The sequence below is a fragment of the uncultured Aquimarina sp. genome (genome assembly GCF_947492405.1).
GTDB lineage: Bacteria > Bacteroidota > Bacteroidia > Flavobacteriales > Flavobacteriaceae > Aquimarina.
This window is the reverse complement of the sequence record NZ_CANLMP010000006.1, coordinates 288,356-474,052: the sequence shown is the minus strand read 5'-3', so window position 1 is coordinate 474,052 and position 185,697 is coordinate 288,356. Positions and strand designations below refer to the sequence as shown.

Here is a 185,697-nt window from a genome sequence, read left to right as displayed (position 1 = left end):
ATTACCGATGATAATGCAGATGTTGGAAGTATAGTTGGTAGTCCAATTTTAACTTTAGCCCCAGGCGCAAGTGTAACTGTTACAGCAAATCAAACGATTACACAATCAGATCTTGATGCTGGTTATATAGAGAATAGTGCTACAGCAACAGGAGACAGCCCATTAGGAGGTCCAGATGATGTTAGTGATGATTCTGATGCTGGAGATGAAAGTGTTGAGACACCGAATGGAGATGGTACTACGGATATGGATCCTACAAATGATCCAACAGTTACTGTTATTACACCTGATCCAAGTTTAAGTGTTATCAAGACCGTAAGAGTTGCCGGAAGTGCATTGAATGATGTTATCGAGTATGACATTGTAGTTACCAATACCGGAAATGTTACTTTAACGGATATTGAAATTACCGATGATAATGCAGATGCAGGAAGTATAGTTGGTAGTCCAATTTTAACTTTAGCCCCAGGCGCAAGTGTAACTGTTACAGCAAATCAAACGATTACACAATCAGATCTTGATGCTGGTTATATAGAGAATAGTGCTACAGCAACAGGAGACAGCCCATTAGGAGGTCCAGATGATGTTAGTGATGATTCTGATGCTGGAGATGAAAGTGTTGAGACACCGAATGGAGATGGTACTACGGATATGGATCCTACAAATGATCCAACAGTTACTATTTTAGATATAAATCCTGAATTGACATTGGTTAAAACAAGTTTAGCTAGCGGTTCTAATGTAGGAGATGTTATTACCTATACATTTACAGTTACAAATACTGGTGATGTAACAATAGATAATATATTTATTGATGATATCCTAACCGGAAGCATAAACCTTTCTGTCAATCCATCCATATTAGCTCCTGGCGAAGAAGGTATAGCAACGGCAGAATATGTGATTACACAAACAGATATTAATAATGGAGAAGTAATCAATAGTGCTACGGTAATGGGTGAAGATCCGAATGGAGACGGTGTGATGGATGTGTCTGATAATGGTGATGAAACTGTTGATGATAACGGTGATAATGACCCAACTAATGATGAGACAATAACACCTATAGAGCAGTTGCCTAATTTGGCTTTAACTAAAACAGGTATTTATGTAGATGTTAATGGAGATGACCTGCCTAACGTTGGTGACGAAATTCAATATACATTTACAGTAGCGAATACAGGTAATGTTGACATTGTTAATATTGTTCTTACAGACCCATTAACAGGCATTGTATTGACTGGAGGGCCAATTGATCTATTAGTTGGTGAAACAGATACTACTACATTTACCGCAACGTATGTTTTAACAGCCGAAGATGTTTTATTAGGAGAGGTATTAAATCAAGCTACCGTTACTGGTCAAGATCCAAATGGTAACGACGTGATAGATCTATCAGACGATCCAATAGACACTACCGATGTAGATCTTGATAATGATGGTGATGCAGAAGATGAAACGGTAACCATTATCGAAGGAGTATTTACAGATGAAGATGACCCTATTATTGTGTACACAGGTATTAGCCCTAATGGAGATGGAATTAATGATGACTTTAGAATTGTAGGGTTAAGAAATTTCCCTGACAATACATTAAGTATTTATAACAGATGGGGAGTTCAGGTATTCGAAGAAGAAGGATATGAGCAACCAGGTGTAGAATTATTTAAAGGAATTAGTAACGGAAGGGTTACCATTTCTCAGAAAAATGAACTGCCTGTTGGTACTTATTACTATGTTTTAGAATATGTAAATGCGAGAGGACTGAATACATATAAAGCAGGTTACTTATACATAAACAGATAAATTTATATTTGGAATAGTATATATTTGTTATTCCCTAAATCAAATAATGATACTTATGAATAGACTATTAACAATATTTATGCTTGCTATATTTGGCTTAATAGCAAATTATAGTATTGCACAACAAGATGCTCAGTATACTCAATATATGTATAATACAATTAGCGTAAACCCTGCATATGCAGGTAGTAGAGGTGTTATGAGTATAATGGGATTACATCGTAGTCAATGGGTTGGATTAGATGGAGCCCCAAGAACCCAAACATTAACATTAAATACACCAATAGGTGATAATAATAAAGTTGGGTTGGGACTATCAATAGTTAATGATGAAATAGGTCCAACTAATGAAACATACTTCGACATTGATTTTTCCTATACAATTCCTACCTCAGAACGAGGAAAACTAAGTTTTGGAGTAAAAGCAGGAGGGCATTTGTTAAATGTTGATTTTGATAGACTATCACAATTTGAAACAGGAGATCCTCTTTTTGGTAATGGTAATATTGATAATAAATTTAGTCCTAATGTAGGTGTTGGGTTTTACTATCATACAGATAAGTTTTATGTAGGATTAAGTGCTCCAAATTTATTAGAAACGGACCATTTTGACGAAGGAGCAGAAATAGATGATAATGGTAATTCATCATTTATTGCAGAAGAACGGATTAATTATTACTTAATAGCCGGACATGTTTTTGACCTTAGCGATACTGTAAAGTTTAAACCGGCTGTATTAAGTAAATTAGTATTTGGAGCTCCACTACAGGTAGACGTCTCTGCTAATTTTTTGTTGTATGATAAATTAACATTGGGTGTCGGTTACAGATGGAGTGCAGCATTTAGTGCTATGGCAGGATTTCAGGTGTCGGATTCTTTAATGATAGGTTTTGCTTATGACAAAGAGTCCACAGAATTAGGAAGAACACAATTTAACGATGGTAGTTATGAAGTAATGTTACGTTTTGAACTATTTAGAAAGTATAATAGAATGCTAACGCCTAGGTTCTTTTAATCGTAAAATATTACATAATTCGGATAAGTTAATTTTTAGATTACATAAAATATAGCCAAAAATAAAATGAAGGGATTATTACACAAATTATTATTTGTTATTGTTGGATTTTTCTTTGTGAACTCCATGTTCTCTCAGGAAAGAAAACTAAAATCGGCACAGAATCAGTATGACAAATACGAATATATTAATGCACAAGAGACGTATCTTAAAGTTGTAAAAAAAGGATACAAGAGTGCAGATTTATACAAGAACCTCGGAAACAGTTATTATTTTAATAGTCAATTTGAGGAAGCTTCTAAATGGTATGAAGAATTAGTAAATTCTTACCCTACTGAAGTGGAACCAGAATATTATTTCAGGTATGCGCAGACATTAAAATCTGTAGGACGTTATGATGATGCAGATGTGTATATGAAAAAGTTTGTAGAAGCTAGTTCAGATGACCAACGTGCTCAATTGTTTCAAGATGAACCAAATTATCTGAAACGAATAGATTTTCAATCAGGAAGATTCGAGATAGAGAATTCTTCTATTAATTCTTCATTCACTGATTTCGGTTCTGCTTTTTTTGGAAGGTTTGTAGTTTTTAGTTCTTCTAGAGACACACTTTTATTCAAAAAAAGTGTACATCAATGGAACGAAGAACCATTTTTAGACTTATTTAGGGCAGAATATAACCCTACTAATGGCGAACTTTCTGAAATAGAAAAGTTCGACAGTAAAATAAACAGCAAGTTTCATGAATCCACACCGATTTTTGCAAAGGATGGTCAGACAGTATATTTTACTAGAAATAATTATGATGGTCGAAAATATGGAAACGATAAAAAAGGAACGAATCGATTAAAAATTTATCGTTCATATAAGAATACGCAAGGAGGCTGGACAACACCTCAAAATTTACCTTTTAATAGTGACCAATATTCTACAGCACATCCAGCACTTAGTGTAGATGAGAAAACATTATATTTCTCATCAGATATGCCAGGTGGAGAAGGACAATCAGATATTTACGAGGTTGCAATAAATTCTGATGGAAGCTTTGGCGAACCTAAAAATTTAGGTAATAGAATTAATACCGAAGGAAAAGAAACTTTTCCTTTTGTAAGTGCTAATAATGATCTTTATTTTGCTTCTGACGGTCATATTGGATTAGGAGGGTTGGATGTTTATGTAACCAGGCTAAATCCTCAGACAGATGAGGAAAAACTAGTAGTTAATATAGGTAAACCAGTAAATGGTCCAGATGATGATTTTGCTTTTATAGTTGATGATAAATCCAGAAGAGGCTATTTCTCTTCGAACAGAGATGGCGGTAGAGGTAAAGATGATATCTACAGCTTTTTACAGTTAGAAGACCTTAAAAGCTTCTGCGAAATTACAATTGCCGGCGTAGTAAAGGATGAAGATACTCAAGAATTATTACCAGGTACAAAAGTTTCTATTTATGACAGTAGTAATAATCTATTAGAAAGTTTTATTGTTGGAGATGATGCAGCATATAGTCACTTAGTTAAGTGTAGTTCTAAATATTTTGTACGTGCAGAAAAAGAAGAATATCTTACTCTAGAAAAGCTGGTTAATACACCAGGAGAAACAGAAACAGTAGAGGTGCCGTTATTGTTAGAGAAAAAAGTGAAATCTGCTGATGTAGGAGATGATTTAGCTAAGGTGTTATCTCTAAACCCTATTTACTTTGATTTTGATCAATCTTATATACGCGCTGATGCTGCAGTAGAATTAGCCAAGGTCATTGAGGTAATGAATCAATATCCAGAGATGAAAATTGATGTAAGATCACATACAGATAGCCATGGTGATGATGCTTACAACCTTTGGTTATCAGAACAGAGAGCAAAATCTACTATTAAGTATATGATTACTAAAGGAATTTCTTCAGACCGATTAACGAGCAAAGGATATGGAGAAACACAACCTGTAAATGATTGTGGAAATGATTCTAATTGTAGAAAATCAGAATATCAATTAAATAGACGAAGTGAATTTATTATTGTTAAATAATATATAATAACGTTGTATAGGCCAGTAATGAATATTGGTCTACCTAAAAACACCTTATTTATTAGGGTGTTTTTTTATTAATAAGTAAACTACCTCAGGGCAAGCCCATGAGGCATTAGATAGAAAATAATTTTAGATTTCGAGGCAAGCCTCGGAGCATTTAAATCTTGATTATCGAGTAAACAATTCTTTATTTTATGCCAAAAATAGGATAGATTATGAATTGCTACTACGATTTCGTAGTTTTGAGCCAATACAAACAAATGGAAGAAGAAAAAGTCATTTTAGTAAATGAAAATGATGAGCAGATTGGGTTAATGCCTAAGCTTGAAGCACATGAAAAAGCACTATTACATAGAGCGTTTTCTGTTTTTATTCTTAATGATAAACAAGAATTAATGCTACAACAACGAGCTCAACATAAATATCATTCACCAGGGTTATGGACAAATACTTGCTGTAGCCATCAACGAGAAGGAGAAACCAATTTGGAAGCAGGAACTAGAAGATTGCAGGAAGAAATGGGATTTACTACTCCGCTTAAAGAAACCATATCCTTTATTTATAAAGCGCCATTTGATAATGGTCTTACCGAACATGAATTAGATCATGTCATGGTTGGGCACTATGAAAATAATCCAGAAATCAATCCAGAAGAAGTTGCAGATTGGAAATGGATGGCGATTGAAGATATAAAAGAAGATATGGCAAAGAACCCTAGCCTTTATACAGCTTGGTTTAAAATTATTTTCGATAAATTTTACTCACATATCACATTATGAAGATAAAAGCCTGTAGGAAAGCACATTTTAACGCAGCACATCGGCTATTTAGAAAAGATTGGAGTGATGAAAAAAACACTCAGATTTTTGGAAAATGTAGTAATCCTTTATATCATGGACATAATTATGAATTAGTCGTTGCCGTAATAGGCGATATTGATCCTGAAACAGGTTTCTTAATTGATTTAAAAATATTAAAAGACTATATTAAATCTGAAGTGGAAGATTATATGGATCATAAAAACCTCAATGAAGAAGTTGAAGAGTTTAAGAATCTAAACCCTACTGTAGAAAATATAGCTGTAGTAATATGGAATAGACTTCGAAACAAGTTAGAATCAAAATATGATATAGAAGTAACCCTATATGAAACTCCGAGAAACTATGTAATCTATAATGGTAAATAATAATTATGGGATTAGAAGTAGGAGATAAGGTTCCTGAATTTTCAGCTAAAACAGATCAAAGAGAAGAATTCTTTAGTAGTGAATTTATTGGTAAGAAGCCTTTAGTAGTTTATTTTTATCCTAAAAACTTTACTCCAGGATGTATAAAAGAAGCTTGTGACTTTAGAGATAGTTATGAAGATTTTAAAAATATAGGGGTAGAGGTTATAGGAATAAGTTCGGATAGTGTAAAATCACATGAAAGATTTAAAAATAAATACAGATTACCATTCATTTTTTTATCAGATGAGAAAGGCAATTTAAGAAAGCTTTTCGGAGTAAAAGCAAGCCTTTTCGGAATGTTGCCAGGTAGAGAAACCTTTGTGATTGATAAAGAAGGGATAATTAGGCTAAAATTTAATAGTATCAATGCGTCACAACATTTGAAACAAGCTATTAAAAAAACCAAAGAAATGATGAATGAATAAAGATTCACTATATATATTAAAATTTAAACCAATCCTTAAAGAAAAGATATGGGGAGGTTCTAAACTAAACAATCTTTTAGGTAAAGAACCAAAAGGTTCTTCTATCGGTGAAAGCTGGGAAATAAGTGATGTAGAAGGAGAACAATCTGTAGTGATTAATGGATCTTTTGAAGGAAAAACGTTAAAAGATCTTTTAATTTATCATCAGGAAAAACTGGTAGGTGAAAAGAATTTTAAACGTTTTGGAACTAAATTTCCTTTACTAATTAAGTTTATTGACGCCAAGGAAGATCTTTCTGTACAATTACACCCAGGTGATGAAATAGCCAAACGAAAACATAATTCTCTTGGTAAGACTGAAATGTGGTACGTTACTCAAGCCGACGAAAATGCTAATATTATTATTGGTTTTAATCAGAAAGTAAGTCCTGAGTTGTATCAAAAACATGTCAACAAAAAAACTATAAAGGATATTCTGCATTATGAACCAGTATCTTCTGGAGATACATTTTTTGTATATTCTGGATTGATACATGCAATCGGAAAAGGAGTATTATTGGCAGAAATACAACAAACATCCGACATAACATATCGCGTTTATGATTGGGATCGTAAAGATACTAATGGAAGTTATAGAGAACTTCATCAAGAAGACGCTTTAGAAGCAATAGATTTTAATAATAATACGGATTATAGGGTATCCTATGACTCCAAGAAGAATGAAGTAACAGGTTTAGTTAATTGTCCGCATTTTATAACTAATATTATAGAAGTCGATTCGGAAGTTTTATTATCACATAAGGTATTTGATTCTTTTGTGATATATATGTGCGTAGAAGGTGAAGCAGAAATAATTAATGGCGAACAGAAAATAGCTATCAGCTTAGGAGAAACCATTTTGGTTCCTGCATCTATAAATGAAGTAAAAGTTATCTCAAAAGGAGTAAAACTTTTACAGACCTATATTTAAAACTAAAACCGTTTGATAAATGGTTTAAAAGACTAATTTTGCATAAAATATATTAAAAATGGCAAATAAAAGAAATCTAAAGAAAGATATTAACTACGTATTAGGTGATATCATTGAAGAAGTGTATATCTGGGAAGAAAATAATCCTGATAAGGATAAAAAAGCAGGAGAAGTTATTATTGATGAGGCAATCACATCTTTTGATGCATTTATGGCTAGAGTTAGTGATCGTAATGTAGAAAATGCAGCGAAACACTTTAAGTCTATTAAAGAAGATTTAGAAAAAACAGCTAAGTCTTTAGCTGAAAAAGTAAATTCATTATAATTTTTTTTAAAAAGTATTTGTAAATATGATTACAGAAATTATATTTGCAACCGCTTTGCCGATGTAGCTCAGCTGGCTAGAGCAGCTGATTTGTAATCAGCAGGTCGTGGGTTCGAGTCCCTCCATCGGCTCTTTAACGTGTAAATCCTAATTTCGAAAGAAGTTGGGATTTTTTTATATGCTATAAATACGATGAGACGAGAAGTTTATCCTGAGCTAGTCTGCTGATAAAGCTGGCGTATAGTCGAAGGGAGTCCCTCCATAGGCTCTTTAAAGTGTAAATCCCAATTTCGAAAGAAGTTGGGATTTTTTTTTATATGCTATAAATACGATGGGACGAGAAGTTTATCCTGAGCTAGTCTGCTGATAAAGCTGGCGTATAGTCGAAGGGAGTCCCTCCATCGGCTCTTTAAAGTGTAAATCCCAATTTCGAAAGAAGTTGGGATTTTCTCTTATAGAATATAATGTGTACTTGTAGATAGGTGAGTTCTTACTTTAACTAGAGGTTTTTCAAGAAAGATTAGAGAATGTTAAACCTTCGATAAGCTTAGAATGATAAGACTTTTGATTGAAAATTTATCTGAGAATATTATTCTTAAACAAAGTTGAATGGGTTTTATATACCCATATAGATAACTCAGAAAAACACGAGGGTATCATAGGTGAATAAAAAACAAAGTTGTTTAATACTATTCGTCTTTAAAAACTACACCTGTTATTTAATCTTCCTCTTTTACTTCAACTTTTTCAGCTTCCTTAGCTTTTCGTTCAGCTAAGTATTCTTTAAGTTGTTTTCCATAGATTGATTTTTTAACTCTCGGGGATAAAGATTTTGCCACGGTATCTAGATATTTGATGTTAGCATCAAAAACTTCGTTAAGTGTTATATACGGAGCTACTTCTAGTTTTCTATTATTGATGGCAAAATTAATTGTATATAAATATTTCTGTCTTAATAAATTTTTGTAGGCCTTGTCGTTTTCAGTTAATTTCTCTTCGTCATTTTGTTTTTTAGCCTCGTAGTCTTCCTTAATGATTCTCAGATTTCTTTCATTAAATCTTTTATTCATTTTGTTAAATTCTACTAGTTTTGCCTGATTTTTTCCTCCTACAATAATAGCGTCTCTATCAAAACCATTTAAAGAAGTATTGATTACAACTTCTCCAGCTTCTGCAAAAAATTCTATGCGGTCATTAAATTGAGTACCGTCGTGTTTGTCAAGATATAGATAATGTATTTCGGGTTCCAGAACATCTGTTTGAAATGCAAATTGTGGATCACCATCAATAATCAAAGAATCAAGATTTACTAAAATAGTATCCTGTATCTTTTGAAGATAAAGAGTTCCTTTTTTAAGCCCTTGTACAGTTCCACTTATTGAAACATTTCCTTTTTTCTTTTGAGTACTACAGCCTAGTACAAGAATAGCTAAAAATAAGACGGCAGAAATTCGTTGCATTGATAGTTTTTTGATTTAAAAAAATTGGAGTACAAAGATGCTATAAATTAGATTGAAAAACTAACTTCCAGATGCAATTTGCATTAATATTGTGCATAGAATAGCACCATATGTTCCCACTACATATCCAAAAACAGCTAATAGAACACCAACAGTAGCAAGAGACGGATGAAAAGCTGCCGCAACTACGGGAGCAGAGGCAGCTCCACCGATGTTGGCTTTACTACCTACAGCAAGGAAAAAGTAAGGCGCTTTTATGATTTTAGCCACTATAATAAGTAATAGTACATGTATAAGCATCCAAACCAATCCTATACCAATAAGACCTGGATTTTTTAATATTTGAGTCAAGTCCATTTTCATACCAATGGTGGCTACCAAGATGTAAATAAAAATACTCCCTATTTTACTGGCTCCGGCACCTTCATATTTTTTAGCTCTAGTATAAGATAACAAAATTCCAATCGCAGTTGCTATCGTAATCATCCAGAAAAATGATGAAGTAAATGAAGATAAAGCCGAGCTTTTATCGTTAAAAATTTCAAAATTATTAGATAAAAAACCGGACATTCCATTCGCTCCCCAATGTGATAACCCTACTGTAGTGAAGGCAATAGAAAGCATAACCATATAATCTGTCAATGTAGGATTTCTAGTAATACTCTCCGAATAGGAGGATACTTTTTCCTTAAGAGATTCTATGGCGCTACTATCTGCTTTTAACCAACGATCAATTTTTTTACTTTTTCCAATACCTATTAGTAATATAGCCATCCATATTTGAGCAACAACAATATCGACCAATACCATACCACCATATTTATCCGGATTATACTCATAAATTTCCAACATTGCTGCCTGATTGGCACCACCACCAATCCAACTACCAGCTAATGTAGACAACCCTCTCCAAACAGCATCAAATCCAGCCCCACCAACAGTTTCTGGTGAGAAAATAGATATAAGAAGTATAGCTAAAGGACCGCCAATAATAACACCTACTGTACCCGTGAAAAACATAATTAAAGCCTTTGGGCCAAGGTTGAAAATCCCCTTTAGATCAATACTTAACGTCATTAAAACTAACGAAGCAGGTAATAAATATCTACTAGCTATGTAATATACACTGGATGATTTTTCTACAAGTTCACCATTGGAATCTAGTTCTTTCCAATCCGGAGAAATAATTCCCAAAGAAGTAAATATGGCTGGAAGGAAGTAACAGAGAAGGAGGGCAGGAACAAACTTATAGAACCCTTGCCAGAAACTTGTTTTAATTGAAGCCGTATAAAATACTATACCTAAGCATAATAATAGTATTCCAAAAACAATAGTGTCATTGGTGAAAAAAGGAACATTTTCCATAGTGTGAGTTCGTTTAATATGAGATGAGATGCAAAATACGATTTTTGGATTAAAACTAAATTAGATGCCTTTTAAGCTAATCATTAATCCAACTCTTTAAGATGGTTATTTGTTTTTTAGTGGCATTTGGATTTTGTTTTAAAACAATCTTTTCTACAGTAGGGGCAATTACCTTAGAAGTAAGTTTTAATATGTTTTGATCTCGTTCTATTATAAAAACAATATCATCACCAATGTTCCATTTGCTAGAATCACTAAAAAGGTCATAGATGTTTTTAATAGTATACTTTTTATTGTCAATCCCTAATAAAAAATCACCACTTTTTATTCCTACGTTTTTTAAAAAATTATTACGTTCTGCACCGGCAGTAAACACTACTTTTTTATTGGATTCGGAACCTTTAATAAAGGGTTCTTGTTCATGAATAAAATATGCAGATGGAATTTCTATTGTATTGTAGATCAATCCAGCTTTTTCCAAATAAAAGCCATAATCAATAGGTGTGTTGTTTACTACGTGAGATTCTAAAAAATTAGCTACTTCAGGATAAGAAATTTCTTTTATTATTTCAATTAACTCGGGATCCTTAAAAGGTTTTTCACTACCAAACCTGCCAGATAATCCTCTGATAAGATCTACAATACCATAAGCCCCATTACTTTTTTCGCGCATAATGATATCTATACACATAGAAATCAGTGCCCCTTTTTCGTATACATTCCGATAATTTTCCAGATATGAATCTTGCAAGATGTTTTTACTCATTTCAGTAAAAGACATAGTATCATCAAATACTTTGGAGTTGTTTATTTTTTCCAGAATTCTTTCAAAAAAGTCTTCTTTGCTAATAAGCGCCTGATTTATTTGAAATAGTAGTGAGAAATATTCTGTTGTTCCTTCATAAAGCCATAAATGTTCAGACATTTTTGGATTGTTATAATCAAAATCATGAATTTCCTCAGAATGTATGCTTAATGGCGTAACGATATGAAAAAACTCATGCGAAACAACATCGGTTAGTGATTCATTTAGTTTTTCAAGTGGTATAGATTCAGGAAGAACAACTACGGTAGAGGTATTATGTTCTAACGCACCAAAACCTTTGGCATCATCATTTTTGGCAGAAGAAAGGTATAATAAAACGCTATATTTTTTTGTTGTATTTATGGGGCCTAAAAAATTCTTTTGTGCTCTAATAACTCGTTCCATTTGCGGCATTAATTGAGCCGCTCGATGCAATTTGTTTGGAGAATAGACACTTAACAAAATTTCGATCTCATTAATATTAAAGGTTACTTTATCCGGAATCGAATACATAATAGGGTAATCAGCCAAATCAGCATATCTTTTAAATACAAAAAGATCAGTATCATATTTGGCACCTGCCTGAGGTTCTTTAGGTAGATATTCAGATAAAGAAGTAGAAGCTTCCATATCCAAAGGATGTTTAATAAAAAGGTTATACTTCTTTTCTTTCATTTTATCAAAATATCCTACGAAAGCATATAGATTTAAAACAAAATTTTTATTACTTAAGATATTTGTTCCTGTCGGAGAAAATATTTGATGAGTCCCTTCTGTATCAAAAGTATCATTCACTAAATAAGTTATGGAACTTAACCGTTTAGAATTATTGATTTTCCAACGATTATCTCCAAACTTTTTTACCAATAGTTCATTTCCTTGATTATCAAAAGCTTTAAATTCTTCGATATATTTTCCATAGTTATTATTTTGATAAGTGCCAGGAACGATTTTAGGGAGATAATAACTAACGGTGTCTTTTGTTAAATTGGTTACTTTTAGCTCTACTTTTACTTTATCATCGGTAACATTTACTAAATCTAAAGAAGCTATAATAGGAGTATGATCTATCGTCGTTGTAGACACTGTAGTTTTACAACCTATAACAGAATTTAGTAGCGCAATGTAAAGGATTAGAATTCTAATCAGGTTAATTTTTCTTAGCACAAGTATTAGATATTGTTTTTAATATATGTAGCAACACCATCTTCTTTTCCGGATAGCGTAACTACATCAGCAATTTTTAAGGTTTCTGGCTTAGCATTGGCTACTGCAACTCCAGTGCCAACTGCTTTTATCATAGCAATATCGTTATAATTATCGCCAAAAGCTACTGCTTCTGATAGAGAAATTTTATAATGTGTGTTAAGTAACAATTCAATTGCGGTTAATTTTGAAATACTTTTATGAGCAACCTCGATATATGTTGGTTTAGACCTATATAGATGTAATATATCGCCAAAATTTACTTCTAAAAATCTATATGCTTCATCAATATGTTTTTCATCACCCATACACATTATTTTATGAGCACCTTTATTTTCAGTATTCCAGTCTTCAATTACTTCTTTAGTTGATTTTACGATAGGAGTTACTTTTGTGTTTTGAGCTTCTCGATTAGCCCAAAAATCCATTTGAGGTACAAACCAATCATCATCATGATATAAGCTTATATGGAATGAGTTGCCTTTGTTAAATGTATGTAGCTCTTGTATAATATTTGGAGCTATAAAGGTAGAGTGAATTGGTTTTTTGTCTACGAGAATTAATCCGCCATTATAACAAATTAATGGAAGGTTGGTGATATTAAGCTCTTCTTGTAAATGTGTCATTGCGCTGGGCATACGAGAAGAAATCAATATAACGGGAATAGTATCTTTTATGCGTTTTATTTCGGAAATAGTGAAATCAGAAAGTTCTCTTTCCGCATTAAGAAGTGTTCCATCGATATCAGAAAATACAATGCGATGTGGATTCAATAATATAAGGTTTGGGTTACTAAATTTTACAGATCGGTTAATTGTTTACGAAGTTAATAATACTACTGGTAACTTCAGGCATAATTTTTAACCAGTATTCATTATAGGATTTATGATTTTCCAATCTACTTCCTTTGATCTCTCTTAGAATGTGATTCATATTTTCTATGATTACATATTCGGCATTAGGAACAGCCTCCTTTAATTTTTCTGCTTCAGAAACTTCTACCTGTAGATCCTTATCACCTTGTAATATTAGAATGGGAATGTCTAAGTTTTTTATTTCTTCTGATGGAGTATATTTTATCCAGGATTTCATAAAATGCTGTAACTTATAACTGAAAATAGATTCTAAGGCTGGATCATAATTCATAGCTCTTCCTTTTTCTTTTAAGTCAGTAAATGCTACTGCAGCACTTTTGTCCAATCCGGGTGCTTGTTTTTCGAGTTGCTGAATCACGATTTGATCTACAGACTGGGCATTTCCGGCAATAGATATAAATCCATCTACATTATTTTTAGCGGCAATAATACCTATCAAAGAACCTTGCCCATGACCTGCCAAAATGATCTTGGTGTAATTTCCGTTTTTCCTAAAATATTCTACAACTGATTGTGCATCTTGAATAAAATGATCTAGTGAGATTTCATGTTCTCGAATACCAAGAGCATCAATTTTAAAAAGTCTTTTATCGTATCGATATGTAGCAACACCTTGTTTTGCAAGGTCAATGGCTAATAATTTAAAAGCATCATTCTTAGACATTCTGTCATTTCCTTCTCTGTTAATAGCTCCCGCATCCATAATAAAAATAACAAGGGGAACACTATCATCCGAGTATGGTGTAGCTAAGGTTCCTTCAATAAAACGATTTACTCTAACAATAGCAGAGTTATATTCTTTTTCTTGACCTTCTTCTTTTTCTTGTGCTAAACAAAATGTTGTAATGGCAATCAGTAAAATCGAAAACCGTATTTTCATAGCTATTGGGGTTTATAGGATCTGTATGTAAGAAACGACAAATATGTTGCCATATTTTAGAGTTAAATTCTTTTTGATCAAAATGTATTATTAAAATAATATTTAACGATTCACTAACATACCCTTTTTTATCTTTGCTTCAAAATATAAAATTTATGAATACTCGTTACATTATACTTTTGTTACTTCTTACTATTTCAATTAAGGGATTTTCGATGACCGAAGATTGGGGAAAAACAGGGCATAGAGTAACAGGAGAAATTGCGAATAATTATCTTACCGAAAAAGCTAAGAGAAATATCGCAGAACTTCTGAAGGGACAAGGATTAGCTTTCGTTTCTATTTATGCGGATGAAATTAAAAGTGATGATAGATATAGAGTATACAGCCCTTGGCATTACGTTAATTTTTCTTTTGATAAAAAGTATGGAGAAGATACACCTAGTGAACGTGGTGATTTAATTCAGGGAATACAAAAATGTATTGAGGTATTAAAAAGTGACAATGCTCCTGCAGAGGATAAAGAGTTTTATCTTAAGATGTTAGTTCATTTCGTAGGTGATTTGCATCAGCCATTACACGTTGGTAGAGGAGAAGATAAAGGGGGAAATGACATTCAGGTACGTTGGTTTAATGATGGCTCTAATTTGCATAGAGTTTGGGATACTGAGATGATAGATTATTATAAAATGAGCTATACAGAGTTGGCCAACAATGCAGATGAATTATCGGTGTCAGAAGTAGAAGCTATAGAAAAAGGAGATGTTTTGGATTGGGCTTATGAGTCCCAAAGTCTTGCAAAAAAAGTATACGCTTCAGCTAATGTAGGGGAAAAGTTAGGTTATAAATATATGTACAATCATTTTCCAATCTTGCGCTCTCAATTACAAAAAGGTGGAATACGATTAGCTAAAATATTAAATGATATTTTTGGGTAATTTTTGTCTACTCACTAACAGCAAGATCTTTTCGATATTGCTTCGGAGACATAGAGAAATATTTTTTAAAAGTCTTAGTAAGATGACTCTCATCAGTGTATCCCAATTGGTATGCAATTTCCGCAATTGTAAATTCGGTATTTTGTAACCTGTATTCGACAAGCTTCATTTTATATTTAGTCACATATTGATGGATTGATTCTCCAGTAGCTTTCTTAAAATAAGTACTGATCGAACTCTGAGACATATTAAATTTATCTGCCATATAATTTATCTTGGTGAGATCATTATCGTATACATTTTGTCTAATATGACCGAGTATTTGATCTATTCTGGAGTCATTTACTGATACATTTCTATTGTTAGAACTGTATTTAGCCGAAATATTTCTAACGATAATGCTTAGTATAGTACTGATCGCATTAGAAATAATTTCCTGGTAATATATTTTTTCATTTTTAAATTCTTCCATTACCACATTATGGATATCCCAGATAATCCTACGGTCTTCTTCGTGAGAGATTACGTCTCCCGGAATAATATTGGGATGATGAAGAAGTTGCTCGATTCTCTGGAGCCAATATTTCCTATCGGGTAAGTTGACTTTACTCGAAAATAAAAGTTCGGTAAACTTAAAATGTGTAAATGCAGAGTGCTTTTCTATTTCAAAATGATGTGTATCCTCAGGAGCTAAGAGAAATATATCATCTTTTTTATAGCGAAACCTAATCCCATTGATTGTATGATAACCGCTTCCATTCTCAACAAAAATAATCTCAAAATAATTATGATTATGTGGCTCCGCTTCCCATTTATCAAATGAATATTGATGTACAACAAAGGTCTCGTGTAAGGTATAACGATTCATAATCAATTTTTCTTTTGTTTTAAAGTTACAAAAATAAAATCAAACAAAATAACTGTTTTATACTTGTATTTTTTGTGTAAAATATTTGATATTGTTGATAGTTAGTTTGTTATGTTTTTATTGTACAAGTTATTACTAAAGTTTTACAAGTAAATAATCTAGCATAATTATATTTTTGCACGGCAAATTTTTTACACAAATCGGCTATGAGATTTAGAATTTATTTATACGCTATTGCAAGAATATTATTTGGGCTGGTATTAACTTTTAATGGAGCTTATAACGTCATTGTTTACCCAAAGTTTTTAGCTTGTTTAGAAAATCATTTTGAAAGAACTTCTGTACTTGATTTTGAATTTGTAGAATTTTTTCTAGTATTAGTCCCCTTTACAGAATTTACTATTGGTTCGCTTCTAATGATTGGTTGTTATACCAGAAAAGTTTTAATATCCTCTGTAATTTTGTTTTTATTTATAGTTATGTATTTGTTAGATGCAAATTCTGAAATTCTGATATTTGTTTATGCGGTTTTTTTATTGATGTCTGGAATTTTGTTAAGAAAGGATAATTATAATCTAAAATCGATGGATTATTCCAGAGACTCTTATCAAATGATATAAGTAGTGATACATGATATTGGATTCTTAAAGTTCACTTTAATTAGAATATAAATTTTTATAAGTCGAAATTGGTTTACTTAATCAATAACTCTAAAAGTTAGATTAATACGAGGTTTCATGATCTTTTTTGATTTTGGTACTTGATGCAACCAATTTTCCTGAGTCTTTCCTTGCATTATTAGCAAACTACCATGCTGTAGTAAAATTTTTTGTTTTAGTTCTTTTGTTTTATGTTTGAAATGAAACGATCTTTCTTCTCCTAAACTTACAGATGCTATTATCGGTTCTGTACCAAGTTCTTTTTCATTATCAGCATGCCAGCCATTACTGTCTTGACCATCTCTGTAAAGATTAAGAAGACAAGTAGTAAATATTCCTGAACTTATATTTTCTATTTCTTCTTTAATCATTAATAATTCCTCCGTAAATTGGTAAGGTTTCATTGTGATATTAGAGTAGGTATAGGTGTTTTTATTGTTAGCATATAATGCAGTGAGTCTAGGCTGTTTATAAATTTCACCAAAAACCTTAATGTCATCTTGCCTCCATTTGATAGATTCTTTTAAGATTTTAAACAAATGATCAGCTTTGTTTTTATCAAAAAAAGCTGGATAATAGGATACATCACCATCTGGCATTTTTAATTGTATTTTATCATTTTGTGAAGTAAATAAATCCAAATCAGCTGTATAGTTTACAAATATAAATATGCCCAGTATATTAAACCAAACTGAAGTAATAATCTAAAAACAAGAACAGATTTTGGTAACTTAAGACTTGCTTTTTTATTAACCAACATGTGTATATGAACAGGGAAAAAAACGATAAGCATACCGATGATTGCCCATATAGAAAAAAACCTTGTCTGTAAAAAAAGAATACCTACTCCAGCCATTATCTCGGCGATGCCACTTAGGTATACCAATGGTTTATGGTAAGGTATATATAGAGGCATAATTCTCATAAAAGCCTTTGGTCGAATCAGATGAAAAATACCAGCAATTATAAAAATTGCTGATAAAATGTATAAGTGCCAATTCATTAAACTCCTGTAGTTTTTTCTTTACCAGCAGTACTAAGTGCAAAGTCTTTACTTCTTGTCATGTGTTTTATAAAACTCACTTTTCTAAACCTTAAGGCAGTCCAATCCTCATCAATAGCTACTTGTCGTACAGGTTCTAAATTATAATCTCCCAGAACACCCCAACCGTGGTCTCTTGTGATCTCAGTAACATATTTTTTAGAACTTTTTTTAGGATACGCAAACCAAAGAATACCATCTCCCACTAACTTTGGGTATATAGTTTCAATCCGATTTTCAATCTGTTTTTTTTCTGTAACAAAAACCAACGCAAAGTCGACTTCGGATACTTGTATCAAAGACTCTTTAATAATTACGTCTTTTAGACAGTCAAGTTCTTCGCAAAACCCTTCAGGTTCATTCAATATTAATATCTCATCCAATGATGGAGGAAGTTGTAATTTTTTAAACAGCGCAGTCATGTGAGTGAATTTTAATTAGAACAACTTGTGTTTACTAAAGATACAAAAAAATAAAATTAAGATGCTTCATTTTAACGTAATCCTTTCGTATAAATCTGTAAATATGATAATCCATAAAGTTTCTGATTTACCGTTTTACTATGCTCTTTAAATATTTTATAAGAAACGAATACTTTTTGATTTATAACGTTTGTTAAAAGTTTGGAAACACTTAGTATTTTGTAGGTGTTAGAAAGAAAAGTATTCACTATTATCGTAATCACTTTTAAAACGAACATAGACTTACATCATGAAAAAGTATTCTAAACTCTACCTACCATTATTATTATTAGGATTAGTAATAAGTGTGTTATGTATCTCTTGTGAATCACAAGAATTTGACTCTGACAATCAACAAGATCTAAACGAGGATTTTGTTTTAGAACAAGCATATCCTAACGAAACTGGAAAGTTGTTAAGCATAATATTAAATGGAGGAGAGGTAGATGTAGAGAGTATCGATAAACATTACATATTAGAAGGAGATATAAAAGTAATGCCTTCTGATACTAATAAAGGAGTTGGTAGAGTTGGAGGGAGATGGCCAAATAATACGGTGTATTATTCTATTCAAAGCGGAATGCCTAATCAGTCACGTATAACAAATGCTATTGCTCATTGGGAGTCTAAAACCTCATTGAGATTTGTACCACGTACAAGTCAATCTAACTATGTGTATTTTAAGAATGGATCTGGATGTTCTTCTTACGTAGGCCGTATTGGGGGGAGACAAGACATCACCTTGGCGAATGGTTGTTCTACCGGTAATACTATTCATGAGATTGGCCACGCAATAGGATTATGGCATGAACAAAGTAGAAAGGATAGAGATCAGTATATAAAAGTATTGTTCGAAAATATACAAAATGGTCGAGAATTTAATTTTAGAACATATGTAGAGCAAGGTCAAGATGGTAATGAATATACTTCTAATTTGGACCTAGGAAGTATTATGATGTATGGATCTTATGCTTTTTCTAAAAATGGCCAGCCTACCATAACACGAGCTAATGGAAATACATATAATGCACAGCGTAATGGATTATCGAATAGTGATGTTACTGGAATTAATAAAATGTACCCTCCAATAACCTCAGGAGGAACTATAGATATTAAAGGAAACAATAATAATTATGTAAGTAGTGAAAATGGAGCAAAACCTATGATTTGTAATAGAACTACTGCCCGCGGATGGGAAAAGTTTCAGTTAATAACGCTTAGTGGAGGTAAAGTTGCATTAAAAGGAAATAATGGTAAATATGTTAGTAGTGAAAACGGTGCAAATCCAATAACCTGTAATAGATCTCAAATAGGTGCTTGGGAACAATTTACTTTAGTTAGTAGAGGAGGAAATAGATATGCACTAAAAGGTAATAACGATAAATACATTAGCTCAGAAAATGGATCTAAACCAATGACTTGTAATAGAGCTTCAATAGGAAACTGGGAGGAATTCGTAATTTCGGGATTATAGTACTGTAGTGCATTTTATCGAATTTGTGAATTAAAAACACCGCAATTAATGCGGTGTTTTTTGGTTTTAGAATCTTTTGCTACTAATCGATTATTTTAGAATTCTCCGGATCGTCAAATAGTTCACCTTCTTTCTCCAAAAAAGTAATATCAGTTATAGTAGCTTCTCCTAATTTATTAGTCATCCCTTTTTCTGAAGTCCAACCATAAAACTCCCATTTAGTAGCAAACGGAATGTCATCTACAGTAGTAAATTCCTTATAATATATAGCATGTGGATCGGCTTCTGCTTTAGAAGTATCACCATCACTTCCAAAAGTAACAATATAAGCTGCAGCTTGTAGCGATTTTGCAACAGGGTCAGCATAGATAATATACCAATCATCGGGAGCATCGCCGGTTCCAGCTTCAAAAGTCAGTTTTGCAGTACTATGTTTAGTATTATTTAGCATTCTATCATCTTGCAATTCTAATTTAGTTCCGGGATCACTTAATTTATAGGGTAACCCAAAGAAGTAAGACCAGGTAAACATATCAAAACGGGCTCCTTGATCATTAGCATCAGCAGGGCACAGGTATACATTTTCTCCATCATAAATTAACTTGCTCTCATCTTTTTTATCAATTCTAATCTTTGAAGAATTGGTAAGCATAGTAACTTTTCCATCCAGATGCTCTTTCCCGTTAAAGATAATATTCACATAAAAACTTACTGCTTTGTGACGTAAAAATTTATGTTTTTTATGAGCTTTCTCTATAGTTTTTGTGAAATGATTAGAAATAGATAAAGCTCCATCACCAATACCGCCATTAGGCTCTACAGGAATCACGTCTTTATTTTCTTTTACTTCCGGTTCCTTATTTTTTTCTTCTTTCTTTTGATTACAACTAAGTATAACAATAGAGAGTATTACTATAAAAATTCTTTTCATTGTGAGGTTATTTGTGTTATCAGTCTAAAGTACTAAAACCTTAAATAGTAGTATAATCTTTATGAAAATTGTAACAGATATGATCAGTTAGTTATGTCAATAGGGTTAGACATAATTATAATTTTAAATCCAAAAATCACACAGTTATGTTTTTTTGTCTTGTTAAAAATTAACAAATAATGTAACAAAAAGTTAATGATGATTACTAACATCATATACATTCACTTTTTCATTATCAATTTTATAAACAGATATAATGAGCTGTTAAATAAAACTAATAAATTATTAGAGTAATAAATAGCAACTTTAATCTGAACTTAAAAATCAAAAAACAAACAGATGAAACAATTATTTAAAACAGTATGGGGGACATTTTTAGTAGTGTTATGCGTATCATTTACCCAAACGTACGGACAAGGAGTTACTGGAACTTGGAAAGGAAAATTATCAGTTCAAGGAACTGAAGTGCCATTACTATTTCATATCGAGGAAAAAGAAGGAGTTTTATCTTCTACAATGGATAGCCCATCTCAAGGTGCAACAGGAATTCCATTGGATGCTACAGTTTTTGAAAACAATCAACTAACTTTGACATTTAAACAAGGAGGGATTAAATATGTAGGATCTCTAGAGAACAGTAAATTAAAAGGAACTTTTTATCAAGGCGGAATGGAACTACCATTAGAAATGGAAAAATCAGAAAAAACAATACCAGGAAATCCAGCATTGGTTTCTTCTGATACAGAATTAGAAAAAATAGCAAGTTTGGATCAAGGGAATTACAAATATTCTGTTGAAGATTATTTTGCAAGACCAAAGGCAAGAAGTTTTCAGTTTTCCCCAAATGGAAAATACCTTTCATATAGAGAGAAAGATGAAAATAGTAAAAATCATGTATACGTAAAAGAAATTGCAACGGATAAAGTTACCCGTGTAATCGAAGAGAAAGAAGAACTAATCAGAGGATATGGTTGGGCTAATAATGAACGATTAGTATATGTGATGGATAAAGGTGGAAATGAAGATTACCATCTATTTGCTGCTAATATTGACGGGACGGACCAAAAAGAATTAACTCCGTATGATGGTGTACAAGTAAATATTTTAGAAGGATTAAAGGAAGATGAAGACCATATGATCATCTCTATGAATAAGAATAATAAACAGATATTTGAGCCTTATAAAATTAACATCATTACAGGTGATATTAAACAATTGTTTAAAAATGAAGATGCCGCTAATCCGATATCAGGATATAATTTTGATAAGGATGGAAACCTTAGAGGATATGGTAAGATAAGAGATGGAGTGAATATTGACTTTTATTATGCAAAAGAAGATGGGAAATATGAAGTAATCAAAAAGATGAATTGGAAAGATACTTTCTCAATTCTAAATTACGATTACTCCACAGAAAATCCACATGATGCGTATGTTGTATCTAATTTAGATTCAGATAAATCACAGATATATTTGTATGATTTAAAAGCAGATAAAGTGATCAAAAAGTTATTCTCTAATGATAAATACGATGTTTCTAATTTATCATTATCGAGAAAAAGAGGATATGAATTAGATTATTTCTCATACCAGGGAGAAAAAAGAGTAATCATTCCTGTTAGTGATTATTATAAGAAATTCCACGAAAGAATTTCTAAAGAATTTCCTGATCATCAATATTCTATAGCAGGAAAAACGGATGAAGAAGATAAGTATTTGATCTTTTTTCAAAGTGATAAATTATATGGGGTGTATTACTCTTATGATGTGAAAAAGGATGAATTTAAACTGCTTTACAATTTAATGCCTCAACTTAAGGAAAATGATATGGCAGAGATGCGTCCGATTACTTTTAAGAGTAGAGACGGATTGACAATACACGGTTATATTACATTACCAAAAGAAGCCATTAAAGGCGAAAAAGTACCATTAGTGGTAAATCCACACGGTGGACCGCAAGGTATAAGAGATTCTTGGGGCTTTAACCCGGAATCACAATTGTTCGCTAGTAGAGGATATGCAACTTTACAAGTAAACTTTAGAATTTCTGGAGGATATGGTAGAGAATTCTTAGAAACTGGATTCAAACAAATCGGAAGAAAAGCAATGGATGATGTAGAAGATGGATTGCAATATGTAATTGATCAAGGTTGGGTAGATAAAGACAGAGTAGCTATTTATGGAGGTAGTCACGGAGGATATGCTGTATTACGAGGATTGACTAAGACACCGGATTTATATGCTTGTGGAGTGGATTATGTAGGAGTATCTAATCTATTTACTTTTATGAAAACGATTCCTCCATATTGGAAACCATATTTAAAAATCATAAAAGAGATTTGGTATGATGAAGATGTAGCTGAAGAAAAAGCTATCATGGAAGAAGTTTCTCCAGTATATCAAATAGATAAGATCAAAAAACCATTGTTTGTAGTACAAGGTGCAAATGATCCTCGTGTAAATATTGATGAATCTGATCAGATCGTAAAAGCATTACGTGATAAAGGATTTGATGTGCCTTATATGGTTAGATATGACGAAGGTCACGGTTTTGGAAAAGAAGAAAACTCAATTGCGATGTATAAAGCTATGATGGGATTCTATGCTAAGCACATTAGTAAAAAAGAAACCACAAAACCTGTTAAAGGATAAATAAGAGACACTTTCTCGTTAAGTGTGTAAACTAAAATATATAGGGTAAGGCTTTTTTTTAAGGCCTTACCTTTTTTTATCCGTAATTAAGAACTGATTCAATATGATTCCTCAGTTTCTAATTCGCACAGACCATTGTTTGTGAGCCTCTCTTTTTGATAAATATACAGATTTCAAGACTACATGATATATAAGAAATAACAATTTGTTTTTGGGGTACTTTCTTTTTTTTTATTAAGGGTAACTAATAAGTGTATACTAATACTGAAATTTATTAAAAAAGAAATTGTAGAGCTCTAAAATACTATTTTTCTGTCTGAAAAAATTCTAAACTTGATCTGATCCGTCCTAGCTCCAATAGAATTAGTGAGAAAAAATAAAAAGGTGTAAATGTTAAAATTAAACTAAAATCAAAGAATAGGGTTCTAGTTTTTAACTCATAGTTGTTTAATGAATATAAAAATTGTTTAAACATTTTAATATTCAATAACTAATTATAAACCTTTAATCAATTAATATCATGAAGCCTAATTACATTTTTACCTTATTAATTGCAATATGTTTTTTCTCTTTCACATCTATTGGACAAACGGCAAGAGTTCAAGCGATTCATAACTCAGCTGATGCAGCCGCTGCTGTAGTTGATGTGTATATTTTTACATCCGTCACAGGAGATCAGTTATTACTAGAAGATTTTGCATTTAGAACAGCTTCTCCATTTGTAGATGCTCCTGCTGGCATACCCATTACATTAAAAGTAACGGCTCCTGGAGGTTCTCCTAGTACGCCGGTATATGAAATTACAACAACGCTTTCTTCAGGTTCTACTTACATATTAGTGGCTGATGGTATAGTTAGTACTTCTGGTTACATGCCGGCACAGCCTTTCGGTATCCAGGTTTATGATATGGGAAGAGAAGCCGCTTCTACTTCGGGGAATACAGATGTATTAGTGCATCACGGATCAACAGATGCACCTACTGTAGATGTAAATTTACAATCAGGAGGAGCTCCGTTAGTTGATGATGTTTCATATACAGAATTTGCAGGTTATTTAGAACTTCCAACAGATGATTATGCTATTAATGTTTCTACTGCAGATGGAGCTACTATTGTAAAAGCATATGATGCTCCTTTGGCTACTTTAGGTCTTACAGACTCTGCGATTACGGTTGTTGCAAGTGGATTTTTAGATCCTTCAATGAATAGTAATGGAGCTGCTTTTGGATTGTATGCAGCTACACCAGCTGGAGGTGATTTAGTAGCATTGCAAGAAAGTTCTGCTCGTGTTCAAGTAATTCATAATTCTGCTGATGCTGCTGCGGCCTCTGTAGATGTATATCTAAATGATGCCTTATTGATAGATGACTTTGCATTCAGAACTGCTTCTGCTTTTATCGACGCTCCTGCTGGAGTTCCATTAAGTATTGAGGTAGCTCCTGGAACAAGTACTTCTTCTATGGATGCTATCTATGAATTACCCGCTACCTTAGTTTCTGGAGAAACGTATATTCTTGTAGCTGATGGTATAGTTAGTGCTTCTGGTTACATGCCAGCACAACCTTTCGGTATTCAGGTGTATGCTATGGGAAGAGAAGCTGCTTCAATTTCTGGGAATACGGATGTATTAGTGCATCACGGTGCAACAGATGCACCTACTGTAGATATAAATTTACAATCAGGAGGAGCTCCATTAGTTGATGATGTTTCATATACAGAATTTGCAGGTTATTTACAACTTCCAACAGATGATTATGCTATTAATGTTTCTACTGCGGATGGATCTACCATTGTAAAAGCATATGATGCTCCTTTGGCTACTTTAGGTCTTACAGACTCTGCGATTACGGTTGTTGCAAGTGGATTTTTAGATCCTTCAATGAATAGTAATGGAGCTGCTTTTGGATTGTATGCAGCTACACCAGCTGGAGGTGATTTAGTAGCATTACCAGAAAGTTCTGCTCGTGTTCAAGTAATTCATAATTCTGCTGATGCTGCTGCGGCCTCTGTAGATGTATATCTAAATGAAGCCTTGTTGATAGATGACTTTGCATTCAGAACTGCTTCTTCTTTTATCGACGCTCCTGCTGGAGTTCCATTAAGTATTGAGGTAGCTCCGGGAACAAGTACTTCTTCTATGGATGCTATCTATGAATTACCCGTTACCTTAGTTTCTGGAGAAACTTATATTCTTGTAGCTGATGGTATAGTTAGTGCTTCTGGTTACATGCCAGCACAAGCTTTCGGTATCCAGGTTTATGCTATGGGAAGAGAAGCTGCTTCCACTTCTGGGAATACAGATGTATTAGTGCATCACGGTGCAACAGATGCACCTACTGTAGATGTAAATTTACAATCAGGAGGAGCTCCATTAGTTGATGATGTTTCATATACAGAATTTGCAGGTTATTTAGAACTTCCAACAGATGATTATCAAATTAATATTTCTACTGCAGATGGAGCTACCATTGTACAAGGATATGATGCTCCTTTAGCAACTCTTAATTTAGACGACGCTGCAATTACAGTAGTAGCAAGTGGATTTTTAGATCCTTCAATGAATAGTAATGGAGCTGCTTTTGGATTATGGGTAGCTCTAGAAGCGGGAGGACCTTTGGTTGAGTTACCAACAAATACATTGAGTATCAGAGAATTTGTAAATGTTGATCAGTTAGCTGTATATCCAAATCCAAGTATAGATGGTGATTTATTTATTTCATTACCACAATTAACTGAAGATATAGATGCGTTCGTATATGATATATCTGGTAGAGAAGTAATTAAAACAGTACTTTCTAATGAGCTTACGAAATTGGATGTACGTTCTTTAAATACTGGTTTTTATATTATGACATTAAGGAAAGGAAATGATTCTTTTTCGGTAAAAATAGCTGTTAATTAATTGAATTTCATTCCGAATTGGTAGTTGAAAAACGAGATCTACTACCCTTTAGAGAATAGTGAATATAGTAAAACCTCCTGAAAACTTGGATCAGGAGGTTTTTTTATACCTTTTCTTCGAATTCTGGGCAGTCTAATCTAATTTCCGAATCCTTTAGTGATGTTTGGATAAAATTACAGTAATGATCATTTTTTGTCTTTTCATAAAATTTACAGGCATAGCAAGTTCTTTGAATAGATAAAATTCCGGATCTATTAAGTTTAAAGATCAACGTATTTATAATTTTTAATAAAACTTCCTGATCTTTTTTCTCAATATTAGTAAGCAATTGCTTAATAGGGTCTGCAAAATTTTCAGTATCCGAAACGGCTTTCTGTCCTTGATCAGTTAAAATAATCGAATAACTTCTACTATCCGTAGAAGTTTTGGTTTTTCGAATCATTTCCTTTTTATCCAACGCTTTTACGGCATCGCTTATCGTAGGCTTAGTAACATTGAATTCTTTTGCTAGATAGCTTACAGTACAAAGATGCTCTTTGTGATAGGCTACGAAAATTAGTATCTGAATCTGTATGGGACTTAAACCTATAATTTTAGCGTGTTCCCATAGTAAAACCCGAAAAGTTTCGGATATTCTTTCTAACCCAATGACAATTTTACTTTGGGTATCTCCTTGTTGGAATGGGATATTAAAAATACTCTTATTCATAAAATACTAATGAGAAAGATAACTTTCTCATTAGCAAAGTTAGCAATCCTAATCACTTTTTATATAGTTTATAGACAATTTTCCATTTCGATAATAGCATACCCTTGAGTTTCTATTAGATGAACGAGTTCTGGAGGAGCTTTTTCGATATGACAAAATCTACATTCGTCAGATGTTAGATTAGAAGTGTCAAAAGGTTTAGTATCCAGGTATTTTTTACCATATCCTAAAATTTGATTTTCTTCCTTTATGTTATCTGGAACAAGGATGTCAAAATGCATTAGAAACCCGTCCTTTCGGTTAACATAAGTATCCCAAACAGCTATTTTCATTTTTTCGATTATTTAAATTCAACATTATAAGGTAAAGATAGATCAGTACTTAGAACACTATATACTTCATAAACACCAAGCATAGGAAGATCTTTTTTTTCTGTATTTACTTGCATATAAGCAGATACAGCATCAAACTTGAAATTAGTTTGATTACTTATTCTATAATCTGGAATGACTACTTTAATAGAGTTTTCTTTAGTAATCACTTGAAAACCTGGAGAATCCATATACATCGGCATCCCAGGATTAGTAGGAGGTAGTTTTACTGTAGTATCTACTTTTTTAAATTGCTTTACTGATAATCCTCCTTTTACTCTTTCATCCGGGTGAAGAATTACCCAATGTGGGTGCCATATAACACCATCATTATCATACTTCTGATCATAGTTTTCATCCCATAATGGAGTGTCGTCAAAATCTGGATGCGATGTTAATGCCAAAGCTACAATTCCTTCAGTACTATTAAAACCAACATCTATGGGATTCAATGTAGTTGGAAAAACATATCCCAAAACTGGAGCTCCGTTAAGTTGCCCTGCTGGCTTTGGTGTGGTTTTTCCAGCGTTTCCTTTTACTTTAATTTCCCAAATAGTGCTTGATATATCCTGTAGGTGGGTAACACTAACTGCGGTAATTTTTAAGTCATCATTATCGTATTTCTTACACTCATCACAAGCAAATAATATATTGCTTAATAGTATAGTTATTAAAAAAAATAAATGTTTCATAATTTCTATTAGTTTTAGAATAGTTAGGATTCTTTTAAATTAGGAATCCTAACTATTTAATTTAAAATTTTTATTTTTTTACATCAGATAGAGATGCTCCATAATTGATATGTAACACATTGCCATTAGGCGTTACTAATGCAGGAACAGATTGAACACCAGCTTTCTCCGCATCGATAATTGTTGATTGCTCTTCTCCTAGATGAACAACTTCTACATTAGAAGCTCCGATTAGGTGAAGGATGTCATGTTCGGCACTTACGCAAACTGGACATCCTGCGTGATAAAAAATTGATTTACTCATTTTAATAATTTTTAAGGTTAAAAAATTCTGATGCAAATATAGTAAGGAATCCTAACTAAAATAATTTTTTAAAGAAATTTAACATTTGAATGTCCTTGTTGATCATACTAATAGGGATTTGTTCTTTTTGAAAATGCGAAACTATCGGAAAGCTTAAATTACTAGGTTTTGTTGTAATCTAGATTCGAATTAAGGGTAGTCTAATTGAAAAACTTAATAGGTTTTATAGGCTTTTTCTTTTTCTTAAATGCACTTTTTCTATTTTCTGCTTTTTGCTTAAGTGTCTTTTTTAATTTTTCGCTACTATTTTTTGTTTGTTTTTTAATAGTTATAGAACTAAGACTATTAGCTGCTCTAATGGAGTAAGAAATAAAGTTGTTTTTTCCAAAATTGGTGTATTTTAAAATCAACTTTTTGATAAAAATTGTTTCTCCTTTAGCTTTTTTTCCGAAAGCAGATTTTACAATTTCTCTGGAACCTCCTTTCATTTTCCTATGGTATCTTCCTATACTTGATGATCTTATGTATATCTCGTCTCCGTTAAATTCAAAACCTAAGTACTGCATATTTTTCCTTTTCTTTGTAGCTAAATAAAAAGACTGAAGCTTATTTCTATTTATTTTGAATTCTGTAATATCTGTTTTTTTGTGATTTAGCTCTAATTCAAATTTGTCTGTCAAATGATAAACAATTTTTTTGATTTCATTAAGGTTTTCTTTAGTACAGACTATTAATATGTCATCACTATATCTTCTATAAAAACCATCTTTTAGTTTCAAATATTCGTTTAAAATTTTATCAAACTCTAGTAAATAAATATTTGATAAAGTTGCTGATATTGGAAGACCTTGGGGTATACCACACATTGCACCTTTTCTGACACTATTCTTTATTTGATTCGTAAATGGATTTTTTTTAATTAAACCAATTGATCTTAAAAACCGAAATTCTTCGGGAGTAGTAATTCTTTTATTCTTAGGATGATCGTTTTTGAATTTTATGAAAGGGAAGTACTTTGATAGCACTTGGTCATTATCGATAAAATCAAAATTTGTAATATTTCTAAATATTTTATAATGGTCTTTAGGTAATTTGTCTTCATTTATAACAGCACACCAGCTTTTCTTTAATAATTCATGATCCATATTATCAAAAAAACCAGAAAAATCAAGTGCAATTGTAACACATTCTTTTCTTTCTTTGATATGGTCAAAGGTTTCTTTTGCAAAATCAATGTTACATTTTTTTTCAATACTTCTATATGCTATTGGGATATTTTGAAGACAATATGATTTTAGTTTTTCTTCATATCTGTCAGATAGAATAGTAGAATACCAAGAAAATATGAAGGCATCAAAATGAGATGCATAAAAAATTTCTCTTTTTTTGAATGGAAGCCATACCCTTTCTTTGGTTCCATCTTGTTTGATTTGCCATTTGACTTTTTGGGTTTTAATAGTTGAACGTAAAAAAGGGTAAAATGAATGAGATGCTACATTTTTCTCTTTGGAAAAATACTCTTTAAAAAAGGAGGTTCTTTTATAAATATTTATAAATGGATCAAAATGAAGGTATCTCCTTTTTCCAGATTTGAATGCTCTTTTTTCCTTAGCAATCCATTCTGAGAATAATTCATTATGCTCTTTAGAGTACTTTTTTATTTTGTCCATTTTATTTAAACTGCAAAGCGGAGATTTCTGGTTTAGTACTAACCATTTAAAACCCCCGCTATCTGAGTAGTCTCGCTACCATCTAGGTACTTAAATAACTTTGTAAATTTAACAGAAATGAACTGGTTAAAGCTACTTACTGACATATTAATCCCAATTGTTATAGAAACCTTTGGGGCAAATTCGAAGTCCATCGAATGGAAGAGATATTTGCATATACCAATATTTATTTATAACTACATTCCCTATAAACTATTTTTATAGGCAATAGCTAATGTAGCTTTTTTAAATAGTTGAACCAAATTTTTCAGTTGAAATTTCCCTTATGTAAGCTTTTTAAATAAATAGTTAATAAAAGTTTATTTGAGAAAATCACTGAACTTAATTATTATGTTAATATTCCAAACGTGTTATCATCATTACTTGATGTCCTGTTCTAATTCTAATTCCTTTAATAAATCCTCATTATTTCCCGATTGGGAATTGGGTTGAGGTAGTAGTTCTTGTTTCGCAAAGAACCTTGGAAACAAATTGATATACCGATTAAATGTATCTATTTCAATAGTTATCAGTTCTTCATCTTGATTTTCCACCAAAGTATCCACAAGATCCCGATAATATGTCACGTTATCCATAATACTTTCAAAATGTTCTTGCTGTCTTTTATATGATAAGTTTGAAAAATAACGTAGTTGTTCTTGATATTTTGCAGCTAATTCTCTCCACAGGGTCCTAGCTTTTTCAATTTTGTTTATTTGATAATAATTATCTACAAAAGAGTGTAAAGGTGTATAATATTCATAGATATCTAAAGGCATTTTTTTTATACCCAAATCCAGGATTTCTTCAGCTTTACCTAGCTGATTTTCTTTGATTAATTGCTTAGCTAATCTGCTAAGATTAGTCCTGTAAGATATTCCGTTTTTTCTAGTTTCTGTATCGTGATAAATATCTTTTCTATCTCCATTTCCCCATTCCCACTCTTTAACATTTTTATACATAACTTCGGTGTTAACTCTTCCTAATTGATAGGGATTGTTTGGATTCACCTTAGTTTTAATAGGAACAAGTTTATATGTCATTCCGTCTAATTGTAAGTAGTCTTTCATCCAGATATAATCATCATCCCCAAAACTACCTCCGGTAAAGTAAATAGGACGTTCCCAGTTATTATTGGCTATTATATCTAGCATCACCAGTCTGTGTTTAGGGATATAATTACCTTTTAGCTGAATATCGATATAAGGAACAATGTTATCTGCATCTTTTTCAGATACTATTCCGTTTTTTAATACGGCTTCCTTATCAACAGGAATTCTAATGTTTTTGGTAGGAAAGGTGGATACTATTTTTCCATTCATAAGCTCTCCTTTGGTTCTATCATCATCGGATGTGATCCAACGCATCCAGTTTTTGATAAGCATAGTATCCTTTGTTACCGCTTTGTAAAAGATCGCATCGTTATTTCCATAGGTATAAAACGCGTGTTCTAACTGCGAAGGAACAGGTTTACCTTCATAAGCGGCCCTTTTCATTTGATCTATATACCAATCTGTCGCCAATAAATTGGTGATAAGAATACGTATATCCGTTCGGTATCCTTCTATTTCTTGTACATACCATAATGGAAAACTATCATTATCGCCAATAGAAAATAAAATTGCATCTTTCTGACAAGAGGATAAATATGTTTTAGCGGATGATTGAGCTGTATATCGATTGGATCGATCGTGATCATCCCAGTTTTGAGCAATCAATAAAGAAGGTCCTCCAAGTAGTGAAATTAGAATTGTTATGTATGCAGCCTTTTTAGAATTGATTTGATCTTTTAATAGGTCGAAAAGCGCATATACTCCAAATGCAATCCAAATGGCAAATACATAAAAAGAGCCTACCAAAGCATAATCTCTTTCTCGGGGTTCAAAAGGTCTTTCATTAAGGTATATTTTTAATGATAATCCAGTAAACAAAAAGAACATAAATAATACCCAGAAATTCTTTTTATCTTGTTTCAATTGGAAAACTAATCCAATTAAACCCAAAATAAGCGGAATAAAATAATAGGTGTTTCTAGCTTTATTTTTTTTGGCATCATTTGGTAAATTATCCTGAGATCCAAGGTGATATTCGTCAATAAACGAAATTCCACTAAGCCAATTACCGTGTAAAGAAGATAATTTACCCTGAATATCATCTTGTCTACCAACAAAATTCCACATAAAATATCGCCAATACATATAGTTAATTTGATATTGAAATAAATATGATACATTATCCCAAAATGAAGGTGGTTCGACATCCAAAAACTGACCAAACGATTCTAAAAATTTATGATAATCACTGTAGTCTAATGCATCTGCTGCATATTGTTTTCTAAAATCAATAACAGTATCTACAAGTTCTTTTTCATCCTGATATTCTGGTTTTATAGAGAATTTTAAAGGTCCGCTAAATAACATGTAATTACTGATATGCTCAGTACTCCACATTCTAGGTAATAAAGTTTTATGGCTATTATCTAAATTCTGTCTAGCATTTTTCCAATCATTTACAATTTCATATTGTCCTGTTTTTATATCTTTTTCGTATTTCGGTTTGTCATCTAAGTATGGCTCATCTTCATCTAAATTACCATAGATTTCAGTGAATTGAGGACCATAAAACAGATGTGTTTTTGGATACTGTTCCAGATTGTAGTATGCTAATAGTTCTCTAGCATTATTAGGGTTATTTTCGTTAATCACCGTGCCAGCATTTGCTCTAATCGGAATCATTAACCAGCTAGAAAACCCAACTAAAATAAAAAGAACACAGAGTAAAGAGGTATGGATTAATGGATAAGATTTTTTTCTGGTGTATTTTAATCCTAGGTAAAAACAAACTACCAAACTTATACCTGCTATAATGGTTCCTGAATGAAAAGGTAGCCCCATTGAGTTGACAAAGAATATTTCAGAAACTCCAAAATAAGTTAACGTATACGGAAGTAGCATTTTGAATATGAACAGTAATATGGCAATCACAATAACATTAGCCATTATAAAATTTTTGAGAGTTATGGTTTTATAATTTTTGAAATAATACAATAACCCTATTGCTGGAATGGATAATAACCCCATAAAGTGAACACCGAAAGAAAGTCCAATGATAAAAGAAATTAAGATGATCCATTTATTCCCTTGTTGAGAATTCATGTCTCGTTGCCATAAAAGTCCTAAATAGAACATAATAGATAGAATGAGAGTTGCCATAGCATATACTTCTGCTTCCACGGCATTGAACCAAAAGCTATCAGTAAAAGCAAAGGCTAGGGAACCAGTGACTCCACTTCCTAATATAGCAATACATGTATTTTTAGTAAGATTTGATTTGGCTTTTGCCAAATTAGTAAGAAGAATGGTAATTGACCAAAACATAAATAGTATGGTAAATGCACTAGCAGTTCCTGATGCAATATTCAATGTATATGCAATTTGTTCTGGATGTGTGGCAAACATAGAGGCAACAGCACCAATCATTTGAAACAAAGGAGCGCCGGGAGGATGTGCTATTTGTAATTTTGAAGAAGTGGAAATGTATTCACCTACATCCCAAAAACTATTGGTAGGTTCTACAGTATTTATATAAACCATTAAGGAAATAAAAAATACAGCCCAACCCAGTATAAGATTCCATCTTTTAAAAAGAAATATATTCATTTTTTTGATTGCCTTTTTAGGAAATCAAATGAATAGTAAAAATTAATAAAAGTAGATTATAAATAGTCGTAATAAAGTACTAGTACTGGTATGATTTTGTTTAAACTGTTTGAAAATAAGTGGTTTGTGATAATCTCCTAAACCTTATCAGTATTAAAGAGAACTAATGTTTTGAAAATTTTATAGACAAGAAAATAACCTGAATAGAAGAATATAAAATTATGTATCTGATTATTATAACATATAAGCGGCATCTATTTTTATCAATCATCTAAGATTAAACAATAGTTAAAACTTAGTTATTTGGGGAAAAATCTCCTTTTTTTAATAAACTTGAACTATCTTATGGTTTAATAATTAAGTGTTTGAGTTTTAATAATACCATGATTTTTACAAATTATTTTAAAGTATGCAAACTTCCAAGGAAATTAAAACTATTAGTTATTTAAGTAACTCTTCAAAGTTAGATAGAGAAGAAATAGAAGAGCTTTTGATAGATACTATGACAAATAATAATAAAATTGGAATAGGTGGAGTTCTTATATATAGCAATGATACTTTTTTTCAAATTATAGAAGGTCATGTAGAGGATGTAGATAGATTATTCACCAAAATAGAACTAGATAAAAGGCATTTTAATGTCTTCAAAATTTTTGATAAGAAAGTATCAATCAAAAAATTTAAAAGATTTAGTTTTAATTATATCGAAAATAACGATGAAAAGATATCTAATGAGTTGATTAGTTTTTTAGAAATTGAAGATAATTTTGGTGATGAAACCCATGAAATGCTAGTGGGAAAAGTAAAGACCCTTATTAAAGATTCTAAGTAATACCACTATTTATTAATTAGTTCTTTTCGACTGCTGATATGCAATTTACTATAAATATTAGAGATATGTGTTTTTACGGTATTAATACTGATAAACAGTTCATTAGCGATTTCTTTATTACTTTTTCCTGAAATGATTAGTTCTTTAATAGTATTTTCTTGTTTACTTAAAGACACTAAATTGTTATTTTGACTATTTCTTCGTCTTTTAAAAATTAAAAAAACCAGAGCGATTATAATCAAACAGGCGATACCATTTAGGAGTATACTTATAGAGTATTTTTCATCAGTATTTTCTTTGTAAACCAAAGAAAGTTTATTCTCTAGATATAAGAATAAGGCTGGATCAATTTCGCTCGATTTTAATTCTTTTAATAAGCTGGTATAATAAGCAGTATTTTCTTTGATATCTTTTTCCAGTAATTTTTTATCATCGAGTTTCTTAATACTTATTAGTTTTACCAGAAGAATCTGTAGGGAGTCTTTTGCATACCCTTTAGTCCTAAGTAAATACTTTTCAGTATCAAAATCGTCGTGTAAACTTTCAAATTTAGATTCGAATTTTTTTAGTTGTTGCCATTCCTTGTGAGCCTTATTATTAGTTGTGTAAGAATCAAAAAGTGATGTTCCTTTTTCAAAATATATGGAGTCTTTTTTTGATAAAATGAATAACTTAGAGTTTTTAGCAACACCTGTGCGTCTTGATATTGATTTAATTGGATTTACATGAATTCTATATATTTGATCTTTGTTGTCAAACCATTTTTGGTCAAAGGAAAAATATCCTTCTTTAGAAATCGAAGAGGAAGCAATAGGGATATAGGTATATCCATTAGCTGTGCCGTTTAATTGTACTTTACTTAAATTCACTTTTTCTTCCCAGTTCTCAGAGTTTTCCAGATGTAAATAACCTGAAACATTTTCTTGTCCATTTGCATTAAAACAAGCTGATAATAGTAGTATGAAAAGATAGATTGTATTTCTCATTTGTAGAATTGTCCTAAAAGAAAGGAGTTATATTGTAAAAATAATAAAATACTAGATATGTCCGTAGAATTGTTTTTTTAAAACAAGAATCAATCACAGCTAATTTGGTTTGCTCCATAAAGTAAACCATTACTTTTTTTAATTTCTTCTTTAGAAGACGGTAATTGTTCATCTAAGCAATCGCCAAAATACATTTTTATAATTTCAATACTTTTAAGCTTATTTCTGTTTAATTTACTAAAATGAATTTCATTGCCCTGATTGTCATAAATACCAAAATATTCTCTTGTAAAAACACTATTTTTAGATTTCTTAATTCTGTCTGTAATTCCTAAAGTATAGTTGTCGTTCTTAGCAACAATCCTAAAAATGTATGGTCTTTTAGCGTTTGGATCCAGAGGGACATGAACTTCATTTCTAAGGATTATTTTTTCAACATCTATCTTTTTAATTTTTAAGTACCTTCCTTGTTTACCATTTTTATTAGGTTCGGTTACATGCACAAAACGTGTAAAGCTCGTAACTCCTAATAAGGGATGAAGTTCTATTTTATTGCCATCCTTTGTTTGAAGATAATTTTTCATCTCTTCTACAGAATCAGATGTTTGGGAAACAACGGGGTTAAAAAATACCGAAAAGAGTAGTATTGTAGTTATTTTATAAAAAAGCTTGATTGATGAATACATTGTATTAAAGTTTGATTTCTTCAAATATAAAAAAACCGCTTCTACTGTTCAACAGCAAAGCGGTCTTATATCTAATAGCGTTAGCGATCTAATATCTAACTTCTCTATTTAATCATCTCAAAACTACGTTTTACAAATTCAGTCAATTCTTCACCTTTCAGTAAGTTCTGGGATAGTCTCGCCAAATCTAGTGATTGCTTAATCAAACGTTCTTTCTTTTTATCTGTTTTAGTGTCTTTAATCTGACCAATAAGCTCATGATTTGTATTGACAATTAGGTTGTACATCTCTGGCATATTACCAAACATATTCATTCCGCCTCCGCCAGTCTGTTGCATCTCTTTCATACGGCGCATGAACTCTGGTTGTGTAATTATAAACGGAGATGCATTACTATCCATCGCTTCTAATTGAACTGTGTATTTCTCAGCTGGAATCACCTTTTCTAAATCAACTTTTAAAGCCTCTTTTTCTTCATCAGATAATTTAGAAATAGTTTCCTCATCTTTTTTGATCAGGTTATCAATATGATCACCATCAACACGAACAAAAGAAATATTTTCTTTACTAGTTTCTAATTTTTGGATCAGATGCGAAACAATAGGAGAGTCTAATAACAATACTTCGTATCCTTTGTCTTTTGCTGCAGATATATAAGGATGTTGTTCATCCTTGTCAGAAGCATACAAGACCACCAGTTTATTATCTTTATCTGTTTGATTTTCTTTTATTTTTTCCTGTAATTCTTCAAAAGTGAAATAGGTTTCATCTACTGTAGGATATAAAGCAAATTTATCAGCTTTTTCGAAGAACTTATCTTCAGAAAGCATTCCATATTCGATAACTACTTTAATATCATTCCATTTCTTTTCAAAATCTTCTCTGTCATTTTTGAATAGAGAATTTAGTTTATCCGCCACTTTACGAGTGATGTAACTTGAGATTTTCTTTACAGCTCCATCTGCTTGCAGATAAGATCTGGAAACGTTTAATGGAATATCAGGAGAGTCAATAACACCGCGAAGCATTGTTAAAAATTCAGGAACAATACCTTCTACATTATCCGTTACAAAAACCTGATTTTGATATAATTGAATTCTATCCTTCTGCATATTCATATCCTGGCCAAGCTTCGGGAAATATAAAATCCCTGTAAGATTAAATGGATAGTCTACGTTAAGGTGTATATTAAATAAAGGCTCTTCGAACTGCATTGGGTACAATTCTCTATAAAAACCTTTATAATCTTCATCTTTTAGATCAGTTGGTTGTTTTGTCCAGGCTGGATTAGGGTTGTTGATAATATTATCAACTTCTTGAGTAGGTGCAGGATCTTCTTCCTTAGCATCTTCTGGTTTTGGTAATGTTTCTGTTTTCGTTCCGAATTTAATCGAAACAGGCATAAACTTATTATATTTTACCAATAATTCGCTGATTCTACTTTCCTCTAGGAATTCTGTATCATCTTCTCCAATATGCAGGATGATTTCTGTACCTCTTTCAGTTTTATCATGAGCTTCTATTGTGTATGTAGGAGAACCATCACAAGTCCAGTGCGCCGCTGGAGCGTCTGTATATGATTTGGTAATGATCTCTACTTTATTAGCTACCATAAATGCTGAGTAGAATCCTAAACCAAAATGACCAATGATTCCAGAATCTTTTGCGCTGTCTTTATATTTTTCTAAAAACTCCTCTGCACCAGAAAAAGCTACTTGGTTAATATATTTTTCAACCTCTTCTGCTGTCATACCGATCCCTTGATCGATAATATGAAGTAACTTATTTTCTTTATCAATTTTAACTTCAATCTTAGGGTTGCCATATGCTACCTTAGCCTCACCAATATTTGTTAAATGTTTTAGTTTTAGTGTTGCATCTGTTGCGTTAGATATTAACTCTCGTAAAAAGATCTCATGATCCGAATACAAGAACTTTTTAATCAAAGGAAAAATGTTTTCTACTGATACATTAATACTTCCTGTTGCCATTTTATTTATGTTTTAATTTTAATTATCACTTCTGGACTCTTTATAGTCAAAAAAAATACCAATTCTGCATTGCTGACAAACTGACACAGAAATAGCAGAAGGATTGATAAAACGTAAGGAAAGTACTAATGTTTCGTCTATTGTAAAACATAGAAATTAAGTTTCATTTTTTCTGAAACAACTTTAACAAATTTTTTGTTTAGGTTTTTGAGTAAAAAGTTAAACAATGTTTATATTTACAGTGTAAAATAACAATTATGGGAGCATCTAATAAAAAGCAAACAATTGATAGTCAGTATATCATTACCAAGTATATGAACTACGTTTTGGAGCATGATGAGTATCCAAAATCAGTATATAAATTTTGTAAAGAATCAAAAATTAAGGAAGAAGAATTCTATGAGTTTTTTGGTAGTTTGGATGGTGTAAACAAAGGAATATGGAATACTTTTTTTAGTACTGCTATTGATGCTATGAATAATAATGAGGAGTACGAAGGTTTATCTAGCAAAGATAAAATGTTAACGTTCTTTTTTACTTTTTTCGAATTACTAACACTTAATAGAAGTTATGTTCTTTTGACTTTGAGATATCACGAAGTACCTCTAAAAAATTTAGGACAGTTAAAGGGGTTACGAAAGCACATAAAACATTTTGCAAAGGAATTGATTGAGATTGATAACGATGAAAAATTATTTAGAATAGCTAAAAATCCCGTTTCCGTTTATTCAGAGGGTGCTTGGTTGCAGTTTTTGTTTCTGTTAAAATTTTGGATGGACGATGAATCTACAGGATTCGAAAAAACTGATATTGCTATAGAGAAGTCGGTAAATACAATTTTCGATCTATTTGATAATACGCCATTAAGTAGCGTATTAGATTTCGGAAAATTCTTGTGGAAAGAAAAATCAATGTGGAATTAGTGGTTTCTAATCATATACAACAAGTATACAGATAATATATGAAGACAATAGATAAAATACCTACTACAAAAATAGGAAGAACGACAGAACTTGTTAAAACTGGTGTTAAGGTAGGTGGAAATTATCTTAAGTATTACAGTAAAAAAGCTGTCAATCCTAAAACAACTAGAGATCAGCTAAATGAAAACAATGCTGCTGATATCTATGATGGATTGAAAAACTTAAAGGGTAGTGCTCTAAAGGTTGCGCAAATGCTTTCGATGGAGAAAAATATACTGCCAAATGCATATGTAGAGAAATTTTCTTTAGCCCAATTTAGCGTTCCTCCATTATCTGCGCCATTGGTTAGAAGGACATTTAAAAAGTATCACGGAAAATATCCTGAAGATTTATATGATACGTTTGCAACTCAATCTGTTAATGCTGCCAGTATCGGACAGGTACACAAGGCATCTAAAGACGGGAAAAAACTTGCTGTGAAAATTCAATATCCTGGAGTTGCAGACAGTATAAGTTCTGATTTGGCGATGGTAAAACCCATCGCCATCAGAATGTTTAATTTAAAAGGCAAAGATTCTGATAAGTATTTTCAAGAATTAGAAGGGAAACTCTTAGAAGAAACGGATTATGTGTTAGAAGTACAACAAAGTAAGGAAATAACCGAAGCTTGTTCTAAAATTCCGAATCTTACTTTTCCTAAGTATTATGAAGAATTATCCAGCAAACGCATTATTACGATGGACTGGATGGATGGTGTGCATCTAAGCGAGTTTGCAAAACAAAATGCAGATCAAGAAAAAGCTGATAAAATAGGTCAGGCGCTTTGGGACTTTTATATGTATCAGATGCATATCTTAAAAGCAGTGCATGCAGATCCACATCCTGGAAATTTCCTGGTTGATAAGAACGACAATTTAATTGCAATAGATTTTGGTTGTGTTAAGAAAGTTCCTTTGGAATTTTATACACCGTATTTTGAGTTAGCCGAAAAAGAAAATATAGAGAACCCAGATTTTTTTGCCCTAAAGATGTTCGAGCTGGAAATACTCCGAGAAGATGATTCTACTGAAGAGAAAGCATTTTTCTCGGGGTTATTCTATGAAATGCTCAGTTTGTTTACAAAACCATTCAATGCAGAGGTCTTTGACTTTGCTGATGAAGAATTTTGGAACGAAATAACAGCATTAAGTGAGAAGTACTCTAAAGATACAGAGCTAAGAAAGATGAATGGTAATAGAGGTAGTAAACACTTCTTGTATATCAATAGAACATTTTTTGGCTTATACAATTTGTTACATGATCTGAAAGCGACGATCCGTGTTAAAAATTTTGAAAAGTACCTTTAGCTAGTCGATCTCGACTGGCTTTGGTTTGTTTATTTATTGGTTAGGTTGTTAGAAAGGCATGCTGTGGTTGGCGTGCCTTTCGCTTTTTTAAAACAGAAATATTTAACCCAGATGAATGTCAAGAAATACTTTTGTAGATTTTATAGGTCATTAATCGAAAAAAGTAATTTTTCAGCAAAATTATTGATCTTCTCAAATATTCAGATTCCTTAGTTTTAATCATATCAGCACACATTACTTGCTTTAATCAAGAATTATGTATTGCTAATTTCAATTAATAATAAGGAGAAAATAGTTTGGATATGAATATACAATCAATACATCAGGATAATTCAGAAGAAACTTTATACGATACATTTTCGGTATATTTAAATCAACCACTAAATGCTATTTATATTGATTTAGATACAGAGGATACTAACGTGTCTTATATCGTATATGATAAAAAAGGACAAATAATTAAGGAAAAATATAATCTTTCTAAAAGAAATAAATTGTCTTTAAACCCCTTTCCTTCTGGTCTATATACTATTGTAATCAATGATAGAAGGAATAAGGTTATTAAGAAAGTTTTAAAATTTTAAAGAATATGTTTATCGAACTAAAATTTGAATAGATAGCTTTCTTATTTGTTACTAAACCAAAATAGAAAGTTTTTAAATTTTTTCTGAAAGCATTTAGGTTTTAATCGATCTGGATAAAACAGGGATTTGTTATGCGTGCATACAATAAGATTGCAGTTTCTTTTATCAAAAACCTAAGAATACATATCTTGCTTTGCAGTTTTTTAAAAAACATTAGTAATAAACTATTATTACATACAATACACACTCAATATTATAATATATGTATACTTCAAAAGTAACAGGATTAGGAAGCTATGTTCCTGAAAATGTTGTAACTAATGACGATCTTTCTAAGGTAATGGATACTAACGATGCTTGGATTCAAGAACGTACCGGTATAAAAGAAAGACGTCATATTAAAAAAGGAGATGGAAATAGTACTTCTGTTATGGGAGTAAAAGCGGCGAAAATAGCTCTGGAAAGAGCAAAATTAACAAAAGATGATATAGACCTTATCATTTTTGCAACATTGAGTCCTGATATGTATTTTCCTGGCGGTGGAGTCAGGGTTCAGGATATGATGGATATGAGTACAATCCCAGCCCTAGATGTTCGTAATCAGTGTAGTGGATTTGTATACGCTGTATCTGTTGGTGATCAGTTTATCAAAACTGGTATGTATAAGAATGTTTTGATTATAGGTAGTGAAAATCATAGTGGAGGACTTGATATGACTACAAGAGGTAGAGGAGTTTCCGTAATATTTGGTGATGGAGCAGGAGCAATGGTCTTATCAAGAAATGAAAACGAAGATGGGAGAGGTGTGTTATCTACACATTTGCATAGTGAAGGAGCACACGCTAAAGAATTATCTTTAGAAGGACCAAGTACAGAACATTGGGTTCCTGAGATTATTGAAGAAAATGATCAGGAGAATATACCTTATTATCCATATATGAATGGTCAATTTGTATTTAAGAATGCAGTCGTGCGTTTTTCTGAAGTTATTAATGAAGGATTACAGAAAAATAATCTTGCCGCTACGGATATAAATATGTTAATACCTCACCAAGCTAATCTAAGAATTTCTCAATTTGTGCAAAAGCAATTTAGATTATCTGATGATCAGGTGTATAATAATATTCAACGATATGGTAATACTACTGCAGCTTCAATTCCAATTGCCTTAACCGAAGCTTGGGAAGAAGGAAAAATAAAGGAAGGTGATTTAGTTGTTTTAGCAGCTTTTGGGAGTGGTTTTACCTGGGGGAGTGCGATTATTAGGTGGTAATGAGAAAGCATTAAAATTTTAATAAAACAAAAATCGCGAAACTAGTTAGCTTCGCGATTTTTTATTACCGGGTTATTTTTTTTCTTTAAAGGCTAATTCAAATAAATTATAACCATAATGGTACTATAATAGACGTAACAATTTGCATAGTGTTACAAAAACATTACTTTTTTTGCATTTATTTAACTTTGAACTGTTTTTATTAGATATTTATTAAATTTAACAAATTATCTGCGAATATTTTAGCATATTAACATATTGTTTAGTGAATTTAAAGTATTCCTCCACCGGATTTTTCATTTTTATCTCTTCTTTTTCTAGAAACTTTTCTGTTTTTCCCACTACCAAAGCGATATGATAATCCCAGAAAAATTGTTTGTGTTTCTCCTTGAAATTCTCCGTTTTGTTCGAAAGGAAAATCTCCAGAAAATCTAAAGCGCATCGTATTAAAAATATCATTGAAGTTAATACTTGCAGTTCCTTTTCCTTGTAAGAAGTTATAACGTGCTCCAGTATTAACGAAATAAAATGGTTTTGTTTTAAATTGGATTCCTTCTTGTTCACCTCTATAGAATCCAAATACTTGAAATGTTAAGTTTTTAGTAGCCTTAAAATTATTATTTATTCTAAAATTATAAACTAAAGCATCTACTTCACTAGACACTTGAATAATTTCATCCATTCCATTAACTTCTATTACGTCTTCTACAATACCTTTTTGAGTTTGAGCATAGAGATCAAAACTTGCATTAAAATTCCACCATTTTGTTGGGCGATAATTACTAGAAATCTCTATTCCATAAGCAGAATTGTTGTCAAAATTTTCAAAAGTAAGTATCTGACCTTCTTCTACCGTTGGGTCCGCTAATAAAGTCTGATTGATTTCATCATTTATCAAACGATAGAAAGTTCCGGCCGTAATAGAGCCTCCTTTTAGTTTACGAGTATAATTAAGCTCAATTGAATTTGTGAATTGAGGATCTAGTTCAGGATTTCCTCTAGAAGTAATTCTTGGGGTGCTCCATTCTCTTATTGGATTTACCTGATTTAATCCTGGTCTGTCTACTCTTCGACTATAACTTAATTGATAGTTATTCTTTTCGCCTGGTTTATAGGTTAGATATGCAGATGGATAAATTGTGAAAATATCATCTTCAAATACTTTTTCATTATTAAAAATTGCTTCTACCTGATAATTTTCTAATCTCGCCCCAATTTGATACGACCATTTTTCATAGTTTTTTCCATAAGTGGCATATAATGCATGAATATCTCTATCATATTGATACTTAGAATCGTCAAAAAAGGTAGATTGATATTCATTATCCGTTCGTCTTAATCGACCTTCATATCCGAGTTCTAGTTTTGCTTTTTCTGATAAAGGATTTACATAATCCAAGTTGATTGTTGTGTTTGTACGTTCGTTATTTAGTACATCATTATAATCTAATGTAGATCCTCCAATAAAATTGAAATCATCATCACTATCTCCATCGAAAATATTATAATCAACTTCTAGTTCTATATTGTGCCCTTCTTTTTTAAAATCATGTTTGTAATCAAAATTATAAGTAGATCCAAGATTACTATTATTATTTACAAGATCTTGAAAAATATTATCTCCTGGTGTATCAAAAAATAGTATATCCGTTGTTCCAGCGGTAGTACCATCAAATAAATTTTGATTAGTATAAAAGGATATAGTATTCTGATCATTGATATAATAATCAAAGCCTACCTTAAACAAATGAGATTTGTTATTATCCAAAAAGCGAAAATCAGTTCTATAGTTTTGGTCTCCTCTAAATACAAAACCTTGGTTTAAGTTTTTGGTAATGTTTGCTCCATAATTTCCGTATATATTTATTTTACCACTTCGGTAGTTTAGATCTATAGAACTATTAAATCGTGCATTTCTATCCCAATTTACTCCCAGGTTTATGTTTCCGTTAAAACCAATATTAGCATTTTTACGTAAAACAATATTGATAATACCACTCATACCTTCTGGATTATATTTAGCAGATGGATTAGTTATTAATTCCACAGATTTAATGGAGGTAGACGGTATTTGTTTTAATAATTGCGTTGGAGAAATATTGGTGGGTTTCCCATCTATTAATATTTGTACATTGGGATTACCACGTAACGCGATATTACCATCTTGATCTACATTTACTGAAGGAATGTTTTGCATAATTTCAGCAGCAGTTCCTCCTGTAGTGGTTAGGTCTTTTCCAATATTGATCACCTTTCTATCGATTTTTTGTTCGATAGTAGTTCGCTCTGCGATAATAGTGACATCGTCTAATGCTTGAGCTTCTTCTTCTAAAGAAATGATACCGACATCTATATCCTTATTTTTTCTTGAAATTTCAATAGGTTGGTTATAACTAGTATATCCAATAAATTGTATTTTCAAAGTGTAATTTCCTTTAGGAACATCCGTAATTAAAAAAGTTCCATCTTCTTTGGTAATACCACCACTGATTAATTTTTCTGCTCCATCATTGATAATAATTGTGGCATAGGGTATAGGCTGGTTAAGTCCTTTATCGATTACTTTTCCCTTAATAGTTCCTACAATTGCATCGTTATTAGGTTGTGCAGTTACTATAGCACAATATAATGATAGAAATAATAGAATTGTTTTTTGACTTATAAACAAGCCAAGTAGATTGATTGTTTTCATCTTACGTTTATTTGATTGATTTTTATGCTAAGCATTGTACTTTGTATTACATAATACATTTATGCTTGTTTTCTAATATTGTACACGTTGATTAAGCGTGTTTGTTATATGACGAATTAGAGAAAAAACTGTTACACTATAATTTTTTTTTAACAATAAATTATAGAATCAAAAATCGCCCCTGGATAAGGGGCGATCTTCTATAATAATCAAATAGTAACACTAACCATCAACTATGAATAAAATTTGATTATTAAGTAACTAACTAACTAAATTTATGAAAAATCATATTTCTTTCTTATAAGACGCGAGAGACATTACTTATGTTACAGGTGGTTTTTGTTTTTAACATTTTTGGGTTTATTTTTAACGTTTAAACGATGAAACACTAGGGTGTTAACTTTATTTTGCAACTAAATTATTAAGTAATATGTCTAAAAAGACCTTGGTATTAGGAGCTTCTTTAAAAACTAATCGATATTCTAATCTGGCTATTCATAGATTAGTAAATCATAAACAGAATGTCGTTGCGATTGGACTTAGGGAAGGAAAAGTGTCTGGAATTAAAATAGAGACTAGTTTAATTGATTTTGAAGATGTCGATACAATTACTTTATATCTGAATCCGATGCGTCAGCAACAATATTATGAGTACATCGTAAGTCTCAATCCTAGAAGAGTGATTTTTAATCCGGGAACTGAAAATCCTGAATTTTATAGTATCCTGAAGCAAGCTAATATTGAAGCTGAGGTAGCTTGTACTTTAGTATTACTTTCTACGAATCAATATTAATCCCAAAAATGTAAGTAATCCATTGAGAGGGAGTAATTCATAACCAATTTTATACCCACCAATTAACTCAGAAGGTATTTTCCATACACCAACAATAACCAGAACAGAGATCAAGGCTACGATCCAAGTATATTGATCTTTTATTTCATAATTGGTAAAAATTCCGAAAGCAAATAATCCTAGTAATGGACCGTACGTAAAAGTAGCAACAGTTAGTAAATTACTGATTACATTTTCAGTTAATACATGTTTGAAAATTATAATCACAATGATCAATAAGATGCTCATCGCAATATGGGTCTTCTTTCGGATAGCTACTTGATCTTTTTGATCTCTTTTCTCAATTCCCAAAAAATCAATACAAAAAGAGGTTGTTAGAGACGTTAGTGCGCTATCAGCACTACTATATGCCGCAGCAACTAGTCCAAGAATAAAAGCCACAGCTAATACGATACCTAATCCACCATTAATGGCTATTTCTGGGAACAGCAAATCTGTTTTTACATTTCCATCTACAATAGGAGTGGCTATATTAAATTGATCTGCATATATAAATAGTAACGCACCTAATAGAAGAAAAATAAAGTTTACCACTATCAACACAAAACTAAAAGAAACCATGTTTTTCTGTGCTTCTTTTAAATTACGACAGGTCAGATTTTTTTGCATCATATCTTGATCCAGTCCAGTCATGCAGATGGCAATAAACATACCTCCGATAAATGACTTGAAGAAATGATTTTTTTCTAAAAAGCTATCGAAGAAAAATACTTTATCATAGTTTTTTAATTCTTCGGAAGAGAGAAATTCTGAAAAAGACCATCCTATTTGATCGTTAATATAATAGATTGCCGTTCCTAAGGCGATTAACATAAATAATGTCTGTAACGTATCGGTCCAAACTATTGTTTTTATACCTCCTCTAAAGGTATATATCCATATTAACAGTATAGAAAGTATAACGGTAATTTCGAATGGTACATTCCATTCATCAAAAATATACTGTTGTAATACAATTGCCACAAGATAAAGCCTGAAAGAGGCACCTAAAACTCTAGATATGAAGAAAAAGAATGCTCCTGTTTTATAACTAACTATCCCGAATCTTTCTTCCAGATATTGATAAATAGAGGTGACGTTTAATCCATAATAAATAGGCATTAAGACATACGCAATGACAAAATTACCCGCCAGATATCCGAAGACGATCTGCATATAGCTAAACTGTGCTCCCTCAACCCATCCAGGAACGGAAATAAACGTAACTCCACTTAAGGAAGCACCAATCATTCCAAAAGCAACTATATACCAGGGAGATTGCTTATTAGCTTTAAAAAAAGCTTCGTTTCCTGAACTTTTTCCTGTGAAATATGAGATTAAAAGTAATACACCGAAATAAGCGGCAATTAAAAGCAGAATATGTATGGGTTGCATATAGAATCCGAATTAGTAAAACACCAAAATACGAATTAATATTTTCAAATAATGAGCTCCAAACTATAAACTATTGATTTCTCTTATCGCTCTCAATCATACCATCTCTTAATCGAATTACTCGATGTGCATGAGCAGCAACTTCTTCTTCGTGTGTGACTAATATAACAGTATTACCAGCAGCATGAATATCATCAAATAATTGCATGATCTCCAGAGAAGTTTTAGAATCCAGGTTTCCGGTAGGCTCATCTGCTAAGATAATAGAAGGCTTATTGACCAAGGCACGACCTACTGCAACTCGTTGTCGCTGACCTCCAGAAAGTTGATTTGGTTTGTGATCCATACGATCCGCAAGCCCTACATCTGTTAGTACTTCTTCAGCTCTTGCATTTCTATCTTTTTTAGAAGTCCCAGCATACACCATAGGGAGCGCAACATTATCTAAAGCAGTAGTTCTTGGTAGTAAATTAAAAGTTTGAAATACAAAGCCAATTTCTTTATTTCTGATATCCGCTAATTCATCATCCGTCATTTTACTGACATCATTTCCATTAAGGTTGTAAGTGCCATCTGTAGGTGTGTCTAAACAACCTAAAAGATTCATTAAAGTAGATTTTCCGGACCCAGAAGGTCCCATAATAGCAATGTAATCTCCTCTTCTTATTTCCAGATCAATACCTTTAAGTACATAAACGGTTTCTTGACCTAATTGAAAATTTCTAATGATACCTTTGATATCGATAACGTTTTCCATGCGATGAAATTAATTCTAGCCGTAAGATACGATTTTAGCCTATATGACGCATCAAACAAGAAGTTGTTACACTCTAATTACAAAATGTTCTTTTTCTTGTTCTTTTCTAAAAAATACGAACCCCAAATTATAAGTATCTATAGTTACTTTAGTTTTAGGGTGATTATGTAATTGTTGCCAAATGTTTTGATTCTCTTTGGATTTATTTATTGAATTTAAAAGAAGAAGAGAATCATTATGTGTTTTTGAAAGTAAAATATCCAAAAGTCCAGGATGCTTTTTAAATTGATCAATATCTAAGTAAATAAAGTCAAATTGATCCAGATCTTCTGGAGAATAATAGATTGTAGTAAAATTATCAACTGATAAAACCTTGTCTATAAAACTAGATGATTTTTTAGTAACTAGTATCTTCTTATATTTAAGATATCCTATTAACCTGTTTAGAAGTTTTAGATTCTTTAAACTTATCTCTGAAGCATTGTTTTTATAGATGGATGTAATCGATACATACGATGCTTTTTTATCTCTATCATAAAAACATTTGGTAACTAAGTTATATACAAAAGGGGAATGTACACCATGCTGATTGGTGGATCTCCATAAAAAAAATAGATATGATTTAATTTTAAATAGCATCAGTCCTGGAAATAGATTTGATTATTCCATTTTCTCAGATAGTTCCAGCCAACGCATTTCCTTTTCTTCTATATCTTCTATGACCTTTTTTAGTTTTGCCGATTCTTCGTTAATTTTATCTCCTTCTAATGTACCACTGGTAAAAAGCGCTTCGATTTCTTTCTTCTGGATCTCTAATTTTTTTAGATCACGTTCTATACGGTTGTATTCTTTTTGCTCATTATAAGATAAAGCAGTCTTATTTTCTTTTTTCCAAGAAGTTTTTGTCTTAGGTTCAGTATCTACAGTTTTAACTTTCTCTGGTATTCGGCTGTTTTCATAGGTTCGATAATCAGAATAATTACCAGGAAAATCTTCGATTATGGCATTTCCTCTAAATACAAACAAATGATCCACTATTTTATCCATAAAATAACGGTCGTGAGATACTACAATTAGACAACCTGGAAAATCAAGTAAGAAATTTTCTAAAACATTTAAGGTTACAATATCGAGGTCATTTGTAGGTTCATCCAGTATTAAGAAATTAGGATTTTGTATAAGAACAGTACATAAATACAATCGTTTTCTTTCACCACCACTTAATTTTTCTACAAAATCATATTGCTTTTTACGGTCGAATAAAAAACGTTCTAACAGTTGCTGTGCAGAGATTTGTCTTCCTTTTTTCAAAGGAATGTAATCACCAAATTCTCTAATTACTTCTATTACTTTTTGGCCTTCTTTAATGGTTATTCCTCGCTGCGTGTAATACCCAAATTTTACGGTATCACCAACTACTATTTTTCCTTGATCCGGCTGGATAGCTCCAGTAAGCATATTCAGAAACGTAGATTTTCCGGTTCCATTTTTACCAATAATCCCTACGCGTTCTCCTTTTCTGAATACATACTCATATTTGTCTAATAAAGTTAGATTTTCGAAGCTTTTAGAAACTTTATGGATTTCCAGAATTTTACTTCCCAGACGTTCCATATTGATTTCTAATTGTACTTCATGATCATTTCTTCTTTTATGAGCACGTTCTTTGATTTCATAGAAATCATCAATTCTGGATTTGGATTTAGTTGTGCGGGCTTTGGGTTGTCGTCGCATCCAATCCAATTCTTTTTTATAAAGTTGTTTTGCTTTACCAGTCTCAATTTCTTCGTTAGCAATTCTAGCTTCTTTATTCTGTAAGTAATAGGCATAATTACCTTTGTAATTATATAGCTTACCATTTTCTAATTCTACAATTTCATTACATACATTTTCCAGAAAATAACGGTCGTGAGTTACCATAAACAGCGTGAAATTCTCTTTGGCAAAATATTCTTCCAGCCATTCGATCATTTCTAGATCCAGGTGGTTGGTAGGTTCATCAAGATAAAGCAATTCTGGTTTGCTTAATAATATATTAGCTAAAGCCAATCTCTTTTTCTGTCCTCCGGAAAGTTGACTTACTTTTTGATCTAGCTTTTCAAGTTTTAATTTAAAAAGAATTTGTTTGTATTGTGTCTCAAAATCCCAGGCATTCAATGCATCCATTTGCTCAAATGCTTTTTGATATGCTTCCGCATCATCCGGATTTTCTAAAGCTTTTTCGTAGGCATTGATCACCCTTAAGGTTTCATTATCAGCCACAAAAATAGTTTGTTCTATCGTTAAGTTAGGGTCTAGGTCTGGTTCTTGAGGTAAGAAAGCGACTTTTAGATTTTTTCTATATACCACTTGCCCTTCATCAGGCTCTTCGTCACCAGCAATAATATTAAGTAAGGATGTTTTTCCTGTTCCATTTTTTGCAACAAAACCAATTTTCTGGCCTTCATTAATTCCAAAAGAAATATTTTTAAATAAGATACGCTCCCCAAAGGATTTCGCTATATTTTCTACTGATACGTAATTCACATTCATAATTTAAGATGTAAAGAAACGAAGAATTAACTACAGATAGAAATGTGATTTACTTAATTAGTTACGTTTCGAAGATTTTTGGATTTTAAAACACTGAGTTTCCCCTGAATACTCTCTGCATCTGCTTTGTTGTAATAGCTTTTTGTACCTATGGTTACGGATATCCACATACTATGGTCATTTTTGTTCTTATAAATTTTATACGTAGCATCTAGATTTTTGAAGGTTAAAGATATTTCGGTATTTGTTTCTGATAAAGTGAATGTAGGATCGCTATTTTCCACGGCATAATCAAACTCTATTTCACCATCTTTATTAGTGAATACATAATTAAGTTTGTCTATTTCTGATGTAAAAAGAACTACTTCCTTTGAGTTTTTTTCTAACAAAAAGCGTAATAATATAGATTCCTCGATATCTTCAATCAATAATTTTTTACTTACCGTTTTTACCATAATTGAGCCATTCCATCTTTTTTCTACCGTATCAAATGTGTATCCTGTAGTACTCATACCAGATCCTTCTTCAGAAATGAGAATGACTTTTGGGAGATCATTTTCGATAATATATTCTGAAAATTGATGCCAACAACAACCGCTTTTGGTCCTAGTGAATATTTTTTTAGTTTCATAATCAACCTGAAACATTCCGCAATATTCTTGAGCAAGTTGTGTAAATTCTGGGCTATGAGTAAAACCGTTTGTCTTACCTAAATAAATCTGATACGATGGTCCATGGTAACAACTAAATTGTCCATCCTGAATCGCAAGGTCTTTTATATTGTCAAAATTAAAATCCTCATAGATCAATACACTCTGCTCTCCATAGGGTAATTGAAGAGTATTGGTTTTGATAGCTCCCTTTTCATTATGCTCAAAAGCTAGTTCTTCAGAATTAATTTTGATGATCTCTTTTTTAGTTTTCTTTTTGTAAATAATTATTTTTCCTTGTTTAAAAACTTCATTTTCGAATCCTTGATTAACATAAACTTTCCCATAATACTCATCAGAAAAATCTTCGATAAAATATTCAGTTTGAGAAAATAAAGAGATAGATGCGAGGAATGTTATAATAGGCAAGAATTTCATAATAAATATTTTGTACGCTATATGAAAAATTATATTTTCTTTCTTCGTCTAGTGATGGAAAACAGAAAAATAAAAATCATGAGAAAAATGGCAACTCTTGCAAGATAATCTCCAGCTTTTACATAAAAGGTTATTTTATCATTAGTTTTTAAGGTACCTTTTAGTGCTCCTTGTTCATTATATCCAAGAGACGAAACAATAGTTCCGGTTTGATCGATGATCGCAGAGACTCCGGTATTCGCACTTCTTGCAATACTTCTTCGCGTTTCGATAGCTCTGAATTTTGCATATGCCAAATGTTGTTTGTGTCCTTGTGTGACTCCCCACCACGCATCATTAGTTATAATAGCTAGAAAATCGGCCTTATTTCTTACATAACCTGATACGAATTCACCATACACGCTTTCGTAGCATATAATTGGTCCTGCACCAATTCCTTCTTTTGTAAAGAATACTTCACGATCAGATTGGGTAGTTTTTTTTGCGACTGTACCGCCCAAATCAATCATGGCGTCTCCAACAATTGGTTTAAAAACACTTTGATATGGAAAATTTTCTACACCGACTACCAATTTACTTTTGTGATACAGTTCATCGGTTCCGTCTGGTCTTACTAAGAATGCAGAATTATAATCATCATAAAATACACCACTTTTATGTTCATTTGTTTGTGAATGAACTTTTGATGGATCCCGGAACACATCGATTAATGAAATACCAGATAAGAAATTTGCTTTTGGGTACTTGTTGATAATACTTAAAGCTGTTTTTTTGGCAATAGAACTCTGAAAGTTTTTTAATCTATTGTTATCAGCAAAAACAGTTTCTGGTGCAATAATAAAATCTGTATTGTCACTAATCTCTGATGCAGTAAGAGAGCTTAATAGTGATCCCACACGATCATCCGTAGTGTTATATTTTTCAGTATAAGGGTTTATATTTGGTTGCAAAATTAAAACTTCTATGTCTTGACCATCTTCTTCATAGGTTTTCAGGATAATCAAAGAAATTAAAATAGGAATAAGTATAATCAATCCATTTCGTATTGCTGATCGATATAAGATCGATTTATCTTTATGTTCTATAAAAAGTAACACACTTTTATAGATACCGATATTTACAATCCATATCCATAGAGTTCCTCCAAAGGTACCAGTGTATTCATACCATTGTATCCAAGAAGTAAAATTAGCAAATCCATTGCCTAAATTAAGCCAAGGCCAAGAAAACTGCCATTGTAGATGCAAGTATTCGAAACTCATCCATATACATATGAGAAAAATAGTTCCAATAGTAAATGATGCTTTTCTGGCGATTATATGATAGATTAGAAATACCAATGCCATTAGCAAACTATTCACAATTTCTGCAAACCACATTCCAAAAGGAGTAGAGTTATAAATCCACCAGGTAGTGATCATATTCCAAATAAAAAGTGCAAGAAATGCTAAGCCAAATACCTGACTCTTATGGAATTTGTTATAACGTATTTTGTGTTCAGTAATTAGTAGTGGAACAAAACCAAAAAATAGAAATAGCGGGAAACCATAGGTCGGCCAGCCAATTGCAAGTAACAAACCGGATGAAATAGCGAGTAGGATATTCTTCATATAAGAGTGTTCTGTCTTAATAACGAAAATAAACTTATTTCGTTACAATACTTAGAACCTAAACTAAAAAATGTAATGATTTTATGTATCTATCTAAAGACACTCCAGTCTACCTTAATTGAAAATACATTAGAATAAATTGCAGCACTTTGATCTCCAATATCCGTTAGTGCGTAATCCACTTGAATTCCTTTGTATTGAAAACCTATTCCAAAATTAGGTTGGAAACCTACATTGTCAGATCCATCAAACTGCTCTATATTCTGAAAATTACCAACACCTCCACGTAAGTAAACAATTTTTGCATAATCTAATTCAAAACCGAAAGCAGGGGTAATACTCATAGCAGAAGAGGAAATGATATCATTTGTTTCTGCAAAACGAACAATCATGTCTAATTCTGTATTTAATCCAATATTTTTACCTAAGTCAAATTTTCTTGCAGCACCAAATTGTAATTTTGGGATGGTTATTTCAGTAGTTTCTGGTAATTCCTGATCTCTAATTTGTGGTATTTGATCTTCATCAGGAATGCCATCACCATTAAGATCCCCAATGGCAAAATCCTCTACACTCCATGCATTAAATGTAGTAGTAATATCCCTTACCATAATTCCAAATTGCCAATTGTTTTTCTGATATTGTAATGCTGCATCAAGGCCAAATCCCCAGGACGAAGCAAAATCACCTATGACTCTTCGGATTACTTTTGCATTCGCTCCATAACTTAATCCCTCAATAGGTAATTTTCTTGAGTACGAAAATGTAAAAGCATAATCTGCAGCAGAAAATAAGTTGATTCTAGTATAATCAATATTTCCATCAGCATCTACTAAACTCGTAGTATCTAGTATGTCATCTACCCCAAATCTAATTAAAGAGAGAGCAATGGCGCTTTTTTCATCGAGTGGCATTGCAAAAGCTAAATAGTCATAATTAGCAATATTAGCAAAATACGCTGCATGCATAAAAGATACTTGATTATCCTCTAGATGAATTAACCCAGCGGGATTCCAATATCCGGAATTTACATCTCCAGAAGAAGCGACCACAGCATTAGCCATACCTAAAGCACCAGCATCAACACCAATGTTTAGAAATTCATTAGAATATTTTCTAGTCTGTGCCGAAGAGATTGATACAGTTAGAAAAAGTAAAACAATTATAATTCTTTTCAATCCAAGCAATTTTTCACAAATATCTTACTATTTTTCAACATGATAAACTTTATTTGCGATTTCATATTGTGCAGGCTATGTTAATAGACAAAAATAGTTTGTTATTTTTACACAAAAATCACACCATATGCAGCTTAAAAAGCAAATCCCTAATATAATTACGCTACTTAATCTCTTTTGCGGATGCATTGCTACTATTTTTGCAGTTCAGGGAGCTTTAGAATTGGCGGCGCTTTTTGTAGTACTTGGTATTGGTTTCGATTTTTTTGATGGTTTTGCCGCTAGAATTTTAAACGTACAGAGTGAGTTAGGATTACAATTAGATTCTCTAGCAGATATGGTGACTAGTGGATTGGTGCCAGGAATAGTGATGTTTCAGATGTTATCTAAAGTTTTTGGGTTTCCTTATCAAGTAATTTCTGAAGGCTCAAGTCAAATAGACTATTTTGAGTTTGTTCTTAGCAGTTTTGGTTTAAACTATTTACCATTAATTGGATTGCTTATTACATTGGCTTCTGCATATCGACTGGCTAAATTTAATATAGATACACGACAAACCACATCTTTTATTGGTTTGCCCACACCTGCAAATACTTTACTTATATTAAGTCTGCCCTTAATTCTTCAGTTTCAAACAGAAGTGTGGATCTCTGATATAATATTAAATCCTTGGTTTTTGACAGGTTTAACACTAGTAAGTTGCTATTTGTTAAATGCCGAAATTCCATTGTTTGCGCTTAAATTCAAAACTTGGGGATTTGCCGAAAATAAGGTGAGGTATATTTTTTTGTTTCTCACCATTGTGCTGTTAATAGTGCTTAAGTTTTTAGCAATACCATGTGTGATATTGTTATACGTGATAATGTCAATGGTTTTTAAAGAAAAATCATAATAGTTAATTCCATGCTTTGTAAATTGATCTTTTTCTGTGATTTAGTTAAAAGTCAATTTAAACTTTGCATAATGTTGATTGTGTTTTTATGTATAGGTTGTAGCCAAAAGAAACATAAAGAAAGCATTAGTAAAGGAGGTTTTTCTTTAGAGAAACAAAATGATTCTTTATATAATCTTGCAATTAAAACAGATAGTCTAATAGATATTTGGGAACTACCATATCCTGTATATCAATTTCATGTTGGCGATATTGATAATAATGGAAAAAAGGATGCAATGGTTGGTGTTATTAAAAAAACCCGATTTGATTCTGTAGTTAGAAAGCGTCTTTTTATTTTTAAGAATTATAAAGGCTATGTTCGGCCTTTATGGTTAGGATCTGCCTTAGGACAACCATTAGTAGATTTTAATTTTCACAAAGAAGAAGAAGCAATTATCAGGAGTGTAGAACGAGAGAAACTAGGTGCTTTTTTAGTGGCAGAATATAGATGGCGTAGATTCGGATTAGAATTTGTGAGATATCTAGGAAGAGAAATGGATAGTATCACTGCAATTAATATGTTACGTTAGCAAAAAATAAACTACAATATTAGATCAATTTCTTATGAAAAAAATCATCATATTTTCTTTATCACTTTCACTATTAGGATGTGGTGATAAGAAGAAAACAGAAATAGTAGAAAAGCCCACTAATGAGGTTAAAATTGTACAAGAAGAAAAAATAACCGAAGCAAACCCTAATACAATTAATCCTTTTGTTAATGGTATTCTTGATGTCGAACAATTGAATCAGGATATTGATATGTCAATGGATATTTCTCAATTGAACCTTTCTGATATCAGAATATTGCGTAATAGTTATGCAGCCAAGAAAGGGTATTGTTTTATGAAAGCTGATTTAAGAGGGGTTTTTGGGACTACTAGTTGGTATGATGATCGTATGGAAGAAAAGTATTGGAATGACGATAAAGAGGGGACAAATATTGTACCTATATCATATACTTCAGAAGAAATAAAATTTATTGATAAGCTTAAAAAAAGAGAAGAAGAATTAAAGAAGAAGAATTTTTTAAGTACTTCGAATCATAAAAAACCAAATCTTGATAATATTGTTAACTTATTCCAATTAGAATCAGTTGATAAGCAACTTATGAGTATGCTTGGTAAAAATGGGTTTGCGATTGTTCCTAATACCAATATTCAATTGTTTCATGTATACGAACAAAACGACTATCAGCAGTTTCCTAATTTTGTAACTACCGATATGTATATGCAATTGTTTCATATGTATTTTGGATATATACTAAGAACAGTTGAAGAAGATAAATTCATTCCATTACTTTCTGGAATATGTAAATCTATGATGAAACAAATGCGTGATATTAACACTGCTAGTAGTGAAACATCTGCATTAGATATAGCTAAATTCAATGAGACGTATTATGCAATTGCGTATTCTATTTTGACTTTAGAAAAAGTTACGGTTCCTGCTGGCTATGAGAAATATTATGAAGCTGAACTCTTGGCTATTGAAAATGCAGAAGATACTAATTCTGAGTTTCTAGAATACAAGCAAGTTGCATTTCCGTATAGTTTGTTTAAACCTAGAGGACATTACACTAGGACTGAATCATTGAAGCGTTATTTTAAAGCTATGATGTGGTTACAAACCGCTCCTTTTTGTCTTGATAATGATGCACAACTAACACGAGCAATTTTAAGTGCTTCCGTTTTAAAGAATGATGAAAAAGTATTAAAGAGCTATAAGGCTATTATGGAGCCTATTAATTTTATCATCGGACAGCCTGACAATGTTTCTTTTTTGGATTTGGTAGAAATATTAGAGAAGCAGGATTTTTTACTTGAAAATCTTTTATCAAAACAAGATTCTTTAGAAGATTTTAGAGGAATTGTAAAAAAAATAGCAGATATACAGAATAAGATCAAAGCTAAAGAAGCTGGAAGTTGTGTAGATAAGATCAACTTTATTCCACAGCGATATTTGTCCGATAATGAGGTGCTACAAGAATTAGTGGATTTAAAAAGCGAAGTTTCTAAACGAGCATATCCAAAAGGATTGGATGTTATGGCAGCTTTTGGGAGTAAATCAGCAGAGAATTTATTATTAGGAGAATTGAAAGAAGGAGAAAACTGGGAGGAGTACCCAAAATTACTTTCAGAAATGCAAGATAGTATGTCTGATGTAAATTGGGATGCAACGGTTTATAATAAATGGATTGAAAGCTTACTAAATCTTCAGAAATCAAGTGAAGAATACCCCTATTTTATGCAAACTGAGCAATGGGGTAAAAAAGACCTGAACGCTTCTTTAGCTTCTTGGGCAGAGTTAAAACACGATGCCATATTGTACGCAGAACAACCTATGGCTGCAGAATGTGGAGATGGAGGACCGCCTAGTCCATATACAGTGGGATATGTAGAACCGAACATAGGGTATTGGAAATCTGTTATCGAGTTAATAAATTTAACAGAAAATGTTCTAGAAACAAATAGACTTATAAATCCAGATATATCTAGAATTACCAACAGCCTTAAAGAAAATGCAATGTTTCTCCTTTCTGCTAGTGAAAAAGAACTTGCGGGTAAGAAACTTTCTGATAATGAATATGCTCAAATAGAGCTTATTGGTAGCACCTTTGAATGGTTAACGTTAGATCTTGTAAAAGAGAAAGATCAATATCTTGATGATTGGCAAAATGTGGAAGGACCAGATAAATCCGTCGCAGTAGTTGCTGATATTTATACAGCCAATGGAGGAAATAATCCAGACAAAGGTATTTTGTACGTTGCAACAGGGAATGTTAATGATATCTATGTTTTAGTAGAAATAGAAGGCTATTTATATCTTACTAAAGGCGCCGTGTTTGGATATCACGAGTTTCACGTGCCTATGGGGAATAGGTTAACAGATGAAGAGTGGCAAGAAATGATAGATAAAAATCAAGCGCCTCCTTTACTTGATTGGATGAAAGAGATTATAGTCCCTATTGATGTGCCCAAATCGAATGAGAAGATTTTTTATAGCTCTGGCTGTTAAATGAGACGTAACCAATGGATATTTTTGAATATAAAATACTTGTTTATAAGTGTTTTAGTGTTAGGCTTGTTTTCAGCTTGCAATAAAAACAAAACCACTCGTATTATTTTTACAGGTGATTTACTTTTAGATAGAGGAGTACGAGAAAAGATCAAACATAAGGGGATGGATGATTTATTTCATGAATCTATAGATGCTATCTTTTTATCAAGTGATATTGTTGTTGCCAATTTGGAATGCCCGGCAACAAAAATAAAAGAGCCAATTCATAAGAAATTTATTTTTAGAGCAGAACCAGAATGGTTGGAAAGATTAGAAAGTCATGGGATTACTCATCTTAATTTGGCAAATAACCATTCGATGGATCAAGGAAGAAAAGGACTGGTTGATACCCATAAGCAAATCCTGAAATATAATATGACTCCCTTAGGATTCGGAATGAATGCAACAGAAGCTTGTCAACCTACTCTTTTAACTACCTATCCAAGAAAGGTATATCTTTTGTCATCTTTGCAAGTTCCATCAGAGAATTGGACATTTTTAGAAAATCAACCTTGTGTTTGCGAAGAGTCTATTGATACTATTGCCGAAAGAATTGAAAAGATGAAAGCTGAGGATGAGAATGCTGTTATAATTATTCAACTACATTGGGGAGCTGAACATACTTTGAAACCAATGATTTTGCAAAAGCAGCAAGCGTATCAACTAATAGATGCTGGAGCTGATGTTATTGTTGGTCATCATCCACATACAATCCAAACTGTAGAATTATATAAGAAAAAACCTATTTATTATAGTATTGGGAATTTTATTTTTGATCAAAGAAAACCTATAAATTCTAAAGGATTACTGGTCAGTTTAGAAATAGATAAATCAAAGATATCATCTACGCAGATAGAAATAGAAATAGAAAATTGTGTTCCTAACGTAAGAAAGTAATTAAAAATCTAACTTCTTCTTTCTTAACTCAAAATTTTGCCCAAGATAAACCTTACGAACCATCTCATCTTCTGCCAATTCTTCAGGTTTTCCTGCTTTAAGAATACTACCTTCAAACATCAGATAAGTTCTATCGGTAATTGCGAGTGTTTCTTGTACATTATGATCGGTAATAAGGATACCAATATTTTTATTTTTAAGTTGAGCAACAATACGTTGAATATCTTCTACAGCCACTGGATCTACTCCTGCAAAAGGCTCATCCAAAAGAATAAAATTAGGATCAGTAGCTAATGCTCTTGCTATTTCTGTCCTACGTCGTTCTCCACCACTTAATAAATCACCACGATTTTTTCTGATGTGTCCTAAACCGAATTCTTCTATTAGAGACTCCATTTTATGTAATTGCTCCTTTTTAGATAATTTGGTTAGTTGTAAAACACTTAATATATTATCTTCAATACTTAATTTTCTAAAAACAGAAGCTTCCTGAGCTAAGTATCCAATTCCGTTTTGAGCACGCTTGTACATAGGAAACTTAGTAATATCGGTAGTGTCCAGGGTGATTTTTCCACCATTAGGCTTTACCAAACCAACAATCATATAAAAAGAAGTTGTTTTACCAGCGCCATTAGGTCCTAAAAGCCCTACGATTTCTCCTTGGTTTACTTCCAGAGAAATCCCCTTTACTACTTTTCTTCCTTTGTATGACTTTATTAGATTTTCTGCTTTTAACTTCATAATAAGAATGACTTCTTTAAATATTTAGTGTTGCTAAAATGAACTGGTAAATTTACACTATTCTTTTAAACCTGAAATTTAAGATTCTTTTGCCTCCAAAGCATCCCAGTACTCATATGCCTTACGAAGATGAGGAATTACAATAGTTCCACCAATCAACGTAGCAATACTCAAGGTTTCTGCCACTTCTTCTTTGGTTAAACCTTCTTTATGACATGTTTCTAAATGGTATCGTACACAATCATCACATCGTAAAACTGTCGAAGCTACGAGACCTAATAATTCTTTCGTTTTTACATCCAATGCACCTTTCATAAAAGCATTGGTGTCTAGGTTAAAAATTCTTTTGATAATTTTATTATTATCCTCTAAAATACGAGAGTTCATTTTCTCTCTATATTCATTAAATTCTTCTACTATATTACTCATTTAGTTTGTGTTGTTAGCTTTTTGTTTTTTTTATTTTCTCTTTTGACAACCATTTTGGAGATGAAAATACTTATTTCATATAATATAAGTATTGGTATTGCAACGATTATCTGAGTAGAGATATCCGGTGGGGTAATTACTGCTGCCAAAATAAGAACAATAACCAAGGCATATTTTCGATTACGTCTCATAAATTCTGGTGTAACTAATCCTACTTTACTTAAAAAATATATAATTATAGGTAGCTCAAAAATAAACCCAGAAGCAATTACAGAAGCTCTCACTAATGATATATAAGATCCAATTTTGATTTGATTTTCTACAACTTCAGCAACAGAGAAGGTAGCTAAGAAATTTACAGAAAGTGGAGCGATAATGTAATACCCAAAAAGGACACCAATAAAAAATAAAATTGAGGATACAATAATAAATCCTCTAGAATGCTTTCGCTCTTTTTCGTAAAGTGCAGGTGAAATGAATTTCCAAAATTCGTGTAATATATAGGGAAAAGCTACTACAAACCCGGTCGTTATAGATGTCCATATAGCAGCACTAAATTGTCCTGCCATCTCAGTACTTATAAAATTAAAAGGCATTTCTTCAAGACAACCTTTTTCCATACCAAAGGTTTCAGAAATCCCACATAACACTCTATAAGAAATGAAATTAGGATCTCTTAGAGCAAAGATGATATCGGTAAAAATACTTTTTATAAAAATAAAGGCAAAAATAGCAACTAGAACGATTGCTAATGTAGAACGTATTAAGTGCCAACGTAATTCCTCTAGATGATCCAGAAACGACATCGATTGTGGATCTTTTGTTGTTTTGTTCCCCATTATAAAATACCTTCTCTCATTAGATCATGAATATGCAAAAGTCCTGCATAATTACCTTTTTCTTCTGCCAGAAGTTGTGAGATACCATATTCCTCTAGTCTATCTAGCGCATCAACTGCCATAGCATTTACATCGATACGTTTTGGATTGGGAGACATGATATCTTCTGCAGTCAATCCTTCAAAAGAAGTATTAGTAGTTAGCATTCTACGTAAATCCCCATCCGTAATGATTCCGATAATTTTACTATCACGTGTTACAGCTGTTGCACCCAATCTTTTTTCGGTCATCTCTACAATAACAGCATTAATATTAGAATCCGCACTAACTTCGGGCTTTTCGTTTTTTGATACGATATCGTTTACACGAAGATATAATTTTTTGCCTAGAGCACCTCCAGGATGATATTTGGCGAAATCATTACTAGAAAACCCTTTTAAATTTAATAAACATACCGCAACGGCATCACCTATAACTAATTGTGCGGTTGTGCTCGTTGTGGGAGCTAAATTATTAGGACAAGCTTCTTTTTCTACAAAAGCATTTAATACGAAATCTGCTTCTTTTCCTAGAAAAGATTCTTTATTAGAGGTGATCCCAATTAAAGTATTGTTAAAGTTTTTAATTAAGGGAACCAGTACTTTGATCTCGGGTGTATTTCCGCTTTTAGAAATGCAAATCACAACATCATCTTTAAGGATATTCCCTAAATCTCCATGAATGGCATCGGCAGCATGCATAAATACAGCTGGTGTACCAGTAGAATTCATGGTAGCTACTATTTTTGAAGCTATAATAGCACTCTTACCGATTCCTGTAATAATAACTCGACCGTTAGAATTATGTATAGTATTTACAGCTTCAGCAAATTCCTGGTCGATAAGTTGTTCCAGATGTGCAATAGCTTTGGCTTCTTCGTTAATGGTTTTTTGGGCAAAAGAAATAATAGTATCGAGGGTGTTCAAAATTTATGAAATTTGCGTGTTATAATTAAAGATTTTATTATCTTTAATTATGCAAAGGTATGTAATACCTTATGAATTTTAAATAGTGCTGAAAAAAAGCTTACTATTTTTTTGTTTGCTTATCTTTGGTAACTTTTTGAAAAAAGAACAATCCACTAGATCTTTATTGGGGAAAAAGGTTTAAGTGATAGCGATTTTAATTTAATTGGTATATAAAAGTTAAACAATTTAATGAGTTTGAACAAAACCGACTTACAAGGAGCTTTAAAAAAGTACTTTGGTTTTAGTCAATTTAGAGGATTGCAGGAAAAGGTAATAGAAAGTATTTTAAGTAATCAAAATACTTTTGTTATTATGCCTACAGGTGGTGGAAAATCCCTTTGCTACCAACTACCTGCCTTAATGTGTGAAGGAACAGCTATTGTAGTTTCTCCGTTAATCGCACTAATGAAAAATCAAGTAGATGCTATTCGAAGTATTTCTTCAGAAGAAGGAATCGCGCATGTACTGAATTCTTCCCTTAATAAATCCGAGGTTAAGAGAGTGAAAGAGGATATTGTTAATGGTGTGACTAAATTACTTTATGTGGCGCCAGAGTCCTTAACTAAGGAGGAATATGTAGATTTCTTAAAAGAACAAAAGATTTCTTTCTTGGCTGTTGATGAAGCCCATTGTATTAGTGAATGGGGGCACGATTTCAGACCAGAATATAGGAATCTAAAGAATATTATAAAGAGAATAGGAGAGAATATCCCGATCATTGGACTTACAGCAACGGCTACTCCAAAAGTGCAAGAAGATATTCTTAAAAATTTAGCGATGAGCAATGCTAAGACATTTAAAGCATCGTTTAATCGTCCTAATTTATTTTATGAAATACGTCCTAAGACCAAAAATGTTGATGCAGATATCATTCGTTTTGTAAAACAAAATAGTGGTAAAAGTGGTATTGTATATTGTTTAAGTAGGAAAAGAGTAGAAGAACTTGCTCAAACATTAGAAGTGAATGGTGTAAAAGCGGTTCCATATCATGCAGGTTTGGATGCAAAAACACGAGCAAAACATCAGGATATGTTTCTTATGGAAGATGCCGATGTTGTAGTTGCTACGATAGCTTTTGGAATGGGGATTGATAAACCAGATGTACGTTTTGTAATTCATCATGATATACCTAAAAGTATAGAAAGTTATTATCAGGAAACAGGTCGTGCAGGTAGAGATGGAGGAGAAGGACACTGTTTGGCATATTACGCTTATAAAGATATTGAAAAACTAGAAAAATTTATGAGTGGTAAGCCTGTGGCAGAACAGGAAATAGGTCATGCACTTTTACAAGAAGTAGTAGCTTTTGCAGAAACCTCAATCTCCAGACGTAAATTTATATTGCATTATTTCGGCGAAGAGTTTGACGATGTTACTGGAGAAGGTGCAGACATGGATGATAATGTGCGGAATCCAAAGAAAAAACACGAAGCGAAAGATGAGGTACAACTACTGTTAAAAGTTGTGAGTAAAACTGGAGAAATCTATAAGTCTAAAGATCTGGTAAGTACATTAATAGGTAAAAGTAATGCACTGATTATTTCTCATAAGACACATGAACAACCATTTTTTGGGACAGGTAAATCCAGAGATGATAAATATTGGATGGCCTTAATAAGACAAGTATTAGTGGCTGGATATTTAAGAAAAGATATAGAAACGTATGGTGTTATCAGAATTACTCCTCAGGGTAGAGAGTTTATTGAAGCACCGGTTAGTTTTATGATGACCGAAGATCACGTTTATGATGAAACTAAAGATGACTCTATAATTACTGCTGCCAAATCTGGAGGTAAAGCGGGAGGAACTGATGATCGATTGGTAGGAATGCTAAAAGATTTAAGAAAAAGTGTAGCAAAGAAATTAGGTGTTCCACCTTTTGTTGTATTTCAGGATCCATCTTTAGAAGATATGGCATTAAAATATCCTGTAAATATAGAAGAACTTGGTAATGTACATGGAGTAGGAGAAGGTAAGGCTAAGAAATATGGAAAGGAATTCGTGGCACTTATTTCTAAGTATGTAGAAGAAAACGATATCATGCGTCCAGATGATTTTGTTGTAAAAAGTACTGGGGCGAATAGTGGTCTTAAATTATATATCATTCAGAATGTAGATAGAAAATTACCCCTAGATGATATTGCTGCGGCTAAGGGTATGGATATGACTGAGTTTATTAAGGAGATGGAAGCTATTGTTTATAGTGGAACCAAGCTTAATATTACCTACTGGATTGATGAAATACTTGACGAAGACCAGCAAGAGGAAATTCATGAATATTTCATAGAAGCTGAAAACGATAAGATAGATACCGCTATTGAAGAGTTTGATGGAGATTATGATGATGAAGAACTAAGATTGTATCGAATCAAGTTTATTAGCGATGTAGCGAATTAAAAGATTTATAAGAATAATATGTATAAAAAAGGAGACTTCATTTCAAAGTCTCCTTTTTTATAAAACAATTTTTCACCAAAAAAATATTATTTATTCATTACTTAGCACGCAAATATTCCCTTGGGGAATATAGTTTATGCATAAACATAATTTTCCGTCAAGAGAAATGGCTTGGGCACAACTATTCCCAAATCCTCCGTTAATGGATTTTTGTTGGTTCTTTTTGATTTCCTGAACTCCATTTTCTTTTAAAATACTTCTTAACATACTATAGGTTTTAATAGTGATTTGTGTTTCCTTAAACATTTAAAGACATTTAAGGTATATGTCTCTTACAGTAGTTAATGTCTTATAAGTAAGAATAGTTACCTAAATTTATGTTAAAAAAGAGAGTTTCAACTTTTATCTTTTTGATTCTATTATATATGAGGGCTGTAAAATTATTTTTGGATTAAAATATATTTACAGAAAGATACAGGCTAGAGGTTGTTAACTCGGAATCCGGTAATAATGTACTCTTGGATATATTTTTACTAGTGTATTGTCTGAAACCAACTTTAAAACGACCAGATCCTAGACCACCACCATAAAAATAATCTGTTGTGGTATTTTCTATTTCGTTTTCTGCAAAAACATTGGACTCTGTACCAATATTAAAATCTACGGTCAATCCACCTTCTAAGAATAACTCGAATTTAGAACTCAGGTATATATGGAATCGTGGACCAACGGCCACATTGATACTTTTGTAATCCAGTTCGAACTCACTATTAGCAATGGCAAGATCACGTCCATCCATCGTAAAGGCTTTGTAAGTAGATTCTAAAAAGAAACTTAAATCTACTTTAGAAAAAGGAATAAATGTTTCAACAAATATTCCATATCTAGGAACAAAAACATCTTCATAACTTACATTTCCGGCACTTCCAGCTATTGAGTTATGTGTAAAACTACTTAAATCGACAGCCGCTATTATACCAATTCTGGTTTGATTTATTTTTTTGCGAATGATATATTCGATTTTATTTCCTTTACACTCATTATACTTTTTAAAATATCTTTTTAGATCACGCTGTGTATAGGTCAGTTTAGATACATCTTGGTTTTTGCAATGTACTTTTTCTTGTAGCTGTTGCTGGTAGGTATTGTTTTCTTGTGGAATGATTTTTTTTCCTGGTTTTTTGCTCTCATCAGGAGTGTAAAATACCTTATATAAAAGTAATTCTGGATATACGGTGTTTGGATCTGTGTAGAAAAAACGGTGTACCCCGTTTTCAGAATATTGATATAAGGTTGTTTTACTTTTAAGGATCGTTCTAAGAAATATTTTTTTGTATTTGAGATTAGGGTCTTTAGACTTGGTAGACTTTCCGACAGTATCTCCGTTCAGATCAAATTGGAGTATGTATCTTTTAAATCTATAGTCTTCGCCCACTGCAAACTCTTTAATGTTTTCAATAGTTTCGGTTTTAGAGCTCGAGGATATAGTTCTTTTCCATTCAAATTCTGTGGGATTGCTTTTCCAGGTGAGTTTTTTAATCAGGCATTCTGTACGCTTACCATTATTGTCAATAAAATAACCAGCCTCATAAAGACTTTGTGCACTACCTGTAGCTATAAAAAATATACCTACTATAAAACAAAATAATGATTTCATGTGTGTGACGATCTGAGTTTGTGAAGAAGCAAATATAGCTTTTTTGTTAAAAAGCATATGTTTTTATCATTGAATTATGCTGAAAATGGGAAGATTAGATATAATGAATGTCTGAATGTTCTACTACTTAGTATGTATCAACTTATCATTAAACACTCATCCCAATTAGTTTCGAAATCTGCTAGATAATCTATAAGTGTAAGACCGATACCTGCGACTCCTTCTAATAAAGAAACTTCTTTTTTCCATTCATTCGGACCTTTCCATTGTTTGTAGCCGGCATATCCATCAATGTGAGTCGCTTTATTCAATCCATCTTGCATCCAAAATTCACAAGCGTCTTTAAAAGTATTGTTGTTTGTTTCTTTGTACATTCTTAGGAAGATTTGTGCATTGCCAAATGATCCGTGACATAGTCCTGCGTCTTTAATCATGGTTTGTTCATTGTTCGTTCGCAAAGCGGCGTGTTCCATGATGTTAATAGCAGTTTTCTGTAATGATGCATCTTGTAAGACTTTGGCGGCGTGCCAAAGTCTAATTCCTATGCCTAAGTCCCCATAACACCAAGCTAGCCTACTTTTATATTCGTAATAACCGTTTTCGTATATAATGCTAGGAAAAAGACAAGTATCTTCTTTGTTTGGGTTTTGATATTGTAGGATATAGTCAATAGATCCTTGTAGCATTTTTTTAGAAACCTTCTCAAAATCTTTATGTTTAGAGAGCTTTGTAAGAATACCTACAATACTAGATATCCCGTGAGAAAGACTTAGGTTGTATCCTTTTTCTTTACCATCTAAACCAATTTTTGAAATCCACTTGTATGTTTTTTCGTTATTTTCCGATCTCTTTTCAAGAAGTTCTATAGCCGCAAGTAAGCATGTTTTATAATTTTCTTTTAATAGTTGTGAGTTGGTGTTTTCATATCTATTTAGAAAGTAAAATGCATAGCCCAGACCTCCATGTAAAAAATCATAATACCCATTTTTCAGGTCATTTTTCATTTTCTCAAAGAGATATTCATCCAATTCACCAAAAAGATTGTCTAGATCAATATCTATAAAACCGTTTCGTTCCAAATGACTAATCACCCATCCCATACCTGCAATTCCTGAACAAAATGTTCCGAGATTATATCCTTCATTAATTTTTTGGATACTTTGTTCCAGAAGTATACTGCCTATATCATTGTTATCCTTATCAAGAAATTTGGAGTAGTAAAATTTAAAAAGAGCAATTCCCGATAGACCGGATAAGACACCAATAGTACTATCCTCATATTCTTGTTGATCTATAATTTTATTGATCTCTTCTAATTTTTGATGGAATATGCTAGTATTCAATGTGTAAGATTTAATTTAAATGGTAATTAAAGGAGGGGTAGTAGATTACTATCCTCTCCTTTTTTTAATGAATCTTACTCACATGCTTTATGTATAGAATGGCAAGTTTGCTGACTAGGTTTATTACATTCAATTGTTCCAACTTCGCAATCTCCTGATAAACAGGGTAGATTTGCAGAACAATCATTATAACTAGGACACCCTCCTGTAACAAGAATTACTCCACCTCCTTTTATGTAATTACCATTAAGTTTAGAGATCACATTTTTGTTTAGGGATAACCCATCGAACTTTTTTTTCTTCATGATTTGTAATTTTAGAATAATAAGATTCTGAACATTTATAGACACTCAGAGTTTATGTCTACTACTGATTGTTAATGTCCTTACAATGGATGTTGTTTCTTAATATTGTGTTAAGAAAAGAAGGGGGTTATACCATATACCCCCTTATATTATGTGTGGGAAAGTTTATAGATAACGTATTGTATTTAAATCGTTTTATCTATAATAAGAAATAGCGTACTATATTTTTTAGTAGTAGATCATTTCTTTTTCTTTCTCAAGAAAAGGATATACAAAATAATTAATATTAAAACAAGACCCAACCCAATCCACAAAAACAACAAGTTATTAGATTGCGGCAACAAAGTCCCACTATCACCAATCAATACTAAAGAAGCCCAATAATGAGGAGAAGCTTCTGCATCGGTATTATTATGTAGGTAATTTAGTTTTGCAGTTCGTAAAGCCGCCGATTTGGTTTTTCCTTCACTTAAGTTTTTATAAAAATCAGAAGTAATCGTAGCAGTTGCTTTGTCATTAGTACTCCATAGTGATGGAATCACAGATTTGGCTCCGGATTTAAAAAATCCACGGGCTAAGCTCATGATACCTTCACCGCTACGTACTTCTCCTAATGAAGTGTTACAGGCGCTCAGTACGACTAAATCCGCATTATTTTTCAAGGTGTTCAGCTCCAGATGATATAGTTTTTTATTCCTAAAAGCAATCCATGGATTTAAACTATCGGAAGCATTGGCGTGTGTTGCTAGATGGATAATCTTAAACTTATCGACACTGTTTTTGAAGTTCGTTGTTGTGGCTTCTTTTTCGGTTAATACCTGACCTGAGTAATAGGCATTGGCAGCAGCGATTTCCTCTGAGCTTTTAGATAACATTGTTTGTTGGTCATCAAATTGCACTGGTGCTATTCCTAAGAAATCTTGAGAGGTTTCTCTGGATATAGAAGCATTTTCTTTCATAAATGAAAGCGAATATCCATAGCTAATTTCAGTATTTTCAATTAGGTAAGAGTTTTTTTCTATATCCGTAATTAAAGCTTCAAATGGAATATAATTAAGTATATAATCAGCTGAAATAGTAATTTTTTTGTTTTGTATAAGAGCCTGTGTTTCTTCAGGAAATAAGGAATTGTAAATTGAATAGGATAGCCTTTTATACGCTTGTATTTCTTTTTGAGTTTTAAAAGGTCGATTTAATTGTTTTCTTAATGTGTAGATGTTTTTCTCAAACTGTTTAAGGTTATCGATTTTAAATAATTTTGTATTACTATTGGATAGCAGTAATCCATAGGCTTCAAAATCAGCACCAGAAACATTTTTTTCCATTACATACTCAAGTATAATTTCGTTATCTGATAATTTTAAATCTTTTAATTTTATAATAGGAGGTAACGTAGTAGAAGTGAAATATTTTGGATACTCCACAGAAAGAGAATCTACAAAGGATTCTAAGTGTTGCTTTTGGTCAAATATCATAGAAGAGATAGAATCTTTTTTGCTATCAGCTACGGTGATTAGCTTTTTCTGAAGTTCAATAATATTATTTTGGATTCTGTTTTCTTTTTCCAATACTTCCTCTGGAACGGCATTCTTTTTTCTTTCTACTTCTTGCATTAATAAGAGCACTTTACTTTTTTCCATAAAATAAAAAGCATCTTCGATTTGATTCATTTCATAGCATGCTTCCAGCACCATAATGTAGATTTCTGAAGCTAAATTTCTCCATAATAACTTTGAACTAGTAGAAATATCTTCCTTCAATAGTAAATCTACCAAAGTATCACAAGTATATGCAGTCTTTATAGCTTCACTAAAAAAGGAGGAATCATTTTCTTTTTTAGCCAGTAATATCCAGGCTTTTAATTTTCTTTTTAATAATTCAAGAAAATAAGCTTTATTTACAATGTTTTTCATTTGATTTTCATTTGGCAACCAATAAATACTTGGTGTATCAATACCAAAATGATATGAAAAAGCGATAGAAAAGTTTTTTTGAGTATTTAAATATTGTTGTTCTTTTATGTTTTTAAGACCTAATCCCATATAGACATTAGGCAGTAAGCTTGAATCTTTAGGAAGATAGGATAATGCATTATGAAAATACTCTTCTGATTTCGAAGGATCGATTTCAATATACATTACTCCTAAATTAGTATATACTCTACCTAGTTGCTCGATAAACTGATTTTTTTTAGCTATTTCCAGCGCCTTTTTTAAATAAAAAATGGATTTTTCAGTATCTCTAACTCCAGATTCAGAACTATACACTGCACCAAAATTATTGTTTATATGAAATAAGGTTTTTTGACTTGGGTTTTCACTTATGGTGGATAAAGAATCAGCTATAGTTAAATGATAAATAGTTTTTTTTGCGCTTGTTGTACTTCGAATATTTCGATGAGAAACTGCTAGGTTATTACGATTACTAATTATTTGATTTAATTGTTTTTCTGGATTATAATATTCAAATGCTTTTGTATAATATGTAATTGCTTTGTGGTAGTCTCCAATTTCATCGTAAATACCCCCAATAATCGAGCAAGTTCTTCCTTTTAAAAAAAAAGTCCCGCCAAGGGCTAATATTTTTTTAAAATAAGTCATAGCGATATTTAAGTTGCCTTTTCTTCTATTATAATTGGCATAATTATAATAACTTACTTTAAGCGACCTAACATCGAACGGGCAAGCAATTTCTCTAGCTTCATAAGCCATCTTCACGATCTCAATTGCCTTATCCGTTTTTTTTTCTTTATTTATCCATTTCGCCAATTTGTGAGCATCATAGCCAAATTGGGTGTAGTTTTCTTGCTCCATATACTGATCCAAAAATTTCTGATAAATATCTAATTTTTCGAAATCTGTTCCTGGAAGCTTATGAATTGAATCTAATTGAGGGGATATTCCTTGACTATAAGAGGTTATAGTCAAGAAATATATTAGTTGCAGAATAAACTGTAATATTGATTTTTTCAATATAAAAACTTGTTAATTACCTCTGTTCGCATTTATTATGTCACAAAAATTCTCTAAGTTGATTAGTTCTGGACCTGACTTATATTTAAAAGAAATGATATCCCCGTCTTCTTTAAATTCAGGTTCATAATCTTCATCATTTATATCATTAGATGCTGTTACTATTATACCACCTGGTTTAGGATTTCCATCTATAATAATACCATCAAACACATCTACATTTTCACAACCATCATTTAGATATCTGAAAGTTATATGTAATATATTTTCTTTAAAATATTCAAAATAATCTAGTCTATCTTGAAGAGACAGATCAGGAGGGTAATAAAGATAAACCCTACGAATAGGGCCATCTGGAATATCATTATTAATAATAATAATAGATTGCCTCTTAGATAGACTGTTTTCTTCAATAATAGTTTCCTCTTCAATTCCAATTTCGTCTGTCGAACAGCTTTGTATTCCAATAGCAAAGACTGCGGCTACTAATAGTAGTGTGATTTTTTTCATTCTTAAATCTTTTTTTGTTTATATATTTATTAGTATGTTTCCCTAACCTAATAAATGTTACCACGCAAAAGTAAAAAAAAATCAAATAGTTAAAGATATCTTAATGCAGATAACTGAAAAAGATCAACTAAAACAGCTTGTTACCGGAGATAAAGAGCTTATGCAAAACTTGTATAAAAAAGAATTTCCTAAAATAAGAAGTTTTGTCCTTACTAATAATGGAGATATTGCAGATGCAGAAGATGTTTTTCAGAAGGCGTTGATGCAATTGATCGCCAGATATAAGATAAAACCCTTTGTTATAGAAAGCTCTTTTAGTGCTTATTTCTATACAGTTTGTAGAAATTTATGGCGTAGAGAGCTAAATAAACAAAAAAGGATAGTAACAAATGATGAGGTTATGGAACACTCTAAAGAAGCAGAAGACATGACTATGGCAACTTTAGAACAAGAAAAGTGGGAGCTGTTTCAAGAGAAATTAACCGAACTGTCTGATAATTGTAAGCAATTATTACAATTGTTTTTTCAGAAAGTACCTTATAAAGATATCATGGAAAAACTAGGATATAATACAGATAATGTAGTGAGACAACGTATTTTTAATTGTAAATCACAATTAACTAAATTGATAAAAAGCGATACCCGATATAATCAAATCAAAGAATTATGAAGGACTACCCAATAGAAATTGATGATTATCTGAGTGGTACCATGTCCGCGTCAGAAAAAAAAGCATTCGAAGAAAGAGTTGCTAACGACTCTGTACTTGCCGAAGAACTAAAATTGCAAAAAGATATGCAGACCATTTATGAAGATCAAGAATGGTTACAAGGTGATACAGAAGCATTACAAACAGAAAAAGCTACACAACTGAAATCTTTTTATGAAAGTAAGGAAGCTACTAATATAAAATCTGCGATTCAAGAAGTAATTGCAGAAAACCGATCTGAATCAAAAAATAAAACATTCTGGTTTATTGGTATTGCTGCTTCTATTGCTGTGCTAATTACGGTTTCTTTGTTTGTTTTTAAGGATAATAATTATGACGAATTGTATGCGTCTTATATTCACATGGATGAAATCCCATCATTAGTGACCAGAGGCGAGGATGCAAATAAATTGTTAGAAAATGCGCAATTGTTATTCGAAGACAAAAAGTATAAGGAAGCAACAGAGTCATTTGCAGCGTATCATGCAAAAGAAACAGCTATCGATCCACTAAGTTATATATACAGCGGTATTGCTTATATAGAACTCAATAAATTTGACGAAGCTATTGCGCAGTTCGAACTTTTAGCCGATTCTAATACATTACAGTCCAAAAAAGCAAATTGGTATAAAGCTTTAGTGTTTTTGAAACAAAAAAATAAAGCCAAGCTTAAAGATATTCTACAAATGATCATATTGAATAAAAACAATTACAAATACAAAGAAGCACAAGAGTTACTGGAGGAGATTAATTAGACCTACTTCGGTTTTTTATCTTCTTTATTCGAAATTAGTTGATTCCAGAGTTCATACTTATTTGGTTTTTGAAAAAGCTTTACTTAAAATATTCATAAGTAATACTTACTTTAAAGCATAGTAGGATTAAAAGTCTCCATTAGAAGGTAGATTTAGAGGGATGTGAAATTGACCTTGATCATATATAGAAATCAACTGAATCAATAAACAATCCTAAGTTTTTATATACTAAACATTAAGCAATTACCTATCTTTGCAGCTTAAAATTTAACAAGCTTAAAACACGCAGTTATGCAAGACGGATTATACGCAAAATTTAATACAACAAAAGGAAGTATTCTAGTTAATCTAGAGTATAAAAAAACTCCGGGAACAGTTGGAAACTTTGTAGGTTTAGCAGAAGGAAATATGGAAAACCAGGCTATTCCTCAAGGAAAACCTTATTATAATGGATTAAAATTTCACAGAGTTATTCCTGATTTTATGATTCAGGGAGGAGATCCTCAAGGTTCAGGAGCTGGTGGACCAGGATATCAATTCGATGATGAGATTCATCCAGATCTTAAACATGACGGACCAGGAGTGTTATCTATGGCAAATGCAGGACCAGGAACTAACGGAAGTCAGTTTTTTATTACTCACGTAGAAACTGCTTGGTTAGATGGTAAGCATACTGTTTTTGGTAAAGTGGTAGAAGGACAAGATGTTGTCAATGCTGTAGCACAAGGAGATACTATTGAATCTTTGGAGATTGTTAGAGTAGGAGCTGATGCGGAGAGCTTTAATGCTGTAGAGACTTTTAGACAGTTTAATGGAGCTAAAGCAGAGAGAGAAGCTGCAGCAAAAAAAGCGGCAGAACAACAGTTAGAAGAATTGGCAGCTGGATTTGACAAAACGGATAGTGGTTTACACTATAAAATAATTCAAAAAGGTGATGGCGCGCAAGCAGAAAAAGGAAAAACTGTTTCTGTTCATTATAAGGGAAGCTTAACAGATGGAACTGTTTTCGATTCTTCTTATAAGCGTAATCAACCCATCGATTTTCCGTTAGGAATGGGGCAAGTAATTCCAGGATGGGATGAAGGTATTGCTTTATTACAAGTTGGAGATAAGGCACGTTTCGTAATTCCACCATCTTTAGGATATGGTGCAAACGGTGCTGGAGGAGTAATTCCACCAAACGCTACTTTGATTTTTGATGTAGAATTAGTTGCAGTGAAATAAATTCCTTTTTAAGAGATTTAAAAAAACCTCTGAAGTTTATTTCAGAGGTTTTTTGTACTTATTGTATGTCATTTTATACTGATAAATATTCTTTAACGTTCTGTTAACACTTCTGAGTAGCCATAAAATGGATGTTTTTTTGTTTCAATTTGCAATTTTTACCGAAAATAGTAAACTTTTCCATCTATAATTTAGATATTTACAACCTCTTTTTGGAGTTGGGAACAAATAAAGAACCCCTTTTTTTTGTTAGATATGAAGTGGATACTACTAATTTTTTTAACATTTTGTTGTGTAAATTTTTCTTTTTCTCAGAAAGATGAAGCAACAATGGCAGCTATTAATGATCAGATAGAAATCATCGATAGCTATATGGAATCTGATGTGTTTTCATTAGATCCAGAAGAGTTTCTTGATCAAATTGCGGATCACGGAGCAGAGCTTAATGGATATTATGAGCATGAACGGTTAAAGAAAATTATAAGAAGAATAGGTATGCCCAATGCGATGGTGATTACCGTTTTCTATTTCTGGAATGATCAGTTAATTCATGTAGACTATAAGCAACGTCAATACATGGAAAAGAAAAATGATGATGGTCTCGTAGTGATGGATTATTCTAATGCCTTCACAAAGTATGAGTCTAAATATTACTTTGATAAGGGAGAAGAGATTGATAAAGTAATTAAAGGAAAGGCCGTTACTAATATTGAGCCAGAAGAAGTTTTTGTGGATTATAGCCGCCGTATGAAATCCTTGTTGGATAATAAATTTAAGAATAGAAGTACGTATGAGGCGCTACAAGGGAAATGGGTGAATGTTCAATTCCCTGATGAACATATGATTTTCGAAGAAACTATACGATTTAATTTTCGTGATGGTAAGTTTTTAAAAAGATTAAAAGTGAAAATTAAGGATGATGTTATGTATTGTTCATCTCCTAAAGATCAGTATGTTTATAAATACAAAATAGAATCATTAAATGCATATGAGTTAGTAGTTAAGGATTTACAAGATGCATCTTCTAACTTGGTCTTGTATAAAAAAATGGAATAAAACAATAGTATGAATCTTCAATATCCCATAGGAGAATTTAAATGTCCTAAAACTATTACTAAAGAGCATATCTCCGATTGGATAAGTGATATCGAAGAGTTGCCTAAAAAAATTTCTGATCTTGTTTCGGATTTTTCAGAAGAACAACTAGAAACACCTTATCGGTCTGGTGGATGGACGGCGAGACAAGTTATTCATCATATCCATGATAGTCATCATAATGGATACATACGTTTTAAATGGGCACTTACAGAAGACAAGCCGGTCATCAAAGCTTATTATGAAGATCGATGGGCAGAATTATTTGATACCAAATCAGCGCCTATTCATCTTTCATTAGATTTGATTAAAGCTTTACACGCAAAATGGGTGTATTTTTTGAAAGGACTTTCAGATAATGAACTAGAAAAAGTATTTATACATCCAGAAGGAACTGTAGAAATTTCGTTAGCAGAAGATATTGGAATATATGCTTGGCACGGAAATCATCATTTAGCACATTTGCAGATAGTAGCTACAGCTACAAAATAGAGAGAATCATTCGCTGCATTTCTCTGTAACCATCCTTTAATCCAGGATAATCCAGGTTGTAATAAGAAACAGTCTTGAATCCTAACTTTTTATAAAATTGAAGAGCAGGACTTGTAGTCATAACATCCAGCCAAATAACTTTTTTATTCAATTCTTTAGCAAGGTTTTTTGTAAAATCTATAGTATGTGTACCTATGCCTAATCCGGTAGCTTCAGCCAGAAGATATATTTTTTCAAGTTGAAGAGCTTCAGCAGGAGTGTGTCCTACTAATTCTTGATGTTTTCTCAGTTTTAGCAATCCAAGGGTCTTTTCAAATCTTTGAATCAAAAAATACATAATGTTTTCAGTTTCAATATCCTTTTTAAAAGCGGCTGTTGTAAAACTTAAATTGATATAAAAACTAGTATCTTCATTTTTCCAGATATGTGAGTAGTGTTCCGGATAGAATTGCTGACTTATTTTTGCTAAAACGTCAATGTCTTTTTCGGAACATTTCTGAAATTTAATTTCAAAAGCCATTTATTATTCTTTCCATTTAATATTGCAACCTATACTTGGTTTCTGTGGTTCTAAGACCTTTGAGTTTTTAAGTACAGCGTCTAAAGCCTGACGAAGATCACGGCCATTCACAGGGATTCCGTTTCCAGGTCTGGAATCATCTAATTGTCCTCTGTAAATAAGTTTTAATTCTCCATCAAAAAGATAAAAATCTGGCGTGCATGCTGCGTCATAAGCTTTCGCTACTTCCTGAGTGTCATCAAATAAATAAGGGAATGTATAATTATTCTTTTGCGCAGTTTTCCACATATGTTCTGGAGCATCTTGTGGATAATTTTCGATGTCATTGCTGCTTATAGCAACAAAACCAAACCCTTGTACACGATAATCATTAGCAACTCTAACAATCTCCTCATTCACGTGAATAACAAATGGACAATGATTGCAAATGAACATAACTACAGTACCTTTTTCTCCTTTGATGCTTTTTAGTGAAACCTTATTATTAGTAACACTATCTACCAAAGTAAAATCTGGAGCAATTGTACCAAGGGGTGCCATGTTAGATGGAGTTCGAGCCATAGTATTTAGTTTTAGTATTTTCGAAATTACAATTTTATACTATATAAGTCTAAAAAATGCTATCTTAGTTACATTAAAATTCCATAGTTATGAAAACTTTAGAAACATGGTTTCAAGAATATGCTGTGAGCCATCAAAACAAAACAAATATTGCAATTCATTTTATATGTGTTCCTGCTATATTCTTTTCTGTCGTAGGCCTAATTATGAGTATTCCTAGCGGATTTTTGGCCTCAATTATTCCAGGAGAAAATCCTTTTATAGAAAATTGGGCCTTTGTAGTTGCCTTACTTATTCTGCTGTTTTATGTAAGATTATCTGTAAAAATGGCGTTGCAGATATTAATTTTTGTTGCTTTTTGTATCATAGCTAATTATTACATTGGTCAATATGCTCCATTATGGATGGTATCTCTTGGGATTTTTGTAGTTGCGTGGATTGGGCAATTTTATGGACACCATTTAGAAGGAAAGAAACCTTCTGCGGCACAAGACTTACAGTTTTTGCTAATCGGACCTGCTTGGGTAATCCAAAAAATGTTTGGAAAAAAGTAATATGAGTTTACAGAATTGGAAAAATTCAGGATCATATTTTTCGTATAAAAACTATCAAATTTTCTATAAGGAAGGAGGAGCAGGGATTCCGCTGCTTCTAATTCATGGGTTTCCTACATCTTCTTGGGATTGGAATAAGATTTGGGATTCGCTAATTAAAAAATATAAGGTGTATGCTATCGATATGTTGGGATATGGTTTTTCTTCTAAACCAACTGATTTTAGGTATACTATTGCTTCGCAAGTTGATTTATGGGAGGCATTCTTAAAAGAAAAATCGATTACTTCTTTTCATATACTCGCACACGATTATGGAGATACAGTGGTTCAGGAAATGTTAGCTAGGTCTAAAGAGAATCTTGAATATGAATTTAAAATTGAATCTGTTTGCTTTCTTAATGGAGGAATGTTTCCAGAGACCAACTTCCCTACACTTACGCAAAGAATGTTGTTGACGCCTTTTGGTGCTATTCTAAAACATTTTATGGGTCGAAATACGTTGGCAAAAAACTTCAAAAAGATATTTGGGCAGCATACACAAGCTAGTGAAAAGGAAATAGATGAGTTTTGGGAAACGATAGACTATAATTCTGGTAAAAATGTAATACCAAAACTTATAAAGTATTTAAAGGAAAGAGACACGTATAAAATAAGATGGCGTGAAGCAATACAATATACAGATATGCCCAAAAGACTTATTGACGGAGGAGTAGATCCGATCTCAGGAAAACATATGGCAGAATTCTATAAAGAAATCGTTCCTAATGCTGATGTAGTGATATTGGACACAATTGGCCATTACCCCCAAACAGAAGCTCCCGAAGAGGTTTTACATCACTATACTGAGTTTAGAAAGCGATTATAATATTTTAGTGTGAATTCAATATAGCTTTTATATAAAAATTCACTAGTCTTCGATACAATCCGCGTCTCAGGTGGATCACTCAAACTAATGTAATTTCATGTTATTTTAAAACTGTTTTGAACCAACTAAATGGATTTTTTAAACTTCCACTAACCACTAATCTACATTTCATCACTAAAGAAAATAGCATTCATCAATAACTTATTAGTTCCGTACCAGAAAGCTCTAAAATTAGTGTTATCTGTAAATAGGATTGTATTTCCTCTACCTAGACTTTGATGTCTAAAAGGGACAGTACTGGATAAAGAATCTAAATTCTTTTTGCTAATGTATCCACTTAATAATGGAGATTTTGTGTATTGAATTGGGTTGCTGTAGCTTTGTTTGTCAGCTTTGATAAATAAGGTAGTATTTCTAAACATAGCTATTTTATCATTTTTGTATCCAAAATTGATAGGATGTGATCTATCAGTTTTAGCTTGAAAAATAGCTCCTCCAATCACTTGAGCACCAAAGAAATCTCGTCTTTGTTCAAAAGATATATTTTTAGCATCATTTTCTGGTTTAGAAAATTCGATTTTCATTAGTTCATTATTCTTAAAGAATTGAGCAGCATTTCTATATCCAATCAATGTTCCTCCGTTTCGAATCCAGGTCTTCAATTTATCAATTACATTTTTACCCATTGTTTGGTTCCAGCTATTTGGTAAAATGATATGTGTGTATCCGGATAGGTTTCTTCTTTCTAAATAATCTGTATTTAGTTTTGTGATAGGAATATTATAACGTTGATCCATAAGGTGCCAGATTTCACCGGCATCATACGGAGTAATTCCTGCTCCAGTAAGTAGGGCGATTTTGGGTAATGTCAAAGCTCTAAATTGAGTGCTCCCTAGGTCGATACCGGTAGTAAGCCCTGTAGCTACTCCTGTAATATCTACATGATTTTCTGAAGCAAGTTTTTGTAAAAATGAATGAATGTCTTCAGCACTGAGTTTCTGATTCTGTATTGGGATCATGATCGTACCATAATCATAACTTTTATTTTCGATAGAGAATGGTTTCATACCTACTTTAGCTCTTAGTCCTTTGTGTAGGATTTTATATAACACAGCAGGAGTATAGTATTCATGCCATTCCATAAGGTATGCATAATTACTCTTGTTAATGATTTTGGGTTTTCTGAAATTTAACTCAGTAATTTCGTTTCCTAAATCAGTAGTAGCTGATTTTTCAGAGAAATCTAAGTTAAACGCCAGAGGGAACGTCCATGCGGAGATATCATAAAATAAGCTATCCTGAAAAGAAGTTCTTTTCTCGAACATAGCTTTTATCAAACGACTTTGTTTTTGGTTTTTTGGTACTACATAGCTATATCCTTTTTTGAATTTTTTACCATCAGAAGTCATATCATTTTTTAGATTATAAAACTTAATTTCATGGCGTTTTAAAATCTCTGCTAAGTGATATGTAGAAGTGGCATCTTTTTCATTACCAAAAATATAAGCTCCATTCTGTGCTTCTTTTCTTGCATTCGCGTAAAAATTCTTTTGATATTGAAGCAATTCTACCCGCATCGATTTTGCAGCTTCTAGTGTAGAAAGAGTCGCTGTAAATTGATTTCGTATGGTAAAAGGAAATGTCAATATTCCATTATCTGTTTCCTGAGCATGTCCACGAGAACTTCCTTGCTCAAACAGAATTCCAATTCCTCCGTTAATATCTGGAAAAGTAGAACCTTTTCCGTAATAGAAATCATCAAAGTTCTCCTCAGTATAATACAATGATCCTATTTTGTTAAAGGCATTGGCATGGTAATAAGCAATTTTTTTGGTGAGTTCTTGATTTAGTTTTGGAGTTAATGGGTGTGTTCTGGATTGTATTCCCGGTTGAAAGAAAAATGTACTATTGCTTCCCATCTCGTGGTGATCCGTTAGAATGTTTGGATACCAATTATGGAACGTTTTGATTCTTGCTCTGGATTCTGGTAATTGTACTGGTAGCCAATCACGATTCATATCAAACCAATAATGATTGGTTCTTCCTCCAGGCCATACTTCACTATATTCTCGATCTTGAGGGTCTGTAGTTATATTTTTACTCTTATTAGTATTGGCCCAGTATGAAAAACGTTGTAAACCATCTGGATTTAATGAAGGGTCAAACAAGATTACAACATTATCCAGTAGCTCATCAATTTCATTTCCTTGTCCAGCAGCTAGATAATATGCAGCAAGTAAACTAGCATTGGATCCACTAGGTTCATTACCGTGAATAGAAAACCCTTGATACACAATTGCAGGCATAGATGCTATATCTGCTATATTGGTATTAGATTGCGTCAATTGAAGATGTTGAGTTCTAATTTTTTCAAGATTTTGATGGTTTTTTTCTGAAGTGATGGTTAAAAGAATAATAGGACGATCTTCAAAGGTTTTTCCGCGATCTTCTATAGTGATACGAGGAGAAGCTTCTGCCAAAGCTTTCATGTACTCTACTAATTTGTCATGTGTAACATGCCATTTCCCTGGAACAAACCCTAAAACACTTTGTGGTGTTGGAATTTTGGGATTGTAAGACACTCCTTTTGGTAAATAATAATCTAATGAAAGGTTTTCTTGAGAAAAGGAAGAAAAGAATAGTAAGGATAGAATAATAGTAAAGAAGTACTTCATTTTAGACAGTTTGTGCGAGTGTTGAATTTATAGTCATCGAAAATAAAAAAAACCGCTTCAGAGATTGAAGCGGTTTGCATAAGTTTAACATAAGTTATTATGTCTTATATGTCATCGAAGCTTACATCAGTAAAACTTTCTGTAGAAGCAGTAACTTCTTCATTAGTAGTCGTTGGTTCTTCGGTATTTTGTTCGTAAGATTTCTGATAATCTTTTTGATGTCTTTCGCTTATAACTTCTTCACCTTTTTCATTAACGATGAAATCTGTCATTTCAGCCAAAATTTCACTAAACCCTACAAAGTCTTCTTTGTATAAATAGATTTTATGCTTTTTGTAGTGAAAAGATCCGTCGTCATTGGTGAATTTTTTACTCTCTGTAATGGTAAGATAGTAATCTCCAGCTTTTGTTGATCTTACATCAAAGAAATATGTTCTTCTTCCTGCTCTTAAAACTTTTGAGAAAATTTCCTCTTTCTCTAACATTTCATTATCGCTCATAATCCGTATTTCTTAATTAATTAGTCTGTTACGATGGAATCAAAAATCTAAAAAATTTGTTAATCGTACAACAAAATATCAAATTTCTTTTTCGCTCAGCTGTTTTAAATATAGTTCTTTGTAATACCCATCTATGTCTAATAGTTGATTATGAGTGCCTTGTTGGATGATTTTTCCATCACTTAAAACAATTATTTTATCTGCATTTCTTACTGTAGAAACTCTATGACTTACAATAAAAGTAGTCTTATTTTTAGATATTCTATTGAGATTGTTAAGTATTTCTTCTTCAGTTTCCGTATCAACCGCGGATAAACAATCATCAAAAAGAAGGATGGAAGGATTTTTAATAATTGCTCGAGCAATAGAAACTCTTTGCTTTTGTCCACCAGATAATGTGATTCCTCTTTCTCCTAAAACTGTATTATATCCTTTGCTAAATCCTTGGATATTTTCGTGAACAACAGCATTTTTTGCAGCTTCTAAAACCTCACTATCTGTGGCATTCACTTTTCCGAATTTTATATTATTTCTTATAGAGTCGCTAAACAGGAAAGCATCTTGTGGAACATATCCTATTGAGGTTCTCAGATCTACTAAGTTTAGATCCCTAACGGGCTTTTTGTCGATTCTGATTTCTCCATCAGAAACATCATACAACCTTCCTATTAGGTCTAAAATTGTTGATTTTCCAGAACCGGTTTTTCCAATAATAGCAATGGTTTGCCCTGAATTTATTTCGAAACTTATGTTCTTTAATGCTGTAATATTAGTATCATCGTACACAAAAGAGACATTATCAAAAACAATATTTCCTGTTACTGGTGTTTTTTCGGTAACGGTATTTGTAATTTCAGGTTCTTGGCTTAAGAACTCATTAATTCTAACCTGAGAAGCTTCTGCTTGTTGTATAATAGAGGTAACCCACCCTACAGTGGCAACTGGCCAGGTTAGCATATTAACAAAAATGATAAATTCTACAATTACGCCAAGGTCCTGAATTGTACCATTTATATATTGCTTGCCACCAATATAAATAACCATGATATTGCTAATACCAATAAGCAATACCATTAACGGGAAAAATAACGCCTGTACTTTTACGAGATCAATGTTCTTTTCTTTACTGGTATTTGACAACTCCGTAAAGTTCGTTAATGTTTGTGGTTCGATTCCATAAGCTTTGATAACAGAAATACCACTAAATGATTCTTGGGTGAATGTGGTTAGTTTAGATAAAAATTGCTGTACAATGGTACTCCTTTTATGTATAGCAACACTTAGCTTATATATGGAAATAGATAAAATAGGAAGTGGCGCAACAGTATACAAAGTTAGTTGTGGAGCAATACTAATCATATAACCAATAACTACTATAAATAATGTAATCGTATTAACACTGTACATAATAGCAGGACCTACATACATTCTCACTTTGGATACATCTTCACTGATACGATTCATTAAATCGCCTGTTCTATTTTTTTTATAAAAATTAAGCGACAAAATCTGATAATGTCTGAAAACTTCATTTTTTAGGTCAAATTCTATAAATCGTGATACTACTATAAATGTCTGGCGCATCAAAAAAGTGAAAAAAGCAGCAATCAAGACAGATCCCAGAATAAAAAGAATATTGGTAATCAATCCTGTTTTTACATCATTAATGTCTGTAATACTTTTATTAATATACTGTTCTACAACATCCACAGAGTCTCCAACAAATTTAGGAACTGCAACTGCAAAAATTCTTGCTATAACCGTGATTACAAAACCGATAATAAGGCGATATTTATATTTAAAAAAGTACTTGTTTAGATGGCGTAATGCACGCATAAAGTATTGATTTTTAGAAGCTGAATTATTAACAAATTCTTAAAGTTTAACAACAAAAAATTTTAAATTCGTAAAAATACATTATTTTAGCACCTCAATTTTGACTATTATATAATTTATAACATTTTAAAATTTCCGAAAATGATAACCGAAGTGCTTACTGCAAATCAATTAAAAAAAGAGGCTCCTGTATTTGGCCAATTGTCTTTTAACGATCACGAACAAGTTGTTTTTTGTCAGGACAAAGATACAGGATTAAAGGCAATAATTGGGGTGCATAACACAATTTTAGGACCAGCTTTAGGGGGGACGAGAATGTATAATTATAAAACAGAATGGGATGCTCTTAATGATGTATTAAGATTGTCAAGAGGGATGACTTATAAAGCAGCTATCACTGGTTTGAATCTTGGAGGAGGAAAAGCGGTTATTATTGGAGATCCTAAAACTTTAAAAACTCCTGCGTTAATGAAACGTTTTGGAGAGTTTGTACATACACTAGGTGGGAAATACTACACGGCAGAAGATGTGGGTATGGAGACCTCTGATATGGATACTGTTCGTGAAGTAACTCCTTATGTAACCGGAATTTCTGAATCTAAAGGAGGAGCAGGAAACCCATCTCCTGTAACAGCATATGGTGTTTATATGGGGATGAAAGCCTCAGCTAAATTTGCTTATGGAACAGATAATCTAGAAGGTAAAAAGATATTAGTACAAGGTATAGGTCACGTAGGAGAAGAACTTGTTCGTCTAACTGCAGAAGAAGGAGCTAATGTTATTATTACAGATATAAACCAGGAAAGACTCCATGAAGTAAGCAATACATATGGAGTAGAAATATATAAAGGAGAAGATTTATATGCAGAAACGGCTGATATCTACGCACCTTGTGCACTAGGAGCTACAGTTAATAATGAGACTATTAATAAGCTAAAAGTTAAAGTGATTGCCGGAGCAGCTAATAATCAATTAGCTTCAGAAAATATTCACGGTCCATTATTACAGGAAAAAGGGATTGTGTATGCACCTGACTTTTTGATCAATGCAGGAGGTATCATTAATGTATATGCAGAGATTGAAGGATACGGAAGAGATCAGATTATAACTAAAACTGAAAATATCTATAATACTACATTAGATATTTTAAACAAAGCAAAGGCTACTGGCATGACTACAAATACTGCTGCTGTTAGTATTGCGGATGAAAGAATTGCAGCCAAAAAAAAGCAATAAATAGATTTGTATAAAATTTACTTCATAAAAAGTAAATTTTAGAATTGGTAGAATAAAAATAATAGTATTTTTGCAGGGCGAAAGTGATATACACTTTCGCCTTTTTAAATGTAATAGTTCTTTGTAATTTCTTATGTTAACCAGAAGACATATCCGAGTTAAAGTAATGCAGTCCCTCTATGCTTTAGAGCAGACGCAAAGTGATAATCTAGATAAAGAAGAAAAGTTTTTACTTTTTAGTATTGAACAGATGTACGATTTATTTCTTATAAATCTTCAACTTCTAGTAGAAATAAGAAAGCATGCTACCGATTTCTTAGAAAAAAGTCAGAAAAAATATTTGGCAACTTCAGAAGAAAAAAACCCAAACCAAAAGTTTATTAATAACGAAGTACTCACGCTATTAGAAAAAAATATCGAGCTTAAAGAAGCAATGGGGCATAAGAAAATGAACTGTTGGGATCTTGATGACGAGTACGTAAAAATTCTTTGGAAAGAAATAAGTACAAGTGAGCTCTATGCTGACTATATGAGTACAAAAATGAGTTCTTTTAAAGAAGACAAGGATTTTATTCTTGATGTTTTCAAAGAAATCATAGCTCCCAATGATAAGTTGTATGAATATATAGAAGATAAAAGACTTACTTGGATAGATGATTTACCTTTAATCAATACAGGAATTATAAAGATGCTGAGAAAGGTAAAACAAACTCATGATGAGCATATGTCTTTGCCTAGATTATATAAAGATGCGGATGATAAGAAATTTGCAAAAGATATTTTTAGAAAAACTGCGCTTAATGGAGTGGAGTTTGCAAAAGAAATAGAGGGAAGAACTCCTAATTGGGACAAAGATAGAATAGCAGAATTGGACAAAGCAGTGATTAAAATGGCGATTTGTGAGTTCCAGAAATTCCCGTCAATACCTGTAAAAGTAACAATTAACGAATATTTAGAGATTGCCAAGGAATATAGTACACCAAAGAGTAGTATCTTTATCAACGGTATATTAGATAAAATATCCAAAGAATATCAAGAAAACGGTAAATTAAATAAAGTTGGCCGAGGTCTTATGTAGTTCAAAAAAAATAGTATTTTTAACCCTCAATTAATTAAAAACCCAAGTAATGAAAAAAGGAATCTTGATTTTAGCTGGTGTTTTTGCTTTGACATTTATGTCTTGTAAAGATAATGCAGCAGAAAAAGTTAAAGAAGAAAATGTAGCGGATGCTGCAGATCGTGATGCAAAGAATACAGATTTCCCTGTAATGAGCTTTGATCAAACTGAACACGATTTTGGAACAATCAATGAAGGTGATGTAGTAGAGCATACTTTTACATTTACTAATACTGGTAAAGCACCATTAGTAATCGTTAATGCAAAAGGAAGTTGTGGATGTACAGTTCCTGAGTGGACAAAAGAACCTGTTGCTCCTGGAGCTACTGGGTCTATGTTAGTAAAATTTAATTCTAACGGTAAGCCAAACGCTCAAAACAAACAAGTTACTATTACTGCTAATACTGAAGCAGGAAAAGAAATCCTTAAGATTAAGGCAATGGTAACTCCAAAAGCTAAACCAGTAAGCGGAACTCCAGTAAGCGAGTAATTTTTATGGAAGGATTTGGAGGACAATTACCTTTTATACTTTTGATATTTGTGGTGATGTATTTTTTTATGATACGTCCGCAAATGCAAAAGGCAAAAAAGGAGAAGAAATTTGCTGAAGAACTTAAAAGGGGTGATCGCGTAGTAACAAAAAGTGGTCTTCACGGAAAAGTTTTTGATTTCAGTGAAAAAAGTAATGCTGTTATTATTGAAACAGGGTCTGGTAAGTTAACATTCGATAAATCTGCTATTTCATTAGAAATGAGTCAGAAGTTAAATGCACCACCAGCTGAAAAAAAGAAGTAATCATCAGTTTATAAAGTAAAAATCGCCGTATTAAGTTAATACGGCGATTTTTTTGTGACTTTGTTTTTTATTACAGATTTATCTATTTGCAGTTAATTCCGCTATTTTTACGATTACTTCTGTCGCTTTAATCATGCTTTCTACGGGCACGTATTCATACCTTCCATGAAAATTATGTCCACCTGCAAAAATATTAGGACAGGGTAGTCCCATATAGCTTAATTGCGATCCATCTGTACCACCACGAATTGGTTTAATAAGCGGGGTAATACCTAACGCTTTCATGGCTTCTTCTGCAATATCTACAATATGCATTACAGGCTCTACCTTTTCTCTCATATTGTAGTACTGATCGTTAATTACAGTGGTAACAGTGTCTTTCCCGTACTGTTTGTTCAGTTCACTTGTAAGCTTAATCATCATCTCTTTACGAGCTTCAAAATGCTTTTTATCGTGATCTCTGATAATGTACTCTAGTTTAGTTTCTTCAACCTCTCCAGTCATATTATGTAAATGAAAAAAGCCTTCGCGATCACTAGTGTGTTCTGGAGTTTCTAATCTTGGTAAAGAATTGATGAAATCCTGAGCGATATACATACTATTGATCATTTTTCCTTTGGCATATCCTGGATGTACAATTTTACCTTTTACAGTAACCACAGCACCCGCTGCATTGAAGTTTTCATATTCCAGCTCACCAATTTGACTACCATCCATAGTGTAAGCCCACTCGGCTCCGAACTTTTTTACATTAAACTTATGGGCTCCTCTTCCTATTTCTTCATCTGGAGTAAAACCAATACGAATTTTTCCGTGCTTGATTTCTGGATGTTGGATGAGGTATTCCATAGCCGAAATAATCTCAGCAATACCCGCCTTATCATCTGCTCCAAGAAGTGTGGTTCCGTCTGTAGTGATTAATGTCTGTCCTTTATATAATTTTAGGTCTTCAAAATAATCTGGAGACAATACAATATTATTTTCTTTATTCAGAACGATATCTTTTCCATCATAAGATTCAATAATTTGCGGATTCACATTTGCTCCGGTAAAATCAGGAGTTGTGTCAAAATGCGAAATAAAACCGATTGTTGGCACATCATGAGTTACATTAGAAGGTAATGTTGCCATGATGTAAGCATTTTCATCAATAGTAACTTCTTCTAGACCAATCGATTTTAACTCTTCTACTAATTTATTAGCCAGATCCCATTGTTTCATAGAACTAGGAGTTGTGTCGCTATTAGGGTCACTTTCCGTATCTATAGTTACATAACTTATGAATCTGTCAATAATGTGTTTTTTTGGAATCATAGCGGTGTGTTTTTAATCCTGAAGATTTCAAAAATACACATTCATAGACTTTTATTAGAACCTCTTAAGACTTATTTTTGCACAGCAAAAGAATCTTTCAATGTATAAATCACTTGTCCGTCCAATTTTATTCAAATATGATCCTGAAACAGTGCATCACTTCACGTTTAAGATGATTAGGGTTCTGTCTAAAATTCCTTTTATCTCATCAATTTTTAGAAGTTTATACCTTGTAAGAAATCCAGTATTGGAGCGTGAGGTTTTTGGATTAAAATTTAAGAATCCGGTTGGACTTGCTGCAGGATTTGATAAAAATGCAATACTGTATAATGAGCTGGGAAACTTTGGTTTTGGTTTTATCGAAATTGGTACAGTAACCCCAAGAGGACAAGAAGGAAATCCTAAAAAAAGATTGTTTAGACTTAAAGAAGATAGGGCGATTATTAATAGAATGGGATTTAATAATGAAGGTCTGGAAGCCGCAATTCAACAACTAAAGAAAAACAAAGGAAAACTTATTATTGGAGGTAATATTGGAAAAAATACGGATACCGCTCCAGAAGATTATACCAGAGATTACTTAGAGTGTTTTAAGGCTTTACATCCTTATGTAGATTATTTTGTCCTTAATGTTAGCTGTCCCAATGTTAGTAGTCATGCTAAGTTAAATGATAAAGATTATTTGTTAGAGTTGATAGGAGCTGTACAAAAGGTGAATAATGCAAATAATACACAAAAACCTATTGTGTTAAAAATCGCACCGGATTTGAATAATAGTCAACTTGATGAAATTATAGAATTAGTTAATGAAACCAAACTAGATGGTGTTATCGCTAGTAATACTTCCACGTTTAGAGAAGGTTTAAAGGCTTCAAAAGAACAGTTAGATGCTATAGGTAATGGAGGTTTGAGCGGTCAACCTATAAAAAATAGAAGTACAACAGTTATTAAGTATTTATCAGAAAAAAGCAATAAAGCTTTTCCTATCATAGGAGTAGGAGGTATTCATTCTGCAGCTGATGCTATAGAAAAATTAGAAGCAGGAGCAAGTTTGGTACAATTATATACCGGTTTTATTTATGAAGGGCCAAAGTTGATTAAGGATATTAATAAAGCAGTTATCAAAAAAGGATTATAAATAAACTATCGCAAAATAATTTTTTGAGTTTCAGTTTTCCCAAGATTTGTGTGAAGTCTAACTAAATAAATTCCAGAATTAAGATTAGTGAGATCTAAGTTAATGTTGGTATTACTTTTTTTAAAATCATAACGTCTAACTTGCTTTCCTAAAACATTATAGATTTGAATTTCTTCTACATTAGCAGTTTTTGAAGATGATATGGATATGTTGCCATGGCTAGGATTAGGAGAAATTGTAATGGTATCCTCTAGACTATCAAAATCTTGTATGCTAAGTCGTTTTTGTGTAAAAACAAGAGTTCCGATTTTTTCAGAAGAAAAAGGAGCAATTCCTTCTAAACTTGATATAGTCTCTTGAGGAACCGTTGCTGGATTACTTAAACTATAGCCTGTCCCATTTTCAGTTCCGGCGTCATAAGCGTGGAGATCTAGTGTGACTTCCGGGATCCATTGTCCTCCATTATCTAATAGAGAAACACTATTTACTGCAATCATCCAGTCAGGACTTGGAGCGATCATTGAAGCAAGACTAATTAAAGGGTAGTCAGAGTTTATAGTAATATCGCTTATGGTTATAGTTCTACCAGATCCAGTAAAAAATAAACTAGGTCCTTCAATAAATTGATCGGCATTATTAGCGTTTATTGCATCTGTAACTTCTGAGTTAAAAATGCTGAAAGCACCGGTTTCTGCAACTTGTTTTATGCCAGCAGTGGCTAAACCATCCATTTCAAGAAAAGTAACATTACCATTGTGTGCTGCACCCACTAGTTCAGTAAAATGAGCTCCACCTGGTAATGAACCGTGAGCTTCCCAATTACTTGTAAAAATAATATCGTATGTAGCTGTTGTTTGACCGAATGTGGCGAATGAAAGAAATAATAGTGTAGTTTTTAGAATAAGCTTTTTCATTTGTGTGGTTGTTGGTTATTTCGATTTACATTACATATTTTAAACAGTTGAAAGCATAATAACCCTAATTATTTAATAATAATTTATATCTAAACTGTTTTTAAAATGATATGCATACTTTTGAGCTGTCGGTTATTTATACTAAACCTTACAAAAAGTACAAATGAATTTTGAAATTTTATACACTTTTGTAATTGCTACCACTGCTTTATCAATTTCTCCAGGACCGGATAATATTTTTGTGTTAATGCAGAGTATTGTTAATGGAAAAAAGTATAGTCTGGCTACAATAGCAGGTTTAATGTCTGGTTGTTTAGTGCATACTACCTTGGTTGCTTTTGGAATATCTGTAATTATTCAGCAAAGCGAATTATTATTTTTTATCATAAAACTTTTAGGAGCTTTATATCTATTCTTTTTAGCTTATAAGGTGTGGAGAAGCAATGCAGAGATACAATTAACTGGAGGTAATGTAGAAAAAAAGAGTTTGGGGCAATTGTTTAGACAAGGATTTATTATGAATGTATTAAATCCTAAAGTGTCCATATTCTTTTTAGCTTTTTTTCCAGGGTTTTTATTTAGTAATGAATTGAGTAATGTAACCCAGTTCTATATTTTAGGATTTTTATTTATAGTAGTTTCATTTTTTGTTTTTGGCTTAATAGCGGTGATGGCTGGATATATTTCTGATTATGTAAGAAAAAACTCTAAAGTAGGAGTGCTTCTAAAATGGTTACAAATTATAGTCTTTATCGGAATCGGAATTTTTATCCTTTTTTCTGAAAAATAATCATATTTTTATACTCTTAATTAAATTTCTTTCAGACCAAAGCTCATAGATGGCCGAAAAAGTAAAAATTATTGAATGTCCAAGAGATGCCATGCAAGGCATTAAGGATTTTATTCCAACCGAAAAAAAAGTTCAATATATCCAATCGCTTTTGCGTTGCGGATTTGATACAATAGACTTCGGTAGTTTTGTGTCTCCTAAAGCGATTCCGCAGATGGTTGATACTGCAGAAGTGTTATCCAGGTTAGATTTGTCTACGACAGAAAGTAAATTATTAGCGATTATAGCCAATGTTCGTGGAGCTAATGATGCGGCACAGCACAAAGAAATTGACTATTTAGGATATCCTTTTTCAATTTCAGAGAATTTCCAGATGCGTAATACGCACAAGACAATCGCAGAATCTGTAGAAACTTTGCAAGAAATTCTCAACATTGCGGATAGATCAAATAAAGAAGTGGTGGCATATCTCTCCATGGGTTTTGGTAATCCTTATGGAGACCCTTGGGATGTGGAGATTGTAGGTGATTGGACAGAGAAATTAAGTACTATGGGAGTGAAGATTTTATCACTTTCTGATACTGTTGGGACATCCAATCCTGAGATTATAGAATATTTATATGCTAATCTGATTCCTAAGTATCCCGATATAGAATTCGGAGCGCACTTGCATACAACACCCACAAGTTGGCATGAAAAAGTGGATGCAGCTTATAAAGCGGGTTGCAGAAGATTTGATGGAGCAATACAAGGATTTGGTGGATGTCCAATGGCAAAAGATGAGTTGACCGGTAATATGCCAACTGAGCGTATGCTCTCATATTTCACAACTGCAAAAGCAGATACTAATATAAAAATGATGAGTTTTGAATCAGCTCATAATGAAGCTACCAAAATATTTAGTAAGTATCACTAATAGATAGATTAATAAAATGAAAAGCATATTAAAGAAAGTAGGATTGTTATTATTGTTAGTAGTAGTAATTATTCAATTTATTAGACCGGATAAGAATGAATCAGGTTATGAATCTGTTGCTTATTTTGAAAAAGAAACAAACCCTTCTCCTGAAATCAAAGAGATATTAAAAAGTAACTGTTATGATTGTCATAGTAATCAAACGATTTATCCTTGGTATGCAGAAATAGCGCCAGTATCTTATTGGTTATCCCATCATGTAGAGGAAGGGAAGGAGCATTTTAATGTCTCTGATTGGGAACAATATTCGAATAAAAAGAAAGATCATAAGTTAGAAGAGTTAATTGAAGAAGTAGAGGAAGGAGAAATGCCACTTTCCTCTTATACATGGATTCATGGGGATTTAGAAAAAGAAGAGATGGAACTGCTTATCAATTGGACAAAAGAGCTTAGAAAAAAACATACTTCTAAATAATACTTGTAGTAAATGATTCTATAAGTGTTCTATTCTGTTGTAGATGTGTTTTTTAGAAATACTTTTCTTCTGGAGTAATGGGGTTACCTAATTGTTAAATTTAATGTTTATTTAGATTTAGTATAAATAAAGTTTGTAAAATATGTTTTGATACATATATTTGCATTCGAAATCAAAAACTATTTATATTAAGTCTAAATAAAACAAAGCAATGAAGGTAAAAAATCTAATCAATGTTATATACATATCAGGAACTATTATTTTAAGTTCATGTTCTTCAGATGATGATGCAGCACCAATTGTTCAGGTAGAAGCTCCCGCTACATATGAATTTCTACGTGACGGAGAAAGTACAGTAAGTTTTAGTGGTCAAACTACGAGGATAGCAATGGCAGAAGTCATTATTAGTGAATTTACGGATAATACAAGTACTGAAGCTATTATTGATGCTATGTTTGATCATCAAGAAAATGTCGATGATTTCGAAGATGCCGATTTAAATTCTTCTGATAAAAGTGTACGAAGCAAAACTGCAGCTAGTAGAGATTTTTTCTCTACAAATGCTACGGATGCAGCTGCGATAAAATCAGATTTTGATTCTTGGATAAAAGGACAGGTTGATGAGGTTTTTCCTAACTGGGCTATAACTGCTACAGCTGGTAACCCAGGATTTCTGCAAGAAGCTGGAGGAGGATCCGATAGATATTTAAATGCTAATGGTTTAGAGTATAATCAAGCTTTTGCAAAAAGTTTGATAGGCGCTTTAATGACTGATCAGGCATTAAACAACTATTTAGGAACTGCTGTTCTTGATGAAGCTGATAACGTAGCTAATAATAATGATGGAGTTGTAGCAGATGGGAAGCCATATACTACTATGGAGCACAAATGGGATGAAGCTTATGGGTATTTATACGGTGCTTCAGTAAATCCAGCAAATCCTAACCCTACAATTGGAGATGATGATAGTTTTCTAAATAAATATATTGGTAGAGTAGAAGAGGATGCTGATTTTGCTGGTATTGCAGATGATATTTACAATGCATTTAAATTGGGTAGAGCGGCTATTGTAGCTAAAAACTATACAATACGTGATCAACAAGCAACTATTATTAGAGAAAAGATTTCCGAAATCATCGCAATAAGAGCAGTGTATTATTTACAACAAGGTAAAAATAGCTTAGAAGAAACTACAATCGACTATGCAAGTGCTTTTCATGATTTGTCAGAAGGATACGGGTTTATCTACAGTTTACAGTTTACAAGAAGATCGGATAGTAATGCTCCGTACTTTACAAGAACTGAAGTGCAAGCATTGATTGATCAGTTAATGGGAGGAACTAATGGTTTATGGGATGTGACTCCAGCGACATTACAATCAATTTCTGAAACTATTGCTGATAAATTTAATTTTACTGTTACGGAAGCAGGCAGTGTCACTCCTAACTAGACTAAACAAAACGTAAAATGATAAAAAAAAGAGGTGGTAAATTATAAGGTTTCCACCTCTTTTTTTACATTTGCAAAACTTTATTAAGAATAAATAAAAATAAGATGAGGAAGTTTGGGTTTTTAACAGTAATTGTTTTGGTTCTTGTTGTAGCTGCCTGTTCATCAAATGATGATGGTGCAGGAACAACTGATAATTTTGATAGAAAAGCAATGCTTGAAAATATTGCTGATAATATTGTTATTCCAGCATATCAAAATTTTTCAATGGATATGGCTGCTTTAAAAACAGCTACTTCTGATTTTGTTACTACTACCGATGAAGCGAATTTAGTTTCTTTAAGACAAGCTTGGTTAACAGCATTTGTGTCTTGGCAGTCTGTTAGTATGTTTGAAATAGGTAAAGCCGAGGATATATCTTTCAGAAATTTTATGAATGTATATCCTGTTAATGCTACCAATATAGAAACTAATATTTCTTCAGAGGCTTATGATCTTACTTCAGTTTCTCAGCAAGATGAGCAGGGTTTTGGAGCATTAGACTATCTAATTAATGGTTTATCTGATTCTGATGCTACTATTGTTGGTTTTTATACAGATGCTACCAATGGTGATGGCTATGAAACTTATCTAATAGATCTTGTCACCAGAATGGACGACTTAACATCAGAGGTGTTGAATGATTGGACAGGAGGTTATAGAGATTCTTTTGTGAACAATAGTGGTTCTTCGGTAACGAGTTCATTAGATAAATTAGTAAATGATTTTATCTTTCATTATGAAAAACATTTACGAGCGGGTAAGATAGGTATTCCTGCAGGTGTGTTTTCCGGAACTACTTTAGATGATAAAGTAGAGGCGTTCTATAAAGGTGATGTATCAAAAACACTGTTTAATGCTAATCTTGATGCTTTACAAGATTTCTTTAATGGGAAACATTTCAGCAGCAGTGCTACAGGTGAAAGTTTAAAGACATATCTTGATTTTCTCAATACTATTAAGAATGGGGAAGATTTAAGTACCTTAATTAATAATCAATTTAATGTAGCAAGAACTACAGCAGGTAATTTAAACGATGATTTTTCTGTACAGGTTCGAACTAACAATAACTTGATGCTGAATACTTATGATGAACTTCAAAAAAATGTGGTTTTTCTGAAGGTAGATATGCTTCAGGCTATATCGGTGAATGTTGATTTTGTCGATGCAGATGGAGATTAAATTTGTTTTCAGCATTATATGAATCATCATTTAAAGGAATATTTTAAAAAAAATACGGAGACTGCACCACTTGCAGTCTTTCGTATTTTTTTTGGTTTAATGATGTTGATTAGTATTGTTCGTTTTTGGAGTTATGGATGGATAGAAAAACTATATGTTAAACCTACTTTTTTCTTTTCCTATTATGGTTTTGATTTTATTAAACCTATTGGTGTTTACACCTATTTAATTTTTGCTTTATGTGGTATTTCTTCAGTATTTGTAGCTATTGGATATAAATACAGAATAGCTATTATAACATTTTTTCTAAGCTTTACCTACATAGAATTAATGGATAAAACTACATATCTCAATCATTATTATTTTATTAGTATTCTGAGTTTTTTATTTATTTTTTTACCAGCTAATGCTTACTATTCATTAGATGCAAAAATAAAGAGTAGGTCTTTTTATAAAGTACCAAGATGGACAATTGATGCTGTAAAATTATTATTAGGAATTGTTTATTTCTATGCAGGTTTAGCGAAGTTAAATTCAGATTGGTTGTTAAAAGCAATGCCATTAAAAATTTGGTTACCTTCTAAATATGACATATCGCTAATAGGAGATTTAATGCAACAAGAATGGGTGCATTATGCTTTTAGTTATACAGGTGCTATTTATGACTTAACGATTCCGTTTTTATTGTTGTATAGAAAGACTAGAGTTTTTGGTTTTATAATGGTGGTTGTGTTTCATGTTCTAACCAGAGTGCTTTTTCCAATAGGTATGTTTCCTTATATCATGATTGTTGGAGCATTAATATTTTTTGATAGTAGTATTCATCATAAAATATTACAATTTATTTCTAAAGTATCTGGCATAAATAAAACAAATTTTGATACAAATAAGGTATTGATTTTCCAGCAAACTAAAACCAAAATTATGACATCAGTATTGGGGTTGTTTTTTGTAATTCAAGTATTTTTGCCGTTTCGATATATGTTGTATCCAGGAGAATTATTTTGGACAGAAGAAGGGTATCGTTTTTCTTGGCGAGTAATGTTAATGGAAAAAGCAGGATATGCTAATTTTAAAATTGTAGATGCAGGAACCGGAAAAAGATTTTATGTGAATAATGATGATTTTCTAACTCCTTTTCAACAAAAACAGATGGCTACGCAACCTGATTTTATATTGGAGTATGCACATTATCTTAAAACACATTTCGAAAATCAAGGGCATAAAAACATACAAGTATTTGTAGAAAGTCATGTAGCGCTTAATGGGAGATTAAGTAGTAAATATATAGATCCTAATGTGGATCTGGGAAAGCAAAAAGAGTCATTTAAACATAAAACGTGGATTATTCCATTTAAAGATGAGATTAAGGGATTGTAATGTAGTTGTCTTTTTTTTATTGATAACTACTGTCGTTTCAGCGCAGTATACGATTAATGGAGTTGTAAAAAACCAAAGTGATCAACCTGTTCAAGGCGCAGAGGTTTATAATAGAACTACTGGAGAACAAACAATAACAAAAGTAGACGGAAGTTTTGAGTTTACGGAGCTAGTAGAAGGTTCATACCTTCTTTCAGTTTTTAGTTTTGATTATGAGATTTTAGAACAAGAGATTATTATTGGTAAGGATACAGAGATTAAGCTTGTTTTAAATCTTTTGGGAGAAGAGCTATCAGAAGTAATTGTGACTCAGCGAAGGGAAAAGGTGTTTGGTCTTAAACAACTAAAGCCTGTAGAAGGAACAGCAATTTATGCCGGAAAGAAAAGTGAAGTAGTATTGCTGAGTAATGTTCAGGGTAATTTAGCTTCTAATAATACAAGGCAGATTTACGCACAAGTAGCTGGGTTAAACATTTATGAAAATAGTAGTGGAGGATTACAGCTTAATATTGGAGGGAGAGGACTGGATCCGAATCGTACTGCAAATTTCAATACGCGTCAGAATGGTTATGATATCAGTGCTGATGTGTTAGGATACCCAGAAAGTTATTATACACCACCCGCAGAAGCGATTGAAGAAATACAAGTAGTTCGTGGAGCAGCTTCTTTACAATATGGAACACAATTCGGAGGGTTGTTAAACTTTAAAATGAAGAGACCAAATCCAAATAAAAAAATAGAATTGGTTTCTCGTCAAACATTAGGATCTTATAACCTTTTTACCAGTTTCAATAGTTTAGGTGGTACCATTGGTAAGTTTAGTTATTATACTTATTTTAATTATAAAAAAGGAGATGGATTTAGACCTAATTCCGAATTTGATTCTAAGAATGCTTATTTCCATTTGGGATATCAGTTATCCGATAGAACAAAGTTGATAGGAGAATTTACCTATTTAGATTATTTAGCGAAACAACCAGGAGGGTTAACAGATACGCAATTTAATATAGATCCTACTTTTAGTAATAGAACCAGAAATTGGTTTGATGTAAACTGGAAATTATTTTCATTAAAACTAGAACACGAGTTTTCTGACAAGACTGATTTTAGTCTTAATTTATTCGGATTGGATGCTTCGAGATCTGCGGTAGGTTTTAGAGGTGTTCCAGGAAGTTTAAATACTAATCCTATTACAGATGTAGACGAAATTGATGGGTCTGGCAATTTTGTAAACTCAAGGGATCTTATTGTTGATAATTTTAGGAACTGGGGTGCAGAAGCAAGGCTATTAACTAGATATCAATTATTGGATGAAGAATCGGTTTTTCTTATTGGATCGAAATATTATAAAGCTTCTAATGATTCAAGACAAGGGTCGGGAGGTATTGGGTCAGGACCAGATTTTAATTTTCAAGATGAAGCTTTTCCTGATTACCCAAATCAGTCTTCTTTTGATTTCCCTAATGTTAACCTAGCTGTTTTTGGAGAGAATATTTTTAAATTATCTGATAAATTTTCGGTTACTCCTGGATTTAGATTTGAATATATTAAGACAGAAAGTGAAGGGACTTTTAATGATGTAGTGTTTGACAATGCGGGTAACCCTATTGCTAATAGCATAGAGACAGATAATAGAGAATTGGATCGGTCTTTTTTCCTTTTCGGAATTGGATCGAGCTATAAAATTAGCAACTCTTTAGAAGCGTACGCTAATGTTTCACAGAATTATAGATCTATCACTTTTAGTGATATTAGAGTTGTGAGTCCTACATTTAGGGTTGATCCAGATATAGGAGATGAAGAAGGGTTTACTGCTGATATTGGAGTGCGTGGTAGGTTGAACAATATGTTGTCTTATGATATAAGCGTCTTTGGGTTAGTGTACGATGATAGAATTGGTATTGTGTTTAATGATAGGGCCGAACGAGTAAGAGGGAATATTGGAGATGCATTTATATATGGAGTAGAAAGTTTTGTGGATTGGAATGTCCTGAATACATTATCAGTAGATAATGAAAACTATAGATTAAATTTGTTTGCTAATACTTCATTTACTGCTTCAGAATATACATCATCTGATCTTTCTGGAGTGAAAGGAAATAAAGTAGAATTTATACCAGAAGTTAACCTGAAAACAGGTCTGAAATTTGGTTATAAAAACTTATTAGCAAGCATACAGTATACATATCTTTCTGAGCAATTTACAGATGTTTCTAATGCTGCTGTAGCATTAGATGGAGATAATAGAAATGGTATTATAGGAGAGATACCTTCTTATTCAATTTTAGATTTATCATTATCCTATACTTATAAAAGGTTTAAACTGGAAACAGGAATAAATAATCTTTTGGATGAAAGCTATTTTACACAAAGAGCAACAGGGTATCCAGGACCAGGAATTATTCCTTCTGATCCTTTAACCTGGTATGCTACTTTGCAATTTAAGTGGTAGTTTGTAAAAGATTTAACTTTTGTTTACTTGTATAATTAACTTTTGTTCAATCTATAGTTTTGGTTTTAATCTATAAATTTGTTCAAAACACACATTATGAAAGAGTTTGAGGGTTATGATAATATGATGGCAGAATATTATAATGCTAGTTCAGCACTTGTTTTGCCACTTTCTTCCTGGGAGTTTTATGGAGAACATAACTGGTTTTTTAATAGTTTTAAGAAAGACCTTGATTCTTTGAGCAAAATCACTAAAAAGTGGGATTTTGATAATGTTTTTCATGACGAGTTAGTAAATAAGCAATCTGTTATAGTTGTAACTAACCCTAACCTTGAAATAGTATATGCTACTCATAACATAGAAAAAATGAGCGGTTATACCTCTGAAGAAGTAATAGGTAACTCCCCTAAAATGTTTCAGGGTAAACAAACTGATCCCAAGGTATCCAAAGTTATAAGAGCAGCAATAGATAAACAAGAACCGTTTGAAGTTTCTATTGTTAATTATAAAAAAGATAAATCCACTTATTTATGCCATATCAAAGGTTTTCCTGTACGTGATAAACGAGGTAGACTTGTCAATTACATAGCTTTTGAGCAAGCAGCATAGAATTTTCTATTTGAAATATATTTTACTTTTTTATCACTTAAGTTTTTGAGACTGATAAATATTTTCTTTTGTTAGGTGAAAGAACTACTAAACATCCGTTTTGTGTTATTTTCCCTTGATGTAATTAATACTAACTGTTGCTAAATCAGAATTAGGGAATTTAGAGAAATAATTTGGGTTGCTTTCTAATCCCACTTCTTTAATAATCTTAAGAAAAGAATTTATTTCTAAAATGTACTGGTCAGAGAATCCATGAGTAGCGTCATAAGCGGTAGCAGCTGTGCGACCTATGTTTTTAGCAACGATATGAGGTGGAATAGTGTGTAATTCTATAACAATTAATCCGAATTTTGAGATATGCGGAGCCCATTTTTTAAAATGATCTTTTAGATTGCGTTCTACATCATCATTATGTAATAACTTTCCTCTAAAGGCAAATGCTCCGGTAGAGTTGCTAGGTGCGTCCAGTGCAGCTGTAGGTTCATTCCAGATTCTATTATGATCTAGAAAAGTTCTTACCGATAAAAGATCTCGTAACGTAATTTTATAGTTTTCTTTTAAGTCTTTTTCCAGAAGATCGGGGTCGCTAATATCACCCCAGATTACTTTGGCCCATATATCAGCCTGAATCAAATTGGCTCTGGTAACTTTAAGAGCAGCTTTATTGTAATCTGCACCAACTAAAAATAAAGGATAGTCGTCCAGATGCTTTCCTCTCAATGTTTTGGATGCTATAATCTCAAAAAGATGGATCAAAAAAGCACCATTTCCGCATCCCATGTCCAATATTCCTTTAGGTTGTTCATCTAGTGGTTTATTAAACAAACTGATGATGATCTCATCAATTTTTTTGAAATAAGTAGTGTGGGCGCCACCACTTCCCCATACATTCATTTCACGATCTACATGAATTTCATCGGTATGATGCGCAGGATTCCATAACACTTTGGGATCACCAAATAACAAAGAATCCATCTGTCTGAACATAGGGATATAGGATACTGTTACTCCGTATGCAGTTGCTCTTTTGGCAAAAAATAGTCCTTTATTAGTAAATGTATAGTTTTCTTTATTTTTAAGAAACCATCCTAAATAACTTAAGAAGGAGAGGATGGTGTCGAAACTCTCTGGAAAGCGATGATATTCATCAGCGCTAAAAGATGCTTCCATAAAATATTTGTGGAACATTCCGCCCATTCCAAGACGAACGATGGTGGGTCCTACCAGAATACCTTCTACATGTTTAAGGATTTGGTGTTGAATAGTATTTGTTAGTTGATCTTTAGAAATAGGTAATTCCAGTCTATTCTGATAAAATTGAAATAGTTTTTCTAACTTTTGAAAAGGTTCTAATTCGAATTTTCTTCTATGGAATTTACCAGAATACTCAAGAAGATCAATAACGCCTTCATATAAATGAAAATGATTAAAAGCTGTTTCCGTAAATTGATTTGTGGAAACAATAGGTGTATTTTTTTCAATTTTATAATCTAACCACCCTTGTGAGGATAGCATTCGTAGTCCTACATTTAGATATCCTTCATTTCCCTTAAATTCTTCCGCAATTTTTGATACAGTTGCGGTTTTATGTAAGACTATATAATCAGTAACTTTCTTTTTAAATAAAGAATACGCTACTGGTGCGACAGTAATTCCGTCTAAATGTCTAAATAGTTCTTCTCGGAATACTTGTTTTTCCTGTTTTGTGAGCATAAATTCTTAATTGGATGTTCGTAGAGATACTGTTCAATATCTCCATCCAAATTAAGCATTTATTTTAGAAGATGATAATGCTATACTTTCTTATTTCCAGATGGTTTATCTTTTTTGGGAGGCATAGGTCCTCTTAAGTGGATTACAAGTCCATTTAAGAAATTACGAAGGATTTGATCACCACATTCCATGTATTTAGGGTGATTTTCGTTTCTGAAAATAGCTCCAAGTTCACTTTTAGTGACTTTAAAATCTACTAACGAGCAGATTTTTACAATATCGTCATCACGTAATTTGTGAGCTACTCGTAGTTTCTTGAAAATATCATTATTCGTTAATCCCATAAGACAAAGGTACTTTTTTAAATGAGTTCAAAAGAAAAAAATATCGATTATGTTCCATAAGAAATATGTTTATAAGATATTTGTGTACTTAAAATTTCATAATGTATAGTAAGGAAGAGAAATTGAGCTTGTTGTCGGAAATGATAGAATTCGCCAAAGCTGATAAGAAAATAAAAGATGAGGAGTATAATTTTATTTTAGCAGTAGCTTCTCAATTAGAAATAACAGAAGAAGAGATTGGTTATTTAGTGCGTAACAATGCTGAGAAGAAAAACCTTCAACCAGAATCACAAAGAATATTACAGTTTCATAGATTGGTTTTGTTGATGAATGTAGATCAAGAAACGACCCAAACAGAAATTCATAAAATTCGAGAAATGGGATTGCATATGGGGCTACGATCGGAGGCTATAGATACTGTTTTAAAAGAAATGCATAACTATCCTAATAAAGTAATTCCACCAAAGGAATTGATTACGATTTTCTCTAGATTTTATAACTAAACTGTATAAGTATTAAGAATACTCTAAACAACTACCCCCCAAGTAAATCTTGAGGGGTAGTTGTTTTATGTGCTTTTGTTATTTAAAAAAAGAATAAAGTGACAAAATGGCGTTTTTGGATTATTCAAAAGTGACAAAATGTCTTAAAAGTGGTAATGGAATTCTAATTGCTATATACTCATTGAATTTAAAATATAGAATAACTTAAAAAATATAATAAAATGAGTTTAGTAAAAAGAACAGACAGATTACCCTTTATTCTTGATGATATTCTTAATACGGATTGGTTCGGTGGAACTAGTAATGGGCAAAAAATTGGTTTTAATACACCTGCTGTAAATGTAAAAGAATCTGACAATGATTTTGTAATCCAACTAGCCGCACCAGGATTGGTAAAAGAGGATTTTAATATAGAATTAGATAATGATGTATTAACAATTTCTTCTGAAGTTAAGAAAGAAACTACCGAAGAAAAAGATAGTTACACTAGAAAAGAGTTTGGTTACAGTACGTTTAAGCGTTCATTTACCTTACCAGATACTGTAAATATTGTTGATATTTTGGCTTCTTATGATAATGGGATTTTATCAGTAAAACTTCCTAAAAAAGAGGAGGCAAAAGTACAACCTAAGAGATTGATAGAGATTTCATAAGTTGATTTTTAGTTAGTTAATGTTGCGAAAACGTCTTTCAGAAATGGAAGGCGTTTTTGTGTTTTAAAAGAAGTTTTAGTTGTGTATAATTTCATATTAATTTTCTGTAAATTATTATAATTCACGTTTTTTTTTGTATTATTGTGATATCAAAATGATATTATTATGAAAAAAGAAAAAAACTTGAAAGCTGGTAATGGTTATCTAATGATGCTTATACTGTTATTAGTAATAGGAGGTGCGATTTTTGGTTTTGTGATTAGTAAAAACCCTTTATTTTTGATTTCTATACTCGTTATAATCTTACTGATTAAAGGTTTCTTTATAGTCAATCCGAATAGTTCGAAGGTAATGGTCCTATTTGGAGCATATAAAGGAACTGTTAAGGAAAATGGATTCTTTTGGGCTAATCCATTTTATACAAAACAAAGAATTTCTTTAAGAGCGAGGAACTTTTATAGTGAACGAGTAAAAGTGAATGATAAAATTGGTAATCCGATTTTGATTAATGTAATTTTGGTGTGGAAAGTAAGTGATACTTATAAAGCGGCATTTGATGTGGATCATTATGAAGATTTTGTAAGAGTACAAACAGATGCTGCAGTAAGAAAATTAGCAGGTTCTTATCCATATGATAACTTTGCTGAAGGTGAAGTTGAAGTAACATTACTATCTGGTATGGATGAAGTAAATGAGGCTTTGGAAAATGAAATTACTGAGCGATTATTGATAGCCGGAATAGAGGTTATGGAAGCTAGAATAGGATATTTAGCTTATGCTCCGGAGATAGCCAGTTCAATGTTAAAGAGACAGCAAGCCGTAGCTATAGTTGCTGCGCGTAAAAAGATAGTAGAAGGAGCGGTGGGGATGGTAGAAGACGCTTTGATTCAGTTATCAGAAGATAAAATTATAGATTTTGATGATGATAAAAAAGCATCTATGGTAAGTAATTTAATGGTGGTGTTGTGTGGTGATAAGGAGGCAACTCCTGTTATTAATACAGGAACATTACATTCATAATTTATGAGTAAGAAAAAATCATTTGTTCTTAGAATATCCCCAGAAACTTTTAAGTTAATCGAAAAATGGGCAGATGATGAGTTCCGTAGCGTTAATGGACAACTAGAATGGATGATTCATAAAAGCCTTAAAGATGCTAAACGATTAAAATCAAAAAATAGAGATGATAACAGTTCGGAAGAAAAATAATTATAATTTATTTCCGTAATAACAATCAGTAGAAAGTGCCTTAGAATAACTGGTTTTAGAGTCTAAATCCATAATAAGATACGTTTCTTTTTTTAGTTTTATCTCTATTCTATTTTGTTTCCAATAGACTTTTATGTCTTTAGATTTCAAATTTTTAATATAACTATATTTATTTGAAAAATTGGTCGTTAAAGGAGGAGCATTACCATTTTTAGTAGCTTCTTTTGGACTAATCGTAATAGATTCAGGATCTACAACCGAACAAAGAAAACCATCAAAATCAATTCCTTGTTTATCAAGATTCAATACATATACCCATACAGAGTATTCATCTTCTTCAATCATTAGGGTTCTACCAGATATAGGATCTGTAGAAGTGATGAAAATACCATCCACGGTACCTTCTGATCTTGTTTTTGGTGTACCTATTGCAAATACACTAGTAAATATTGATAGTAAAATTAGTTTCATTTAGGGCGTACTTTATAGTATTCATAAATAAGTTTTAAGCCCTAATACTATGAGATGAATCTAGATCAAATGAAGTATGTTATCTTTAATTGTGATCTAAATAAGATGTGTGAGGTTACGAAAGTAAGAAATTAATATAAAATTCACCTCAATTATCACTTGAAAATTTTGTGAGATTTTCCCTTCATGATTTGACTTGAATTCAAGAAAAACCTTAAGAAAATGAGAGTTTTAAAATAATTTTTGGCTAATTTTTAATTACTGTAGAGGTTGTCTGGTCTAGTTTGATCACGTTTATCAAATAATGCGCAACCACAAGATTAGGAATCCAGCATAACCAAGCGACAATTCTATAAGCAATTATAAAATCTCCTAGTAAGGCAGAAAGAATCGGTAACCAAATTCTTAAAGTAACTGCTGCAAAACAAACCGAATAACTATAGTACATTAATATTTGATGTTTATAAATTTTTCCCTGTATTGCATTCAGATATGCTTTAGAAGTAGTATACATCCATATGACTCCGAGTATTATAAACCCCAAAGAAGCTATGATGCTGCCAGTAGCAAATAAAGCAATATAAATTCCTGTAATTCCGCTGATCAGAGCAGAAATAATATATGCTTTGCCAAGGAGTTTATGCAAGTATAATCTATTAGAGCGTATGTGTTTATTAAATTGTACCCAACCGATTAATAATGCAATACCACCCAAGATGATATGACTATAAAAAGCAATGTTCCAAAGGTCATTCGCCAGTAATTCACTGTTCTTAGAACTTAATAATCCAAATTTCCGATCAATAAAAAAATAAATAAAAGGGTATAAGCCAATTAGGATACACAGTATGATGAATAGTACGTTGATCGACTTTCTCATATGATCAAGCTAAGCTTAATTTTATTACGCTTTCTGCACAGGCTAATACAGCTTCTTGTGCGGAGATAGGCTGCCATTCCAAAAGTTTTACAGCTTTGTTGTTATTAACTTTTCTTTCCGTACCAAGATCAATTAATATGGGTTTTATGGTTTTATCAATATTAGAAAATAAGCGCACCGCAAAGTCAGGTAAGGCAAACTTTGGAATTTTTTTGTGAGGATATTTTTTTCGTAATATAGATGCTACTTCTTCAAATGTTAGGAATCCGGCAGAGCATACAAATCGCTCTCCAGCTGCTTCAGGGGCTTCCATAGCTCTAATGTGTAAATCTGCAACTGATCTAACATCTACCATATCAAAACCAATTTTTGGAATAGCAGGAGAACTTCCATCCATGGTTTTAATTACAATATTGGCAGAAGTACCAAAATCTTTTTCTAATATGGGTCCTAAAATAGCTCCAGGACAAATAGTAGTTAATTCTAATCCACTTGTGTCATTTTTAATAAAATCCCAAGCGGCTTTTTCTGCGATTGTTTTACTTCGAAAATAAGGAGTAGAGTCTTTAGTGTTGGAGATGTTTGTCCAATCGTTCTCATCAAAAATTCCTTTTCGCTTTGATTTCTCTTTTCCATAAACAATAGCTCCAGAAGAAGAGGTAAGGACAATTCTTCTTAACCCATGTTTAGAGGCTGCCTTTAATATGTTTAGAGTACCATTTTTTGCAGGGGCGATAAGATCATTCTCATTTTTAGGTAATTCTCTAGGGAATGGAGAAGCAATATGTATCACATTCTGAACTTCGCTTGCAAGATCATTCCATATATGTTCATCCATTAAATTAGCTTCGGCAAAATCCAGTTTGTCAATGTTATCGGTATTTTTTGCAATAACTTCCTTGATTTCATCAACTCTTTTCATGTCTCTTAAGGTTCCGATAACTTCATATCCTTTATTAAGCAATTGAATAGTAGTGTGGGAACCTAGAAAACCAGTAACTCCCGTTAATAATACTTTTTTATTTTCCATGGTATGTAATGATTTTTATAGTTTTAGAGATCCAACCATTTTTTGAAATTAGAGGTTCGCTCTCGTGAAACGATAATTTGTTCTTCCTCTTTAGGCATTAGTTTAAGTAATAATCGACTATTAAAATAACTATGGATTTCAACTACAGACTTTACAGATATCATAAATTTTCTATTGATCCTAAAAAAATGAACAGGATCCAGAATATCTTCTAATTGATCTATAGAATATTCTATAGGGTATTGCTGTCCAGTATGAGAATGTAAAAAAATCAACCCTTCATTAGACTTAAAATAAGCAATGTCTTCTACACTAAAGGTGTTAAACTGATTGCCGACTTTAATCATGAATCGCTTTTTGTACTCTTTAGAAAATAATTTTTTGATTTTTTCAAACTTTTGTTCATCAAAAATAGCATCAGCGTTTACTTGTGTTTTTCTGTATTTATTTAATGCATTTCTGAGATCATTTTTGTCAATTGGTTTCAGTAAATAATCCAATCCATTATATTTAAATCCTCTTATAGCATATTCATTATATGCAGTAGTGAAAATAACGGGAGGATGTTCTTCTAACATATCCAGAATGTCAAAACCATAACCATCATTTAGCTGAATATCCAAAAAGATTAAATCTGGTTTTGGATTACTATCAAACCATTGACGGCCGTTTTCTACAGATGTAATCTGTCCGGTTATTCTTATTTCGGGAGCTAGTTCTTCAATAAGAGTTGCTAGTCGTTTAGACGCAAAATTTTCATCTTCTACAATTACTGCTGTCATCTTATGATACTTTTACAATTGCAATTTCTTTAATATTCTTAGGAAGCAAGGGAATTGTTACTTTAAAATACCCATTTTCGGTTTCGATAACCACTTTTTGATTAGTGTAAAATGAATATCTTTTTTCTATGTTTTTAAGTCCGAGTTTTGTCGATTCTTCTTTTTGCTTTCTTACGTGTAAATTATTCTGAACAATAAGGCTATTTTTTTGGATTGAAATAATATTGATTTCTAAAGGTTTTTCTTTAGAATAATAATTGTGTTTTAGAGCATTTTCGACTAACATTTGTAGCGAAAGAGTCGGAATAACAAAGTCTTTTGGATTAACCGAAATATGTGTAGAGATGGTTAGTGCTTCTTCATGTCTGATATTCATCATAAAGATGAAAGAATCTAAAAAGTTCAATTCTTTTTCTAAACTTACCAGATCTTCTTCACGATTATCCAGAATATATCGATAACAAGTAGCTAATCTCGAAACAAAATCAGAGGCCAGATCTCTATCCTCATACATAAGAGAAGTCAATGTATTCAGACTATTAAATAAGAAATGTGGGCTTATTTGGTTTTTTAGAGATTTGTATTTTGAAGTCATTATTTCTTTCTGAAGATCGTTCATCTTATTTTCTATTTCTTTTTTCTGTTGTAAAGAATGATAAAATAAGTTGAAGATGATTAAGGCAAAACCAAGAATGGCAGCTCTAAAAAAATCAATCCTAAAACGTAACCAAGGGTCATCCGCATCAATCTGACAAATTTGATCTAACTGAAAAATCGCTAAATAATATACTAATGCCGATATAGGAAGACAAATCGCTAGGTTGATCAATAAAACCTTAACTCCTCCTGCTAGGTCAAGCCCGCCACCTGTTTTCGATTGTTGCCTTTTTACTAGCCAGTCATTACTTTCCCAAGCAAGCATGAATAGAAAGAAAGCACTACAGTAATAAAAAACACCAGGAGCATCAAAAATGTTGTCTTTTTCATCATGTACAATAGTAAGTTTTATTAAGAAGTATATCACATTAATAATGAGAACTCTTATTCCTAACTTTTTTATGGTGTTTTTTTTTAGCATAGAAAATCTAAATAGTACTGCTAAAGATACATAACTACAGACCAAGTTATATGTTACATTTTCTTGAATTGTTAAAATATTAGTTGAATTGTAGTAAAAGTCATTTCATCTGAAAATAGGAGAAAATCAATAACTAAAATGGATTCAATAGTGGTTTTAAACACTTCAATAGCAAAATTAACAGCTCTACTATTTTGTCTTGTCAGATTATGATCAAGTTGGCAGATTTGAGTAAAATCAACAACATTATGAAAATATACATTCTCTTATTTACGCTTTTATGTATTAACGTAATTAATGCCCAAACAGGAACTATTAAAGGACTAGTAATTGACAAACAATCGGAAACTCCATTAGTTGGAGCAACTGTAGAACTGTTAAATGCAGATAATGTCAATGGTGTAATTACGGATCTCGATGGGTATTTTACCTTGGAAAAAGTTCCATTAGGAAGACAAGTAATTCGAGTGAGTTATATTGGTTTTGAATCTATTACATTACCAAATGTTGTTGTGACATCTGGTAAGGAAGCAATAGTAAATGTATCATTGACAGAAGCTTTTGATCGACTAGATGAGGTTATTATAACTTCAGAAACTAACAAAGCACGAGCTATAAATAAATTAACATCCGTATCCGCCAGGCAGTTTAGTTTAGAAGAAGTAACTCGTTTCTCTGGAGGTAGAAGTGATGTAGGTCGTTTAGCAGCAAACTTTGCAGGAGTATCTGCTCCCGACGACAGTAGGAATGATGTTGTGATCCGTGGTAATTCCCCAACTGGATTATTATGGCGATTAGAAGGAGTTCCAATCCCAAGCCCCAACCATTATAGTACTCTAGGAACTACTGGAGGACCGGTTTCTGCATTAAACCCTAATTTGCTTAAAAACTCTGACTTTATTACCTCTGCTTTTCCCTCAGAATATGGGAATGCAATAGGAGGAGTTTTTGATCTTGGTTTTAGAAAAGGGAATAAGGATGCTTATGAATATACTGCTCAAGTCGGAATTTTTACCGGAATAGAAGCCATGGCAGAAGGTCCTATTGGAAAAAACAATGGATCTTTTCTGGTTGCAGGAAGGTATTCACTTGTTGGTTTATTAGGTGTTGGAGCCGGAGGAACTTCGGCAGCTCCTAATTATAGCGATGTTTCTTTTAATCTTGATTTAGGAAAAAGTAAGCTAGGTAATTTTTCTTTGTTCGGTATTATAGGCTTTTCCGATATCGATTTTCTGGGAGATGATATTGATGAAGATGACCTTTTTGCAGCAGAAGATGAAAATACTTTTGTCGAGTCCAGATTTGGAGTTGTTGGTCTGAAACATAGAATTAATATCACCGATAGGTCTTATCTAAGAACTATTGTGTCAGGTTCGTTTACCGGAAATGATTTTATGGTAGATCGTTTTATTGATAAAGATACTCCGCAAGAACGCACCATACAATATACGGAGGCTGATAATACAGAAAGTAGATTTACTTTTTCAACTCTATATAATACTAAACTAAGTAACAAAAGTACTCTAAGAGCAGGAGTTTTATTAGAAAATATTGGAGTATCATCATTATTGAATGATAGAACAGAGCAGCCTGATCTTAATAATGATGGTGATCCTGATCTGTTTACGTTTAGAGATATCGATGAAGACCTAACCATCATTCAACCTTTTGTTCAAGGACAATTTAGGTTAACAGAAAAATTAACTCTAAACGCAGGAGTTCATGGTCAATATAGCTCATTAAATGAGCAATTCGTTATAGAACCAAGGGCTGGACTTAACTATAAAATATCCCCAAGCCATCGTCTCAGTTTTGGGTATGGTCTGCATCATCAACCTGTTCCATTACCCCTCTTATTCCTAAATGAAGAAGTGAACGGGGAGTTGGTGCAAACCAATAAAAATCTTGATTTTGTGCGAAGTAATCATTACGTGCTAGGGTATGATGTGAAGTTAGGAAGCAGTTGGCGAGCAAAGTTAGAGGCGTATTATCAAGATATTGATAACGCAGCTGTAGAGTCTTTTCCTTCAAGTTATTCGTCTTTAACTGAAGGCGCAGACTTTGGGTTTGATAATGATAGAATTTCATTAGTGAATGAAGGAACAGGATTTAATCAAGGAATCGAACTAACGTTAGAAAGGTTTTTTAGTAAAGGATATTATGGATTATTGACAACTTCTTTATTCGAAAGTAAATATGAAGGTAGTGATGAAATAGAGCGTAATACACCATTTAATAATGGATATGTGATCAATGTGTTAGCCGGAAAAGAGTTTGCTATGGGAAAAACCAAAAAAGATGTATTGTTTTTTGATACCAGGCTTACTTTTTCTGGAGGAAGGTATTATACTCCTGTAGATTTAGCCGCATCACAAGCAGCTGGTTTCGAGGTATTACAAGAAGATATTGCGTTTAGTGAACAAAACGATGGATATTTTCGATGGGATGTGAAGTTTGGATATAAAATCAACAGTAGTAAAAAGAAACGCTCTCATCAGTTTTATGTGGATTTGCAGAATGTAACGACTAATGAGAATCTTTTTGCTCGACGTTATAATAGATTGACGAATAATATAGATGAAGTAAATCAGATAGGATTTTTCCCGGATTTCGGGTATAGATTTGAATTTTAACATAAATAATTAAAAATGAACACAATGAGAACACCGTTATTATCGTTGTCTCTTATTAGCAACTTGGCTTTTTTGGGGTATAGACAAGGAGATAATAGTGAAGGTAAGAGAGGTTTTATGGATAGCCAATTGTATGATATTGCATATTTAATTCAGTTTAGAGACTGTACGAATACCAATGTTTCTAAGGTGCCAATCGCTTGGCACTTGGATCATAGTCTAAAAGTTATTAATAGAATACATGATGTCCTTAAGAGTTCTGATCCTACCGTTTATGAAAAACGTTTCAGTCTAGCTCGTAGCTTCTCATATACATTTGGCTATATACCTAGAGGAAGAGGGAAATCTCCTGCATCTGTATTGCCTCCAGAGGATATAAAAACCGAAGATATATTATCTCAGTTAGAGATTGCCAGAGAAAACCTAGCGGACTTATCCAACTTGGATCCAAACGTAAACTTTATTCATCCTGTTTTTGGTCAATTAAATAAAAAACAGGCAAAGAGGTTTCTAAAAATACATACGAAACATCACTTAAAAATCATACAAGATATTTTACGTAAGGAATAAAACTTAAGTTTTGTACGGTGTTAAAGATTGTCTTTATTGGGTATTTGGATATATAGAGAAATTCATTTTGGAGGATAACTAACTTTGTTTCTTACGATTTTCGATGTGTAATGCTTTCTTATAAAATTCCCTAAATTCTTCGACACGGTATTTAGCTCGCATAGCAGACAATACATCATAGAGAGATAAACCACACCATTCCCATAACATAGTGTCAAAATTATAACGATACATTTGTTTCCCTATTTCTTTTCTGATTGCATCAACTTCAATTGTATTCAAACCATTTTCATGGAGTCGTTCTGTAATTAGTTTATTGTTTTCTTCTGTGAATTCGGTATCAAGATAGGGTTCTAGAATCCAATCCCAATTCCAGCTATATGGTATTAGCGGAATGTTGTTTCTTTCTGCAAATATTTTCATTTGGTCTTTTTTCTCTGCTGACACAAAAACAATATCATCACTTATTTTAATTTTTGAAGCTCCAAATTCAATACAAATAGCATCAATTTCGGATGCCTTAATTAGTTTTTCCGGATATGCCAGAGATGGTTCAAAAGGATAATTACTTATGAATATTGCATTTTCGCGGATTTCAGATTCTCCAATTCCACAAATTAAATTATCTACTCTAATTTTTCTACTAAAGGATTCGAATATGTTCTTGAACAATTTCACAATGTGCTTGAATTTAGTATATAGAGCCTTAAAACAGTCCTGTTATTTCTCCATCATCATTAACATCTATTCCTTCTGATGATGGATGCGCTGGTAATCCAGGCATTCTCATAATTTCACCTGTTATTGGAATCAAGAAACCAGCTCCTGCAGCTATTTCAATCTCTCTTACCGTAAGTATAAAATCTTTTGGTCTACCTAGCAATTTAGGGTTGTCAGATAATGATTTTTGTGTTTTAGCAATACAAACCGGTAAGTGATCCAAGCCTAAATTTGTAATTCGTTTTAAGTGGGTTTTAGCTTTAGAAGTGTAATCCACATGTTTAGCACCATAAATTTCTGTTGCAATAGTTTCTATTTTATCAGTTACCTTAGATTCCCATTGATATAATGGCTGAAAATCTGAGGTGTCTGATGTTATTACATCAATAACATGTTTGGCTAATTCAAGACCTCCTTCTCCACCTTTTTCCCAAACCTCGGCCAACGCTACTCTAACTCCCTTACTAGCTGCAAAATCTTTAATAATATTAATTTCTGCATCACTGTCAGAGGTAAATTTATTAATGGCTATAACTGGGGTCACACTAAATTTAGCAATGTTTTCAAGGTGTTTTTCTAAATTGGGAAGTCCTTTTTGTAAGGCTTCTATATCCGGAATGGTCAAAGATTTTATATCAGCTCCTCCGTGATATTTTAATGCTCTTATGGTAGCAGTAAGCACTACTACTTTTGGTTTGAGTCCGGCACTTTGGCATTTAATATCAAAGAATTTTTCGGCCCCAAGATCAAACCCAAAACCAGCTTCGGTAACTGTATAATCAGAATGGGACATCCCCATTAGTGTAGCGATCACTGTATTTGTTCCTTGAGCGATATTTGCAAAGGGTCCACCATGAATGATAGCTGGATTTCCTTCTATGGTTTGTACTAAGTTTGGTTTTATAGCATCCTTTAGTAATGCAGTCATTGCGCCTTCAGCTTTTAGATCTTTAGCGTATATGGGTTTTTTATCATAGGTATAGCCTATAAAAATAGTACCTAAACGTTTTTTGAGATCATTTAAATTCTCTGCTAAACAAAGAATTGCCATAATTTCTGAAGCTGCGGTAATGTCAAAACCAGTTTCTCTAGGAACTCCTGATGTAGTTCCGCCCAACCCTACAATAACACGACGTAATGCACGATCATTTAAATCAACAACACGTTTCCAGCTAATGGTTCTTGGATCTAATAACAACGTATTCGTTTTACTTTGAATATTGTTGTCAATGATGGCAGCCAGTAGATTATGTGCTTTTTCAATGGCAGCAAAATCACCCGTAAAATGAAGATTGATATCCTCCATAGGTAATACTTGCGAATAGCCACCACCTGTTGCTCCGCCTTTAATTCCAAAAACTGGTCCTAAAGAAGGTTCTCTTAATACTACTGTTGTTTTTTTACCTAAACGATTTAATCCCTCAGATAAACCAATAGACATGGTAGTTTTTCCTTCACCAGCTGGAGTAGGTGAGATAGCAGAAACCAGTACCAAGTTACTGTTACTTGCATTTTGTTTATTGATGGCTTGTAAAGGTAGTTTAGCTTTGTATTTGCCATACATTTCTATTTGATCTGGATCGATACCAAATTTTTCTGCAATGGATGAAATATGCGTAAGAGTCACTTTTTTGGCAATTTGTAAATCATTCATAGCAAATAACTTTTAATCGTTGAACATTGAAAATAACTAGTACATAAGCTCTTTAAGAAGTAAAAAAGTTTTATTTATGTTTAAAAGTAGCAATTATTAAACAGTTTTTTTATGATTTTTACTAATTATCAGCTTAGATATAGAGTTTTTTGTATTTGAAACTACGAGCCTACTCACAAGTATTGTTGTTCTGTATAAAATTTTATTTTTCAGTTGTTTAAATGGAAGTTGAGTTTATGTTAAAACCGTTCTTATTCCAATTTTTTCGTTAACTCTTTTTCTGAAGGACCGATAACTCAATGCAGAACTTTGGACTACATAAATAGATTTTCCTTGACGATCATATAATCTCAAAACACCGCCTACAGTATATCTTTTTGCATTGGATATGTCTGACCATAAATATTCAATACTTTTCTTACCTGAAGTAATTTTAAAACCTTGTTCGTTATGAACAACGGAAGCAGGTATATAGTTAAATAAAATTATACCTGTATACGACATTTGACCAGCAAAATATAATAGAACAAGAACCCCTGCGATTCCTAAGAAGCCTTCGTTTAGAATGATGATTACAATCCAGTATACTAGAGCTATCGTTAAACCAATGAAAAACAAGACACCAATATATAGTATAATTTGTAACCATATTTGATGATATAATACATCATTTTTTTCAGTGGATTTCATAGTTGTGTAATGAGTTAATCTTGTTAATGATAGTAATTATATGTAAACCAATTTCCTGTTATACCAAGAAAATCAGGGTTGCAATATAGTAGCTATCCATTCTTCTTCTTCTAACTGAAAAAGAGTTCTTTTATGAAACCTGCTTTTTTCGAATTCCATACATTCTATTCTAATGGGGCGAATGGCATAACCACCCCAGTTTTTAGGTTTAGGGATGTCTTTGTTTTTATATTTTCTTTCAGTTTCTGCAAAACTACTTTTTAAAACGTCTATGTTTTCGATAGTAGCTCCTTGTTCACTAATCAACGATATGATTTTAGAATCTTTTGCTCTTTCATCAAAATAACCAACAGCCTCGGTGTCTAAAATTTTAGAGGCATTCCCCTGAATGCGTATTTGTTTTTGGGTTGTTTCCCACCAAAAAGTCAATGAGACTTTGGATGATTTCTCTATTTCTAATCCTTTTCTGGATTGTAGTGATCCTGTAATAATAAAAGCATCATTTTTTACTTCTTTTAAAGATACAAATCGTGCATTAGGATACCCATCCAATCCAGTTGAAGAAATGCAACAAGCCGAAGGTATGCGCGCTTTACTTTTCTCAAGCTCTTCAGAATACCATGTATTAAATAATTGAAAAGGATTCATACTCATTTGTTATCCTGAAAGTATTGATCAATTTTTTGTAAGCTTTTTTCCTTTTCCTCATCGGATAACCAACTTGCTTTAAAACTATTTTTAACGAGCGTAGTTATCTGTTCCTTAGAAAGATGTAAAGCCTTAGCAATTCCAAGATAATTTTCGTTCATATACCCGCCAAAATACGCTGGATCATCAGAATTAACTGTTACCAGTAGGTTTTTATCCATCATCTTAGCTATTGGATGTTCTTTTAAATCTAGTACTACTTTTAACTCTAGATTAGATAAAGGACATAGCGTAAGTGGTATTTGCAGATCGACTAATCTTTCTACCAGTTTTTCATCATCTAAGCAGCGATTACCGTGATCAATTCTAGTGATTTTCAGTAAATCTAGGGCTTCCCAAATATATTCCGAAGGACCTTCTTCTCCTGCATGTGCAACAGTTAAAAATCCTTCTTCAATCGATTTTGCAAATACACGTTCAAACTTAGAAGGAGGATTGCCTACCTCGGAAGAATCTAAACCTACAGCGCTTATCCAATCTTTATAAGGTAATGCTTGTTCCAGAGTCTTAAATGCAGAAGCTTCATCAAGATGTCTTAGAAAAGACATGATTAATTTATAGGTGATGCCTAATTTTTCTTTTCCATCTTCTAACGCAGCACGAATTCCTTTGATAACTGTATCAAAAGGAATACCACGATCTGTATGTGTTTGTGGATCAAAAAAGATCTCTACATGTATTACATTTTGTTCATGAACTTTAATAAGATATGCCCAAGTAAGATCATAAAAATCTTGTTCTGTAATTAGAACATTGGCCCCTGCATAATAGATATCCAGAAATTCCTGAAGGTTGTTAAATTGATACGCGTTCTTTAATTCAGCAACGGAATTGTATGGAATTTTCTTCTGATTTCGTTTGGCAATCTCAAACATCAATTCTGGTTCAAAAGTACCTTCGATATGTAAATGAAGTTCTGTTTTAGGAATACCTTCTATAAATTTTTCTATGGATGTCATGTTCATTTTATATTTGTGTAGTCTCATGTAGAAAACACTTTAATAACACTTCGACAAGCTTAGTATAACAGCTCGATATGAAAATTCAGTGTGACTAAATGATACTATTAAATGTCTTATTTTTTTATAAAAACTATACTTTCTGATCCTGAACCTTTGCTTGTAACATTTTAATCTCATCTCGCAATCTTGCTGCAGTCATAAAGTCTAACTCTTTTGCAGCTTTTTCCATTTCTTTACGAACATTTCGAATACGAGTTTCTAGTTGATCTTTTGTATAATAAGCAGTTTCTTCTTCTGCAGCCTTTAAGGATGGAGCAGTTTCGAATTGATAAGGTTCCACTTTTTTTCCTGCCAATGCATTGTCTAATGATTTCTTGATTGCCTTAGGCGTAATTCCGTGTTTGGTATTATAAGCAATCTGTTTTTCACGGCGATAATTAGTTTGATCAATTGTTAACTGCATGCTTTTTGTTATTTTATCTGCGTATAAGATTGCTAATCCGTTTACATTTCTTGCAGCTCTACCGATAGTTTGAGTCAGAGATCTGTTATTACGCAAGAACCCTTCTTTATCTGCATCCAAAATAGCAACCAAGGATACTTCCGGAAGATCCAATCCTTCTCTAAGAAGATTTACACCAATCAGTACATCAAAAAGGCCTTTTCGTAAGTCTTGCATAATCTCTACGCGTTCTAAAGTGTCTACATCACTATGTATATAACGGCATCGAATATCAATTCTCGTAAGATATTTGGTTAACTCTTCTGCCATTCTTTTGGTAAGCGTGGTAACTAATATACGTTCGTCTTTTTCGATTCGCTTTTGCATTTCTTCAATCAAATCATCAATCTGATTAAGACTAGGGCGTACTTCTATAATAGGGTCGAGTAATCCAGTTGGTCTTATTATCTGTTCTACATAGGTTCCTTCGCTTTTTTGTAATTCGTAATCCGCAGGTGTGGCACTGATATAAATTATCTGATTCTGAAGCGCTTCAAATTCTTCGAATTTTAAAGGTCTATTATCCATTGCAGCAGGAAGTCTGAATCCATATTCTACAAGGTTTTCTTTTCTAGATCGATCACCTCCATACATTGCGTGTGTTTGCGGGATAGTTACATGACTTTCATCTACGATCATTAGATAGTCGTCAGGAAAATAATCTAACAGACAGAAAGGTCTTGTGCCAGGATCTCTGCCATCCAGATACCGCGAGTAATTTTCAATTCCAGAGCAATACCCAAGTTCTTTGATCATTTCTAGATCAAAATTAGTGCGCTCTTCTAGGCGTTTTGCTTCCAAAAATTTTCCTATTTCTTTAAAGTACTCCACTTGCTTTCCTAGATCCAAAGCAATCTGATCAATAGCCCCATTTAATACATCAGGAGAGGTTACGAACATATTAGCGGGATAAATGTTTAGTCGATCATATTTTTCTATAATTTCATTGGTTTGCACATCAAAAGCTTCTATTTCTTCGATTTCATCACCAAAAAAGTGTACTCTAAATGCGTCATCAGCATAACTTGGATAAATATCCACAGTATCTCCTTTAATCCGGAAATTACCGTGATTAAATTCTGCTTCGGTTCTGGAATATAGACTTTGAACCAATTTATGCAGTAATGCTGTTCTGGAAACGAACTGACCTTGTTCTATAGATATTACGTTTTTCTGAAATTCTACAGGATTTCCAATACCATATAAACAAGAAACTGATGCAACGACAAGGACATCTCTACGTCCCGAAAGTAGCGAGGAAGTAGCGCTTAATCTTAATTTCTCAATCTCATCATTAATCGATAAGTCTTTTTCTATATAGGTTCCGGTTGTAGGGATATAGGCTTCTGGTTGATAATAATCGTAGTAGGAAACAAAATATTCTATAGCATTCTCAGGAAAGAATTGCTTAAATTCAGAATATAGTTGAGCGGCTAAGGTTTTATTATGCGCTAATACTAATGTAGGGCGTTGGACTTGAGAAATAACATTCGCCGCAGTAAATGTTTTTCCGGATCCGGTAACTCCTAAAAGCGTTTGATATCTTTCTCCTGCTTCCATTGCATTAACAAGTTGCTTTATCGCTTCAGGCTGATCTCCTGTGGGTTTAAAATCTGACTTGAGTTCGAACTTCATTATATAGGATATGTTTTCTGAATAAAGATACAGAATACTGTTATGATTTTTAAAACTGAATTAAAGTTTTAGGGAAAGTTTATCGTATTAAAGAAAAGCTTCCTTTGCATATTCTTCCATCACTTAATTTTACTTGGAACCAATATTGGCTGGAAGGCATTAATCTTCCACCATATGTTCCGTCCCAACCATTTCCTGAAGGAGTTAATTGTTTCAGTAGTTTGCCACTTCGATCAAAAATATAAATAATAGAATTGCCCAATACTTGTGATGATATTCCTTCTACATTCCAGGTTTCGTGAAATCCATCACCATTTGGAGTAAAATATTTAGGAAATCCTACTACAGAAATATCTTGGGTAACTTCTCCGCATCCATTTTTATCTCTTACGTATATTGTATGAAATCCAGAAGGGACGTTAGTAAACGTTGGACTATCCTGATAGGTTCTGATGTTACTACCATTATAGGCTATTGCAAATTCGTAATCACCAGATCCTGTATAGTTTATAGTAACTGTATTGTTGTCTGAAGCATCGAGGATCGTTGGTGGTAGTAAAGTTGCTATTGATGATTCTATAACTGTGACTGTTCTGTCTCTAAAACAGCCAGTTAATTGATTGGTAACGGTTACTGTATAGTCCATAGCGGTGGTCACAGTTATACGCTCCGTTATTTCTCCTGTAGACCATAAATAATCAAAATCGTTAGGATTACCAGATTCTAATCCTGAGTCAATAATAACGCTAGACCCTTCACATAAAAAAGCTTCATCTAACTCTTCTATATCTGGTAGTGGATTTACAAATAATTGTACCTGATTGATACCAAAACATTGATTTAGATTGTCCTCTATTCTGGCATATACTATATCAACACCTTGGGTTCCCGGAGTACTATTGGTATACATTGTAATAGCATTAGATTCGCTTAAGGCATCATTTATGGTTTCATAATAGACCACAGATAAATTAGGGGTGGCAATCCCAAAAAGAACTTGAGCATTTGCTTGAGTAAGATCAAACGCTCTAAATCCATCCTCAATTCCATCATCATCACATATTGATAAAAATGCATTGTTTGCAGAAGTAACACTTACCTGAAGATCCAGTGTGGAAATCCTAAAGCAGTTATTGACATTATCAGTAACACGAACAAATAATTGCTGATTGGTAGTTACATTTTGATAAGTATCTGTATTTGTAATTGATGGCGCTCCTGTGTTAGCCGATGTGAGGTCTTCAAAAAATGTAACAGTTCTATCTGTAGTTCCTCCTGTAATTTGGTCAACAGCCTCGTTCAGGTTAAATAATGTAATACCATCAGTAGGGTCATTATACTCATCACATTGTATTAAAGATGATGGATTGGCTATTGGCAATGGATCTACTTGCAACTCAAAACTAATGGTACTCAAACAAAATAATCCTGTGTTTTCCTGAACACGTACAAAAATTGTCTGTGGGTTTGAAGTATTTGTATATGGTGTAGTTTTATCAATAATTCCTGTACCTGCATCTGCGTCTGTTTGAGAAGTATGATATGTGAGGGTATAATCTGTAGGATCTAAACCATTAAGAATTTCTGTGTCCTTGTTACTTAATAAAAAGGAAACAAATCCATTAGCATCATCACTATCATCATTGTTATCACATAAAACGAATGGAGTAGGAGTGATAATCGGAGGGCCAAGATTTGCGGTTAAAGTAAATGTATCTATTATGAAGCATTCTGTTAATGTATTTTCAATTCTTACGTAAATAGTTTGGCGATTTTGTGTGCTTAAATATGGACTAGCCAATGCTCCATTACCCAAATTAGCATCTTCTTCTGATATATGATATGTTATGATTGTATTGGTTTGTGTTCCTATAATTGTAGTCGTATTACTTTCCAAATCATAGTTTGTGATTCCATCATTAGGATTTCCAACTATATCACATTCCGTAAGATTTAAGTTATTATTGGGGCCTGCATCATTTTGAGGACTATCTGGCAGTAATGCGGTTCCTGTAAATTCTAAATCAAAACCACCATTTTGAGAAAAATTATCAATGAGTATATAATATTCTTCTCCTGCAATTGCATCTATAGATCTTACAAAACCATTACCTGCTGCTCCTGGACCTTCGTTTAAGTCTGTTTCAGTATCACTAAGCCCTGTTAAGGTAGGAACTCCAGCCGCTGGAGGATTCGTAGATGAACACCGAATTGAGTTTCCGAGTGTACTACAAGTAACATTAGGTCCATATACTGCAAAATCATAATCTTCATCATTGTTATTAGATTCTGGAGTGATTATAAAGGCCAAGGTTCCTGATTGAACAATGTTTACTCTTATCCATAAGCTTTGAGATTCATTAAAACCACAACTAGGCGCGTTGTTCCCGGCAATATTAAAATCTGAAATACCTGTGCCATTAGAATTTAATTCTAAGTTAGTATTCCCACATATAACGACCGCATTTACACAATCTGTAGGCTCGTTTTGAGAATAGCTGTAAAAAAAAGATATGAAAAGTAATAAAGTGCATAGTAATGTTTTCCTCATCTACAATCTTTGTTAAGGCACGAATATACTAATTATAAAGTATTGTATTAAAAGACTTTTTAGCAGAATAATGTGATTATCTAATTAAAGAAAAGCTTCCCTTTCGGATTCTACCGTCGCCTAATTTTACTTGGAACCAATATTGGCTGGAAGGCATTAATCTTCCACCATATGTTCCGTCCCAACCATTCCCGGAAGGAACAAGTTGTTTAATTAGTTTGCCACTTCGATCAAAAATATAAATGATTGAGTTGCCCAGAACTTGAGACGAAATCCCCTCTACGTTCCAGGTTTCGTGAAATCCATCACCATTTGGGGTGAAATATTTAGGAAATCCTACCACAGAAATATCTTGGGTAACTTCTCCGCATCCATTTTTATCTCTTACGTATACTGTATGAAATCCAGGAGGAACATTAGTAAACGTTGGATTATCCTGATAGGTTCTGATGTTGCTACCATTATAGGCTATTGCAAATTCGTAATCACCAGACCCTGTATAGTTTATAGTAACTGTATTGTTGTCTGAAGCATCGAGGATTGTTGGTGGTAGTAAAGTTGCTATTGATGATTCTGTGACTGTGACTGTTCTGTCTTTAAAACAACCAGTTAATTGATTGGTAACGGTTACTGTATAGTCCATAGCAGTGGTTACAGTTATACGCTCCGTGATTTCTCCTGTAGACCATAAATAATCAAAATCGTTAGGATTACCAGATTCTAATCCTGAGTCAATAATAACGCTAGCCCCTTCACATAAAAAAGCTTCATCTAACTCTTCAATATCTGGTAGTGGATTTACAAATAACGCTACTTGATTGATACCATAACATTGATTGAGATTATCTTCAACTCTGGCGTATATAATATCTTGTCCTTGCGTTCCAGCAGTTGTATTTGTATAGAGTGTTATAGGATTGATTTCACTAAGTGCATTTTCATTGGTTTCATAATAAGAAACGTTTAAATTCGGGCTAGCAATTCCAAAAAGAACTTGTGCATTTGCCTGTGTAAGATCAAATTCTGTAAATCCATCTTCTGTACCATCGTCGTCGCATTCATTTAAAATAGCATCACTGGCAGATGTAGTGCTTACCAAAAGATCTAGTGTAGAAATTCTAAAACATCCCGTTAAATCGTCTGTTACTCGAACAAAAAGTTGCTGGTTAGCTACCGTATTTTGATAGGTAGTCATATTAGATATTGCAGGAGTTCCTGCATCTGCAGATACCATATCTTCAAAAAATAAAACTGAACGATCTGCACTACCTCCAGTAATTTGATCCGAAGCCTCATTGAGATTAAATAATGTTATACCATCATTAGTATTCATATATTCGTCACATTGAGCTAAGGAAGTATCATTAGCGACAGGTAATAAATTAATAGTTACAGAAATTTCTACAGTATCAAAACAAGTTGTATTTAGGTTATTCTCTAGTCTGGCGTATACTGCAGTCATTGTACTTGATAGTACTGCATTGACAGGATCTGGAATTGGATTTGTGTTATTTTGTGCATCTATTAACGAAGTATGATAGCTAATAGCGTAATCAGCAATATTTTGACCATTATAAATGTCTGTATTCGCCGAAGTCAAATCGTATGTTATCATGCCATTAGTGTCGTCACCATCATCGGCATTATCACAAGAAACTATTGGATTGGTTGTAAAAGCTGTTGGACTATCAAAAATCTCAATTTGGAAACTAGTTGTATCATAACAGTTGATATTACCTGTGTTTTCAATTCTTACAGCAATAGTTTGTGGATTATTTTCGGTTGTAAAATTTAGAGGCAGTACATTGATATCAGTATCAGCATCTGCAATGGATCTGAAATAACGCACTTGAAATAGATTAGGGTCTTGAGTTCCTAAAATTGTAGCGTCGTATAATGACAAATCTAAATCTGATATTCCATCATTATTGTCATCACAAATGATTTCGTCAGTAGGAGTGTTTTGTACGACTGGGACTTCAAAAAAGGTAACGTTGGCAACACCAATCAATGGGCAACTACCATCATTAAGATCAACTTCTAATCTATAATTTCCAGTAGTAGTTACATCCAGAAAAAAAGAATTATTAGTAATCTGAACATCATCGATATACCAAGTATATGTTGCCGTAGCAATATCTTGATATTCTAATCTATAGGTATCTCCTTCGCAAAGTGTAAGGTTTACATTGTTAGGGTCTCCGCTATTAATAATATCAATAGTTTGTGCAAAAATTGATTGAATAAATGGTGGTAGTCCTATTCTGGAGCCTCTTCTTCCATCTATATTTACAAATACCCCTCTATCATTGTAATCAATATTAGTTGCTAACTCTTCGGGATTCTCCACAACTCCTAGGTAGTTTCCAGTACCAGAATTAAAATCAAACAATGCTCTGTAAATTTTTCCATCAGGCCCTAGTTGTAATGCTCCTGCACTAAAAATAGATGTATCTTGTCCGTTTTGATTCAGAATTCTTGTTCCACTAGCGGAAATTTGATTGTCTGGTAATGTAAGATCAAATTGCATCAAAAAACTTTCTCCTTGACCACCAATTCCCAAACCTACTGTAGTATATAAACGTTCTCCACTTTGTGAAAATTCTATTCCATAAGGAGCATCACCGTCGTATAATTCTATTTCATTACTAACTATTCCTGTGCTATTATCAAAATCATAAAACAATACCTTTCCTGGTCCATCTCCGCCAGTGACATTGGTTAATCCAAAATGCACTACAGCTAATTTGTCTCCTTCTGGAGAAGCTTTTAGATATCCTAAGGCATTCCGTCTATAACCTGAAATGGGAACCGTTACTCCAACTTGTGATGTTACGGGAGTGGTGTTCACACCAGTTTGGTCTATACTAAACGCATAGTAAGTATCAATAAAATGAGTAATCACCCAAAAAGAATCACAATCATCACTTTTTACAGCTGTGATTTTCTCAGAACATTTATAAGAACTTTCAGCATTATCTGAAGGATTGTAAGTGATCAGAGGGATATTTTTTTCACTAACAACTACATCTCCTAATCCACCGTTTAAAGTCATATCCACAACAGAATAAGTAAACCCATTATTAAAACCATCATCTTGGTTAGCTGGGAATCCTGTATTTTGATTTGGATAGGTAGCTGCATTTTCGTGATGGGGTTCATCTACTGCAAAAATAAAATATCTATTAGGGACATTAGGTTGAGGTACAATCAATGCACTTGAGGTACTTGATGGATCACCCAATAGACCAGTGCCACCATTGTAATTAGCATTAGACATTACCTGACCATTCCGGTTCCAAGCTGTTCTTCCATCTGTGTAAAAAAGTAATTGACCTGTGGCATCAGAAATAGTAGTGCATCCTTCTAGTGTATTTATATTTCCATCTGTAAGAGGAGTAGGAGGTGTCGTGCTGAAACTTATTCCTGCGTTTTGTCCAAAATACCAATTATTAGCTTCTCCTTGTGCAAATATAGATGAGCCTAATAAAAATAAAAGAACAATTGATACGTATTTCATGAGTTGAGTTCAAAAACTCAAAGATATCATAAATCTCTCTTTTTTAGAAGATAATATGAAAGTCTCACAAATATTGCAGTCCAAACTAATACAATTAGTATTTCATACCAGTGTACAGCATAGTCTCTCTGAAATCCTTCGCCAAGTTGGTTAGCTGCAGCTTGTATAAAATTTAATCTAGACCATGGTTCATTAATAAGATTCGCCATACTGTCCAATGGTAAGAATGGAATTATTTTGTAAACCAAGTCAGAATCGAATTTCCATTTCACTAAACTTGCTAACCCCCAAACAATTCCTTCAATAATTTGCCAAAAAATAAGAAAGCCAAGAGCAAAGGCGGAACGTTTAATGAGTATGCCCAAAAACATACAAAAGGAAAAGAATCCAACCAACTTTATAAAGTAAGCAAGAATAAAATCTAAGTCAGTAATAATTATAGAGAATTCATTATAGTCCGAAAATATCAAACCTAAAACCAGTGCAACCGTAAATAAAAAGATTGTAGATATTAAGGAAAAAACTATTACTGTAAGGAATTTAGAGGTTAAAAACTCTTTTTTACTTAATCCGTCGATAAGATTTTGCTTTAGAGTTCTATTGGTATATTCATTGGCCATTATGGAAACAATAACAATAGCTAGAAAAATCTTTAGCCAAGCAGCAATATACGAGGTAAAGTGCCATATGTATGGAAAGTTAAATATTCCTTGATCTGCTAATCTAACTTTGACCCCTCCAAAATTGAACTCATATGAAGCTATAAGAGCTATAGCAGTTATTAATACAAAATAAGTAATAGTAAGTACTTTGGCAGACTTGTTAAATCGTAATTTTTGAAATTCTATATTGAGTAATCGTAACATTGCTTTAGTTTAAATTGTTGGTTAATTGTAGGAACTGTTCTTCCAGACTTTCTTTACGTTTTACCAGATGGGTAAGCGTAATACCAGCCTCGTGTAATTGCTTGTTCAGACTTTCTGCATCTAATTCACGATTTAAAAAAGCAATAAGTTTATCCTCTTCTTCTTTTATATTCCCAAAAGTACTTTGATCAGATAACCATTTTTTAAGTACGCTGTTTTGATTACTTTTTAATTCAAAGAAACCATGGCTTGCATTCATTTCATCTACAGGACCCGAATATAATTTTACCCCTTTACGAATGATAACCACATGACTACATACTTTTTCTACTTCATCTAATAAATGCGAAGCCAGAAGAATTGTAGTTCCTTTTGAAGCAATTACCTTAATAATTTCTCTGATTTGATGAATTCCTTGTGGATCTAAACCGTTTGTCGGTTCATCAAGAATAAGAATTTCCGGATCGTTTAACAGAGCCGAAGCAATTGCTAAACGTTGTTTCATACCAAGAGAGAAAGTTCTAAATTTACTATCCTTTCGATCCAAAAGACCAACAAGCTCTAACTTCTCTTCAATTTTATCAGCGGATACTTCCTTAATTTGACAGACAAGCTTCAGGTTTTGAGCAGCTGTCATATATGGATAAAAGTTAGGGCGTTCTATAATGGCTCCTACTTTTTTAAGAGCCTCGTGCGTAGAGGTAGTTCCATCAAACCAGGTAAAATCTCCCGAAGATCTGTTAACTACATTAAGGACAATACCCAGTGTAGTTGATTTACCACTTCCGTTAGGTCCTAAAATACCATAAACGTTTCCCTTTTTTATAGTAAAGGAAAGGTCATTAACGGCAGTTATTGGTCCGAATCTTTTGGTAAGATTCTTCAAGGTTAGAATAGTTTCCAATTGTATTTTTTTTGGCGGTTATATTAAACAAGACGATTAGTATTGATTTTTGTTACAAAAGAGATATCGAAAAAAAAGAAGTTAAAACTCATTTATACAAAGAAAGACCAACTTTTTAGTTGGTCTTTCTTTGTATAAAATATTTCGATCTGTTATTTTAAAATGATTTTTTTACTTAGTTGCCTCTGATCTTTTAGGTCAAGAGTAATTACATAAACGCCACTACTGATTGAATTCATAACGATAGTTCCAGAAGTTCCTATATCTTCTTTTCGAAGAATCTTTCTTCCATTCATATCATAAATATCGATGCTTTCAACTTTAGAACTGGTTTCTGCTATTTGATATGTAAGCGTTTTGTTGTTCGTGTAAATATAATACCCTTCTGCTTCAAACTCTGGTGTAGATAGGGTAGCATCATTTTTAGCTATTTCAATAAGGAATTCACTACATAACTTTGCGAATTTTGTTGCGTGCTCTGCAGTTCCAGATATGCTAAATGTGTCATTTCTAGTATGGATGTTTGGGTTATATTGTGAAAAGCTAGCTTCAAAAGGAAAAGACGCCTTATATCCTTGATTATTCCAACTAGCGTGATCAGAACAACCATAGTTACATAGAGCAGTACTGTAGGTAAGTTGATGATCTCCAGAGGCATTATAGTGGTCCATTAATTGTTTAAAAAATGCATTAAGAGTAGTATCTGTATTATCAGAGATAAAATACACATCATTAACAGAGCCATTATAATTGGTCATATCAAATTGACCAACAGCAACTACATTTACATTATTCGCTCTATAATCTGCTGCAATTTCTGCCGACCCTCGAAGTCCCACTTCTTCTGCCGCATACGCCATTACTTCGATAGTTCTTTTTGGCTGAAAACCGATTTCAAATAAAGCTCTTGTTGCTTCAGTAATCGTTGCAATACCAGATGCGTCATCATCAGCTCCCGGAGCATCATTATTTCCTTGAGAGGAGGTAGAATCTAAGTGACCACCAACAATAACAAATTCATCAGGAAATTCAGAGCCCTGGATAGTCATTACTACGGATGGCATTGGAGTGCTAGTATGATTTACTAATCGAACGCTAACATCTGACCTATTATATGTTGTTGCCATGGTTTCCCATTTTACTTTTAGATCTTGAGCTGATTGTGCTCCAGCACTAGAGGTGTGGTATCTGGTTCCATAATTTTCAAGTTCTGTTATATGATTTGCGATATTTTGAGTATTAATAGCATCCATCGCCAAATTTACTATAGCATCTTCTGTGATGGTAAATGTCATTTTACTTTGGGTAGCGCCTTCATTTTCATTTAACAAAGCCTGTTTTGCCTGACTTTCTGAAGATTTGTATATAAATCCAGGGCCGTGAACTAAAACGCGTCCGTGTAATTTATGACTTCCTTCTTCAGATATCAAAACAGCTGCTTCATTTCTTCGTTTAGCAATTATCTTTATTTCGTTAGGGTATTCTTTTTGTAATTCTTCAGCATCTATTAAAGCCATGGTGGCATAGAAAGACGATGATTCTTCTTGAGCAAAAGTGAGTGTAATTGTTAGCAATGATATCATTACTAATGAGATGAAATGTTTCATTTTAAAAGATGTTGAGTTTAGAATATAACTGTAAAGATAGGTATTTGCTAATCATACACATATTTACTTTCCTAAAAAGAAGGTGCCAATTACATATTTTGGTTAATTTTATAAACATGGAAGAAAAGCTAATGTCCAAGAAGAAACCTACTTATCCAATTAATGATAGTCTGGATAGTTATTTAAAAGAATGTAATCGTAAAATTAAAATTCCGGTGTTTTATGATGATTTGTTGAGGTTTTCTGGTTCCATTGTGGTGTATGATAGTAATGATGAGGATACGTTGTGGATACGTGTGTATTACGAGGAGCATGAACGACCAGAAATAGAATCCAGTTTAAAGAAGGTCTATACCATACTCCATTCTGATGGTAATGAAGATGCAATAGAGTTTCTTAATATTGATGCTATTGATTACTGTACTTTTGGTAATTCAAAACCGTTTAGGATTAAAATTAGGAATATCCTGAATGATAACTACACTTACATCTATGTTAAAAAAGCTGATGCTTCTCGTATTTACGGATTGGAGTTAGAGCATATGTTTTCGCCAAATAGAATTAACTTTTTGGTATATAAAAATACATTGATAGAAGAACATATAGCAGGAATTCCCGGAGATGTGTTTATTAAGGACTTTTTGCCAGACTTAAGTGACCAGGCTAAATCTCAGATAGCAAAAGAGTTTGTGAAATTCAATGAACGATGTCAGATGCGTTTGTTAGGAGATATGCGATCCTATAATTATGTAATCATCCCAATCCACGATTTTGAACATGTAGAATATAAAATTAGAGCGATAGATTTTGATCAGCAATGTTTTGAGGGTAAATTAAAAGTATATCAACCACAATTTTTTAAAGAGAATTTTGATATGGTTGCAATTGTTATGAGTAAACTACAGCCTAGCTCTATTGAACAGTATAAAAAAGAAGAACGTTCTATTTTAGCAAAACGAATATTAAACTCCAGATCACGTTATGAAACGCTAATAGATTGTATGTGTGCCGATACTATTTCTACAGAGGAAAACCTTAAAGAATTAAGGGAACACCTGTATAACTTTACATTAGATCTAAAATTTAGGAGAAGTAAATCTATGGGTGAAGTATTAAAAACGGCATTGGATTTTGTAAGGAGGAATTATGAAAATGTAAATATGAAACGATTGTTGGAGGGGTAAAGCTCCTGAGCATGTGAGTGTATGAGTATGTGAACTTTTAAGGTATTAGTTTAAGAACTCACATACTCAATGACTAAAGGACTACTTAATTTTTTTCTCTAAATCAGCATTTTTTTGTTTTAAAACTTCTACTTCTTTGATAAGCTTTTCAGTCTTTTTATTTTGCTCAATCATATAGAGCGTTAGTTCTTCTATTTTTTGAAGCAGTTTTGCATTCATTTCTCCTAATTGTATACCGTTCTCAATTACCTCTGCAGCCGAAGGAATGTTTTCTAAATGTCCTTTTTCTGCGATATGATGTTCTACTTCTTGTAAGGTTGGTAAGTTGTAGTTGTTTTCGAAAACGTAATCTGGCCAGGCATTGTATAAAGCTACTTTAATCTCTTCTGCGGCTATTTTTCCGGCAACTCCTAATTTAAAGCCTTTGGTATCTGCGGTTCCAATACCGATATTTCCATTTTTCATTATAGACATTTTACTACTTCCATCAACTTGAAAACCGAACCTAGAAGTAGCAGATCCACCTGTTATATTTATATAACTATTTCCGTCTCCAGAGGTGAAAAGGTTTACATATCTACCATCAGAATGTGATGTTTTAATTACTCCTCGTACGTCTAGTTTTGCTAAAGGATTTGTAGTTCCGATACCTACATTACCAGTTTTATTAATTGATAATCTTGCAGTAGGACCTGCTGTGACAGTATTAGAAGTTCCTAAGAAAAAATTACCATTCACTGGATCAAACCTTATTTCACTTGAGTATTGTAAAGGATCTAAATCAACTCCACCGGATGGTTTGTACAAAAAACCTATAACTTTATGTCCACCATCGTGAAAAGTATATGTATTCCCGATCTGAAGTTTTTCTTGCGGATTTGTTGTTCCAATACCAATTCCACTCCCATCTCCTTTAATGGTCATTAATTTGGAATTTCCATTATTACTGTTGAAAGAAATGTCTTGAGTATCTCTGGTCTCAATCTCTAATGGCAATCCGTAACTTCTAATTTCATTTGCACCACCCACATTATTTCTAAAAAGCAAATTACCATTCGTGTCTCCTAGTTTAATTCCTTTGGATGTTCCAGATACATCTAATGCAACACTAGGATTTTTTGTTCCAATACCTACATTGCCTCCATTAAAATAGGAGCTTCCATTGGAGTGAATTAAAAACTTATGTTCTACCGCATCATTTCTTCCATAAATGTAGCCATCCGCTCCAGCATTTAATGCTACCCTATAGCTACCATTTTTATCAACTGTTACATGTTGAGTTGCTCTAATGTTACCATTTACGTGTAGTTTTGCTCCAGGATTTGTAGTTCCTATACCTACGTTACCTCCGTTAAAGAGTATTTTGTTAGTTCCGTTTTGTGTAGTAATGTTAAATGATGATAAATCAGAACCTAATCCCATCCAAGTTCTTCTTTTATTGGTGTTATCCATCCAATTTGTGTATAACCAATTGTTATCTAGGGTCTTAAATGTTAGAACATCATCAGAATTTGAATTGATTTGTAAAGGTGATAAAGGGCTTGTCGTTCCAATACCTACGTTACCGGTATTTTCAATTTTATTAGTTTGTCCATAAGAACTAAAAACGATCCCTAAAATTAGAGATAATATGATTCTGTTTTTTTTCATGATTACTTTTAATAGTTGTCTTTTAGAGCACAATAACTCTATAAAATTTTATAGTGCTTTTATATACGTGTCTTGAGATTACCAATTGTTACCATGAAAAATGAAGTTTTTTTAATCAAGGCGATAATGCATAGAGATTTGTAGTGTTACCGTATCAAAAGATAAAACACATAGTTTGTCTATAAATGGGAGTTGGGTGTAGGAGATCCAATATCCGATTTTGAAAATGGATGTTATTTAAAGAACACTAAATTTAGAGAGCTGAGATTATATAAGAGTGAAGTGTAAGCAAAGAAGTCAGAAGTTTCAATTCAATTTTAACCTCTGACTTCCAGTTTAATATATTTTTAATCCTTCTGTTCTTTATTAAAGTATACCAGATAATAATACATCTGTTTTTCTTCATCCCAACCTTTTTCTACAAATTTTTCTGCAGATTCTGGATTGATAAAATCCATCTTGATCTGGATGTTTGTATCTAGATTAATGGTGTTTTTGATTTTTTTTCTTGCGGCAGATACGGCCGTATTAGCAATTGGGAACTCTGTGAGATCTTCGATATGATATTTTGGAGCTTTTTCTGTTTTGTAATGTTTAAATTCTGGAATTAGATCTGGATTGTCAATGACTTCATTTAGGAAAGCAGATTCTTCAAACGTATCATTTTTCGCGAAGTGATTCACCGCTCGGTTCATAAACATCACTTCTTCCTTTTTATCTTCTGCAGGTAATACCACATCTTTAGCAAAATCCTGACAGAATTTCATGTACTTTTTGGTATAAAAGTTTTCATCCTCAAAAGCTTCAACTCCTAAGAAATGTTCTAACCAATATTTAGTATCATAACGGTTAGAATCCACAGAAAGAATTTTGTAGCCTTCTTCTTTTTTATGATTGAAAATTAAACATCCTTTATCAAGTTTGTTAAGGTTTACACCTTGTTGATGTAATAATTCTATATCACTTCCTTTTTCTTCAAATTGAAGGAAGTCATATTTTAATTCTGATTTAAAAATTCCTATAGCAGCCGTTTTTTCATTATCTATAGTTAGGTTTTCTAGGTAAGTGACGTATACTTCACCACTTTTAATATGTGGATGCTGCGATTGCTCGTATAACAAAGAAGCAATTCGCTTGGACTTTTCATGAGCGGAAGACGGGTTATTAAAAATCTCAGTAACAATCTTATACAGCGGATTAAATTCTACATCAACTTCATTTGAAAATTGAAAATAGTTTTCTTCTTTTTCTCTAAAGGGTTTGAAGAAGTATTCTTTCAATAAAGCTGTTAATTCATCATTGAGAGCATAAGGAGAATCAGAGAGAAATATATTCTCGTTTCTACTTTTATTTCCTATTCTGTGAATCGAAAGCGATTCTATTTGGGTGCTGTATAAGTTGATCATATTTTTTAGTTACAGAGAAGCAAAGCTACAAAGTATCAAAGATTTAATTATATAAATTTAATTAAGAATCTTTGATTTTTTGATATAGCTAGATAGCATGCACTCTATTTCTCTAGTGTCTTCGTATAACGAATTAAAATTATTTTCTTTTAAAAAAGAAAGATTTTTTCCGATTTCTAACTGCGTCTGAACTTCAAACAATGAACTAATTGAAATATTTAGGAACCGAATATATTCTTTTTTACTCTCTCTACCATAACCTTCTGCAATATTACTGGGAATTGAAACTGAGGCTCTTCTTATCTGAGAAGTTAAGCCATATATTTCTTCTTTCGGAAACTTTGTTGTTTCCAGATAAATATTGTTGACCGAAACCATAGATTTTTGCCATATTTTCAGATCCCGATAGGTACTCAATATTAGCTTTTTTAAATTTAGACTTTGTAACTTAGATTCTTTAAGATTAATTCCAATTTTCATCAAATCCTAATTCATCATAGTCGTCAAGATCTAGGAAACCTTCGTCTTCGTCATTTTCGTCTAAACCATCTGCTTTAAATTCTTTATCAGGCGCATTATCGGGTATCTGCCCGTGAATATACATGACATTTGGATACTCTCTTCCGTTTTCATATTCGGCGATTTCTGCAAGTTCTACCAAAAAAGTCCACATACTAAGAAAATCATATATATAAATCAATCTGGGAGAAGCTTCATGAACAACATCAATCAGTGATGTTTCATTCATCAATCTTACTGGCTGATTGCCATCACTCATATCAAAAAGAGAGATCTCTTCTCCTTGATTCCATTGTTCATCACTAGTATAAAAAGAGGCCATTTCCATACCATCGAAACCAAAAGATTGGTTGATTACGTTATGAAATTGCTCTAACGTAGCATCTTGCTCTATTTCAATATCCCTAAATACATCTTCTTCTGTGTCCAGGATAATTCTGAAGCGGTAAATCATTCTTGATTAATTTGGATGGACAAAGATACAAACTTGTTTCTGACTATTTTAAATTTTCAGACTTCAATAGCTTTATTTTTATACACTTCTAGCATAATGTAAAACTGTACTCCAAACAATAAAGAAGATAATACTAAATGTAATGGTTGTGATAGAAATGGAAAATCAAAATAGTACATCAATATACCAGTTAATGCTTCTAAACCAATTAGTATTAGAACCCAATTTAATTTAGATAGACCGAATTGCATTTTTTTGTTATACCAAATAAGCCAAGCGTTAACAAGGACTACTATAATAGAAAATGATCTATGGATGTAAAAAGTGAATGTAGGAGGATTTAACCATTCCGATTTTGATAGTTCGCCAACTATTTTTATTTGTTCATCCACGTATTGACGTACTTGTGTACCTAATGCAACCTGAACTAAAGTAAGAATCACAGAAAAGAGTAAAATACTTTTAAAAGTAGTGCTAAACTCTAGAGATTTAATTCTGTCTTTTGTTAAGAAAAGAACATATAATAATATTGCTAAAATAATGAATGCTACCAACATGTGAATGGTGATTCTAAGCGGCAATAAATTAGAGTCTACCACAATTTTACCTAACCAAGCCTGGAATGCCATAGCTATAATAGTAATACCAGCAAATAGTGTGATTTTTCGTTTTTCTTTCCAAAACCATAATGATAGAATAAACATCAATAATATAGGTATCCCTGAAAGTACGGTAACCAATCTATTGATATATTCAATCCAGGTATGCCAGACATTAAATTTAGCATAATCATGTTTTGTATATGATTCCCAGTTGCTTGGGTTGTACGTGGAAGAAGATGTAAAATCTTTAGCTGCAATTCTCAGTTCTTCATTCAGAATCACAATAAAACCTTCCTGATATTGATAATTAGGTTTCCACTGAATCTGCGATTCTTCAGTAGGAGGAATATAATATCCAAAACACTTCGGCCAATCTGGGCATCCCATTCCAGATCCTGTCATTCTAACTACAGCTCCTGCAATGATGATTAAATAAATCAGTATTATAGATGTGATAACGAGTGGTCTGAAATATTTTTTCATGAATTAAGAATCTAAGTTCAGTCTTTTTTGTTAGAATTTTTGTCATTCCGGCGCAGGCTAGAATCTACATTATATATGGTTCAAAACGTAACTACATTTTGGATCCCAGCATAGGCTGGAATAACAAGTTCTGTTTAATATTTCAAAAATTTCATTTTACAGTTCAAAATATGATTATCCAAAGAACTAACCTAGAACTATGAACCATTAACCATTAACCCTAGTTCTTCTCCTTTTTTAATCATAAACTGGTATGCTGCTTCGTGTTCATTTGGTATTTCTCCTTCCAAAATAGCTTCTTTAATAGCTTCTTTAATAATCCCTATTTCGCGTGATGGCTTGATGCTGAATGTGCTCATTATTTCTTCTCCACTTACTGGTGGTTGGAAATTACGAATATGATCACGTTCTTCTACTTCTACCATTTTCTGGCGAACAATCTTAAAATTATTATGATATTTCTTAAAACGTTTTGGGTTTTTTGTGGTGATATCTGCTTCGCAAAGAGTCATTAGCTCTTCAATATAATCACCTGCATCAAAGACCAGCCTTCTTACTGCAGCATCCGTAACATCCGATGCAATAACAATAGGGCGTGAACTCATTAATACCATTTTCTGAACAAATTTCATTTTGTCATTCAAAGGCATTTTTAAACGCTTAAATAATTTGAAAACCATCTTAGAACCAACAAACTCGTGACCATGAAATGTCCAGCCTACTTTTTTACTAAATCGTTTGGTAGGAGCTTTACCTATATCATGTAATAAAGCTGCCCAGCGCAACCATACATCGTCAGTATTTTCTGAAATGTTGTCTACAACCTCTAATGTATGATAAAAATTATCTTTGTGTTTTTGCCCTTCGACCTCGTCAATACCTTTTAGTGCAACTAATTCTGGTAGTATATAAGGTAATAGCCCAGTTTTTTCTAATAGAAGAAAACCAACAGATGGTTTTTCGCTCAATAAGATTTTATTCAATTCATCAACAATGCGTTCTTTGGTGATGATTTTGATACGATCTTTATTTTTAGTAATTGCTTTTAAAGATTTCTCTTCAATTTTAAAATTTAATTGCGTTGCAAAACGAATGGCTCGCATCATCCTAAGAGGATCATCAGAATACGTAATATCTGGATCCAATGGTGTACGGATAACCTTAGCTCTTAGGTCAGTAAGACCGTCAAAAGGATCTAAAATGTCACCAAAACTATCTTTAGAAAGATTTAATGCCAATGCATTGATCGTGAAATCTCTTCTATCCTGATCGTCTTGTAATGTTCCATTTTCTACAATTGGATTACGGCTATTTTCTCTATAAGATTCTTTTCTGGCTCCCACAAATTCAACCTCAATATCGTCCGCTTTAAGCATGGCCGTTCCATAGGTTTTGAAAATCTGAATTTTAGGGTTACCTGGTAATAATTTAGAAACTTCTTTTGCTAATTCGATACCACTGCCAACAGCTACAATATCAATATCCTTAGCAGTACCTCTTTGTAAAATATAATCTCTTACAAAACCTCCTATAACGTAACTTTCCAATTGGAGGTTTGCAGATGCTTGCGTTATGGTATTAAAAACAGAATGTTGTAAGGCTTCTTTGTAATTCTTAGCTTCCGACATGAATCAATTTACTTCCTAATAATTTTCACTGTACTATCGCCTCCTATTTTAATAATTGAAGAAGGTTTAGCATCTTTGTTTTTCAGAGGCAAATTTACAACATAGTCAACGCCTTCCAAAATCTCCTTGCTTATTTCTTTTAAGTTTCGAGGTGTAGATTTTCCACTAATATTGGCGGAGGTTGAAACAATCGGTCTTTTAAATTTTCTAATGAGTTTTCCACAGAAAGGATCACGAGCAACTCTAATTCCTAGCGTATTGTCTTCTGCTATCAGGTTTTCTGCTACGCGCAAAGGTCTATCATAAATTATAGTAGTTGCTTTGGTAGCATATTTTAATATATCATATGCCACTTCCGGAACTTCTTCTACATATTGCTGAAGCATTTTGAAATCACTTACCAGGCATAACATAGCTTTACTATCCGCTCTTTGTTTTAGTGCATAAATTTTGTCAACAGCTTCTGCGTTAGTAGCATCGCAACCAATTCCCCAAACAGTGTCTGTAGGATATAGAATTAGTCCTCCTTTTTTAAGGATATTTATTGTTTTCTCTATTTCTTCTCTATGATCTTCCATTAGTTGAATTTAGGCACTATATTTTCTTGATCAATATATTTTGGAACTTCTTTGTTTATCGTTTCTCCTGAAATAACTTTATCGTATAGCTTAAGATATGATTCTGTCATTACTTTAGAGTTAAAATATTTTACAGCATATTCGTGACATCTTTTTGGGTTGTAGTCAAATTCCCTAACGGCTTTTGCGATATCATCAGAGTTGGCACCTGTATAACCGACTTCTGGTGTTATCAATTCAGGTAAAGATCCGTTTTGAGTTCCAAAAACGGCACAACCTGCATACATACTTTCTGTAATTGCAATTCCAAAAGGTTCATGCCAAACAACAGGAAAAACCAGAGCTTTGGAATGTTGTGCAACTTCCATCTTTTTATCATTTTCGACCATTCCGTGAAAAATGATATTTTTATTTAAGATATATTTCAAACCTCTTTTAAAATTTCTAAAGGTCCATCGTTCTCCACCCATAACATGCAGTTTGTTTCCTGATTTCAGAGCAATATCTGCAGTTCCGAATAGATTTTTTACTTTCCAGGAAGCTTTAGCTAAAAAATGAAGATATTTCCTGTCATTATCTAATATGGGATCTGGATAATCATCCCAATCGATTCCGTTGTAAACAAACGCAGTAGACCCATATCTTTTTGCGTGATTTCCAGATACAAAAACCATATTAATATCCAATAACTGATCTGGTGATGGATTACCTTCCATAGTAAAGATATAGGGTTTACCAACAGTTTGGTTTAACGTATTAAAAAGATGAACTACATCAACATCTGCCGGAATTTGATCTTGCAGGGTTTTACTTTCATCATATGTTAGTACAGTTGCAAAGTCAGAAGTTGATCCTTCTTTTGCCAGAAAGTAAACTTTGTGCCCTAATTTAGATAGTTCTTTACCAAGTCCCCAAATTACTCGTTCAGTTCCACCATATTTTTTTGCTGGTAATACGGCGGTTTTATCTTCTATAAGTATATTCATTTTCTAGTATAGTAAATTAAGGAGTTATTTTTTAACAACAGTTGCATATTGTAAATAACGCATATCCATTGCGGTAAAAAAGAATGGAAGATTGTAGAAATAAGGCTTAATAGATTTTGTTTTATTGATGCCTTTGTGTGTTATGATTTTATATCCTAATCGGGTGTACATATTGGCTATACTTTTTCCTGTAAAGAATCTTAGGTGTGTCTTATCCATGATTCCATGATCCTGATATTCCCAGTCCTTATTAAGAACTAAGTTTTTTAAGGCACTATGGTATCTCATATTAGGGATAGAGCTAATGATTACTCCGTCTTTAGATAATTTGCTTTTAATCTTCTCCAACACCATATATGGATCTACAAGGTGCTCTAAAACATCATTAAAATAGATAGCATCAAAATGCTCATCAGGAAGCTCATCGATAAAATTTTCTACTTCCCCGATAAAAACTTTGTCAAGTAATTGCTTTGCTTTTTCTCCCTCTTCTTGCATTAGTTCAATTCCCCAAGTCTCCGTTTGATGTTTTTCTTTAATGAAAGATGCAAAAGCTCCTTCTCCGCATCCAACATCTAATAAAGTTTTAGTGTTTTCAGGAAGAAAATCCAACATTTCGTGACGTGCGTTATTAAAATAATTATCGGGTTTATTATCGTAATCCATCGATCTGTTTATTTTTTTGTGTTAGAGAAAATTATTATTAGTCAGTTTTAAACTAAAACTATACTGTTGTTTTATTATAATTCTTAATATTGTACAATATTTATTTATATGAAAGTTACATTAATCAGCCTGGATAATTGGGGTTTTAATCAATTTATTGCCAAAGAATTAGAGCGTCGAGGAATAAAGGTGTGTCAAATCAATTTTTACCAGCTACGCTATAAGTATCCTTCATTTTTTCATAAGGTTTTTAATTTCTTTGCAAAACTATTTTTTAAATATAACATAAAAAAGAAGTTTTTGGAGAAAAAAATTCTTGAGGAACTAAACAAGAACGGGCATCAAGATAAAATATTGATTATTAAAGGTGATTTTTTGAACCCCGATTTTATAAAAAAGATACGTCCTTACACCGATAATTTACTTGGTTTTTTTAATGATAATTATAAAAGATCTCCCAAGATAGCAAAGATTTATAATGAATTTGATAAGGCATTTTCTTTCGAAAAGGATGATGTAGAACGTTTCAACTTTTCATTTATCACTAATTTTATTTATAAAGAAGAGTTATCAAGTGAAGAAACTCTAGAACAGGAAGTTTTCAATATTAGTTCTTCTGGAAAAAGAGATGTTGTGATTCAGAATATAGCTAGGGCGTTAGATAAGATAGATATTAATTATAAAATTGTAATTGTAGGCAAAAACGAAGGGCATACAGATGATACCCATATTGTGTATACCAAGAAAACTATGGATCTACAGCAGGTAGAAGGTTTGATAGCGCAGTCTAACGTTTTATTGGATGTACATCGTGAGAATCAATCTGGTTTGACCTTTAGGGTTTTTGAAAGTATGGGGTTTTCTAAAAAACTGATTACAACGAATAAGGATATTGCTACCTATGATTTTTATAATCCAAATAATATTTTGATAGTGGATAAAAAGAATATAGAGATTCCTAAATCTTTTTTTGAAACTCCATATGAGCCAATTCCAAAAGAAATCTATGATAGATATACTTTACCGTTATGGGTAAATGAAGTCTTTGGATTTTAGAAATTTAAAAGTATGAAAAACCACTCAAGTGTAGCTTTATTGATTTCTACCTATAATTGGCCCGGAGCATTGGATTTAGTATTAGCTAGTGTTTTGAAACAATCTGTTTTACCAACAGAAGTCATGATTGCTGATGATGGTTCTGCAGAAGAGACTAGATCATTAATAGATGACTATAAAAAGAATTTCCCTGTACCACTGCACCATATATGGCATGAGGATAATGGTTTTACCAAAACTTTAATTCTTAATAAGACGATAGCAAAAATCAAATCAGATTATATTATACAAATTGATGGAGATATTATTCTTCATAAACATTTTGTAAAAGATCATCTGAATGCACGTAGGGATAAAATGTTTCTTTATGGTACTAGAGTTACGATTACCAAGGAAAAATCTTTGCAGCTAATGGCTGAAAAGAAAGCGAATTTGAATATTTTTTCTGGCGGACTCAAAAAACGTATGAGGATGTTGTATTTGCCTTTTGTATATAAAAATAGAAAACCAGACGAAGCTATCTCTACAAAATTAAGAGGAGCTAATATGTCGTACTGGCGAAAAGATGCAATTGAGATTAATGGATACAATGAAGATTTTTTAGGTTGGGGTTTTGAAGATTATGATTTTGGACAGCGATTGACCTTTCTGGGAGTAATGCCTAAAAGATTAAAATTTGCAGGAATTTGTTTTCATATTTATCATAAAAAAGCAGTATTAGAAAACCCTGAGAAAGGGAATGAGATCCAAAATAAAACCATTGAAGGTAGAATTAAAAGGTGTGAAAACGGAATTGATAAGTATTTGAAAGACAATTAATGTTTTTCCAATTATATAGATATATGCCAAATAGATTTGTAGTACATAATTCCAAAATAGATTTGAAGCCGCTAGTAAAAGAGGCTATTAGAGATTTTGAGAATTATAAAGAGATACTGGGCGATGCAGAACGTAATGTGATTAAGATAGTAAGCCTAAATGATAAGAAGTATGCTATAAAATCCTTCAAAATACCTAATGTCATAAATCAGATTGCATATCGATTTTTTAGAAAATCTAAAGCAGAGCGTTCTTATATGTATGCCAATAATCTACTAGAAGCAGGTATTAAAACACCTTTTCCTATTGCATATGACATTAGAACAACTCCCTTTTTGTTTAAAAAAAGTTATTATGTAAGTGAGTTGGTGGAATGTGATTTGACGTATCGAGAATTGACTACAGATTTCAGTATTGCGGATCATGAGGATATATTGAGAGCTTTTACCAGGTTTACATATGAATTGCATAAAAATGGAATTAACTTTTTGGACCACTCTCCTGGTAATACACTAATTAAGAGGATAAAAAATGGATATGAATTTTATTTGGTTGATCTTAACCGAATGGAATTTGGTGAAATGAGTTTTGAAACCAGAATAAAAAACTTTGCGCGTTTAACAATTCATGAATCCATGATTAAGATAATGAGCAACGAATATGCGAAATGCACCGGAGAAAAAGAGTCAGAAATCTTTAAATTGATGTGGCAATACACACAGGAGTTTCAGAATCGCTATCACGGCAAACGTAAGCTGAAACGAAAGATCTTTTTCTGGAAAAAGAAATATAGGGATTAGTTCATTTCCTTAAATTATAAGGAAAGCCATTTTTTAAACTTCCCCAATTTCTCTATGGCAACAAAAATGTTACTCTCCGTAGCTATTGGGTTTAGCGATACTTTTATTCTTGATTTTGAGGTGTAATACATTTGTTCTATTGATTTTAGATGAACCATATATTTTCTGTTTATCCTGAAGTAATCGGAGGGATTAAGTTCTTGTTCTAGTTTTTTTAGTGAAAAATCAATAGGAATCTTTTTTCCGGTCCAAAGCACAACAAAGGTTAATTTTTCCTCACTATAGAAATAAGCAATTTCATCAATTTCGATTGTCTTAAGGCTGTTATTTAGTTTTGCCAAAAATCTTTTCTTGTATTCTTTTCCGTTATGAAGAAACAGATTTTTATATGCTGGTAGTTGGCTTTTATTTAACTCAAAGAATTTATCAATACTTTTTAATAAAGCTTCTTTGGCAACGGGTTTCAGTAAATAATCAATACTATTCTGTTCAAAAGCTTTAATAGCATATTCAGAATAAGCTGTTGTAAAAATAATTGGTGTTTTGATATCTAATATTTTAAAAATTTCGAAAGAATATCCGTCAGATAAGTTAATATCCAGAAAAATTAGATCAGGCTTTTTAGTCGATAAATACTGGATAGACTCGTTTATAGAAGTAAGTATCTTTACGATAATAATTTGATCGTTTACTTCTTGAATTAGGTTTTGCAGTCGCATAGCTGCAATACTTTCGTCTTCTATAATGATTGCTTTTATCATATTTCTGGCTCAATTAATGGAATTGAAGCGATGTAGTTATCATTTATTATCTTAAATGTAGGAGCTAAAGAATGTAACATCTTATATTGATTAACTAGATTTTTCTGTCCGATACCAAGGGATTTTTCATACTCATTACTTTTTGGTTGAAAATTATTAATTACATCAATATTATTTTCTTGACTTATAATTGATATTTTTAATGGCTTACTGTTTTCTATAATATTATGTTTGATTGCATTCTCAAATAGTAATTCTAACGTCATCGGAGGAATTAGTAGATGAAGCTGTGATTCTTCTAAATGATTTTCGAATATTATATTATCTCCAAATCTGATTTTTTGAAGAGAGATATAAGAATTGATTAATTCTAGTTCTTTTTTTAATGGAACAACAACTTCTTCGCTTTGTGTTAAGTTATATCTATAAACATTAGATAACTCTTGTAAAAAATATTCTGCTTTTTTAGTGTCAGTACTTATTAAACCTGATAGGCTATTAAAACTATTAAACAAAAAATGAGGATTTAACTGTTTTTTTAAAGCCATGTACTGTGCTATTGATTTTTCACTTTGGTATTGTGTGAGTTTAATTTTGATGTCTTGTTTTTCTTGTTGTGATTCCAGGAAAATCTCAACAAAATATACAAAAGCGATAACAGAAAAATTGATTAATAAAATGGACCAAAAACCTAAATCAAAAAACGATTCATTAATATCATCGTCATCATTAAATAATGCAGACGAAATACCCTTTAACATAAACGTCAAAAAAACTGTTTTTAAAAAAATAACTACTGTCCAAATACCTAAAAATTGAGATCTATTTTCTATATCAATAATTTTAGGAATAATTTTTTCTTTTAAATATAATCTAGACCAAAAAATTACTAGTGTAAAAACGAAACTAATTGGTAGTAATACAAATGTTTCCCATATACCTTCTTGTATATTCGAGGTATAAATTTCACTAATAAGATGAAATCCATTAAACAGAAGTACAATGAATAGATAAAAATATATTCGGTTAGTGTTCAATGTTTTATTTTTAGTTTTCCGTAATGGTTATAGTATCTTCTTCTATATCTACAGCATAAAAGTATCCTAAAGCTCTATTGTTTGGATTGCTTAAATTTATTAAATTTCCTCGGATTGATGCTGGTGGAGGGTTGCCAATTATTGGATTGCCTAGATTTCCGGTTTGTACAAACAACTCATTGAGGAAATCAAAATATTCTTCAGATATGGATAATTGTTGTGCTGTTGCTATATCACCAATTTCAAAAGGTACTTCGTCATTTGGGTTTACACCAATACGTTGTCTTCCATCAAAGAATTCATCAGAAACAATTAGAACTTCACTGTTTCCAGGATCTGGAACGATTACAAATTCACCGTTTTTAAAAAGGCGGTAATAATAAAAGTTAGATATATTGGCAGGGTCTGTGGTGTCAAACTTCACAAAATACCCCTCATCTGTTGCAATAGTTTCTTCTTCAAATTCAAAATAGAAATTATCAAAAGATGGAACTTCTGATATGTTGTCAGATCCTTCATAGGTTTCCCCATTCCAGTTTATGGTGATGGTATAGGTATTTCCAATTTCAGGAATTATGTCGGAGTTTTCGTAAACTCCATTAGATGTATGAGTAAATTCCCAAGAATCAGTATTGCTTGTTACAATAACAGATGCGTCATCTACAAACGGTAATTCTTCTGTAGATAAAAACGAAGCAGTCGTAGTTAGTTGAATTCGCTGTGTCGTCAATGGAGTTATAGTGTTTCTTTCTAATCCACCATTGATGACTAAACGTGGAGTACTTTCATTAAGTGTGATATCATTAGTTACGTCTGTTTCGCACGATAAGAAAAATAATGAGATGATTATTAAGGATGTTATAAATAGATTTTTCATTTGATGTTTTTTAAAATTTGAATTCATACGATATACTCGGGACAATGCCAAAGAAAGATAGTTTGGTTGCTTGGGTCATTCCGGTAGCTACTTCCTGATCTCCAATTTCTCCAACTTCATTAAAGTAAATGGAAGCTGCGTTTTGTCTGTTATAGACATTTACCAGGCTGAATACCCATTTGCCGTTTTTACCTTTTTTAGGATTTAGAGTAGCTGATATATCCAATCTGTGATAGGCGGGTAATCGATTTCCATTTCTGTTATTGTAATCAGCTACTACTAATCCATTTTGTTCGTATCTTCCGGTAGGGTAGGTTACTGGTCTTCCTGAACCAAAAACGAAGTTTGCTCCAAAATCCCATCTTTTATTCAGCTTATAGAATCCTACTAGATTTAATTCGTGTAATTGGTCACTATTGGATGGATAATATTCATTATTATTAATGCCAAGAACTTTAGTTTCTGATTTGGCAAGGGTATAACTTAACCAACCCGTAAGTCTACCTTCATTTTTATTTAGTTGTACTTCTAACCCATATGCTCTTCCGTCTCCTTGTGCAATCTGAGTTTCTATTTCTTCAGTAAATATTAGATCTGCTCCATCGATAAAATCAGTAACATCGTTAAGTTTCTTATAATATGTTTCGAGGCTTAAATCATATTTTCCTTCATTAAATGATGTAAAGTATCCTATTGCTAATTGATCAGCATATTGTGGTTTGATGTATGGACCACTTGGAGACCATACGTCCAGAGGAGTAGGAGAGGTAGTGTTGGAGATTAGATGCAAATACTGATACATTCTGTTGTAACTTAATTTAAAAGAATTAGAGTCATTTAATAAATACCTTGCAGATACTCTAGGTTCTATTCCATTAAATGACTTTATATTCTCTCCCGAACCGTATTGTGTAGTGCCTATAACTTCATTTTCTTCATAAATATCCTGTTCAGCGTTATAGGTTAAAGGAGTTCCTGTTTCATATTCACGTATTTCTTGAGCTCCTAGTCTAAAAAAGTTAGACCATCTTAATCCATATTGAACACTAAATTTATCGGATAATTTTTGTTTTAAATCCACGTAAACTCCGTTTTCTAAACCAAACTTGTCACTAAACTCTTCTTCGTTGATACTAGAACCGTTTAGAGAAGATATTTTCCCAGGTTTAAATTGATAGTAAGTCATGTCAATACCAGTTTTAAGGGTATTATTATTGTTGATGTACCATGATAGTTTGGGTTTTAGATTATAATTGGTGATACTAGATTTCCATCTAAATTCTGAACCAGTTCTTAGATTGTCTAGATTATATTCATAATTACTGAAAATGGCAGAAGTTTGTAGAAATAACTTTTCGTTGATAACACTTGTCCATCTAAGAGTTCCGGATGAGTTTCCCCAGGTTGTTCCTAATAATCCATCAAGTTCAAAGGTGTCTCTTCCGAAATACCCGGAAAGAAATAGTCGATTATTTTTGTTAAGGTCATAATTCGCTTTTAGATTAAAGTCATAGAAGAATAAGGAACTGTCTTCGAAATCTTCTAAAAGGAATGAAAATAGATCTATGTATGATCTTCTACCGGCTAACATATAACTTCCAGAAGCTTCTTCTTTATCACCCTTTAAAATAGGACCTTCTATTAATGCTTTGGCAGAAATAAGACCTATTCCAATGTTTCCTCCAAATTTTTTAGTATTTCCTTCTTTTTGCTTTATATCAAGTACTGACGACAACCTTCCTCCATATGTAGCTGGAATTCCTCCTTTGTATAGTTTTGCATTTTTTATAGCATCGGAGTTGAATACCGAGAAGAACCCGAATAAATGTGACGCATTATAGATAGTAGCTTCATCAAGTAATATTAGGTTTTGATCTACAGAACCACCTCGTACATTGAATCCTGATGAAGCTTCATTCACGCTAGACACTCCAGGTAATAGTTGCAAAGATTTTAACACATCGGGTTCACCAAGAATGGCAGGCATTTTTTTGATAGTTTCTCCTTGTAGTGATATAACACTCATCTCAGTAGATTCTATTTTTTTTCTTGTATTGTTAGATGAAATAATAATCTCATCCAACTCGGCTAATTCTTCTGATAAATCAAAATCTAATTTTTGGTTATTCGTTATCAGAATTTCTTTGCGAATAGTTCTATATCCTAAATAACTGATTTCGATCTGATGAGTTCCTTTTTCTATGTTTATAGAATAAAAACCATAATCATTTGTTGTGGTTCCTATAGAATTATCAATAATAATATTAACTCCGAGTAATTTCTCTCCGGAACTAATATCTTTTATATATCCACTGATGGTAAGTTCTTCTTGTCCAAATGTTCCAAGGGTATATAAAAAGAGCAGGTATACAAATCTTTTAGTCATACGAATACAGTTTTAAATAATTTTTATTCAAAACTATAAGAGAAGCTTCGTTACATTTTAGAAATTAGGATGAGCCTTGAAAAAATCTGATAAGCCACTATTTTTTTAACTGAGTGAATATTCAAGTAAAGAGGTCTTGGTAACAATATCTATGGGTAATCTGCTTAAAACGATCTGTTTAGCTGCTCTTTCGTTTAATCAATTCTCTAAGTTTAGAGTATTTTAAAAAAGTAATATTCGCTGTTTGTATGCATATTACAAAACCATTAAACCCGTCTAGAAATCCTAATCTTAGAAAATAAGCTTTAAAAAATGCCCAAGTTGGATTAACAATGATTTTCCAGATAGGTGCTTTTTTACCAAGTTCATAATATGATTGAGCAGAAATGGTTGAGAACTTATCAGTTTTGAGATTGAACTCTTGATATGTGGCGTAATTCCAATGCAGGATATCACCTGTCAATTTAGAAACAGCTTTTGGATTGGTTAACTTAAAAGAGTCATGAGGATTGATGCCTTGCCATTCTCCTTTTCCCTTTACAAAAGCTCTTAGCTTTTTGTCGGGGTACCAGTCTGAGTGTTTTATCCATTGTCCACAAAAATTATTATATCTGTTCATATAATAACCATCGTGTATCCAATTAGATTTTAGTTTGATCAAAGAATCCTGAAGTTCGCAAGATAAGGCTTCATCGCCATCAAGGGATATGATATGATTATTAGAAGCTTGTGTAATGGCAAAATTCTTTTGTTCTATATATCCTAAAAATTGTTGTTTTATAAATTTGACATTAAACTGTCTACAGATTTCCTCTGTTCTATCAGTAGAAAAAGAGTCTACAACCACAATCTCATCAACAACACCGACTAAAGAAGACAAGCATCTCTCTATTTTTTTTTCTTCATTGTAAGTGATAATAACAGCTGATAGTTTAACCATTCGGTTTTTTTGTAATGATTGATGTTAAAATTATTTCAAGAATATCCCGTCACATTGAGCGGAGTCGAAACGTATTCCCTATAACAATACTATTTCTCGACTCCGCTCGAAATGACAGTAAAGTTTATTTTTGAATAACTTACTCGCAAAAATAACTATTTTTACGGCAATGCAATTACCAGTAATAACAGTAATCATAAGTACTTATAATCAACCAGCATGGTTGCAAAAAGTGTTATTTGGGTATGAGTGCCAGAGTATCAATAACTTCGAGGTGATAATTGCAGACGATGGTTCTGGAGAAGATACGGAGAAAGTGATCTCAGAATTTTCTAAAAAAGCTACATTTCCAATAAAGCATATTTGGCATGAAGATCAAGGATTTAGGAAAACGGAAATTTTAAATAAAGCGATACCGCTTGCCAAAGCAGATTATTTGTTATTTACTGATGGTGATTGTGTGCCCAGAAAAGATTTTGTGGAAACACATATACGCTTAAGAAAATCAGGTTGGTTTTTATCAGGAGGTTATTTTAAGTTGCCAAAAGATATTTCAGAGCTAATTTCTAATGATGAAATAGAGAATCAAAAATGTTTTGATGTAAATTGGTTAAAAGTTCATGGACTTAAACCTTCGTTTAAACTTAATAAATTAACTTCCTCAGGATTTAAAGAACGCTTTCTTAATTTTATAACTCCTACAAAAGCTACTTGGGACGGAATGAATGTTTCTGGTTGGAAAAAAGATGTTTTATTGGTTAATGGTTTTGATGAACGAATGCAATATGGAGGAGAAGATAGGGAGATAGGAGAACGATTATTTAATTTAGGTATCAAAGCAAAACAGATCCGATATAGTGCTATTTGCTTGCATCTCTACCACGAAAGAGGATATGTGCAGCCCGAAATGATTACCAAAAATAATGCGATAAGAAAAGTTACTAAAAAAGATAAAGTAATTAGAACTCCTTTTGGAATTGAAAAAGATTAAAGTTTTAAATTTTGAAGATACGACCTTAAACTTGGAATAATTAACTCTGCTGTGAAACTTTTATATAATTCTAATGCCTTATCTTTCATTTCTTTTGGAGTTTTATCACCATACAATTCAGACTTAAAATCATACAAATGTACTGAGTCATGTTTTGCACCATCTTCAAACATATTCCAGTCTTTTTTAATAATCCAAGGAGAGAAAACGGTAAATGTTGGTTTATCCAGTGCCTTGGCCATATTAACGGCGCCACCTTCATTTCCAACAAGGGCATCACAATGAGAAAGAATTGCAATAAATTCGCGTAAACTTTTCCCGAAAACCTTAAAATGAATATGCTTTTTAGTGTCTGTTGTAGTTAAATCATAAATTGCTTTTGCGTCTTTTTCCTGACTAGGAATATAATTAAATAGAATATTCGCGTTCGTTGTTTTAACAATCTCATCAATAACCTTTGCCATATAGTCAAAAGGTAATGTCTTTCTCATTTCACTTCCCAGAACGCTAATCATTATCAACGGTTTCTCGGCGGTAATATCATTGTCTTTTAAGTATGATTTAGATGTGTTCTTTTCTTCTTCTGTTAGAAATATTTTAGGTTGAATGATATTGGAAGTAATTGCATCTTCAGGATATACCAATCTTAACCTGTTTTCAATGGCTATAGAGGCATTAGTAATCGGTTCAGGTTTTCTATGAATGACTTTAGAATACAAAAATCTAGTGTACCATTTGTAAAAAGATACTTTCTTAGGAGCTTTAGAGAAGTAAGAAATAAGATTACTTTCTAATTTACCATAGGCGTCAACAACCAAATTGTATTTTGACTTTTTAATTTCTTTTAAAAAAGAATAGAATTCCTTTTTACTGTCGCGATATTCATTTTTGAATTCAATAATATGATCGAAAAATGGATTTCCCTGAATGACAGGTTTTGTATTGGAATTTACTAGATAATCAATAGTAGCTTCGGGATATTCTTTCCTTAGTGCTTCACAAATAATAGTGCTGGTAAGCACATCGCCTATCATTTTTTGCTGAATGACTAGTATTTTCATTTGCGGACCTATGGATTAGTTTTGAATTCTAAATGTGTCATTTCGAGCGGAGTCGAGAAGCATTACATTTCGACTCCGCTCAATGTGACGGTATTTAATATGAATAATTAAACAGCTACATCGTGCTCTCTAAGCGCATCGTTAAGCGAAGTCTTTTTGTTGGTACTCTCTTTACGTTTACCTATAATAAGAGCACAAGGAACATTATACTCGCCCGCAGCAAATTTCTTCGTGTAACTACCAGGGATCACTACAGATCTAGCAGGAACTACTCCTTTTCTTTCTACCGGCGTATCACCCGTTACATCAATAATTTTTGTGGAAGCAGTTAATACTACATTAGCACCAAGTACCGCTTCGGTTTCTACACGAACACCCTCTACAACAATACATCTGGATCCTATAAAAGCATTATCTTCTATAATGACAGGAGCGGCTTGCAAAGGTTCTAATACGCCACCAATTCCAACACCACCACTAAGGTGAACGTTTTTACCAATTTGTGCACAACTACCTACGGTTGCCCAAGTATCCACCATAGTACCTTCATCTACATATGCGCCAATATTTACATAACTAGGCATTAAGATGGTTCCAGGAGAAATATACGCCCCATGACGAGCTACAGCATTAGGAACTACTCGAATTCCCTTTGCTTCGTATCCTTTTTTTAGAGGAATCTTGTCATGGTATTCAAAAATACCTGCTTCTAATGTTTCCATTTTTTGGATAGGGAAATATAATACAACCCCTTTTTTTACCCATTCATTTACTTGCCATCCGCCTTCTATCGGTTCTGCTACCCGAAGTTCTCCAGCATCTAATAAGTCGACTACTCTTCTTATCGCATCCTGTGTGCTCGACTCTTTTAAAAGCTCTCTATTGTCCCAAGCTTTTTCTATGGTTTCTTTTAGTTGGTTCATTTATTAAAAATTTTCGTAAAGATAACAGCTTCGATGGAAAATCATAGGCTCATTAGATATTTTAGGATACTCTTAATAATTCGAACTATTTTATAATAATGTCATACTTTTGCACAAAATAAGTTATGGCAAGGATTTTAGCAATAGATTATGGAGGAAAGCGATGTGGGATTGCAGTTACAGATGAATCCAAGATCATTGCTTCTGGATTGACAACAGTAGATACTAAGGAGCTATTAAATTGGTTGAAGGCATACGTGACTGAGGAAGAAGTAGAGTTATTTGTAGTTGGCGAACCAAAGCGTTTGCACGGAGAAGCTTCGGAGAGTGAAAAGTTGATTCAGCCTTTTTTAGAAAAATTAGCAAAATTGTTGCCTGATATTCCTGTAAAAAGAATAGATGAGCGATTTACCTCTAAAATGGCTTTTGATACTATGATTGCCAGTGGGATATCAAAGAAAAAAAGAAGAGATAAAGCGTTAGTGGATCAGATTAGTGCTACGATCATACTTCAGGATTATCTTTATAATTTATAAGGGATATTGTATAATGAATAATATGTCCTCTAGATGAACTTAAAGATTAGATCAAAAAACTTTGCCCATCAATGTGTTAAATTAGCACTTAGTCTTCCAACTAATAAACTAGGTAAGCACATAGAAGGTCAATTGATAAGATGCTCTACATCAGTTGCTGCGAATTATAGAGCAGCTTGTTTAGCACAAACTAAGAAAGGTTTTGTTTCAAAGTTAAGTATTGTTATTGAGGAAGCAGATGAATGCATTTTTTGGACTGAATTTCTTAGAGATGAAAAATTAATGAATGGAAATGAATTAGAACAAGTTTTAAATGAAGCTAAAGAATTGACGGCAATTTTTATTTCAAGTAGAATAACAGCTTCGAAAAATCTTTAATTATAAATTAATAAATTTGGATTATTCATTATCCATTAAAAAGTATACATTTTAAATGATTTTACCAATTGTAGCATACGGTGATCCGGTATTGAAAAAAAAAGCAAAGGAGATTACAAAAGACTATCCTAAGTTATCAGAATTGCTAGAAAATATGTTTGAAACTATGTACAATGCACATGGTGTTGGACTGGCTGCTCCACAGATTGGACTTCCGATACGTCTGTTCTTAGTCGATGCAGAACCTTTTGCTGATGATGAGGAACTTTCTGAAGAAGAGCAAGAAGTGCTTAAAGGGTTTAAAAAAGTTTTTATTAACGCTACAATTGTTGAGGAAACAGGAGAAGAATGGTCTTTTTGTGAAGGATGCCTAAGTATTCCAGAAATTCGAGAAGATGTCTTTAGAAAAGAAACAATCAAGATTAACTATTTTGATGAAAACTTTGTAGAACATACAGAAATATATAGCGGTCTTGCGGCAAGGGTAATTCAGCATGAATATGATCACATAGAAGGAGTGTTGTTCACAGATAAACTATCTAGTCTTAAAAAGCGTTTAATTAAAGGAAAACTCACCAATATTTCTAAAGGTAAAATTAATGCTGAGTATAGAATGAGATTTCCACTCGCTAAAAAAGGACGTTAAAAAGAATTATGACCTATTAATTAATACAAGTAATTACATTATAATTTATATTGGTTAATGTTTGATTTTTAAAAATGAACTGCTGATATTTGCCAACTTTGAAAAGAAATTTATGAGCTTAGACAAAATATTATCAATTTCTGGAAAACCAGGTTTATACGAATTAAAAGCACAAACACGTAACGGATTTGTTGCAGAATCGTTAGCAGACGGAAAAAGATTATCCGTTAGTATACAAAACAATGTGAGTATTCTTAGTGAAATTGCTATCTATACTTTTACTGAAGAAGTTCCTCTAAGAGAAATTTTTAAAAGAATTCAGGAAAAAGAAAATGGCGAAAAATCCATCAGTCATAAGGAATCTAAAAATAAATTAGAATCATATTTTAGTGAAGTGTTGCCTGATTATGATGAAGATAGAGTATACGTTAGTGATATGAAGAAAGTAATACAGTGGTATAATATTTTACAAGCCAAAGGAATTACTGATTTCAATGAGCCAGAAGAGGTAGCTTCTGAAGAAGAAGAATAAAATTTAATTTTTATTATAGTGAATAAATCCTGTCTTATATTTAGACAGGATTTTTTATTTAGTGTTTAATAATTCATTATCAGTTTTTTATGCTGTTAAGGGATTATGAATAAGTTCTATAAATATTGCTTTATTTTCAATACACTGTTTGGGTACTTCTTTGTATTTTTGCGCAAAATTTAAACACAACCGAACAAATAGTTAAGTTTACATGGCTAATACCAAATATGTTTTTGTAACCGGAGGCGTATCTTCTTCATTAGGAAAAGGAATTATAGCAGCTTCTTTGGCAAAATTGCTTCAGGCAAGAGGATACAGAGTTACGATTCAGAAACTGGATCCATATATAAATGTTGACCCAGGAACATTAAACCCTTATGAGCATGGAGAGTGTTATGTGACTGATGACGGAGCAGAAACAGATCTTGATCTTGGGCATTATGAGCGTTTCCTTAATACTTCTACATCACAAGCTAATAATGTAACTACAGGTAGAATTTATCAGAGTGTTATCGAAAAGGAACGCCGTGGTGAATTTCTAGGGAAAACTGTTCAGGTCGTACCACATATTACAAATGAGATCAAGGAAAGAATTCAGATTCTAGGAAAAAGTGGTGATTATGATATTGTAATTACTGAGATAGGAGGAACTGTTGGTGATATAGAATCTTTACCCTATATAGAAGCTGTTCGTCAACTTAAATGGGAACTAGGAGATACGAATGCTCTAGTGATCCATCTTACATTAATACCATATTTATCCGCTGCAGGAGAACTGAAGACAAAACCTACACAACATAGTGTGAAAACATTAATGGAAAGCGGTATAAAAGCTGATATTTTAGTCTGTAGAACAGAACATGAGTTATCAGAAGATCTGCGTAGAAAACTTGCTTTGTTCTGTAATGTAAGACAAGAAGCCGTTATACAGTCTATTGATGCATCTACTATCTATGATGTGCCTAATTTGATGCTCGAAGAAGGATTGGATGCCGTAGTATTAAAACAATTAGTATTAAGAGATGATAATGTTCCAAATTTAGATAAATGGAATGATTTCCTTAAACGACATAAAAATCCAAAATGTGAAGTAACCATTGGTCTTATTGGGAAGTATGTGGAATTACAAGATTCTTATAAATCTATTTTAGAAGCTTTTATACATGCCGGTGCAGAAAATGAGGTAAAGGTAAATGTAGAAAGTATACATTCAGAATATATTGATGATAAAACTATAGCAAATAAAATAGCGCATTTAGATGGTGTATTAGTAGCACCAGGTTTTGGAGAAAGAGGTATAGAAGGTAAGATAAAAGCAGTACAGTTTGCCAGAGAAAATAAATTACCTTTTTTCGGGATTTGTTTAGGAATGCAGATGGCCGTAATAGAATATTCGCGTAATGTTTTAGGATTGAAAGATGCTTGTTCTGTAGAAGTAGATGAAAATACTACGAACCCGGTTATTAGCTTGATGGAAGAACAAAAGAACATCACTGACATGGGTGGTACCATGCGATTAGGAGCTTGGGACTGTGAATTAGCAGATGATAGTAAAGTATCTGAAGCTTATGGAGCGTCTTTAATTGCAGAACGTCACCGTCATCGTTATGAATATAATGATCAATACAAAGAACAGTTAGAAAAAGCAGGACTGAGAACTACAGGAACCAATCCTAAAACTGGTTTGGTAGAGATTGTAGAAATCCCAGAACATCCTTGGTTTGTTGGTGTACAATATCATCCAGAGTATAAAAGTACTGTTGCTAATCCTCATCCACTATTTGTTGCTTTTATAAAAGCAGCTGTAGAATATTCTAATTGTAAGAAAGATGCCAAAGTGGCACAAGGATCTTAAGTGGCTAGATAATTGACAATAAAAAAAGTAATATAATTTTAGAAAGCCTTTCTAAATAATTAGGTAGAGGCTTTTTTATACACATATCAATGGAAGAAAAGAAATTTGACCTTAATACTGTAATTGGATTTGTACTGATATTTGGAATTTTTGCGTGGATGTTTTACGTAAATAAGCCTACTCCAGAAGAGATTGAGGCAGAAAAAGCAAAACAAGAACAGGTTGAAGCTGAACAAAAAACTGAAGAAAGTAAAACAACCGAATTTATAAAAGAAAGTGAAGCAATTGTTGCTAATCCACAAGATTCGTTAGCGTTAGTAGCTGCAAAGTCTCAATTAGGAGTATTTGCATATGCTGCAAGTTTACCTTCTGCTCAAGAAAATGTAACCAAAATTGAAAACGAAGTTTTAAGTTTAAAAATTAATAATAGAGGAGGGTATATTGAAGAAGCTTTGCTTAAAAACTTCAAAACGTATGATTCAGTTCCATTGTATCTTATCAAAGATGGAAAAAATGCTTCTTTCAATATTAATTTTGGAACAACAGACAACAGAATCTTAAATACAAAAGACCTGTTTTTTGAGCCTACTGTAACTAAAAATGGTGATAATACTGTTTTATCTATGAAACTGAAGGTTTCAGAATCTAAATTTCTAGAATATCGCTATGAATTGAAGCCTAATGACTATATGTTAGATTTTTCAATCAAGTCACAGGGTTTACAACAAGTAATCAATAGTAGTCAGGTAATTAATTTAGATTGGAAACTACAGGCTATTAGGCAAGCCAAAAGTGCTTCTTATGAAAACAGATATACAGATATTCATTATGAATATGATGGAGGGAAGGATGATTTTACAGGACAGGGAGAGTTTGATGAAGATCAAGAGGAACAAGTAAGTTGGATAGGGTTTAAACAACATTTCTTTACCACTATTTTACTTTCAGACACACCTTTTAAAACGGCTACATTAGCATCTAAAAATATTGCAAATACTAGCGAATTAGATGATAAGGATATAAAAGTAACTAAGGAATTTGCTGCATCTTTGCCGTTAGAGCTTAAAGGAGGAGAATTAGATTATAATATGAACTGGTATTATGGTCCTACGGATTATAAAATATTAAGTTCTTATGATCGTAATCTAGACGAGATTGTGCCATTAGGATGGGGGATATTCGGAGTGATAAATAGATATATATTCATTCCGTTTTTTGGTTTCTTAAGTGGCTTCCTTCCCTATGGTATTGCAATTGTAGTAATGACAATTGTAGTAAGAATTGTATTATCACCGGTTACCTATAAATCCTATGTTTCGCAGGCAAAGATGAAAATACTAAAGCCTGAAATAGCTGAGATTTCTGAGAAGTATAAAGATAATGCTATGAAAAAGCAACAGGAAACGATGGCTTTGTATAGTAAAGCAGGAGCAAGTCCTATGAGTGGTTGTTTGCCTGCTCTGATGCAGATTCCCGTTTTTTATGCGTTGTTTAATTTCTTTCCTAGTGCTTTTGATTTGAGACAAAAGAGCTTTTTATGGGCGGATGATTTATCAAGTTATGATACCATAGCAAAATTACCTTTCGAAATTCCATTCTATGGAGATCATATTAGTTTATTTCCAATTTTAGCTTCCATTGCAATTTTCATTTATATGATGATGACTACTGGTCAGACAATGCAACAGCAGCAACCTGGAATGCCTAACATGAAATTTATTATGTATTTATCCCCACTAATGATGTTAGTATTCTTCAACAATTATGCAAGTGGATTATCACTATACTATTTCATTTCTAACCTAATTACAATTGGTATTATGTTAGTGATTAAGAATGTGATTATAGATGAAGATAAAATTCATGCGAAGATTCAGGAGAATAAGAAAAAACCTAAAAAACAAGGTAAGTTTCAGAAAAAGATGAAAGAGTTAATGGAGCAAGCAGAACAACAAAAAGCGAAAAAATAAGTCGAAATCTTATTCATAAATAAAGGCTCGTTTTCAATAGAAAACGAGCCTTTTGTTTTTTTATTAATATTAGCCTTTCCCTAGTTCGGGGCTATTGGAGATAATAAAACATTATCAATCATATGGATAACACCATTAGTCGCTTGAATATCTGTTTCGGTTATTGCAGCTGTATTAGCAGGATCTGCTCCATCAGAAACTGTTTTAGCAGTGGCATCTATAGTTACATTTCCACCTAATGTATTTACTTCTCCATCCGTCAAATCAGCTTCTAATACATTAGCATTTTGAATAACATGAAGATTTAAAGCACCTTCTAATGTCATTTCTGGAATATCTCCCGTTGCATTCCACATAGGATCAGTTGCCAGTAGAGTATCAAAAGCTGCATTGTTAGGAGCGAATACAGTAAAAGGACCAGCTCCTTGCAATGTAGTTACATAATCAAAATTATAAGCGGTTAATCCCTCTACAAGTCTTGAGAAATTGGGATCAGCAGTAGCAAAAGTAGTTATGTCTGGTAATCCAATTACAGCATCTATTTTATGTATAATACCATTGGATGCAGCAATATCAGGAGTCGTAACGGTAGCACCACCATTAAAAACTACTCCATTGCTGGTGTTGTAATACATACTAATTGAAGTGCCATCAGGACCAGCAGTAGATGCTGTTGTTGCATAACCGGCACCATTACTCGTAAGTGCAGCAGACGTTAATTGTCCGGGAATTACGTGGTTTAATAAAAGTTGTTGTAGCGCGTCTGTTGGTACCGCAGCAATGTCAGCATAATTGTTAGCAGTTAGAAACGCTTCCATAGCTGTATTAGTTGGAGCCAATACAGTAAAAGGTCCTGTTCCACTAAGAACAGATACTAAATCTCCATCAGCAGCGCCAAGAGCAGCGACCAATAATGATAAGTCTGTATCTGCAGTAGCAGTTACTACGATGTTTTCTGTAGGAATAATGATGTCGCCATCGTCATCGTCACCACAGGATGAAATTCCTAACACTAATGACGCAATGATTACGGCGTTGGTGATTTTTGAAATAATTTTCATGTTTTTGAGTTTTAAAAGTTATAATTTGTTCGAGTACTGTAACGCTCTACTAAATTTATATGTTTTTAATAAATCGTTAAATAAAAGTTAACAATGCGTTGTTTTAATATAGATTGGTTGTTTTTTTGGAAGTTTTAATGTTTTTTTTGTAGGATTTTTGAGAATAAAAGAGTTCAGGTTTTCTTTAGATTATATTTTTACAGAATATTGGTATACTTTTTGGATTATTAGTTATTTTAAAAATTAAATTAGACTATGCGGAGTAAATTTTTGTTTTTCTTATTTGTTTCTACCCTTACATTGGGAAACTCGCAGGAATTTAATGCTTTCGACGCTGAAGGAAAGCGACATGGAAAATGGCAGAAGAAATATGAAGGCACTAACCAGATCAGATACGAAGGAACATTTGATCATGGGAAAGAAATAGGTAAGTTTAAATTTTACAAACCTAATAGTGGTAAATCTCCTACTGCTATTAAAATATTCTCGAATAACACAGACACAATTAACGTGAAATACTTTACTAATAAAGGGAAGGTAATTAGTGAAGGAAATATGATAGGTAAGGAAAGAGTTGGATTATGGACATATTATCATAAAGGGTCTATAAAGATCATGATGACCGAAGAATACGACTTAGGAAAACTCCATGGAGAGCAAAAAACATACTTTGAAAATGGTCAATTGACCGAAAGAACAATATATGTACAAGGAAAAAAAGAAGGTAAACGTTTAGTATATTCTGATAAAGGGGTCATTATTAAAGAATTTACATATGTAAATGACCAATTACATGGTATTACGAAATATTATGATGCTCAAGGAAAAGTAAAAATAGAAGGTAATTATAAGAAAGATCGTAAAGATGGATTATGGAGTTATTATAAAAATGGAAAGTTACTGGAGAGAAAACAATTTCCTATTAACAAAAGAGGGTCCTAGTATAAATTTTTCGAATTCATTTATAGAAAAAACCTTAAAGCAATGCTGATGCATTGCTTTTTTTATTTATTATTTTTGCAGATAATTTAAAAACAGAAGTTGTATTGTTTTCTTTCGTTTAGATTATGAAGAAAGGAGCGCAGACAAAATAATAGTAATGAAAAGAGTTATTGTAGGTTTATCGGGAGGAGTGGATTCTAGTGTGGCAGCATATCTATTAAAAGAACAGGGATATGAGGTGATAGGTCTTTTTATGAAAAATTGGCACGATGATTCAGTAACAATTTCTGATGAATGTCCTTGGTTAGATGATAGTAATGATGCATTATTGGTTGCCGAAAAATTAGGTATTCCTTTTCAAACTGTTGATTTAAGTGAAGAATATAAAGAACGTATTGTAGATTACATGTTCAATGAATATGAGAGAGGAAGAACACCTAATCCAGATGTGCTCTGCAATCGTGAAATTAAGTTTGATGTTTTCTTAAAAATAGCATTATCGCTAGGAGCGGATTACGTAGCTACGGGACATTATTGCCGAAAAGATTCTATTACTAAAGATGGTAAAGAAATACATCGTCTCTTAGCAGGAAAGGATTCTAATAAAGATCAGTCATACTTTTTGTGTCAGTTATCGCAAGATCAATTAGCAAAAACACTTTTTCCTGTAGGAGAGTTACTAAAACCAGAAGTTAGAGAGATAGCAAAGGAACAAGATCTGGTTACTGCGGATAAGAAGGATTCTCAAGGATTATGCTTTATTGGGAAAGTACGATTGCCAGAATTTCTTCAACAAAAACTACAACCTAAACAAGGTGATATTATTGAAATCTCTTCTGCAGAAGAAATGTATAATAAAACAAAGCCAAACTTTGGTTCTAAAAAAGAAGAGTTGGCATTCCTTTCTTCAAAATATAAATATGATGTAAAGGATGGTAAAATTGTTGGAAAACATCAAGGAGCGCATTATTATACGAAAGGACAAAGAAAGGGATTAGCAGTAGGTGGAACTCCAGAACCACTTTTTGTTATAGAAACTGATGTAGAAACGAATGTAATTTATACAGGGCAGGGTAAAACCCATCCTGGTTTATACAGAAAAGCACTTTTTATTAGTAATGCAGAATTACATTGGGTACGACTAGATCTAAAATTACAGATTGATGAAGAATTAAATGTAATGGCCAGGATACGATATAGACAACCTTTAGATAAAGCTACTTTATATCAAGTAGAATCTGGGATGTATGTAGTTTTCGAGAACCCTCAGAGTGCAATTACAGAAGGACAATTTGTTGCTTGGTATATAGATAATGAATTAGTTGGATCAGGAGTAATTTCGTAACTTGTGAAGGTTGCCAAACTACTAATGATATGAAAAATATAATCACTCTTTTGCTTTTTTGCATGAGTCAATTAGCAATTGCTCAAACGGAGGACGCTTGGGTTTATTTTGCGGATAAGGAAAATGTGGCAAGTTCTATTGCCAATCCATTAACTATACTTACTCAAGAATCTATTGATAGAAAAAATCTTCATAATGTTGCTATTGATGAAAAAGATGTTCCTGTTAATGAAACGTATATCACACAGGTAAAGAATGCCACAGGAATAACTGTACTTGCAAAATCTAAATGGTTTAACTGTATATATGTTAGAGGAACTCAAGCAAATATTAGTAGTCTAACGAGTCTTAGTTTTGTGGATCGTATAGACTATGCAAATAATTCTTTGGATTCGGGGAAGTCTGTATTTTCTATAGAAGATAGAACTCCTATAAAAAATGATAAGTTTGTAGCAAAAACAACATTTAATTATGGAAGTGCGGCACAACAAATCCAACAGCTAAATGCTGATTACCTTCATGAGCAAGATTACACAGGGACAGGAATGACTATTGCTGTTATGGATTCTGGTTTCCCGGGAGTGAATACCATTGATGGTTTTAAGCGCATAAGAGATGATGGTAGATTATTGGATGGATATGATTTTGTTAGGAGAGATGATAATGAATTTGCCTTTGCGGGTAGTAGTCACGGAACTCAAACATTTAGTGATATTGCAGGGTTTATTGATGGTCAATTTGTAGGAACAGCCCCGGATGCTAAGTATTATTTATTCATAACTGAAGATGCTGCCACAGAGGGGCCTAAAGAAGAAGCATTATGGGTAGAAGCTGCTGAACGAGCAGATAGTTTAGGAGTACACGTAATTAATACTTCTTTAGGCTATTCTAATGGTTTTGATAATCCAGCGTATGATTATACTACCTCTGATATGGACGGACAAACGACATTTATTTCTAGAGGAGCAAATATGGTTTTTGAAAAGGGCATGTTGTTAGTTTCTTCTGCCGGCAATTCCGGAAATAGTGCTTGGGGTATTATTACAGCTCCAGGAGATGCCCCTGGGTCATTAACTGTAGGTGCTATTGATGTTTTTGGAACCTATGCCTCATTTAGTTCTAGAGGACCTACAGCCGATAATAGAGTAAAACCGGATATCGTGGCCAGAGGACTTGGAGCAGCAGTGATACGTTCTAATAATGCAGTATCCACTAGTAATGGTACTTCTTTCAGTTCTCCAATAATGGCAGGCGCCGTAGCCTGTTTATGGCAAGCCTTTCCGTCTATGACCAATACAGAAATTATGCAAATGGTAAGAGAATCAGCATCACTATATAATAATCCAACAATTCAATTAGGGTATGGAATTCCTGATTTTAAGTCAATATTCGAAAGTTTATCTATAGATGAGAATTTCACTGAAGGCTTTAAAGTATATCCAAATCCAGTACGGGATAGATTATTTTTTGATTTAACTACTAAAGAATCACTTGAAATTCGCATTTTTACTACCGAAGGAAAAATGGTGCAATCTGAAATATTAAAAAATTTGAATTCTATCTCATTGAACAATTTATCAAAAGGTTTATACCTTGTAGAATTAATTTCAGGAACCTCACGTTACACATTGAAGATATCAAAATACTAATGAATAAAGTCAAAGAACTTTTTAATATCCAATATCCTGTTATTCAAGGAGGGATGATTTGGGCAAGCGGCTGGAAATTAGCTAGTGCAGTAAGTAATTCTGGTGGTTTAGGACTTATAGGAGCTGGTTCCATGTATCCAGATGTTTTAAGAGAACATATACAAAAATGTAAGAAAGCAACCAACCAACCTTTTGGTGTCAATGTTCCTATGTTATATCCTAATCTTCAGGAAATTATTGAAATTATTATTGAGGAAGGAGTAAAGATTGTTTTTACATCGGCGGGTAATCCAAAAACATATACTTCTTATCTTAAGGAAAAAGGAATTACAGTTGTTCACGTAGTGAGCAGTGTAAAATTTGCCCTAAAAGCTCAGGATGCAGGTGTAGATGCTGTTGTTGCTGAAGGTTTTGAAGCTGGTGGACATAATGGAAGAGATGAAACAACTACTTTAGCATTGATACCAATGGTTAAAGAAAAAGTAAGCATACCATTAATTGCTGCTGGTGGTATAGCGACTGGTTCATCAATGTTTGCGGTAATGTCATTAGGAGCTGATGGAGTTCAGATAGGAAGTAGGTTTGTAGCAAGTGAAGAAGCTTCTTCTCATTTGGATTTTAAAAAAATGGTTGTAGAGGCAAAAGAGGGTGATACACATCTTACTCTAAAAGAGTTAGCTCCGGTACGTATGCTGAAGAATAAATTTTATCAGGATGTGGCAGAATTATATACTAAAGGCCCTACTGTAGAGGAACTTAAGACTTTATTAGGACGTGCAAGAGCAAAACGAGGAATGTTTGAAGGAGATCTGATAGAAGGTGAATTAGAAATAGGCCAAGTATCTGGCTTGATTCACGATATTAAACCGGTTGCAAAAATAATAGAAGATTTGATTATTGATTTTCAGTCTACAAAACAAAAGATGAATGAAGTTAGTTTTTAACTACATTAATTAGTTATCCATCCGTATAAAAATTAAAAGTGATATTCGAAAAAAAAGTAATCGTAGTTTTACCAGCATATAATGCCGAAAAAACATTACAAAAGACTTATAATGAAATACCCTTTGATATCGTTGATGAAGTTATTTTAGTTGATGATAACAGTACAGATGAAACTTATGAGGTTGCAAGAAGCATAGGTGTTAGTCATGTTATTAAGCACGAAAAAAACCTTGGATATGGTGGGAATCAAAAAACTTGTTATAATAAGGCTTTAGAATTAGGAGCAGATATAGTCGTTATGTTACACCCGGATTATCAGTATACTCCTAAACTAATACACTCTATGTGTTATTTGGTCGCCAACGATGTATATCCCGTAATTTTGGGTTCCAGGATACTTGGAAATGGTGCATTAAAAGGTGGAATGCCTCTGTATAAGTATTTCTTTAATCGAGTTTTGACATTGATTCAAAATCTCTTAATGGGACAAAAATTATCAGAGTATCACACAGGATATAGAACATTTTCTTCTTCGGTTCTAAAAAATATTCCTTTTAATAATAATTCTGATGACTTTGTATTTGATAATCAGATGATAGCACAAATATTTTATGAAGGTTACGAAGTAGCCGAAATCACATGTCCAACAAAATATTTTGAAGAAGCATCTTCTATAAATTTTAAACGCAGCGTGACTTATGGATTGGGAGTTTTGAAAACTTCTTTTCAGTATTTCTTTGCTAAAAACATAAAGATTAGAAGTAAAATATTTAAAAAATGACATATTCAAATTGTATTTTATAGATGCATAAAATTTTGAAAATATACTGGCCAGTAGCACTTGGTAGCCTAATTTTTCTTATTGCTGTATTGTTAAACGCCGATAATGCTTTTTTTTGGGATACTGTGCAATTGGGTTCACATCATGCGGATCATTATTTCAAAACAAACTTTTCTATTCTATTGCTTCCTGATAATATAGACAGTGGACATATACCTGCTTTTGGCGCTTATATTGCTATGTTTTGGAAGTTTTTTGGAAGAAGTTTATGGGTAAGTCACCTAGCTATGTTACCCCTTGGTCTTGGACTTATTTTTCAATTGTTTAGATTAATAAAAAGATTCATTATTCCTAAATATTTAGGTATTGCCTTTGGACTAGTAATAATAGATCCATCACTTATGAGTCAAATGCTTCTTGTTTCGCCAGATGTTCCGTTACTATTTTTTTTCTTACTTGCTGTAAATTCGGTGCTGGATAACAAGAAAATCTTTTTGATGATTGCCGTTGTTTTGTTGTTTCTCAGTAGTATGAGGGGGATGATGTTATCCGTATGTGTTTTAATTTTTGACTTAAGTTGTAATGTAACATTGACGGGAAAAATAAAGGAATTATGTACAACTCTTATAAAAAGAAGCCTTATTTATATTCCTGCGTTTTTGATTTTTGTTATTTTTAGTTTTATTCATTTTCAACAAAAAGGATGGATTGGGTTTCATCAGGAATCACCTTGGCAAGAAAGTTTTGAAAGTGTTGAATTGACCGGAGTTATTTTCAATATAGCAGTTTTGGGATGGAGAATATTAGATTTTGGTAGAGTCGGTATTTGGATTGTGCTTTTTATACTGTTTGCTAAGTATAGAAAGCAACTTATTAAAGTTCCACAAATACGACAAATTTTGTTCTTTTTTGGATGTATTCTTTTTCTATTACCTCTTAATATGTTATGGGCAAAAGGCTTATTAGGGAATAGGTATTTAATTCCTATTTATCTTTTTTGTTCACTATTATGTGCGACTATTTTATTCTCTGACTTTGTTGCAAAAAAGTTAAGAATTATATTAATTTTAGTTTGGGCTGTTATTCTAATTTCAGGAAATTTTTGGATTTATCCTCCTAAAATTTCTCAAGGATGGGATGCTACTTTGGCACATTTACCTTATTATAATCTAAGATTGAAAGCAAAAAAATATCTAGATGACAATCAAATAGATTTTCATCAGGTTGCTTCATTTTTTCCTAATGATGCAGGGATAGATGCGATAGAATTAAATGGAGAAAAACGATCTTTTACAGTATTTGATGGAAATAACGATTTTGTCTTTTATTCGAATATCTATAACGTTAGTGATCAAGAATACGATGATATTATAAGTAATTATGAGGTAATACAAAATTTTGAAAAAAATGGCGTTTTTGTATGGATTTGCAAAAGAAAAAAGTAAAATAATTATTGAATAAGGCACCTTGTTAAAATTTATTGGAATGAAATTTACTATTTGTTTCAGCTTGTCTTCATAAGTTTTGTATACTCTTTCCTTTGTTTTTGGATGTATGTAATTGTCAATACTGTTATTGGGTTAAAAAGGCAATCTATAGTGGTTATAAGTAAAAGCGTTTAATAGCATCTTCCAAGAAACCTCAAAATCTATTTTTTTAGTACAAATTACTTTTAAAATCAAATTGCTGGTTACATCTTATTATCCTTATTTTTGATGTAAAATGATATCTATGAACTCCAGAGAAAACCAACTAAAAGCTTTTGATCGTTTGCTTACAATTATGGAAGAACTGCGCGAGCAATGCCCCTGGGATAAAAAACAGACTTTGCAATCGCTTCGTCATCTTACCATAGAAGAAACCTACGAGTTGGGAGATGCCATATTGGATAATGACCTTGAGGAGGTTAAAAAAGAACTTGGGGATTTATTATTGCATATTGTGTTTTATGCTAAAATAGGAAGTGAAACTAAGAACTTTGATATTGCTGATGTAGCTAATGAAATATGTGAAAAACTTATTAGTCGCCATCCACATATTTATGGTGATGTAAAAGTTGCTGATGAAGAAGATGTAAAACGTAATTGGGAAAACCTAAAACTGAAAGAAGGTAAGAAAAGTGTTTTAGAAGGAGTTCCAAAGTCTTTGCCTGCTTTAGTAAAGGCTAGCAGAATACAAGACAAAGTTGCTGGAGTTGGATTTGACTGGGAAGAACCGCAACAGGTATTTGAGAAGTTACAAGAAGAGCTTGAAGAATTACAGCACGAAATTGATGAACATAATCAAGATAAAATAGAATCAGAATTTGGAGATGTATTATTCTCAATGATCAATTATGCACGTTTTTTAAATGTAAATCCCGAGGATGCGTTAGAACGAACCAATAAAAAGTTTATAAAACGATTTCAGTATTTAGAACAAAAAGCAAAAGAAAGAAGCAAGAGTTTAAAAGATATGACACTTGCCGAAATGGATGTGTTTTGGGAAGAAGCAAAGAAAATATAAGTATGGTTGTGTTTTGATGTTCTTCTTTAAGAAAAATTATCTATAGAATATTCGATATGTTTTTTCTCACTTTATAGATAATTTAAAGTGGTAATTTCTCTCGTTTCCACATAGGTTTTACGGTTTAGCCATATTTTTTTTAAATTATTTTATATTCGGAACACCCTTATTTTGCTGAGTTTTTGGGTAAGATATTATCGGGATATCCGTTATAGTAATGAATTTATAAAAAAGTTGTCGTAAATTAGGAAGTATAATTATTTAGTAATAATTGTGTGGCTAACTCAAAAAAAATAATATTAAATCCATTTTTTGGTGCCTTTATTTTTCTATTTATTTCAGCATCATTATTTAGTAATCATGATAAAATAAATACTTTAAATAATGGGAGTACCGAATTTAATGAACTCATAATTTCTGCAACGAAATATTATGACAATAATCAGTATGCTTTAGCTATTAAAAATTATGAGAAAGTCCTAAAACATGGAACTGAAGATTCTATAGCTATATTTAAAAAATTAGCATTTTCTTATGCCAAGAGTAATCAACCAGAACCTGCTAGTAAATATATACATAAATATGTTATAGCAAATCTAGACCCTTCTTTTGTGGGGCACAGTTATTTTGATGTAATCCGGGATTCTGAAGAATATCAATTGCTTGCAGGAACATATCTCAAACAAGTCGGGTTATGGTCGATTTTCTGCTTTTATGTAGCATTCATAGGTTTTTTTATATCTATAGTATTAAATTTTAGAGAAAAGTCGGACAGAGTTGCTAATTTACTGATGAGTGCTTTTATATTAATACACTCGGTTTTTATAATACATATTGGTTTATATTTTTCTAATTATCAGTACTATCTGCCGCATATATTTTATATGTCCACATTGTTTTCTTTCTTATATGGACCTCTTATCTATTTTTATTTCAAAAGAGTTACTATAAGTTATAGGTTTGAACGTTTGGATTTATTGCATTTAGTACCGTCCTTATTGTTGTTAGCGTTGTTGTTTCCAATTTACAGCTTACCTTCGGATGAAAAATTAAGGATTATATTAAATAAAGAACGACCTTACATAAATCTAATATCAATTTCTAAATTAGTATCGTTATTAATTTATGGAGGATTAGTCATAAAAATGTATTTGAGTTCTATTAAAATTAATGAATACTTTTCTAAAATAGTATTTAACTGGCAGAGAAATATTGTTATTTTCTGTTCTATTTATATAGTTTCTTACGGGATATATTCAATATTAATTATAAAACAAATTCTTAGCGGTTTTTTGTTTTACGTTCAGATTGTATCCATGGCGTTACTTGTGCTATATGTAGGCTATACAGCTTTTGTTCAACCAAGTGTTTTTGGTGTTTTAAGATTGATTAAAAATAGTATTCCACCAGAAATCGATAAGTATAAGAAATCTGGCCTTACTGAAAGCTTATCATTGGAGTTAAAAGAGAAATTACAATATCTTCTTGATGAAAAGAAAATTTACAAGCAAAATGATATTACCCTTCAGAAACTAGCACAATATTTAGAAACTACAAGACATAATACTTCTCAGATTATAAATGAACATTTTGATCTCAACTTTTTTGAATTAATTAATAAGTCTAGAATTGAAGAAGCAAAAGAATTATTAAAAGGAGAAAGGCGTAAGAACTTTAATATTATCGATGTAGCCTATGAAGTTGGTTTTAATAATAAAGTAACTTTCAATAAATCTTTCAAGAAATATAACCAGATAACTCCATCTGAATATGTTAAAACCTTCGTTGCATAATCTTTTTTGAGTACAGTAATATTTTAAAAAGGAAATGTGTAGCTCCATTACACAACTTCGGAATAGGTTTTTAAAAATAAATAAATCATAAATTATGTTAAAAAATGTTTATTTAATGTTAATACCAAAAGATTGAAAAAGAGAAATAATTTTTGTTATGTAAAACAACCGTTATTTTTTAAGATGCAGTATTTGTTGGTACTGTGTGTTTTTTAGTATAAAGAAATAGGTTTTGATAAAATGAAAATATTTTTATTTCTCTGTCGAATAGAGAGGTGTAATTTAAAAAATAATAAAAAACATATTTGTAAGTTTGTGGATTAGGTATTTGTTTACATCAACTATGTGGCTAACTCAACTAAACATTACCATAGTATTATTACGATTTAGGGCTTTATTTTTTTTATTGATTTTAATTTCTTCATCTGCTTTTGCTTGTAATGAAGAAAACTTAGGTTCAAAAGATATTGTATTCCAGATTGATAGTTCGTTTTATTCTGCAGAAGATAATTTTCGGAATGAACGATTTCTTATGTCTATTTCTGAATATAAAAAAGTACTAAAAAGAGGGATTGTTGATTCTTCAGTTGTCTATAAAAAAATAGCATTTGCCTTTGCTAAATTGAATGAACCTGAACTTGCTAGTAAGTATATAGAAAAATATGTAAAAAGGAGTTTAGATGTTGGGTTTGTCGGACATAGTTATTTTAATGAAATAAGTGATTCCAGGTCATATCAGGCATTATCTAGTAAATACCTGAGAAAAATAAATTTTTGGTCTTTGTTTTGTTTATACGTGGGGTTTATAGGTGTATTTATATATACCGTTTTAAATTTAAGGAAAGGTCCCGATAAGATTGCTAATTTTTTGATAAGTACATTTTTATTAATCCATTCTTTTTTCATTATTCGGATTAGTATATTAATAACTAATTACGAGTATTACTTACCTCATACTTTATATTTATCTGCATCATTTTCATTTTTATATGGTCCACTTATATATTTTTACTTTAAAAGGGTAGCAAAAAAATATCAATTTAAACCAATAGATGTATTGCATTTAATACCTACTATTATATTTTTCATTTTTTTATTTCCTATTTATTCTTTACCTCAGGAAGAGAAATTGAGAATGATCTTAAATAATGAGAGGCCATATTTACAGGTACTTGTGACTTTTAAATTAATATCACTAATAATCTACATAGGGTTGATTATAACAATTTACATTACTTCAATTAAGAAAAATAAAAATTTAGTTATAGGAGAACGTAATAGGTTACGAAACATAGTAATCTTGTGTGCTATTTATATTGTTGCTTATACGGTTTATGCGGTTCTTATAAACCAATTCATTATAAGGGGCTTTTTGTTTTACTTACAGATAATTTCTATGTCATTGCTGGCGTTATATATAAGTTATACTTCTTATGCTCGTTTAATTCTTTTTGAAAATTCAAAAGGAATAAAAAGTAAAACTAAAATACAGTTTCACAAGTACAAAAAATCAAATCTAACACGGAGTTTATCGGCAGAATTAAAAGAGAAATTGTTAATGCTTTTAGACCAAGAAAAAGTTTACCTCCAAAACGATATCACCCTTCAAAAGTTGGCAGATTATTTAGATACAACTCGTAATAATGCTTCTCAGATTATAAATGAGCATTTTGACCTTAATTTTTTCGAACTAATTAATACGTATAGAATAAAGGAAGCAAAGGAAATTCTGAAAAACGAGAAATCAAAAAATCTTAATCTTATAGAAGTCGCCTATGAGGTAGGCTTTAACAATAAAGTGACATTTAATAAATCTTTCAAGAAATATAATCATACCACTCCATCCGAGTATGTGAAATCGCTTATCGCGTAATATTTTACTTTTCGAAATAAGATGTTTTTAGGTAAACTTATGTAGGGTTTACCCTTTCCCACTTGCATTATATGTTTTTTTAGTAGCATAATCATAGGGGAGGAAGATAGAATATAATTACAGTTTCTACGGGAATTTAATTCTAGTTTTATAATGTATATACCTTGAGTTCGCCTTCTTTTTATTCTAATCTTCCTTCTTATGATTATACTAAGCTAATTTATAATCTTGAAAAATTTATTTATGAGAGTACATCATTACAAATTGCTAATGTTCATGTTTTGGATGTCCAGCATTGCATTTGCTCAACAAAAAACAATCTCAGGTAATGTAACCGATGACACAGGTTTGCCATTACCAGGTGTAAATGTATTGGTAAAAAATACTGATAATGGTACCCAAACAGATTTTGATGGTAATTATTCTATTGACGCACCAAGAGGTGCAGTCTTAAGGTTTAGTTACGTCGGTTTTGCTACCAGAGATATTGTGGTAGGTGATTCAAACAATATCAATGTGCAACTAGAAACTTCAGCAGCGGACTTAGAAGAGGTTGTAGTAGTTGCTTATGGATCACAGGTTAAAAAGAAATTAGTAACTAGTATTAGTACAGTTTCAGGTGATGATCTTGAAAACATTATTTCAGATTCTCCGCAAAACATATTACAAGGACAGGCATCTGGGGTTCAGGTGTTTTCTAGTTCAGGAGGTTTAGGGGCTTCACCTACTATTAATATAAGAGGTTCTGCCTCTATAACAAGTAATACAAGACCATTGTTTGTTATTGATGGAGTAACACTTGGGGACAGTTTTACTACCTTTAATCAAGGTACTGGAGCAGGTATTAACCCTTTAGCCAGTATCAATCCAAATGATATTGAGAGTATATCCGTTTTAAAATCAGCAGCGGCAGCGGCATTATATGGTTCTCGAGGTGCGAATGGAGTTGTACTTATTACAACCAAGCGTGGAAATAAAAATGGAAAAGTGACCGTGGATATAGACATAAACACTTCATTTGCTAGCATAACCGACACACCGGATTTGTTAAATGCTCAACAATACATAGATTTTACAACACTCATAAGAACTGGTACAGGACAAGGTTTAATAACTGATGCAGGTGGTGAGTTTGATGCATTAGATGCAGTTTTAAGAACGGCTATAAGCCAATCCTACAATTTTAGTGTAAGAGGAGGTAACGAAAAAAGTAATTATTTTATTGGAGCTACTCGTGAGGATATAGAAGGTATAAGAATAGGTGATAATTTAGAGAGAACTAGTTTTAGATCTAATATACAGGTTAAAGCCACTGATTGGTTAACAGCAACCCTAAATGCTAATGTATCGCATAATCGATTCGATAGAGTTCCTAACGAAAATAGTTTTGCATCACCATATACCATTGCGATACTGCAGAGACCAGATGTAGAGCCATTTGATGATCAGGGTAATTTTACAACAGCAGGTAACGTAGGTGGAGGTAACGTGATAGCTCAGGAAGCATTAAATCTTAACCTAGCTACAACCACCCGTATTGTTGCAAATGGATCTCTAGATTTCAATTTATCTTCTTTGATAGATGGTCTAAGTTTTAAACAAGATATAGGAATTGACAGAACGTTTACGGAAAATCAACAGAGAAATATTGAGCTATTAACTCCAGGAGGATTTGCAGCAAACTCCGTTTTCCAACAAAATAGATATATTCTTAATAGTTTACTCTCTTATAATAAAACTTTTGGAGATTCACATAACCTAAATCTTTTGGCAGGATATTCCTTTGAAGATAATCAATTAAGGAATGTTCAAACACAAGGTACAGGCTTTTTGTCTGATGCCCAATTAAATGTTGAGTCGGCTTCAGAATTTCCTCTTACCTCTTCAAGTGGTGATGCGACAAGGCTAGTATCTTCTCTAGGTAGGTTAATATATGATTATGCAGATGGTAGATATATTATAGAGGGTTCTATAAGAAGGGATGGCTCTTCTAGGTTTGGTGCGAACAACCAATTTGGAGTATTTTGGTCTGCAGCAGTGGGATGGAATATATCGGATGAAGCATTTATGCAAAATGTAGAATGGATTCAGGGACTCAAACTAAGCGCAAGTTACGGTACAACCGGAAACGATAGAATTGGAACTACTAATGTTTTCCCGGCATTAGGTCTTTTTGCAGGAAATAATTATAATGGTAGTCCAGGTTTAACGCCCTCAACATTAAGTAATCCAGATTTACAGTGGGAAAGTACCACGACCCGAGATATAGGGTTAACGGCAGCTTTTTTTAATAGAAGGTTAACCTTTAATGTAGAATATTATAATAATGTAACCGATGATTTAATTTTATTTGTTCCTAAAGACCCAACATTTAACAATGGACTAAATGGAAGAAACGAAAATATTGGAGAATTAGAAAATAGAGGTGTTGACGTAACTATAGAAGCTGTGATTTTTGATGGTGCAAACGACGGTTTTAAATGGACTTCAAGCTTAAATCTTGGATTTAATGAAAATGAAGTGACCAATCTTCCTGATGGGACTAGTGTAGATGAGAATGGAAATAAATTTGTTGATCGTACAGGTGGATCTCTAGCATTTTCAGGACAGAGAGCTATAGAAGGTTTTTCGGTAAATTCATGGTATTTAATTCCCTATTTAGGAGTTAACCCTCAGACGGGAGATGCGGAATGGTTAGGTGCTGACGGTAATCCAACGACAAGTCCAAATCCTGCAGATAGACGTATAGTAGGTCAAGCAAATCCTGATGTAGTCGGAGGATTTTCTAATGTATTTACCTATAAAAACTGGTCATTAAATACATTGTTTAACTTTTCTTTTGGTAATGATATATTACTTACGTCAAGAGCATTTAGTGAAAATCCAGTAAGCGGATTTAACAAAACAACAAGAGTGTTGAATGTTTGGCAGCAACCAGGAGATCAGGCTTTCATACCAAGTCCTAATAGCCCAACTATAAGTACGTTTAGCCAAAACTCAACGGCTCAGCTAGAGGATGGATCCTTCGTTAGATTAAAAAATGTAACCTTAGCGTATACATTTTCTGATAAATATTTAGAAAAAACTTTTATTAATAAAATAAGATTATATGCTACAGCAACAAATTTATTAACTTTTAAAAGTGATGGATTAGACGGATATGATCCTGAAGTATCCAATGGTTCCGATGGTTTTGATGCAGCTGGTCAAGATTTCTTTACTTTACCGCAAGCATCGACATATACTTTTGGACTTAATGTTTCCTTCTAACTTTTTAATGAGATAATACATACATATGAAAACAAGTATAAATACAACCAATAAATTTAGTGCACTAATAATTTTATTAGTAACACTACTAACAACTTCTTGCGAAGATAAAATAGAATTACTACCCGAAGATCTTACGGTTAACGAAGTTGTGTTTTCTAATGGCGCCTTAGCATTAGGAGCTGTAACAGGAATATATAATAGAGCACAACAGGATGATGTATTGAACGGAACATTACAGTTTAGTTCAGAATGGCAAGCCGATAATGTAGATTTTATAGGTACGTTTACCACATTTGGAGAGATACGAGATTATGCAACATTGGCTGCGAATACTTCAATTTTTGGTATTTGGGATGATAATTATGAAGTTATCGGAGCGGCAAATTTGGTGATTGATAATGTTCCTTTAATTCAAGATGATAGTTTCACAGCAGAGCAGCGTACGCAGGCTATAGCCGAAGCTAGATTCATGAGAGCCTTGGTATACTTTAATATAGCTACAGTTTTTGGACAACCTTTACAGATTGGTGCTGGATCAGATAATCTAAGTGTACCTCTAGTGGTATCATCAGAACTTGGTCAGGAGTTACCTAGAGCAACTTTGGGGCAAGTATATGATTTTGTAGAATCCGAATTCTTAGCCATTATTCCTGATTTAACTGACGGTACTAGAATATTAGCTAGCCCTGGTGCTTGTAGAGCATTTTTAGCACGATTATATCTATACCAGGAGCGTTGGGATGATGCTGCAAATTTTGCAAACGATGTGATCAACGATTCTTTTTATAGTTTAGCAACAGATTATACGTTCTATGATTCACCAGATGCAACAGAGCACATATTTACCTTAGTGAATGATGCGGTAAATGGTCAGGATTCTGGACAAGGATTTTCTGGATTAAGTAACCCCGTACCAGGAGGTAGGGGCGATGTTCCTTTCTCTCAAGACTTATTAGATGCATATGCAGAAGAACCTGGAGATCTAAGGTTTGATAATCTAAATCAAACAGGACCTGGAGCCGAAGGTCCAGATAGAATTTTTACCAATAAATTTCCTGAAGATGTTAATAATTCAGACGATGCCCCTGTGATGAGAGTTACCGAAATGTATCTAACCAGAGCAGAGGCTAATTTAAGAGGTAGTACATCTATCGGTGCTACACCGCTTGACGATATTAATGAGCTTAGAAACAGAGCAGGATTATCTGATTTGACTAGTGTAGATTTAGATATTATTTTAAACGAACGTAGAAAAGAGCTGGCTTTCGAAGGACAAAGACGAATGGATCTTTTAAGAAATAGCCAGAGTTTAAGAAGACCTGGTCAAGTAAATGAAGCTAATTCTGCACCGGGTGCAGATAAAACTATATTTCCTATACCTCAAGCAGTTAGGGATTTATCTCCATTTCTTGATCAAAATCCTGGTTACTAATACCAATAAAATATTTTACAAAATCAAAGGCCTACTGAAAAGTAGGCCTTTTTTACTCTAGTAATATCTCGTTCTGAAATGAGTTAAATTTATGTCAACTTATTTCAGGACGGGACATTTAGTATTAAGCAGTGTTAACTAATTTTAAAACTGAATGTTTTTTTGTGCTAGATTATGAAAGTTACTTTCTATAAATCTTTCAAAAAATATATCATCAGATAAATCTGTCTGAATATGATAAAAGCTTCTTAGCTTAATTTTCCTAACATTTTAGGTAAGCTTTCTTCGGAAAAAGTAAAGTTTATTCGGTAAAGGTAAACCTTGATCAGGGTTACCTTTCTTTATCATTTCTATTACTTCTTTTATAGTGTAATCATAACAAGGATGAGCAATTTCTGCATAAACTTTGTTCAAGTTTTATGAAATGTAATATTTGAGTTAGCCATCAAGATATTCTTGCCATCCTTTTATGATTACATCATCTCTTTAATGTAATTATTGAAAATTTTAATTTATGAAAGTACATCATTACAAGTTGCTGGTGCTTGCTTTTTTTCTGTCAAGCATTTCATTAGCACAACAAAAAACAATTTCCGGAACGGTGGCGGATGATCTAGGAGTACCCTTACCCGGAGTGAACATTGTAATTAAGAATACAACGAACGGAACACAAACTGATTTTGATGGTAATTATTCCATTGCAGCCAATAGAGGATCTATATTGGTATTCAGTTATATAGGTTTTGTAACTCAAGAAATAGTCATAGCGGATGGTAATACAATTAATGTAGCTTTAGTACAAGATGCAGCGCAACTAGAAGAAGTAGTGGTAACTGCTTTTGGTATTACCAGAAACTCAAAAAAGTTAGGATATGCAGTAAGTACGGTCCAAACTGATGATGTTCTGGAGAATTCTGAACCAGATTTGATAAGATCCTTAGCCGGCAAAGTACCTGGGGTAAATGTAAACTTATCTACAGGTGTAGCAGGAGCATCAAATCAAATTAATATAAGGGGAGCTACAACACTAGGAGGTGCAAGTCAACCATTAATTATTGTGGATGGTGTTGCTTATGATAATTCACAAGTAACAACTTCTAGACAAACGACTGGTGGAGGTGGGTATGAATCAGGGTTATCTTCTTTGGATCCTAATAATATAGCATCCATTACTGTTTTGAAAAGTACTGCCGCGGCAGCCTTATATGGATCAAGAGCAACAGGTGGTGTGATTGTCGTTACTACTAAAACAGGTGCTGTTAAAGGATCAACAAATAACAAATTATCAGTTTCAGTATCCTCAGGAACTTACTTCGAAAACATTGCAAACTTACCAGAATATCAAAACACTTATGGTAATGGTGTTAATTTTAGTTATTTAAACGCTAATGGTTCTTGGGGCCCACGTTTTGATTCATTGGAAACAATACCAACTTGGCCTAATATTTTGGCAGCATTTCCAGAGATAGGACCTACAGTTCCTTATGAAGCGCAACCAGACAATGTTAAAAACCTTTTCAGAACAGGAACTGTTTTTGATAATTCGATCAATCTGTCATATGCAGGAGAAGATGGAAATTTTAGCGTAACTGTTTCTGATTTGAATCAAGATGGATATATTCCGTTTAATACGTATGATAGAACATCAGTAGCCGCTGGAGGTAATTTTAAATTGCCTAATGGTATTAGAATAGGGGCTACATTTAGTTATTCTGAAACCGAACAGGTAGGAGGCTTTTTTGGTAACAATCAATTTGCAGGTTCCGCTTCTTCATTTGCCAGAACATTATGGTTAGGTAGAGCCTGGGATACTTCTTTACCTTTTGAGAATCCTATTACAGGAGCATCACTTACTCCTAATAATGGTTGGGATCACCCTTTATGGTCTTGGAAACACGATCAAATTATTACAGATACCGACAGAATTGTAGCAAACGTGAATTTAGGGTATGATTTTAATGATAATATATCAGTGACATATCGTGTAGGTCTTAATAAGTATGATCTAAAAAGAAAACAAATCAGAGATATAGGTTCCAGAGCTAATAATGGTTTAGGATCTGTTACAACAGATGACTTTATCAATGAAGATTTGGAATCTACATTGTTAGTTAATTTTAATTATGATTTAACTGATGATATAAATCTAACTGCTATTCTAGGAAATAATGTATTACAAAATACTACAAGCCGTGTTGCATTTCAGGGAACTAATTTTAAGTCTCCAGGAATATTTACTATTGCGAATACCATTAATGTTACTAAAAATATTGGCGGTTTCATATTAGATGGTGATACTAGGTCTCGTAATATAGGCGTATTTGGGGATGTAAGTTTATCCTATAAGAATTATTTATTTCTAAATGCGACTGGTCGAAATGATTGGAGTTCTACTTTACCTAAAAATAATCAATCCTATTTTTATCCTTCAGCAAGTATGTCTTTAGTATTTACCGATGCTTTTAATTTGGATAGCAAGGTGTTAACATTTGGTAAGCTAAGAGCAGGGTATGCTTCCGTAGGTAATGACGCTCCTGCAGAATTTTTAAATAGAACATTCGCTTCAGGAAATGCTTTTAATGGCATCCCAGTAATTAATAACAACTTGTTTTTAGGTGATCAGGAGATTACACCAGAGTTTACAGATGAAATAGAAATTGGTGCGGATCTAGAATTTTTTAACCAAAGAGCGATCATTGATTTCAGTTGGTATAAAAAAACTACTACTGATTTAATTTCTCCTGTAAGTGTTCCTTCTTCTAGTGGATTTACCACTTTTAATACTAATATAGGAGAGATGCAGAATACTGGTGTAGAAATTGGTTTAACATTAGTTCCTATAAGAACCGAAAATTTTAGATGGGAACTTTTTACAACATTTACTAAGAACGAGAATGAGGTTACAGAATTAGTAGATGGACTAGAAAGAATTCAATTAGACCCTAATCAAGTCGCTCATGCTATAGTTGGACAACCGTTTGGTGTGTTTTATGGATCTAGATTCGCTAGGGATGATGAAGGTAATTTTCTAATCAATCAATCTGGAGGAGGAATTGTACAAGATTTAGAAAACGGAATTGTAGGTGATCCTAATCCAGATTTTAGAGTAGGTTTTATTAATACTATTTCTTATAAAAATTTATCCTTAAGAGCTCAGGTTGATTGGAAAGAAGGAGGAGATATACAATCAATTAGTATCAATTCATTATTAGGTAGGGGAGTTACCAGAGATACAGAAGATAGAGAGCGTACATTTATCATACCTGGTTTTTATGGAGATAATCAAGGAAACCCTATTCTGGATGCTAACGGTAACAAAATACCGAATACCACACAAATAGATACTAATGAATTATATTTCTCACCAGCAGGAGGAAATACATTTGGGATCAATACTGTAGCAGAAGGTTCTGTATACGATGGAACTGTCTATCGATTACGAGAATTGAGTTTAACGTATGATTTACCCAAAGAATTTTTAAAATCAACACCATTCGGAAAAATAAGTTTAAGTCTTTTAGGTAATAACTTGTGGTATTTTGCTCCAAATGTTCCTAAGTACACAAATTTTGACCCAGAAGTTACAAGTTTCGGTTCTTCTAGAGTTCAGGGAATCGAGAATTCCTCAGCGCCTACATCTAAACGATATGGTTTTAGACTTAATTTATCCTTTTAAAAAAAAACATGATGAAAAATATATTATATAAATGGAAATTTTTTATTGCTATCTCATGCTCATTTATGGTTTTGAGTTGCAGTGATTATTTGGATGTAGATACAGATACAGATAATCCTACAGTAGCATCCATTAGCCAATTGTTAACCGGTATTGAAGTAAATATTGGATCCGTTGCAGACTTTCAGTTCTTTAGTGCTAATATACTTCAGGTATATACACATCAATTTACGTCTAGGGGAGAACAGGATCAATATGGTACAAAGGCTGATAATATTTTAATGAATAACGATTGGAATAATGTGTATTTGGGACTTACAGATATTGAAACATTAATAGCACAAGCCAGTGAAACTGGAGATTTAATGTATGTTGGATATGCTGAAATACTCAAAGCTTATTTAATGTCTGTAGCTGTAGATTTATGGGGAGACGTTCCATTCTCTGATGCAACAGGCTTAGAGTTAGGTACAGTGAGCCCTGTTTTTGATGATCAAGAAGTAATATATCAAGATGTATTGGATCTTATTGATTCTGGAAAAGTGAATATCCTAAGTGGACAAGGGTTAGCTCCTGGAAGCGATGATTTATTCTATGGAGGATCTAATACAACTTGGATAAGGTTTGCAAATACATTGAAATTGAAATTATATAATCAAATACGTCTTTCTTCTTTATTTAATCAAGCAGATTTTAATGCATTGATTACTGAGGATAATTTCATGGCTTCCAATGCCGATGATTTCCAATTTAATCATACGGCTGCCCAGGCACCTGCAGATGAGCGTAACCGACTTTTTTTGGATGCGTATGGTGGTGCACAGGTAACAAAATATGCAAGCCCTTGGTTTTATGAAATATTGTTAGGAGTAAATCCCAACATTCATACTACGAATCCAGATCCAAGACTGCCATACTATTTTGTAAACCAATTACTACCAGGACAGTTTCCTAGAGATCAAGGGGATAGTGTTACTGGTGATCCTAATGCGGATTATTGGGATTCTTCTACTGGTTTTTTTAGTATTCGATTTGGTAGTATCGGTCCAGATAGAGATGGAGCGGTACAAAATGATGCAACTTTTCCTGGTATTTTCCCTTGTGGGGGGCGTTATGATGATGGTGCTGGATTTGCCAGAACAATTACAAGTGGAACTGGTGTAGCTCCTAAACGTATTCTAACTTATGATGAGTTTTTGTATATCCAGGCAGAACTGATGCAGGTCGGTTTACTAGCAGGTGATGCAGGAGCAAAACTAAGAGAAGCTATGACAGCAAGTTTTGCTAAAGTTGATCAAGTAGTGGCAGGAACTGGTACATCTCAGACAGTACCAGTACTAGCTGGGTCTGCTGCTGTAACTACATTTATGGATGCAATAGATGCAGAGTTTACTGCAGCTAGTATTGATAAACGATTAGAAATTATAATGACTCAAAAATGGGTAGCAACATTCGGAGATCCAATGGATCAATATAATGATTATAGAAGAACAGGTTACCCTGTTTTAGTAGATCCTAATGGACCTTCTCCAGAGTACCAGTTAGATAATGCAGATGGTTTTCCATTGGTTGATAACTTAACCGTTTTGAATAATGATTTTCAAGTTTCTTTTTTCTGGCCGCAGAGGGAGTTAAATCTTAATCAAAATGCACCGGATCAAAAAGATCCGACAACCTATAAAATATTTTGGGATAATTAATGAAATAACATTTTGACATGAACCAATATATAAATGGGTGAATTTCACCTGTCTGTCAGTAAGAGCTGATCTGACAATTGATAAACTCTAAATTTTAACAGATGAAAAAAATAAAAATAATAACGTTTATATTCATAATAGTAGCTTTGATAAGTTCCTGCGAAGATGATGGGGGTAAAGCTTTTATTCCTTTAAATGATGGAGCTGTACCAAATATGCAAAAATCGGCAACAGGAGAGACTATTATTGACCTAGTGAAGATTAATAATAATGAACCCGTAAATCTGGAGTTTAGTGCAGAAGTTGCGCAAGGAAATCCAGCTTCAACAGATGTTGTTGCTATTTATAAAACACTTGAAGGGCCTGTTTACAGCACAGTTTTATCTAGTGATGTTACTTTGCCTATGGATTTTACCCTGAGTACAGATGATATTGTTAATGCCTTTACAGAAATAACGAGTGCTTCGGATATAAAACTTGGAGATGTTCTATCTATTACTACTCGATTTACTATGGAAGATGGGACTGTATTAAATATATTAAACGAAGATGGTACGAGTAATACAGGGAGTAATATACAGACTACTGTGTTGTTTACTACAGTTATTAATTATCCAGTATCTTGTCCAACAATGTTAGAAGGTAATTATACCTCTACGGTTATAGCATCAAACCTTCCGATACAAGCTAATTTTATAAGTCCGCAACAAGTTACAATTACGCAACCATCAGCAGGTACTTATGTTTTAAGTGATGGCACTGCTGGTATTTTTGGGGCTGCTACGCCCATAGGACTTCAGTTTACTGATGTTTGTGGAACAATTACTGTTGCTACACAATCAACATCTTTTCCAGGTCAGGTTGATTTTGATCAAGGAGACAGTACTAATCTAGACCCAATCACGGGTATCATTACATTAGAACTTGCATATACAAGTGGGTCTTGTTGTGGTTTACCTGGCATCACATATACTTTAGAACTAGTTCCTAACTAATGATTTTGAAGTAGTTTGAGATACTATTCTTTAGGTTATGTAGTGCTATTTAATAGAATGATAAACTTAAGAGAGTACTTTGTAAGTGATTTGTTTATAGGTAATTGTAGAGTACTTTTAGTTTGTCATTTTTTATCAAAACATCGTCTTCTTGGGCGATGTTTTGTGTTATTATACAATAAACACCATAATTCATTTTCATACCTAAAAATTCCCCACTTGAGTTATTATTTCAAGTGAGGAATTATATTTAGCAGAAATACTATACTACTTTACCTTATTGTTTTATAATTTTTCTGGTAGAGGTTTTACCGTCGATAGTGATTTTACAAAAGTAAATTCCAATCGCTAATGATTTTTCTTCTAATGAAAATCGATGTTCTCCTCGACCAATCTGTTTGTTAATTATAGTTTGAGAAGCACCATAAACATTAATAAGTTCTATTCTCAGATTACTTATTGTTTTTACTGAATATAACTGTATTATAGAGTTTTCCGTTATGGGATTCGGAAATACGATGATTTTTTCTTCAGAAATATCATCTTCTGCAATAGTATTGCCCAATCTTACTGTATCTGGATTTTGATCATACCAGGTACCGTTATAGTACCATCCGTTTTGACATCTGTTAAGATCCGGAGTTTGTGAAGTTCCATTGTTACTAAAGATAAGGTTAGCGCAAGATGTACTGGATAGCGTATATCTATACCAACCATCGATATCGGCTGTCATAGATTCTCCAGGCCATGAAGTTGTTAACCCTGAAGGAGTAGTATTCCAAAAGTAAATAGTTGGAGATGTATATGAATCAGGTTTGAAGTATACTGTTAGATCCTGACTTTCTTCAGGATTACTATCGTACCAAGTTCCATTATAAAACCATCCATCTCCACACCTCTGTAAATCTTCGGTTTGGTTAGCTCCATTTCCATTAAAAATTATATTGGCACAACTAACACCATTAAATGTAAATGAATACCAGTCATTACCAATATTGGTCATAGTAGCTCCCGGCCAAGGGACTGTCGATGCTATCGGAGTTGTATTCCAGTAATAAATATTTGGATTTGATAACGGTCCTTTATAATAAACGGTCATCGAATTGGTTGTTTCGGAAAAAGTGAATGAATTACTTACAACTTCAGAAGATAAGCCTTCTGTGTCATATGCAATAGCTCTTACAGTAGTATCTGATGTTATAGCTATTGATGAGGTATATCTTATTGAAGAAGTGTTAGGTTCATCTCCATTAAGTGTATAATAAATTTCGATTCCTCCAGGAGAGTTATCAGTAGCACTAAGTGAAACGGTTACAGTTTCTCCTTCCACAAAAGAACCTCCATCAGGAGACATTACTATTGTAGGAGGAGTATTTTCGGTATTTCTAGGGTCTGTATCATACCAAGTTCCATTATCAAACCATCCATCTCTATCTCTTGTTAAGTCATCGGTTTTTGCACCTCCATTATCATTAAAGAGTAGATTAGTACTTTGGACTCCTTCGAAAATATATTCATACCAATCAGAATTATCAATTTGACTCATTTGTGTTCCTGGCCAAGTACTTGGAGGTAAAACATCTGGAGATTCATTCCAATAGTGTACATTGGCTTGTGTCCAAGAAGAAGGTTTTTTAAAATAAACGTGTAAACCTTCGATTGGACCAATCCGATAGTTCTTTGTAATTATATCAGATGCAGTTCCATCTTTGTCAAAAGCAATCGCTTTAATAGTAGTAGATTCTGAAATCGTGAAAGAACCAGTATACTGAGAACTAGAAGTGCTAGGATTTGATCCGTTGATAGTATAGTAAATACTGTATGGAGCACCAGCTCCTCCAACAGCTTCCATCGTAACTTGTATTGGATTTTCGGAGTTTGTAGTGTTTGGATTAATGATTACGACTGGATTACTAGGGCCGTTAACACAGTTTTCAAAGAATCCTCCGCCACAGCCGCCAATTAGACCAGGCCCGTTTAATACATATATTCCGGCAGAACCAGAAGTTACGGTAAAGTTTAATACACCATTTTGTGCTGCAATTTCGCGACCCGTCACAGCATCTCTATACAAACCATTTGTCATTCCTGAAATACTAAATGAAGCATCACCATCTTTGGCTAATCCTACAGCAACTTCGCTACCTTGGTGTACTCTGCGATAAGAAACGGCATTACCAGGAGCATCTTTCCAATCCCAGCTTCCTTTTTGTAATGCAGGAACTGCTTTACGTATAGCATTTAGCTTTTTAATATGTTGGTATATTTTATGATTTGGAGCTTGATCTATAACATCTCCATAATACGCTCTTCCGGTATTATTAATTGATTCTCTAATTCCTGCTTCATTATGAATGTCATTAAATTCGCCAGCTTTGAAACGCATTTCCGTTCCATAATATACGGTTGGAATTCCTCTCCAAGTAAACATAAAATTCATACACGCAGCTAAATTCTCATCAGAACCTCCATAACGTCTATTCCAGTCATTATTGGGACCAAAATCGTGATTATCTAACCAGGTTACCAGTGTCGAGGGATCACTATATAAATTATCATATCTAGCGGCGGCTTTAACCGTTGGAAAAGATTGCCCTTCTTCAAACGTACCGTGAAAAGTAGCTTCTCCAAAGAAATCAATTACGGCAAGATCTAATGGCTGAGAATTGTTAACTTCTCCTCTCCAAGTATAATAATGAGGATTGGTTTCTTCTACAGGATGTAATTCGTGACGTTTTTGTGCTACTTCTCCGAAAATGAATAGGTCAGGGTTTATAGCTTTAAAAGCATCATAGAAATAAATAATGTCCTCTCTACTCATATGTTTAACTGTATCCCAACGGAAAGCATCTACTCCCATATTGATATAAGTAGCATATGCATTGACAAGGTAATCTCTAACAACTTGACTGCCCGTATTAAGATCAGGAGTGTCTCCTGCTAGAGCTCTATTTTGTAGATTTTCTACATCGTCAAAACCTTGAGCGAAACCGTTTCCGGAATGATGATACCAATCTGGATCAGAAGTATCAACATAACTCTCTTTTCCTGGAAAATTATGTTGTGATAGATCCTCATTATATGGAGGTGGCATTTTTGCTAAATTAGCTCTACTCCATATGAGCCCATCTTCTGGATTAGGTGTTATGCCGTCATATTCCCAACTAGGATTATCTGGAGCAAACCAAGGTTTTGTTGGGTCTGTATTATATTTTATTTCGGCTACATCTTTTATTCCAAACCGTCCTGCATGATTGGTGACAACATCCAGTACAATTTTCATATCGCGTGCATGAATTTCGTTAATTAAATCTTGAAACGTAGCTCCAGGAGATTCTAAACGTGGATCTACTTTCGTGAAATCCCAAGCATGGTATCCGTGATAATCTAATGGACTACGATTATGTACGATAGGAGTAATCCAGATTGCTGTAAAACCAAGGTCTTTTATGTAATCTAATTTTTGAATCAACCCCTTGAAATCTCCTTTCCAGGTTACATCATCAGGATCTGTAATAGTTGGGTTTATTTCGGGATCTGGATTGTAAGAAGACCATTCTGTGGGAGCATTATTATTAGGATCTCCGTCAAAGAAACGAGAAGTCATTAAAAAATAAATCGTTTCTTCTCTAAAATCCGTTTGCGCGGTTATTAAATAAGAATTTAATAGTAAGCTCCATAGACCAAGAAGGCCAAGGAGTTTGGGTAGTGAGTTTTTCATGAATTTTAGTGTTTGTGTTTGTGTCTTGTGTGAAATTTTACTCTTCTTTTATGAAGTAGATGTCTAAATTGTCATATCAAAATAAAAATTTTAAAAATATTAATACAATGTTATTTTTTTAATAAAAAAAATGTTGAATTAGCAATTTAGGTAATAATAATTCGCTTGAATATCAATTGAGTTACTCAAACGTTTTCGTGTTGATAAGATTTTTTATAGTAGCTCTTTTAAGTAGTATTAAAACCAAATTTTCTATAAAAAGAGGATGTGAAATTTATTTTCTAAAGCAGATGAGTTTTTTATAAATAATCACTTCATTAAAATTGAAATTTTCTTTAATCCAATTTAATGTTTTTTTGGTGTAGAAAAATACATGTGTAGAATCATTCTTGTACCACCAAGAATCAAAATCAATAGATTCATCATAAAGATATGTCTTGCAGTATAGCCTTCCTTTGTTTTTTAATAATGAATGTAATAATTTGAACTCTTTATTAGGGTGATAAAAATGTTCCATTACCTCACAACAGGCAATATAATCATATGTTCGTTGTAATGCTTTTGAATTAGGATCAAAGAATGGATCATATGTAGTAATAGTATATTGTTGATTTCTGAGCATGGTAGTAATAACAGGGTCGCTACCACTCCCGAAATCTAAACCTATATGACTCTTATCGTAGTCTTTTATAATAGCATTAACGATTGGAGATACGAAATTTTGATACCCCGAATCTGTAACATCATTGTTATGTATTTCATATCTATTCCTTTCTTTATCATTAGAAAGGAAATAGGAAGGATGTAATGAAATAGCATCACAATTAGAACAGTGATGGTATGCTCGTTTGTGTACAACAGAAAATTCTGAGGTTTGTGAGCCACAAAGAGCACAATTCATATTGGAATATTAGAGTTGCTTAATTTTCTTTAATTTATTTTTCCAAACTTCGAGACTTTCTTTATGTTTTTCGATATTTTTTCGCACTTCGATTACCAGCGGATTATTGTCATCTGCGTGTTTAAAGAATTGTAGATTATTTTCTAATTGACGTATTTCGCTATGAACCTCTTCAATCTTTTTACGTATGAAATTTTGCTCATTTCTCAGTGCTCGATCATCAGATTGATTTGCAAGTGAACTAAGTTTATTCTCGTATTTGATCATTTCAGTCTCTTGCCTGCTTAAGTTTAACTGCTCAAAAAGACCATCTAATACCTTATTGTAATCAGACTCGATGTTACGTTTTTTGTAAGGAACTCTACCTATCGTTTTCCAAATACTTATATTTTCTTTAATGGTATCAAGATCATTTTTAGGATCACCGGATAGTTTTAGTTCTTTTAATGCTTCAATATGGGCTAGCTTTTTTTCATAAGAAGCGATTTCTTCCTTATTAGCTTCATTTTTTTCAGCGTGAATACGATCAAAATAGGCGTTACAAGCATCTTTAAACCTTTTCCAGATTCTATCGCTATCCTTACGCGGTACATGTCCAATTTTTTTCCAATCTGCTTGAATCTTTTTCATTAATGGAGTGGTAACAGAAAAATCATCACTATCCTTATTATCTTCTGCAATTTTGATAAGTTCCATTTTCTTGTTTAGATTATCGAACTGATCTTTTTTAAGACTCTTGTAAAAAGCGTTTTTATTTCTATTAAAATCTCTTACCGCACCTTTAAACTGACCCCAGGTTTCTTCATTTGCGCTAGAAGGTACTTTTCCAGCTTTAAAAAACTCTTCTCTTAGCGCTTCTATCTCTTTGATCTTTTGTTGCCAACCTCCGTGATTTTTCGGATGTTCAGCAGCAACTTCGATGATTTTAGCAATAATTTCTTGTTTTACCTCTAGATTTTTTTCATAAACCTTGTCTTGTACTTTAAAAAATTGCTGACGGTTTTCGTGAATTTGTTTGGTAAGCGCGCTGAATTTTTCCCAGATAGGCTCTCTATATTCTTTGGCAACAGGTCCCAAATCTTCTTTCCACATTTTGTGAAGAATTTGCAATTCTCTAAATGCTCTATTAACATCCGTTTCCTGCGCTAACTCGGTAGCACGTTCTATAATTTTAAGTTTCTGTTCTAGATTATGTTTAAAATCCAGATCTCTAAAATCTCTGTTTAGATGCAGAAAATCATAAAAATTTTCTGTGTGATGATGGTATGTGTTCCAAACGGTATTGTATTTATCTCTTGGAATTGGACCAGCATTATGCCATCTCTCTTTAATTTCTTTAAAATGATTGTATGTAGTATTGATATTCTCTTCTACATTTAACAAACCTTTTAGTTCTTCAATAATATCTAATCTCTTCTGCAGATTTGCTTGAAGATCTTTCTTAAGGTTTTGATAGTATGCGTTTCTTTTCTCTTTATAATCAAAGTAAACAGAATTAAATTCTTTTTTCAGAGGAGTAGAGTAGTAGAAGTCTATTATATTTCCACCATCAGCTAAAAATTCATCTTTTTTCTGTTCTACTTCTTCGTTAAATTTAGCATTAAACTCGGTTTTAATTTCCTCTACATGTTCTTTGATAGCTTGTATTTTCTCGCTTTTTATCAAACGCCTTAATTCAGATATAAGCTCATCCTTATTCATTGCATGATAATCCTTCTTTTCGATATCATGACGTTCCAACTTACTTTCGTCCTCGCTATCCTTTGCGACTGCCTCATCCATTTCACTCTGGATTTCATCATGAGGTGTTTCTGTAGATTCTGCACTTTCTTTTTCTACTTCAGTATTTGGTGTGTCTTCGATAACCGGAGGTGCTTCAGTAGGTTCTGTGCTTTCTTTTTGTACTTCAGTATTTGAAATGTTTTCACCAGTTGGAGACTCTTCAGCAGGTATGCTGTCCTCAACAGACTCTTCTACTTTAGTGATTTCTTCAGGTTTTTTATCCTGTGACTCTTGAGTTTCAGAATCCAATTCCGTTGCTTCAGAAAC

The 185,697-nt window shown here is 32.6% G+C and carries 157 protein-coding genes and 1 tRNA gene (1 of these 158 running past the window's edge); 76 read left to right on the top strand and 82 right to left on the bottom strand.

Annotated features, from left to right (window positions below; all coding sequences use genetic code 11):
• The 9 genes from Q0829_RS21650 to Q0829_RS21610 all read left to right on the top strand — a co-directional run.
• Positions 1–1,806 (top strand): gliding motility-associated C-terminal domain-containing protein (locus Q0829_RS21650; RefSeq protein ID WP_298546874.1); only part of this gene is annotated, 1,806 nt, incomplete at its 5' end.
• Positions 1,807–1,861: 55 nt separating this feature from the next.
• Positions 1,862–2,821 carry a type IX secretion system membrane protein PorP/SprF gene (locus tag Q0829_RS21645; protein WP_298546872.1) on the top strand — a complete coding sequence of 320 codons (960 nt, stop codon included), beginning with the start codon at positions 1,862–1,864 and terminating at the stop codon, positions 2,819–2,821.
• A 66-nt stretch (positions 2,822–2,887) separates the two neighbouring features.
• Positions 2,888–4,846 (top strand): OmpA family protein, encoded by a 1,959-nt coding sequence (locus Q0829_RS21640; protein WP_298546870.1) that lies wholly within the window; start codon positions 2,888–2,890, stop codon positions 4,844–4,846.
• 263 nt (positions 4,847–5,109) lie between these two features.
• The gene (gene idi, locus Q0829_RS21635; RefSeq protein WP_298546868.1) at positions 5,110–5,628 is read left to right on the top strand and encodes an isopentenyl-diphosphate Delta-isomerase; all 519 of its coding nucleotides are present in this window, start codon (positions 5,110–5,112) and stop codon (positions 5,626–5,628) included.
• A complete protein-coding gene (locus Q0829_RS21630; protein WP_298546866.1) occupies positions 5,625–6,035 on the top strand; it encodes a 6-carboxytetrahydropterin synthase in 411 nt (136 codons plus the stop codon). The genes idi and Q0829_RS21630 overlap by 4 nt, the downstream gene beginning before the upstream one ends.
• A 5-nt stretch (positions 6,036–6,040) precedes the next feature.
• Positions 6,041–6,502: a peroxiredoxin gene (locus Q0829_RS21625; protein ID WP_298546864.1), complete on the top strand. Its 462-nt coding sequence runs from the start codon at positions 6,041–6,043 to the stop codon at positions 6,500–6,502.
• On the top strand, positions 6,495–7,472 hold the full coding sequence (locus tag Q0829_RS21620) for a type I phosphomannose isomerase catalytic subunit (RefSeq protein WP_298546863.1): 978 nt from the start codon (positions 6,495–6,497) through the stop codon (positions 7,470–7,472). The genes Q0829_RS21625 and Q0829_RS21620 overlap by 8 nt, the downstream gene beginning before the upstream one ends.
• A gap of 58 nt (positions 7,473–7,530) precedes the next feature.
• On the top strand, positions 7,531–7,797 hold the full coding sequence (locus Q0829_RS21615) for a hypothetical protein (protein WP_298546861.1): 267 nt from the start codon (positions 7,531–7,533) through the stop codon (positions 7,795–7,797).
• Between the two features lie 57 nt (positions 7,798–7,854).
• Positions 7,855–7,928 (top strand) — tRNA-Thr (locus tag Q0829_RS21610).
• Positions 7,929–8,516: 588 nt separating this feature from the next.
• Here the strand turns inward: Q0829_RS21610 and Q0829_RS21605 are convergent.
• From Q0829_RS21605 to Q0829_RS21585, 5 genes are all read right to left on the bottom strand, one after another.
• Complete coding sequence (locus Q0829_RS21605; RefSeq protein WP_298546859.1) at positions 8,517–9,257, bottom strand: DUF4369 domain-containing protein; 741 nt, start codon at positions 9,255–9,257, stop codon at positions 8,517–8,519.
• A gap of 60 nt (positions 9,258–9,317) precedes the next feature.
• Positions 9,318–10,622: a DUF819 family protein gene (locus tag Q0829_RS21600; protein ID WP_298546857.1), complete on the bottom strand. Its 1,305-nt coding sequence runs from the start codon at positions 10,620–10,622 to the stop codon at positions 9,318–9,320.
• A gap of 76 nt (positions 10,623–10,698) precedes the next feature.
• Positions 10,699–12,594 carry a peptidase M61 gene (locus Q0829_RS21595; RefSeq protein ID WP_298546855.1) on the bottom strand — a complete coding sequence of 632 codons (1,896 nt, stop codon included), beginning with the start codon at positions 12,592–12,594 and terminating at the stop codon, positions 10,699–10,701.
• Between the two features lie 5 nt (positions 12,595–12,599).
• Complete coding sequence (locus Q0829_RS21590) at positions 12,600–13,406, bottom strand: Cof-type HAD-IIB family hydrolase (RefSeq protein WP_298546853.1); 807 nt, start codon at positions 13,404–13,406, stop codon at positions 12,600–12,602.
• 37 nt (positions 13,407–13,443) lie between these two features.
• Positions 13,444–14,388 carry an alpha/beta hydrolase gene (locus tag Q0829_RS21585; RefSeq protein WP_298546851.1) on the bottom strand — a complete coding sequence of 315 codons (945 nt, stop codon included), beginning with the start codon at positions 14,386–14,388 and terminating at the stop codon, positions 13,444–13,446.
• Between the two features lie 155 nt (positions 14,389–14,543).
• Between Q0829_RS21585 and Q0829_RS21580 the strand changes: the two genes are divergently transcribed.
• The gene (locus Q0829_RS21580; RefSeq protein ID WP_298546849.1) at positions 14,544–15,326 is read left to right on the top strand and encodes a S1/P1 nuclease; all 783 of its coding nucleotides are present in this window, start codon (positions 14,544–14,546) and stop codon (positions 15,324–15,326) included.
• A 7-nt stretch (positions 15,327–15,333) separates the two neighbouring features.
• On the opposite strand, the gene Q0829_RS21575 is transcribed toward Q0829_RS21580, so the two are convergent.
• Positions 15,334–16,194 (bottom strand): AraC family transcriptional regulator, encoded by an 861-nt coding sequence (locus Q0829_RS21575; protein ID WP_298546847.1) that lies wholly within the window; start codon positions 16,192–16,194, stop codon positions 15,334–15,336.
• Positions 16,195–16,400: 206 nt separating this feature from the next.
• Here Q0829_RS21575 and Q0829_RS21570 point away from each other — a divergent pair, with 206 nt between their 5' ends.
• On the top strand, positions 16,401–16,814 hold the full coding sequence (locus tag Q0829_RS21570) for a MauE/DoxX family redox-associated membrane protein (protein WP_298546845.1): 414 nt from the start codon (positions 16,401–16,403) through the stop codon (positions 16,812–16,814).
• Between the two features lie 77 nt (positions 16,815–16,891).
• Here the strand turns inward: Q0829_RS21570 and Q0829_RS21565 are convergent, their stop codons facing one another.
• From Q0829_RS21565 to Q0829_RS21555, 3 genes are read right to left on the bottom strand one after another with little or no spacing between them, the layout of a single operon-like run.
• Entirely contained in the window at positions 16,892–17,494 is a 603-nt protein-coding gene (locus Q0829_RS21565) for an alpha-ketoglutarate-dependent dioxygenase AlkB (protein WP_298546843.1), read from the bottom strand.
• Between the two features lie 14 nt (positions 17,495–17,508).
• The gene (locus Q0829_RS21560) at positions 17,509–17,856 is read right to left on the bottom strand and encodes a MauE/DoxX family redox-associated membrane protein (protein ID WP_298546842.1); all 348 of its coding nucleotides are present in this window, start codon (positions 17,854–17,856) and stop codon (positions 17,509–17,511) included.
• Positions 17,856–18,317: a hypothetical protein gene (locus Q0829_RS21555; protein WP_298546840.1), complete on the bottom strand. Its 462-nt coding sequence runs from the start codon at positions 18,315–18,317 to the stop codon at positions 17,856–17,858. Before Q0829_RS21555 ends, Q0829_RS21560 begins: the two co-directional genes overlap by 1 nt.
• A 289-nt stretch (positions 18,318–18,606) precedes the next feature.
• Between Q0829_RS21555 and Q0829_RS21550 the strand changes: the two genes are divergently transcribed.
• Complete coding sequence (locus Q0829_RS21550; protein ID WP_298546838.1) at positions 18,607–19,830, top strand: M12 family metallopeptidase; 1,224 nt, start codon at positions 18,607–18,609, stop codon at positions 19,828–19,830.
• Positions 19,831–19,912: 82 nt separating this feature from the next.
• Here the strand turns inward: Q0829_RS21550 and Q0829_RS21545 are convergent, their stop codons facing one another.
• Positions 19,913–20,761: a DUF6503 family protein gene (locus tag Q0829_RS21545; RefSeq protein ID WP_298546836.1), complete on the bottom strand. Its 849-nt coding sequence runs from the start codon at positions 20,759–20,761 to the stop codon at positions 19,913–19,915.
• Between the two features lie 339 nt (positions 20,762–21,100).
• On the opposite strand from Q0829_RS21545, the gene Q0829_RS21540 reads away from it, so the two are divergent.
• Both Q0829_RS21540 and Q0829_RS21535 read left to right on the top strand, forming a co-directional pair.
• The gene (locus Q0829_RS21540; RefSeq protein WP_298546834.1) at positions 21,101–23,413 is read left to right on the top strand and encodes a S9 family peptidase; all 2,313 of its coding nucleotides are present in this window, start codon (positions 21,101–21,103) and stop codon (positions 23,411–23,413) included.
• A 520-nt stretch (positions 23,414–23,933) separates the two neighbouring features.
• A complete protein-coding gene (locus Q0829_RS21535; protein WP_298546832.1) occupies positions 23,934–26,315 on the top strand; it encodes a DUF4397 domain-containing protein in 2,382 nt (793 codons plus the stop codon).
• Between the two features lie 103 nt (positions 26,316–26,418).
• On the opposite strand, the gene Q0829_RS21530 is transcribed toward Q0829_RS21535, so the two are convergent.
• From Q0829_RS21530 to Q0829_RS21505, 6 genes are all read right to left on the bottom strand, one after another.
• On the bottom strand, positions 26,419–27,024 hold the full coding sequence (locus tag Q0829_RS21530) for a MarR family winged helix-turn-helix transcriptional regulator (RefSeq protein WP_298546830.1): 606 nt from the start codon (positions 27,022–27,024) through the stop codon (positions 26,419–26,421).
• Positions 27,025–27,092: 68 nt separating this feature from the next.
• The gene (locus tag Q0829_RS21525) at positions 27,093–27,356 is read right to left on the bottom strand and encodes a DUF2024 family protein (protein ID WP_298546828.1); all 264 of its coding nucleotides are present in this window, start codon (positions 27,354–27,356) and stop codon (positions 27,093–27,095) included.
• A gap of 8 nt (positions 27,357–27,364) precedes the next feature.
• Complete coding sequence (locus tag Q0829_RS21520; protein ID WP_298546826.1) at positions 27,365–28,087, bottom strand: hypothetical protein; 723 nt, start codon at positions 28,085–28,087, stop codon at positions 27,365–27,367.
• 70 nt (positions 28,088–28,157) lie between these two features.
• Positions 28,158–28,391, bottom strand: coding sequence for a thioredoxin family protein (locus Q0829_RS21515; protein WP_298546824.1), 234 nt, complete (start codon positions 28,389–28,391; stop codon positions 28,158–28,160).
• 200 nt (positions 28,392–28,591) lie between these two features.
• Positions 28,592–30,061, bottom strand: a complete 1,470-nt coding sequence (gene drt2 / locus Q0829_RS21510; RefSeq protein WP_298546823.1) for an antiviral reverse transcriptase Drt2 — start codon at positions 30,059–30,061, stop codon at positions 28,592–28,594.
• A 419-nt stretch (positions 30,062–30,480) separates the two neighbouring features.
• Positions 30,481–33,759 carry a DUF2723 domain-containing protein gene (locus tag Q0829_RS21505; RefSeq protein WP_298546822.1) on the bottom strand — a complete coding sequence of 1,093 codons (3,279 nt, stop codon included), beginning with the start codon at positions 33,757–33,759 and terminating at the stop codon, positions 30,481–30,483.
• Positions 33,760–34,168: 409 nt separating this feature from the next.
• On the opposite strand from Q0829_RS21505, the gene Q0829_RS21500 reads away from it, so the two are divergent.
• Positions 34,169–34,591, top strand: a complete 423-nt coding sequence (locus Q0829_RS21500; RefSeq protein ID WP_298546820.1) for a BLUF domain-containing protein — start codon at positions 34,169–34,171, stop codon at positions 34,589–34,591.
• A 5-nt stretch (positions 34,592–34,596) separates the two neighbouring features.
• Here Q0829_RS21500 and Q0829_RS21495 read toward each other — a convergent pair whose 3' ends face one another.
• The 3 genes from Q0829_RS21495 to htpG form a co-directional block, all read right to left on the bottom strand.
• Positions 34,597–35,577: a LuxR C-terminal-related transcriptional regulator gene (locus Q0829_RS21495; protein ID WP_298546818.1), complete on the bottom strand. Its 981-nt coding sequence runs from the start codon at positions 35,575–35,577 to the stop codon at positions 34,597–34,599.
• Positions 35,578–35,666: 89 nt separating this feature from the next.
• Complete coding sequence (locus tag Q0829_RS21490) at positions 35,667–36,263, bottom strand: hypothetical protein (RefSeq protein ID WP_298546816.1); 597 nt, start codon at positions 36,261–36,263, stop codon at positions 35,667–35,669.
• Positions 36,264–36,367: 104 nt separating this feature from the next.
• Positions 36,368–38,254 (bottom strand): molecular chaperone HtpG, encoded by a 1,887-nt coding sequence (gene htpG / locus Q0829_RS21485; RefSeq protein ID WP_298546814.1) that lies wholly within the window; start codon positions 38,252–38,254, stop codon positions 36,368–36,370.
• Positions 38,255–38,511: 257 nt separating this feature from the next.
• Here htpG and Q0829_RS21480 point away from each other — a divergent pair, with 257 nt between their 5' ends.
• The 4 genes from Q0829_RS21480 (at position 38,512) to Q0829_RS21465 (ending at position 42,380) form a co-directional block, all read left to right on the top strand.
• A complete protein-coding gene (locus tag Q0829_RS21480) occupies positions 38,512–39,177 on the top strand; it encodes a TetR family transcriptional regulator C-terminal domain-containing protein (protein ID WP_298546812.1) in 666 nt (221 codons plus the stop codon).
• Between the two features lie 38 nt (positions 39,178–39,215).
• Entirely contained in the window at positions 39,216–40,523 is a 1,308-nt protein-coding gene (locus Q0829_RS21475) for an AarF/ABC1/UbiB kinase family protein (RefSeq protein ID WP_298546810.1), read from the top strand.
• A gap of 302 nt (positions 40,524–40,825) precedes the next feature.
• The gene (locus tag Q0829_RS21470) at positions 40,826–41,107 is read left to right on the top strand and encodes a T9SS type A sorting domain-containing protein (RefSeq protein ID WP_298546808.1); all 282 of its coding nucleotides are present in this window, start codon (positions 40,826–40,828) and stop codon (positions 41,105–41,107) included.
• A gap of 262 nt (positions 41,108–41,369) precedes the next feature.
• On the top strand, positions 41,370–42,380 hold the full coding sequence (locus Q0829_RS21465) for a beta-ketoacyl-ACP synthase III (protein WP_298546806.1): 1,011 nt from the start codon (positions 41,370–41,372) through the stop codon (positions 42,378–42,380).
• Positions 42,381–42,651: 271 nt separating this feature from the next.
• Here the strand turns inward: Q0829_RS21465 and Q0829_RS21460 are convergent, their stop codons facing one another.
• Positions 42,652–45,072, bottom strand: a complete 2,421-nt coding sequence (locus Q0829_RS21460) for a TonB-dependent receptor (protein ID WP_298546805.1) — start codon at positions 45,070–45,072, stop codon at positions 42,652–42,654.
• Positions 45,073–45,502: 430 nt separating this feature from the next.
• Between Q0829_RS21460 and Q0829_RS21455 the strand changes: the two genes are divergently transcribed.
• On the top strand, positions 45,503–45,865 hold the full coding sequence (locus Q0829_RS21455) for a CoA-binding protein (protein ID WP_298546804.1): 363 nt from the start codon (positions 45,503–45,505) through the stop codon (positions 45,863–45,865).
• On the opposite strand, the gene Q0829_RS21450 is transcribed toward Q0829_RS21455, so the two are convergent.
• The 7 genes from Q0829_RS21450 to Q0829_RS21420 form a co-directional block, all read right to left on the bottom strand.
• Positions 45,842–47,299, bottom strand: coding sequence for a sodium:solute symporter (locus tag Q0829_RS21450; RefSeq protein ID WP_298546802.1), 1,458 nt, complete (start codon positions 47,297–47,299; stop codon positions 45,842–45,844). The two genes, Q0829_RS21455 and Q0829_RS21450, sit on opposite strands and share 24 nt — an antisense overlap.
• Before the next feature lie 70 nt (positions 47,300–47,369).
• Complete coding sequence (locus tag Q0829_RS21445) at positions 47,370–48,056, bottom strand: ABC transporter ATP-binding protein (protein ID WP_298546800.1); 687 nt, start codon at positions 48,054–48,056, stop codon at positions 47,370–47,372.
• 66 nt (positions 48,057–48,122) lie between these two features.
• Positions 48,123–48,695 carry a hypothetical protein gene (locus Q0829_RS21440; RefSeq protein WP_298546798.1) on the bottom strand — a complete coding sequence of 191 codons (573 nt, stop codon included), beginning with the start codon at positions 48,693–48,695 and terminating at the stop codon, positions 48,123–48,125.
• Positions 48,696–48,716: 21 nt separating this feature from the next.
• Positions 48,717–50,588: an ABC-F family ATP-binding cassette domain-containing protein gene (locus Q0829_RS21435; RefSeq protein ID WP_298546796.1), complete on the bottom strand. Its 1,872-nt coding sequence runs from the start codon at positions 50,586–50,588 to the stop codon at positions 48,717–48,719.
• Between the two features lie 53 nt (positions 50,589–50,641).
• On the bottom strand, positions 50,642–51,676 hold the full coding sequence (locus Q0829_RS21430) for a hypothetical protein (RefSeq protein WP_298546794.1): 1,035 nt from the start codon (positions 51,674–51,676) through the stop codon (positions 50,642–50,644).
• A 29-nt stretch (positions 51,677–51,705) separates the two neighbouring features.
• Positions 51,706–53,286, bottom strand: coding sequence for an apolipoprotein N-acyltransferase (gene lnt / locus Q0829_RS21425; protein ID WP_298546792.1), 1,581 nt, complete (start codon positions 53,284–53,286; stop codon positions 51,706–51,708).
• 89 nt (positions 53,287–53,375) lie between these two features.
• Entirely contained in the window at positions 53,376–54,464 is a 1,089-nt protein-coding gene (locus Q0829_RS21420) for a PorV/PorQ family protein (protein ID WP_298546790.1), read from the bottom strand.
• Positions 54,465–54,591: 127 nt separating this feature from the next.
• Between Q0829_RS21420 and Q0829_RS21415 the strand changes: the two genes are divergently transcribed.
• The 4 genes from Q0829_RS21415 (at position 54,592) to Q0829_RS21400 (ending at position 59,355) form a co-directional block, all read left to right on the top strand.
• Entirely contained in the window at positions 54,592–55,356 is a 765-nt protein-coding gene (locus tag Q0829_RS21415) for a CDP-alcohol phosphatidyltransferase family protein (RefSeq protein WP_298546789.1), read from the top strand.
• Between the two features lie 71 nt (positions 55,357–55,427).
• Positions 55,428–55,928, top strand: coding sequence for a hypothetical protein (locus tag Q0829_RS21410; RefSeq protein WP_298546788.1), 501 nt, complete (start codon positions 55,428–55,430; stop codon positions 55,926–55,928).
• Between the two features lie 34 nt (positions 55,929–55,962).
• Positions 55,963–58,416, top strand: coding sequence for a DUF3160 domain-containing protein (locus tag Q0829_RS21405; RefSeq protein WP_298546786.1), 2,454 nt, complete (start codon positions 55,963–55,965; stop codon positions 58,414–58,416).
• 24 nt (positions 58,417–58,440) lie between these two features.
• Positions 58,441–59,355: a CapA family protein gene (locus Q0829_RS21400; protein ID WP_298546785.1), complete on the top strand. Its 915-nt coding sequence runs from the start codon at positions 58,441–58,443 to the stop codon at positions 59,353–59,355.
• Here Q0829_RS21400 and lptB read toward each other — a convergent pair whose 3' ends face one another.
• The 4 genes from lptB to Q0829_RS21380 form a co-directional block, all read right to left on the bottom strand.
• Positions 59,356–60,096: an LPS export ABC transporter ATP-binding protein gene (gene lptB / locus Q0829_RS21395; protein ID WP_298546783.1), complete on the bottom strand. Its 741-nt coding sequence runs from the start codon at positions 60,094–60,096 to the stop codon at positions 59,356–59,358.
• Between the two features lie 78 nt (positions 60,097–60,174).
• Positions 60,175–60,525: a carboxymuconolactone decarboxylase family protein gene (locus Q0829_RS21390; protein ID WP_298546781.1), complete on the bottom strand. Its 351-nt coding sequence runs from the start codon at positions 60,523–60,525 to the stop codon at positions 60,175–60,177.
• A complete protein-coding gene (tatC, locus tag Q0829_RS21385; RefSeq protein WP_298546779.1) occupies positions 60,522–61,364 on the bottom strand; it encodes a twin-arginine translocase subunit TatC in 843 nt (280 codons plus the stop codon). Before tatC ends, Q0829_RS21390 begins: the two co-directional genes overlap by 4 nt.
• Positions 61,364–62,329 (bottom strand): KpsF/GutQ family sugar-phosphate isomerase, encoded by a 966-nt coding sequence (locus tag Q0829_RS21380; RefSeq protein ID WP_298546776.1) that lies wholly within the window; start codon positions 62,327–62,329, stop codon positions 61,364–61,366. The genes tatC and Q0829_RS21380 overlap by 1 nt, the downstream gene beginning before the upstream one ends.
• Before the next feature lie 231 nt (positions 62,330–62,560).
• Here Q0829_RS21380 and Q0829_RS21375 point away from each other — a divergent pair, with 231 nt between their 5' ends.
• Positions 62,561–64,768, top strand: coding sequence for an ATP-dependent DNA helicase RecQ (locus Q0829_RS21375; protein WP_298546773.1), 2,208 nt, complete (start codon positions 62,561–62,563; stop codon positions 64,766–64,768).
• 90 nt (positions 64,769–64,858) lie between these two features.
• Here the strand turns inward: Q0829_RS21375 and Q0829_RS21370 are convergent, their stop codons facing one another.
• From Q0829_RS21370 to Q0829_RS21345, 6 genes are all read right to left on the bottom strand, one after another.
• Entirely contained in the window at positions 64,859–65,074 is a 216-nt protein-coding gene (locus tag Q0829_RS21370) for a hypothetical protein (protein ID WP_298546771.1), read from the bottom strand.
• Between the two features lie 145 nt (positions 65,075–65,219).
• Positions 65,220–66,425: a hypothetical protein gene (locus Q0829_RS21365; RefSeq protein WP_298546768.1), complete on the bottom strand. Its 1,206-nt coding sequence runs from the start codon at positions 66,423–66,425 to the stop codon at positions 65,220–65,222.
• Between the two features lie 137 nt (positions 66,426–66,562).
• Positions 66,563–67,768, bottom strand: a complete 1,206-nt coding sequence (locus Q0829_RS21360; protein ID WP_298546766.1) for a lanthionine synthetase C family protein — start codon at positions 67,766–67,768, stop codon at positions 66,563–66,565.
• A 74-nt stretch (positions 67,769–67,842) separates the two neighbouring features.
• A complete protein-coding gene (locus Q0829_RS21355; protein WP_298546764.1) occupies positions 67,843–68,073 on the bottom strand; it encodes a class I lanthipeptide in 231 nt (76 codons plus the stop codon).
• A 239-nt stretch (positions 68,074–68,312) separates the two neighbouring features.
• The gene (locus tag Q0829_RS21350; protein ID WP_298546762.1) at positions 68,313–71,045 is read right to left on the bottom strand and encodes a CHAT domain-containing tetratricopeptide repeat protein; all 2,733 of its coding nucleotides are present in this window, start codon (positions 71,043–71,045) and stop codon (positions 68,313–68,315) included.
• Between the two features lie 12 nt (positions 71,046–71,057).
• The gene (locus tag Q0829_RS21345) at positions 71,058–71,555 is read right to left on the bottom strand and encodes a hypothetical protein (RefSeq protein WP_298546760.1); all 498 of its coding nucleotides are present in this window, start codon (positions 71,553–71,555) and stop codon (positions 71,058–71,060) included.
• A 103-nt stretch (positions 71,556–71,658) separates the two neighbouring features.
• On the opposite strand from Q0829_RS21345, the gene Q0829_RS21340 reads away from it, so the two are divergent.
• The 5 genes from Q0829_RS21340 to Q0829_RS21320 all read left to right on the top strand — a co-directional run bounded on the left by Q0829_RS21340 (position 71,659) and on the right by Q0829_RS21320 (position 75,830).
• Positions 71,659–72,225, top strand: a complete 567-nt coding sequence (locus Q0829_RS21340) for an RNA polymerase sigma factor (protein WP_298546758.1) — start codon at positions 71,659–71,661, stop codon at positions 72,223–72,225.
• A complete protein-coding gene (locus tag Q0829_RS21335; RefSeq protein WP_298546755.1) occupies positions 72,222–73,019 on the top strand; it encodes a hypothetical protein in 798 nt (265 codons plus the stop codon). The genes Q0829_RS21340 and Q0829_RS21335 overlap by 4 nt, the downstream gene beginning before the upstream one ends.
• A 291-nt stretch (positions 73,020–73,310) precedes the next feature.
• Complete coding sequence (locus tag Q0829_RS21330) at positions 73,311–74,243, top strand: peptidylprolyl isomerase (protein WP_298546753.1); 933 nt, start codon at positions 73,311–73,313, stop codon at positions 74,241–74,243.
• A gap of 255 nt (positions 74,244–74,498) precedes the next feature.
• Positions 74,499–75,299 (top strand): hypothetical protein, encoded by an 801-nt coding sequence (locus Q0829_RS21325; protein ID WP_298546751.1) that lies wholly within the window; start codon positions 74,499–74,501, stop codon positions 75,297–75,299.
• Between the two features lie 9 nt (positions 75,300–75,308).
• Positions 75,309–75,830, top strand: a complete 522-nt coding sequence (locus Q0829_RS21320; protein WP_298546749.1) for a YfiT family bacillithiol transferase — start codon at positions 75,309–75,311, stop codon at positions 75,828–75,830.
• Here Q0829_RS21320 and Q0829_RS21315 read toward each other — a convergent pair.
• Positions 75,820–76,350, bottom strand: coding sequence for a GNAT family N-acetyltransferase (locus Q0829_RS21315; protein WP_298546746.1), 531 nt, complete (start codon positions 76,348–76,350; stop codon positions 75,820–75,822). The genes Q0829_RS21320 and Q0829_RS21315 overlap by 11 nt on opposite strands.
• A 3-nt stretch (positions 76,351–76,353) precedes the next feature.
• Positions 76,354–76,911, bottom strand: a complete 558-nt coding sequence (locus Q0829_RS21310) for a thioredoxin family protein (RefSeq protein WP_298546744.1) — start codon at positions 76,909–76,911, stop codon at positions 76,354–76,356.
• A gap of 89 nt (positions 76,912–77,000) precedes the next feature.
• Here Q0829_RS21310 and Q0829_RS21305 point away from each other — a divergent pair, with 89 nt between their 5' ends.
• Positions 77,001–77,465 carry an Mpo1-like protein gene (locus Q0829_RS21305; protein ID WP_298546742.1) on the top strand — a complete coding sequence of 155 codons (465 nt, stop codon included), beginning with the start codon at positions 77,001–77,003 and terminating at the stop codon, positions 77,463–77,465.
• A 1-nt stretch (position 77,466) separates the two neighbouring features.
• Positions 77,467–78,330 carry an alpha/beta hydrolase gene (locus tag Q0829_RS21300; protein WP_298546740.1) on the top strand — a complete coding sequence of 288 codons (864 nt, stop codon included), beginning with the start codon at positions 77,467–77,469 and terminating at the stop codon, positions 78,328–78,330.
• Positions 78,331–78,491: 161 nt separating this feature from the next.
• Here Q0829_RS21300 and Q0829_RS21295 read toward each other — a convergent pair whose 3' ends face one another.
• The 3 genes from Q0829_RS21295 to Q0829_RS21285 form a co-directional block, all read right to left on the bottom strand.
• Positions 78,492–81,005 (bottom strand): M14 family metallopeptidase, encoded by a 2,514-nt coding sequence (locus Q0829_RS21295; RefSeq protein ID WP_298546737.1) that lies wholly within the window; start codon positions 81,003–81,005, stop codon positions 78,492–78,494.
• Positions 81,006–81,109: 104 nt separating this feature from the next.
• The gene (locus Q0829_RS21290; protein WP_298546735.1) at positions 81,110–81,505 is read right to left on the bottom strand and encodes a PUR family DNA/RNA-binding protein; all 396 of its coding nucleotides are present in this window, start codon (positions 81,503–81,505) and stop codon (positions 81,110–81,112) included.
• Between the two features lie 78 nt (positions 81,506–81,583).
• On the bottom strand, positions 81,584–83,341 hold the full coding sequence (locus Q0829_RS21285) for an ABC transporter ATP-binding protein (protein ID WP_298546733.1): 1,758 nt from the start codon (positions 83,339–83,341) through the stop codon (positions 81,584–81,586).
• A gap of 141 nt (positions 83,342–83,482) precedes the next feature.
• Here Q0829_RS21285 and Q0829_RS21280 point away from each other — a divergent pair, with 141 nt between their 5' ends.
• From Q0829_RS21280 to yajC, 4 genes are all read left to right on the top strand, one after another.
• The gene (locus Q0829_RS21280; RefSeq protein WP_298546731.1) at positions 83,483–84,577 is read left to right on the top strand and encodes a Glu/Leu/Phe/Val dehydrogenase dimerization domain-containing protein; all 1,095 of its coding nucleotides are present in this window, start codon (positions 83,483–83,485) and stop codon (positions 84,575–84,577) included.
• Positions 84,578–84,710: 133 nt separating this feature from the next.
• Positions 84,711–85,655, top strand: coding sequence for a transcription antitermination factor NusB (gene nusB / locus Q0829_RS21275; protein WP_298546729.1), 945 nt, complete (start codon positions 84,711–84,713; stop codon positions 85,653–85,655).
• A gap of 49 nt (positions 85,656–85,704) precedes the next feature.
• On the top strand, positions 85,705–86,184 hold the full coding sequence (locus Q0829_RS21270; protein WP_298546727.1) for a DUF1573 domain-containing protein: 480 nt from the start codon (positions 85,705–85,707) through the stop codon (positions 86,182–86,184).
• A gap of 5 nt (positions 86,185–86,189) precedes the next feature.
• Positions 86,190–86,489, top strand: a complete 300-nt coding sequence (gene yajC, locus Q0829_RS21265; RefSeq protein ID WP_298546725.1) for a preprotein translocase subunit YajC — start codon at positions 86,190–86,192, stop codon at positions 86,487–86,489.
• A 78-nt stretch (positions 86,490–86,567) separates the two neighbouring features.
• On the opposite strand, the gene pepT is transcribed toward yajC, so the two are convergent.
• Entirely contained in the window at positions 86,568–87,803 is a 1,236-nt protein-coding gene (gene pepT / locus Q0829_RS21260; protein ID WP_298546723.1) for a peptidase T, read from the bottom strand.
• 100 nt (positions 87,804–87,903) lie between these two features.
• Here pepT and Q0829_RS21255 point away from each other — a divergent pair, with 100 nt between their 5' ends.
• The gene (locus Q0829_RS21255; protein WP_298546721.1) at positions 87,904–88,941 is read left to right on the top strand and encodes a quinone-dependent dihydroorotate dehydrogenase; all 1,038 of its coding nucleotides are present in this window, start codon (positions 87,904–87,906) and stop codon (positions 88,939–88,941) included.
• A 5-nt stretch (positions 88,942–88,946) separates the two neighbouring features.
• On the opposite strand, the gene Q0829_RS21250 is transcribed toward Q0829_RS21255, so the two are convergent.
• On the bottom strand, positions 88,947–89,855 hold the full coding sequence (locus tag Q0829_RS21250; RefSeq protein ID WP_298546720.1) for a spondin domain-containing protein: 909 nt from the start codon (positions 89,853–89,855) through the stop codon (positions 88,947–88,949).
• 163 nt (positions 89,856–90,018) lie between these two features.
• Between Q0829_RS21250 and Q0829_RS21245 the strand changes: the two genes are divergently transcribed.
• From Q0829_RS21245 to Q0829_RS21210, 8 genes are all read left to right on the top strand, one after another.
• Complete coding sequence (locus tag Q0829_RS21245) at positions 90,019–90,645, top strand: LysE family translocator (RefSeq protein ID WP_298546718.1); 627 nt, start codon at positions 90,019–90,021, stop codon at positions 90,643–90,645.
• A 49-nt stretch (positions 90,646–90,694) separates the two neighbouring features.
• Positions 90,695–91,561, top strand: coding sequence for a hydroxymethylglutaryl-CoA lyase (locus Q0829_RS21240; RefSeq protein ID WP_298546716.1), 867 nt, complete (start codon positions 90,695–90,697; stop codon positions 91,559–91,561).
• A gap of 16 nt (positions 91,562–91,577) precedes the next feature.
• Positions 91,578–92,036, top strand: a complete 459-nt coding sequence (locus tag Q0829_RS21235) for a heme-binding domain-containing protein (RefSeq protein ID WP_298546714.1) — start codon at positions 91,578–91,580, stop codon at positions 92,034–92,036.
• A gap of 211 nt (positions 92,037–92,247) precedes the next feature.
• On the top strand, positions 92,248–93,486 hold the full coding sequence (locus tag Q0829_RS21230) for a DUF4856 domain-containing protein (protein ID WP_298546711.1): 1,239 nt from the start codon (positions 92,248–92,250) through the stop codon (positions 93,484–93,486).
• Between the two features lie 104 nt (positions 93,487–93,590).
• Complete coding sequence (locus tag Q0829_RS21225) at positions 93,591–94,706, top strand: imelysin family protein (protein ID WP_298546709.1); 1,116 nt, start codon at positions 93,591–93,593, stop codon at positions 94,704–94,706.
• A gap of 18 nt (positions 94,707–94,724) precedes the next feature.
• Entirely contained in the window at positions 94,725–96,086 is a 1,362-nt protein-coding gene (locus Q0829_RS21220) for an HTTM domain-containing protein (protein WP_298546707.1), read from the top strand.
• Positions 96,067–98,538, top strand: a complete 2,472-nt coding sequence (locus tag Q0829_RS21215) for a TonB-dependent receptor (RefSeq protein ID WP_298546705.1) — start codon at positions 96,067–96,069, stop codon at positions 98,536–98,538. The genes Q0829_RS21220 and Q0829_RS21215 overlap by 20 nt, the downstream gene beginning before the upstream one ends.
• Positions 98,539–98,634: 96 nt before the next feature.
• Entirely contained in the window at positions 98,635–99,147 is a 513-nt protein-coding gene (locus Q0829_RS21210; RefSeq protein ID WP_298546703.1) for a PAS domain-containing protein, read from the top strand.
• Positions 99,148–99,252: 105 nt separating this feature from the next.
• Here the strand turns inward: Q0829_RS21210 and Q0829_RS21205 are convergent, their stop codons facing one another.
• Both Q0829_RS21205 and Q0829_RS21200 read right to left on the bottom strand, forming a co-directional pair.
• Positions 99,253–100,860 (bottom strand): class I SAM-dependent methyltransferase, encoded by a 1,608-nt coding sequence (locus Q0829_RS21205; protein ID WP_298546701.1) that lies wholly within the window; start codon positions 100,858–100,860, stop codon positions 99,253–99,255.
• An 80-nt stretch (positions 100,861–100,940) separates the two neighbouring features.
• A complete protein-coding gene (locus tag Q0829_RS21200) occupies positions 100,941–101,204 on the bottom strand; it encodes a DUF1456 family protein (protein WP_298546699.1) in 264 nt (87 codons plus the stop codon).
• 101 nt (positions 101,205–101,305) lie between these two features.
• Between Q0829_RS21200 and Q0829_RS21195 the strand changes: the two genes are divergently transcribed.
• The 4 genes from Q0829_RS21195 (at position 101,306) to Q0829_RS21180 (ending at position 103,569) form a co-directional block, all read left to right on the top strand.
• On the top strand, positions 101,306–101,707 hold the full coding sequence (locus tag Q0829_RS21195) for a TerB family tellurite resistance protein (protein WP_298546697.1): 402 nt from the start codon (positions 101,306–101,308) through the stop codon (positions 101,705–101,707).
• Between the two features lie 221 nt (positions 101,708–101,928).
• The gene (locus tag Q0829_RS21190) at positions 101,929–102,360 is read left to right on the top strand and encodes an Hsp20/alpha crystallin family protein (RefSeq protein WP_298546696.1); all 432 of its coding nucleotides are present in this window, start codon (positions 101,929–101,931) and stop codon (positions 102,358–102,360) included.
• A 165-nt stretch (positions 102,361–102,525) separates the two neighbouring features.
• Positions 102,526–103,380 (top strand): SPFH domain-containing protein, encoded by an 855-nt coding sequence (locus Q0829_RS21185; protein WP_298546694.1) that lies wholly within the window; start codon positions 102,526–102,528, stop codon positions 103,378–103,380.
• 3 nt (positions 103,381–103,383) lie between these two features.
• Positions 103,384–103,569: an Arc family DNA binding domain-containing protein gene (locus Q0829_RS21180; RefSeq protein ID WP_298546692.1), complete on the top strand. Its 186-nt coding sequence runs from the start codon at positions 103,384–103,386 to the stop codon at positions 103,567–103,569.
• Here Q0829_RS21180 and Q0829_RS21175 read toward each other — a convergent pair whose 3' ends face one another.
• The 5 genes from Q0829_RS21175 to Q0829_RS21155 form a co-directional block, all read right to left on the bottom strand.
• A complete protein-coding gene (locus tag Q0829_RS21175; RefSeq protein ID WP_298546690.1) occupies positions 103,570–104,040 on the bottom strand; it encodes a hypothetical protein in 471 nt (156 codons plus the stop codon).
• A gap of 247 nt (positions 104,041–104,287) precedes the next feature.
• The gene (locus Q0829_RS21170; protein WP_298546688.1) at positions 104,288–104,920 is read right to left on the bottom strand and encodes a DUF2306 domain-containing protein; all 633 of its coding nucleotides are present in this window, start codon (positions 104,918–104,920) and stop codon (positions 104,288–104,290) included.
• A 4-nt stretch (positions 104,921–104,924) separates the two neighbouring features.
• The gene (locus Q0829_RS21165) at positions 104,925–105,950 is read right to left on the bottom strand and encodes an aldehyde reductase (RefSeq protein WP_298546686.1); all 1,026 of its coding nucleotides are present in this window, start codon (positions 105,948–105,950) and stop codon (positions 104,925–104,927) included.
• A gap of 23 nt (positions 105,951–105,973) precedes the next feature.
• The gene (locus Q0829_RS21160; protein ID WP_298546683.1) at positions 105,974–106,732 is read right to left on the bottom strand and encodes a LytTR family DNA-binding domain-containing protein; all 759 of its coding nucleotides are present in this window, start codon (positions 106,730–106,732) and stop codon (positions 105,974–105,976) included.
• A gap of 1 nt (position 106,733) precedes the next feature.
• Positions 106,734–107,810, bottom strand: a complete 1,077-nt coding sequence (locus Q0829_RS21155; protein WP_298546681.1) for a histidine kinase — start codon at positions 107,808–107,810, stop codon at positions 106,734–106,736.
• 248 nt (positions 107,811–108,058) lie between these two features.
• Between Q0829_RS21155 and Q0829_RS21150 the strand changes: the two genes are divergently transcribed.
• Both Q0829_RS21150 and Q0829_RS21145 read left to right on the top strand, forming a co-directional pair.
• Positions 108,059–110,443 carry a TonB-dependent receptor gene (locus Q0829_RS21150; RefSeq protein WP_298546679.1) on the top strand — a complete coding sequence of 795 codons (2,385 nt, stop codon included), beginning with the start codon at positions 108,059–108,061 and terminating at the stop codon, positions 110,441–110,443.
• Between the two features lie 24 nt (positions 110,444–110,467).
• Positions 110,468–111,013, top strand: coding sequence for a DUF1569 domain-containing protein (locus Q0829_RS21145; RefSeq protein ID WP_298546677.1), 546 nt, complete (start codon positions 110,468–110,470; stop codon positions 111,011–111,013).
• 78 nt (positions 111,014–111,091) lie between these two features.
• Here Q0829_RS21145 and Q0829_RS21140 read toward each other — a convergent pair whose 3' ends face one another.
• The 11 genes from Q0829_RS21140 to Q0829_RS21090 form a co-directional block, all read right to left on the bottom strand.
• A complete protein-coding gene (locus Q0829_RS21140) occupies positions 111,092–111,691 on the bottom strand; it encodes a hypothetical protein (protein ID WP_298546675.1) in 600 nt (199 codons plus the stop codon).
• A 28-nt stretch (positions 111,692–111,719) separates the two neighbouring features.
• A complete protein-coding gene (locus Q0829_RS21135) occupies positions 111,720–113,387 on the bottom strand; it encodes a formate--tetrahydrofolate ligase (RefSeq protein WP_298546673.1) in 1,668 nt (555 codons plus the stop codon).
• Positions 113,388–113,621: 234 nt separating this feature from the next.
• A complete protein-coding gene (locus Q0829_RS21130; protein ID WP_298546671.1) occupies positions 113,622–114,077 on the bottom strand; it encodes a hypothetical protein in 456 nt (151 codons plus the stop codon).
• Positions 114,078–114,149: 72 nt separating this feature from the next.
• Positions 114,150–114,725: a pyridoxal 5'-phosphate synthase gene (locus tag Q0829_RS21125; protein WP_298546669.1), complete on the bottom strand. Its 576-nt coding sequence runs from the start codon at positions 114,723–114,725 to the stop codon at positions 114,150–114,152.
• 2 nt (positions 114,726–114,727) lie between these two features.
• Positions 114,728–115,771 carry an adenosine deaminase gene (locus Q0829_RS21120; RefSeq protein ID WP_298546667.1) on the bottom strand — a complete coding sequence of 348 codons (1,044 nt, stop codon included), beginning with the start codon at positions 115,769–115,771 and terminating at the stop codon, positions 114,728–114,730.
• Between the two features lie 106 nt (positions 115,772–115,877).
• Complete coding sequence (uvrB, locus tag Q0829_RS21115) at positions 115,878–117,884, bottom strand: excinuclease ABC subunit UvrB (RefSeq protein WP_298546665.1); 2,007 nt, start codon at positions 117,882–117,884, stop codon at positions 115,878–115,880.
• Between the two features lie 79 nt (positions 117,885–117,963).
• The gene (locus tag Q0829_RS21110; protein WP_298546663.1) at positions 117,964–120,435 is read right to left on the bottom strand and encodes a T9SS type B sorting domain-containing protein; all 2,472 of its coding nucleotides are present in this window, start codon (positions 120,433–120,435) and stop codon (positions 117,964–117,966) included.
• A gap of 76 nt (positions 120,436–120,511) precedes the next feature.
• Entirely contained in the window at positions 120,512–123,955 is a 3,444-nt protein-coding gene (locus Q0829_RS21105) for a T9SS type B sorting domain-containing protein (protein WP_298546661.1), read from the bottom strand.
• A 26-nt stretch (positions 123,956–123,981) separates the two neighbouring features.
• Entirely contained in the window at positions 123,982–124,821 is an 840-nt protein-coding gene (locus tag Q0829_RS21100) for an ABC transporter permease subunit (protein WP_298546659.1), read from the bottom strand.
• Between the two features lie 4 nt (positions 124,822–124,825).
• Positions 124,826–125,725, bottom strand: coding sequence for an ABC transporter ATP-binding protein (locus Q0829_RS21095; RefSeq protein WP_298546657.1), 900 nt, complete (start codon positions 125,723–125,725; stop codon positions 124,826–124,828).
• Positions 125,726–125,877: 152 nt separating this feature from the next.
• Positions 125,878–127,332 (bottom strand): M20/M25/M40 family metallo-hydrolase, encoded by a 1,455-nt coding sequence (locus Q0829_RS21090; RefSeq protein WP_298546655.1) that lies wholly within the window; start codon positions 127,330–127,332, stop codon positions 125,878–125,880.
• Between the two features lie 116 nt (positions 127,333–127,448).
• On the opposite strand from Q0829_RS21090, the gene Q0829_RS21085 reads away from it, so the two are divergent.
• Positions 127,449–128,516, top strand: a complete 1,068-nt coding sequence (locus Q0829_RS21085; protein WP_298546653.1) for a hypothetical protein — start codon at positions 127,449–127,451, stop codon at positions 128,514–128,516.
• A gap of 81 nt (positions 128,517–128,597) precedes the next feature.
• On the opposite strand, the gene Q0829_RS21080 is transcribed toward Q0829_RS21085, so the two are convergent.
• The 9 genes from Q0829_RS21080 to Q0829_RS21040 form a co-directional block, all read right to left on the bottom strand.
• Positions 128,598–130,166 carry a hypothetical protein gene (locus Q0829_RS21080; RefSeq protein ID WP_298546651.1) on the bottom strand — a complete coding sequence of 523 codons (1,569 nt, stop codon included), beginning with the start codon at positions 130,164–130,166 and terminating at the stop codon, positions 128,598–128,600.
• 347 nt (positions 130,167–130,513) lie between these two features.
• Positions 130,514–131,572, bottom strand: coding sequence for a nucleoid-associated protein (locus Q0829_RS21075; RefSeq protein ID WP_298546649.1), 1,059 nt, complete (start codon positions 131,570–131,572; stop codon positions 130,514–130,516).
• A gap of 57 nt (positions 131,573–131,629) precedes the next feature.
• Positions 131,630–132,052, bottom strand: a complete 423-nt coding sequence (locus tag Q0829_RS21070; protein ID WP_366893731.1) for a four helix bundle protein — start codon at positions 132,050–132,052, stop codon at positions 131,630–131,632.
• The gene (locus Q0829_RS21065) at positions 132,036–132,545 is read right to left on the bottom strand and encodes a hypothetical protein (protein WP_298546647.1); all 510 of its coding nucleotides are present in this window, start codon (positions 132,543–132,545) and stop codon (positions 132,036–132,038) included. The genes Q0829_RS21070 and Q0829_RS21065 overlap by 17 nt, the downstream gene beginning before the upstream one ends.
• A 56-nt stretch (positions 132,546–132,601) precedes the next feature.
• Entirely contained in the window at positions 132,602–133,630 is a 1,029-nt protein-coding gene (locus Q0829_RS21060; protein WP_298546645.1) for a COX15/CtaA family protein, read from the bottom strand.
• A 197-nt stretch (positions 133,631–133,827) separates the two neighbouring features.
• Positions 133,828–135,258, bottom strand: coding sequence for an HD domain-containing protein (locus Q0829_RS21055; protein WP_298546643.1), 1,431 nt, complete (start codon positions 135,256–135,258; stop codon positions 133,828–133,830).
• A gap of 8 nt (positions 135,259–135,266) precedes the next feature.
• Positions 135,267–135,836: an L-threonylcarbamoyladenylate synthase gene (locus tag Q0829_RS21050; RefSeq protein ID WP_298546641.1), complete on the bottom strand. Its 570-nt coding sequence runs from the start codon at positions 135,834–135,836 to the stop codon at positions 135,267–135,269.
• Positions 135,836–136,822: a glycosyltransferase gene (locus Q0829_RS21045; protein ID WP_298546639.1), complete on the bottom strand. Its 987-nt coding sequence runs from the start codon at positions 136,820–136,822 to the stop codon at positions 135,836–135,838. Before Q0829_RS21045 ends, Q0829_RS21050 begins: the two co-directional genes overlap by 1 nt.
• A gap of 24 nt (positions 136,823–136,846) precedes the next feature.
• On the bottom strand, positions 136,847–137,488 hold the full coding sequence (locus Q0829_RS21040; protein WP_298546638.1) for a class I SAM-dependent methyltransferase: 642 nt from the start codon (positions 137,486–137,488) through the stop codon (positions 136,847–136,849).
• 108 nt (positions 137,489–137,596) lie between these two features.
• Between Q0829_RS21040 and Q0829_RS21035 the strand changes: the two genes are divergently transcribed.
• Genes Q0829_RS21035 through Q0829_RS21025 form a run of 3 tightly spaced genes read left to right on the top strand, consistent with a single transcriptional unit; the run spans position 137,597 to position 140,163 of the window.
• The gene (locus tag Q0829_RS21035) at positions 137,597–138,544 is read left to right on the top strand and encodes a hypothetical protein (protein WP_298546636.1); all 948 of its coding nucleotides are present in this window, start codon (positions 137,597–137,599) and stop codon (positions 138,542–138,544) included.
• 12 nt (positions 138,545–138,556) lie between these two features.
• Complete coding sequence (locus Q0829_RS21030; protein WP_298546633.1) at positions 138,557–139,363, top strand: glycosyltransferase family 2 protein; 807 nt, start codon at positions 138,557–138,559, stop codon at positions 139,361–139,363.
• A gap of 23 nt (positions 139,364–139,386) precedes the next feature.
• Positions 139,387–140,163: a lipopolysaccharide kinase InaA family protein gene (locus Q0829_RS21025; protein ID WP_298546631.1), complete on the top strand. Its 777-nt coding sequence runs from the start codon at positions 139,387–139,389 to the stop codon at positions 140,161–140,163.
• A 14-nt stretch (positions 140,164–140,177) separates the two neighbouring features.
• On the opposite strand, the gene Q0829_RS21020 is transcribed toward Q0829_RS21025, so the two are convergent.
• The 5 genes from Q0829_RS21020 to Q0829_RS21000 all read right to left on the bottom strand — a co-directional run bounded on the left by Q0829_RS21020 (position 140,178) and on the right by Q0829_RS21000 (position 146,164).
• Positions 140,178–140,924 (bottom strand): LytTR family DNA-binding domain-containing protein, encoded by a 747-nt coding sequence (locus tag Q0829_RS21020; protein WP_298546629.1) that lies wholly within the window; start codon positions 140,922–140,924, stop codon positions 140,178–140,180.
• Entirely contained in the window at positions 140,921–141,961 is a 1,041-nt protein-coding gene (locus Q0829_RS21015) for a histidine kinase (RefSeq protein ID WP_298546628.1), read from the bottom strand. The genes Q0829_RS21020 and Q0829_RS21015 overlap by 4 nt, the downstream gene beginning before the upstream one ends.
• Positions 141,962–141,971: 10 nt before the next feature.
• Positions 141,972–142,838 carry a DUF4249 domain-containing protein gene (locus tag Q0829_RS21010; RefSeq protein WP_298546626.1) on the bottom strand — a complete coding sequence of 289 codons (867 nt, stop codon included), beginning with the start codon at positions 142,836–142,838 and terminating at the stop codon, positions 141,972–141,974.
• A 10-nt stretch (positions 142,839–142,848) separates the two neighbouring features.
• Positions 142,849–145,224 carry a TonB-dependent receptor gene (locus Q0829_RS21005; RefSeq protein WP_298546624.1) on the bottom strand — a complete coding sequence of 792 codons (2,376 nt, stop codon included), beginning with the start codon at positions 145,222–145,224 and terminating at the stop codon, positions 142,849–142,851.
• Positions 145,225–145,402: 178 nt separating this feature from the next.
• On the bottom strand, positions 145,403–146,164 hold the full coding sequence (locus tag Q0829_RS21000) for a glycosyltransferase family 2 protein (RefSeq protein WP_298546621.1): 762 nt from the start codon (positions 146,162–146,164) through the stop codon (positions 145,403–145,405).
• A 169-nt stretch (positions 146,165–146,333) separates the two neighbouring features.
• Between Q0829_RS21000 and Q0829_RS20995 the strand changes: the two genes are divergently transcribed.
• Positions 146,334–147,155: a glycosyltransferase family 2 protein gene (locus Q0829_RS20995; protein WP_298546888.1), complete on the top strand. Its 822-nt coding sequence runs from the start codon at positions 146,334–146,336 to the stop codon at positions 147,153–147,155.
• Here Q0829_RS20995 and Q0829_RS20990 read toward each other — a convergent pair.
• A complete protein-coding gene (locus Q0829_RS20990) occupies positions 147,152–148,216 on the bottom strand; it encodes a glycosyltransferase family 9 protein (RefSeq protein WP_298546619.1) in 1,065 nt (354 codons plus the stop codon). The two genes, Q0829_RS20995 and Q0829_RS20990, sit on opposite strands and share 4 nt — an antisense overlap.
• Positions 148,217–148,323: 107 nt before the next feature.
• Complete coding sequence (locus Q0829_RS20985; protein ID WP_298546617.1) at positions 148,324–149,139, bottom strand: 2,3,4,5-tetrahydropyridine-2,6-dicarboxylate N-succinyltransferase; 816 nt, start codon at positions 149,137–149,139, stop codon at positions 148,324–148,326.
• A 125-nt stretch (positions 149,140–149,264) separates the two neighbouring features.
• On the opposite strand from Q0829_RS20985, the gene ruvX reads away from it, so the two are divergent.
• The 6 genes from ruvX (at position 149,265) to yidC (ending at position 155,056) form a co-directional block, all read left to right on the top strand.
• On the top strand, positions 149,265–149,675 hold the full coding sequence (ruvX, locus tag Q0829_RS20980) for a Holliday junction resolvase RuvX (protein ID WP_298546615.1): 411 nt from the start codon (positions 149,265–149,267) through the stop codon (positions 149,673–149,675).
• Between the two features lie 33 nt (positions 149,676–149,708).
• Positions 149,709–150,053: a four helix bundle protein gene (locus tag Q0829_RS20975; RefSeq protein WP_298546613.1), complete on the top strand. Its 345-nt coding sequence runs from the start codon at positions 149,709–149,711 to the stop codon at positions 150,051–150,053.
• A 55-nt stretch (positions 150,054–150,108) separates the two neighbouring features.
• Positions 150,109–150,699, top strand: coding sequence for a peptide deformylase (gene def / locus Q0829_RS20970; RefSeq protein ID WP_298546611.1), 591 nt, complete (start codon positions 150,109–150,111; stop codon positions 150,697–150,699).
• A 112-nt stretch (positions 150,700–150,811) separates the two neighbouring features.
• On the top strand, positions 150,812–151,231 hold the full coding sequence (locus Q0829_RS20965) for a DUF5606 domain-containing protein (RefSeq protein WP_298546609.1): 420 nt from the start codon (positions 150,812–150,814) through the stop codon (positions 151,229–151,231).
• A 211-nt stretch (positions 151,232–151,442) separates the two neighbouring features.
• Positions 151,443–153,086 carry a CTP synthase gene (locus Q0829_RS20960; protein ID WP_298546607.1) on the top strand — a complete coding sequence of 548 codons (1,644 nt, stop codon included), beginning with the start codon at positions 151,443–151,445 and terminating at the stop codon, positions 153,084–153,086.
• Between the two features lie 89 nt (positions 153,087–153,175).
• On the top strand, positions 153,176–155,056 hold the full coding sequence (gene yidC / locus Q0829_RS20955) for a membrane protein insertase YidC (RefSeq protein ID WP_298546605.1): 1,881 nt from the start codon (positions 153,176–153,178) through the stop codon (positions 155,054–155,056).
• 80 nt (positions 155,057–155,136) lie between these two features.
• Here yidC and Q0829_RS20950 read toward each other — a convergent pair whose 3' ends face one another.
• Positions 155,137–156,117: a fasciclin domain-containing protein gene (locus tag Q0829_RS20950; protein ID WP_298546604.1), complete on the bottom strand. Its 981-nt coding sequence runs from the start codon at positions 156,115–156,117 to the stop codon at positions 155,137–155,139.
• 255 nt (positions 156,118–156,372) lie between these two features.
• On the opposite strand from Q0829_RS20950, the gene Q0829_RS20945 reads away from it, so the two are divergent.
• From Q0829_RS20945 to Q0829_RS20880, 14 genes are all read left to right on the top strand, one after another.
• Positions 156,373–157,059: a hypothetical protein gene (locus tag Q0829_RS20945; RefSeq protein ID WP_298546602.1), complete on the top strand. Its 687-nt coding sequence runs from the start codon at positions 156,373–156,375 to the stop codon at positions 157,057–157,059.
• A gap of 157 nt (positions 157,060–157,216) precedes the next feature.
• Positions 157,217–158,404, top strand: coding sequence for a tRNA 2-thiouridine(34) synthase MnmA (mnmA, locus tag Q0829_RS20940; RefSeq protein ID WP_298546600.1), 1,188 nt, complete (start codon positions 157,217–157,219; stop codon positions 158,402–158,404).
• Positions 158,405–158,433: 29 nt separating this feature from the next.
• Positions 158,434–160,053, top strand: coding sequence for a S8 family serine peptidase (locus tag Q0829_RS20935; RefSeq protein WP_298546598.1), 1,620 nt, complete (start codon positions 158,434–158,436; stop codon positions 160,051–160,053).
• On the top strand, positions 160,053–160,997 hold the full coding sequence (locus Q0829_RS20930) for a DUF561 domain-containing protein (protein WP_298546596.1): 945 nt from the start codon (positions 160,053–160,055) through the stop codon (positions 160,995–160,997). The genes Q0829_RS20935 and Q0829_RS20930 overlap by 1 nt, the downstream gene beginning before the upstream one ends.
• Before the next feature lie 38 nt (positions 160,998–161,035).
• Positions 161,036–161,779, top strand: a complete 744-nt coding sequence (locus Q0829_RS20925) for a glycosyltransferase family 2 protein (protein WP_298546594.1) — start codon at positions 161,036–161,038, stop codon at positions 161,777–161,779.
• A 35-nt stretch (positions 161,780–161,814) separates the two neighbouring features.
• Complete coding sequence (locus Q0829_RS20920) at positions 161,815–163,224, top strand: hypothetical protein (RefSeq protein ID WP_298546592.1); 1,410 nt, start codon at positions 161,815–161,817, stop codon at positions 163,222–163,224.
• Positions 163,225–163,510: 286 nt separating this feature from the next.
• The gene (mazG, locus tag Q0829_RS20915) at positions 163,511–164,284 is read left to right on the top strand and encodes a nucleoside triphosphate pyrophosphohydrolase (RefSeq protein ID WP_298546590.1); all 774 of its coding nucleotides are present in this window, start codon (positions 163,511–163,513) and stop codon (positions 164,282–164,284) included.
• A gap of 275 nt (positions 164,285–164,559) precedes the next feature.
• The gene (locus tag Q0829_RS20910) at positions 164,560–166,077 is read left to right on the top strand and encodes a helix-turn-helix domain-containing protein (RefSeq protein WP_298546588.1); all 1,518 of its coding nucleotides are present in this window, start codon (positions 164,560–164,562) and stop codon (positions 166,075–166,077) included.
• Between the two features lie 343 nt (positions 166,078–166,420).
• A complete protein-coding gene (locus Q0829_RS20905) occupies positions 166,421–167,950 on the top strand; it encodes a helix-turn-helix domain-containing protein (protein WP_298546586.1) in 1,530 nt (509 codons plus the stop codon).
• A 243-nt stretch (positions 167,951–168,193) separates the two neighbouring features.
• The gene (locus tag Q0829_RS20900; RefSeq protein WP_298546584.1) at positions 168,194–171,220 is read left to right on the top strand and encodes a TonB-dependent receptor; all 3,027 of its coding nucleotides are present in this window, start codon (positions 168,194–168,196) and stop codon (positions 171,218–171,220) included.
• 25 nt (positions 171,221–171,245) lie between these two features.
• Positions 171,246–172,655, top strand: a complete 1,410-nt coding sequence (locus tag Q0829_RS20895) for a RagB/SusD family nutrient uptake outer membrane protein (protein WP_298546582.1) — start codon at positions 171,246–171,248, stop codon at positions 172,653–172,655.
• Between the two features lie 514 nt (positions 172,656–173,169).
• The gene (locus Q0829_RS20890; RefSeq protein ID WP_298546580.1) at positions 173,170–176,331 is read left to right on the top strand and encodes a SusC/RagA family TonB-linked outer membrane protein; all 3,162 of its coding nucleotides are present in this window, start codon (positions 173,170–173,172) and stop codon (positions 176,329–176,331) included.
• A gap of 11 nt (positions 176,332–176,342) precedes the next feature.
• On the top strand, positions 176,343–178,031 hold the full coding sequence (locus Q0829_RS20885) for a SusD/RagB family nutrient-binding outer membrane lipoprotein (RefSeq protein WP_298546578.1): 1,689 nt from the start codon (positions 176,343–176,345) through the stop codon (positions 178,029–178,031).
• Between the two features lie 101 nt (positions 178,032–178,132).
• Positions 178,133–179,026, top strand: a complete 894-nt coding sequence (locus Q0829_RS20880) for a hypothetical protein (protein ID WP_298546576.1) — start codon at positions 178,133–178,135, stop codon at positions 179,024–179,026.
• Between the two features lie 277 nt (positions 179,027–179,303).
• Here Q0829_RS20880 and Q0829_RS20875 read toward each other — a convergent pair whose 3' ends face one another.
• From Q0829_RS20875 to Q0829_RS20865, 3 genes are all read right to left on the bottom strand, one after another.
• Positions 179,304–182,747, bottom strand: coding sequence for a starch-binding protein (locus Q0829_RS20875; RefSeq protein WP_298546574.1), 3,444 nt, complete (start codon positions 182,745–182,747; stop codon positions 179,304–179,306).
• A 274-nt stretch (positions 182,748–183,021) separates the two neighbouring features.
• Positions 183,022–183,648, bottom strand: a complete 627-nt coding sequence (locus Q0829_RS20870; RefSeq protein ID WP_298546572.1) for a class I SAM-dependent methyltransferase — start codon at positions 183,646–183,648, stop codon at positions 183,022–183,024.
• Between the two features lie 9 nt (positions 183,649–183,657).
• Positions 183,658–185,697 carry the 3' portion of a DUF349 domain-containing protein gene (locus tag Q0829_RS20865; RefSeq protein ID WP_298546570.1) on the bottom strand. 84 nt of this gene lie beyond the right edge of the window, so 2,040 of the gene's 2,124 nt are visible here — the last part of the coding sequence; its start codon lies off the right edge, out of view; it ends in the stop codon at positions 183,658–183,660.

Bases quoted from the DNA above. Each gene is read 5' to 3' on its own strand.
- Q0829_RS21200 (WP_298546699.1), bottom strand. From the start codon at position 101,204: ATGGGATTAACGAATAATGATATTTTCAAGAAACTACGAGTAGCTCAC.
- Q0829_RS21195 (WP_298546697.1), top strand. From the start codon at position 101,306: ATGTATAGTAAGGAAGAGAAATTGAGCTTGTTGTCGGAAATGATAGAA.
- Q0829_RS21000 (WP_298546621.1), bottom strand. From the start codon at position 146,164: ATGGTTAAACTATCAGCTGTTATTATCACTTACAATGAAGAAAAAAAA.
- Q0829_RS21410 (WP_298546788.1), top strand. From the start codon at position 55,428: ATGTTGATTGTGTTTTTATGTATAGGTTGTAGCCAAAAGAAACATAAA.
- Q0829_RS21470 (WP_298546808.1), top strand. From the start codon at position 40,826: ATGAATATACAATCAATACATCAGGATAATTCAGAAGAAACTTTATAC.
- Q0829_RS20995 (WP_298546888.1), top strand. From the start codon at position 146,334: ATGCAATTACCAGTAATAACAGTAATCATAAGTACTTATAATCAACCA.
- Q0829_RS20960 (WP_298546607.1), top strand. From the start codon at position 151,443: ATGGCTAATACCAAATATGTTTTTGTAACCGGAGGCGTATCTTCTTCA.
- Q0829_RS21085 (WP_298546653.1), top strand. From the start codon at position 127,449: ATGGAAGAAAAGCTAATGTCCAAGAAGAAACCTACTTATCCAATTAAT.
- Q0829_RS21535 (WP_298546832.1), top strand. From the start codon at position 23,934: ATGAAGCCTAATTACATTTTTACCTTATTAATTGCAATATGTTTTTTC.
- Q0829_RS21355 (WP_298546764.1), bottom strand. From the start codon at position 68,073: ATGAAGAAAAAAAAGTTCGATGGGTTATCCCTAAACAAAAATGTGATC.
- Q0829_RS21050 (WP_298546641.1), bottom strand. From the start codon at position 135,836: ATGGAAGATCATAGAGAAGAAATAGAGAAAACAATAAATATCCTTAAA.
- Q0829_RS21620 (WP_298546863.1), top strand. From the start codon at position 6,495: ATGAATAAAGATTCACTATATATATTAAAATTTAAACCAATCCTTAAA.
- Q0829_RS20965 (WP_298546609.1), top strand. From the start codon at position 150,812: ATGAGCTTAGACAAAATATTATCAATTTCTGGAAAACCAGGTTTATAC.
- Q0829_RS20945 (WP_298546602.1), top strand. From the start codon at position 156,373: ATGCGGAGTAAATTTTTGTTTTTCTTATTTGTTTCTACCCTTACATTG.
- Q0829_RS21130 (WP_298546671.1), bottom strand. From the start codon at position 114,077: ATGAAATCCACTGAAAAAAATGATGTATTATATCATCAAATATGGTTA.
- pepT (WP_298546723.1), bottom strand. From the start codon at position 87,803: ATGATTCCAAAAAAACACATTATTGACAGATTCATAAGTTATGTAACT.
- Q0829_RS21480 (WP_298546812.1), top strand. From the start codon at position 38,512: ATGGGAGCATCTAATAAAAAGCAAACAATTGATAGTCAGTATATCATT.
- Q0829_RS21145 (WP_298546677.1), top strand. From the start codon at position 110,468: ATGAGAACACCGTTATTATCGTTGTCTCTTATTAGCAACTTGGCTTTT.
- ruvX (WP_298546615.1), top strand. From the start codon at position 149,265: ATGGCAAGGATTTTAGCAATAGATTATGGAGGAAAGCGATGTGGGATT.
- Q0829_RS21080 (WP_298546651.1), bottom strand. From the start codon at position 130,166: ATGAAAAAAAACAGAATCATATTATCTCTAATTTTAGGGATCGTTTTT.
- Q0829_RS21465 (WP_298546806.1), top strand. From the start codon at position 41,370: ATGTATACTTCAAAAGTAACAGGATTAGGAAGCTATGTTCCTGAAAAT.
- Q0829_RS21550 (WP_298546838.1), top strand. From the start codon at position 18,607: ATGAAAAAGTATTCTAAACTCTACCTACCATTATTATTATTAGGATTA.
- Q0829_RS21280 (WP_298546731.1), top strand. From the start codon at position 83,483: ATGATAACCGAAGTGCTTACTGCAAATCAATTAAAAAAAGAGGCTCCT.
- Q0829_RS21230 (WP_298546711.1), top strand. From the start codon at position 92,248: ATGAAGGTAAAAAATCTAATCAATGTTATATACATATCAGGAACTATT.
- Q0829_RS20890 (WP_298546580.1), top strand. From the start codon at position 173,170: ATGAAAGTACATCATTACAAGTTGCTGGTGCTTGCTTTTTTTCTGTCA.
- Q0829_RS20875 (WP_298546574.1), bottom strand. From the start codon at position 182,747: ATGAAAAACTCACTACCCAAACTCCTTGGCCTTCTTGGTCTATGGAGC.
- Q0829_RS21030 (WP_298546633.1), top strand. From the start codon at position 138,557: ATGAAAAACCACTCAAGTGTAGCTTTATTGATTTCTACCTATAATTGG.
- Q0829_RS21035 (WP_298546636.1), top strand. From the start codon at position 137,597: ATGAAAGTTACATTAATCAGCCTGGATAATTGGGGTTTTAATCAATTT.
- Q0829_RS21010 (WP_298546626.1), bottom strand. From the start codon at position 142,838: ATGAAAAATCTATTTATAACATCCTTAATAATCATCTCATTATTTTTC.
- Q0829_RS20900 (WP_298546584.1), top strand. From the start codon at position 168,194: ATGAGAGTACATCATTACAAATTGCTAATGTTCATGTTTTGGATGTCC.
- Q0829_RS21500 (WP_298546820.1), top strand. From the start codon at position 34,169: ATGCAAACTTCCAAGGAAATTAAAACTATTAGTTATTTAAGTAACTCT.
- uvrB (WP_298546665.1), bottom strand. From the start codon at position 117,884: ATGAAGTTCGAACTCAAGTCAGATTTTAAACCCACAGGAGATCAGCCT.
- htpG (WP_298546814.1), bottom strand. From the start codon at position 38,254: ATGGCAACAGGAAGTATTAATGTATCAGTAGAAAACATTTTTCCTTTG.
- Q0829_RS21310 (WP_298546744.1), bottom strand. From the start codon at position 76,911: ATGGCTCGAACTCCATCTAACATGGCACCCCTTGGTACAATTGCTCCA.
- Q0829_RS21415 (WP_298546789.1), top strand. From the start codon at position 54,592: ATGCAGCTTAAAAAGCAAATCCCTAATATAATTACGCTACTTAATCTC.
- Q0829_RS20975 (WP_298546613.1), top strand. From the start codon at position 149,709: ATGAACTTAAAGATTAGATCAAAAAACTTTGCCCATCAATGTGTTAAA.
- Q0829_RS20930 (WP_298546596.1), top strand. From the start codon at position 160,053: ATGAATAAAGTCAAAGAACTTTTTAATATCCAATATCCTGTTATTCAA.
- tatC (WP_298546779.1), bottom strand. From the start codon at position 61,364: ATGGGGAACAAAACAACAAAAGATCCACAATCGATGTCGTTTCTGGAT.
- Q0829_RS21150 (WP_298546679.1), top strand. From the start codon at position 108,059: ATGAAAATATACATTCTCTTATTTACGCTTTTATGTATTAACGTAATT.
- Q0829_RS21540 (WP_298546834.1), top strand. From the start codon at position 21,101: ATGAAACAATTATTTAAAACAGTATGGGGGACATTTTTAGTAGTGTTA.
- Q0829_RS21040 (WP_298546638.1), bottom strand. From the start codon at position 137,488: ATGGATTACGATAATAAACCCGATAATTATTTTAATAACGCACGTCAC.
- Q0829_RS21325 (WP_298546751.1), top strand. From the start codon at position 74,499: ATGAAGTGGATACTACTAATTTTTTTAACATTTTGTTGTGTAAATTTT.
- Q0829_RS21185 (WP_298546694.1), top strand. From the start codon at position 102,526: ATGAAAAAAGAAAAAAACTTGAAAGCTGGTAATGGTTATCTAATGATG.
- Q0829_RS21180 (WP_298546692.1), top strand. From the start codon at position 103,384: ATGAGTAAGAAAAAATCATTTGTTCTTAGAATATCCCCAGAAACTTTT.
- Q0829_RS21075 (WP_298546649.1), bottom strand. From the start codon at position 131,572: ATGATCAACTTATACAGCACCCAAATAGAATCGCTTTCGATTCACAGA.
- Q0829_RS21220 (WP_298546707.1), top strand. From the start codon at position 94,725: ATGAATCATCATTTAAAGGAATATTTTAAAAAAAATACGGAGACTGCA.
- Q0829_RS21375 (WP_298546773.1), top strand. From the start codon at position 62,561: ATGAGTTTGAACAAAACCGACTTACAAGGAGCTTTAAAAAAGTACTTT.
- Q0829_RS20885 (WP_298546578.1), top strand. From the start codon at position 176,343: ATGAAAAATATATTATATAAATGGAAATTTTTTATTGCTATCTCATGC.
- idi (WP_298546868.1), top strand. From the start codon at position 5,110: ATGGAAGAAGAAAAAGTCATTTTAGTAAATGAAAATGATGAGCAGATT.
- Q0829_RS21060 (WP_298546645.1), bottom strand. From the start codon at position 133,630: ATGAAAAAATATTTCAGACCACTCGTTATCACATCTATAATACTGATT.
- Q0829_RS21545 (WP_298546836.1), bottom strand. From the start codon at position 20,761: ATGAAAAGAATTTTTATAGTAATACTCTCTATTGTTATACTTAGTTGT.
- Q0829_RS21135 (WP_298546673.1), bottom strand. From the start codon at position 113,387: ATGAATGATTTACAAATTGCCAAAAAAGTGACTCTTACGCATATTTCA.
- mnmA (WP_298546600.1), top strand. From the start codon at position 157,217: ATGAAAAGAGTTATTGTAGGTTTATCGGGAGGAGTGGATTCTAGTGTG.
- Q0829_RS20895 (WP_298546582.1), top strand. From the start codon at position 171,246: ATGAAAACAAGTATAAATACAACCAATAAATTTAGTGCACTAATAATT.
- Q0829_RS21245 (WP_298546718.1), top strand. From the start codon at position 90,019: ATGAATTTTGAAATTTTATACACTTTTGTAATTGCTACCACTGCTTTA.
- Q0829_RS21300 (WP_298546740.1), top strand. From the start codon at position 77,467: ATGAGTTTACAGAATTGGAAAAATTCAGGATCATATTTTTCGTATAAA.
- Q0829_RS21455 (WP_298546804.1), top strand. From the start codon at position 45,503: ATGTCTAAAAAGACCTTGGTATTAGGAGCTTCTTTAAAAACTAATCGA.
- Q0829_RS20990 (WP_298546619.1), bottom strand. From the start codon at position 148,216: ATGAAAATACTAGTCATTCAGCAAAAAATGATAGGCGATGTGCTTACC.
- Q0829_RS21530 (WP_298546830.1), bottom strand. From the start codon at position 27,024: ATGAATAAGAGTATTTTTAATATCCCATTCCAACAAGGAGATACCCAA.
- Q0829_RS21110 (WP_298546663.1), bottom strand. From the start codon at position 120,435: ATGAGGAAAACATTACTATGCACTTTATTACTTTTCATATCTTTTTTT.
- Q0829_RS21005 (WP_298546624.1), bottom strand. From the start codon at position 145,224: ATGACTAAAAGATTTGTATACCTGCTCTTTTTATATACCCTTGGAACA.
- Q0829_RS21235 (WP_298546714.1), top strand. From the start codon at position 91,578: ATGAAAAGCATATTAAAGAAAGTAGGATTGTTATTATTGTTAGTAGTA.
- Q0829_RS21335 (WP_298546755.1), top strand. From the start codon at position 72,222: ATGAAGGACTACCCAATAGAAATTGATGATTATCTGAGTGGTACCATG.
- Q0829_RS21405 (WP_298546786.1), top strand. From the start codon at position 55,963: ATGAAAAAAATCATCATATTTTCTTTATCACTTTCACTATTAGGATGT.
- Q0829_RS21320 (WP_298546749.1), top strand. From the start codon at position 75,309: ATGAATCTTCAATATCCCATAGGAGAATTTAAATGTCCTAAAACTATT.
- Q0829_RS21070 (WP_366893731.1), bottom strand. From the start codon at position 132,052: ATGAAAATTGGAATTAATCTTAAAGAATCTAAGTTACAAAGTCTAAAT.
- Q0829_RS21605 (WP_298546859.1), bottom strand. From the start codon at position 9,257: ATGCAACGAATTTCTGCCGTCTTATTTTTAGCTATTCTTGTACTAGGC.
- Q0829_RS21125 (WP_298546669.1), bottom strand. From the start codon at position 114,725: ATGAATCCTTTTCAATTATTTAATACATGGTATTCTGAAGAGCTTGAG.
- Q0829_RS21165 (WP_298546686.1), bottom strand. From the start codon at position 105,950: ATGGAAAATAAAAAAGTATTATTAACGGGAGTTACTGGTTTTCTAGGT.
- Q0829_RS20880 (WP_298546576.1), top strand. From the start codon at position 178,133: ATGAAAAAAATAAAAATAATAACGTTTATATTCATAATAGTAGCTTTG.
- Q0829_RS21370 (WP_298546771.1), bottom strand. From the start codon at position 65,074: ATGTTTAAGGAAACACAAATCACTATTAAAACCTATAGTATGTTAAGA.
- Q0829_RS21365 (WP_298546768.1), bottom strand. From the start codon at position 66,425: ATGAAATCATTATTTTGTTTTATAGTAGGTATATTTTTTATAGCTACA.
- Q0829_RS21615 (WP_298546861.1), top strand. From the start codon at position 7,531: ATGGCAAATAAAAGAAATCTAAAGAAAGATATTAACTACGTATTAGGT.
- Q0829_RS21055 (WP_298546643.1), bottom strand. From the start codon at position 135,258: ATGTCGGAAGCTAAGAATTACAAAGAAGCCTTACAACATTCTGTTTTT.
- Q0829_RS21020 (WP_298546629.1), bottom strand. From the start codon at position 140,924: ATGATAAAAGCAATCATTATAGAAGACGAAAGTATTGCAGCTATGCGA.
- Q0829_RS21460 (WP_298546805.1), bottom strand. From the start codon at position 45,072: ATGAAAACAATCAATCTACTTGGCTTGTTTATAAGTCAAAAAACAATT.
- Q0829_RS21315 (WP_298546746.1), bottom strand. From the start codon at position 76,350: ATGGCTTTTGAAATTAAATTTCAGAAATGTTCCGAAAAAGACATTGAC.
- Q0829_RS21575 (WP_298546847.1), bottom strand. From the start codon at position 16,194: ATGAATCGTTATACCTTACACGAGACCTTTGTTGTACATCAATATTCA.
- Q0829_RS21345 (WP_298546760.1), bottom strand. From the start codon at position 71,555: ATGAAAAAAATCACACTACTATTAGTAGCCGCAGTCTTTGCTATTGGA.
- Q0829_RS21210 (WP_298546703.1), top strand. From the start codon at position 98,635: ATGAAAGAGTTTGAGGGTTATGATAATATGATGGCAGAATATTATAAT.
- lnt (WP_298546792.1), bottom strand. From the start codon at position 53,286: ATGAAGAATATCCTACTCGCTATTTCATCCGGTTTGTTACTTGCAATT.
- Q0829_RS21505 (WP_298546822.1), bottom strand. From the start codon at position 33,759: ATGAATATATTTCTTTTTAAAAGATGGAATCTTATACTGGGTTGGGCT.
- Q0829_RS21285 (WP_298546733.1), bottom strand. From the start codon at position 83,341: ATGCGTGCATTACGCCATCTAAACAAGTACTTTTTTAAATATAAATAT.
- yajC (WP_298546725.1), top strand. From the start codon at position 86,190: ATGGAAGGATTTGGAGGACAATTACCTTTTATACTTTTGATATTTGTG.
- Q0829_RS21090 (WP_298546655.1), bottom strand. From the start codon at position 127,332: ATGAAACATTTCATCTCATTAGTAATGATATCATTGCTAACAATTACA.
- drt2 (WP_298546823.1), bottom strand. From the start codon at position 30,061: ATGGACAAAATAAAAAAGTACTCTAAAGAGCATAATGAATTATTCTCA.
- Q0829_RS21270 (WP_298546727.1), top strand. From the start codon at position 85,705: ATGAAAAAAGGAATCTTGATTTTAGCTGGTGTTTTTGCTTTGACATTT.
- Q0829_RS21630 (WP_298546866.1), top strand. From the start codon at position 5,625: ATGAAGATAAAAGCCTGTAGGAAAGCACATTTTAACGCAGCACATCGG.
- Q0829_RS21215 (WP_298546705.1), top strand. From the start codon at position 96,067: ATGAGATTAAGGGATTGTAATGTAGTTGTCTTTTTTTTATTGATAACT.
- Q0829_RS21450 (WP_298546802.1), bottom strand. From the start codon at position 47,299: ATGCAACCCATACATATTCTGCTTTTAATTGCCGCTTATTTCGGTGTA.
- Q0829_RS21525 (WP_298546828.1), bottom strand. From the start codon at position 27,356: ATGAAAATAGCTGTTTGGGATACTTATGTTAACCGAAAGGACGGGTTT.
- Q0829_RS20935 (WP_298546598.1), top strand. From the start codon at position 158,434: ATGAAAAATATAATCACTCTTTTGCTTTTTTGCATGAGTCAATTAGCA.
- Q0829_RS21555 (WP_298546840.1), bottom strand. From the start codon at position 18,317: ATGACTGCGCTGTTTAAAAAATTACAACTTCCTCCATCATTGGATGAG.
- Q0829_RS20905 (WP_298546586.1), top strand. From the start codon at position 166,421: ATGTGGCTAACTCAACTAAACATTACCATAGTATTATTACGATTTAGG.
- Q0829_RS21625 (WP_298546864.1), top strand. From the start codon at position 6,041: ATGGGATTAGAAGTAGGAGATAAGGTTCCTGAATTTTCAGCTAAAACA.
- Q0829_RS21175 (WP_298546690.1), bottom strand. From the start codon at position 104,040: ATGAAACTAATTTTACTATCAATATTTACTAGTGTATTTGCAATAGGT.
- Q0829_RS21120 (WP_298546667.1), bottom strand. From the start codon at position 115,771: ATGAGACTACACAAATATAAAATGAACATGACATCCATAGAAAAATTT.
- Q0829_RS21585 (WP_298546851.1), bottom strand. From the start codon at position 14,388: ATGAAAATACGGTTTTCGATTTTACTGATTGCCATTACAACATTTTGT.
- nusB (WP_298546729.1), top strand. From the start codon at position 84,711: ATGTTAACCAGAAGACATATCCGAGTTAAAGTAATGCAGTCCCTCTAT.
- Q0829_RS21240 (WP_298546716.1), top strand. From the start codon at position 90,695: ATGGCCGAAAAAGTAAAAATTATTGAATGTCCAAGAGATGCCATGCAA.
- Q0829_RS21560 (WP_298546842.1), bottom strand. From the start codon at position 17,856: ATGAATTGGCACTTATACATTTTATCAGCAATTTTTATAATTGCTGGT.
- Q0829_RS21160 (WP_298546683.1), bottom strand. From the start codon at position 106,732: ATGACAGCAGTAATTGTAGAAGATGAAAATTTTGCGTCTAAACGACTA.
- Q0829_RS21490 (WP_298546816.1), bottom strand. From the start codon at position 36,263: ATGTATTCATCAATCAAGCTTTTTTATAAAATAACTACAATACTACTC.
- Q0829_RS21580 (WP_298546849.1), top strand. From the start codon at position 14,544: ATGAATACTCGTTACATTATACTTTTGTTACTTCTTACTATTTCAATT.
- Q0829_RS21600 (WP_298546857.1), bottom strand. From the start codon at position 10,622: ATGGAAAATGTTCCTTTTTTCACCAATGACACTATTGTTTTTGGAATA.
- Q0829_RS21340 (WP_298546758.1), top strand. From the start codon at position 71,659: ATGCAGATAACTGAAAAAGATCAACTAAAACAGCTTGTTACCGGAGAT.
- Q0829_RS21100 (WP_298546659.1), bottom strand. From the start codon at position 124,821: ATGTTACGATTACTCAATATAGAATTTCAAAAATTACGATTTAACAAG.
- Q0829_RS21435 (WP_298546796.1), bottom strand. From the start codon at position 50,588: ATGAATGTGAATTACGTATCAGTAGAAAATATAGCGAAATCCTTTGGG.
- Q0829_RS21570 (WP_298546845.1), top strand. From the start codon at position 16,401: ATGAGATTTAGAATTTATTTATACGCTATTGCAAGAATATTATTTGGG.
- Q0829_RS21170 (WP_298546688.1), bottom strand. From the start codon at position 104,920: ATGAGAAAGTCGATCAACGTACTATTCATCATACTGTGTATCCTAATT.
- Q0829_RS21225 (WP_298546709.1), top strand. From the start codon at position 93,591: ATGAGGAAGTTTGGGTTTTTAACAGTAATTGTTTTGGTTCTTGTTGTA.
- Q0829_RS21155 (WP_298546681.1), bottom strand. From the start codon at position 107,810: ATGCTAAAAAAAAACACCATAAAAAAGTTAGGAATAAGAGTTCTCATT.
- Q0829_RS21520 (WP_298546826.1), bottom strand. From the start codon at position 28,087: ATGAAACATTTATTTTTTTTAATAACTATACTATTAAGCAATATATTA.
- def (WP_298546611.1), top strand. From the start codon at position 150,109: ATGATTTTACCAATTGTAGCATACGGTGATCCGGTATTGAAAAAAAAA.
- Q0829_RS21250 (WP_298546720.1), bottom strand. From the start codon at position 89,855: ATGAAAAAGCTTATTCTAAAAACTACACTATTATTTCTTTCATTCGCC.
- Q0829_RS21045 (WP_298546639.1), bottom strand. From the start codon at position 136,822: ATGAATATACTTATAGAAGATAAAACCGCCGTATTACCAGCAAAAAAA.
- Q0829_RS21190 (WP_298546696.1), top strand. From the start codon at position 101,929: ATGAGTTTAGTAAAAAGAACAGACAGATTACCCTTTATTCTTGATGAT.
- Q0829_RS21640 (WP_298546870.1), top strand. From the start codon at position 2,888: ATGAAGGGATTATTACACAAATTATTATTTGTTATTGTTGGATTTTTC.
- lptB (WP_298546783.1), bottom strand. From the start codon at position 60,096: ATGAAGTTAAAAGCAGAAAATCTAATAAAGTCATACAAAGGAAGAAAA.
- Q0829_RS21065 (WP_298546647.1), bottom strand. From the start codon at position 132,545: ATGATTTACCGCTTCAGAATTATCCTGGACACAGAAGAAGATGTATTT.
- Q0829_RS21025 (WP_298546631.1), top strand. From the start codon at position 139,387: ATGCCAAATAGATTTGTAGTACATAATTCCAAAATAGATTTGAAGCCG.
- Q0829_RS21105 (WP_298546661.1), bottom strand. From the start codon at position 123,955: ATGAAATACGTATCAATTGTTCTTTTATTTTTATTAGGCTCATCTATA.
- Q0829_RS20870 (WP_298546572.1), bottom strand. From the start codon at position 183,648: ATGAATTGTGCTCTTTGTGGCTCACAAACCTCAGAATTTTCTGTTGTA.
- Q0829_RS21495 (WP_298546818.1), bottom strand. From the start codon at position 35,577: ATGAGAAATACAATCTATCTTTTCATACTACTATTATCAGCTTGTTTT.
- Q0829_RS21305 (WP_298546742.1), top strand. From the start codon at position 77,001: ATGAAAACTTTAGAAACATGGTTTCAAGAATATGCTGTGAGCCATCAA.
- Q0829_RS21440 (WP_298546798.1), bottom strand. From the start codon at position 48,695: ATGCTATTTAAAATTAAATCATATCTATTTTTTTTATGGAGATCCACC.
- Q0829_RS21205 (WP_298546701.1), bottom strand. From the start codon at position 100,860: ATGCTCACAAAACAGGAAAAACAAGTATTCCGAGAAGAACTATTTAGA.
- Q0829_RS21445 (WP_298546800.1), bottom strand. From the start codon at position 48,056: ATGGAAAACGTTATCGATATCAAAGGTATCATTAGAAATTTTCAATTA.
- Q0829_RS20985 (WP_298546617.1), bottom strand. From the start codon at position 149,139: ATGAACCAACTAAAAGAAACCATAGAAAAAGCTTGGGACAATAGAGAG.
- Q0829_RS21330 (WP_298546753.1), top strand. From the start codon at position 73,311: ATGCAAGACGGATTATACGCAAAATTTAATACAACAAAAGGAAGTATT.
- Q0829_RS21430 (WP_298546794.1), bottom strand. From the start codon at position 51,676: ATGAAATTCTTGCCTATTATAACATTCCTCGCATCTATCTCTTTATTT.
- Q0829_RS21290 (WP_298546735.1), bottom strand. From the start codon at position 81,505: ATGAGCGATAATGAAATGTTAGAGAAAGAGGAAATTTTCTCAAAAGTT.
- Q0829_RS21390 (WP_298546781.1), bottom strand. From the start codon at position 60,525: ATGAGTAATATAGTAGAAGAATTTAATGAATATAGAGAGAAAATGAAC.
- Q0829_RS20950 (WP_298546604.1), bottom strand. From the start codon at position 156,117: ATGAAAATTATTTCAAAAATCACCAACGCCGTAATCATTGCGTCATTA.
- Q0829_RS21295 (WP_298546737.1), bottom strand. From the start codon at position 81,005: ATGAAGTACTTCTTTACTATTATTCTATCCTTACTATTCTTTTCTTCC.
- mazG (WP_298546590.1), top strand. From the start codon at position 163,511: ATGAACTCCAGAGAAAACCAACTAAAAGCTTTTGATCGTTTGCTTACA.
- yidC (WP_298546605.1), top strand. From the start codon at position 153,176: ATGGAAGAAAAGAAATTTGACCTTAATACTGTAATTGGATTTGTACTG.
- Q0829_RS21645 (WP_298546872.1), top strand. From the start codon at position 1,862: ATGAATAGACTATTAACAATATTTATGCTTGCTATATTTGGCTTAATA.
- Q0829_RS21475 (WP_298546810.1), top strand. From the start codon at position 39,216: ATGAAGACAATAGATAAAATACCTACTACAAAAATAGGAAGAACGACA.
- Q0829_RS21255 (WP_298546721.1), top strand. From the start codon at position 87,904: ATGTATAAATCACTTGTCCGTCCAATTTTATTCAAATATGATCCTGAA.
- Q0829_RS21515 (WP_298546824.1), bottom strand. From the start codon at position 28,391: ATGAGTAAATCAATTTTTTATCACGCAGGATGTCCAGTTTGCGTAAGT.